At 60.3% G+C, this 230,686-nt stretch carries 196 protein-coding genes, 1 tRNA gene, 27 pseudogenes and 3 riboswitches (2 of these 227 cut by a window edge); of the genes and pseudogenes, 127 read left to right on the forward strand and 97 right to left on the reverse strand.

What is annotated here, in order from left to right:
* On the forward strand, positions 1 to 409 hold the 3' end of the coding sequence (locus tag ACD578_RS26480; RefSeq protein WP_404295611.1) for an IS630 family transposase. 626 nt of this gene lie to the left of the window's left edge; only the last 409 of its 1,035 coding nucleotides appear in the window; its start codon lies off the left edge, out of view; the stop codon is at positions 407 to 409.
* Positions 410 to 456: 47 nt separating this feature from the next.
* Here ACD578_RS26480 and ACD578_RS26485 read toward each other — a convergent pair.
* Both ACD578_RS26485 and ACD578_RS26490 read right to left on the reverse strand, forming a co-directional pair.
* Positions 457 to 783, reverse strand: a pseudogene (locus ACD578_RS26485) (integrase core domain-containing protein); the annotation flags it as partial.
* Between the two features lie 219 nt (positions 784 to 1,002).
* On the reverse strand, positions 1,003 to 2,103 hold the full coding sequence (locus ACD578_RS26490; protein ID WP_404294851.1) for a uridylate kinase: 1,101 nt from the start codon (positions 2,101 to 2,103) through the stop codon (positions 1,003 to 1,005).
* A gap of 393 nt (positions 2,104 to 2,496) precedes the next feature.
* Here ACD578_RS26490 and ACD578_RS26495 point away from each other — a divergent pair.
* Both ACD578_RS26495 and ACD578_RS26500 read left to right on the forward strand, forming a co-directional pair.
* A pseudogene (locus tag ACD578_RS26495) lies at positions 2,497 to 2,757 on the forward strand (transposase); the annotation flags it as partial.
* A 219-nt stretch (positions 2,758 to 2,976) separates the two neighbouring features.
* A pseudogene (locus tag ACD578_RS26500) lies at positions 2,977 to 3,297 on the forward strand (integrase core domain-containing protein); the annotation flags it as partial.
* Here ACD578_RS26500 and ACD578_RS26505 read toward each other — a convergent pair.
* Positions 3,298 to 3,624, reverse strand: a complete 327-nt coding sequence (locus ACD578_RS26505) for a hypothetical protein (protein ID WP_404294853.1) — start codon at positions 3,622 to 3,624, stop codon at positions 3,298 to 3,300.
* Positions 3,625 to 3,791: 167 nt separating this feature from the next.
* On the opposite strand from ACD578_RS26505, the gene ACD578_RS26510 reads away from it, so the two are divergent.
* The gene (locus ACD578_RS26510) at positions 3,792 to 4,622 is read left to right on the forward strand and encodes an IS5 family transposase (RefSeq protein ID WP_404294854.1); all 831 of its coding nucleotides are present in this window, start codon (positions 3,792 to 3,794) and stop codon (positions 4,620 to 4,622) included.
* A 218-nt stretch (positions 4,623 to 4,840) separates the two neighbouring features.
* Here the strand turns inward: ACD578_RS26510 and ectB are convergent, their stop codons facing one another.
* The gene (ectB, locus tag ACD578_RS26515; RefSeq protein ID WP_404294856.1) at positions 4,841 to 6,115 is read right to left on the reverse strand and encodes a diaminobutyrate--2-oxoglutarate transaminase; all 1,275 of its coding nucleotides are present in this window, start codon (positions 6,113 to 6,115) and stop codon (positions 4,841 to 4,843) included.
* Between the two features lie 440 nt (positions 6,116 to 6,555).
* Here ectB and ACD578_RS26520 point away from each other — a divergent pair, with 440 nt between their 5' ends.
* The gene (locus ACD578_RS26520) at positions 6,556 to 6,987 is read left to right on the forward strand and encodes a hypothetical protein (RefSeq protein ID WP_404294858.1); all 432 of its coding nucleotides are present in this window, start codon (positions 6,556 to 6,558) and stop codon (positions 6,985 to 6,987) included.
* The gene (locus tag ACD578_RS26525; protein WP_404294859.1) at positions 6,984 to 7,646 is read left to right on the forward strand and encodes a cysteine hydrolase family protein; all 663 of its coding nucleotides are present in this window, start codon (positions 6,984 to 6,986) and stop codon (positions 7,644 to 7,646) included. Before ACD578_RS26520 ends, ACD578_RS26525 begins: the two co-directional genes overlap by 4 nt.
* A 160-nt stretch (positions 7,647 to 7,806) precedes the next feature.
* Here ACD578_RS26525 and ACD578_RS26530 read toward each other — a convergent pair whose 3' ends face one another.
* The gene (locus ACD578_RS26530) at positions 7,807 to 8,637 is read right to left on the reverse strand and encodes an IS5 family transposase (protein WP_404294854.1); all 831 of its coding nucleotides are present in this window, start codon (positions 8,635 to 8,637) and stop codon (positions 7,807 to 7,809) included.
* 174 nt (positions 8,638 to 8,811) lie between these two features.
* Here ACD578_RS26530 and ACD578_RS26535 point away from each other — a divergent pair, with 174 nt between their 5' ends.
* Entirely contained in the window at positions 8,812 to 10,086 is a 1,275-nt protein-coding gene (locus ACD578_RS26535; protein WP_404294387.1) for an IS701 family transposase, read from the forward strand.
* Between the two features lie 138 nt (positions 10,087 to 10,224).
* Entirely contained in the window at positions 10,225 to 10,551 is a 327-nt protein-coding gene (locus ACD578_RS26540; protein WP_404294853.1) for a hypothetical protein, read from the forward strand.
* Here the strand turns inward: ACD578_RS26540 and ACD578_RS26545 are convergent.
* Together ACD578_RS26545 and ACD578_RS26550 are read right to left on the reverse strand one after the other, a co-directional pair.
* Positions 10,552 to 10,872, reverse strand: a pseudogene (locus tag ACD578_RS26545) (integrase core domain-containing protein); the annotation flags it as partial. It lies immediately after the preceding gene.
* Positions 10,873 to 10,947: 75 nt separating this feature from the next.
* Positions 10,948 to 11,352: a transposase gene (locus ACD578_RS26550; RefSeq protein WP_404294861.1), complete on the reverse strand. Its 405-nt coding sequence runs from the start codon at positions 11,350 to 11,352 to the stop codon at positions 10,948 to 10,950.
* A 393-nt stretch (positions 11,353 to 11,745) separates the two neighbouring features.
* Here ACD578_RS26550 and ACD578_RS26555 point away from each other — a divergent pair, with 393 nt between their 5' ends.
* From ACD578_RS26555 to ACD578_RS26565, 3 genes and pseudogenes are all read left to right on the forward strand, one after another.
* Entirely contained in the window at positions 11,746 to 12,552 is an 807-nt protein-coding gene (locus ACD578_RS26555; RefSeq protein ID WP_404294863.1) for a uridylate kinase, read from the forward strand.
* Between the two features lie 74 nt (positions 12,553 to 12,626).
* Positions 12,627 to 12,845 carry a hypothetical protein gene (locus ACD578_RS26560; RefSeq protein WP_404294865.1) on the forward strand — a complete coding sequence of 73 codons (219 nt, stop codon included), beginning with the start codon at positions 12,627 to 12,629 and terminating at the stop codon, positions 12,843 to 12,845.
* Between the two features lie 219 nt (positions 12,846 to 13,064).
* Positions 13,065 to 13,391 (forward strand): annotated as a pseudogene (locus ACD578_RS26565) (integrase core domain-containing protein); the annotation flags it as partial.
* Here the strand turns inward: ACD578_RS26565 and ACD578_RS26570 are convergent.
* Positions 13,392 to 13,718, reverse strand: a complete 327-nt coding sequence (locus ACD578_RS26570; protein ID WP_404294853.1) for a hypothetical protein — start codon at positions 13,716 to 13,718, stop codon at positions 13,392 to 13,394.
* A gap of 167 nt (positions 13,719 to 13,885) precedes the next feature.
* On the opposite strand from ACD578_RS26570, the gene ACD578_RS26575 reads away from it, so the two are divergent.
* The 5 genes from ACD578_RS26575 (at position 13,886) to ACD578_RS26595 (ending at position 16,970) form a co-directional block, all read left to right on the forward strand.
* A complete protein-coding gene (locus ACD578_RS26575) occupies positions 13,886 to 14,716 on the forward strand; it encodes an IS5 family transposase (protein ID WP_404294854.1) in 831 nt (276 codons plus the stop codon).
* Positions 14,717 to 14,882: 166 nt separating this feature from the next.
* Complete coding sequence (locus tag ACD578_RS26580) at positions 14,883 to 15,080, forward strand: helix-turn-helix domain-containing protein (RefSeq protein ID WP_404294867.1); 198 nt, start codon at positions 14,883 to 14,885, stop codon at positions 15,078 to 15,080.
* Positions 15,008 to 15,361 (forward strand): helix-turn-helix domain-containing protein, encoded by a 354-nt coding sequence (locus ACD578_RS26585; protein WP_404294869.1) that lies wholly within the window; start codon positions 15,008 to 15,010, stop codon positions 15,359 to 15,361. The genes ACD578_RS26580 and ACD578_RS26585 overlap by 73 nt, the downstream gene beginning before the upstream one ends.
* A 66-nt stretch (positions 15,362 to 15,427) precedes the next feature.
* Positions 15,428 to 15,871 (forward strand): transposase, encoded by a 444-nt coding sequence (locus ACD578_RS26590; protein WP_404295614.1) that lies wholly within the window; start codon positions 15,428 to 15,430, stop codon positions 15,869 to 15,871.
* Positions 15,872 to 16,505: 634 nt separating this feature from the next.
* Complete coding sequence (locus tag ACD578_RS26595) at positions 16,506 to 16,970, forward strand: MurR/RpiR family transcriptional regulator (protein ID WP_404295617.1); 465 nt, start codon at positions 16,506 to 16,508, stop codon at positions 16,968 to 16,970.
* 551 nt (positions 16,971 to 17,521) lie between these two features.
* Here ACD578_RS26595 and ACD578_RS26600 read toward each other — a convergent pair.
* Together ACD578_RS26600 and ACD578_RS26605 are read right to left on the reverse strand one after the other, a co-directional pair.
* Complete coding sequence (locus ACD578_RS26600) at positions 17,522 to 18,772, reverse strand: group II intron reverse transcriptase/maturase (RefSeq protein ID WP_404294871.1); 1,251 nt, start codon at positions 18,770 to 18,772, stop codon at positions 17,522 to 17,524.
* A gap of 161 nt (positions 18,773 to 18,933) precedes the next feature.
* Complete coding sequence (locus ACD578_RS26605) at positions 18,934 to 19,065, reverse strand: hypothetical protein (protein ID WP_404294873.1); 132 nt, start codon at positions 19,063 to 19,065, stop codon at positions 18,934 to 18,936.
* Between the two features lie 249 nt (positions 19,066 to 19,314).
* On the opposite strand from ACD578_RS26605, the gene ACD578_RS26610 reads away from it, so the two are divergent.
* Entirely contained in the window at positions 19,315 to 20,253 is a 939-nt protein-coding gene (locus tag ACD578_RS26610; RefSeq protein ID WP_404294875.1) for a recombinase family protein, read from the forward strand.
* Between the two features lie 149 nt (positions 20,254 to 20,402).
* On the opposite strand, the gene ACD578_RS26615 is transcribed toward ACD578_RS26610, so the two are convergent.
* Positions 20,403 to 21,299, reverse strand: a complete 897-nt coding sequence (locus ACD578_RS26615; protein WP_404294877.1) for a TauD/TfdA dioxygenase family protein — start codon at positions 21,297 to 21,299, stop codon at positions 20,403 to 20,405.
* 247 nt (positions 21,300 to 21,546) lie between these two features.
* A complete protein-coding gene (locus tag ACD578_RS26620) occupies positions 21,547 to 22,359 on the reverse strand; it encodes an IS5 family transposase (protein ID WP_404294879.1) in 813 nt (270 codons plus the stop codon).
* Positions 22,360 to 22,541: 182 nt separating this feature from the next.
* Here ACD578_RS26620 and ACD578_RS26625 point away from each other — a divergent pair, with 182 nt between their 5' ends.
* The gene (locus ACD578_RS26625) at positions 22,542 to 23,894 is read left to right on the forward strand and encodes a transposase (protein ID WP_404292579.1); all 1,353 of its coding nucleotides are present in this window, start codon (positions 22,542 to 22,544) and stop codon (positions 23,892 to 23,894) included.
* 114 nt (positions 23,895 to 24,008) lie between these two features.
* Here ACD578_RS26625 and ACD578_RS26630 read toward each other — a convergent pair.
* A protein-coding gene (locus tag ACD578_RS26630) for an IS3 family transposase (RefSeq protein WP_404294881.1) occupies positions 24,009 to 25,144 on the reverse strand; the annotation gives its coding sequence in 2 pieces (ribosomal slippage) (positions 24,009 to 24,889 and positions 24,889 to 25,144; 1,137 coding nt in all).
* A 78-nt stretch (positions 25,145 to 25,222) separates the two neighbouring features.
* Positions 25,223 to 26,564 (reverse strand): annotated as a pseudogene (locus ACD578_RS26635) (MFS transporter); the annotation flags it as partial.
* Between the two features lie 1,585 nt (positions 26,565 to 28,149).
* Between ACD578_RS26635 and ACD578_RS26640 the strand changes: the two are divergent.
* A complete protein-coding gene (locus tag ACD578_RS26640) occupies positions 28,150 to 29,262 on the forward strand; it encodes an ABC transporter substrate-binding protein (protein WP_404294883.1) in 1,113 nt (370 codons plus the stop codon).
* 118 nt (positions 29,263 to 29,380) lie between these two features.
* On the opposite strand, the pseudogene ACD578_RS26645 reads toward ACD578_RS26640, so the two are convergent.
* Positions 29,381 to 29,626, reverse strand: a pseudogene (locus tag ACD578_RS26645) (MFS transporter); the annotation flags it as partial.
* A gap of 841 nt (positions 29,627 to 30,467) precedes the next feature.
* Here ACD578_RS26645 and ACD578_RS26650 point away from each other — a divergent pair.
* The 7 genes from ACD578_RS26650 to tnpB (ACD578_RS26680) all read left to right on the forward strand — a co-directional run bounded on the left by ACD578_RS26650 (position 30,468) and on the right by tnpB (ACD578_RS26680) (position 38,114).
* Complete coding sequence (locus tag ACD578_RS26650) at positions 30,468 to 31,580, forward strand: ABC transporter substrate-binding protein (RefSeq protein ID WP_404294885.1); 1,113 nt, start codon at positions 30,468 to 30,470, stop codon at positions 31,578 to 31,580.
* A 214-nt stretch (positions 31,581 to 31,794) separates the two neighbouring features.
* Positions 31,795 to 32,793 (forward strand): ABC transporter ATP-binding protein, encoded by a 999-nt coding sequence (locus tag ACD578_RS26655; protein ID WP_404295620.1) that lies wholly within the window; start codon positions 31,795 to 31,797, stop codon positions 32,791 to 32,793.
* Positions 32,794 to 32,813: 20 nt separating this feature from the next.
* Positions 32,814 to 34,595 carry an ABC transporter permease subunit gene (locus tag ACD578_RS26660; protein WP_404294887.1) on the forward strand — a complete coding sequence of 594 codons (1,782 nt, stop codon included), beginning with the start codon at positions 32,814 to 32,816 and terminating at the stop codon, positions 34,593 to 34,595.
* 148 nt (positions 34,596 to 34,743) lie between these two features.
* A complete protein-coding gene (locus ACD578_RS26665; protein ID WP_404294889.1) occupies positions 34,744 to 35,778 on the forward strand; it encodes a succinylglutamate desuccinylase/aspartoacylase family protein in 1,035 nt (344 codons plus the stop codon).
* Positions 35,779 to 35,887: 109 nt separating this feature from the next.
* Complete coding sequence (locus tag ACD578_RS26670; protein WP_404294891.1) at positions 35,888 to 37,288, forward strand: CapA family protein; 1,401 nt, start codon at positions 35,888 to 35,890, stop codon at positions 37,286 to 37,288.
* Between the two features lie 191 nt (positions 37,289 to 37,479).
* Positions 37,480 to 37,875: an IS66-like element accessory protein TnpA gene (gene tnpA, locus ACD578_RS26675; protein WP_404294892.1), complete on the forward strand. Its 396-nt coding sequence runs from the start codon at positions 37,480 to 37,482 to the stop codon at positions 37,873 to 37,875.
* Complete coding sequence (tnpB, locus tag ACD578_RS26680) at positions 37,872 to 38,114, forward strand: IS66 family insertion sequence element accessory protein TnpB (protein ID WP_404294893.1); 243 nt, start codon at positions 37,872 to 37,874, stop codon at positions 38,112 to 38,114. Before tnpA (ACD578_RS26675) ends, tnpB (ACD578_RS26680) begins: the two co-directional genes overlap by 4 nt.
* Here the strand turns inward: tnpB (ACD578_RS26680) and ACD578_RS26685 are convergent.
* From ACD578_RS26685 to ACD578_RS26700, 4 genes are read right to left on the reverse strand one after another with little or no spacing between them, the layout of a single operon-like run.
* Positions 38,071 to 38,502, reverse strand: a complete 432-nt coding sequence (locus ACD578_RS26685; protein ID WP_404294895.1) for a tyrosine-type recombinase/integrase — start codon at positions 38,500 to 38,502, stop codon at positions 38,071 to 38,073. The two genes, tnpB (ACD578_RS26680) and ACD578_RS26685, sit on opposite strands and share 44 nt — an antisense overlap.
* Positions 38,429 to 39,079 carry a tyrosine-type recombinase/integrase gene (locus ACD578_RS26690; RefSeq protein WP_404294896.1) on the reverse strand — a complete coding sequence of 217 codons (651 nt, stop codon included), beginning with the start codon at positions 39,077 to 39,079 and terminating at the stop codon, positions 38,429 to 38,431. The genes ACD578_RS26685 and ACD578_RS26690 overlap by 74 nt, the downstream gene beginning before the upstream one ends.
* Complete coding sequence (locus ACD578_RS26695; protein WP_404294897.1) at positions 39,076 to 40,008, reverse strand: tyrosine-type recombinase/integrase; 933 nt, start codon at positions 40,006 to 40,008, stop codon at positions 39,076 to 39,078. The genes ACD578_RS26690 and ACD578_RS26695 overlap by 4 nt, the downstream gene beginning before the upstream one ends.
* The gene (locus ACD578_RS26700) at positions 40,008 to 41,228 is read right to left on the reverse strand and encodes a site-specific integrase (RefSeq protein WP_404294750.1); all 1,221 of its coding nucleotides are present in this window, start codon (positions 41,226 to 41,228) and stop codon (positions 40,008 to 40,010) included. Before ACD578_RS26700 ends, ACD578_RS26695 begins: the two co-directional genes overlap by 1 nt.
* Positions 41,229 to 41,374: 146 nt before the next feature.
* Here ACD578_RS26700 and tnpB (ACD578_RS26705) point away from each other — a divergent pair, with 146 nt between their 5' ends.
* The 9 genes and pseudogenes from tnpB (ACD578_RS26705) to ACD578_RS26745 form a co-directional block, all read left to right on the forward strand.
* A complete protein-coding gene (gene tnpB, locus ACD578_RS26705) occupies positions 41,375 to 41,638 on the forward strand; it encodes an IS66 family insertion sequence element accessory protein TnpB (protein WP_404294898.1) in 264 nt (87 codons plus the stop codon).
* A gap of 113 nt (positions 41,639 to 41,751) precedes the next feature.
* Positions 41,752 to 42,357 carry an IS66 family transposase zinc-finger binding domain-containing protein gene (locus tag ACD578_RS26710; protein ID WP_404295623.1) on the forward strand — a complete coding sequence of 202 codons (606 nt, stop codon included), beginning with the start codon at positions 41,752 to 41,754 and terminating at the stop codon, positions 42,355 to 42,357.
* A 128-nt stretch (positions 42,358 to 42,485) separates the two neighbouring features.
* A complete protein-coding gene (istA, locus tag ACD578_RS26715; protein WP_404294899.1) occupies positions 42,486 to 44,027 on the forward strand; it encodes an IS21 family transposase in 1,542 nt (513 codons plus the stop codon).
* A 9-nt stretch (positions 44,028 to 44,036) separates the two neighbouring features.
* Positions 44,037 to 44,788, forward strand: a pseudogene (istB, locus tag ACD578_RS26720) (IS21-like element helper ATPase IstB).
* 137 nt (positions 44,789 to 44,925) lie between these two features.
* Positions 44,926 to 45,672, forward strand: a pseudogene (gene tnpC, locus ACD578_RS26725) (IS66 family transposase); the annotation flags it as partial.
* Positions 45,673 to 46,101: 429 nt separating this feature from the next.
* The gene (locus tag ACD578_RS26730) at positions 46,102 to 46,917 is read left to right on the forward strand and encodes a recombinase family protein (protein WP_404294900.1); all 816 of its coding nucleotides are present in this window, start codon (positions 46,102 to 46,104) and stop codon (positions 46,915 to 46,917) included.
* 572 nt (positions 46,918 to 47,489) lie between these two features.
* Positions 47,490 to 49,187: a group II intron reverse transcriptase/maturase gene (gene ltrA / locus ACD578_RS26735; RefSeq protein ID WP_404294901.1), complete on the forward strand. Its 1,698-nt coding sequence runs from the start codon at positions 47,490 to 47,492 to the stop codon at positions 49,185 to 49,187.
* Positions 49,072 to 50,748, forward strand: a complete 1,677-nt coding sequence (locus ACD578_RS26740; RefSeq protein WP_404294902.1) for a recombinase zinc beta ribbon domain-containing protein — start codon at positions 49,072 to 49,074, stop codon at positions 50,746 to 50,748. Before ltrA (ACD578_RS26735) ends, ACD578_RS26740 begins: the two co-directional genes overlap by 116 nt.
* Positions 50,749 to 50,940: pseudogene (locus ACD578_RS26745) on the forward strand (transposase domain-containing protein); the annotation flags it as partial.
* Positions 50,941 to 51,382: 442 nt separating this feature from the next.
* Here ACD578_RS26745 and ACD578_RS26750 read toward each other — a convergent pair.
* The gene (locus ACD578_RS26750) at positions 51,383 to 52,231 is read right to left on the reverse strand and encodes a MurR/RpiR family transcriptional regulator (RefSeq protein ID WP_404294904.1); all 849 of its coding nucleotides are present in this window, start codon (positions 52,229 to 52,231) and stop codon (positions 51,383 to 51,385) included.
* Between the two features lie 788 nt (positions 52,232 to 53,019).
* On the opposite strand from ACD578_RS26750, the gene ACD578_RS26755 reads away from it, so the two are divergent.
* From ACD578_RS26755 to ACD578_RS26770, 4 genes are all read left to right on the forward strand, one after another.
* Complete coding sequence (locus tag ACD578_RS26755) at positions 53,020 to 54,222, forward strand: M20 aminoacylase family protein (protein ID WP_404294906.1); 1,203 nt, start codon at positions 53,020 to 53,022, stop codon at positions 54,220 to 54,222.
* A gap of 61 nt (positions 54,223 to 54,283) precedes the next feature.
* Positions 54,284 to 54,769 (forward strand): N-formylglutamate amidohydrolase, encoded by a 486-nt coding sequence (locus ACD578_RS26760; RefSeq protein ID WP_404294908.1) that lies wholly within the window; start codon positions 54,284 to 54,286, stop codon positions 54,767 to 54,769.
* Entirely contained in the window at positions 54,654 to 55,112 is a 459-nt protein-coding gene (locus ACD578_RS26765; RefSeq protein WP_404294909.1) for an N-formylglutamate amidohydrolase, read from the forward strand. Before ACD578_RS26760 ends, ACD578_RS26765 begins: the two co-directional genes overlap by 116 nt.
* A gap of 65 nt (positions 55,113 to 55,177) precedes the next feature.
* Positions 55,178 to 56,368, forward strand: a complete 1,191-nt coding sequence (locus ACD578_RS26770; RefSeq protein ID WP_404294911.1) for a M24 family metallopeptidase — start codon at positions 55,178 to 55,180, stop codon at positions 56,366 to 56,368.
* Between the two features lie 361 nt (positions 56,369 to 56,729).
* Here ACD578_RS26770 and ACD578_RS26775 read toward each other — a convergent pair.
* Both ACD578_RS26775 and ACD578_RS26780 read right to left on the reverse strand, forming a co-directional pair.
* Positions 56,730 to 57,706, reverse strand: a pseudogene (locus ACD578_RS26775) (IS481 family transposase); the annotation flags it as partial.
* 110 nt (positions 57,707 to 57,816) lie between these two features.
* A pseudogene (locus ACD578_RS26780) lies at positions 57,817 to 58,035 on the reverse strand (helix-turn-helix domain-containing protein); the annotation flags it as partial.
* Positions 58,036 to 58,231: 196 nt separating this feature from the next.
* On the opposite strand from ACD578_RS26780, the gene ACD578_RS26785 reads away from it, so the two are divergent.
* Entirely contained in the window at positions 58,232 to 59,062 is an 831-nt protein-coding gene (locus ACD578_RS26785) for an IS5 family transposase (RefSeq protein WP_404294854.1), read from the forward strand.
* 88 nt (positions 59,063 to 59,150) lie between these two features.
* Positions 59,151 to 59,462: a transposase gene (locus tag ACD578_RS26790; protein WP_404294912.1), complete on the forward strand. Its 312-nt coding sequence runs from the start codon at positions 59,151 to 59,153 to the stop codon at positions 59,460 to 59,462.
* A gap of 50 nt (positions 59,463 to 59,512) precedes the next feature.
* Here the strand turns inward: ACD578_RS26790 and istB (ACD578_RS26795) are convergent, their stop codons facing one another.
* Positions 59,513 to 60,259, reverse strand: coding sequence for an IS21-like element helper ATPase IstB (gene istB, locus ACD578_RS26795; RefSeq protein WP_404294914.1), 747 nt, complete (start codon positions 60,257 to 60,259; stop codon positions 59,513 to 59,515).
* A gap of 13 nt (positions 60,260 to 60,272) precedes the next feature.
* A complete protein-coding gene (gene istA / locus ACD578_RS26800) occupies positions 60,273 to 61,781 on the reverse strand; it encodes an IS21 family transposase (protein WP_404294916.1) in 1,509 nt (502 codons plus the stop codon).
* 65 nt (positions 61,782 to 61,846) lie between these two features.
* Here istA (ACD578_RS26800) and ACD578_RS26805 point away from each other — a divergent pair, with 65 nt between their 5' ends.
* Positions 61,847 to 62,626: an IS5 family transposase gene (locus ACD578_RS26805; protein WP_404294918.1), complete on the forward strand. Its 780-nt coding sequence runs from the start codon at positions 61,847 to 61,849 to the stop codon at positions 62,624 to 62,626.
* A 97-nt stretch (positions 62,627 to 62,723) separates the two neighbouring features.
* On the opposite strand, the gene ACD578_RS26810 is transcribed toward ACD578_RS26805, so the two are convergent.
* Positions 62,724 to 63,998: an IS701 family transposase gene (locus ACD578_RS26810; protein WP_404294387.1), complete on the reverse strand. Its 1,275-nt coding sequence runs from the start codon at positions 63,996 to 63,998 to the stop codon at positions 62,724 to 62,726.
* An 81-nt stretch (positions 63,999 to 64,079) separates the two neighbouring features.
* Between ACD578_RS26810 and ACD578_RS26815 the strand changes: the two are divergent.
* Positions 64,080 to 64,290: pseudogene (locus ACD578_RS26815) on the forward strand (IS481 family transposase); the annotation flags it as partial.
* Positions 64,291 to 64,354: 64 nt separating this feature from the next.
* Here ACD578_RS26815 and ACD578_RS26820 read toward each other — a convergent pair.
* Both ACD578_RS26820 and ACD578_RS26825 read right to left on the reverse strand, forming a co-directional pair.
* The gene (locus ACD578_RS26820) at positions 64,355 to 65,134 is read right to left on the reverse strand and encodes an SDR family oxidoreductase (protein WP_404294920.1); all 780 of its coding nucleotides are present in this window, start codon (positions 65,132 to 65,134) and stop codon (positions 64,355 to 64,357) included.
* A 702-nt stretch (positions 65,135 to 65,836) separates the two neighbouring features.
* Entirely contained in the window at positions 65,837 to 66,541 is a 705-nt protein-coding gene (locus tag ACD578_RS26825; RefSeq protein WP_404294921.1) for an aspartate/glutamate racemase family protein, read from the reverse strand.
* Between the two features lie 719 nt (positions 66,542 to 67,260).
* Between ACD578_RS26825 and ACD578_RS26830 the strand changes: the two are divergent.
* Positions 67,261 to 67,959 (forward strand): annotated as a pseudogene (locus tag ACD578_RS26830) (IS6 family transposase).
* A gap of 795 nt (positions 67,960 to 68,754) precedes the next feature.
* Here ACD578_RS26830 and ACD578_RS26835 read toward each other — a convergent pair.
* A complete protein-coding gene (locus ACD578_RS26835; protein WP_404294923.1) occupies positions 68,755 to 69,717 on the reverse strand; it encodes a D-2-hydroxyacid dehydrogenase in 963 nt (320 codons plus the stop codon).
* Positions 69,718 to 70,046: 329 nt separating this feature from the next.
* On the reverse strand, positions 70,047 to 70,625 hold the full coding sequence (locus ACD578_RS26840) for an Lrp/AsnC family transcriptional regulator (RefSeq protein ID WP_404294925.1): 579 nt from the start codon (positions 70,623 to 70,625) through the stop codon (positions 70,047 to 70,049).
* Positions 70,626 to 70,790: 165 nt separating this feature from the next.
* Between ACD578_RS26840 and ACD578_RS26845 the strand changes: the two genes are divergently transcribed.
* From ACD578_RS26845 to ACD578_RS26880, 8 genes are all read left to right on the forward strand, one after another.
* Entirely contained in the window at positions 70,791 to 71,999 is a 1,209-nt protein-coding gene (locus ACD578_RS26845) for a DUF2817 domain-containing protein (protein ID WP_404294926.1), read from the forward strand.
* Between the two features lie 57 nt (positions 72,000 to 72,056).
* Positions 72,057 to 73,196 (forward strand): ABC transporter substrate-binding protein, encoded by a 1,140-nt coding sequence (locus tag ACD578_RS26850; RefSeq protein ID WP_404294928.1) that lies wholly within the window; start codon positions 72,057 to 72,059, stop codon positions 73,194 to 73,196.
* On the forward strand, positions 73,181 to 74,950 hold the full coding sequence (locus tag ACD578_RS26855; protein ID WP_404294930.1) for an ABC transporter permease subunit: 1,770 nt from the start codon (positions 73,181 to 73,183) through the stop codon (positions 74,948 to 74,950). Before ACD578_RS26850 ends, ACD578_RS26855 begins: the two co-directional genes overlap by 16 nt.
* A 38-nt stretch (positions 74,951 to 74,988) precedes the next feature.
* Positions 74,989 to 76,170 (forward strand): M24 family metallopeptidase, encoded by a 1,182-nt coding sequence (locus ACD578_RS26860; RefSeq protein ID WP_404294932.1) that lies wholly within the window; start codon positions 74,989 to 74,991, stop codon positions 76,168 to 76,170.
* A gap of 23 nt (positions 76,171 to 76,193) precedes the next feature.
* Positions 76,194 to 76,934 carry an ABC transporter ATP-binding protein gene (locus tag ACD578_RS26865; RefSeq protein ID WP_404294933.1) on the forward strand — a complete coding sequence of 247 codons (741 nt, stop codon included), beginning with the start codon at positions 76,194 to 76,196 and terminating at the stop codon, positions 76,932 to 76,934.
* Between the two features lie 73 nt (positions 76,935 to 77,007).
* Positions 77,008 to 77,253: a TOBE domain-containing protein gene (locus ACD578_RS26870; RefSeq protein ID WP_404295626.1), complete on the forward strand. Its 246-nt coding sequence runs from the start codon at positions 77,008 to 77,010 to the stop codon at positions 77,251 to 77,253.
* A 177-nt stretch (positions 77,254 to 77,430) separates the two neighbouring features.
* Complete coding sequence (locus tag ACD578_RS26875) at positions 77,431 to 77,784, forward strand: RidA family protein (protein ID WP_404294935.1); 354 nt, start codon at positions 77,431 to 77,433, stop codon at positions 77,782 to 77,784.
* 476 nt (positions 77,785 to 78,260) lie between these two features.
* Positions 78,261 to 81,350, forward strand: a complete 3,090-nt coding sequence (locus ACD578_RS26880) for an FAD-binding and (Fe-S)-binding domain-containing protein (RefSeq protein WP_404294937.1) — start codon at positions 78,261 to 78,263, stop codon at positions 81,348 to 81,350.
* A gap of 277 nt (positions 81,351 to 81,627) precedes the next feature.
* Here the strand turns inward: ACD578_RS26880 and ACD578_RS26885 are convergent.
* A pseudogene (locus tag ACD578_RS26885) lies at positions 81,628 to 82,670 on the reverse strand (integrase core domain-containing protein); the annotation flags it as partial.
* Positions 82,671 to 82,843: 173 nt separating this feature from the next.
* Between ACD578_RS26885 and ACD578_RS26890 the strand changes: the two are divergent.
* The 4 genes from ACD578_RS26890 (at position 82,844) to ACD578_RS26905 (ending at position 87,193) form a co-directional block, all read left to right on the forward strand.
* On the forward strand, positions 82,844 to 83,566 hold the full coding sequence (locus tag ACD578_RS26890) for a hypothetical protein (protein WP_404294938.1): 723 nt from the start codon (positions 82,844 to 82,846) through the stop codon (positions 83,564 to 83,566).
* A 57-nt stretch (positions 83,567 to 83,623) separates the two neighbouring features.
* Positions 83,624 to 84,763 carry an ABC transporter substrate-binding protein gene (locus ACD578_RS26895; RefSeq protein WP_404294940.1) on the forward strand — a complete coding sequence of 380 codons (1,140 nt, stop codon included), beginning with the start codon at positions 83,624 to 83,626 and terminating at the stop codon, positions 84,761 to 84,763.
* Between the two features lie 717 nt (positions 84,764 to 85,480).
* The gene (locus tag ACD578_RS26900; RefSeq protein ID WP_404294941.1) at positions 85,481 to 86,236 is read left to right on the forward strand and encodes an SDR family NAD(P)-dependent oxidoreductase; all 756 of its coding nucleotides are present in this window, start codon (positions 85,481 to 85,483) and stop codon (positions 86,234 to 86,236) included.
* 195 nt (positions 86,237 to 86,431) lie between these two features.
* Positions 86,432 to 87,193 carry a polysaccharide deacetylase family protein gene (locus tag ACD578_RS26905; RefSeq protein ID WP_404295629.1) on the forward strand — a complete coding sequence of 254 codons (762 nt, stop codon included), beginning with the start codon at positions 86,432 to 86,434 and terminating at the stop codon, positions 87,191 to 87,193.
* A gap of 305 nt (positions 87,194 to 87,498) precedes the next feature.
* Here the strand turns inward: ACD578_RS26905 and ACD578_RS26910 are convergent, their stop codons facing one another.
* The 4 genes from ACD578_RS26910 to ACD578_RS26925 form a co-directional block, all read right to left on the reverse strand.
* Positions 87,499 to 88,362 (reverse strand): DUF2817 domain-containing protein, encoded by an 864-nt coding sequence (locus tag ACD578_RS26910; protein ID WP_404294943.1) that lies wholly within the window; start codon positions 88,360 to 88,362, stop codon positions 87,499 to 87,501.
* A gap of 164 nt (positions 88,363 to 88,526) precedes the next feature.
* Complete coding sequence (locus tag ACD578_RS26915; protein ID WP_404294322.1) at positions 88,527 to 89,882, reverse strand: IS1380 family transposase; 1,356 nt, start codon at positions 89,880 to 89,882, stop codon at positions 88,527 to 88,529.
* Positions 89,883 to 89,958: 76 nt separating this feature from the next.
* Positions 89,959 to 90,273: a DUF2817 domain-containing protein gene (locus ACD578_RS26920; protein ID WP_404294944.1), complete on the reverse strand. Its 315-nt coding sequence runs from the start codon at positions 90,271 to 90,273 to the stop codon at positions 89,959 to 89,961.
* Complete coding sequence (locus tag ACD578_RS26925) at positions 90,273 to 90,797, reverse strand: TOBE domain-containing protein (RefSeq protein ID WP_404294946.1); 525 nt, start codon at positions 90,795 to 90,797, stop codon at positions 90,273 to 90,275. Before ACD578_RS26925 ends, ACD578_RS26920 begins: the two co-directional genes overlap by 1 nt.
* 156 nt (positions 90,798 to 90,953) lie before the next feature.
* On the opposite strand from ACD578_RS26925, the gene ACD578_RS26930 reads away from it, so the two are divergent.
* Entirely contained in the window at positions 90,954 to 92,309 is a 1,356-nt protein-coding gene (locus ACD578_RS26930; RefSeq protein WP_404294322.1) for an IS1380 family transposase, read from the forward strand.
* A gap of 153 nt (positions 92,310 to 92,462) precedes the next feature.
* Here ACD578_RS26930 and ACD578_RS26935 read toward each other — a convergent pair.
* From ACD578_RS26935 to ACD578_RS26955, 5 genes and pseudogenes are all read right to left on the reverse strand, one after another.
* Positions 92,463 to 92,963: pseudogene (locus ACD578_RS26935) on the reverse strand (ABC transporter ATP-binding protein); the annotation flags it as partial.
* A gap of 10 nt (positions 92,964 to 92,973) precedes the next feature.
* Entirely contained in the window at positions 92,974 to 93,786 is an 813-nt protein-coding gene (locus tag ACD578_RS26940; protein ID WP_404294948.1) for an ABC transporter permease, read from the reverse strand.
* The gene (locus ACD578_RS26945; RefSeq protein WP_404294950.1) at positions 93,783 to 94,667 is read right to left on the reverse strand and encodes an ABC transporter permease; all 885 of its coding nucleotides are present in this window, start codon (positions 94,665 to 94,667) and stop codon (positions 93,783 to 93,785) included. The genes ACD578_RS26940 and ACD578_RS26945 overlap by 4 nt, the downstream gene beginning before the upstream one ends.
* 44 nt (positions 94,668 to 94,711) lie before the next feature.
* Positions 94,712 to 95,890 (reverse strand): M24 family metallopeptidase, encoded by a 1,179-nt coding sequence (locus tag ACD578_RS26950; RefSeq protein ID WP_404294952.1) that lies wholly within the window; start codon positions 95,888 to 95,890, stop codon positions 94,712 to 94,714.
* An 18-nt stretch (positions 95,891 to 95,908) separates the two neighbouring features.
* Positions 95,909 to 96,979, reverse strand: a complete 1,071-nt coding sequence (locus tag ACD578_RS26955; RefSeq protein WP_404294953.1) for an extracellular solute-binding protein — start codon at positions 96,977 to 96,979, stop codon at positions 95,909 to 95,911.
* Positions 96,980 to 97,694: 715 nt separating this feature from the next.
* On the opposite strand from ACD578_RS26955, the gene ACD578_RS26960 reads away from it, so the two are divergent.
* Positions 97,695 to 97,835, forward strand: a complete 141-nt coding sequence (locus ACD578_RS26960) for a hypothetical protein (protein WP_404294955.1) — start codon at positions 97,695 to 97,697, stop codon at positions 97,833 to 97,835.
* A 398-nt stretch (positions 97,836 to 98,233) separates the two neighbouring features.
* On the opposite strand, the gene dapA is transcribed toward ACD578_RS26960, so the two are convergent.
* From dapA to ACD578_RS26975, 3 genes are all read right to left on the reverse strand, one after another.
* Positions 98,234 to 99,133 carry a 4-hydroxy-tetrahydrodipicolinate synthase gene (dapA, locus tag ACD578_RS26965; protein ID WP_404294957.1) on the reverse strand — a complete coding sequence of 300 codons (900 nt, stop codon included), beginning with the start codon at positions 99,131 to 99,133 and terminating at the stop codon, positions 98,234 to 98,236.
* A 722-nt stretch (positions 99,134 to 99,855) separates the two neighbouring features.
* Positions 99,856 to 100,935 carry an IS630 family transposase gene (locus tag ACD578_RS26970; RefSeq protein ID WP_404294958.1) on the reverse strand — a complete coding sequence of 360 codons (1,080 nt, stop codon included), beginning with the start codon at positions 100,933 to 100,935 and terminating at the stop codon, positions 99,856 to 99,858.
* Between the two features lie 65 nt (positions 100,936 to 101,000).
* On the reverse strand, positions 101,001 to 101,492 hold the full coding sequence (locus ACD578_RS26975; RefSeq protein WP_404294960.1) for an Lrp/AsnC family transcriptional regulator: 492 nt from the start codon (positions 101,490 to 101,492) through the stop codon (positions 101,001 to 101,003).
* A gap of 286 nt (positions 101,493 to 101,778) precedes the next feature.
* Between ACD578_RS26975 and ACD578_RS26980 the strand changes: the two are divergent.
* The 9 genes and pseudogenes from ACD578_RS26980 to ACD578_RS27020 form a co-directional block, all read left to right on the forward strand.
* A pseudogene (locus ACD578_RS26980) lies at positions 101,779 to 102,066 on the forward strand (aldehyde dehydrogenase family protein); the annotation flags it as partial.
* A gap of 16 nt (positions 102,067 to 102,082) precedes the next feature.
* Complete coding sequence (locus ACD578_RS26985) at positions 102,083 to 103,486, forward strand: aspartate aminotransferase family protein (RefSeq protein ID WP_404294961.1); 1,404 nt, start codon at positions 102,083 to 102,085, stop codon at positions 103,484 to 103,486.
* A gap of 164 nt (positions 103,487 to 103,650) precedes the next feature.
* Positions 103,651 to 105,060 (forward strand): aldehyde dehydrogenase family protein, encoded by a 1,410-nt coding sequence (locus tag ACD578_RS26990; RefSeq protein ID WP_404294963.1) that lies wholly within the window; start codon positions 103,651 to 103,653, stop codon positions 105,058 to 105,060.
* A 128-nt stretch (positions 105,061 to 105,188) separates the two neighbouring features.
* A pseudogene (locus ACD578_RS26995) lies at positions 105,189 to 106,498 on the forward strand (aspartate ammonia-lyase).
* A gap of 56 nt (positions 106,499 to 106,554) precedes the next feature.
* Positions 106,555 to 107,670 (forward strand): alanine dehydrogenase, encoded by a 1,116-nt coding sequence (gene ald / locus ACD578_RS27000; RefSeq protein ID WP_404294964.1) that lies wholly within the window; start codon positions 106,555 to 106,557, stop codon positions 107,668 to 107,670.
* 297 nt (positions 107,671 to 107,967) lie between these two features.
* Positions 107,968 to 109,107 carry an IS110 family transposase gene (locus ACD578_RS27005; RefSeq protein WP_404294966.1) on the forward strand — a complete coding sequence of 380 codons (1,140 nt, stop codon included), beginning with the start codon at positions 107,968 to 107,970 and terminating at the stop codon, positions 109,105 to 109,107.
* A 971-nt stretch (positions 109,108 to 110,078) separates the two neighbouring features.
* Entirely contained in the window at positions 110,079 to 111,689 is a 1,611-nt protein-coding gene (locus ACD578_RS27010) for a phosphoenolpyruvate carboxykinase (protein WP_404294968.1), read from the forward strand.
* A 75-nt stretch (positions 111,690 to 111,764) separates the two neighbouring features.
* The gene (locus ACD578_RS27015) at positions 111,765 to 111,998 is read left to right on the forward strand and encodes a hypothetical protein (protein ID WP_404294969.1); all 234 of its coding nucleotides are present in this window, start codon (positions 111,765 to 111,767) and stop codon (positions 111,996 to 111,998) included.
* Positions 111,995 to 112,270, forward strand: coding sequence for a hypothetical protein (locus ACD578_RS27020; protein WP_404294971.1), 276 nt, complete (start codon positions 111,995 to 111,997; stop codon positions 112,268 to 112,270). The genes ACD578_RS27015 and ACD578_RS27020 overlap by 4 nt, the downstream gene beginning before the upstream one ends.
* 332 nt (positions 112,271 to 112,602) lie before the next feature.
* Here the strand turns inward: ACD578_RS27020 and ACD578_RS27025 are convergent, their stop codons facing one another.
* Together ACD578_RS27025 and ACD578_RS27030 are read right to left on the reverse strand one after the other, a co-directional pair.
* Positions 112,603 to 113,169 (reverse strand): transposase, encoded by a 567-nt coding sequence (locus tag ACD578_RS27025; protein ID WP_404294435.1) that lies wholly within the window; start codon positions 113,167 to 113,169, stop codon positions 112,603 to 112,605.
* Entirely contained in the window at positions 113,055 to 113,636 is a 582-nt protein-coding gene (locus tag ACD578_RS27030) for a winged helix-turn-helix domain-containing protein (protein ID WP_404294432.1), read from the reverse strand. Before ACD578_RS27030 ends, ACD578_RS27025 begins: the two co-directional genes overlap by 115 nt.
* A 496-nt stretch (positions 113,637 to 114,132) precedes the next feature.
* Here ACD578_RS27030 and ACD578_RS27035 point away from each other — a divergent pair, with 496 nt between their 5' ends.
* The 6 genes and pseudogenes from ACD578_RS27035 to ACD578_RS27060 all read left to right on the forward strand — a co-directional run bounded on the left by ACD578_RS27035 (position 114,133) and on the right by ACD578_RS27060 (position 120,156).
* Positions 114,133 to 114,549 (forward strand): response regulator, encoded by a 417-nt coding sequence (locus ACD578_RS27035; protein WP_404294973.1) that lies wholly within the window; start codon positions 114,133 to 114,135, stop codon positions 114,547 to 114,549.
* A gap of 114 nt (positions 114,550 to 114,663) precedes the next feature.
* A complete protein-coding gene (locus ACD578_RS27040) occupies positions 114,664 to 114,969 on the forward strand; it encodes a hypothetical protein (RefSeq protein WP_404294974.1) in 306 nt (101 codons plus the stop codon).
* Positions 114,970 to 115,111: 142 nt separating this feature from the next.
* The gene (locus ACD578_RS27045; RefSeq protein ID WP_404294976.1) at positions 115,112 to 115,993 is read left to right on the forward strand and encodes a 3-hydroxybutyryl-CoA dehydrogenase; all 882 of its coding nucleotides are present in this window, start codon (positions 115,112 to 115,114) and stop codon (positions 115,991 to 115,993) included.
* Between the two features lie 950 nt (positions 115,994 to 116,943).
* Positions 116,944 to 117,930, forward strand: coding sequence for a hydroxyectoine utilization dehydratase EutB (gene eutB, locus ACD578_RS27050; RefSeq protein ID WP_404294978.1), 987 nt, complete (start codon positions 116,944 to 116,946; stop codon positions 117,928 to 117,930).
* A pseudogene (eutC, locus tag ACD578_RS27055) lies at positions 117,931 to 118,924 on the forward strand (ectoine utilization protein EutC).
* Between the two features lie 68 nt (positions 118,925 to 118,992).
* Positions 118,993 to 120,156, forward strand: coding sequence for a M20 aminoacylase family protein (locus ACD578_RS27060; RefSeq protein WP_404294979.1), 1,164 nt, complete (start codon positions 118,993 to 118,995; stop codon positions 120,154 to 120,156).
* Between the two features lie 138 nt (positions 120,157 to 120,294).
* Here the strand turns inward: ACD578_RS27060 and ACD578_RS27065 are convergent, their stop codons facing one another.
* Positions 120,295 to 120,690, reverse strand: coding sequence for a hypothetical protein (locus tag ACD578_RS27065; RefSeq protein ID WP_404294981.1), 396 nt, complete (start codon positions 120,688 to 120,690; stop codon positions 120,295 to 120,297).
* Positions 120,691 to 121,320: 630 nt separating this feature from the next.
* Between ACD578_RS27065 and ald (ACD578_RS27070) the strand changes: the two genes are divergently transcribed.
* The 6 genes and pseudogenes from ald (ACD578_RS27070) (at position 121,321) to ACD578_RS27095 (ending at position 129,889) form a co-directional block, all read left to right on the forward strand.
* Entirely contained in the window at positions 121,321 to 122,436 is a 1,116-nt protein-coding gene (gene ald / locus ACD578_RS27070; RefSeq protein WP_404294964.1) for an alanine dehydrogenase, read from the forward strand.
* A 54-nt stretch (positions 122,437 to 122,490) separates the two neighbouring features.
* Positions 122,491 to 122,913 carry a hypothetical protein gene (locus ACD578_RS27075; protein ID WP_404294983.1) on the forward strand — a complete coding sequence of 141 codons (423 nt, stop codon included), beginning with the start codon at positions 122,491 to 122,493 and terminating at the stop codon, positions 122,911 to 122,913.
* 721 nt (positions 122,914 to 123,634) lie between these two features.
* The gene (locus tag ACD578_RS27080; RefSeq protein WP_404294984.1) at positions 123,635 to 124,384 is read left to right on the forward strand and encodes a Crp/Fnr family transcriptional regulator; all 750 of its coding nucleotides are present in this window, start codon (positions 123,635 to 123,637) and stop codon (positions 124,382 to 124,384) included.
* A 2,014-nt stretch (positions 124,385 to 126,398) separates the two neighbouring features.
* A pseudogene (gene ltrA / locus ACD578_RS27085) lies at positions 126,399 to 127,639 on the forward strand (group II intron reverse transcriptase/maturase).
* Between the two features lie 449 nt (positions 127,640 to 128,088).
* A tRNA-Ile gene (locus ACD578_RS27090) sits at positions 128,089 to 128,164 on the forward strand.
* A gap of 738 nt (positions 128,165 to 128,902) precedes the next feature.
* Positions 128,903 to 129,889, forward strand: coding sequence for a DMT family transporter (locus ACD578_RS27095; protein ID WP_404294986.1), 987 nt, complete (start codon positions 128,903 to 128,905; stop codon positions 129,887 to 129,889).
* A 798-nt stretch (positions 129,890 to 130,687) separates the two neighbouring features.
* On the opposite strand, the gene ACD578_RS27100 is transcribed toward ACD578_RS27095, so the two are convergent.
* A complete protein-coding gene (locus ACD578_RS27100) occupies positions 130,688 to 132,118 on the reverse strand; it encodes an aldehyde dehydrogenase family protein (RefSeq protein WP_404294988.1) in 1,431 nt (476 codons plus the stop codon).
* A 566-nt stretch (positions 132,119 to 132,684) separates the two neighbouring features.
* Between ACD578_RS27100 and ACD578_RS27105 the strand changes: the two genes are divergently transcribed.
* The 7 genes from ACD578_RS27105 to ACD578_RS27135 all read left to right on the forward strand — a co-directional run bounded on the left by ACD578_RS27105 (position 132,685) and on the right by ACD578_RS27135 (position 140,888).
* The gene (locus tag ACD578_RS27105) at positions 132,685 to 133,050 is read left to right on the forward strand and encodes an integration host factor subunit alpha (RefSeq protein ID WP_404294990.1); all 366 of its coding nucleotides are present in this window, start codon (positions 132,685 to 132,687) and stop codon (positions 133,048 to 133,050) included.
* 1,073 nt (positions 133,051 to 134,123) lie between these two features.
* On the forward strand, positions 134,124 to 135,743 hold the full coding sequence (locus ACD578_RS27110; protein ID WP_404295632.1) for an MFS transporter: 1,620 nt from the start codon (positions 134,124 to 134,126) through the stop codon (positions 135,741 to 135,743).
* Positions 135,744 to 136,634: 891 nt separating this feature from the next.
* Positions 136,635 to 137,345, forward strand: coding sequence for a 7-cyano-7-deazaguanine synthase QueC (gene queC / locus ACD578_RS27115; RefSeq protein WP_404294992.1), 711 nt, complete (start codon positions 136,635 to 136,637; stop codon positions 137,343 to 137,345).
* 56 nt (positions 137,346 to 137,401) lie between these two features.
* The gene (locus ACD578_RS27120) at positions 137,402 to 137,968 is read left to right on the forward strand and encodes a VUT family protein (protein WP_404294995.1); all 567 of its coding nucleotides are present in this window, start codon (positions 137,402 to 137,404) and stop codon (positions 137,966 to 137,968) included.
* A 114-nt stretch (positions 137,969 to 138,082) separates the two neighbouring features.
* Positions 138,083 to 139,465: an aminodeoxychorismate synthase component I gene (gene pabB / locus ACD578_RS27125; RefSeq protein ID WP_404294997.1), complete on the forward strand. Its 1,383-nt coding sequence runs from the start codon at positions 138,083 to 138,085 to the stop codon at positions 139,463 to 139,465.
* Entirely contained in the window at positions 139,466 to 140,074 is a 609-nt protein-coding gene (locus ACD578_RS27130) for an anthranilate synthase component II (protein WP_404295000.1), read from the forward strand. It abuts the gene before it with no gap.
* Positions 140,061 to 140,888 (forward strand): aminotransferase class IV, encoded by an 828-nt coding sequence (locus tag ACD578_RS27135; RefSeq protein WP_404295003.1) that lies wholly within the window; start codon positions 140,061 to 140,063, stop codon positions 140,886 to 140,888. The genes ACD578_RS27130 and ACD578_RS27135 overlap by 14 nt, the downstream gene beginning before the upstream one ends.
* Before the next feature lie 56 nt (positions 140,889 to 140,944).
* Here the strand turns inward: ACD578_RS27135 and folK are convergent, their stop codons facing one another.
* From folK to ACD578_RS27160, 5 genes are all read right to left on the reverse strand, one after another.
* On the reverse strand, positions 140,945 to 141,418 hold the full coding sequence (gene folK / locus ACD578_RS27140) for a 2-amino-4-hydroxy-6-hydroxymethyldihydropteridine diphosphokinase (RefSeq protein ID WP_404295005.1): 474 nt from the start codon (positions 141,416 to 141,418) through the stop codon (positions 140,945 to 140,947).
* Positions 141,411 to 141,779: a dihydroneopterin aldolase gene (folB, locus tag ACD578_RS27145; RefSeq protein ID WP_404295008.1), complete on the reverse strand. Its 369-nt coding sequence runs from the start codon at positions 141,777 to 141,779 to the stop codon at positions 141,411 to 141,413. The genes folK and folB overlap by 8 nt, the downstream gene beginning before the upstream one ends.
* Positions 141,776 to 142,591, reverse strand: coding sequence for a dihydropteroate synthase (gene folP, locus ACD578_RS27150; RefSeq protein WP_404295011.1), 816 nt, complete (start codon positions 142,589 to 142,591; stop codon positions 141,776 to 141,778). Before folP ends, folB begins: the two co-directional genes overlap by 4 nt.
* 556 nt (positions 142,592 to 143,147) lie before the next feature.
* On the reverse strand, positions 143,148 to 143,948 hold the full coding sequence (thiD, locus tag ACD578_RS27155; protein ID WP_404295014.1) for a bifunctional hydroxymethylpyrimidine kinase/phosphomethylpyrimidine kinase: 801 nt from the start codon (positions 143,946 to 143,948) through the stop codon (positions 143,148 to 143,150).
* Between the two features lie 182 nt (positions 143,949 to 144,130).
* Positions 144,131 to 144,601 (reverse strand): hydroxyethylthiazole kinase, encoded by a 471-nt coding sequence (locus tag ACD578_RS27160; RefSeq protein WP_404295016.1) that lies wholly within the window; start codon positions 144,599 to 144,601, stop codon positions 144,131 to 144,133.
* A riboswitch (TPP riboswitch) is annotated at positions 144,592 to 144,693 on the reverse strand. Its footprint overlaps the gene before it by 10 nt.
* Positions 144,694 to 144,776: 83 nt before the next feature.
* A riboswitch (TPP riboswitch) is annotated at positions 144,777 to 144,884 on the forward strand.
* Between the two features lie 56 nt (positions 144,885 to 144,940).
* Here ACD578_RS27160 and thiC point away from each other — a divergent pair.
* From thiC to ACD578_RS27190, 6 genes are read left to right on the forward strand one after another with little or no spacing between them, the layout of a single operon-like run.
* A complete protein-coding gene (gene thiC, locus ACD578_RS27165) occupies positions 144,941 to 146,791 on the forward strand; it encodes a phosphomethylpyrimidine synthase ThiC (protein WP_404295018.1) in 1,851 nt (616 codons plus the stop codon).
* A gap of 4 nt (positions 146,792 to 146,795) precedes the next feature.
* Positions 146,796 to 147,755 (forward strand): glycine oxidase ThiO, encoded by a 960-nt coding sequence (thiO, locus tag ACD578_RS27170; protein ID WP_404295020.1) that lies wholly within the window; start codon positions 146,796 to 146,798, stop codon positions 147,753 to 147,755.
* A gap of 10 nt (positions 147,756 to 147,765) precedes the next feature.
* Positions 147,766 to 147,963, forward strand: a complete 198-nt coding sequence (thiS, locus tag ACD578_RS27175) for a sulfur carrier protein ThiS (RefSeq protein ID WP_404295023.1) — start codon at positions 147,766 to 147,768, stop codon at positions 147,961 to 147,963.
* 3 nt (positions 147,964 to 147,966) lie between these two features.
* The gene (locus ACD578_RS27180) at positions 147,967 to 148,737 is read left to right on the forward strand and encodes a thiazole synthase (protein ID WP_404295026.1); all 771 of its coding nucleotides are present in this window, start codon (positions 147,967 to 147,969) and stop codon (positions 148,735 to 148,737) included.
* Positions 148,734 to 149,345 (forward strand): thiamine phosphate synthase, encoded by a 612-nt coding sequence (locus tag ACD578_RS27185; protein ID WP_404295029.1) that lies wholly within the window; start codon positions 148,734 to 148,736, stop codon positions 149,343 to 149,345. Before ACD578_RS27180 ends, ACD578_RS27185 begins: the two co-directional genes overlap by 4 nt.
* Entirely contained in the window at positions 149,342 to 150,343 is a 1,002-nt protein-coding gene (locus ACD578_RS27190) for a ThiF family adenylyltransferase (protein ID WP_404295032.1), read from the forward strand. The genes ACD578_RS27185 and ACD578_RS27190 overlap by 4 nt, the downstream gene beginning before the upstream one ends.
* A 22-nt stretch (positions 150,344 to 150,365) precedes the next feature.
* Here the strand turns inward: ACD578_RS27190 and ACD578_RS27195 are convergent, their stop codons facing one another.
* Genes ACD578_RS27195 through panD form a run of 7 tightly spaced genes read right to left on the reverse strand, consistent with a single transcriptional unit; the run spans position 150,366 to position 155,833 of the window.
* Complete coding sequence (locus ACD578_RS27195) at positions 150,366 to 150,827, reverse strand: MaoC/PaaZ C-terminal domain-containing protein (protein WP_404295035.1); 462 nt, start codon at positions 150,825 to 150,827, stop codon at positions 150,366 to 150,368.
* Positions 150,820 to 151,959: a thiolase family protein gene (locus ACD578_RS27200; protein WP_404295038.1), complete on the reverse strand. Its 1,140-nt coding sequence runs from the start codon at positions 151,957 to 151,959 to the stop codon at positions 150,820 to 150,822. Before ACD578_RS27200 ends, ACD578_RS27195 begins: the two co-directional genes overlap by 8 nt.
* Positions 151,956 to 153,434 (reverse strand): AMP-binding protein, encoded by a 1,479-nt coding sequence (locus tag ACD578_RS27205; RefSeq protein WP_404295040.1) that lies wholly within the window; start codon positions 153,432 to 153,434, stop codon positions 151,956 to 151,958. The genes ACD578_RS27200 and ACD578_RS27205 overlap by 4 nt, the downstream gene beginning before the upstream one ends.
* Positions 153,431 to 153,988, reverse strand: coding sequence for a biotin transporter BioY (locus ACD578_RS27210; RefSeq protein ID WP_404295043.1), 558 nt, complete (start codon positions 153,986 to 153,988; stop codon positions 153,431 to 153,433). Before ACD578_RS27210 ends, ACD578_RS27205 begins: the two co-directional genes overlap by 4 nt.
* Entirely contained in the window at positions 153,985 to 154,617 is a 633-nt protein-coding gene (locus ACD578_RS27215; protein WP_404295045.1) for an energy-coupling factor transporter transmembrane component T family protein, read from the reverse strand. The genes ACD578_RS27210 and ACD578_RS27215 overlap by 4 nt, the downstream gene beginning before the upstream one ends.
* Positions 154,614 to 155,348 (reverse strand): energy-coupling factor ABC transporter ATP-binding protein, encoded by a 735-nt coding sequence (locus ACD578_RS27220; RefSeq protein ID WP_404295048.1) that lies wholly within the window; start codon positions 155,346 to 155,348, stop codon positions 154,614 to 154,616. Before ACD578_RS27220 ends, ACD578_RS27215 begins: the two co-directional genes overlap by 4 nt.
* Positions 155,349 to 155,380: 32 nt before the next feature.
* Positions 155,381 to 155,833: an aspartate 1-decarboxylase gene (gene panD / locus ACD578_RS27225; protein WP_404295454.1), complete on the reverse strand. Its 453-nt coding sequence runs from the start codon at positions 155,831 to 155,833 to the stop codon at positions 155,381 to 155,383.
* A 13-nt stretch (positions 155,834 to 155,846) separates the two neighbouring features.
* On the opposite strand from panD, the gene ACD578_RS27230 reads away from it, so the two are divergent.
* The 3 genes from ACD578_RS27230 (at position 155,847) to ACD578_RS27240 (ending at position 157,495) form a co-directional block, all read left to right on the forward strand.
* Positions 155,847 to 156,035 carry a hypothetical protein gene (locus tag ACD578_RS27230; RefSeq protein ID WP_404295050.1) on the forward strand — a complete coding sequence of 63 codons (189 nt, stop codon included), beginning with the start codon at positions 155,847 to 155,849 and terminating at the stop codon, positions 156,033 to 156,035.
* A 523-nt stretch (positions 156,036 to 156,558) separates the two neighbouring features.
* Complete coding sequence (locus ACD578_RS27235) at positions 156,559 to 156,909, forward strand: integration host factor subunit alpha (protein WP_404295053.1); 351 nt, start codon at positions 156,559 to 156,561, stop codon at positions 156,907 to 156,909.
* A gap of 259 nt (positions 156,910 to 157,168) precedes the next feature.
* Complete coding sequence (locus ACD578_RS27240) at positions 157,169 to 157,495, forward strand: PilZ domain-containing protein (protein ID WP_404295457.1); 327 nt, start codon at positions 157,169 to 157,171, stop codon at positions 157,493 to 157,495.
* Positions 157,496 to 157,706: 211 nt separating this feature from the next.
* On the opposite strand, the gene ACD578_RS27245 is transcribed toward ACD578_RS27240, so the two are convergent.
* From ACD578_RS27245 to ACD578_RS27275, 7 genes and pseudogenes are all read right to left on the reverse strand, one after another.
* Positions 157,707 to 158,342 carry a CBS domain-containing protein gene (locus ACD578_RS27245; protein ID WP_404295056.1) on the reverse strand — a complete coding sequence of 212 codons (636 nt, stop codon included), beginning with the start codon at positions 158,340 to 158,342 and terminating at the stop codon, positions 157,707 to 157,709.
* Entirely contained in the window at positions 158,317 to 158,706 is a 390-nt protein-coding gene (locus ACD578_RS27250) for an HPP family protein (RefSeq protein ID WP_404295059.1), read from the reverse strand. Before ACD578_RS27250 ends, ACD578_RS27245 begins: the two co-directional genes overlap by 26 nt.
* A gap of 313 nt (positions 158,707 to 159,019) precedes the next feature.
* A pseudogene (locus ACD578_RS27255) lies at positions 159,020 to 159,323 on the reverse strand (IS6 family transposase); the annotation flags it as partial.
* 28 nt (positions 159,324 to 159,351) lie between these two features.
* Positions 159,352 to 159,633 carry a hypothetical protein gene (locus ACD578_RS27260; RefSeq protein ID WP_404295062.1) on the reverse strand — a complete coding sequence of 94 codons (282 nt, stop codon included), beginning with the start codon at positions 159,631 to 159,633 and terminating at the stop codon, positions 159,352 to 159,354.
* Positions 159,626 to 160,693 (reverse strand): ACR3 family arsenite efflux transporter, encoded by a 1,068-nt coding sequence (gene arsB / locus ACD578_RS27265; RefSeq protein ID WP_404295065.1) that lies wholly within the window; start codon positions 160,691 to 160,693, stop codon positions 159,626 to 159,628. Before arsB ends, ACD578_RS27260 begins: the two co-directional genes overlap by 8 nt.
* 11 nt (positions 160,694 to 160,704) lie before the next feature.
* A complete protein-coding gene (gene arsC, locus ACD578_RS27270) occupies positions 160,705 to 161,130 on the reverse strand; it encodes an arsenate reductase (glutaredoxin) (RefSeq protein ID WP_404295067.1) in 426 nt (141 codons plus the stop codon).
* 56 nt (positions 161,131 to 161,186) lie between these two features.
* Positions 161,187 to 161,543 carry an ArsR/SmtB family transcription factor gene (locus ACD578_RS27275; protein ID WP_404295070.1) on the reverse strand — a complete coding sequence of 119 codons (357 nt, stop codon included), beginning with the start codon at positions 161,541 to 161,543 and terminating at the stop codon, positions 161,187 to 161,189.
* Between the two features lie 363 nt (positions 161,544 to 161,906).
* Between ACD578_RS27275 and ACD578_RS27280 the strand changes: the two genes are divergently transcribed.
* Positions 161,907 to 162,236, forward strand: coding sequence for a hypothetical protein (locus tag ACD578_RS27280; RefSeq protein ID WP_404295072.1), 330 nt, complete (start codon positions 161,907 to 161,909; stop codon positions 162,234 to 162,236).
* 189 nt (positions 162,237 to 162,425) lie between these two features.
* On the opposite strand, the gene ACD578_RS27285 is transcribed toward ACD578_RS27280, so the two are convergent.
* Positions 162,426 to 162,764 carry a hypothetical protein gene (locus ACD578_RS27285; RefSeq protein WP_404295075.1) on the reverse strand — a complete coding sequence of 113 codons (339 nt, stop codon included), beginning with the start codon at positions 162,762 to 162,764 and terminating at the stop codon, positions 162,426 to 162,428.
* A gap of 152 nt (positions 162,765 to 162,916) precedes the next feature.
* A riboswitch (cobalamin riboswitch) is annotated at positions 162,917 to 163,114 on the forward strand.
* A gap of 32 nt (positions 163,115 to 163,146) precedes the next feature.
* Here ACD578_RS27285 and ACD578_RS27290 point away from each other — a divergent pair.
* From ACD578_RS27290 to ACD578_RS27300, 3 genes are all read left to right on the forward strand, one after another.
* Positions 163,147 to 163,332: a CbtB domain-containing protein gene (locus ACD578_RS27290; protein WP_404295078.1), complete on the forward strand. Its 186-nt coding sequence runs from the start codon at positions 163,147 to 163,149 to the stop codon at positions 163,330 to 163,332.
* A gap of 12 nt (positions 163,333 to 163,344) precedes the next feature.
* Positions 163,345 to 164,046: a CbtA family protein gene (locus tag ACD578_RS27295; protein ID WP_404295081.1), complete on the forward strand. Its 702-nt coding sequence runs from the start codon at positions 163,345 to 163,347 to the stop codon at positions 164,044 to 164,046.
* A 248-nt stretch (positions 164,047 to 164,294) separates the two neighbouring features.
* Positions 164,295 to 164,504, forward strand: coding sequence for a DDE-type integrase/transposase/recombinase (locus ACD578_RS27300; RefSeq protein WP_404295459.1), 210 nt, complete (start codon positions 164,295 to 164,297; stop codon positions 164,502 to 164,504).
* Between the two features lie 206 nt (positions 164,505 to 164,710).
* Here the strand turns inward: ACD578_RS27300 and ACD578_RS27305 are convergent, their stop codons facing one another.
* The 5 genes from ACD578_RS27305 to ACD578_RS27325 form a co-directional block, all read right to left on the reverse strand.
* Entirely contained in the window at positions 164,711 to 164,965 is a 255-nt protein-coding gene (locus tag ACD578_RS27305) for a DUF1127 domain-containing protein (protein ID WP_404295083.1), read from the reverse strand.
* A gap of 1,255 nt (positions 164,966 to 166,220) precedes the next feature.
* On the reverse strand, positions 166,221 to 167,744 hold the full coding sequence (cysG, locus tag ACD578_RS27310) for a siroheme synthase CysG (RefSeq protein ID WP_404295086.1): 1,524 nt from the start codon (positions 167,742 to 167,744) through the stop codon (positions 166,221 to 166,223).
* A complete protein-coding gene (locus tag ACD578_RS27315) occupies positions 167,741 to 169,459 on the reverse strand; it encodes an NADPH-dependent assimilatory sulfite reductase hemoprotein subunit (RefSeq protein WP_404295088.1) in 1,719 nt (572 codons plus the stop codon). The genes cysG and ACD578_RS27315 overlap by 4 nt, the downstream gene beginning before the upstream one ends.
* A 12-nt stretch (positions 169,460 to 169,471) precedes the next feature.
* Positions 169,472 to 171,223: a sulfite reductase flavoprotein subunit alpha gene (locus ACD578_RS27320; RefSeq protein WP_404295089.1), complete on the reverse strand. Its 1,752-nt coding sequence runs from the start codon at positions 171,221 to 171,223 to the stop codon at positions 169,472 to 169,474.
* A gap of 154 nt (positions 171,224 to 171,377) precedes the next feature.
* On the reverse strand, positions 171,378 to 171,839 hold the full coding sequence (locus tag ACD578_RS27325) for an Lrp/AsnC family transcriptional regulator (RefSeq protein WP_404295091.1): 462 nt from the start codon (positions 171,837 to 171,839) through the stop codon (positions 171,378 to 171,380).
* A gap of 184 nt (positions 171,840 to 172,023) precedes the next feature.
* Here ACD578_RS27325 and ACD578_RS27330 point away from each other — a divergent pair, with 184 nt between their 5' ends.
* From ACD578_RS27330 to ACD578_RS27350, 5 genes are all read left to right on the forward strand, one after another.
* Positions 172,024 to 172,788 (forward strand): phosphoadenylyl-sulfate reductase, encoded by a 765-nt coding sequence (locus ACD578_RS27330; protein WP_404295092.1) that lies wholly within the window; start codon positions 172,024 to 172,026, stop codon positions 172,786 to 172,788.
* Positions 172,772 to 173,758 carry a sulfate adenylyltransferase subunit CysD gene (cysD, locus tag ACD578_RS27335; protein WP_404295094.1) on the forward strand — a complete coding sequence of 329 codons (987 nt, stop codon included), beginning with the start codon at positions 172,772 to 172,774 and terminating at the stop codon, positions 173,756 to 173,758. Before ACD578_RS27330 ends, cysD begins: the two co-directional genes overlap by 17 nt.
* Positions 173,758 to 175,374, forward strand: coding sequence for a sulfate adenylyltransferase subunit CysN (cysN, locus tag ACD578_RS27340; RefSeq protein ID WP_404295096.1), 1,617 nt, complete (start codon positions 173,758 to 173,760; stop codon positions 175,372 to 175,374). Before cysD ends, cysN begins: the two co-directional genes overlap by 1 nt.
* A 92-nt stretch (positions 175,375 to 175,466) precedes the next feature.
* Entirely contained in the window at positions 175,467 to 176,663 is a 1,197-nt protein-coding gene (locus ACD578_RS27345) for an O-succinylhomoserine sulfhydrylase (protein WP_404295098.1), read from the forward strand.
* Positions 176,664 to 176,836: 173 nt separating this feature from the next.
* Complete coding sequence (locus ACD578_RS27350; RefSeq protein ID WP_404295101.1) at positions 176,837 to 177,148, forward strand: cyclic nucleotide-binding protein; 312 nt, start codon at positions 176,837 to 176,839, stop codon at positions 177,146 to 177,148.
* Between the two features lie 224 nt (positions 177,149 to 177,372).
* Here ACD578_RS27350 and ACD578_RS27355 read toward each other — a convergent pair whose 3' ends face one another.
* From ACD578_RS27355 to ACD578_RS27370, 4 genes are all read right to left on the reverse strand, one after another.
* Entirely contained in the window at positions 177,373 to 177,663 is a 291-nt protein-coding gene (locus ACD578_RS27355; protein WP_404295104.1) for a GFA family protein, read from the reverse strand.
* Positions 177,664 to 177,994: 331 nt separating this feature from the next.
* A complete protein-coding gene (gene folE, locus ACD578_RS27360) occupies positions 177,995 to 178,672 on the reverse strand; it encodes a GTP cyclohydrolase I (protein WP_404295107.1) in 678 nt (225 codons plus the stop codon).
* A gap of 26 nt (positions 178,673 to 178,698) precedes the next feature.
* A complete protein-coding gene (locus ACD578_RS27365; protein WP_404295109.1) occupies positions 178,699 to 178,884 on the reverse strand; it encodes a hypothetical protein in 186 nt (61 codons plus the stop codon).
* Positions 178,885 to 179,515: 631 nt separating this feature from the next.
* Positions 179,516 to 180,922 carry an RNA-guided endonuclease InsQ/TnpB family protein gene (locus tag ACD578_RS27370; RefSeq protein WP_404295112.1) on the reverse strand — a complete coding sequence of 469 codons (1,407 nt, stop codon included), beginning with the start codon at positions 180,920 to 180,922 and terminating at the stop codon, positions 179,516 to 179,518.
* An 18-nt stretch (positions 180,923 to 180,940) separates the two neighbouring features.
* Between ACD578_RS27370 and tnpA (ACD578_RS27375) the strand changes: the two genes are divergently transcribed.
* Positions 180,941 to 181,351, forward strand: coding sequence for an IS200/IS605 family transposase (gene tnpA / locus ACD578_RS27375; RefSeq protein WP_404295115.1), 411 nt, complete (start codon positions 180,941 to 180,943; stop codon positions 181,349 to 181,351).
* Between the two features lie 192 nt (positions 181,352 to 181,543).
* Positions 181,544 to 181,651 (forward strand): annotated as a pseudogene (locus tag ACD578_RS27380) (IS481 family transposase); the annotation flags it as partial.
* Between the two features lie 117 nt (positions 181,652 to 181,768).
* Here the strand turns inward: ACD578_RS27380 and istB (ACD578_RS27385) are convergent.
* Together istB (ACD578_RS27385) and istA (ACD578_RS27390) are read right to left on the reverse strand one after the other, a co-directional pair.
* Positions 181,769 to 182,575 (reverse strand): IS21-like element helper ATPase IstB, encoded by an 807-nt coding sequence (gene istB, locus ACD578_RS27385; RefSeq protein ID WP_404294392.1) that lies wholly within the window; start codon positions 182,573 to 182,575, stop codon positions 181,769 to 181,771.
* Positions 182,556 to 184,053, reverse strand: a pseudogene (gene istA, locus ACD578_RS27390) (IS21 family transposase). The gene istB (ACD578_RS27385) and the pseudogene istA (ACD578_RS27390) overlap by 20 nt, the downstream one beginning before the upstream one ends.
* Before the next feature lie 172 nt (positions 184,054 to 184,225).
* Here istA (ACD578_RS27390) and ACD578_RS27395 point away from each other — a divergent pair.
* Positions 184,226 to 185,170, forward strand: a complete 945-nt coding sequence (locus ACD578_RS27395; RefSeq protein ID WP_404295117.1) for an IS481 family transposase — start codon at positions 184,226 to 184,228, stop codon at positions 185,168 to 185,170.
* Between the two features lie 114 nt (positions 185,171 to 185,284).
* Here ACD578_RS27395 and ACD578_RS27400 read toward each other — a convergent pair whose 3' ends face one another.
* The 4 genes from ACD578_RS27400 to ACD578_RS27415 form a co-directional block, all read right to left on the reverse strand.
* The gene (locus ACD578_RS27400; RefSeq protein WP_404295119.1) at positions 185,285 to 185,584 is read right to left on the reverse strand and encodes a helix-turn-helix domain-containing protein; all 300 of its coding nucleotides are present in this window, start codon (positions 185,582 to 185,584) and stop codon (positions 185,285 to 185,287) included.
* Between the two features lie 368 nt (positions 185,585 to 185,952).
* A complete protein-coding gene (locus tag ACD578_RS27405) occupies positions 185,953 to 186,822 on the reverse strand; it encodes a sulfurtransferase (RefSeq protein WP_404295462.1) in 870 nt (289 codons plus the stop codon).
* A complete protein-coding gene (locus ACD578_RS27410; protein ID WP_404295465.1) occupies positions 186,822 to 187,247 on the reverse strand; it encodes an OsmC family protein in 426 nt (141 codons plus the stop codon). Before ACD578_RS27410 ends, ACD578_RS27405 begins: the two co-directional genes overlap by 1 nt.
* Positions 187,248 to 187,384: 137 nt before the next feature.
* Positions 187,385 to 188,053 (reverse strand): peroxiredoxin, encoded by a 669-nt coding sequence (locus tag ACD578_RS27415; protein WP_404295121.1) that lies wholly within the window; start codon positions 188,051 to 188,053, stop codon positions 187,385 to 187,387.
* 687 nt (positions 188,054 to 188,740) lie between these two features.
* On the opposite strand from ACD578_RS27415, the gene ACD578_RS27420 reads away from it, so the two are divergent.
* From ACD578_RS27420 to ACD578_RS27450, 7 genes are all read left to right on the forward strand, one after another.
* A complete protein-coding gene (locus ACD578_RS27420; protein WP_404295124.1) occupies positions 188,741 to 189,754 on the forward strand; it encodes a sulfate ABC transporter substrate-binding protein in 1,014 nt (337 codons plus the stop codon).
* 2 nt (positions 189,755 to 189,756) lie between these two features.
* Complete coding sequence (gene cysT, locus ACD578_RS27425) at positions 189,757 to 190,605, forward strand: sulfate ABC transporter permease subunit CysT (protein ID WP_404295127.1); 849 nt, start codon at positions 189,757 to 189,759, stop codon at positions 190,603 to 190,605.
* Positions 190,598 to 191,479: a sulfate ABC transporter permease subunit CysW gene (cysW, locus tag ACD578_RS27430; RefSeq protein ID WP_404295130.1), complete on the forward strand. Its 882-nt coding sequence runs from the start codon at positions 190,598 to 190,600 to the stop codon at positions 191,477 to 191,479. The genes cysT and cysW overlap by 8 nt, the downstream gene beginning before the upstream one ends.
* A complete protein-coding gene (locus ACD578_RS27435; protein ID WP_404295133.1) occupies positions 191,445 to 192,530 on the forward strand; it encodes a sulfate/molybdate ABC transporter ATP-binding protein in 1,086 nt (361 codons plus the stop codon). The genes cysW and ACD578_RS27435 overlap by 35 nt, the downstream gene beginning before the upstream one ends.
* 6 nt (positions 192,531 to 192,536) lie before the next feature.
* Positions 192,537 to 193,220 (forward strand): hypothetical protein, encoded by a 684-nt coding sequence (locus ACD578_RS27440; protein ID WP_404295135.1) that lies wholly within the window; start codon positions 192,537 to 192,539, stop codon positions 193,218 to 193,220.
* A gap of 197 nt (positions 193,221 to 193,417) precedes the next feature.
* Positions 193,418 to 193,825, forward strand: a complete 408-nt coding sequence (locus tag ACD578_RS27445) for a hypothetical protein (RefSeq protein WP_404295137.1) — start codon at positions 193,418 to 193,420, stop codon at positions 193,823 to 193,825.
* Between the two features lie 27 nt (positions 193,826 to 193,852).
* Entirely contained in the window at positions 193,853 to 194,500 is a 648-nt protein-coding gene (locus ACD578_RS27450) for an RNA-guided endonuclease InsQ/TnpB family protein (RefSeq protein ID WP_404295140.1), read from the forward strand.
* A 12-nt stretch (positions 194,501 to 194,512) separates the two neighbouring features.
* Here ACD578_RS27450 and ACD578_RS27455 read toward each other — a convergent pair whose 3' ends face one another.
* Positions 194,513 to 194,722, reverse strand: a complete 210-nt coding sequence (locus ACD578_RS27455; protein ID WP_404295468.1) for a cold-shock protein — start codon at positions 194,720 to 194,722, stop codon at positions 194,513 to 194,515.
* A 1,177-nt stretch (positions 194,723 to 195,899) separates the two neighbouring features.
* Between ACD578_RS27455 and ACD578_RS27460 the strand changes: the two genes are divergently transcribed.
* Positions 195,900 to 197,174, forward strand: coding sequence for an IS701 family transposase (locus ACD578_RS27460; RefSeq protein WP_404294387.1), 1,275 nt, complete (start codon positions 195,900 to 195,902; stop codon positions 197,172 to 197,174).
* A gap of 97 nt (positions 197,175 to 197,271) precedes the next feature.
* Here the strand turns inward: ACD578_RS27460 and ACD578_RS27465 are convergent, their stop codons facing one another.
* The 3 genes from ACD578_RS27465 to ACD578_RS27475 all read right to left on the reverse strand — a co-directional run bounded on the left by ACD578_RS27465 (position 197,272) and on the right by ACD578_RS27475 (position 200,261).
* Complete coding sequence (locus ACD578_RS27465) at positions 197,272 to 198,102, reverse strand: IS5 family transposase (protein ID WP_404295143.1); 831 nt, start codon at positions 198,100 to 198,102, stop codon at positions 197,272 to 197,274.
* A gap of 442 nt (positions 198,103 to 198,544) precedes the next feature.
* Complete coding sequence (locus ACD578_RS27470; protein WP_404295145.1) at positions 198,545 to 199,435, reverse strand: LysR family transcriptional regulator; 891 nt, start codon at positions 199,433 to 199,435, stop codon at positions 198,545 to 198,547.
* Positions 199,436 to 199,907: 472 nt separating this feature from the next.
* Positions 199,908 to 200,261, reverse strand: coding sequence for a hypothetical protein (locus ACD578_RS27475; protein ID WP_404295147.1), 354 nt, complete (start codon positions 200,259 to 200,261; stop codon positions 199,908 to 199,910).
* Positions 200,262 to 201,034: 773 nt separating this feature from the next.
* Between ACD578_RS27475 and ACD578_RS27480 the strand changes: the two genes are divergently transcribed.
* Positions 201,035 to 201,262: a DUF6894 family protein gene (locus ACD578_RS27480; RefSeq protein WP_404295149.1), complete on the forward strand. Its 228-nt coding sequence runs from the start codon at positions 201,035 to 201,037 to the stop codon at positions 201,260 to 201,262.
* Between the two features lie 735 nt (positions 201,263 to 201,997).
* On the opposite strand, the gene ACD578_RS27485 is transcribed toward ACD578_RS27480, so the two are convergent.
* Complete coding sequence (locus ACD578_RS27485) at positions 201,998 to 202,246, reverse strand: hypothetical protein (protein ID WP_404295151.1); 249 nt, start codon at positions 202,244 to 202,246, stop codon at positions 201,998 to 202,000.
* A gap of 1,658 nt (positions 202,247 to 203,904) precedes the next feature.
* Between ACD578_RS27485 and ACD578_RS27490 the strand changes: the two are divergent.
* From ACD578_RS27490 to ACD578_RS27500, 3 genes and pseudogenes are all read left to right on the forward strand, one after another.
* Positions 203,905 to 204,251: pseudogene (locus ACD578_RS27490) on the forward strand (integration host factor subunit alpha).
* Positions 204,248 to 207,511 (forward strand): hypothetical protein, encoded by a 3,264-nt coding sequence (locus ACD578_RS27495; protein WP_404295154.1) that lies wholly within the window; start codon positions 204,248 to 204,250, stop codon positions 207,509 to 207,511. Before ACD578_RS27490 ends, ACD578_RS27495 begins: the two are co-directional and overlap by 4 nt.
* A 227-nt stretch (positions 207,512 to 207,738) precedes the next feature.
* Complete coding sequence (locus ACD578_RS27500; RefSeq protein WP_404295157.1) at positions 207,739 to 209,007, forward strand: IS256 family transposase; 1,269 nt, start codon at positions 207,739 to 207,741, stop codon at positions 209,005 to 209,007.
* 317 nt (positions 209,008 to 209,324) lie between these two features.
* Here ACD578_RS27500 and ACD578_RS27505 read toward each other — a convergent pair whose 3' ends face one another.
* The gene (locus ACD578_RS27505) at positions 209,325 to 210,680 is read right to left on the reverse strand and encodes an IS1380 family transposase (protein WP_404294262.1); all 1,356 of its coding nucleotides are present in this window, start codon (positions 210,678 to 210,680) and stop codon (positions 209,325 to 209,327) included.
* 799 nt (positions 210,681 to 211,479) lie between these two features.
* On the opposite strand from ACD578_RS27505, the gene ACD578_RS27510 reads away from it, so the two are divergent.
* From ACD578_RS27510 to ACD578_RS27520, 3 genes and pseudogenes are all read left to right on the forward strand, one after another.
* On the forward strand, positions 211,480 to 212,745 hold the full coding sequence (locus ACD578_RS27510; RefSeq protein WP_404295160.1) for a M10 family metallopeptidase: 1,266 nt from the start codon (positions 211,480 to 211,482) through the stop codon (positions 212,743 to 212,745).
* A 60-nt stretch (positions 212,746 to 212,805) separates the two neighbouring features.
* On the forward strand, positions 212,806 to 213,408 hold the full coding sequence (locus tag ACD578_RS27515) for a hypothetical protein (RefSeq protein ID WP_404295163.1): 603 nt from the start codon (positions 212,806 to 212,808) through the stop codon (positions 213,406 to 213,408).
* 314 nt (positions 213,409 to 213,722) lie between these two features.
* Positions 213,723 to 213,950: pseudogene (locus ACD578_RS27520) on the forward strand (transposase); the annotation flags it as partial.
* A gap of 249 nt (positions 213,951 to 214,199) precedes the next feature.
* Here the strand turns inward: ACD578_RS27520 and ACD578_RS27525 are convergent.
* Entirely contained in the window at positions 214,200 to 214,391 is a 192-nt protein-coding gene (locus tag ACD578_RS27525; RefSeq protein WP_404295165.1) for a hypothetical protein, read from the reverse strand.
* Between the two features lie 205 nt (positions 214,392 to 214,596).
* On the opposite strand from ACD578_RS27525, the gene ACD578_RS27530 reads away from it, so the two are divergent.
* Positions 214,597 to 215,952, forward strand: a complete 1,356-nt coding sequence (locus ACD578_RS27530) for an IS1380 family transposase (protein ID WP_404295168.1) — start codon at positions 214,597 to 214,599, stop codon at positions 215,950 to 215,952.
* 257 nt (positions 215,953 to 216,209) lie between these two features.
* Here ACD578_RS27530 and ACD578_RS27535 read toward each other — a convergent pair whose 3' ends face one another.
* Positions 216,210 to 216,716: a hypothetical protein gene (locus ACD578_RS27535; protein ID WP_404295170.1), complete on the reverse strand. Its 507-nt coding sequence runs from the start codon at positions 216,714 to 216,716 to the stop codon at positions 216,210 to 216,212.
* A gap of 195 nt (positions 216,717 to 216,911) precedes the next feature.
* On the opposite strand from ACD578_RS27535, the pseudogene ACD578_RS27540 reads away from it, so the two are divergent.
* A pseudogene (locus ACD578_RS27540) lies at positions 216,912 to 217,052 on the forward strand (integrase core domain-containing protein); the annotation flags it as partial.
* A 446-nt stretch (positions 217,053 to 217,498) separates the two neighbouring features.
* Here ACD578_RS27540 and ACD578_RS27545 read toward each other — a convergent pair.
* The 8 genes from ACD578_RS27545 to ACD578_RS27580 all read right to left on the reverse strand — a co-directional run bounded on the left by ACD578_RS27545 (position 217,499) and on the right by ACD578_RS27580 (position 225,935).
* A complete protein-coding gene (locus tag ACD578_RS27545; RefSeq protein WP_404295172.1) occupies positions 217,499 to 218,305 on the reverse strand; it encodes an acyltransferase in 807 nt (268 codons plus the stop codon).
* A 128-nt stretch (positions 218,306 to 218,433) separates the two neighbouring features.
* The gene (locus tag ACD578_RS27550; protein WP_404295175.1) at positions 218,434 to 219,216 is read right to left on the reverse strand and encodes a 3-deoxy-manno-octulosonate cytidylyltransferase; all 783 of its coding nucleotides are present in this window, start codon (positions 219,214 to 219,216) and stop codon (positions 218,434 to 218,436) included.
* Positions 219,217 to 219,257: 41 nt separating this feature from the next.
* Positions 219,258 to 220,352, reverse strand: coding sequence for a hypothetical protein (locus tag ACD578_RS27555; protein ID WP_404295177.1), 1,095 nt, complete (start codon positions 220,350 to 220,352; stop codon positions 219,258 to 219,260).
* A 58-nt stretch (positions 220,353 to 220,410) separates the two neighbouring features.
* Complete coding sequence (locus tag ACD578_RS27560; protein ID WP_404295471.1) at positions 220,411 to 221,421, reverse strand: SIS domain-containing protein; 1,011 nt, start codon at positions 221,419 to 221,421, stop codon at positions 220,411 to 220,413.
* 45 nt (positions 221,422 to 221,466) lie between these two features.
* Entirely contained in the window at positions 221,467 to 222,336 is an 870-nt protein-coding gene (kdsA, locus tag ACD578_RS27565; RefSeq protein WP_404295180.1) for a 3-deoxy-8-phosphooctulonate synthase, read from the reverse strand.
* A gap of 61 nt (positions 222,337 to 222,397) precedes the next feature.
* Positions 222,398 to 223,717 carry a glycosyltransferase family 4 protein gene (locus ACD578_RS27570; protein WP_404295183.1) on the reverse strand — a complete coding sequence of 440 codons (1,320 nt, stop codon included), beginning with the start codon at positions 223,715 to 223,717 and terminating at the stop codon, positions 222,398 to 222,400.
* A gap of 19 nt (positions 223,718 to 223,736) precedes the next feature.
* Positions 223,737 to 225,449, reverse strand: a complete 1,713-nt coding sequence (locus ACD578_RS27575) for a hypothetical protein (RefSeq protein WP_404295185.1) — start codon at positions 225,447 to 225,449, stop codon at positions 223,737 to 223,739.
* Between the two features lie 75 nt (positions 225,450 to 225,524).
* The gene (locus ACD578_RS27580; RefSeq protein ID WP_404295187.1) at positions 225,525 to 225,935 is read right to left on the reverse strand and encodes a hypothetical protein; all 411 of its coding nucleotides are present in this window, start codon (positions 225,933 to 225,935) and stop codon (positions 225,525 to 225,527) included.
* 1,657 nt (positions 225,936 to 227,592) lie between these two features.
* Between ACD578_RS27580 and ACD578_RS27585 the strand changes: the two are divergent.
* The 3 genes and pseudogenes from ACD578_RS27585 to rfbC all read left to right on the forward strand — a co-directional run.
* Positions 227,593 to 228,949 (forward strand): annotated as a pseudogene (locus tag ACD578_RS27585) (IS1380 family transposase).
* A gap of 240 nt (positions 228,950 to 229,189) precedes the next feature.
* Positions 229,190 to 230,104 (forward strand): IS481 family transposase, encoded by a 915-nt coding sequence (locus ACD578_RS27590; RefSeq protein WP_404295190.1) that lies wholly within the window; start codon positions 229,190 to 229,192, stop codon positions 230,102 to 230,104.
* Between the two features lie 270 nt (positions 230,105 to 230,374).
* Positions 230,375 to 230,686 carry the 5' portion of a dTDP-4-dehydrorhamnose 3,5-epimerase gene (gene rfbC / locus ACD578_RS27595; RefSeq protein WP_404295193.1) on the forward strand. Its footprint extends 276 nt past the window's final position, so 312 of the gene's 588 nt are visible here — the first part of the coding sequence; the start codon lies at positions 230,375 to 230,377; its stop codon lies beyond the right edge, outside the window.

Raw genomic sequence — 230,686 nt, forward strand, 5'->3', positions numbered from 1 at the left:
CCTGATCTCGGCTGTGACCAACAAGGGCGAGCTGCGCTGGATGGTGCTTGATGGTGCGCTGAAGGCCCCGAGCCTGATCCGCTTTCTCGGGCGACTCATCCGGGATGCACACGGCAAGGTGTTCCTGATCTGGGACAACCTGCCCGTCCATCGAGCCCGGGCGGTGTGGGGCTGGTTGGCCGAGCGCACGGAGCAGATCGAGGTCTTCCACTTGCCTCCCTACAGCCCTGAGCTGAATCCGGACGAGGGTCTGAACGCCGACCTGAAGCAAGCCGTGACCCGCAAGCCGCCCGCCCGCAGCAAGCACGAACTCAAATGCACCGTCATCAGCCACATGCGGCGGCTGACAAAGCTGCCCGAGCGGATCCGGAGCTACTTCGGACATCGGCCATTCCGATATGCCGCGTAGTTCAAGATCTCCCAAGCCGGATCAATAAGTGGAGAGCGGTTTGGTAGCTATCCGGCCAGCCTTTCGAACTGAACCGGACTGACATAGTCCAGTGTCGAGTGACGCCGGACAGGGTTGTAGAAGCCGGCGATGGAACGACCAATTGCCGCCTTGGCCTCGGCTCGGGTCTGGAAAACGGTGCGCCAGACCAATTCGGAGTTCAAGGTTTTGAAGAAGGTCTCGACCACCGAATTATCATAGCAGTTCCCTGTCCCGGACATTGAGATCCGGATGCCGTGTTTCCTCAACTTGGCCTGATAGGCTGTCGAGCAATATTGGCTGCCGCGATCCGCATGATGGATCAAGCCCGCTGATGGCCGTCGGATCGCCACGGAGCAATGCCTCCCTTGGCGAGCACGACGCCAAAGACTGATCCGGCCTGCTTGCCAAGAGCACGGCCGATGTCACTCAGCGACTCGCCAGCTCTCCACCGGGCCCAGAGTTCCCTTTTCTGCTCCGCCGATAAGCCCGGCCGCCCCGTACGCGCCATCATGGATCCTTTCAGACACCGAAAAATCGATCATGGTGCGCTGACCCGTTGAATCCATCAAAGATTATTTGTTATACGTTGCAGACGCGAGCTGACGCTCCTCAGGGTAGAGATCTGCATGCAGCTTTTGCGCGCAAGAAACAGCAGATGATAAATCGTAGAATTCGTTGATCCTGGTAGCATCGCTTGTTATTTCACTCACCAAAATTCGCTTGCCAATATGTAACAGTTTGATCTGGCGCTCCGTCAAGATGCCAACACCAACGTCCGCATCATGGCTCAAGTAAATAGGACCTCCCACGTCCTGACCCGAACCTACCCACGTGATGTCGAGTTCCTCTAGCACGCGTAGTGCTGCTAACCATTCGAAACGATCATCAAAGTCCAACCTCGTCGCCGACCGATCGACGACAACTGTGGCAACATCTCCTGTGGCGGCGACATGCGTTCCGACCACTTCCCGCGGGCGCAACGATTTACAGGTAATCACAATGCCGCGGCTAGAGGCGTACTCAAGCGCCCCATAGTGAAGCACTTTGGCTCCATGGCGCGCCATACGGCTGACGCATGTGTGAGAAATCTCAGGGACCAACCTGGCTCCCTTTACCAGATGCGGGTCCGCCGTGTAGATGCCGCACACGTCCGAGTAAATTTCACAAGAGCCAGACCCAACGATATCAGCAGCTATCACAGCGGTTAAATCCGAGCTGTTACGGCCGAGCATTGAGATGCGCCCGCTCCTATCTACGCCCTGAGCGCCGGCAACTATTACAACTTGGCTAGTCTCCAATGCATTGCGAAGTGGTGATCTGTTAATGGCTTCGATAGATGCGCGGTTGAATCCAGAGGACACCCAAACACCTAGAGAGTAGCCAAACAGTGACGATACCGCAACCGAATGCTGCTCCAAGGCGGCTTCAAGTAGGCCAACAGAAACGACTTCGCCGGATGTGAGAACAGCATCGAGGGCGGCACGACCACATCGCTCATTCACGGATAGTGCTAGCTGCTTCAGAGATTCAGTAATGCCGGACATCGCACTGACTATGACAACAATTCGATCTGCATCTGAAGACAGACGCCTCACAATATGTGAGGCGATGAAATTATAGTCCTCCGCATTGCGAAAGGAGGAGCCGCCGAACTTTAAAATTCTAACAGTCATAGTGAAATAGCCTCAATCTCGATACCAACAGCGCCGCAATCTGTTCAATCCGGCGCCGCTCTAATCTTGATATCCCCGCAGCATATTTAAGCTTCCAACCTTGCCCCTGCACCTACCAGGGCTGATAGTACGGTCAGGTCCAGGTGACGCTAGTGCCCAGGACAATCGGCGCTTTAAGCCGAGAAGCGGGCTACGACCTCGCCCCTTATACTCGGCCATGCGCGTAGACGGACAGAAATGCATGTGCAGATTCCGATTTCATCCAGCCAGGGATTCCGAGGTGAAGCCGGCCGCGATTCCGATTGTTCTCCGGCCGCCGTTCCGAGATAAATCCGGCCACCATGGACTTGCTTCGAAAAGACGGAGAGCCTCTCATGAAGCAGGAGGATCTCCATGCCCCACACACGTTTTACCAAAGAGTTTCAGGATGAGGCGGTTCGGCTTGCTCTGACCAGCGGCCGCAGTCGACGCGCGATCGCCGAGGATCTCGGGATCGACCTGTCGACCCTGCGCCACTGGATCGACCGCCGCCGCGAGCGCGAGATCGACGCTCCGCCCGCGGAGCGCCAGGAGGACATGGTAACCGAGCTGAAGCGGCTGCGGCGCGAGAACGAGATCCTGCGCCAGGAGCGGGAGATTCTGAAGCGGGCCACGATGGATTCAACGGATCAGCGCACCATGATCGATTTTTCGGTGTCTGAAAGGATCCATGATGGCGCGTACGGGGCGGCCGGGCTTATCGGCGGAGCAGAAAAGGGAACTCTGGGCCCGGTGGAGAGCTGGCGAGTCGCTGAGTGACATCGGCCGTGCTCTTGGCAAGCAGGCCGGATCAGTCTTTGGCGTCGTGCTCGCCAAGGGAGGCATTGCTCCGTGGCGATCCGACGGCCATCAGCGGGCTTGATCCATCATGCGGATCGCGGCAGCCAATATTGCTCGACAGCCTATCAGGCCAAGTTGAGGAAACACGGCATCCGGATCTCAATGTCCGGGACAGGGAACTGCTATGATAATTCGGTGGTCGAGACCTTCTTCAAAACCTTGAACTCCGAATTGGTCTGGCGCACCGTTTTCCAGACCCGAGCCGAGGCCAAGGCGGCAATTGGTCGTTCCATCGCCGGCTTCTACAACCCGGTCCGGCGTCATTCGACACTGGACTATGTCAGTCCGGTTCAGTTCGAAAGGCTGGCCGAATAGCTACCAAACCACTCTCCACTTAAGCGAAGCAAATCCAGTGCGCAGCTCACCCTGGATCTCGGACAGCGTGATGCCGGACTTCTCCTCCACCAGGGATCGGAGCAACTCCTGATGCGGCTCGAGCACGGGACGGCGGTGGCCTCCGACCCGGTCCGGCTTCACCGAGCCAGTCTCGCGCAGCCGCCGCATGAGCTTGACGGCAGCCGAGGGACTGACCTCATAGCGGGCAGCAACCTGGCGGATGGAGCTACCCTTCTCAACAGCGCGCACGATGCGCCGCGCAGGTCTTGGGACAACGGTGTGGTCATAGCGAGCCTCTTTGCTCACGCCCCTGACCACCACCGAGTCAGATCTCACGATTCCGTTCAACCCCAAACAGCTCTAAGAGGCTGGTGAGCAATTTTATTGCTCAATGTAAGTCATTGATTCAGAATAAGTTTGGTGCTGGGCCGCTGCGGCGGAGGTGGGCTGTTTGACGGTCTGGGAGCCCCGCCATGGATGCCTGTTCCTACGCCAGCGACCTCACCGATGCCGAATGGGCGCTGCTCGCGCCCCTCGTCCCCCGCAGCCATCCGGCCGGGCGGCGACAGACCTATCCGTTACGCCGCATTGTCGATGCGATCTTTTACCTGTTGCGTACCGGCGCCCAATGGCGGCTGCTGCCGCATGAGTATCCGCCGCGCTACGCCGTCTTTTACCACTATGCCCAGTGGCGCGAGGACGGCACCTGGGAGCATGTGACCCAGGTTCTGCGCGAGAGTTACCGTTGTCGGATCGGCAAAGCGCGCCAACCCACCGCGGCAATCATCGACAGCCAATCAGTGAAAACCTCTGAGATGGGCGGAGCGCGTGGGTACGATGGCGGCAAGAAGATCAACGGCCGCAAGCGCCATCTTCTCGTTGATACGCAAGGCAATCTGCTGAAGAACAAGGTGCATCCAGCCGACATCCATGATCGTGCCGGGGCCGAACTCCTGTTGGAGGGGCTGCAGCATCTGTTTCCGGCCATTGAGCTGATGTGGGCCGACACGGCTTATCGAGGGCTGAAGGATTGGCTTCAGAAGGCCCTGGGCTGGCGATTGTCCATCCCGCAGCATGGGTGGAGCGGCGGAACCTGGATGCGGGCTGACGCGGAGCCGCCACCACGCCCGAGCGGGTTTCAGGTGCTCGCGCGAAGGTGGGTTGTTGAACGAACGATCGCCTGGTTGACCACCAACCGCCGGCTCGCGAAAGACTATGAACGTTTGATCGAGACCGGCGAGATGCTGCTCTATCTCGCGATGAGCCGCATCCTGCTGCGGCGTCTCACGCGAAAAGAAAGATAATTGCTCACCAGCCTCTAAATGCCCACATGTGCTGGAAGTGGCTTCGAGAACGGTCAATCATCTCACTTACTCACATCGTCAGCCGACCCAACAGGCTACGAGTAACCGAAACCGTCGTGTTCATTGTATGTCCCTTCATGAAACAAAGGTTTAATGGGTTAACCCACAGAGTTACAGTTCACGCGCTTGGCCCCGCCATTCGTCGTAGCCCATCTGCTTTAGGCGCTTGCGTGCACAGACTTGTCCAGAATGTCCAGACCACGTTGAAGCGTCTGCCGGTCAATCGTCAAAGGAGGAAGAAGCTTGATAACCTGGTCCTCCGCGCCGCATCGCTCTACCACAAGCCCATCCTCAAAGGCCTTGCGGGCGGCTTTCTCGGCCAGTTGACCTGTACTGCAATCGAGCCCCAGCATCATGCCCCGTCCGCGCACGGACAGACTATGATTTCGGTTGCTTTGAGCGACCTGCCGAAGGCGTTCGCTCATGATGCGTCCTGTTTCCACAACGCCCTGAGACAGCTTTTCATCCGTCCAATATTTTCGTAACGCAGTAGTCGCCGTCACGAGCGCAAGATTGTTGCCTCTGAAAGTCCCGCTGTGCTCGCCCGGCTTCCAAACGTCGAGTTCGGGTTTGAGCAGCAAAAGGGACAACGGCAGGCCACTGCCACTAAGCGACTTCGACAAAACAATGATGTCGGGCGATAGATCCGCAAACTCGAAACTGAAGAAATTGCCCGTTCGTCCGCAACCTGCCTTAATGTCATCAACAATCAGGAGGATGCCGTTCTTTCTGCAAAGCCGCTCGAGCGACTGCAGCCAGTGCTTGCTCGCAGGGTTGATGCCCCCGTCACCTTGGACGGTTTCCAGAATGATGGCTGCCGGCAGGTCGACACCACTGCCTGCATCAGCAAGCATCCTGTCCAGATATTCCGAAGTATCGTTATCGGCTCCCAAATACCCGTCATAGGGCATGAACACTGCGCCGGCTGAAGAAAGACCTGCCGCATCTCGGTAATATCGATTACCCGTTACCGCAAGCGCGCCCAAGCTCACTCCATGAAAGGCGTTTGTGAAAGATATTATACTGTGCCGGCCAGTGGCCTTGCGCGCGAGTTTCAAAGCGGCTTCCACGGCATTGGCCCCGGTGGGACCGGGAAACTGAAATTTGTATGTCAGACCACGGGGGCGTAATATTATTTCGTTAAAATGCTCCATGAACTCCCTTTTGGCTGATGTAGCCATGTCCAATCCGTGGATGATTCCATTTGATTTCAAGTATTGCATCGCCTCGTTTAGCAAATCGGGATCGTTGTGGCCGTAGTTGAGGACGCCCGCGCCGGAGAGAAAGTCGATAAACTCGCAACCATTCTCGTCCTCGAGAATGGCTCCTGCGGCCTTCCTGAACACAACAGGAAAGGATCGCGAGTATGACCGCACGTTTGATTCGAGGTTTTCAAAGGCAAAGAGCGAGTTGGAGCTACTCTCTTGAAGCATGATCTTCCTCCCATCCTCTTGAATTGATAGCTGCGATTTCGGTCTGCCGTCACAAGCCGGTGTCTAATCGGAGTTCTGGCGGTGGCTCCGCGGTTATAATCGGCAATCTCTGCCCGTGCGCCTACCCAGGATGGTAGTATCGCCAGTGGTCGTTCTTTAGTATTCGCCTATTCCGAGTACACAAGGAACAGCGCAGTTGCACTCCATATCGCGCACGCACGAACTCCCCACTTTTGCAGACACGCGCGGCTTCCTAAACCACCCGAACAGACTGTGCGTTGCACAATTGCTTGCAGAGGCGAAAAGGAAAGGCGCGGTCGCCGTTCAGCCCAGATCCGGCGTCGGCGGCCACGACGAGATGCTGACGCTTCTATCCGGGATCGAGGTGAAGCCAGTCCGGATACTCCACACCAAGCCGGTGGCCCTGAACGGGCGTCCATTTGCGGCTCCCGGCTGGCGTAGAGGCCGCGATCTCAACCAGCGAGCGAAAGCTCCTCGATATTCGCCACGGCTCACAGACTGCAGGCCATCTGTTCGAAACAGCCTTTGATTCGGAAATTATGTCTTTCGAGGGCGGCGGGATCACTTACAATCTGCGCTATACCAAGAAAGTGCCACCTGAACACTTGATCGCTTCCTGGGGTAGAATTGACCACCTTTGCGGAGCGGTCACCGATCAAGGCATCATTGTGTCGCGCGAGATGTTCGGCACTCTGATATCAGTCCTAAACCGAGTATTCGAAATATTGCAAATACGCATCTTGAGCCATAATAGCATGAGCGTGGAATTTATCTTGGTTCCGCCGCTGTGTGACGCGACAAATGCGCGACCATCAAGAGCCAACCCCTTTCAGCCGTTGGAGAACAAATGACTATCCCTCCGATCGACGCTGCCAATGGAGCCTACCGCGAACGTCCTATTGAGCCACGAAAGACGGCACTGCTGAGCATCGACATGCAGAATGTTGAGTTCAGCCATGAAATGCTGGAGCGCTCGAGGAATGCTGGAACCCAAGAGGCCACAAAGCGCTCCTTCTTCGAGCGCATGGCCAGCACGGTAATCCCAAATCAAGCGCGCCTGCAGCATGCCGCGCGTGAAGCTGGAATTGAGGTGATCTTTACAGTTATCGAAAGCCTTACACAGGACGGACGCGACCGAAGCCTTGATCACAGAATCTCTCAATTGAACATACCCAAGGGCTCGTGGGGAGCGCAGGTCATCGATGCGGTCAAACCGGAAGGTGATGAAATCGTAATTCCAAAAACCGCTTCAGGAATATTCAACTCGACTAACATCGAGTACGTGTTGCGTAATCTCGGGATCGAGTACTTGATTGTCTACGGCGTTCTGACCGATCAATGCGTGGAAACGACGATCAGAGATGCTGCTGACAAGGGCTTCTTGGTCACTCAGGTCGAAGACTGCTGCGCAGCCTTTACTCCCGAGAACCACAAGGCCTCGGTGGAATCGGTGCGCGGCCACTACTGCCGCACTCGAAGTACGGACGAGATCATCTTGGAATTTCGCTAGTCTTGCTGGGCCAGTGTTGTGCCAAGCTGCCTGGATTTGTCGGGCAAAAGACGTGTGCATTGCCCGTAATAGGCTTCCAAGACGGGCGCGGCGATGCAGGCGGCGAAGGAATCGTCGGCATGCTTTCAGAAACATTCACCACTAAGAGGCTGGTGAGCAATTATCTTTCTTTTCGCGTGAGACGCCGCAGCAGGATGCGGCTCATCGCGAGATAGAGCAGCATCTCGCCGGTCTCGATCAAACGTTCATAGTCTTTCGCGAGCCGGCGGTTGGTGGTCAACCAGGCGATCGTTCGTTCAACAACCCACCTTCGCGCGAGCACCTGAAACCCGCTCGGGCGTGGTGGCGGCTCCGCGTCAGCCCGCATCCAGGTTCCGCCGCTCCACCCATGCTGCGGGATGGACAATCGCCAGCCCAGGGCCTTCTGAAGCCAATCCTTCAGCCCTCGATAAGCCGTGTCGGCCCACATCAGCTCAATGGCCGGAAACAGATGCTGCAGCCCCTCCAACAGGAGTTCGGCCCCGGCACGATCATGGATGTCGGCTGGATGCACCTTGTTCTTCAGCAGATTGCCTTGCGTATCAACGAGAAGATGGCGCTTGCGGCCGTTGATCTTCTTGCCGCCATCGTACCCACGCGCTCCGCCCATCTCAGAGGTTTTCACTGATTGGCTGTCGATGATTGCCGCGGTGGGTTGGCGCGCTTTGCCGATCCGACAACGGTAACTCTCGCGCAGAACCTGGGTCACATGCTCCCAGGTGCCGTCCTCGCGCCACTGGGCATAGTGGTAAAAGACGGCGTAGCGCGGCGGATACTCATGCGGCAGCAGCCGCCATTGGGCGCCGGTACGCAACAGGTAAAAGATCGCATCGACAATGCGGCGTAACGGATAGGTCTGTCGCCGCCCGGCCGGATGGCTGCGGGGGACGAGGGGCGCGAGCAGCGCCCATTCGGCATCGGTGAGGTCGCTGGCGTAGGAACAGGCATCCATGGCGGGGCTCCCAGACCGTCAAACAGCCCACCTCCGCCGCAGCGGCCCAGCACCAAACTTATTCTGAATCAATGACTTACATTGAGCAATAAAATTGCTCACCAGCCTCTTACACTACAGTTGCACCTTCTGAAGATGGGCTCATAATCTGCTGATCTGACCCAGGAGGCTGCCATGACGGGTGTGCCCATCGAGCAGATGCTCGAGCTCTGGTGTGTGGAGTTGCGTCAGGTCAAAGCGGATCTCCAATCCTTGTTTGCTCATCCGAGTGTTGGCGCCTCAGCGGCTGCTTTCCTCGACGGATTGTTGGGGCCGGAGCGGCGCAAGACCGGCTGGATGCGGGCGGAAGCCGCAGGAGACTCGGGCCCCTGGCGTCAGCAGGCGGTGCTCGGGCGCAGCCACTGGGACGCGGATGCCCTGCGGGACATGGTGCGCGACTATGCTCTTGAGACGCTCGCCGCGCCCGGGGCCGTGCTGGTGATCGACGAGACCGGCTTTCTCAAGCAGGGTCAGCACTCGTGTGGCGTCGGTCGGCAGTACACCGGATCAGCGGGCAAGATCACCAGCTGCCAGATTGGCGTATTTGCCGCTTATGTCTCGGACAAGGGCTGCGCCTTCATCGACCGCCAGCTGTATCTGCCGCAGGACTGGACGAACAAGCCGGAGCGTCGGACCGCCGCTCATGTGCCCGACAACCTCCACTTCGTCACCAAGCCGCAGATCGCCACACAGATGATCGAGCGCGCGATTGCCGCCGGTGTGCCGTTCGACTGGGTGGCCACCGACACGGTCTATGGTGTCGGTAAAGTGGAGATGCAGCTGCGCCGGGCCGGCAAGGGCTATGTGCTGGGCGCGCATGCCACCGATCAGTTCTCGTCCTGGATCGACAAACCCGAAGTGGCCGGCACGGCCGAGAAGATTGCGCAGGCTCTTGCGCCCGAGGCTTGGACGCGCCTGTCGGCGGGCGACGGCACGAAGGGAGCACGCCTGTACGACTGGGCTTATCTCGAACTCGCTGATCTTGAGGCGGAGGAGTACAACGAGGATCTCACCGGCCTGTGGACCCGTGGCCTGCTGATCCGACGCAGCCTCAGTGATGAGGACCTGGCGTTCTTCTCGACCTGGTGTCCGGCCGGCACGCCGATCGAGATCCTGGTGCGGGTCGAGGGGCAGCGTTGGACGATTGAGGACGCGTTTGAGACCGCCAAGACGGAGTCGGGCCTGACGCATAACGAAACCCGCTCGTGGCAGGGCTGGCACCGGCATGTGTCCCTGGTGATGCTGGCGTTTGCCATGATGGCGGTGGTGCGCGAGCGCGCCAACACGCTCACGTCACCCCAAAAAAGAAACGACGAAGCCAAGCTGCAGCGCTGGTACGCTGGTCTGTCCAGGAAATCCGCCGCGTGGCCACACGCCTCCAGCAACACCAGATCGAGCCTGCCCTCGTGATCGCCTGGTCCGCGTGGCGCCGCGCGCATCAGGCGATGGCGCAGGCCTCTCATCGCAAACGAAAGGTGCAACTGTAGTGCTTAGAGCTGTTTGGGGTTGAACGGAATCGTGAGATCTGACTCGGTGGTGGTCAGGGGCGTGAGCAAAGAGGCTCGCTATGACCACACCGTTGTCCCAAGACCTGCGCGGCGCATCGTGCGCGCTGTTGAGAAGGGTAGCTCCATCCGCCAGGTTGCTGCCCGCTATGAGGTCAGTCCCTCGGCTGCCGTCAAGCTCATGCGGCGGCTGCGCGAGACTGGCTCGGTGAAGCCGGACCGGGTCGGAGGCCACCGCCGTCCCGTGCTCGAGCCGCATCAGGAGTTGCTCCGATCCCTGGTGGAGGAGAAGTCCGGCATCACGCTGTCCGAGATCCAGGGTGAGCTGCGCACTGGATTTGCTTCGCTTAAGTGGAGAGTGGTTTGGTAGCTATTCGGCCAGCCTTTCGAACTGAACCGGACTGACATAGTCCAGTGTCGAATGACGCCGGACCGGGTTGTAGAAGCCGGCGATGGAACGACCAATTGCCGCCTTGGCCTCGGCTCGGGTCTGGAAAACGGTGCGCCAGACCAATTCGGAGTTCAAGGTTTTGAAGAAGGTCTCGACCACCGAATTATCATAGCAGTTCCCTGTCCCGGACATTGAGATCCGGATGCCGTGTTTCCTCAACTTGGCCTGATAGGCTGTCGAGCAATATTGGCTGCCGCGATCCGCATGATGGATCAAGCCCGCTGATGGCCGTCGGATCGCCACGGAGCAATGCCTCCCTTGGCGAGCACGACGCCAAAGACTGATCCGGCCTGCTTGCCAAGAGCACGGCCGATGTCACTCAGCGACTCGCCAGCTCTCCACCGGGCCCAGAGTTCCCTTTTCTGCTCCGCCGATAAGCCCGGCCGCCCCGTACGCGCCATCATGGATCCTTTCAGACACCGAAAAATCGATCATGGTGCGCTGACCCGTTGAATCCATCGTGGCCCGCTTCAGAATCTCCCGCTCCTGGCGCAGGATCTCGTTCTCGCGCCGCAGCCGCTTCAGCTCGGTTACCATGTCCTCCTGGCGCTCCGCGGGCGGAGCGTCGATCTCGCGCTCGCGGCGGCGGTCGATCCAGTGGCGCAGGGTCGACAGGTCGATCCCGAGATCCTCGGCGATCGCGCGTCGACTGCGGCCGCTGGTCAGAGCAAGCCGAACCGCCTCATCCTGAAACTCTTTGGTAAAACGTGTGTGGGGCATGGAGATCCTCCTGCTTCATGAGAGGCTCTCCGTCTTTTCGAAGCAAGTCCATGGTGGCCGGATTTATCTCGGAACGGCGGCCGGAGAACAATCGGAATCGCGGCCGGCTTCACCTCGGAATCCCTGGCTGGATGAAATCGGAATCTGCACATGCATTTCTGTCCGTCTACGCGCATGGCCGAGTATAAGGGGCGAGGTCGTAGCCCGCTTCTCGGCTTAAAGCGCCGATTGTCCTGGGCACTAGCGTCACCTGGACCTGACCGTACTATCAGCCCTGGTAGGTGCAGGGGCAAGGTTGGAAGCTTAAATATGCTGCGGGGATATCAAGATTAGAGCGGCGCCGGATTGAACAGATTGCGGCGCTGTTGGTATCGAGATTGAGGCTATTTCACTATGACTGTTAGAATTTTAAAGTTCGGCGGCTCCTCCTTTCGCAATGCGGAGGACTATAATTTCATCGCCTCACATATTGTGAGGCGTCTGTCTTCAGATGCAGATCGAATTGTTGTCATAGTCAGTGCGATGTCCGGCATTACTGAATCTCTGAAGCAGCTAGCACTATCCGTGAATGAGCGATGTGGTCGTGCCGCCCTCGATGCTGTTCTCACATCCGGCGAAGTCGTTTCTGTTGGCCTACTTGAAGCCGCCTTGGAGCAGCATTCGGTTGCGGTATCGTCACTGTTTGGCTACTCTCTAGGTGTTTGGGTGTCCTCTGGATTCAACCGCGCATCTATCGAAGCCATTAACAGATCACCACTTCGCAATGCATTGGAGACTAGCCAAGTTGTAATAGTTGCCGGCGCTCAGGGCGTAGATAGGAGCGGGCGCATCTCAATGCTCGGCCGTAACAGCTCGGATTTAACCGCTGTGATAGCTGCTGATATCGTTGGGTCTGGCTCTTGTGAAATTTACTCGGACGTGTGCGGCATCTACACGGCGGACCCGCATCTGGTAAAGGGAGCCAGGTTGGTCCCTGAGATTTCTCACACATGCGTCAGCCGTATGGCGCGCCATGGAGCCAAAGTGCTTCACTATGGGGCGCTTGAGTACGCCTCTAGCCGCGGCATTGTGATTACCTGTAAATCGTTGCGCCCGCGGGAAGTGGTCGGAACGCATGTCGCCGCCACAGGAGATGTTGCCACAGTTGTCGTCGATCGGTCGGCGACGAGGTTGACTTTGATGATCGTTTCGAATGGTTAGCAGCACTACGCGTGCTAGAGGAACTCGACATCACGTGGGTAGGTTCGGGTCAGGACGTGGGAGGTCCTATTTACTTGAGCCATGATGCGGACGTTGGTGTTGGCATCTTGACGGAGCGCCAGATCAAACTGTTACATATTGGCAAGCGAATTTTGGTGAGTGAAATAACAAGCGATGCTACCAGGATCAACGAATTCTACGATTTATCATCTGCTGTTTCTTGCGCGCAAAAGCTGCATGCAGATCTCTACCCTGAGGAGCGTCAGCTCGCGTCTGCAACGTATAACAAATAATCTTTGATGGATTCAACGGGTCAGCGCACCATGATCGATTTTTCGGTGTCTGAAAGGATCCATGATGGCGCGTACGGGGCGGCCGGGCTTATCGGCGGAGCAGAAAAGGGAACTCTGGGCCCGGTGGAGAGCTGGCGAGTCGCTGAGTGACATCGGCCGTGCTCTTGGCAAGCAGGCCGGATCAGTCTTTGGCGTCGTGCTCGCCAAGGGAGGCATTGCTCCGTGGCGATCCGACGGCCATCAGCGGGCTTGATCCATCATGCGGATCGCGGCAGCCAATATTGCTCGACAGCCTATCAGGCCAAGTTGAGGAAACACGGCATCCGGATCTCAATGTCCGGGACAGGGAACTGCTATGATAATTCGGTGGTCGAGACCTTCTTCAAAACCTTGAACTCCGAATTGGTCTGGCGCACCGTTTTCCAGACCCGAGCCGAGGCCAAGGCGGCAATTGGTCGTTCCATCGCCGGCTTCTACAACCCGGTCCGGCGTCATTCGACACTGGACTATGTCAGTCCGGTTCAGTTCGAAAGGCTGGCCGAATAGCTACCAAACCACTCTCCACTTAAGCGAAGCAAATCCAGTGCGCAGCTCACCCTGGATCTCGGACAGCGTGATGCCGGACTTCTCCTCCACCAGGGATCGGAGCAACTCCTGATGCGGCTCGAGCACGGGACGGCGGTGGCCTCCGACCCGGTCCGGCTTCACCGAGCCAGTCTCGCGCAGCCGCCGCATGAGCTTGACGGCAGCCGAGGGACTGACCTCATAGCGGGCAGCAACCTGGCGGATGGAGCTACCCTTCTCAACAGCGCGCACGATGCGCCGCGCAGGTCTTGGGACAACGGTGTGGTCATAGCGAGCCTCTTTGCTCACGCCCCTGACCACCACCGAGTCAGATCTCACGATTCCGTTCAACCCCAAACAGCTCTAAGAGGCTGGTGAGCAATTTTATTGCTCAATGTAAGTCATTGATTCAGAATAAGTTTGGTGCTGGGCCGCTGCGGCGGAGGTGGGCTGTTTGACGGTCTGGGAGCCCCGCCATGGATGCCTGTTCCTACGCCAGCGACCTCACCGATGCCGAATGGGCGCTGCTCGCGCCCCTCGTCCCCCGCAGCCATCCGGCCGGGCGGCGACAGACCTATCCGTTACGCCGCATTGTCGATGCGATCTTTTACCTGTTGCGTACCGGCGCCCAATGGCGGCTGCTGCCGCATGAGTATCCGCCGCGCTACGCCGTCTTTTACCACTATGCCCAGTGGCGCGAGGACGGCACCTGGGAGCATGTGACCCAGGTTCTGCGCGAGAGTTACCGTTGTCGGATCGGCAAAGCGCGCCAACCCACCGCGGCAATCATCGACAGCCAATCAGTGAAAACCTCTGAGATGGGCGGAGCGCGTGGGTACGATGGCGGCAAGAAGATCAACGGCCGCAAGCGCCATCTTCTCGTTGATACGCAAGGCAATCTGCTGAAGAACAAGGTGCATCCAGCCGACATCCATGATCGTGCCGGGGCCGAACTCCTGTTGGAGGGGCTGCAGCATCTGTTTCCGGCCATTGAGCTGATGTGGGCCGACACGGCTTATCGAGGGCTGAAGGATTGGCTTCAGAAGGCCCTGGGCTGGCGATTGTCCATCCCGCAGCATGGGTGGAGCGGCGGAACCTGGATGCGGGCTGACGCGGAGCCGCCACCACGCCCGAGCGGGTTTCAGGTGCTCGCGCGAAGGTGGGTTGTTGAACGAACGATCGCCTGGTTGACCACCAACCGCCGGCTCGCGAAAGACTATGAACGTTTGATCGAGACCGGCGAGATGCTGCTCTATCTCGCGATGAGCCGCATCCTGCTGCGGCGTCTCACGCGAAAAGAAAGATAATTGCTCACCAGCCTCTTAGTGGTGCATCCGGCAGGTAGAGGGGTATAATGGCAGCCCCCTCTGACCTGCTGGCGGAGGTGGCCCATGGCACCAGTCTGCTTACGGGACTTGACCGCTGCGGAACGTGCGGCGGTCCAGAAGTTGGCCCACTCGCGCACCGGCTCAGATGGTGCAGCGCGCCCAGATCATCTGGCGGGCCAGTTGCGGCGCGAGCGCCTCGACGATTGCAGCCCGCGTGGGGCTTGATGGCGAGACGGTGCGCAAGCGCATCCACCGCTTCAACCGGGAGGAGTGGATGCCCTCAAAGACCGATACCGCTCGAGCCGCCCGCCGACGTATTCGGCCGAACAGACTGCCACCGTGATCGCCACCGCGCTGACCAAACCTCAGACGCTGGAGCTGCCGTTCACGTCCTGGACGCTCGACCGATTGGCGGCCTACCTGCATGAGAAGGGCATCGCCATGCAGCGCAGCCGCATCGACGAGATCCTACTCCACGAGGGCCTGCGCTGGCGCAAGCACGAGACCTGGTTCGGCGAGCGGGTTGATCCGGCGTTCGCCGAAAAAAGGGGAAGATCGAGACACTCTACACGGCATCACCTGCGGACAGTTGGGTCATCTGCCTCGACGAGATGGGGCCGGTGAGCGCCAAGAGTTATGCCGGGCGTGCCCTGATGCACAGCCGGACGCGGCCGGCGCGCCAAGGGCTCCATCTTCGGTGCATTCTGTCCCGCAACGGGCGAAGCCTTCACGCATCCCTCTCCAGGACGGGGCGGCGCGCCTTGGGTCGACTTCCTTGACCGCGTTGAGACCTGGATCCCGCGCACGACCAAGCGGGTGTCCGCGATCATGGATAACCTGGGTTCGCATCGCACGACCGACGTGCTGCTGTTTCTGCTCGCGCATCGGCGCTGGGAGATGGTGTTCCAGCCCAAGGATGCGGCTTATCTCAACCTGATCGAGCCCTGGTGGAAGATCCTGCGCTCGCTGGCGTTAGCGGGGCGGCGCTTCGAGACCTGGGACGAGATCACCGATGCGATCCACTGCTCGACGGTCTACTGGAATGCGCATCGCCATCCCTTCGTCTGGGGCAGGAGGCGCCGGCATCGGCCACGCCGTGCACCCGGTGTCGCCCTCCTGCCGAGGGCAGCGTGACTTCCCGGATGCACCACTTAGTGATCGACCTTATGAACGGCTGTGCGATCCCAATCGAGTTACCTCTCGGCAGCAGCGCCGCGCCTGCCGGGGCGATCCAGGCAGTGCTGACGAGACATCGTGTGCTGTCGCGCGTCTCACGACGAAGATGTTGCGCCTGTCACTGTCGTGAAAGAATCGGCCCGCATTTGCCGTCTCTCAGCATTTAGCCCCTTGACCAGGAAATATCGGAATGGATTTGCCCATCGCAAGTGCCATCTACGACAGCTACGAGCTGTTCCCACCGCACATAAAGGTCGCCGCACGTTGGTTGCTCGACCTTCCGAAGGAGGTTGCACTGCTGTCGATGAGGGAGCAGGAGTGCCTACGGCCACGATAATTCGGCTTGCAGAGCGCCTCGGCTTCGATGGTTTTGCCAAGTTGAAGGAGATATTCGCGGACACCATCAGAGCACTGCCAGAAAGCTTCGCGGGGCATACACCGGAATTAATGGCACGACCAGAGGCTGAGGGCGACGGCGCCCTTATCGTTGAAACGATCGATGTCTTGCATGGCCATCTAAGGAACCTTGCGCAGCCTTCCGCAATTGCCGCGCTGGTAGCGGCGGCCGATCTCCTGGCTCAGTCGCTTCTGTATCGGCCTCCGTTCGAGCTTTCCTGCGGCCTATCTGATGCACTATGTCGGGTCATTGCTCGGCTCGCCCACGACATTGATCGACGGAATAGGTGGCACGGCCAATGATGCAGTCCGGTCGGCCGACCCACGACACGCTTTACTGGCGGTTACAGTGAGCCCGTACAGTCGCTACACAATCCAGGTCTCGGAGCTTGCGGTCACGCGCGGTGCAAAGCTAATTGCTTTGCCTGACAGCGAGCTATCTCCGATCGTTAAACTTTCCGAAGTTATGATCCGCGTTCGGACCGAAATGCCTTTGCTCTTTCACACCATGACTCCCGCATTTGTAGCGGTGGAGTGCCTCGTGCAACTGATCGCGGCCAAGCGCGGAAGCCACGCGCTTGAAGCGTTGGCGGCGAACGAAGCACATCTCGCATCATTCCATACCTTCGTCTTGCAGGCCGCGCGCATTCGCGAACTGTGACTGGCCGAGGCAAAGCCGCTAATTCAAATCTCTCATCCACCGGCCGCGAGGATGCTACATCTCGAGGTTCAGAACTTCGATGGGGTTCATGTGCGGTCAGCGCAGATTAGGAGTTTATCCCAACTCCCGAGCAGCCTGACCGTCAATGAGCCCTCTAATTGCGGATGGTTGTCAAGCGTCTGGCAGACTGCAAACTTGAAATCAGCAGATCAGCCGCTTTTCACGAGACACCAGCGGTTGGCGAATTCTTCATAGCGAACGATGGCAGATTGCGTTGATGGTGAAGCAATGCACAACGGACGCGCGGTCGCGGCGTGGGCACGCCGGTGACCTCCGTGGCTGCACTGGCGCAAGGTGCGTACTCGACCGATATATTGCCGCGCATGGAGGTTCTTAAACCTCTGGTTATCAGGAACACGTCAGAAATGGATTTGCTTCGCTTAAGTGGAGAGCGGTTTGGTAGCTATCCGGCCAGCCTTTCGAACTGAACCGGGCTGAAGTAGTCGAGCGTCGAATGACGCCGGACGGGGTTGTAAAAGTAGAGTAGGCGGCTAGCGAGTTGCCATTGCTGGCACTTTTCCAACCGCCCCTCCCCGAATGGGGCATGCGCCGTTAGGAGCACCCGGCTCTCCAGTGTCCTCCAAAATCGTTGGCAGGGTGCATCGCAACAGCCGTCCGGCGTGGATGTCAGCATGGCAGGCCCGGCAAGTCACCAGAGTCTTGCGCTGGCGCGCCGCCATAACTTGAATCCACAGAGGCGGAGGTCGTCGCCCTTTGTACTGCAAGTCCTTTAGGGCTCGGACGTGGTGCACCTCGATGTCCTCCTGGGAGCCACACAGCTCGCAGGTATTGGCCAAGAGGCGCCGTTCGAGATCAGAACGCAGACTGCAGATGCGTAAGGGGATGCGGTCGTCGAGGACTGCTGTCTTATGCCGTGCCAGCGTAATGCCGCCCCACCGTGCTACCAGAGGCCTCATCCCTTCACCTCGTTCAACCATGACCTCAAGTCCCACACGCGGACCCTGGTCGGTCTGAAGTGTGGCTCCGAAGCGACGATAAACCCGTGCAACGCTCATGCGCAGTTTATGCGCGAGCGTCCGGGTCAGCGACCGCTCCATCGTCCACTTCAGACGGTTGAGCTGGTGCAGGTTGTATGCCCTGCGATAATACTCCACCAGGCCCCGGTATTCCCTTTGGTACTGAGCCACGATACTGAAGACAGAGTCGTGGATGAGTTCCGTGCGGTGTATCGGTTCGCCATGGCGGAGATATCGTTTGCACTTGTCCCGCACGACGGCTGATGGGACGCGCAACCCAATCTGCCCATTCAGGCAACGGTGACCGCGTCGATCAAGCTTCTGGTCGTTGTGCAGGACCTGGATGTCATAGCCGAGAAAGCGCGCAGCTTGTGACTGCGCGTGGGTGATCAAGGTCTTGGTTTCGGACAATTCCAGCTTGAGATCATCACGCAGGAAAGCTCCAACCTCTCGTTTGATCGCCTCGGCTTCGCATCGGGGGCCGCTGAAGCCGAGCAGCCAATCATCGGCATAGCGTATGTAACGCAAGCGTCGGTAGGTCGGGTCCATCGGATCGAGGGAGGGCACTTGCTTCATCTGACGGCGAAGCTGATCAGCCTCGTCTCGAAACCCCGCTTTCTCCAGCCGTTTCGCTCGTTCACGCATACGTGTTGATGCCGGGTTTGGTCTGCGTCGGTCACCACGGTTGTACTTTGGAAGGAGCGTTGTCTCGACAAAGCGATTCAGCCTGTCCAGGTAGATATTCGAGAGGATTGGGCTGAGCACCGATCCTTGCGGGCTGCCACTCAGCGTGGCGTTGTAGCGCCAGTCCTCCAGATAGCCAACCCAGAGCAGGTTGCCGATCAGCCGTAGGAAACGGCCGTCGTGGATCTTCTCGCTCAGGATCGAGAGCAGGACGGAATGGTCCAGCGAATCGAACGACAGCGTCAGTTGATACCCCCTTCCACAACCCGGCGGATCGGGATTTCGTCGAGATCGAGGTCACCGATCCGCGGCATCCGCTCTTCGGCCGCCGGTTCCTGCTGGTATCGGTGAGCGCGCGCCGGCGTGACGGCCACGCTCTCGTCTCCTACCGTGATCGCATGGTGCTCAAGCTCCCGATCGCCGCGACGAGCCTCGTTCCTCAGCTGCCGTGTGAGCCGCTGTGCAAGCTCACCCACGCGGCGCTGGAGGAACTGATCGCCCTGGCCGACGAGTGCGGGGTGACGCCATGCCGGTTCGACCCGAACGCGTCTGGAGACGCTTGCCCGACGACCTCCGCGCCGCGATCGCCGAAGACGTCGCCGCCATCCTCGCAGAGGTGATCTATGAGATCAGAGCTCATCACCGACCGGCATCTGGCCCGCCGCGCGGTCATCTACATCCGCCAGTCCAGCCCGCATCAGATGCTGACCAATCAGGAGAGCCTGCGCCTGCAGTACGATCTGCGCCAGCGCGCGCTCGGCCTCGGGTGGCGTGAGGAGGACGTCGAGATCATCGATGCCGACCTTGGGCTGAGCGGCGCGGCCGCTGTCCATCGCGAGGGCTTCAAGGACCTGATCGCACGCGTTACGCTCGGCCAGATTGGCATCGTGCTCTCCTCCGAGGTGACGCGCCTGACCCGGAACTGTTCGGACTGGTACCCGCTGCTCGATCTGTGCGGCTACAGGGACTGCCTTATTGCCGACCGCGACGGAGTCTATGACCCCGGCACCGCCAATGGGCGCCTGCTGCTCGGGCTCAAGGGCACTCTCTCCGAAGTCGAGTTGCATACGATCCGCGCCCGCCTCACGGCCGGCCTCCTGAACAAGGCGGCCCGCGGAGAGCTGGCGCTGATCTTGCCAGTCGGCCTCGTCCGCGAGACTGGTGGTGTGGTGGTGAAGAACCCGGACCGCGAGGTGCAAGCCCGTCTCGATCTGATCTTTGCGACCTTCCTGCGGGTCCGCTCGGCCAGCAAGGTGCTGCGCGCCTTCAACGAGCGCGGCCTGAGCATCCCGCGCCGGGGCCGGTTCGGTGATACGGTCTGGCGCCCGCCCACCGTTGCGGCCATCCTGCAGGTGCTGAAGAACCCCGCGTACGCCGGCGCCTTCGTTTACGGGCGTACCCGCTCGATCCGCACAGCGCCATCAGCCAGGGCCGCTCAGAAGAAGCTTCCGCGCGAGCAGTGGAGGATCGTCGTGAAGGACCAGTACCCCGCCTATATCAGCTGGGCGACGTTCGAGACGATCGAGGCCAGGCTTACAACAGGAGACGCCAGCGCGTGTTGAAGAGGCGATCGCCGGACGAGGTTGTGCGATGCCGCCTGGCCGCCGAGCCTAAACTCGCCAACCGGCGCTTCAAGCCGCCCGATCGGCACGCTTTGCCCCAAGCCCTCCAGGTCGTTGCGGCTGCCAAGGAGGTCTCGCATCCAGACAACTTAAGCTTCGTTAGGTGTCAGTTTCTCATTTCGCCCGACAAACTTGAAATGCGCAACGCTGTGCCGGCCGTCGACACTGACGGGCACCTCGCCCTCGACGGTCGCGCGACGAACAACGCGGCGCTGATCTCCGTAATCCTTGGTCGCACAATGCATCGTGGATCGGTTGTCCCAAATAGCAACATCACTCTGCTTCCACTTCCAGCGTACCGTGTTTTCCTGCGCGGTGATATGCGATTCAAATAGATCGAATAGCCTCTGGCTGTCATGTTTCGAGACGCCAACGAAACGTGCTACATAAGAGCCGAGCACCAGCGTGCGCTCGCCGGTCTCGGGGTGCACGCGCACGACGGGATGCTCGGTCTCGATCCTCGGTCCGGTAAAGTCCCCGACATAACGCCTGTTATAAGCTCCGGGGAAGCTGTGAACAGCCCAGAGGTCGTCGGCAAGCCGTTGCAGCGGCAGCGGCAAGTCGAGATATGCGGCCGCCGTGTTTGACCACACCGTGTCGCCGCCGACTGGTGGGATCACAACGCCTCGCAGCACTGAAATCTTGGGATAGGCATCCATGCAGGACCAATCGATGTGCCAAATATCAGCCTTGAAATCTTCGCCTGCGGAATCAATCTCGAGGATCGGCCTTGTTCCCTCCGGATATGGCGAAGGTTTCCCAAAACGAAGAGCAAACCGCTCCTGCTCGGCATCGTCGAGATGACCCTGGTCGCGGAAGAAGATGACCTTGTGCTCAAGCACCAGACTGTTTATCGCGGCGATGGTCTGATCCGTTAAATTGGCCGACAGCTTGATGTTCCTGATTTCTGCGCCGATGCGCGCTGTGCATTTAACGACATCGGTACGTGGAATGACATTATCGATCAAGTCCATTTTATTCTTCATGGTAGCATTCTCCAAGGTTGCTGCCTTTTCGTTATACAAAGCTATTGAACTGTTGATCGAGCATTATGATCAGAGACTCTCGCTGGCTCGTACTCGATCGTTATGGCTCACTTCATAATGTTGCCTCCTGTCCATTAGTGGGTAGTGTTATCATGTCTTTATCGGCCACCGCACCTACCTATCCTAGTAGTCTACGCCTGACGGAAAAAGTTCGCTCGAGGATTCCCCTTAGAGTCCGTCCCGTAAATCATGAGCATCGACCCAAGCGGCGGATGAGGAGCATGACAGAAGCGGCGTAGAGGAACGCTCGGGCTGACGTGAGTGTCGCCTCAGGATCCTTCCAGAGCCGGCGATTGCGACTAATCCAGGCGAAGAATCTTTCAACCACCCAGCGGCGTGAGTGTACCGCAAAGCCGACTTGATCAGGCGGCTTTCTGACGATCTCGATTCGGATCGAAGTGGCCTGGGCCGGGGTCTCGCCAGCATAGCCGCTGTCGGCAAACGCGGTGGCGATGAACGGGAACACGCGCCGCGACAGGCGCAGAACCACACAGGCCCTATCCCGGTCCTGCACGTCAGCCGGCTGTGGCTCCAGGATCAGACCGCGCCCATCGGTGTCGACCATCACCTGGCGCTTGCGGCCTTTGACCTTCTTGCCCGCATCATAGCCTCGCGGTCCGCCGCTCTCGGTGGTCTTCACGCTCTGGCTGTCGAGCACGGCCGCGGTGGGCGAGGCTTCCCGTCCGACCCGCTCGCGATCGGCCATGACCAGCAAGTGGTTGATGGTCTCGAACAGGCCGGTATCGCGCCAGAAGCTGAACCAGCGAAAGACGGTGCTCTTGGGCGGCAGGTCGGAGGGCAACAGCCGCCAGGCGATCCCGCCGCGCAGCACGTAGAAGATGCCGTTGAGGATCTCGCGCCAAGACCAGCGCCGAGGTCGCCCGTGGGTGCGGGGCTCGGGCAGAAGCGGCTCAATCAGCGCCCATTCGGCATCGGTCAAATCGGTTTCGTATCGCAAGCCGTCGCGGCTATACTGCCGCCGAGTGGTCGGGGTCCACATCGCGGGCTTCCAAGTTAGGCTTCAGCACCCTCTTGGAATCACGGCTACCCTGACCACTCAACCCCTTTTCGGGACGGGCTCTTAGCTCGACTTTGGCCATTTCTGGCAGGTGGTTTGGGAGTGCAGAGGCGGCGAAGCGAACGATGCGGTAAGTTGGTGTGTCCCCGCCAAGAGACACGGCCATGCCAGACCTGCCCGCCCGCTTCGCCGCGATCATTTTAGCCTTTGCCCCGCTCTTTCGCTACCGAACTTGGCGCCATGCCGAGGTCCTGCTCGTCGGGGCCATTCTGGCACCCGGCAAGCGCACTGTGACCAGCATCTTACGCATCACCGGCCTCAGTCGCGAGGCTCACTTCGTCAACTACCATCGCGTATTGAGCCGGGCTCGCTGGAGCGGACGTGAGGCCGCCCGTCTGCTGCTTTGTTTGCTCATCCACGCCTTCGCACCAACTGGTCCGATCATCCTCGGCCTTGATGACACCATCGAGCGTCGGCGCGGCCGGCGCATCAAAGCCAAGGGCATTTATCGCGATCCGGTGCGCTCCTCCGATGCTCACTTCGTCAAGGCATCAGGCCTGCGCTGGATCAGTCTCATGCTCCTGGCGCCCATCCCGTGGGCCGCCCGGACCTGGGCCTTGCCGTTCCTCACCGCCTTGGCGCCCTCGGAGCGCTACTGCCGTGAGCGCGGACACCGGCATAAGAAGCTGACCGACTGGGCCCGCCAGCTGGTGCTGCAGGTGCGGCGTTGGCTGCCCGCGCGCGAGTTGATCCTGGTGGCTGACATGGGCTTTGCCGCCCTGGAACTGCTCGCAGCCCTGTCCCGTCAGAATGTGATCTGCATCACCCGGCTTCGGCTGGATGCTGCCCTCTATGAGCCGGCTCCACCGCGTCAACCAGGGACATGCGGCCGTCCCCGCACCAAAGGAGCTCGCCTGCCAACCCTTTCTGATGTGCTGACGCGGACAAGTACGCGCTGGCAACGCGTTACGGTGCCGGGCTGGTATGGCGAAGGGGATCGGCTGATCGAGTTCTGCTCGGCAACGGCCGTGTGGCGCCACGGCGGCATGCCGGTGGTACCAATCCGCTGGGTGTTGCTGCGCGATCCCCTTGGACGCTTCTCGCCGCAGGCCTTGCTGTGCACCAATCCCAGGCAGGCTCCCTTGCAGATCATCCGCTGGTTCATCCTGCGCTGGCAGGTCGAGGTCACGTTCCAGGAGGCCCGCGCCCATCTGGGTGTTGAGACGCAACGGCAATGGTCGGATCGTGCCGTGGCCCGCACCACCCCTTGCCTGTTCGGGCTGTTCTCCATCGTGACCCTGCTGGCTGCCCAACTCAACCAGCGCACCCGAACAGCTGTGCTCATCGACAGCTGGTACCGCAAGTCGCATCCGACTTTTGCGGATGCGCTCGCAACCGTACGACGGCAGATTTGGCGCGAGACAGGTTTGTTTACATCCCGGCACCGGCACAAAACGCCGAAACCCTCACGGGCCCTTCAGCAATGCTTGGTTTACGCACTCTGTCACGCCGCTTGATTGGCCAAAGTCGAGCTTAGAGCGCCGGACTGGAAATCAGGCCCCTGGGCTTCTGAGGTGGCTCGGTTTGTCTGAATAGCGTTTTCGGCTTGCTAAGTGGAACGTCTGCCGGGATTAGGCCGCCGCGCGTTGCGGCAGCGGGTTGAAGTAAGCCCGATCGGGTGTCCGCCGGTCAAGGCTCGAGTGAGGTCTCCGGCTGTTGTAAAAGGTCAGATATCGGCCAATCGAAGCGCGGGCCTCGGATACGCTGTCATAGGCCTTCAGATACACCTCCTCGTATTTGATGCTGCGCCACAGGCGCTCGACAAAGACGTTGTCGCGCCAGGCGCCCTTGCCGTCCATGCTGATCGCGATCTTGTTCTTGAGCAGCACACTGGTGAAGTCGTGGCTGCTGAACTGACTGCCTTGATCCGTGTTGAAGATCTCAGGACTGCCGTAGTGGCTCAGGGCTTCTTCCACCGCCTCGATGCAGAAGGCTGCCTCCAGAGTGATCGACAGCCGCCAGGCCAGCACGCGCCGGCTGAACCAGTCGACCACCGCCGCCAGATAGACGAAGCCGCGAGCCATGGGGATGTACGTGATGTCCATGGCCCACACCTGGTTCGGTCGGGTGATCGGCAGCTTGCGCAGCAGATACGGATAGACCTGATGCCCCGGCGCCGGCTTGGAGGTGTTCGGCTTGCGGTAGAGCGCCTCGAGGCCCATGCGCTTCATCGGCGTGGAGACATGCAGGCGCCCAACCGTGAAGCCCTCGGCCGCCAAGAGGTCGCGCAGCATCCGGCGGCCCGCGAACGGAAACTCCAGATGCAGTTCATCCATCCGCCGCATGAGGGCCAGATCAGCCGCTGAGACAGGCTGGGGCTCATAATAGAGGTTGCCGCGGCTGACCCCGAGTTCCTCGGCCTGCCGGGCCAGCGGCAGGGCCTGCGAGCGGTCGATCATCGCTTTGCGCTCGGCCACACTCCGGCCTTGCCGAGCGCGTGCTCTAAAAAATCATTGGCCAGGGTCAGCTCGCCGATCTTGGCATGCAGCGTCTTCACATCCACCGGCGGGTTTGCGGATGCGGCCTTCTCGGCCCCGAACACGCCGGCGGCTCCGTCGAGGAGCTGCGCCTTCCACTGGGTGATCTGGTTGGGATGGACATCGAACTGCTGGGCCAGCTCAGTCAGAGTCTTCTCGCCCTTCACGGCGGCCAGGGCCACTTTGGCTTTGAAGGCCGGAGAGTGGTTCCGGCGGGGTCTCTTGCTCATCGGTTCTCCTGTTCGGCAGCCATTCTGACTGCGGTCAGGCAGAAACTCCACTTATCCCACTGTCCAAATTTCCCGAGCCAGCTCAGTCTCGGGGATCAGATAGTCGACCTTAACGACAATGGGGCCGCTGCGCGGCTTCAGATTGAGGGCGACAGTCGGAGCGTCGAAGGCCTCCAAAGGATCCGGCTCGGACTCCCGGCGCTCGCGCAGCGGAAACAGCGTGCCGGCCGCGGCGACCAGCACCAGAGCCCCCGCGGAGCCCGCCAGCGCCCAGGAGAGGGAATGGTTCTGGGCCACCGTGCCCCACAGCCAACTGCCGGCCGCAATCCCGCCATCGACCAACGCGTAGTAGATCGAGATGGTGCGCCCCACCACCCAGCGCGGGCTCGCCAGCTGCACGCTCACGCCCAGCCCGGACCAGGCGCTGACCCACCCCGCGCCGCCCACGGCAAGGGCAACGGTCGCCACGGCCACCGACGAGGTCAGCGCCAGGGCGAGGGAGCACGCCGCGCAGGCGATGCAGGCGAGCGTCATCAGCCGTTCTTGCGACAGGATGCGCCTGAGCACGCCATTGCAGACGCCGCCGACAACAGCGCCGATCCCGAAGCCGGCCATGAGGGCGCCATAGGCGAGCGGTCCTCCTTTGAGTTGATCGCGGACCACCAGGGGCAGCAGCGCCAGGATGGCGATGCTGGCCAGACCAAAGAGGGTGCCGCGGGCGATCGCCGCCTTGATTTCCGAGGACATCGCCGTGAAGCGCAGCCCGTCATAGATCGCCGTCCGCATCGACTCTCGCGGGAGAGGCGACGAGCGCACCTTCCACTTACAGCGCCAGAGGGTGGCCAGGGGGACCAGGTAGCCCAGGGTGGTGACGGCGAAAGCCGTCAGAAGGCCAAACGAGGCCGCCGAGCGCCGGGCCCACGGTGCGGACCGTGTTGAAGCCGACAGAGAGCAGGGTCACAGCAGCCGGAACATCGCGTCGATCCACGATATCGCCCACCGAGGCTTGCCAGGCGGGGTCGTTGAGAGCGGTGCCGCATCCGACCAGGAAGGTGAAGCCGAGGATCATCCACGGGTCGACCAAGCCCAGCGCCACACACAGGGTCAGCATCGCCGAGGCGATCACCATCAGGCCCCGGCCGACGACCATAACCCTGCGACGGCTGTAGTTATCAGCGATGGCCCCGGCAAAGACCGATAAAATGAATGCGGGCAGGTACGAGGACGCCTGCACCAGCGCCACCATCAGATCGGACGTCGAGATCGTCGCCATCAGCCAGCTGATGGCCACCGTCTGCATCAACCAGCCGAGACTGGAGACCTGCGTGGCGAGCCAGATGGCGCGAAAGGTCGGGTTCCTGAGCGGCGCGAACGTCGCCGGCGCCATCGGCTTCGCATCGTCCCCCGTCACACTGCTCATTGTACTGGCCGTTCTTGCCGTGGGTTTCATCTGCTCCCGCTTGGTCCAAAGGTTCGTTTCCGATTAGTTTTGCCGCCACGGAAGGGGGCCTGCATCTCTTGTGAGGGAGGTCAGGAGCGCCTCCCCAGCAAGAACCTGACCCGGTTCACGGGACGCACACTTCCTCCGACCCGAGGGCGCAAGCGCAGTGGCATGCGAAGCGGGGCTCTCTAGCCTTGCCATTCCTCCACCATCGGCGAGAAGGTCATCCGCGGGAGCCGAGATCAGGATCTGCATGAGTATTGTATGTTCCTTAGGGGCAGACGTTTGCTGGGCGAACAAGAAGAGGTGGCAGTTGCTTGATTCAACGGCTGGTGCGTTTGCCCAGCTCGCGCAGTAAGGATCTCTGCGGTGATATTCCAATGAAAATACCGCTCGTCAGATGAACGCACTCTGAGGAAGCATCCATGGCGTTTTCCAACGTCCCTCTGCGGGTCTTTATTTTGTGAGCTTAGTCGATGCCCGATGCCGAATTCGAGCAAATGACCGACCGAAATAAGTGCAATCCTGCAAAACAGTGATCAGCTCTGCCGAAAACCCGCCGCGATATAAGCACCATGGAAGAAGGAATTGCACCGGTTATCAATGGGACGATAAACATCTCACTGCTGGCTGCAGCAGTTCACAGTTTCCTACCTTGCCGTCGATCACGAACTATCAGCCCAACCCTTTCAAATTAAAGCAAGCCGCTGCTTTTCTGTGGCTTCGTTACGCACGCACCGGCATGTTAAGAAACTTCCGCGTCACCGGCTTGACAGCAAGATTTGAAAGTTTCATAACAAAGTAAAGATCGGGTTCGCTCGGTTAACGCCGTGGCTAAAGATCCGATCAGGCTAACACAGCGACTGCAGATGGCCCCTCTGACAGCTTTCGACATCGAGTACGCGAAATGCTCGCAAAGGTATGGGCCAAGAGAGGGAGGCTCTCACCTAAGGAGTGTTCAAAAATAAAGTAAGTATTCGGGACATCACGTTGCCGGGGCCAGAGGGATATTGCTGACCTAAGGTAGCTTTGATGTCGCGGAAATGATCCCGTGCCAGAGACTAAGCAACCATAAAGTAGGGAACAGTTAGATGAATAGACTTGTACAGATGTCTTTGGGTGGTCTTGCAGCGCATCGCGAAATTCCTGCGAGCGATTGCCATTCAATCCTCGATCGCTTCGCTCATCCCTTCAACGGCTTTATAAGCAGAGACCTTTGGGACGTTCCGTGGCGAAAGCGAGAACCTCAGTTGCATGATAAAGGCACTCCAGATCGCATTACGATCTGAATGTCGCCGAACGGCGTGTTGCCTTGCTGAGCAATTCCTCTTCAGCGAGACTGTGCCAGCGTCTCACTTGTAGTTGCGCTCCGGGCGTGCGCGAGATCCCATCTTGGGATCCGTTTTGCCGCTAGATCACAACGATATGCCAACTCAATGAGACCCAAGATCGTGCCACGATCCATCCTCGAATAGGCGAAGACGCGGCGGCTGTCGCGTGAAAACCATCGCAAGTCATGAAGCATCCCTCCCGCTGGCGCGGGAACAAACGGAAGGAACAGACAATGAGCTTTAGAATGAACCGCAGACTTTTCATGCAGGCGACGTCGTCCGCTATCGCGGCCGGTACCTTGTCCTCCGTCGCTGGGCGGGCCTCGGCTCAGTCACCGGGCGGGCTAAGGGTATTGGTGGGCGGCGGCGATGTGGCCAAGGCCAACATGGAAGCCTATGTGAAACCGTTCGAAGCCGCGACCGGGATTAAAGTGACGCCGATCACTGACGAGATGAGCGCGGCTCAACTTGAGCTAATGATGAAAACAAAAAACATAGCTGTTGACGTATGGAGTACCAATCAAGCTGCTGCGTTCATTGCAGCGGAAAAAGGCTACCTTGAACCGATCGATTACTCGATCTATCAGAAGGATCAGCTGGATGGGATAGTAGACTTCGCCAAGATGCCACATGGCGTCGCGGCGCTGATCTATTCGACTGTCATGGTCTATAACACTCAGAAGTATCCGGCTAACAGGCCGCGGCCGATCACTTGGGCCGAATTTTGGGATGTTGAGAGATTTCCTGGCGCGCGCGCACTCCCGAGTGGGCTTAACGGGGGCGGGGCATCTGGTCCCTGGGAGGAAGCTCTGTTGGCTAGTGGCGTAGCTCCGGACGCTCTTTATCCGGTAGACATTGACCGCGTTTTTACGAGCCTCGACAAGATCAAACCGCATGTTCGCAAGTGGTGGGAGTACGGGTCCGAGGTCCAGCAGATTATGCGCGAAAAGGTTGCCGATGTCGTCAGTTCCTTTGACGGCCGAGCCCAGTTCCTGATTGACCAAGGCGCCCCGCTTGAGATCAATCGAAATCAGGCTAAAGTGACATGGGATTTTTGGGTGATTGCAAAGGGCAGCCCGAATGCGCAGAATGCCCAGAAGTTTATCGAGTTCGCCACACGTGCCGACCGCCAAGCCGCTTTCGCCCAGCTTATGCCTTACGGACCGAGCAACCTCAACGCCTACAAGCTCATACCAGAGAAGGTGGCCGTCAAACTTGCCAGCCATCCGAACTATTTGAAGAACAGCATTCCCGTCAACGGGAAGTGGTATACAGAAATCGGACAGGACGGCGTGACTAACAGTGGTCGACTCCTCCAGCGCTGGAATTCCTGGATCCTGCAGTAAATCGAAGCTCCCTGTAGCGTGAATCACTTCGGGAGGAGTGATTTGACGGCGCGCCGGCTCCCCGGGTCGGTGCGCCGTATCCGGTCCAATACGCGAATCGTTCACCAAACGGAGGCAACTCTTGCGACAGGATGCGCCTGAGCACGCCATTGGAGACGCCGCCGACAACAGCGCCGATCCCGAAGCCGGCCGTGACGGCGCCATAGGCGAGCGGTCCTCCTCTGAGCTGATCGCGGACCACCAGGGGCAGCAGCGCCAGGATGGCGACGCTGGCCAGACCAAAGAGGGTGCCGCGGGCGATCGCCGCCTTGATCTCCGAGGACATCGCGGTGAAGCGCAGCCCGTCATAGACCGCGGTGCGCATTCAGGGCGGACGCTGTTTTTCAGTAGCTTTGTCAGCAGCGTGCCGCCATGTTAAGAAATGTCCACGGCCCTGCCTTGACAGCAATATCTGAAAGTTTCATAACAATAAGGCGAGTGGCTCGGTTAACGTTTGGCTAAAGCAGCGACTACAGATGGCTTGTCTGACAGCTCTCAAGGTCGAGTACGGAATGTGTTCGCCAAGACCAAGGCTAAACGAGGGACGCTCCCCCATAAGAAGTGTCAAGAATAAAGTAACTTCGGGACATCGTGTGGCCAGGAGCAAGAGGGAGCTTGCTGGCTCGCCGCAGCCTTGATGTCGCGGAAATCATCAAATGCCAGAGACTAAGCAACGATAAAAGAGGGAACAGTTAGATGAATAGACTTGTTCGGATATCTTTGGTCGCCCTTGCAGAGCATAGCAAAATTCCTGCGAGCGATGGCCATCCAATTCTCGATTGCTACGCTCATCCCTTCAGCGAATTTGAGCATAGACCTTTGGGACGTTCCTCGGCGAAATCGAGAAGCTCAGTGTCGTGATGCAGCCACTCAGGATGGAACTGCGATCGCAACGTCGGCGGACGACGTTCTGCCGTGCCGAGCAATTCCTCGTCCGCGAGGCTCCAGCAGTGTCTCACTTATAATTGGCGCTGGGCGTGTGCGAGATCCCATCTCGGGATCCGTTTTGCCGCTAGATCACAACGATATGCCAACTGAATGGGACCCAAGATCGCCCCACGATCCATCCTCGAATAGGCGAAGACGCGGCGGCTGCCGCGTGAAAACCATCGCAAGTCATGAAGCATCCCTCCCGCTGGCGCGGGAACAAACGGAAGGAGCAGACAATGAGCTTTAGAATGAACCGCAGACTTTTCATGCAGGCGACGTCGTCCGCTATCGCGGCCGGCACCTTGTCCTCCGTCACTGGGCGGGCTTCGGCTCAGTCATCCGGCGGGCTAAGAGTATTGGTGGGAGGTGGTGATTGGGGCAAGGCCAACATGGAGGCCTATGTAAAACCGTTCGAAGCCGCGACCGGGATTAAGGTGACGCCGATCACCGACGAAATGACCGCGGCTCAGCTTGAGCTGATGATGAAAACAAAAAACATAGCCGTTGACGTATGGAGTACTAATCAATCGGCTGCATTTATCGCAGCGGAAAAAGGCTACCTTGAGTCGATCGATTACTCCATCTACCAAAAGGATCAGCTGGACGGGATAGTAGACTTCGCCAAGATGCCATATGGCGTCGCTGCGCTGATCTATTCGACTGTCATGGTCTACAATACTCTGAAGTATCCGGCCAACAAGCCGCGCCCGACCACTTGGGCCGAATTTTGGGATGTTGAGAGGTTTCCTGGCGCTCGTGCACTCGCGAGTGGGATCAACGGGGGTGGGGCATCTGGTCCCTGGGAGGAAGCTCTGTTGGCTAGTGGCGTAGCTCCCGACGCTCTTTATCCGGTAGACATCGACCGCATTTTTGCGAGCCTTGAAAAGATCAAACCGCATGTTCGCAAGTGGTGGGAGTACGGGTCCGAGGTCCAGCAGATTATGCGCGACAAGGTTGCGGATGTCGTCAGTTCCTTTGACGGCCGAGCGCAGTTCTTGATCGACCAAGGCGCCCCGCTTGAGATCAATCGAAATCAGGCAAAAGTGACATGGGATTTTTGGGTGATTGCAAAGGGCAGCCCGAATGCGCAGAATGCCCAGAAGTTTATCGAGTTCGCCACACGTGCCGACCGCCAAGCTGCTTTTGCCCAGCTTATGCCTTACGGACCGAGCAACCTCAACGCCTACAAGCTCATACCAGAGAAGGTGGCCGTCAAACTTGCCAGCCATCCGAACTATTTGAAGAACAGCATTCCCGTCAACGGGAAGTGGTATACAGAAATCGGACAGGACGGCGTGACTAACAGTGGTCGACTCCTCCAGCGCTGGAATTCCTGGATCCTGCAGTAAATCGAAGCTCCCTGTAGCGTGAATCACTTCGGGAGAAGTGATTTAACGGCGCGCCGGCTCCCCGAGTCGGCGCGCCGTATCCAATACGCAAATCGTTCACCAAACGGAGGCAGCCGTGACTGTGTACGTCCGAGATCCCGTCTCACATATCGAGGGTAAAGAAGTGGAGAAAAGCTCAGTTCTAGCGCAAATAGAGTTTCGCAACATCACCAAAATGTATGGTCCAGTCACCGCGGTGAAGGACTTGTCGTTGGCCGTCCGCCGTGGGGAGTTTCTAACAATACTTGGGCCTAGCGGTTCTGGCAAAACCACAGCGCTGATGCTGCTCGCCGGGTTCGAGGCACCTACTCAGGGTGACATTCTGATCGCCGGTAAATCTATCGCCGCCGTACCGTCTTACCGACGCGATCAGGGCATTGTCTTCCAGAGCTACGCCTTGTTCCCACACCTCACGGTCCGCCGGAATCTCGAGTTTCCGCTTGAGATGCGCGGCATGAATGCCGCCGAAAGAGCATCGCGGGTCAAACGTATGCTCGAACGCGTTCACCTCAACGAATTTGGGGATCGGCTGCCATCGCAACTCAGCGGCGGCCAGCAACAGCGTGTGGCGCTCGCCCGAGCACTCATCGCCGATCCGCCGGTCCTTCTCCTGGATGAGCCGCTCGGTGCCCTCGACCGCAACCTCCGCGAACAGATGCAGGGCGAGATTAAGAGTCTGCACCGGGAGTTCGGCAAGACCACCATATGTGTCACACACGATCAGGAGGAGGCGCTCACCCTGTCGGATCGCATCGTTGTGATGCGCGATGGTCGGATCGAGCAAACTGGCACGCCGGAAGCGCTCTACGACAGACCTAGAACCCGCTTCGTAGCGAAGTTTCTGGGTGAGGCCAACATCCTCGAAAATCCTGCCTTCCCGATCGAGGCCGATACAGTGCAGCCGTCAGGGACTATGGCTATGATCCGGCCGGAGCGTATTCGTGTCTTGACGCCCGCTGCATCAAGGAGTGCTGATACGGATCAGCGCCAGTCGGTCACGGGCATCGTGGACGACATGATCTATGCTGGGCCGCAGCGGAAGTACACGGTACGCGTCGGGGAAAACGTGCTCATCGTTCGCGAGCACGTTGCCTCTGGGCAGCCGGTCTTTCACTCTGGCGATGAGGTGCGGCTCGACTGGTTGCGGTCTGACGTCCGCTTGGTTGTTGCTTGAGAGGCCGAGGGTTAATAGAAATGGAAACGTTTCAGAAATTCAAGCGAATGCCCGTTCTGCTTACTGTACCGGCCTTCGCGATTCTGCTTGCTGTTTTTGCCATCCCGATCGTTCAACTTTTCCTGACCAGTCTCAATGCGCCTTCGTTCTCAGTTGCGAATTATCAGGCGTTCTTCACACAGTCGGCGAATGTCCGCGTACTGTTCCAGACCATTGAGATTAGCGCTGTGGCGACGGTCCTCTGCCTCGTTATCGGCTATCCCACAGCCTATCTGATCGTTGCCGCGCCCAAACGGTGGCGCGTCGTGCTCATGGTGCTCGTCTTCATCCCCTGGCTGACCAATGGCTTGGTGCGTACCTATGCGTGGGTGGTGATTCTTGGCGACAGCGGTTTAATAAACAATCTACTGATCGACTTTGGGCTGATCTCCAGCCCGCTGTCGCTCATCTACAACCGCATGGCCGTTTATATCGGTATGGTGCACATCATGCTACCGACGATGATCCTGCCGTTGCTCAGCGTCATGCTCGGCATCGACAAGTCGTTGGTGGCAGCAGCCCGCAGCATGGGCGCACGGCCCTTTGCTGCTTTCTGGCGAGTATTCTTGCCGCTCAGTCTGCCAGGTGTACGCAGCGGTTCGCTTCTGACCTTTATCTTCTGCTTAGGTTTCTACATCACGCCGCAAGCTCTGGGTGGACTGCGAGATGCCATGCTATCAACTTTCATCTCGGCTCAAGTAGCTGCTGCTGGCAGCTTAGCTTCTATCGCTGCTTCGTCCTTCATCCTGTTGGCGGTTGCCATAGCTGTGCTCTCATTGGTAGGGCTTGATCTTTCCAGCAAACAGGGCTTTGCGGGTAAATCGGCGCAGGCATACCGATCCAGTCGGGTGCCCTCCCTCGGCTCCCTTCTACGTCACCTAAACGAGTTTGCCATATTGCTTCGAGTTAAGCGCTGGAAGGCACAGCTTTACCGGGCGAGGATCAACAATCACTGGTCGGAAGTCGTCGGCGCAGCGTGGATCGTGCTCGTCATGTTCTTCTTGCTGTTTCCAGGACTCATCGTCATCATAATATCATTCAGCCCAAAACCCTATCTCGAGTTCCCGCCGACAGGCTTCTCGCTGAGGTGGTACCATTCTTTCTTTGCTGATCCTTCCTGGATTGGAGCGTTTTGGACCAGCGTCAAGCTCGGTGTTTCAGTTGCCGTGGTTTCAACCGTAGTTGGCACGCTCGCGGCCTATGGCCTGAGCCGAGCGCACTCGTCCGTGCGTCAGCCCCTGACGATGATTATCCTGTCGCCGATCACCTTCCCGAGCATCGTCGTCGGCGTCTCAATCTATTATGGGCTATTTCAGCTTGGACTGATCGGAACACTGACTGGAATTGTCTTGGCGCATACTGTCGGCGCTGTCGGCTCCGTCTTTGTCATCGTCTCGGCAACTCTTGCGAACTTCGACCGGCGTCTGGAGCAGGCTGCACAGAGCATGCGGGCCGGACCCTTGCGGACTTTTAAGAGGGTGACCTTGCCGCTGATCCGACCTGGCATCATCGGCGGTGCCGTGTTCGCCTTCCTCCACTCGTTCGACGATGTGGTTATCACCTCACTCATCAGCGTGTTCTCGATCCGCACCTTGCCGCTCAAGATGTGGGAGGATATCCGCCACCAGGTTGACCCGACGATCGCCGCAGTCGGTTCTATGCTGACCCTTCTGCCGGTTCTCTGGCTTATCGTCCTCTACGTTGGGTGGTGGCGGGCAAAATCTAAGGCTCAGAGCACGCTTGCCGGCGCTGTGCCTCATTGAGACGAGCAGCCGACAATCAGGTGCCGTCAGACGCGGTTTCTTCGATCGCGTTCGTGAAAGCGCCATGAACCAAGCCATCAGAACATGACGTCAAACCAATTTGACAGAGGTTCGTTCCGTCCCCAAGACCGCTACCATGGGAAGATCCATGAAACTCGATACAGAAAACATTGCACTTTCTCACTCGTCGATTGGTACGCGCCGGCACATCACCGTCTTCCGATTTGGCCGTGGGCGCACTGGTCCGAAAATATATCTGCAGGGTGGATTGCATGCTGACGAACCCCCGGGGATGTTAATACTACATCATCTCGTTAGACTCCTCCAAAAGAGGGATGACGAGCCAAACGGTGAGATCATTATAGTCCCGTGCGCAAATCCGATCGGTCTTTCCCAACGGTTCCAAGGGCACATTGCTGGACGCTCTGACCTTGGAGTAGGTGGCAACTTCAACCGTAACTTTCCTGACGTCAGCAACTTATTTCGGGAGCAGCTCTCGCTGCTGCGGAGCGAAGACTATGCTATGGATGAACAGGCCGTCAGACTAGCGCTGCGTAGGGCAGTCGCCGCTTTGACTTCTAAGACCGAGCTCGACAGCATGAAGCAGGCACTTCTAAGCCTTGCGATCGACGCAGATTACGTCTTAGACGTCCACTGCGACGACGGCGAAGTCGTGTATGCCTTTGTCTCCGATCCAGATCACCCTGATGTCAGCCTATTGTCTAGCCATATCGGGAGTGTTGCCACCATGGGCGGGTGGGTCGAGGCAGTTACGTTCCCGGGTTCATGTTATCGGCCATGGCGCGCGGCGCGAGAGCTTCTCCCAGGCGGTTCGACAACCAGACGCTTGGCCGCCACACTTGAGTATCGCGGGACACGGGATGTCAGCGATGATGTCGCAATTGAGGACGCACTGGGTTTGATGGGCTTCATGGAAGCCGTAGGCATTCTGGAGCCCAAAGGGAAGGTGCCGCAGGATACTTCGACACTCCACACCACGCTTGAATGTATCGACTATGTCGAAGCTCATGCCCATGGTGTCATTCTTTTTCAAAGGCGGCTGGCCAGGAGGTGGTGGCTGGCGAGGAGATCGCGCAAATTCTCGACCCTACGAGCGGTGAGCGGAGTCTCGTCAAAGCTCGCTCTTCCGGAATTATGTTCGGGCGTACCGGAAGTAGGATAGCGGTACCCGGTTCGACTATCGCCGCCATCGCGGGGACCTCCCCACTCGAAGATTCCGCTGATCCCTATCCGTAAACCCAATTCAACGAGTCAAGCAACGTTCCAGCAAAATGTACCAGCAAGGTGTAGATGTGCTCATGCGAGATGAAGGATTTGATAATGTTGGGTCGACAGCAACCAACGTTGCCGACGGCTTCACGATCGTAGCGGTTGGCGACCTCATGGTGAGGCGGCCTGTGACCAAGAATCGGACTGCTGGGTTCGGCCCCATTGCTGAAATACTACGGGACGCTGATGCTACGTTCGGCAACTTGGAAACGAACATTTTCGACATCCGAGCGTTCACGGGGAGCCCCCAGGCTGAGCACGGCGGTTCCTACCACGTCGGCCCGCCTGAGCTCGGACCTGATCTCAAGGCGATGGGTTTTAACGTTCTAGCTCGTGCAAACAACCATTCGTTTGACTGGGGTGTTGAGGGCATGCGCGAGACGAGTCGAGTGCTCGATCAGAACGGGATCATCCATGCGGGTGTGGGTGACAACTTAGCGCAAGCCGGAGCGGCCCGCTATCTGGAGACCGCACGAGGTCGTGTAGCCTTGGTGTCGTTTGCTGCAACGTTCACACCTATGTCTCGTGCCTGCGATCAGGCTGGCGAGGCGCCGGGTAGGCCAGGGCTCGCCGCCCTCCGTTTGGCGAATAGCATCGTAGTCTCACCGGAGATGATCCAAGACTTAAAGCGGATACGCGATGCGTTGCCCGACTCCATGCCGGGCCGCGAGGATCAAGACCAAGTCGTTCTGGCCGGAGCGACATACAAGACCGGCGACCAAGTTAAATACAGCTTCAGAGCCGACCCGCGTGACGCCGCCGACATTCTACGAAACGTCCGCCAAGGCAAGCAGTTCTCCGACTTCTTGATCGCCACGAATCACGGTCACGAACCGGGGAACTGGAGCCAAGAACTGCCGGATTATGAACAATCGTTCGCGCATGCATTGATTGATGCCGGAGCCGACGCATATGTCGGGCACGGACCACACCAGTTGCGAGGCATCGAGATCTACAAGGGACGTCCAATCTTCTACAGCTTGGGTAATTTCATCTTTGACAACCTTCAGACCGTCGAGGGAGCAGACTACTTCGACGAATTCGGTATGAACCCAAAGGTCGACACGGTTGCCGATCTGTTAGTCGAAGCTATGAAAGAGTTTCCAGGCGCGGTGTACTATGAAAGTATTATCACCGTTAGCCGTTTTGAGCAAAACCAGCTTGCTGAATTGCGCCTCTACCCCGTCGAGCTCGGCTACTCGAAGAGGTTGGCAAACCGTGGCGTGCCGTGTCTCGCTCCTATGCCACAGGCAGAAGCAATTCTGAGGCGTCTGCAGAAGCTATCGAAGCCATTTGGGACCGAGATCACCATCGAGAACGGCGTTGGGGTTATCAGACTGAACACTGTGGGCACCAATTCGCGCGATGACGCCGCCGGCTCTCATGTTTGTGCTGCGGACTGACTTGAGCACATCCATCATTGGCACATGATGAGAGATACCTTCATCAACTCCGGCCGATCCTTTTAGACCGCCCGGAGCATCTTTTCGGTGCATGAGGTCCATGCACTGTAAGCGGTGTTCTCGCCGCACCTTACATTCGCATGTCTGAGGAGCGAGACTGACGATCTCTGATCGGGGATCGTTTTGTGTCGATGGTTGACCATATGCTTGAGCCGCCGCGACCGGTGCGGCGCCTGGAAGTAATCACCGGAGCCGGCGGACGCCGGCGCTGGTGGGCGGATGAGAAGGCGCGGATCCTGGAGGAAGCGACCGCGCCGGGCGCGGTGGTGTCCGAAGTGGCCCGCCGCAATGGCATGTCGCCCCAGCACCTGTTCACCTGGCGTCGTCAGGCCAGGTGCGAGGCGGACGATCGTCCGCTGGCCTTTACCCCGGTTGTTGTCGCCCCTGACGTGCCGCAACCCAGTCCGGCAGACTGTCGTGAGACGGTGATCGAGGTGGCCGTGGAGGGCGCCGTCATTCGCGTCCCACGTGGGGTCGATGGAGCAACATTGGCCCTCGTGCTGCAAACCCTCAAGAGCCTGCGATGATCGGACCGACGGGTGCTGTCCGCGTCCTGGTGGCCACCAAGCCCGTCGACTTCCGCAAAGGGGCTGATGGCCTCGCTGCGCTCGTGCGCGACACCATGGGAGCCGATCCGTTCTTATGCGTCGTGAGAGATTATGTGGCGGCGGGATCGCTGACGGTGGAGTTCCAGCATTTTGCGGCTCCCAGCCGCCACATAATTATAGGCTCTCGAGCAGTTGAAGCACCGCGTCCTTTGCCTTGAACCGGGCGGGCTGCTTGCCCGAGATGGCGGCGTGGTCGAGGCCGCGGCGCATCATCTCGACATCGGCGGCCGCATAGCGATGCGTCGTCGCGACCTGGGCATGACCGAGCCAGGCCTGGATAGTGAGCAGGTCGACACCCGATTGCAGCAGCGTCATGGCGAGGGTGTGGCGCAGAACATGGGGTGAGACGACCTTGCGCGCCAACCCCGGCTGCGTGGCCGTGGCCCCGGCCACCGCGCGCCGGACGACATGCGTCACACCGAACCGGGTCATCCGCTCACCGTGGACGCCGCGGAATATGGGACCCAGCGGATCATGGTTGAGGCCATGTTCGGCGATCAAGGCTCTGGAGGGCTTGAGCGAGATCGGCCGAGACTGGCACAACACGTTCCCTGCGCCCCTTGCCGCGCAGAAGCACCTGGGGCCTGGTCCGGTCGAGCTGGACATCGTCGACATTAACGCCCGTTGCTTCGGTGACCCGGGCACCGGTGCGGCCGAGAAACAGCAGCAAGGTTCGATCGCGGCGGCCCCGCACGGTCCGTTGATCAGGCGCCGCGACGAGCGCATCCAGCTCCGCGCGCGTGAGGTGATGGGTGATCTCGGTGTGCGCTTTCTTCAGCGGGATGGCGAGGATCCTATGGGCGATGCCAAGCGAGGCGGGGTCGTTGGCGGCGACGTGCTGGAAGAAGGATCGCACCGCCGCCAGCCGCGCATTGCGTGTCTGGACCTTGTTCCCGCGCGAGACCTCCAGGTGATCGAGGAAGGCAAGGATGGTGTCGCGATCCAGGTCGCCGATGGTGAGTTCGCATGGCCCACATCCGGTCCTATCGGCGGCAAACAGGATCAGCATGCGAAGGGCATCCCGATAACTGGCGATCGTTGCTGGCGTGGCATTGCGCTGCCGGGTCATACGATGGCGGAAGAAGGACTCCAACAGCGATGGAAAGGAGAAGCGGCCGTTCATGGCGTCTCTCCCCAGGCCAAGGCCCGTTCGGCGGCCATGGCCAAAAGATCGGCGTCCGCGGTGATGTAATAGGCGGTGTCGCTGTAGTGGCCATGGCCGAGATAGGTCGCGAGCAGCGGCAGCATCGCACGCGCATCGGCGCCTTGCTGGTGCCAGTTCGCCAGCCGCCTGACCGCGAAACGGTGACGCAGGTCGTGGAGACGCACCGGCTTGCCGCGATCGAGGCCGGCGAGGGAGCGCGCCGCGCCGAAGGCGGCGTTCAGACCAGACTTCGACAATCGCGTCCCACGCGAGCTGACGAAGAATGCTGGGATGTCCGGCCTTGGGAAGGCCCCATCCCGGTGTCTTGCATAGTCGCGCAGGACCGCCAGCGTCGAAGGATGGACGGGAACCAGGCGATCCTTGCGGAACTTGGTCCTTCGAATGTGGAGAATCCCCTGAGCCAGATCGGCATCACCGCGATCGAGGCGCAACGCCTCGCCGGACCGCAGGCCGGTGCTGGCGAGCAGGCCGACGAGCGGCGTCAGGAACCCGGGGCGCTCGGGATAATCGGGCGACACCGAGCGGCATGCCGCCATGAGCCGTGAGAGTTCCTCGTCGGTGAGGATCCTGGGTGGCGGGATGGCTCGGTTCCTGGGAAAGGCCTTGGGGTCAAGCGCGTCGGTGCGCGGATCGAAGATGGCGAGATACTCGCTGAATCTGCGAACCACGCCGTAGCGAACGGCCCGTCCATTCGCCGTGCCCGCCCAGGAGCCTATGAAGCCGAGCACCGTTTGGCGGCAGAGTGGACCATCGAGCTGTTCGCCATCGACATAGGCGACGAGCGCGCGCAGGATCGCGGCCTGCTTGCTGAGCGAGAAGCCGAGCGAGCGTCGAAGCGCGACATAGGCCTCGACATGCTTGCTGAGTCTGCTGGAGAATGTGCTCATCACGCGTCTCCGGGAAAAGGAAGGGCGACTTCGGCGAGTTGCGACACCGCGACCTTCACGTAGATGGCGGTCGTATCGATGCTGCGATGGCCGAGCAGGTCGGCGATCTCGTTGATCGGTCGTCGCCGGTTGACGAGATGGGTCGCCAAGCTATGCCGGATGAGATGGGCGCCGATGGGACCGTTCAGCACGATGCCGGCGCGCTGCAGTGCGGAGCGGACGATGCGGGAGATGTTGGTGCTGCCGTCGATCGGGCGCACGGGCGGGAGGTGCACCAGGAACACGCGACGGCTGCGGCAATCGGGCCGGGCCCGCAAGACATAATCGGCGAGCGCTTTGCCCGCCTCCTGCGTGAGGGGCACGCTCCGATCGCGCCTCGCCTTAGTGCGGCGTATCCGAACCTGCGCATCGCGCCAGCGAATATCCTCGAGGACGAGTGAGCGAAGTTCCTTGTTGCGGATGCCGGTCGTGGCCAGCAACAGGAGGATAGCCCGATCGCGACTGCCGGTAGGGGTCGCAGGGTCGATGGCGTCGATCGCCTTCCGGATATCCTCCCAACCCAGTTGCCGCGGCAAATGCGCGAGACGGTAGCATGGCGTGCGCGGCACGAACCGCGCAAGGTCCAGGTCATTGAGGTTGGCCCAGTGCAGGAACCTCAGAAACCGGCGCATATAGGACCCGGTCGCTGCCCGCGTGTTATCCATGGACGACAGGCCCATGAGGTGACCGGTGAGCGCCAGCACATGTATGCCGGTCATGGCCGAGAGCGGCTCGCTGGCGTGATGCCGGTCCCACCAGGCAAGCATCCGCCGCGCGGCGAGAACCTGCCCCTCCCGCGTCTTCACGGCCAGACCACGCACCTCACGCAGGTAGTTGGAATAGCCTGTCAGCAGGGGCTCATGTGGATCGGGCTCGCGATGGCGAATCTCGAAGCGGTGAGGAACGATCCTCCGGGCCAGGGCGATCGCGGTGCGTGCGGCGATACGTGACGCCTCGGTCGGACAACCGGCGACAAAGCCATCGATCATGACTTGGGTGATCGGCTTTGCGCGCGATACGACTCCACCGAACCGTCCCAATCGGCCGAGGTAGATCTTCGCTGAAGCGTGCCGATAGTCGTTCTCGAAAAGATAGGTTGCGATGCAATCGAGCTCGTCGCCCAGGCCGCCGCCTCTCAAGCGATGCAGGACCCTCGGATACTTGAAGTAGCGTTCCAGCATGTGCGTTCTCCATGCGAGCGCGGATAGCCCGACGCCCACTGGAGAAATGGCTCAGATTATGTAGCGGCCAGGAACCGCAAAGCGCTGGAACTCCACCGTCAGTGATCCCGCCGCCACATAATCTCTCACGACGCATAAGAACGGATATGTGGCGCGCCACATATCCCTTCTCCGGGGCTGTTTATGTCTTCCGCGCCAAACGCGCGGATCGCGTCAAGCTGGTGTTCTGGGACGGCACCGGAGTGGTTCTCGTGGCCAAAAGGTTGGAGGATGGCGAGTTCCGCTGGCCCAAGGTGCAGGACGGCGTCATTCACCTGTCGGCTGCCGAGCTCTCCGCTCTGCTCGAAGGGTTGGACTGGCGCCGCGTGCATGCGCCACGACTGACCTCTGCGCCGGTGGAGCCCAGCTGAGCGGACGCTCCCATCCATAAGAGTCATCGCGGCTCCTGTCGAAGCATGATTCACTTCGTCCTGTGACCAGCGCGACGCAAACCCTCCCCGATGATCCCGATCTACTCAAGGCCATGCTCCTGGCCGAGCGGGCCCGCGCTGAACGCCTGGCGCAGATCATCAAGGCAATGCAGCGTCACCGCTTCGGCCGCCGCGCCGAGAGCCTGCCCGAGGATCAGCTGCTGCTCGCGCTGGAAGACGCTGAGCAGGCCGAAGCCGCCGCGGAGGCCCAACACGAGCAAGCGGATCCGGCCGAGCGTGAAAGCCGCGCGGCTCAGCGACGCCGGAACCGGGGAGCGTTACCGGCCCATCTGCCGCGGATCGAGACGATCATCGACGTTGAGGATACGACCTGCCCCTGCTGCCGCAACCTCCTGCACCGCATCGGCGAGGATATCTCCGAGCGGCTCGACATCGTGCCGGCGCAGTTCCGCGTGCTGGTGATGCGCCGGCCCAAATACGCCTGCCGCGCCTGTGAGGCCGTGGTGCAAGTGCCCGCTCCGGCCCGTGTGATCGAGGGTGGGCTGCCCACCGACGCGCTGGTCGCGCAGGTGCTGGTGTCCAAGTATGCCGATCATCTGCCGCTCTACCGGCAGGCGCAGATCTATGCCCGTCAGGGCATCCGCCTGGATCGCTCGACTGCGGATTCCGGCGCAATCCGGACAGGTATTCCGATTTGAAGCCGGACAGCATTCCGGAATGAAGCCGGACACCGTTCCAATCAATTACCGGACACTTTCCCCACTCTGACGATCCCCTGGGTCAGCAACTCGGGCATCACGCTCCTCACGTCATCGAGGAGACCGGAATGCCTGCCAAGAGGAAGCTGACCATGAGACAGTTGAGACAGATGCTGCGCCTTTCCCGTGACGGCGTGAGCGTGCGCGACATCGCCGAGAGGCTCGGGATCGCGCGCAGCACCGTCCAGGAGAACCTCAAGCGCGCCGAACAGGCCGGCTTGAGCTGGCCCTTGCCCGGCGCGCTGACCGACGAGGCCCTGGAGGGCAGGCTGTTTGCCCGTGCCGGCGTCAAGCAGGGACAGCGTCGCCGGCCCGAGCCCCACTGGGCCGATGCGGTCGTCGAGTTGAAGAAGCCCGGCGTCACCCTGCAAATCCTCTGGGAGGAGTACCGGGCCGTCCATCCCAACGGCTATGGCTACAGCCGTTTCTGCGAACTCTTCCGCTCGTTCGAGGGCCGCCTCTCGCCGACCATGCGCCAGGACCATGTTGCCGGCGACAAAGTGTTCGTCGACTATTCCGGCAAGAAGATCGCCATTGTCGATCCCGGCACCGGCGAGATCCGCCAGGCCGAGATCTTCGTCGCCGTGCTCGGCGCCTCCAACTTCACCTACGCCGAGGCGACCTGGACCCAGCAGCTTCCCGACTGGATCGGCGCGCACGGACGCATGTTCCGCGTCTTCGGCGGGGTCCCGCGCCTGATCGTGCCGGACAACTTGAAGAGCGGCGTCAACCGGGCCTCGTTCTACGATCCCGAGATCAACCGCAGCTACGGCATGATGGCCGCCCATTACGGCGTCGGCGTTCTGCCGGCGCGGCCCCGAAAGCCCAAGGACAAAGCCAAAGTGGAGAATGGCGTGCGCTTCGCCCAGGCCTGCATTCTCGGGCGGCTGCGGCACCAGACCTTCTTCTCACTGGCCGAGGCCAATGCGGCGATTGCCGGCGCGTGTGATCGCATCAACGATCATGTCGTGCGCCGCCTCGGCGTCAGCCGCCGGCATCTCTTCGAGGCAATGGAGCGCCAGGCGCTGGCGCCGCTGCCGGCCGACGACTACGAGTTTGCCGAATGGCGCTTCGCCCGGGTCGGCACGGACTATCACGTCGAGTACGAGAGCTTCTTCTACTCGGTCCCGCACGGCCTGATCCGCGAGCAGGTCGATCTGCGGGCGACCAGCCGCACAATCGAGATCTTCCACCGCGGCCAGCGCGTGGCAGCCCATCAGCGCCGCTACGGTGGGCGCCGGCACGGCACCGATCCGGACCACATGCCGAGCTCGCATCGGCGCTATGCCGACTGGACCCCGGATCGCTTCCGCCGTTGGGCGGCGTCCGTCGGCCCGCGGACCGAAGGGCTGATCACGGCCATTCTGGCGCACCGCCCGCACCCTGAGCAGGGCTTTCGGACCTGTCTCGGGGTTTTGCGCCTGTTGCGCGATCTCGAACCCTCTCGCGCCGAAGTCGTGTCGGCCCGCGCTCTCCAGATCGGTGCCCTTACCTACAAGAGCATCGCCTCCATCCTGGCCAACCGCCTGGCCGCCAAACCCGCCCGCGACCCCGAGCCCACCGCCATCCTGGAGCACGCCAATCTGCGCGGCCCCGGCTACTTCCACTGAGGAGATCCCATGCTGACCCATCCCACCCTCGCCCTGCTGACCGATCTCGGTCTTCATGGCATGGCCACCGCCTTCAAGGATCTGCAATCCCAACCCGAAGCCCGTGCTCTTGAGCATGGCGACTGGCTTGCGCTCCTGCTTGAGCGGGAGGCAACGCTGCGCCACCAGAAGCGGTTTGAGAGCCGGGCCCGGGCGGCTCGCCTGCGCCATGATGCTCATGTCGAGGATGTCGACTTCAGGGCGGCGCGCGGTCTCGACCGCGGGCTCTTCCTCAAGCTGTCCTACTGCGACTGGATCCGCGAGCGACGCGGGCTCCTGTTGACCGGACCGGCCGGGGTCGGAAAAAGCTGGCTGGCCTGCGCGCTGGGCCAGAAGGCCTGTCGGGAGGACTTCTCGGTGGTGTATCACCGCGCCCCCGGCTGTTTGCGGCATTGGGACTCGCGCGGGGAGACGGCCGCTACGCGCGGATGCTCAAGGCGCTGGCCCGGGTGGATCTGCTCATTCTCGATGATTGGGGGCCCGAGAAGCTCGATGACGATCAGCGGCGGGATCTGCTGGAGATCGTCGAGGACCGCTATGAGCGGCGCTCCACCATCGTGACGAGCCAGATCCCGGTCGACCGCTGGTACGAGATCATCGGCAATCCGACCATTGCCGATGCGATCCTGGATCGGCTCGTCCACAATGCCTATCGGATTGAGCTGTCCGGCGAGAGCCTGCGCAAGCAGCGCTCCCCGGGCGCCGCATCATCGTCCGATTGACGACCGAACAATCCCAATCCACCATCTTCCATGACCCAGGATCAGACGAGGAGAGTGTCCGGCTTCAGATCGGAACACTGTCCGGAATGAAAACGGAATAGATGTCCGGCTTCACCTTGGAATAAGCGTCCGGCTTCATCGGAATCCGCAGCTCGACTCTGGCCGATTGGGTCGGGCGGGCCGCCTGGCATCTGCGGCCGGTGCATGAACGGCTTCTGGCGCAGCTGAAGACCTCACCCCGTCTATTTGCCGATGAGACCACCGCGCCCGTGCTCGATCCCGGCCGCGGCCAGACCAAGACGGGTCAGCTCTTCGCCTATGCACGCGATGATCGCCCGTGGGGCGGGACTGATCCGCCCGGGGTGGTTTACGTGTATGCGCCGGATCGCAAGGCGGCGCGGCCGATCGAGCATCTGTCCGGTTTTGCCGGCGTGCTGCAGGTGGATGGCTACAGCGGCTATCGGGCTCTGGCGAGAGTCAATCAGGTGACGCTGGCGTTCTGCTGGGCGCATGTGCGGCGGCGCTTTTATGAGCTGGCCGTGGCCGGCGCGGCTCCAATTGCCGGCGAAGCCCTCACACGCATTGAGGCACTCTACCGGATCGAGAGCGAGATCCGCGGCATGAGTGCGGCGGAGAGATGCCGGATTCGTCAGATGAAGAGCCGTCCCATCCTGGAGGCTCTGGAGCCGTGGTTGCGCGGCAAGCTCGGTCTGATCAGCCAGAAGAGCAAGCTGGCCGAGGCGATCCGCTATGCGCTTGTGCGTTGGGATGGGCTGACGCGGTTTGTCGACGACGGGCGGATCGAGATCGACTCCAACGTGGTCGAGCGGGCGATCCGGCCCTTGGCCCTCACGCGCAAGAATGCACTGTTTGCCGGCTCGGACGAGCCCACGTCACAATACTGCTCGACTTGACGCTCAGAATCATTGGACCCGCATCGTCGCCTGGCACCACCCATTGGTCTTGCAAGCTGTTCGCCTGATCCGCTTAGCGGAGAAGGATGGCGAGGACGAAGCGGTCGTCGAGCTCCCGGATGGGCGACGGGAGCGGATTCCGTTAGCCTGGACCGACCTGTCCAAGGACGGAGGTTCAACCATGCCGCTCCGGTTCTCGCCGGGAAGTCTGCGCGCCCTGGTCCGGTTGGTGCGAGCGCACGGCAGAGTGCCGTGCGTGGAGACCGATCATGTCAGCCCCGAAGCCACCGATCTGGGCCACGCTGCCAGCCGACATCCACAATCCCATGGCGGCCCTGTGGGCGGAGCTGCTGCGCCGCCACCTGAGAAGCCGCAGGGCCTCGGAAAGGCAGATGTCTCATGAATGCGCCGTCCAAGATCGAACCTCGCCATCTGCGTCTGCAGGCCCTCGTCTATATCCGCCAGTCCACGCCGCAGCAGGTCGTGAACAATCAGGAGAGCACCAGGCGCCAGTACGATCTGGTTGACCGGGCGCGCCAAATGGGCTGGCCGGAGACCGGCATTCATGTCATCGACGATGATCTCGGCCTGTCGGGGGCCAGTAGCCAGCAGCGCGGAGGATTCCAGCGCCTGGTTGCAGCAATCGGCCTGGGTGAGGTCGGGATCGTGCTGGTGACCGAAGTCTCGCGCCTGTCGCGCTGCAACAGCGATTGGCATCGGGTGATCGAACTCTGTGCGGTGTTCCGCACGCTCATCGCTGACGAGGATGGGATCTACGATCCGCAGAACCCGAACGATCAACTGCTGCTGGGTGTCAAGGGAACCTTGTTTGCCGCAGAACTTCATATTCTCCAGGCGCGCATGCATGGAGCTCTGCTCAACAAGGCGCGGCGCGGGGACCTGAAGGTCACCCTGCCGGTCGGCTATCGTCGTCGCCCGGATGGGATTGCCATCATCGACCCCGACGACGCCGTACGCCAGGCCGTGTCCATGGTCTTCGAGCGGTTTGCCGTGCTGCGCAATGCACGCGCCGTGCAGCGCCACTTTCTCGAGAATGGCTTGCTGTTGCCGCGGCTGCTGCAATCGGGTCCCGATGCCGGACGGATCGCCTGGATGAGGCCGTCCTATCAGATGATCCAGAAGATGCTCGTTAACCCGGCTTATGCGGGAACGGTGCGACCTGAGCTGTCAGAGCTCACGACACCTGAACTCTGACAGCGTAAGGCCTGATAAGGAAGGAGTGCTTCATACGAGAGAAGACCCCATTCACCTGGGTGCTGCTATCCGGCAGTGCGAAGGAGCAATCCGACGTACCGAGCGCTGGAGACAATGGGCTGAGACCTGGAAGCCTCGATCCGGGTCGGCCCTAGCAGAGATCGGAAGGCTGAGCGCAAGCGAATGTCCATCAAAGGTCCGTGATCGTAGAACAGGCCCAAGAGGCTGGTGGCCTGAACCAAAAGGTAAGCGGGTTGGATCGCCAGATAGTGCCGTTGGCGACGGTGACAGCAACTCCCGCCGGATCAAAGGACGCAGCCGCCCCGATCGCAACTCCCGATCAGGCAACAGGGTAAGCCCCACCCGTCCCGCAACACAGCGGAAGTCCAATCGTAAGAAGGGATGATGACGGAGGGGGTAAAGGAAAGCCGGAGAAAGCGAAGGCCCCGCTGTAACGGCGGGGACAGGGCCCGCACGATGCGGGGCATACCCGGCCCGAAAGGGTGCTGACTTCCGGCAGGTCTCAGCGGAAGCAATGGAACTGGACCGTCAGTGCCGTTCGGAGACGTCAGATGGTGAGAGCCGAACCGACCGACGGGCGAGAGCCGATGGAGTGGTCCAGCATCGACTGGACCGCAACGGAGGCTGTTGTACGACGTCTCCAGCACCGGATCTTCCGCGCCGCTAAAGCCGATGACGGCGCGCAGGTGAAGAACCTGCAAAAGCTGCTCATCCGCTCCCGGTCCGCGAAGCTACTGGCGATCCGACAGGTCACCCAGCGCAACGCGGGCAGGAACACTCCCGGGATCGACGGCGTGGTGTGCCAGACGCCGCAAGACCGGGTGGCGCTGCTGGAGAGCGGTCTGGACCTCAAGGGCTACAAGCCCCAGCCGGTGCGTCGGGTCTATATCCCGAAGGCATCGGGAGGCGGCACTCGCGGCCTCGGGATTCCGACCGTCAAGGACCGCGTCCTGCAGGCTGTCGTCAAACTGGCGCTCGAACCCGAATGGGAGACGCGCTTCGAGGCGAACAGCTACGGGTTCAGGCCCGGGCGGTGTACGATGGATGCAATCGAGGCGATGTTCATTGCGCTCGGCCAGAAAGGATCGAGCCGATGGATCCTCGACGCGGACATCAGCGGCTGCTTTGACCAAATTGCCCATGGGCCATTGCTGGCAAAGCTGCCGACCTTTACGAGGACGATCAAGCGCTGGCTCAAGGCCGGCTCGATCGAACGCGGCAACTGGCAGGAAAGCCGAGCGGGGGCGCCGCAAGGGGGAATTGCATCACCCGTGCTCGCCAATATCGCTCTCGACGGAATGGAACGCCTCTTCGGCTGTGAAGACGGCCACGGCAACCCCGTGAAAGCCGCACAAAAGAAGGGGATGGACAAGAGCGTCGTCCTGATCAGATACGCCGATGATTTCCTGGTAACGGCCCCGTCAAAGGAGATCCTGGGGCAGTATGTGCAGCCCACCATCGAGACGTTCCTCGCTGCAAAAGGGCTCACGCTGAACCGGGAGAAGACCCGCATCGTCGCGATCGACGAGGGCTTCAACTTCCTTGGGTTCACAATCCGGAAGGTCCGCAATGGGAAGCTGCTGATCATGCCCGAGAAGGCCAAGGTCCGCGCACACCTGCGCGCGATCAAAGCGTATCTCGACGCCCATCGACAGGTTCCCGCCGGAGCGGTGGTGCGGGCTCTGACTCCGATGATCCGGGGTTGGACTCTGTACTACCGCCACGCCTGTTCCGCCACCACCTTTGCCTATCTCGATCACCGGGTCTGGCAGATGCTGTGGGCGTGGGCCAGGCGGCGGCACCCGCAGAAGAGCAGGCGCTGGGTCAAGGCTCGCTACTTCAGGCCGACCCGGACGCGGGTGTGGAACTTCGCTGACGCGGCCATCCCAGGGACGGCGATGCTGCCCTGGTACAGCGACACCAAGATTGTCCGCCACATTAAGGTCAAGGGGCGCGCCAGCCCCATTGATCCTGACGCCCAACCCTACTGGGACGAGCGGCGGCGGACACGACTGGCGGCGTGCTGCATCTCCAGACGGCGGCAGGCGCTCCTGCGGGCCCAGGGCTATGCTTGTGCCGCATGTGGTGTCCCGTTCGATCCGGATGAGGACCTCAACATGATGGACGTGCATCATGCTCAGCCTCGCCACACAGGTGGCGGGAACGAGATGGGGAACCTGCGCCTCCTGCATCGATGGTGCCACCGTCAACACCATCAGCAGGTCGGGTATCGGGCGGCTGAGGCTTGAGCCGGATGACGAGCAATCGTCACGTCCGGTTCTGAGGGGGCTGGGCTTCGGTAACGGAGCCCGGCTACCCGACTTCGTCTATGGCCGGGTGAAGCGCGAGGCCGCACCGGGCGATCCGCCGTCATCGGTGGAACGGCGCCGCCCTCCGGAGGAGTGGGACATCGTCGTTCAGGATGTCTACCCCGCCTACCTGAGCTTCGATGCCTATCTGGCGAACCGCCGTCAATTACGAGACAACCTCTCCAACTTCGCGTGCAAGAGCCGCGGTGCGCCCCGTGAGGGTGCGGCCTTGCTCCATGGGCTCGTGGTCTGTGGTCGCTGTGGCAGCCGGATGGCCGTCAGCTATGGCCGCGGCGATCAGCACCGCCGGTATGAATGCCGCCGGGCACAGGCCAATTATGCCGAACCGGCCTGTCAATCATTCCTGGCGCGGGAGGTCGACCGGATCGCCGCGGAAGCCTTTCTGGACGCCGTCCGTCCCGCCGGCTTGGAAACCACCATTGCGGCGTTGCAGGGCTTGGCCGAAGAGCGGCGCTCCATCGATCACCAATGGTGCCTGCGCCTTGAGCGGGCGCGCTATGAGGCACGAATGGCACAACGCCAGTATGATGCCGTGGACCCGGACAACCGATTGGTTGCACGCGAACTGGAACGCCGCTGGGAGGCCGCGTTGGGCGCAGTGGACCACCTGGAGCAGGAGTACGCGCATCTTCAGCGCACCGAACTGTCGCCCCTCACCGAGGAGGAAACCGAGGAGGTCCGCCGCCTCGCGGCCGATCTTCCGGCGCTGTGGCACGCCGAGACCACGACGGCGGTGGACCGCAAGCGCCTGCTGCGCCTGGCGATTGTCGAGGTCACGATCGTGGCGGACGCGGTCGCGCGGACGGCCGACGTGCGGTTGCTGTGGAGCGGCGGCGCCGCAACCCGGCATAGCGTCCGCTGTCCGCCTCCCGGCTGGCATCTGCGGACCGATCCAGACGTGCTGGCCTTCATTCGCGACCTTGCCGGGCAGCACCCGGACCATCGCATCGCCAATCGCCTGAACGCGCGGGGACTGCGGACGCAGACCGGAAAGCCCTGGACCTATGATCGGGTGGCCTCGATGCGCCGCGTGCATGGGATTCCCACCGGCTGCCCCGTCGACACGACAAACCGGCAGGACCGCAGCGACGGGTTCGTCCCCGCTGCGGTCGCGGCGCGGTACCTTGGCCAGAGCTTGGCCGCCATCCGGGTCTGGGCCCATGACGGGGCGCTGTCGACGGACCAACGTCGGACGGCCTCGAAGATTTGGGTTCGCCTGACCCCGGAGGACATTGCGCGTCTTGACGGGACCGCGGACGTCACTGGGCTGCCCACCCTGTCCGAGGTGACCGAGCAGGCGGGGTTGACGCGGGCGGCCGTCTGGCAACGGGTGCGTGAGGGCGCGTTTATCGCGTATCGCACATCGCGCGGTCCAGCGCCGTCAAGTCAATGGGAATGGCGCCTGCGCCCCATCGGAGCCTCTCTCAGCCTCAATCCCGATAGCGCTCGCAAGGAAATGGAACAGCATCATGAAGCCTGATCGGATCGCGGGGGCGAGCACTGGGCGGTTATCGCCTCACTGGTCGAGCCCTGCAAACTGTGCGGAGTGGATCCGCAGGCTTATCTCGCCGACGTCTTGAGCCGCATCGTCACCGGCCATCTCAACACCCAGATCGATGATCTGCTGCTGTGGGCCTACGCCACCGCGCCCGACCTCAAGGCCGTGGCCTGAGAACATCGCTAACCATGCACTTGACGATCAGACGAATCGCCGACATCGCTCGTACCTCGATCCGACTGCTTCGCAGTTCGACTTAGATCTCAGGAAGCGTGTTACCGGGACCAAACTTCTACAGACCGGGCATGATGTAACCCTCAACATATGGCTATAGCGCCGGCATGCCCATAAAACTTAGAGCGTTTCCCTAGTCGCTCCGCTTCGGTTAGCCCGGCGTGATAGATTCATGCCATTGATGACGAGGGGTGACACTAACGCTATTGATCCCGCCAAACGTGGATCGCAATTTTGGAAATAGGTTACCTTGGTTCTTGGAAAGCTAACTTGGCAACGAGCACCGCGACAGGGGCGCGGCGGCGGTTAACCGGCTGGTTTAAAGAATGACCTCAGTGGGAACAAAGTTCCATCTGGTCTTACCCGGCGATCAGACGGACTCTCAGGTTTCGTTTAAAAGGTTAGACTTATTTTGCTCAATTGTCTCGAGGCGCGGTCGAACGACAGACCAAAGGCGCTGGTCTAGTTTCAGTGCGATTGTCTCGACAATGGCATTGAGACCTAAGAGGCTATCCCAGGGTGAGATCGCGTCAACCTTGGCACGAAAAATGTGAGTAGCAAATTCAGCTGCCTCCGACATCCATTGATCGGTGAATACGATCGCGGTGCAACCGCGCTGGGAAGCTATACGGACCGTGGCCACCACATCGGCTTGGTAGCGCCGGATGTCAAACACGACCAAAATGTCTCGTTTTCCGATATCTGCCAGACGGCTGGCACGTGCATCGATCTCAACAGGAAGGTCGAACACAGACCGCCTCAGTTTACGAAGGTGGTACGATAGGTGAGCGGCGACACTCGCCGTAAACGATCCGCCCAGAATGTAGACGTTCCGCCGTTCGTCGGATAGTAGCTCTACTACGGCCTCGACTTGCCCGGGATCGAGCTCCATAAGAGTTGTTCGCACTACCTCAAGTAGCTCGTTACCGTGCTCACTCCCCGCATCCATTACTTCGCTACGCCGTAGCGTCAGCGGATTTTCTCGGCTTTGGTCCAGTTCGTCGCGGAGCGCACGACGGAAATCTGGATAGCCGCTGAACCCAAGTTTCGCGATAAACCGAAGTACAGTGGGGGCGCTCACTTTAGCCTGTTCGGCAAATGCCGTGACGCTCTCAAGGCCAACGGCGGGATACCTTGCAAGTAGGGCGCGCGCCGCCCGCTTCTCTGAACTGGTCATCGAACTCATGACCGCAGAGATGCGGTCGGCAATCACGCGTTGCGGCTCTCGCATTAAATCTATCCTGCCTCGGAATACCTAGAGTTACCGACTCACACCGCCAAGTGCATCACTCCACCGTGTACAAGATTGATCAGAAATAGGTCAATCGGGGCCGTATTGGAATTTGATCCGCTGAGAACAATCGACGGCTGCGCCTGGTACGTCGCCTCAGGAACCGCCATCGATCCCTCTTTAGACTGTGTTACGGATGGGGATCAGAGATCTCGTCATTCAACGGTTCCATAGCATCCAAGATTGGCAAGAACTGTTCAGATCTGGGTCTTGACAGTATATCTTGAACATTTCATAACAAAGCTGTGAACGTGATTGGCAGGTGTTTCTCCCCAGACTGGCCTTTCGCGCTGGAGCGTGAGCGCGCCGATGCACAGAGAGGGATTCTTCGGGGAGAGAGTTAGCTGCTGTACCGCGCCACACGATGAACGGTGCGACGACTGGAATATCCCGCACCCGTATTCAGAAGTATTGTTGCCTTTGTCAGGGCACTGCGAGAACAAACTCTATAACAAAGACTTAGTGAAACTTGGACGAGCACAGACGATGTTATGCACAGCGCCGCGTACACTGAACAACGATGATGTGCCGACTTCGTCCTGAGAACCTGATCTGGGGAAACGGAAGACAATTGGTGGTCTTTGACCCGGAGCCCTCAGTCGAAGTTGTCTTTCAAGTAGCGCGTGGTGCCTTCATTGTATGTAAGCCCCGCCAGTGTAGGAAATCAACAAGCGGGCCACTCCGCAGTAGAAGCCGTGGGCGAACCTTCAAACATAAAGATTCACAGTATGAACGTCATACCTGAGATCGCAGAGGCACACGACGAAATTCAGTCGCTGAGGCGCTGGATGCATGCACATCCAGAACTTGGTTTCCAAGAAACTCAGACCGCTGATCTGATCGCCAAAACCTTAACCGGCTGGGGCATCGAAGTGCATCGCGGCCTCGGGCGCACCGGTGTCGTTGGCGTGCTTAGAGCAGGTACTGGCACGCGCTCCATCGGATTACGCGCCGATATGGACGCATTGCCAATCCAGGAACGCAACGAATTCGCGCATCGCTCGCAGTATCCCGGCAGGATGCATGCATGCGGCCATGACGGACATATGGCGATGCTCTTGGGAGCAGCCCGCTATCTGTCCCGGACGCGCAATTTCGACGGTACGATCGTGTTCATTTTCTCGCCTGCGGAGGAGGCCGGATCGGGTGCCAAAGTTATGGTCGACGAGGGTCTGTTTGAGAAGTTCCCTGTCGGCGCGGTCTTTGGCCTGCACAACTGGCCAGGTATGCCTGCCGGGAACTTTGGCATCCGGCCAGGCACAATCATGGCATCCAGCGGTGAGTTCCATATCCGGATAATAGGAGTCGACGCGCATGCAGCGGCTCCGCACAACGGCAAGGATTCCTTATTTGCCGGCGTGCAGATCGTCAACGCGTTGCAAGGTATCATCACGCGCAACAAGAAGCCCGTCGATGCTGCGGTACTTTCGGTCACCCACTTCCAGGCCGGGGGTGGTGCGACCAACGTAATTCCCGAAATCACTACCGTTGCCGGCACCGTGCGCGCCCAAAGCATATCCATTCTTGATTTTATTGCATCTCGTATGAAATCGGTCGTGGAGAGCCTCGCCGCCGCACACGAATGTCAAGTCGAGTTCAAATTTGTTCGCAGCTGCCCGCCGACGGTCAACACACCGGACGAAACCTGTTTCGCCGTGCAGGTGATGGAAACGATCGTTGATAGAGCCAACGTAGATACAAATGTCGATCTGGATATGGGCGTCGAAGACTTTGCCTACATGTTGCTTGCACGTCCTGGCGCCTACGCATTCTTGGGTATTGGCAATGGAGAGCACCGGGAGCATGGCCACGGATCGGGTCCATGCCTGCTGCACAATGCGAGTTACGACTTCAATGATAAAGTACTTGGCGTTGGCTCCACCTATTGGGTGGAACTGGCGCATCGATGGTTAAACACCAGCAGGGATTGAACCGCGCCCCCGCCTTCTTGCCCGCGAAAACAAAGCCCAACAAACTCAAAAAGAGACATCCATGCAAGAGCATTGCTGCTTTGGCTTAGCCGAGACCGATCCACCGCCGCTCGAAGTTGTTGGCGAAGAGCTTAATGGGCCGTTCTTCCTTATTTGCGAGCACGCCGGCAGAGCAATTCCTGCCTGCCTCTCCGACCTCGGTGTCGGACACAGCGATATGGAGCGGCACATAGCCTATGATATCGGCGCAGAGGAGGTTTCTCGTAAACTATCTGATGCTCTTTGTGCCCCTTTGTATATTCAACGCTATAGCCGGCTCGTAATCGATTGCAATCGGCCTTTGGAAGCGAGCGACAGCATTCCCGAGATAAGTGATGGCACCCAAATCCCGAGGAACTTTGCGCTGTCGATGATGGAGCGAAGGCTCCGTTATGAAAAAGATCCACCAGCCATATCACCGACGGGTGGCAAATGCTCTGGATCGTTTTGCAGCTGTTGGAAAGAAACCCATATTGCTGGCGATACACAGTTTTACGCGTGCTCTTAGGCAGACAGGCGACGAGCGTGAATGTGAACTCGGATTGCTGTTTAACAGGGATGAACGATTCGCAAAGGCGATGCTCACGGAGGTAAACGCTTCCTTCCCGAAAATAAAAGCCTCGCTGAACGAACCTTACACGGTCGATGATCTGAGTGACTATTCAATACCAGTTCACGGGGAGCGGCGCGGACTTCCGCACGTTCTTATTGAGATACGAAACGATCTTATTTCGAACGAGGCCGGACAATTGTTGTGGGCAGACATCATATCGAGAACGGCACGGGCCGCGGCTGGGAGGTTAGGGCTTGAACAGAATTGTTCTCGATCAGGTAGTTTACCACATGTGTAGAGCCCATAGTCGTGGTTCTGATCGTGAACCGCCATATGCTGAGCTAAATCAGGAGAGGATACGTCATGAGCTCGACCGGAGACGGAATACCCTTTGAAAAGGCGGAGTATGCCCGCCGCATCGCCTTGGTTAAAGAGGAAATGGAACGTCGCGAGATGGATACGCTGCTGATCAGCGAGCCATCGAATATCTGTTATCTCACGGGGTACGAAGCTTGGTCCTTTTACGTGTTCCAGGTACTGGTGGTTCATCGCGATTTGGACGAGCCCATTTGGATAGGGCGCTTCATGGACGCTATATCCGTGCAACGAATGACACACCTGACTGCGAATGCAATCCGACCGTACAGCGATGACTATGTCCAATCCGCCGAGCGTGATCCAGTTGATTTTCTGGTTGCGCAGCTTCGTGAGGTTTGCCCGACGCTCAAGGCGATAGGTGTTGAAACTGGCGCCTACTATTATTCAGCCCGAACTCACACGAAGCTCGTTAGTTCTCTTCCAAACGTCCGCTTTCTCGATGCTGAACTTCTGGTCAACTGGATACGCATCCGCAAGAGTCCTGCAGAGGTCGCAATCATGCGCGAAGCTGGGGCGATTTCAGACGCGATGATTAAGGACGCAGTAGAGGCGGCGAATCCAGCCATGCGCGAATGTGACCTCGCGGCGGTTGTCTATAATCGAATGATCGCGGGTACTCCTGAGTATGGCGGCGTCTACGCATCAAGCCCGCCCTACGTACTGACCGGAACGAGATCGGCCGAGCCTCATGCTCCATGGTCGGATAGAGTAATCGGCACGAGCACTCCAATCAACTTGGAAACTTCCGCGTGTCGGCGTCGCTACCACGCTCCCTTGAGCCGGACCATCTTCCTTGGCTCGCCGCCTGACTCCTACATCCGCCTCGCCGATGCAGTCGTTGAAGGCATTGAGGCAGCCCTTGAAAAGGTTAAACCAGGCGTTACGTGTGCTGATGTTGAGCGCACGTGGCAAAATACTATCGCTCGGCATGGTCTCCACAAGGAGGCTCGGCTCGGTTATTCCATCGGAATTGGCTTCCCTCCCACTTGGGGAGAGCGGACCGCAAGTCTCCGCAGCAGTGACCAGACGGTGCTTGAGGCGGGAATGGCATTTCATATGATGCCAGGGCTATGGCTCGGTGACGTCGGCGTCACGATTACGCAGTCTTTCGTCGTGACTGAATCCGGACGAGAAGACCTGACGACCTATCCACGGCGACTGGTCATCAAGCAATGAGCTAACAACAGTGAGGAGTGATTGCGCTTGGCGTGCCGGTTGCCGGCGCATACTCCGAACCCCTCCAAGGCACACCTTCCCTTCGCCAAAGTGTGAGCGCCCGGCAGCTGGGAGACTCCAGAACCACGGAAATCTTTTCAGCGGCTAGATGTTGTCCTGGGCGGAAATGCTATTCTTGCGGCCGCACGCGGAATGGCGAACTCCGTACAATCAGAAGGTCCAGGATGCCGAAGTTTGGCCCATCTGGATTGTTGATCCCAGAGTTCGATGGTGCATTCTCGCCTTCTAATACCAACCGGCGCTGATGCTCATGCATTGGCCCAGTCGCGCAGACCGATGGACATGATGGTCCAAGGTTGGTGTCTGGATGCGAGACCTCCTTGGCGTGAGCGATGACCTGGAGGGCTGGCGGCAAAGCGTCTGAATCGGGTGGCTTGTAGCGCCGGTTGGTCAGCTTCGGCTGGGTGGCCAGGCGGCTGCGCACAACCTCATTCGGGGATTGCCCCTTCAACACGCGCTGGCGTCTCATATTGTAGGCCTGATTGAAGCCCTTGAGCAGCGTCTCGAGATCGCGATGGCTGTAGATGGTGATGCCCAGCACCTCGCGCTGCACCCGGCCGTTGAAGCGCTCCACGAGGCCATTGGTTTGCGGCGTGTAGGGCTTGGTCCTGCGGTGCTCCACCTTCAGCTGGCAGCAGGCGTCCTCAAAGCCATCAGCCGTGAAGCAGGATCCTCTGTCCGTCAGGACGTGCGTGATCTTGAAGGGAAGGCGCGGACCGCCTCTTTCAGGAAGGCGACCGCGCTTGTGGTCAGCTCGTCGTAGACGGCCAGGTGCACCCAGCGCGAGCAGCGGTCGATGGCCACATACAGGAAGCGCTTGCGGCGCTCGCCATCGGCGGTCTGCAGCTTCGGCAGGTGCTTGATGTCCATGTGCACGAAGCCGAGATCGTAGTCCTTGAACGTGCCGATCTTGCGCTGGCGCTGGTGCGCCGGCGGCAGGCGCCCCAAGCCTTCAGCCTTGAGGATGCGGTAGACCGCATCGCGGTTGAGATGCGGCAGAAAGTGCGTGACCACGAAGGTGAGGTCATCGAGCGGAAAGCCGGTGGCCTGGCGCAGGGCGCAGACGATGGCGCGCTCCTCGTCGGTGGCTTTCCAGGGCAGCTTGTGTGGCCGGCTGGAGTGATCCTGGCAGTCCTGCGCCCCGCGCTTGCGCCACTTGCGGACGGTCTCGGTGCTCACGCTGAAGCGCTGGGCCAGCACGCCGGCGGGCTCGGTCGAGCGGGCGATCTCCTGGCGAACGGCCGGGGTGATGCGGGCTTGGGGATGAAGGGAATGCATCAGATCCTCCACCAGGCACGTGGCGGGCGTCGCGAGCCATCGAAGCGCCACGTATAGTTCTCAATCGCCCAATGCACCTGATCCCAACAACGTTCCGCCACCAAACAGCTTAGGCCTTCGGGACCGTGGGCGTTGAAGCGCACCACCCAGTCCCGCACCGTCTGCAGCCCAACCCCGCCGACCCGCGCCGCCTTGCTCCGCGTGCCGCCGTCGTAGATCTCGGCCAGCGCGAGCAATCGTCGGCTTTGTCCAGCATTGCGGGTGGCCTTGGCCAAAGCCCGCAGCCGGGCTGCGTCATAGTCAGTGCGAAGCTCGATCCCTGGGCGCATGGCGAACCTCCTGGTCGCCAGCATGGAATCGAACATGCGCCCGACTGAAAACCCCAAATGAGTCAGCCTTCACGCCGCTTGGTATAAGAGGCTGGTGAGCAATTTTATTGCTCAATGTAAGTCATTGATTCAGAATAAGTTTGGTGCTGGGCCGCTGCGGCGGAGGTGGGCTGTTTGACGGTCTGGGAGCCCCGCCATGGATGCCTGTTCCTACGCCAGCGACCTCACCGATGCCGAATGGGCGCTGCTCGCGCCCCTCGTCCCCCGCAGCCATCCGGCCGGGCGGCGACAGACCTATCCGTTACGCCGCATTGTCGATGCGATCTTTTACCTGTTGCGTACCGGCGCCCAATGGCGGCTGCTGCCGCATGAGTATCCGCCGCGCTACGCCGTCTTTTACCACTATGCCCAGTGGCGCGAGGACGGCACCTGGGAGCATGTGACCCAGGTTCTGCGCGAGAGTTACCGTTGTCGGATCGGCAAAGCGCGCCAACCCACCGCGGCAATCATCGACAGCCAATCAGTGAAAACCTCTGAGATGGGCGGAGCGCGTGGGTACGATGGCGGCAAGAAGATCAACGGCCGCAAGCGCCATCTTCTCGTTGATACGCAAGGCAATCTGCTGAAGAACAAGGTGCATCCAGCCGACATCCATGATCGTGCCGGGGCCGAACTCCTGTTGGAGGGGCTGCAGCATCTGTTTCCGGCCATTGAGCTGATGTGGGCCGACACGGCTTATCGAGGGCTGAAGGATTGGCTTCAGAAGGCCCTGGGCTGGCGATTGTCCATCCCGCAGCATGGGTGGAGCGGCGGAACCTGGATGCGGGCTGACGCGGAGCCGCCACCACGCCCGAGCGGGTTTCAGGTGCTCGCGCGAAGGTGGGTTGTTGAACGAACGATCGCCTGGTTGACCACCAACCGCCGGCTCGCGAAAGACTATGAACGTTTGATCGAGACCGGCGAGATGCTGCTCTATCTCGCGATGAGCCGCATCCTGCTGCGGCGTCTCACGCGAAAAGAAAGATAATTGCTCGATCTAAGTATTTGATTCACCATAGGTTTGGAGCTGGCTGCTGCGGCGGATGTGGGCTGTTTGACGACCCGGGAGCCCCGCCATGGATGCCTGTTCCTATGCCACCGATCTCACCGATGCCGAATGGGCGTTGCTCGCGCCCCTCGTCCCGCGCAGCCACCCGGCCGGACGGCGACAGACCTATCCGCTCCGGCGCATCGTCGATGCCATCTTCTATCTGCTGCGCACCGGCGCGCAGTGGCGGCTGCTGCCGCATGAGTATCCCCCGCGTGGTGCCGTCTTCTACCACTATGCTGAGGATACCGACGAAGCCGTCCACTTGGTCCAATCTGAAGTCGTCCAGGCATTCCGATTTCAAGCCGTCCATGGGTCCGAGGTGAAGTCGTCCACCTGAGCGCCGCTCTTCGGGTCGGTGATGGATGGTGGTTGAGGTGGTGACGTTGGTCAAGCGCCGGCTTGCGTGTGGCGGGTCTTGCGCAGGCTCTCGCCGGTGAGAGTGATCCGGTAGGCATTGTGCACCACCCGATCGAGAATGGCGTCCGCCAGCGTCGGAATGCTGCCGATCATCGCGTACCAGTTCTCAACCGGCACCTGACTGGTGATCAGCAGCGAACCGGCATCGTAGCGGTCCTCCACGATCTCCAGCAGATCGCGCTGCTGCTCGCCCGTGAGCGCCTCAGGACCCCAGTCGTCGAGGATCAGCAGCTTGGCCCGGGCGAGGCTGCGTAACAGGCGAGCGTAGCGGCCATCGCTGCGGGCGAGATCGAGCGCCGCAAACAGCCGCGGCACACGATGGTAGAGCACCGACAGGTCCTCGCGGCAGGCCCGGTGTCCAAGCGCGCAGGCGAGCCAGCTCTTGCCTACCCCGCACGGGCCGGTGATCAACAGATTGCGCCGCTCGCGGATCCAGTCGCAGGAGGCGAGCTTGAGAAACAGCGCCCGGTCGAGGCCGCGCGCGGCCCGGAAGTCGACATCCTCGACGCTGGCAGGGTGGCGCAGTTTGGCTGTCTTGGCCCGGCTCTCGCAGCGCTTCTGCTGCCGCGTCGTCACTTCATGATCGAGGATCAGGCCAAGCCATTCCGCATGGCCGAGCGCGTCCGCCTCGGGATTGGCGCTGAGCGCCTTGAAGCCTTTAGCCATGCCGTGCAGGCCCAGCGCGTGGAGCTGGTCGAGGGTGGGATGGGTCAACATGGTCGGTCTCCTGTCAGTGGAAATACCCCGGTCCGCGGACATTGGGGTGGGTGAGAACGGGGGTGTCGGTGGCGGGAACGCGTTCGCGGTGGGTGTCGAGAAGCGACACGATGCTCTTGTAGGTCAGCGCCTGGATCGCCAGAGCTTTGGCCGCGACCGCCTCGACACGCTCCTGCGGGATGCCGCGCATGTGCTGCAAAACCCCGAGGCAGGTGCGAAAGCCCTGCTCGGGATGGCGCCGCGCCGCCAGGATGGCGGCAATCAGGCCCTCGGTGTGCGGGCCGATCGCCGCCGCCCAGGAGCGGAAGCGCTCGGGCGACCAGGCGGCATAGCGGCGATGCGAGCGCGGCATGTGCTCGGCCTGCGTGCCGTGCGCCCGTCCGGCATAACGCCGCGCGTGGGCCGCGACGCGCCCGCCCTTGTGGAAGGCCTCGATCGTGCGCTGGGTGACGCGTACCTCGACCTGCTGGCCGATGAGGCCAAACGGCACCGAGTAGAAGAAGCCCTCGACCTCGATGTGGTAGTCGAGCCCGACCCGGGCGAACTGCCAGTGCGCGAAGACGTAGTCCTCGGCCGGCAAGGGCGCGAGGGCCGGCTTCTCGATGGTCTCGAACACCTGGCGCCGGCTGACGCCGAGCCGGCGCATGGGCACACTGTTCATGCGCTCGACCGCCGCGGCGATAGCGGCATTGGCCTCCTGGAGCGAGAAGAAGGTGCGGTCGCGCAGCCGGCCGAGGATGTAGGATTGGGCAAAGCGCACGCCGGCCTCAACTTTGGCCTTATCCTTCGGGCGACGCGGTCGGGCCGGAAGAATGCCGACCTCGTAATGGGCCGCCATCTTGGCGTAGCTGCGGTTGATCTCGGGATCGTAGAACGAGGCCTTGTGGACGCCGCTCTTCAGGTTGTCCGGCACGATCAACTTGGGCACGCCGCCGAAGAAGCGGAACAGGCGCACATGGGCTTCGATCCAATCCGGCAGGGTCTGGGTCCAGGTGGCTTCGGCATAGGTCAGGTTGGAGGCGCCGAGCACCGCGACGAAGATCTCGGCATGGCGGATCTCGCCGGTGCGCGGATCGACGATGGGCAGCTTCTTGCCCGAGTAGTCGACGAACACCTTGTCGCCGGCGACGTGATGCTGGCGCATGGTGGGCGTCAGGCGGCGCTCGAAGGAGCGAACCAGGTCGCAGAAACGCGAATAGCCGTAGCCGTCCGGATGATCCGCCCGGTACTCCTCATGCAGGATGGCGATGCTGACGCCCGGCCGCTTGAGCTCCTGGACCAGGTGGGCCCAGTCCGGCTCCGGCCGGCGGCGCGTGCCGACCCGGGCGCCCGCCCGGGCGAACAGCCTCTCCTCCAGGGCCGCATCGGTCAGGTCCTCCGGCAGCGGCCAGATCAGCCCGGCCGCCTTGGCCCGCTGGATGGCATCCCGCACGGTCGAGCGCGCCGCGCCGACAATCCGGCCGATCTCGCGATCGCTGGTTTGGCTGGCGTGGAGCCGCAGCACTTGCCGCATCTGTCGCATGGTCATCTCTCTGTTGGCCGGCATCGCGTTCCTCTCTGGTGGAGAGATTGCAATGCCCCAATCGGATGACCCGGTGCAGCACGGTTCTTCCGACGGCTCCCTGGACGGGATCAAATCGGAAGGATGGACGGCTTCAAGTCGGAAGGGTGGACGGGATCAAATCGGAACCGGGGACGACTTCAAGTCGGTACACATGGACGGATTGCGTCGGTATCCGCAACTATGCGCAGTGGCGCGAGGACGGCACGTGGGAACACGTGACCCAGGTTCTGCGCGAGAGTTACCGCTGTCAGATCGGCCGCAATCCGCAGCCAACAGCGGCGATCATCGACAGCCAGTCAGTGAAAACTTCTGAGATGGGCGGACCCCGTGGCTATGATGGCGGCAAGAAGATCAAGGGCCGCAAGCGCCATCTTCTCGTTGATACGCAAGGCAACCTGCTGAAGAACAGCGTGCAGCCCGCCGACATCCATGATCGCGCAGGCGCCGAACTCCTGCTGGAGGGGCTGCAGCATCTGTTCCCGGCCATCGAGCTCATGTGGGCAGACACCGCCTATCGTGGGCTGAAGGACTGGTTGTGCAGAGCGCTGGGATGGAAGCTGTCGATTCCGCAGCACTGGTGGAGCGGTGGCGTCTGGATGCGGGCCGACGCGGAGCCGCCGACGCGCCCGAGTGGCTTTCAGGTGCTCGCGCGAAGGTGGGTGGTGGAACGGACCATCGGTTGGCTGACCACCAACCGGCGGCTGGCCAAGGACTATGAGCGACTCGTCGAGACCGGCGAGATGCTGCTGTATCTCGCCATGAGCCGCATCCTGCTGCGCCGTCTCACGCGAAAGGAAAGATAATTGCTCACCAGCCTCTAACACTACAGTTGCACCTTTCGTTTGCGATGAGAGGCCTGCGCCATCGCCTGATGCGCGCGGCGCCACGCGGACCAGGCGATCACGAGGGCAGGCTCGATCTGGTGTTGCTGGAGGCGTGTGGCCACGCGGCGGATTTCCTGGACAGACCAGCGTACCAGCGCTGCAGCTTGGCTTCGTCGTTTCTTTTTTGGGGTGACGTGAGCGTGTTGGCGCGCTCGCGCACCACCGCCATCATGGCAAACGCCAGCATCACCAGGGACACATGCCGGTGCCAGCCCTGCCACGAGCGGGTTTCGTTATGCGTCAGGCCCGACTCCGTCTTGGCGGTCTCAAACGCGTCCTCAATCGTCCAACGCTGCCCCTCGACCCGCACCAGGATCTCGATCGGCGTGCCGGCCGGACACCAGGTCGAGAAGAACGCCAGGTCCTCATCACTGAGGCTGCGTCGGATCAGCAGGCCACGGGTCCACAGGCCGGTGAGATCCTCGTTGTACTCCTCCGCCTCAAGATCAGCGAGTTCGAGATAAGCCCAGTCGTACAGGCGTGCTCCCTTCGTGCCGTCGCCCGCCGACAGGCGCGTCCAAGCCTCGGGCGCAAGAGCCTGCGCAATCTTCTCGGCCGTGCCGGCCACTTCGGGTTTGTCGATCCAGGACGAGAACTGATCGGTGGCATGCGCGCCCAGCACATAGCCCTTGCCGGCCCGGCGCAGCTGCATCTCCACTTTACCGACACCATAGACCGTGTCGGTGGCCACCCAGTCGAACGGCACACCGGCGGCAATCGCGCGCTCGATCATCTGTGTGGCGATCTGCGGCTTGGTGACGAAGTGGAGGTTGTCGGGCACATGAGCGGCGGTCCGACGCTCCGGCTTGTTCGTCCAGTCCTGCGGCAGATACAGCTGGCGGTCGATGAAGGCGCAGCCCTTGTCCGAGACATAAGCGGCAAATACGCCAATCTGGCAGCTGGTGATCTTGCCCGCTGATCCGGTGTACTGCCGACCGACGCCACACGAGTGCTGACCCTGCTTGAGAAAGCCGGTCTCGTCGATCACCAGCACGGCCCCGGGCGCGGCGAGCGTCTCAAGAGCATAGTCGCGCACCATGTCCCGCAGGGCATCCGCGTCCCAGTGGCTGCGCCCGAGCACCGCCTGCTGACGCCAGGGGCCCGAGTCTCCTGCGGCTTCCGCCCGCATCCAGCCGGTCTTGCGCCGCTCCGGCCCCAACAATCCGTCGAGGAAAGCAGCCGCTGAGGCGCCAACACTCGGATGAGCAAACAAGGATTGGAGATCCGCTTTGACCTGACGCAACTCCACACACCAGAGCTCGAGCATCTGCTCGATGGGCACACCCGTCATGGCAGCCTCCTGGGTCAGATCAGCAGATTATGAGCCCATCTTCAGAAGGTGCAACTGTAGTGCTAAGTGGAAGGATGCGCTGTGAACCAGGCTCTCCATGGCAGCGCCACACCGACAAGGCAGTCCGTCGAGCGATACAGCATATAGTCAAGCAAGCCTGGGAGCCCTGGCCCGGCGCCAGGGCATCAGCCCGAAGACAGCCGCTAAGTGGAAGAAGCGCGGCTCAGTGGCGGACCTGCCGACCGGCCCAAGGAGAGGGCTCCCCCTGACGCTATCATTGGCTCGAAGCGCTGCCCATTAACCATAGCCGTTCCAGATAGGGCTCAACCCCGTCTAACCATCTAGCATCTGGAGGGTTAGATGATGCTGGAACTCCTGCCTCCGTCGATGACGATGGTCGTACCGTTTAGGAACTCAGCCTTCCGCGAACAGATGAAACCGACAAGCTCGCCGATTTCCTGCGCAGCGCCGGCACGCCCCAGCGGAATGTCTCCCGCGACCAGCCTCATCGCCTCGGTCCGGGAAATGCCCCGCTCTGACGCGAGGGCATCAACCCGGGCACTGACCCGACCCGTATCGAAGTAGCCAGGCGCGACCACGTTGACGCGGATGTTATCCCGAGCGGCGCTCTGCGACAGCGTCTTCGCCATGTTCGCGATAGCCGCCCGCAATGCGCTCGACAGGACGAGATGAGCCGATGGCTCGCGCGCTCCGGCCGCCGTGATGAACACAATATCACCACGGCCCCGCTCGCGCATATGAGGAAGAGCGTGGCGCGATAGCCTGACGGCGCTCATCAGGAGCATCTCGATCGCCTGATACCATTGATCGTCAGCAAGATCCTCAACGGTTCCGTAGGCCATATGACCCGAATTGACCACAAGGCAGTCGATCCACTTCAGCGCAGCCAAGGCTTCAACGAAAAGGCCCTCAGTGTCTCGGGGATCGGTGAGATCCGAGACAATGCCGAAAACACGGTGTCCGGCAGCCACAGCCTCCAGCCGTTCCACGGCCATGGCAATGTTCCCTGGATTATGCCCCGTGATCGCGATGTCGAACCCGTCCGACAAGAGCTTCTCGGCGACAGCAAAGCCCAGCCCCGTCGTGCCGGCGGTAATCAGGGCCGTCCGCGTCATGCCGCACTCATCCCGCTTACTTTCGCGAGCGTCCATAGATTGGGCGAGATCAGTGCCACAACGCACAGGATCGTGCCAGCGACGGAGTCTCGTACCTTCAGGGTCTCAGGTGTTTCGAGCCAGGACGCGCTCAAGAACGCCCGGGATCGGAGCAGGTAGGATTGTTTGAGAATCTTCAGTGCTGCTTCGGCTCGTCTGTTCATATTTAGCATTCAAATAATGATCGCTGACATTGGAGCATAAGTGTACAGTGGCGTAAAATCGCGGCATAGTTCACTGCATCAACTCTGGATTCCTGCGAGATATGCGGGGTACCGCAGGTAATGGGCTGTCGCTGCCCTGGAGCGAAGTATAGGCCCCTAAAATCGAATGCCTTACAGCAGGTACAGCGAAGCCGGGTGCGTGGACATCGCCTCGATAGAGGAGACGATATCAGTGCCCGGCGCAACCGTGATCGCGCGCTGGCGAAGAATAGTGAGTACGTTACTGGCCGAGCAATCGCATTCCAGATGATGAGCTGGACACGCGTGCTGGCCCGTATCATTGCGAAAGTGGTTCGCGCGGCCAGGGCCGACATGACCGTTGCACCGAAGCTTGACGCCAGGATTTGATGTCCTATCCGAAGGCGGGACACCTCCCGCCTGCTCAGAATGATATTGCCTCAAGCCAATTCCCGTAGGGACAGTCTGGAGGAAACCAGGTTCAATGGGCACGCAATGGAAGCTTGGCAGGCGGGCTCATCTCAACAAGCATGTTTGCCAGGCCGACGTAGTCTATCACTGGCAAGTTGGTCTCGCGACGCACGGCTTCGGCTGCGAGGGGAAAGGCCGCGCACTCGAATACGAGCGCTGTTACGGCAGGATCAGTCTCCAAAAGGGATCTCGTTGCCGTCAACACGTCCTCAGTGAGCAGCCGTGGTGAGACATCAGGAATGGGCTCGGCAAGCTGGCGCCAAGTCTCCGAGCCCTCGATCCCGGCGACAGAAACGCCGATGTCAGCTGATGACCATCCCGCAGCCGCGAAATGCTCCTCTTGCAGTTTGCTGGCGTCATAGGTCAGGATTCCCACCTTGCGGCCGGCCGGCAAGGTTCTGGCCACCAGGGGAACAAGCAGAAGGCTCGAAAGTGCGACCGGCACTGAAACTGCAGCGGATACCTCCTCTTGGAACACCGCGCTAAACCCACAGTTCGAGATAATTGCGGTGACGCCTTCGCTTGCCAGTTGACGAGCACTCCTGACATAGGCGTCCTTGACCGATCTATCTCCACCCACGACGGTTCGCACGGATGCACCGGGCACTGTCAGGCGCTTAACCGGAAATCCGAATGTTCCAGGCGCGCACAACGCTCCAGGGTGGTTGAGCGGCCTATTTTCAAGTTCCAGTATCCCCAGGCTCTTGTCTGTCATCCCGTACCACTTTCTTGGGCGTACTGTTCCACGACGTAATCGGAAAATTGACGTCTCTGGCAAAGCCAGCAATCGTCCGTCTACTACCAGACCATTTCCGTAAGAAATTATACAAGCCTTCATCGCCCAAATGACGGAAAAAGGGCATAAGTCCCGAATATTCGTCGGCACCAGACCCTAAGGGAACCAACTCCGGCAAATGCAGGAGTGTTGATTTGGAGTAGGACCGACCGCGTCGCCCGTCTCCAACCGAAGAAAGCACAACTCTCTCGCGGCGAATAGCGATGTGGACAGATATTTTAGATATATGTGACCAGTTGATTACCATGTCGCCTCAATTGTTGGTAAGGGCCATTCTGGGCATTAGACTTGGAGGAGCGGCCAGGTGGCGCAACCAAGCATGGATAGAATACTCACCATCATTCATTCGGTGCAGCTCCGACAAGGCCGATGGGATGACGGGACGCGTAATTCGACTGGCGCATGATCCACCCGGTTGAAGTACTCACTGACTCAATTCATGCCGTTCATCGGCAGCCTGCTCCATTGCTGAGGCATAAGGCGTAAACGGGCCGCAGCGAGCCAAATCATACATCAAACGCGGCAAGAACCATGCGGCTGGTGCCGAGGCACTGCGCGAGGCGAGGAGGTGGCTGACCACGCGGTTGGTGTTGTCACGGTAACTTGGCGTCAGGATATCTTATGCTAGGCCCAGCGGCATGAACCTGCCGGCTTTCAGCTACAAGCGCCACCGCTTTCCACCCGAGATCATTGCCCACGCCGTATGGCTCTATTTTCGATTCCCATTGAGCCTGCGGCTGGTCGAGGAAATGCTACTCGAGCGTGGCATTCTCGAGTCCTAGGAGACGGTCCGGCGACGGACGCTGAAGTTCGGGCCTGCTTACGCCCGCCGCCTCAGACGCAAGAAGCCGAACCAGCGCGACATTTGGCATCTCGATGAGGTCGTGATCACCATTGCCGGCCAGCAGCACTGGCTCTGGCGGGCCCTGGACCAGGATGGCTATGCCCTCGACGAGATCGTCCAGACGCGGCGCGACACCAAGGCGGCCAAACGCTTGCTGAAGCGTCTGTTGAAAAAGCAGCCTGCCCTCGACGGCGGATGATCACGGCAAGCTCGGCTCTTATGCTGCCGCCCGGCGCCAGATCATGCCGGCGGTTGAGCATCGCTCGCACAAGCGTCTGAATAACCGGGCGGAGAACTCGCATCTCCCACTGCGAAAACGTGAGCGGGCCATGCAGGGATTTCGATCACCGGGAAGGCTACAGAGATTTGTCAGTGTGTTCCCTGCCGTCCGCAACCTGTTCGTTCCCCTCGCTCCCGCCGCTCTGCCCTTGCCACCCACCTTCACCGCCTCAATGCTATGGCGGCGTGGAAGTCTGCAGCCGACCTTGCCTGAGCCCGTCATGTGACCGCGCTTCCCTCACTGCGCCCGAGTTCGGTTAATGTGACATCACCACGCGGTTTGCCCCAGCCAGGTTCCCAGAGCAGCAGACGGTCCTGATCCTGGTGGGACTGCACGAGTGACTGACCCGCCCTCATATCCGGTTGGAAGGCTAACCGCAGTTATCGGTTCAAGGACTGCTTGAGAGCAAACAGGGTCGCCTTGCATTCAAGCGCGGCTGCCTGCGCCTTAGCACTTCCACATACGGTAGGTGTTGAGACCGGGTGCGTTGGGTAATTGAGAACTATACGTGGCGCTTCGAGCGGCCTGGCCGCTCCTTGCCGCATCGAGGAAGGGCCTGATGCTGTCGCCCTCCGCAAGCCCGCACCGCCCCAGCTGTCCGCCTGGAGATTGCACGCTCATCCGAGCCCAGCGGCGTGTTGGCGCAGCACTATAGGGGCAGCCCCGAGACCATCCGCGAGTGGCGCAAACCCTCCAGGTCGTCGCTCATCCCAGGGAGGTCTTGCATCCAGACACATTTTACAGGTTGTGGGACAATGTCGTGCCGTTCGCAATGAAACAGCACGCGCACCACCTCCACGGTGGAGGTGGTGCGCGATCAACGCCATCTTGCCGCGATCGTATATCGCATTGGTTTCGTCGGTAGAAACGTTTGCAGCTCACGCCACTAGTCTCATTCGCAGCAGAGCCCTCGAAGTCCCTCCGCGGTCACCTCGTCTATCACCGACGCACCGCGGTTAACCGCTTGGACCACTGGCATTAGGTCAACTCGCCTGCGCAGCGCCGCAATCAATAACCGCGTCCCAAATCCACGACATTCTTCAGCGCTTGTCCCTTTAGAAAGCGTTCGATGTTGTCTGCGAAGATGGAGAACACCCGCTCTGTATAGTTCGTTGGGCTTCCCGCCACATGCGGCGTTGCGATCACATTTGGCATATCCCACAATGGACTTTCTTTTGGCAGTGGTTCTCGCTCAAATACGTCTAGCATCGCACCGGCAATTGCGCCGGTCTGCAGCGCCTTAACCAGTTCGTCCTCCACCACGACGTTGCCCCGGGCGATGTTGATCAGAAACGCATCAGGTCTCATACGCGCGAGCTCGGCTGCTCCGATGAGGCCCACTGTCTCTGGCGTTGCCGGTAGCGCCAGGACTACGAAATCGCAGAGTGGCAGCAGATCCTCGAGTGCATCGGAGGCGAACAGCCCGTCGACACCGTCAACTGGGACGGAAATATCCCGCTTCGAGCCGACAACCGTCATCCCCGCGCTTTTCGCGCGCCGAGCGATGGTCGCCCCGATCGAGCCTAGCCCGACGACGCCGAGCGTCTTGTCCGCCAATGGCGCCACATAGCGCGGATTCCATTCCCGATTGGCCTGCTCGCGCAGAAACCTGCGGAAATCCCAGTGCAGCATCGTCACGCCGGCCATCACGAAATCCGCGATGATGTCGCCATGGATGCCGCGCGCATTGGTCACCGTGATATGACCCACCCTGTCGCGGATTGGAAACATGGAATCGACACCGGCGCCGGTGCACTGGAACCAGCGCAGCTTCTTCGCCTTGTCGAAAACCTCAACTGGAAAGCGAAAGGCAAGTAGTGCGTCAGCTTCCCCTATGTACCGCTCGAGCCCGTTGGAGTCTGGCGCCACAATAGGGCGGACCTGCGGGAAACGCTCCTCTATAAGCCGCGCATAGGATTCAGCGGCCGGGTGGTTTAGGACAATGGTAAGTTCTGGGCTTTCAACGGCCATGGTTATCTCTCCGTGAATTGACGAGCTTGAGCCGATCCGGACGCCTTCGCGCGCTATCCCGAGCGAGCACGGTGCCGACTGCCCTGCCTGGGGTGGAGTTGCACACCTCCAGCTGGGCGGCAGCCCCGATCGAATGCCCGGTGACATTAGGTTCACGGGTCGGCAGTGAAGTCAGATACCCATAGGTGTCTTGTAGGGGATCAGCAGTTGGTTCAAATGAAAAGGCCATGCCAAGCCGATAGCATTCTCCCCGTCGTCATTTCTTCGAAATTAACATGGATTTCCTGAATAAATGACAGAGAATGATGGACGGGGAGTCCGCGCTCTATTTAGCGGGCCGACAGCGGTGTTTCGTCCAATCCGTCTCCCAATAGGGCCCTAACAGGTAATTGAGCAGCCATCTTTACCGGCTTCGTCACGATATAGGTAAAGTACCGATCAACTCCGACGCCTGCATCAAGAATATTATCAATTACAACTTGGTATATATCCACATCAGACGTGACAATCTTGAGAAGATAGTCCACGCCGCCGCCAAGTGCGTAGCACTCAATAATCTCATCTATATTTTTTATATAGTTCTCAAATATTGAAAAGTCGGACGATCTATGTGTCTTAATAAGTATTTCTGTAAAGAAAGTTTGCACGTTATTAATAAGCCTCAAGTTTACCCGTGCATGGTATGACGTGATGACTTTCTTCTTTTCGAGGCGATTGACACGCTCAAAGCAGGCGCTGGGTGAAAGCCCGACGCTCTCCGCCAGCGCAGCCTTCGTCATGCGTCCGTCGAGCTGGAGGCAGCTCAATATCTTAATATCAATGGCATCAAGCTCCACGCCGAGAGTACGACGGCGGCTGAGCTCTTCATGGGTAAACGATCGGCTGTTGCGGCTGGAGAGAGGGGGCATGGCAAGTATAACTCCCTGATAAAGACTTATGCATATGCTTGCGCGATATGCCCGTTGAATTAGGGCGGCCGAAGAATGTTCCGCGCAGACGCCCAATTGCTGTTATTCCTGCGGTTTCGAGTGGTATAATCTACTGAAACTAACTTAGCAACGGATGGACGAGCCTTGGCGCCGAACTTCTCTCTCGCTCTGCAACAAGTCGGCGGCGGCCGCGAAGGCCAGCAATTGCTGACTGATCGACTGGAAGGCGGCGATCTCCTCGTTTCCGTGAGGTCCTCCTTTTCAGCGACCTACCGCGAGGCACGCGCGAAGTTCGTCGCTGCGTTGCCTCAGACGCGCGCCTACGTCCTTCCCGGTCTGACGGGGCCGGACGGTGAAGAGCTGGCCGTAGACGCCGCCTGGGTTGGCGATCCGGAAGCCGAATGTGTTATGGTCGCCATCTCCGGCGTGCACGGGCCTGAAGGCTTCTGCGGCTCGGGCATTCAAATGGACTGGCTCGCGTTGATGAAAGACGTCAGCCTACCGAAAGGCGTGGCATTACTCTTCATCCATGGCCTTAATCCCCACGGCTTCGCCTGGGACCGGCGGGTGACGCAGGAAGGCTGCGACCTCAACCGCAACTTTGTGGATTTTGCCGTCGGCGCGCCGGCTAATCCCGGCTATGATGAACTGCGGCCCCATTTCGTGCCACCCGCGCTGGATGGGCCGGCCTTTGAGGCGGCACGGGAAGCCATACGATCCTTCAAGCATGCGCATGGCGAGCGGGCCTTCCAAATTGCCCGCAAGGCCGGCCAGTATTCGGATCCCGATGGGATGTTCTTTGGTGGGTTCGAGCCGTCCTGGTCAGCTCGCATGCTGGATGCCATCGCCCGCGAACACGCACTCAACACGCGCAAGTTTGTTGCAGTCATTGACGTCCATACTGGTCTCGGCCCCTATGGCTACGGCGAGTTGCAGAGCGAGCACCGGGCGGCCAGCGCCTCACATGGGATCGCAGAGCACATGTTCGGCCCCAGCGTCACCTCAGCGGATCTGGGAACGTCCAGTTCGATTCCCATCGAGGGCACGCTCCAGCTCTATTGGGAGCGGCTGATCGGCGACGGCCGTCACCTCTATCTGGCCCTGGAGTACGGCACCTTCGATACGGAAGCCGCTCAGCGTGTGCTGCTGGCCGACCAATGGCTGCACGTGCACGGCGGCGGTGACCGGACCAGCGCCTTTGGTCGCGAGGTGCGTCAGCACATGCGGGCGCATTTCTGTCCAGACGATCCGATCTGGCAGGAGGCGGTGCTGTTTCGCGGCCGTCAGGTGCTTCGGCAGACGCTGTCGGGGCTTACGCGGATGACGCAGGGCGACGTCGGGTTGCCGCCATAGGCGGAGCCAATTGCCCACAAAGATCCAAAGGGAACCACAATCAAGAGAGGACATGCGATGACTGAGTCAAAGGATCGTAGTTTTCCCGGAGCCGGCTTGAGCCGCCGGACCCTCCTGCGGGCTGCTACTGCCGCAATGGCCATTCCCGCGGTTGCGTGGGCAACCACGGGTTTTGCGCAGGACAAGCTCTCTGGCAAGGGCGAGGTCGTCGTGTATTCGCCAGGTGGTTCATTGACGCAAGCTCTCCGCAAGAGCGTCTTCGAACCTTTCACCAAAGCGACCGGCATCACCGTCGTTGACGTGACAGCGGACTTCGCTGAGCCTCAAGTGAAGGCGATGAACCAAGCTGGCCGCGTGGACTGGGACACGGCCTTCGTCCAAGCGCAGAACTATCCCGATATGCATGCCGCCGGGATGTTCGTTCCGATCGACTATAGTCTTTGGGACGATGAGTCACTGAAAGGCGTTCCTGAAGCGAATCGACTCAACGATGCGGTCGTTCTGTATGGGTCAGCCATGCTGCTTGCTTATGACGAGCGGGTATTTGGCGCCAATGGTCCAAAGAGCTGGGCCGATTTTTGGGACGTCAAGGCGTACCCCGGACCGCGTGGCCTTTATGCCCCGGCTGCAAAGCACAACCTTGAATTCGCCTTGATGGCTGATGGCGTGGCGAAGTCAGAAATCTGGCCGTTGACAGACGACAAGATCGACAGGGCTCTAAAGAAGCTCGATGAGATCAAGCCGCATGTCACCAAATGGTGGACGGCTGGCGGTGAAGCGCCGCAGTTGCTTCTCAACCGCGAGTTCGTGATGACGAACGCCTTCGATGGCCGCGTGATTGCCGCCATCAACCAAGGAGCGAAAATCCGGATGGTGTGGGAAGGCGCGCACGTCAACTACACCTACTGGACGGTGCTCAAAGGCGGCCCAAACAATGCAAATGCGCAAAAGTTGATCGCCTTTATCAATAAGGCCACTGTCGCAGCCGGCTTTACCCAGGCGAGCGGTTACCCCGGACCCAACAGGAACCAGCTCGAGCATCTGCCGTCTCATCTGGTGCCACTGCTCAGCATAAGCCCCGAGAATGCCTCAAAAATCGTTATCGAAGATTCTGCTTGGCTTGCCGCCAAGCGCCCCGACGGCAAAACGAATCTTGATCACATCCAGGAGCGGTGGCTGGCATGGCGGGCAAAGTGATTTCCCTCGCAACAAACGCATCGGCGGAGGCCTCGCGGCCTTCGCTGTCGGCCAGGCCCACCGGATGGGCCTGGCTCCTGCTACCCGGTAGCATTTTCCTCGCGGTGCTTTTTGTGGTGCCGCTCCTGGGGCTGCTGCTGCTTTCCCTGGGGATGCCTGACTGGACGCTGGCGCATTTCCTACGCATTGGCGACAGTCCTGCTTATGCAACTGTGCTGGGCACCACGCTTGAGATCAGCCTTTCGGTGACGGCGCTTGCGTTCGTGTTCGGTTATCCCATCGCCTATGTCCTGACGACGGGCGGACCAACATTGCGCACTTTCCTGCTCATCGCGGTGGTGCTGCCCTATTTCACCAGCGTTCTGGCGCGGACCTTTGCCTGGATCGTCCTTCTCGGACGCGGTGGCGTCATCAACGAGATCCTGCTCCAACTCGGCTTGGTCTCGCAGCCGGTGACCATGCTTTACAACCGCGTCGGCGTGATCATTGGCATGACCCACATCATCATGCCGCTCATGATCCTGCCGATGTCCACGGTCATGTCCAGCATCGACCAAAGGCTGCTGCGGGCTGCGAGGGCGAGTGGAGCAAGCCCGCTTGCCGCTTTCCTCACGATATTCCTGCCGCTCAGCCTGCCCGGCGTCATTGCCGGCGTGCTGCTCGTCTTCATCTATTGTCTCGGCTTCTACATCACGCCGGCATTGCTCGGTGGGTTGTCGGATCTCACCATCACCATGGAGATCAGCGCCCAGGTCGTCGACCGCCTCAACTGGAATTTCGGCGCCGCCCTCTCCATGGTGCTACTGGTGGGCGTCCTGGCCATATTGTGGATCGGCTCGCGTTTCTTCCCCATTGAGCAGCTCTTGGGGTTCTCCGACGGCAAAAGCGGCTCTGATGCCACCCCCCGCCGCCAGCTGGGTACGCGTTGGCTGATGCATGTCGGCTCCGCAGCAAACGCGCTCGACCGCTGGCTCCCCTCGATGGGCGGTCGTGGTGTTGTGATCTTGGCGAGCTTCCTGGCAGTGCTCCTGCTGCTGCCGGTCCTGATCGTCGCCTACCTGTCGTTCAGTTCATCGCCTTACTTCGTGTTCCCCGTGCCGGGCTACTCGCTCGGCAACTACCAGGCCTATCTTTCCGATACCCTGTGGATGAGCGCAACCTTCGCCAGCATCCGCGTCGCCCTGATGGCGGCCGGCATGGCGACGGTGCTTGGTGCCATGCTCGCCTTCGGTCTCTCGCGCGGTCGTATTCGTGGGCGCAGTGCGATCGTCGCACTCGTGCTCTCACCGATCATCATGCCGACGGTTATTGTGGCGGTTGCGACCTATTTCCTGCTGGTGCGGGTCGGGCTTCAGGGCACCGAGTTTGGACTGGCGCTTGGCCACGCGGTTCACGCCATCCCGTTCGTGGTGGTGATCGTGGTTGCCAATTTGCGGGACCTCAACCCAGCCTATGAGCGCGCGGCCCGCAGCCTTGGTGCCGGGCCTCTGGCCACCTTCCGCACCATCATTGCGCCGCTGGTCATGCCGGCCTTCATCGTCGCCGCCTTCTTCGCCTTCCTGACCTCGTTCGACGATGTCGTCTATGTGCTGTTCCTCGGCATCGGAAAAGTGACGACGCTGCCCATGCGCATGTGGGAAGGGATCAAGCAGGATATCAGTCCGACCATCTCAGCGGTGGCCACGTTACAAATGGCGTTCGCGGCGATCGTCATCATCATTGGAGCGGTGCTGGGGCGCCGAAGGAATACGTGACGGCTCGCGCTGAGAGCCCAATCAAGAGAGAATCAGACATGATTACCGACTCCGATCTGCTGCCCATCGATGCGATCGACCAGCTACCCTTCACTCCGGCGGAATTCAACGCTCGCCTTACGGCATGCCGGCAGGCCATGAGCGAGCGTGGGATCGACTATCTCGTGCTCAACTCGCCTGAGAATATCTATTACCTGTCAGGGTTCATAACCCGGGGATACTACGTCTTTCAGGCCCTGGTCGTGACACATACCAGCGAGCCAATCCTCGTCGTGCGTCGCTATGAACAGGCCAATGTCGAGCGGCTGTCCTACTACCGCAACGCCGCAATATGGCAGGACACCGACGTTCCGGCAGAGGTGCTTGCCCGGACGCTGGCTGATTTGGGCGCTGCGGGGAGGACCGTTGGCGTCGATGCCAATTCCGTGTTCTTTCCGGTGAGCGCCTATGAAACGCTTCGCGCCGCGTTGCCCGGATCCAGCTTCCTCAATGGGTCCGCCGTGTTGGAGAAAAGCCGGGCGATCAAGTCCCCGCAGGAGATCGCCTACATCCGCCGCGCGGCTGAGGCGCTGTCCGCAGGGTTTAGGGCTGCGCACGAAGCCGCGCGTCCGGGGCGTACCGAGAACGACGTGGCCGCGGCGTTTCATCATGCTGCCATCTCGGCGGGCAGTGAGTACATGGGCGGACCTCCCTACATCGCGGCCGGCCCGCGCACCGCGCTCCCGCACGCCACCTGGGCTGGACGACGCATCGAAAGAGGCGATCTGGTCTTCATCGAGGGATCCGGCAACTGGAAGCGCTATAGCGCGGCCATGATGCGGACCTGGTGCATGGGAAAACCGAGCGATAGCGTCCGCCGCGCAGCGGACACGTCCATAGCCGCACTCGATGCAGCTATCGCCGCTATAAAGCCGGGCGTAACGAGCGGCGAAGTTGACGCCGCGTGTCGCGGCACCGTCGCTCGCGCAGGTCTTGCCCATGCCTTCATCCATCGAACGGGCTACTCCGTTGGGGTTGGCATTTGCCCGGGCTGGGGCGAGGGCTGGGTGATGGACCTAAAGGAAGGAGACTCACGCGTTCTGCAGCCGGGCATGGTCTTCCACATCGTGCCGGTGCTCTTCCCAGAGCCTGATGTCAGTGTCGGCTTTAGTGCAACCGTGCTCGTGACCAACGCCGGCGCAGAGGTTATCTCCGATTACCCGCGGGAGATGGAATTATGAGAACCGCACATAACATCACTGATGTGAAAACCGGCGGCATCGCGCTTCGCGGTGTCCGCAAACGCTACGGCACCGCCGTCGCCGTCGACGGCGTCAGCCTTGACATATCGCCCGGGGAATTCGTCTCCCTGCTCGGCCCCAGCGGATCAGGCAAAACCACCACGCTGATGATGATCGCCGGGTTCGAGACGCCCGACACCGGCCAAATACTGCTGGACGGGAAGGACATAACCCGCCTGCCGCCGCACCGCCGCGAACTCGGCATCATCTTCCAGAACTATGCGCTCTTCCCCCACATGACGGTCGCGGACAATGTTGCCTATCCGCTGCGCATGCGCCGCATGGCGAAGGCAGAGGTCAAAAGCCGTGTCGACCGCGTCCTTGAGCAGGTGCAGCTTGGCGCGCTGGCCGACCGCTATCCCCACCAGATGTCCGGCGGCCAGCAACAACGCGTTGCGATCGCCCGCGCTCTGGTGTTCGACCCGCCCGTTCTGCTTCTGGACGAGCCACTTGGCGCCCTCGACAAGAAGCTGCGGCAGCATCTGAGAGCGGAGATCAAGGCGCTGCACAAGGAGGTCGGCAAGACGATGATCTACGTCACGCATGACCAGGAAGAGGCGTTGGCTATGTCCGATCGTGTTGCCGTCATGCACGAGGGCCGGATCAGGCAGGCTTCTTCACCGCGCGACATCTACAGCCGCCCCGCGGAGTTGTTCGTCGCCAGCTTCGTGTGGGGAAGCGAACCTCATTCCGGTCAAACTTAAAGGCGGTGTGGCCTACAGTCCGGACGGGGCACGTCTCGAAGCAACACAATGGGATGGCGACGACGCGGAGGCTATGCTCTGCGTCAGACCAGAACACGTTCGTCTCGATCTGGCCGGTGTTGGAGCGGCGCCGGGCCTCCCTGGAGCCGTCGTCGACTCCACCTTTGTCGGTGATGCGACGGTCATCGAATGCGAGACAAGTTCTGGGCTGCGGCTCACCTCAAAGGTCCTCAACCAGCCGGGCAACCCAGTTCCCTCTGTGGGGTCAAGTTGCGTTCTATCGTGGGCTCAGACCGATGCGACGATCCTGACCCAATAGCCTGATCCAACGGGATGCCCGCATTTACCGATAAATGCGGGCGTCGGCTCACCTGATCGGCTATTCATGGCGGCAGGGGCCTAAAATCAATCATACACCAGGAAGTTCTAAATCACGGGCGTGCGGATTTCCCGGACGACTGTCAGATTTGCCCGTTTCACCGAAAAGGACATCAACATGGATGAAGTCAAACGCCACGAAGTTGGCCCTCGCATGAGCCAAATGGTTGCTTGTGGTAATATGGTCTATACTGCGGGTGTTGTAGCGCTGCGTGCCCCCGGCAAGCCGGTTGGCGAGCAGACCGCCGACATTCTAGCCAAGATCGATGATCTGCTTGCCGCCGGCGGAACCGACAAGAGCAAGATACTGACAGCCACAATTTGGCTCTCCGACATATCCTCTTTTGCGGAAATGAACCGTGTATGGGACAGCTGGGTGGTTCCCGGAAGCACGCCTTGCCGGGCCTGCGTCGAGGCAAAGCTGGCAGGATCGGAATATACGGTCGAGATCCAAGTCACTGCAGTGCGTTAAGTTGAACCCGTGAGTGACTGCGTCGTAAGCCTGCAACCGGCTTACGACGCAGGCTCAGAATTCATTGCCAATGGGCCGAAGTTTGCACCAGCATTGGCGGCACCCGGATCGTTTCGTGGCTGCAAACAACACAACAACCCTGTCACGCTAGCTTGGTGGCATCGAATGAACACATCGTCCTAACGCGGCGCAGCGCGCCCCGTTAACATGTCCGAAGGAGCAGATTTGGATGTGTCCCTTCATTGGAGAACTAACATCGTCGGGACGCGAGTTCCAAAGGGTTTGACTGACGATGATCGAGGAAACTGTGGGGGTACTGGAACCCGCAATTTGCCCTACTATCTGTGGCGAACGTTGAGAAGCCTCGAGTCATTTGGGTTTGTGGTCAAACACATAACCATCAACGACAGTACCGCACTGATGCGTATTCTCAGGCAAGCCACTTGGTGAACTAAAGAGAAATCTCGAGCTCCCGTATGATTCCACGCCTGCTGTCCGAAACCGCCGTCAAACCTTGGATTCCCACTTTCTTCGAACGTCTGGTTGAGGTCGGCTTCCGCGGTGAGGTGAGAAGCGATCATTCGCATCGAATTGTTCTGGCGACGGATAATTCCGTTTATCAGGTCAAGCCGGCTGGCGTTGCGTTTCCGCGCGATGCGGAAGACGTGGTTCTAGCAATGAGAGCGCTTTCCGAACCCCGATTTGCCGACGTTGCGATCACACCGAGAGGCGGCGGGACCGGCACCAACGGTCAGTCGCTGACCGACGGGGTCATAATCGACTGCTCACGCCACATGAACCGGATCCTGGAGATCGACCCTGTGCGCAGAGTGGCCCGGGTTCAGGCCGGGGTCGTCAAGGACCAGCTCAACAAAGCACTCAAGCCTCACGGACTGTTTTTTGCTCCGGAGTTATCAACCTCAAATCGCGCCACGATCGGCGGCATGATCAGCACGGATGCCTGCGGGCAGGGCTCCTGCCTTTATGGCAAGACCAGCAATCATGTGCTTGGCCTGAGGATGGTGCTGAGTGACGGCACTGACTGGTGGTTCCGTCCTGTCGATGAGGAAGAACTTGCCAAGTTGCAGGCTCGGGCCGACCGCATCGGCGCGATCTATCGACAACTGGAACGGATCGAGCGTGAGCAGCAGGATCTGATTGCGGCAACATTCCCGAAGCTCAATCGTTACTTGACAGGCTATGACCTCGCCCATCTGCGGCGGCCGGATGGGCGCTTTGACGTCAATGCCGTTCTCTGTGGCTCGGAAGGCACGCTCGGCCTGATCGTAGAAGCGGAGCTGAACGTGCTGCCGATCCCAGACCGCTCCGCTCTCATCAACATCCGGTATGAGGACTTCAATACAGCGCTTGAGGATGCCCGCCATCTCGTGACACTCAAAGTCGCGTCGGTCGAGACCGTGGACGAGAAAGTTCTAGGTCTTGCCAAGGGTGACGTGATCTGGACGAGGGTTGCCGAGTTCTTCTCAGACGAAGAAAGTGCTCTGGCGAACGGGATCAACATCGCGGAGATATTGGCAGACGACGAAGAAGAGCTGGAGCTGAAGCTTTCGGAGGTTCTATCGGCCCTCGGGTCGAAGCCGATGAAGGGCCGTGTCGGCTACACTATCGCCAGACGTCCGGGAGATGTCGAGGCGATCTGGGCCATGCGTAAGCGTGCTGTCGGTCTGTTAGGCAATGCCGAAGGGTCTGCCAGGCCCGTTGCCTTTGTTGAGGACACCGCGGTCCCGCCGGCAAATCTAGCGGCCTATATTCGGGAGTTTCGCGCCCTTCTGGATGCAGAAGGACTACAATACGGCATGTTCGGCCATGTCGATGCAGGTGTACTGCATGTGCGCCCTGCGCTCGACCTCACGCGGGATGAGCATCTGCCGCTTATTCGAGGCATCAGCGACAAGGTGGTAGCGCTGACGCGCAAGTACGGTGGCGTGCTCTGGGGGGAACATGGCAAGGGTATGCGTTCAGAATACGTTCCGGAATTTTTCGGAGCGCTCTATCCGAGTCTGCAGGCTGTCAAGGCGGCCTTCGATCCTGGAAATCAGCTCAACCCCGGCAAGATTGCGGCGCCCGAGACCTCTAAACTGAAAAAGATCGATGAAGTCCCCTTACGGGGACAATTCGACCGCGTCATTCCCTCCGACATCAGGGCGGCCTTCGGCAACGTGGCCTTTTGCAACGGCAACGGCGCCTGCTTTGACGTCGAGGAGGATAATGTCATGTGTCCTTCTTACAAGGCGACCCGCGACCGGCGGTTTTCGCCAAAGGGGCGAGCCTCACTCATGCGGGAGTGGTTACGCCTTCTTGCGAAAAGCGGCGTCGATCCGCGCATCAAGGCGGAGCGCGCTCGCGCTCGCAAGCCCTTTCACGTCCTGGTCCGAGCGTGGAACAGCCTCAATCCGGCCAATCGTCACGACTTCTCCCATGAGGTTCGGGAAGCCATGGACACCTGCCTGGCGTGCAAGGCCTGTGCCGGACAATGCCCGGTCAAGGTCAGCGTCCCGGCCTTCCGATCAAAGTTTCTTGAGCTCTATCACGACCGTTACCTGCGCCCACTGAAGGATCCGATCGTAGCAGCAGTGGAGACGATCTTGCCATTGGCGGCGTGGCTTCGCCCCGTCTATAATGTCGCCGTCACGACTGCGTTTGGCAAGATGGTGATGCACTTGGTAGGGCTGACAGCATTGCCAGCCATCCCAGCGATCAAGCTCCGCCGCGAACTCGCCCGCCGTGGTGTTGACATTGCCAGCACGGACCGGATTGCGCGACTGGCGCCGAATGAACGCGAACGTGTTGTGGTGCTTGTGCCAGATGCCTTCACAGCAAACTTCGACCCTCAAATTATCCTTGATGCCGCTGATCTTGTTCGCAAGATGGGGTTTGTTCCTTTCGTTACGAAAGATCACGAGAACGGCAAGGCCTTGCACGTCCACGGCTATCTCGCTCGTTTCACCAGAACTGTAGCCGCCACGTTATGCCATCTCGACGAATTGGCGGAAATGGGCGTCGTGCTCGTCGGTCTTGACCCCTCGATGACGCTCACTTATCGCGACGAATATGCCGAGGCTCTGTCAGCCTCTCCGAAGGCGCATGTTCTGCTTCTGCAGGAGTGGCTGCACTGTAATCTAAAAACACTACGTTTGATCCCGGAAGCAAAGATCGCCAGCACGTTCAGGCTTCTGTCTCATTGCACGGAACGGTCCGCCCTTCCCCAGGCTGCGAGCCAATGGGCTGCCGTATTCGACCAGCTAGGCATTGATTTGTCGATTGCGGATGTCGGTTGTTGCGGAATGGCCGGTACGTTTGGTCATGAGGTCCGAAACCGTGAGATATCGGATGCTCTGTTCGCAATGAGCTGGGAGGACGAAATCGCCGCAGCATGTGGCGAAACGGTTCTCATGGCGACGGGATATTCCTGCCGGTCGCAAGCCAAATGGATGAGGAAGGTAACCCTTCCGCACCCCATTCAGGTTATCAGCGCCCTCGCGGCTCAACATGGCGCCAGCTCTCACCGTGAGCCAGTAAAGAGACAATCAAGTCCTGCCGGTTGACTGCATCAGGGTCGGGAGGGAAGGGCAACGGTAATGCCCGCGAAACAGCGACTCTGCCGCGTTTCTCCTCTCAGCGACCACGAAAGCGTCGTTTGGCTGCTCCGAGAGCATACCTCGACTCAGCGGCGAATCCACTGGACTGCCGTTCCTGGCGACGGTCTGATAAATAGCGTCATTGATCCCGGATTTCCTCAGACTTATCAACGCAGGCTGGTCCGCAATGCGGTTCGTGGTACTGACCTGATTTTAATAATGCATGAGGCGGATTGAGAGCCGACTGCATAATGGGGGAAGTGGGTAGCTGCTGCGTAACTGCCTCCATTGTCACAGGTGCCGACGGTCGATACCCCGAGGTTGAATGGGGCTGCACGTGATTGTGATGGTGCCTTCAGGCACCGCTCATGACCTGAGCTTCCTTCAAGCTGTAGACGATCTCCAGCTTCGAGAACTCATCCCTGAATCTCCCATTATCGCTCTCGCAAAACCTGGTCTCCCGTGAGACACTAGGCTTGATGTACAGGGTGTTGGTCCCGAGTCGCGTTAGCCACTCCCGCAGAGCCAGGGCGACCATCTCCAGGCCGTTAACGCAGCGCACATGCTCAGGGACGCCTTTGGCCAGCATGGCGTCTGCCAATGTCTCGATCACCCCAAAGCTGTTGATCCTCCAGACTACCTTCAGAGCCAGACACTCACGCGTCTACTCATTAATCAGCGTCATGATCCGCAGGCGCATGCACGAGCTGTCATTGAGCCACAGCCGGGCACATTCAGAACCTCGCGACGCCAGATTCGCTGGCCCCGACATCGGCCCACCGTCCAGTCGATCCGCTGCAGCAGGGCAGTGATCCGCCGGAAGCCATCGCGGTCGTACTCGGAGGCCAGTGCGACGACCGCTCTGGTCAGAGCTTCCTCGTCAGCCTGAAGAGTGGGTCCAAAACGCTGTGCCCCACCGGTTATCTGATGATGTGGCAGGCGTGGCGCTCGGAGAGGCTGTGCCTTTCCCAGCTGCGGCTCATCACCTGCTGGCGCCGTTCGGGGCTCACACAAGTTGCCCGAAGCCCCATCCTTGAGGATCTTCTTCTCCAGCGCGAGGTCGGCCACGAGCTAACGCGGCCGACCTCGCGCTACACCAAGTCCTTCAGTCCGCTGAGGCTGCTTGATCTGCAAAGCCCTGTGCTCTTTACGGCAGCGAAAGTAGCTCTGCTCCGACATGGCGGTGTCCTTGCAGGCGAGCGTGATGCTTTTGCCATGCGCGTGCTGTGCCTCAAACTGGCGCAACTTCGCGATGATCTGCTTCGAACCAAACCTCTTCGTCGGCATCTTTGGCCCCTTGGCTCCACAGGTCAATTCTCTCAATCAACCTGGTCCAGTTCCGCCCAGTCAGGTCAGGGTCAAAAGATGGTTCAACACAAAACCTCATATCTCACTGGGAGCAGTCGCCATACCGTCATTTCTTCGAAATTCCGGCGAAGCTGAAGAGTAACCCACCGCATATGCTGACTAAGCTCTTCATCGGTGGACGATCGCTGTCGCGCCTACGGACGGGGCGCACAGCAAGTATTCCTCCTCTCTACAATTTATGCATTCGCGCTAAATTTTTGCCGCCGAAGAATATTCTGCAATTGCGATCGAATGACGTCTTTCCTGCGGCTGTACGTGGCATAGGCTTTTGGGACGGGTTAAGCAACGGATGGACCGGTTTGGCTCCGAATTCTTCTCTCTCTTCGCTTCAGAGCGGCGGCCGAGGCGGACAATTGTTGTCTGATCGACTGGAAGACGGCGCTATCCTCGCTTTAGTAAAGCTCTCCTTGTCAGCGACTTACAGGGAGGCACGCGGGAAGTCCGTCGCTGCATTGCCTCAAGCACGCGCCTACATCCTCCCCGACTTGACAGGGGCGGAGGGTGACGAGTTAGCCGTAGATCCCACCTGGGTTGACGATCCCGAAGCTGAATGCGTCACGGTCGCCATCTCCAGTACCTTCGATACGGAAGCCGCTCAGCGTGTGCTGCTGGCTGACCAATGGCTGCACGTGCACGGCGGCGGTGACCGGACCAGCGCCTTTGGTCGCGAGGTGCGTCAGCACATGCGGGCGCATTTCTGTCCAGACGATCCGATCTGGCAGGAGGCGGTGCTGTTTCGCGGCCGTCAGGTGCTTCGGCAGACGCTGTCGGGGCTTACGCGGATGACGCAGGGCGACGTCGGGTTGCCGCCATAGGCGGAGCCAATTGCCCACAAAGATCCAAAGGGAACCACAATCAAGAGAGGACATGCGATGACTGAGTCAAAGGATCGTAGTTTTCCCGGAGCCGGCTTGAGCCGCCGGACCCTCCTGCGGGCTGCTACTGCCGCAATGGCCATGCCCGCGGTTGCGCAGGCAACCTCCGCCTTTGCACAGGAGAAACTCGCCGGAAGCGGCCAGGTAGTGGTCTATTCGTACGGCGGTTCATTTACCGCCGGCATGCGCAAGTATGTCTTCGAACCTTTCACCAAAGCGACCGGCATCACCGTCGTTGACGTGACAGCGGACTTCGCTGAGCCCCAAGTGAAGGCGATGAACCAAGCTGGCCGCGTGGACTGGGACACGGCCTTCGTACAAGGGTTTACATATCCGGCCATGCACGAAGCTGGCATGTTCCTGCCAATCGACTACAGCCTGTGGGACGACGAGTCGCTGAAAGGCGTGCCGGACTCGGCCCGCCTTAAGGATGCGGTCGTGGCGTTCTTCTCGGGCACCCTGCTCGCATATGACGAGCGTGCATTCGGGAAAAGTAGCCCAAAGACCTGGGTCGATTTCTGGGACGTCGGAGCGTTCCCTGGACCGCGCGGTCTTTCCGCTCCCAACCCCGAATACAATCTCCAGTTTGCGCTGTTGGCCGATGGCGTGGCGAAGTCCGACATTTGGCCGCTGACAGACGAGAAGATTGACAGGGCGCTGAAGAAGCTCGACGAAATTAAGCCACATGTGAAGAAATGGTGGACGGCCGGCGGTGAAGCGCCACAGTTGCTCATCAGCCGCGAATACGCCATGACCACCACGTACGATGGTCGTGCAATCGCCGCCATCCGCCAAGGGGCACCGATCCGTATGGTATGGGACGGCGCGTATGGGAAAAATAACTATTGGGTCGTGCTCAAGGGCGGTCCGAATACCGAAAACGCGCAGAGGCTGATCGCATTCGTGAACCGGGCAGCGATCGCAGCCGGCTTCACGCAAGGCACTGGCTATCCCGGCGCGAATGTAAATCAGCTTCAGCATTTGCCGTCCGAGCTAGTTCCGCTGGTCAGCGTTAACCCCGAAAATGCCTCGAAGACGATAATCGAGGATGCCGCTTGGCTTGCCGCCAAGCGGCCCGACGGCAAGACAAATCTTGACCACATTCAAGAGCGATGGCTGGCATGGCGAGCAAAATGATCTCTCTCACAAAGAATGGTGCGCTGGAGGCCTCACGGCCTCCGGTGCCGGCACGGGCCACAAGATGGACTTGGTTCCTTTTGCCCAGCAGTATTCTCCTCGCAGTGCTGTATATGGTACTGCTTGCTGCGCTCCCGCTATGATCGTTTGGCGTACCAGACTGGACGCTGGCACAGTTCCTGCGCATTGGAGACAGTACGGCTTATGCGGCTGTGCTGCGGCCATAAGTGATATGATCATCTCGCCCGCTTGTTCGCTGAATCGGAAATGGGCAGAGAGACGGGCGCTGTGATCTTGTCGCTTATTGAACCCGCAATGCTCCCGAGGCTGCAATTTGGCTCCGCGAGGTCTTGATCTGGGTTGCCGGTCGGCCAATCAACAATAGCAATGAACTTCTCCAGTAGCCCGCAGTGTTAGCAAGTCGCAAAGTCAACAAAATAAGACTGGACGTTTATCTGAGGAATAACGGCTCAATGTTAGCAGAAGGTGGCGCTCAAGCTTATCCTCCAACGACACACTCCTCTTTCGACGCCACCAGCGGACAGAGGATTATTCGGGATTCGTGCCGAGCTTTCGATGAATGTATGCTTCAGCCTATTCTATTAGGTTTGGTGCGCTTCGTTGCTCATTGCCAGAATGGAGCGCAAGTTGGCGATATTAAATAGTTGGTTATCGCGAGATATGGATAGACCGGCTAGACGGGTCATAGGAGGAAGCATGAAGCGTTTCGTAGGCAAGATCGCTGTAGTAACAGGCGGCGGACGGGGAATTGGAGCGGCCATCTGCCACCGATTAGCGTCCGAAGGCGCATCAGTGGTTGTTGTGGATATAGACGGCGCGATGGTAAAAGCGGTCGTTTCCGAAATTGCTTCCAAGGGCGAAGCTGCGAGACCGTGGATTGCCGATCTCGGTGATGCTAACTCGTGCCGCCAGGTCATAACTGAGGCACTGCGTACACATGGCCGCGTGGACGTTTTAGTGAACAACGCTGGAATCATCAGGCGTGGCGAACTGCTCGCACTGTCCGATGACGACTGGAGAACTACCTTCGCGGTCAACCTGGACTCAATGTATCACCTTTGCAAAGCAGTTCTCCCATCAATGATCGAAAGTGGTGGTGGCGCTATCGTGAACATCTCGTCCCAGTGGGGTCTGCATCCTGCACCTGGGAATATTGCCTACAACGTATCAAAGGCCGCAGTTGCTGCGTTCACGCAAAACCTTGCGCGCGACTATGCTCCTCGCAAAATCAGAGTCAATGCAGTTTGCCCGGGTGAGATTTACACGGCAATGGTCCAAGAAGGTCTCGCTCGATCAGGTCGTACTCTTGATGAAGCCAATAGACTCGTGCCTTTCGGGCGCATTGGGCAGCCGGATGAGGTTGCCGCACTTGTGGCATTTCTGGCGTCCGAAGAAGCACCATTCATGTGTGGGTCACTGGTGGAAATCACCGGAGCTCAAGCTGTTGCCTGAGCTTCGGAAAGGCGAGTTAACGCGATTGCGGTGGTTAAAATCGAAGAACAGGATCCCGTCATGATACGAAATCCTATCCCTTGGCCAAATGGAGCGAGATGCGCTGTAGCTTTCACGTGGGATGTGGATGCCGACAGTTCAGTCCACGCATCCCGGCGAGAAGACGCAGATAACTACGTCTCGACACTTTCATTCATGCGATATGATCCGGAAGTGGGGGTGCCAAGAATTCTTGACTTGTTCAAACGCTACAACATTCCGTTGACATTCTTTGTCCCGGGCTGGACCATCCAGCACTATCCTGCAGCTGTTGATCTTATTTTGCAGAACTCTCACGAGATCGAGCATCACGGATATCTACATCATGACAACAATAGTATGTCGCGCCAAGAGGAGCTAGATATTTTATGTAGAGGAATTGATATTATCGAGAAGGTCACCGGTCGAAGGCCTATGGGGTATCGGACGCCAATTATCAGTTCGAATGGGGTGTCAAGACATACTATCGGACTATTGGTTGAGCTGGGATTTATATTTGACAGCTCCTTACATGGCGACGACATCCCATATCTTCTACAGACCAGCGGGGGAAGACTCGTAGAAATCCCATGCATCCATGGACTAAGCGACTGGTATCACTACATGAACTGGCGAGATTTCAACTATCACGCGCCAGTCTCTGCGCCCGCCCGCGCAGGTGAGGTTTTTAAAGCGGAGTTCGATGCGGCTTGGGAACATAGAGGGATGTGGATGTGCGTTTGGCACCCGCCCGTGAGCGGGAGGCTAGCGCGATGCGCGGCGATCGAGCCCCTCCTTAGGTATATGATCAGCAAGGGCGATGTCTGGTTTGCGTCCATGTCCCAAATCGCTCGGCACGTCAATTCCGTGATCGAGAACGGAACCTGGACACCGCGCGTCGATAATTTGCCCTTTCACGCCTCCCCAACGACTCCTTGATTCAGAGGATGTTCGATGAAGCGACAGCGTCGGGCTACGTTGAGGTAAGGCTGAACGTTAATTATTCGGCGGGAATGTCAATGCAGTTGCTGGCACCAACAGCGCGGGCGACACTGAGGCCTTTTAAGCGGGGTAGTTCCAATCTGGCTGGTAAAGGCCCGGCCGAACTTTAACAACCAGTGCCAGTGGATTTGCGGCCGACCTAAAAGCCGCAGGATGCGAGCAACTCCACGATCATGTGGAGCGCCAGCGGAAGCCCTCACGAGTTGGCAACCGTTGCGAGCATGCCGGGAGTTCCTCACCCCTCACCAGGTCTCGGTCCGCTCACCCGCGGATGATCCAAGGCGTTGCCCTGTCAGCGCACCCAAGGCTTGGCGGTGAACCTGATGACAGCGGAAAATCACCATCTCCTGCCAATCCGGGAGATCAGGATTGTAATGACTTCTCGCAGCAAGTCGAATCTCCTTCCCCAGAGCGGTGTTCGCTTGATCACGTCGGTAAGCGAACAGCCAATGGTCATTGCGGAGCACCTCGCGCCCCTTTTCTGGGCTGAAAGTACCAAACTCCAAGCATACATAGGTGTGGCGGCTTCCTAGCTCTCGCTGCCAGAACTCGTCCTGAGTTCCGGTAATCTCAACAGAAGAAGATGTCCCGAGCTCAGGCGACGTGACGGAGGGACCGAAGATTTCCGATGCCCTTCGATAACCTTCGATACCGGACGCTGTCTCACACTGAAGCTCGCCGTATCCGTATGGGCCAAGTCCGGTATGATAATCAATGATGATCACGTACTCCCGTGCCGCGATCTCATAATCGTTGAAGATCTGTTCCAGAATCCTGCGCGGCTCCGACGCTTCGGTTCCGCCAAAAAACATACCATCAGGACGCGTATACTGGCCCTTTTTCCGCGCACTTTGAAAAGCTTTCTCGCCGTGTTCTGCACGAAACTCTGCAATAGCTTTCTCGGCCCGCGCCAATCCTTCTTCGGATATGTCTGCCGGCACCAGATGATCAGCGAGCCGCTCATAGCCGTCATTCTCCGGCAGAGCCTGGGAAAAGTCGATGAAGTTCCGATTGAGGTCACAACCTTCGGCAGTGACCCGACGATCCCAAGCGAAGCCATACGCATTCAGGGAATGGATCAGCAGAATTGCGACGGAACCATCCAAGTCCTTAACTAGCCGATCGTATTCACTGAGTTTGTTGCAGTGACCTGATAGATGGCCCGGGCGCGCCAATCCGTTGCGTCTGTTTCACCGCGGCGAGGTTTGGAACGTGGGGAACGCGTTGCAGAGACGAAATGAGGTGAGCGGGGCGATGGCGGCCCCGTCGCTTATGGCGAGGCCGCCCGGGGCTGGGGTGCCAGAGCGCTCGCAAGACGGCGGACGAGATCCGCTTCCGGACAGCACGAGGCAAAGGCCAGTCGGATGCGGCTGGTGCTTTCCTGCACCCGCACGGCGATCTTGAGCAGGCGCAGCCGCAGCGTTGCGAACTCCGCCCGGGCGAGATCGCGAGTGGCTGGGATGGCCTCCCGCACTGCCAGCATCAGCCAATAGGCGGCCGTGTGCAGCACGAGGCGAACCTGATTGGCCACCGCGCGCCGGCACGAGGTCCGATCAGACGCGAGTTGCGCCTTGTGGAACTTGATCCAGTTCTCGGCCTGACCCCGGGCACAGTACAGGCTCTCGTAGATGACTCGCGGGCTGGTTCTGATCAGGTTGGTGACCACAAAGCGGATGTCGAGCCCGAGGCGGGTCGCCTCAATGCGGGCCACCACCCGTCGCTCGCACGACCAGCTTTTGGCCCGGTGCATCGTCTCGGCAAAGCCGCGAACGACCTCGCGATCCTCCAGTGCCCTGTGGGTGCGCACCGCATCCGCCACATCCTGGACTTTGGCGGTGAGCGGCCTCGTGCCGGCCAGCCCAAAGAGGTAGCTGAGGCCGTTCTGCTCGCAGAACTCCATGGCCTCGGGACGGGCATAGTGACTGTCGCCGCGGATGGTGATGCGTGTCGTCGGCCAACGGGTGCGGATGCGCCGCACCAACCGGCGTAGATGCGCCCGCACCTCGATGCCAGACGGCGTCTTGCCCGGCCGCAGCACGATGGCGACGGGGCGGCCGGTGGCGCTGTCGTAGACGTGGATCGGCAGAAAGCAGCGCTCGTCATAATGGGCGTTGAACAGTGACAGCTGCTGATGTCCGTGCACCACGTCACAGGTGTCATCGACGTCCAGCACCGCCCCGTCGGGCGGAGTGGGATAGCTGTCCATCCATTGATCCACCAGAGCATAGGTCAGCCGGATCGCATCGCGCAGGCTCGGGGCGTTCTCCAGGCGCGAGAGGGTCGGCTGCGAGGCCAGATCGGCCCCGGTCTCCGGCAAGTGGCCGCAGGCGAGCTTGAACGCCGGATCCGAGCGCAGCGGGCCGAAGTCGTTGCAATCCTCATAGCCGCACGCGATGGCGAAGATGCGGGCGCGGATCATGTCGGTGATCGCGTGTGTCACGCGGCTCGGATCGCGCCGATCGGGGATGAGGCGCGCCAGCCGCTCGGCGATCCCGAGCTGGTGCTCGGCCTGGGCCAGGAGCATGACGCCGCCGTCCGACGACAGGCGCCCACCGTCAAAGGCGGCGGTGATCTTCTTGCGGGATACGGCTGGAAACGAGAACGTCGGGGTTGTATCGTCCGTCATGGCGGGTGTGGCAGCCTTGAAGGGGTTGCAGGATCGGCTTCAGCAACCAAATCCTACGCTGCTTCAAGCGCTTAAGCTACATCCGCCAGCCTTCTCCAGCCCTCTCGTGCATAAGAACGGCTAGACCCGAATGGAGCAAGGACAATTGTGCCGCGGATCCGCAATAACCTTCTACTCCGTGCGTTCCGGACACGAGAACAAGCAGGTTCTTGGCATCCACGCTCCCCAGATATGCGACGTCAGTAATGAGTTTCTCCCCATTGGGGCCCACATGGATCGACGGGTAGGCAGTTGCACTTGTCAACGTAAGAAACCGCTCGCGGGCCTGACAGTAATTCCGGGAAAACAGGTCGTTCATGGCTACGTCAAACATTCCATAAGGCCCTATCATCAGACTTGCATCGAAGGGGGTAGCAACCGAACCCGAGTGGGGTCGATCATGACTGATAACCTGGTTCCAGGGTTAGGGACCACTTTGCTGGGAAAGTGCCCGTCCATAAGGAGATTTAGCGATCCGACCTTGATGACAGTCCGATATGCGTGTCCCAGATAGCTGCTGCTCACCACGGTCGCCTGAAAGACAGGGGCGGCATCCGCGCTGGTCGCCAGTGTGATCGCCTCAGGCCGAATGACAGCGACCACGTCCCCAGATGGCGCACCGCAAGGCAACCTGACATCGGCATCGAGAATAAGGTTTCCATCCCCGTCAGCGCGAGCCGGCAAAGTATTGCACGCGCCAATGAATTCGGCCACGAACCGAGTTTCAGGGGTTTCGTAGATCTGCAGCGGGGTGCCGATCTGCTCGACGGTACCCTTGCTCATAACAACGACCCTGTCAGCGATAGCCAAGGCCTCCTCCTGATCGTGTGTCACAAAAAGAGTTGTGATATTCACGCGTTTGATCAGCGCACGCATTTCCTCCCGCAGGCGCAAGCGCAACTGCGCGTCTAGCCGTTCTTATGCACGAGAGGGCTGGAGAAGGCTGGCGGATGTAGCTTAAGCGCTTGAAGCAGCGTAGGATTTGGTTGCTGAAGCCGATCCTGCAACCCCTTCAAGGCTGCCACACCCGCCATGACGGACGATACAACCCCGACGTTCTCGTTTCCAGCCGTATCCCGCAAGAAGATCACCGCCGCCTTTGACGGTGGGCGCCTGTCGTCGGACGGCGGCGTCATGCTCCTGGCCCAGGCCGAGCACCAGCTCGGGATCGCCGAGCGGCTGGCGCGCCTCATCCCCGATCGGCGCGATCCGAGCCGCGTGACACACGCGATCACCGACATGATCCGCGCCCGCATCTTCGCCATCGCGTGCGGCTATGAGGATTGCAACGACTTCGGCCCGCTGCGCTCGGATCCGGCGTTCAAGCTCGCCTGCGGCCACTTGCCGGAGACCGGGGCCGATCTGGCCTCGCAGCCGACCCTCTCGCGCCTGGAGAACGCCCCGAGCCTGCGCGATGCGATCCGGCTGACCTATGCTCTGGTGGATCAATGGATGGACAGCTATCCCACTCCGCCCGACGGGGCGGTGCTGGACGTCGATGACACCTGTGACGTGGTGCACGGACATCAGCAGCTGTCACTGTTCAACGCCCATTATGACGAGCGCTGCTTTCTGCCGATCCACGTCTACGACAGCGCCACCGGCCGCCCCGTCGCCATCGTGCTGCGGCCGGGCAAGACGCCGTCTGGCATCGAGGTGCGGGCGCATCTACGCCGGTTGGTGCGGCGCATCCGCACCCGTTGGCCGACGACACGCATCACCATCCGCGGCGACAGTCACTATGCCCGTCCCGAGGCCATGGAGTTCTGCGAGCAGAACGGCCTCAGCTACCTCTTTGGGCTGGCCGGCACGAGGCCGCTCACCGCCAAAGTCCAGGATGTGGCGGATGCGGTGCGCACCCACAGGGCACTGGAGGATCGCGAGGTCGTTCGCGGCTTTGCCGAGACGATGCACCGGGCCAAAAGCTGGTCGTGCGAGCGACGGGTGGTGGCCCGCATTGAGGCGACCCGCCTCGGGCTCGACATCCGCTTTGTGGTCACCAACCTGATCAGAACCAGCCCGCGAGTCATCTACGAGAGCCTGTACTGTGCCCGGGGTCAGGCCGAGAACTGGATCAAGTTCCACAAGGCGCAACTCGCGTCTGATCGGACCTCGTGCCGGCGCGCGGTGGCCAATCAGGTTCGCCTCGTGCTGCACACGGCCGCCTATTGGCTGATGCTGGCAGTGCGGGAGGCCATCCCAGCCACTCGCGATCTCGCCCGGGCGGAGTTCGCAACGCTGCGGCTGCGCCTGCTCAAGATCGCCGTGCGGGTGCAGGAAAGCACCAGCCGCATCCGACTGGCCTTTGCCTCGTGCTGTCCGGAAGCGGATCTCGTCCGCCGTCTTGCGAGCGCTCTGGCACCCCAGCCCCGGGCGGCCTCGCCATAAGCGACGGGGCCGCCATCGCCCCGCTCACCTCATTTCGTCTCTGCAACGCGTTCCCCACGTTCCAAACCTCGCCGCGGTGAAACAGACGCAACGGATTGGCGCGCCCGGGCCATCTATCAGGTCACTGCAACAAACTCAGTGAATACGATCGGCTAGATTGGAGAACGGCTCATCCAGAAGGAGAACGGCAGGTCTCACAGCAAGCGCCCGAGCTAAGGCGACGCGTTGCTGCTGCCCGCCCGACAGCTCTTTGGGGTAGCGATGCTTCAGCGCCTCCAATTCCACCAGTTGAAGCATCTCTTCGACTCGCTGGCGCTTTGCCGTTCTCTCCATATTTCGATTGTCCAGCCCAAAAGCGATATTCTGAGCGACCGTCATATGGGGGAACAGCCCGTAGGCCTGGAACACCATACCTGTATCGCGCCGATATGGCGGAGCAGTTGTCACGTCCACGCCAGAGATAAGAACCTGTCCGTCTGTAGGCTCCACAAACCCCGCAACCATGCGCAAGGTCGTCGTTTTTCCGCATCCTGATGGGCCGAGAAGGCAGACGATCTCACCATGCATCATGTCGAGAGAGAAGTCTTCCACTGCCACATGGTCGGTGTAAGTCTTGCGAATTCCCTTGAGGGAAACAACAGGTGTCGAGCTCATGTATTATCGATTATCTGCCAACTACTTGGCTGACGCCGACCAGCTTCTCAATCAGGAGGATCACCCCCAGAGTCACCGCAATCACGATACTGGAAACGGCAGCCACGGTCGGGTCATAGCTGCTCTCAACGAACGAAAATATCTGGACAGGGAGAGTGATGGTTGATGCGCTCGCCAGGAATACTGAGAGCGTAACGTTACCGAAGGAGGTCACGAAAGCGAATACTCCGGCGGCTATGATACTTGGCATCAAGAGGGGAACCGAAACCCGCATGATCACTCGCAGTGGGGGTGCGCCTAGGTTGAGTGCGGCTTCCTCCAGCGTCTTGTTCAGCAGGCTGAAGCCAGTTGTCAGTGTGCGAACAACATAAGGCAGCATGATTAGAATATGGCCCAGAAGCAGACCGGTAAATGTTTGGCTCAAGCCGATCGATGACAGAAACTGAAGAAGCGCCAGCCCTAAGACCACCATGGGAATGACGATCGGAGAGAGCAGCAGCGATACGAACAGCGAACGCGCGGGGAATTTGAAGCGGTCAAGTACGAATGCGCCGGTAAAACCGAGGGCAAGAGCAATGACCGTCGCAAGGAGCGCGAGGTAAGTGCTGTTCCAGATGGCCCTGATGAATTGGCCATTCTGCCAGACCTGATTGTACCACTTGAGAGACAGGCCGTCCGGCGGGAACTGCAGCATGGCCCCCGAGGTGAGCGATGATCCAACGACAATGATCGCCGGGGTCAGCATCATCAAATAGACGAAGCCCCGTAGGATGAGCCCACCATAGCGCAGGATCTGATCCGATAAGTCAACTTTAGTATTCATTTCCTGTCTTTCGAGAGCAGGGCATTCGCGGCACGAATGGAGGACAACAGAATGACCGTCACCACTAGAAGAATGATCGACATTGCTGCTCCGATCGGCCAATTCAACAGAACTACAATCTGCTCGTAAATCATCGCGCCGATCATCTGGACGCGGTTCCCGCCAATTAGACGCGGCGTGATAAATGCCGAAATCGTAAGGATGAACACGAGCAACATTCCGGATGCAATGCCGGGTGCTGCGAGCGGGAGGATGACGCGCCTAAACGTTCGAAGCCGATTGGCTCCAAGATTCGCAGCTGCCTCCTCAAGAACATGATCAATCTGGGAGACAACCCCCATCACTGACAGGATCGTGAATGGCAGGAACTGTTGGACAAGAACGAAGATTACCGACCCGTGGTTGAAGACCATTCGCGCCGGTGAATCCAATATCCCGAGTGCTAGGAGAAGCTGGTTTATGATGCCCGAGCGACCCAAAACCACCAACCAGCCAAAAACCACAACCACGAGGCTGAGCGTCATTGGTAAAACAACTGCGATTAACCGCCAACGACGTTTGCTGGTGGGAAGTCGGGCTAGGGAGTAGCCAACCGGGAACCCGAGAACGGCACAGATAACTGAAACGGCCACTCCCATAGCCAACGTTTCGAAGAGGACCGATATGAAGAGCCCATCTGACAGCAGCCGGCCGAATTGTATCAAGCTGAACCCTTCGCCCCCGATCGAACGTTCTCCTGGCAGAACGCTGATCCTTGCCAATCCAAGGAATGGCAAGATTAGGATCACGACAAGATAGAGAAACGATGGCGCAATCAAAACCGCAAACCAGAAGCGCTGTCGCGCTGCTGGCACCAAGGGTGATTGGGTAGATGCGTTCATGCCTGATTTCTTAGAATGCATCCCAGTTTTCGCTGATGTCTGCATCAATTCTTCGCAGCCAACTTGCGCTCGAATAGGGTTAGGGGCTCGTTGCCATTCTCAGTCACGAGAAAAGACTGGGTGATGGCGATCCCCGTATTCTCAAGCCACAAGCCGGACATGCAGTGGAAGGCCATCCCAGGTTGAAGCACTGTCTTGTCGCCTGGACGTAGACTGGTGGTGCGCTCACCCCACGTGGGAGGAAAGCCAAGGCCGATGGAATAGCCAAGCCGTGCTTCCTTCTCGAAGCCATGCCTGGAAATCGACTTGCGCCAGACCAGCTCGACCTCTTCAGCGGTCATCCCTGGGCGGATGCTGTCCATTGTTGTGTTCAACCCCTCGACCACAGCATCGGCTAGACGCCAGTAGCTTTCCGGCGGTTGACCGAGGTAGACTGTTCGAGAGATCGGGCAGTGGTAATGCAGTCGCGCGCCCGCAATCTCGATGTTGAGGGGGCTGTTATTCTGCAGCGGCTGGTCAGTCCACAGCCCGTGCGGGGTACGAACCCTTTCCCCGGCGCAGAAATGAGGAGGGCTAGTCGTGTAGACACCGCCGAATTCCGGAGTGCCTGATATTTGCGTCTTGTAAATTTCCGAGACAACGTCGCATTCTCGGACACCTGGGGCGCACTTGTCGATCGCGGCCGCCATGGCGGCGTCCGCAATCCGGCCTGCCTGCCGCATGTAATCCTGCTCTGCCGGGCTTTTGACCAGTCGCACACGATTGACCAGCAGTTCGGCGTCACCAAAGCGCACATTCGGAAGGTTCCTGACGAACTCCGCATGTATGCGCGCAGTATAGTAATATGCCCCCATTTCGACGCCGATAGACCCTTTATCAAGGTTTCTTTCCTTCAGGATTTCCGACGTCGGCTCGACGGGGTGCGAGGTGCTAGATTGCACGAAGTGGTCCGGATAGGAGCGGATGTTTTCGTCGCGCAGGTACGTTGTATCGCGAGCAGACACCGCATCCATGAAGCGGCCGATCCAGATCGGCTGATCCAGATTGCACGAGACGACAAGAAATAGGGGAGAATAGAACGCCCAGGCGTCAAACCCCGTCAGATAGAAGATGTTGGCCGGATCTGACAGGATGATCGTGTCAAAACCGGATTTCTCCATTTCTACCTTGGTGGCGGCGAGTCGCGCCCGGTATTCGACCTCAGTGAAGTAAAGAGCTGGCATTGTTTTTGTTTCCCTAGCTTATCGGAATTCTCGATTGAAACGGGCGAACCAAGCCGAGCGGTTAGCTGCAACTTTGTTCCAGTCGACGCTCTTGATGTTGCTGGCTCGTTCTCCGTAGGTCAGGATTGTCCTCGCAATGTCCTCGGGAAGCTGCACATTGGTGGTCGGCCCGTAACGGAAGAATTTGGCGAGGCCGCCAATGAATTCGTCCGACATGGCTTGCTCAAGGTAGGCCTTCACAGCCTCGGGGTGCTTGGAGTTTTTGATCGGGCAGAAATAGGAGCGAACTGCGTACAGTCCCTCTTGCGGAGTCACCAGTTCCAATGGCATGCCCGCTGTGCGCATGGCATTGACACGGCCATCCCATAATGCGCCAGCCCAAACCTCCTGTTGTTGGAATAGCTGCTGCAAGTTGACCGTCGATGGGGTGAGGGACGCTACATTGGTCTTGATCTTCGCGAAAGCAGCGAAGCCTGGATCGATGTTGTCGACTCCGCCGCCATTCGCCTCTGCCAGGGCAAGCAGGAAAAGCAGCCCACCATTGTTCTCTAGGTTGAATAAGCCGACGCGGTCCTTCAACTTTGGGCGGGCAAGGTCCGCATAGGAAAACAGTGGCTGGTCAATGTACTTCGTGTTGTAGGCCAAGGCCATTGCCGACACCGTAAATGGAATGCCGTAGTCGCCGAATTCGCGCATTCGGGGTAGGATCTTCGAGATTCCGCCTATCTGATCCGCCGTCGCCGGCTTGGTAACATCTGCCGAAATCAACTCTGGCAGGGAAGGGCTGTCGCACAGGACAATGTCGAAAGGCGGGTTATCCGGTGTGGCGATCACCTTCGCGACTGCAGCCGCACTTGAGCCTGGGGTATAGATGACGTTAAGGCCTGTTCGCTCTTTGAGAGGCGTGGCGATAAGCTCGGTCATTAAGCGATCATAGTCGCCGCCATAGCCGTTTATTTGCAGGGTGACTCCCGAGAAGGATTTGCCTTGTGCACGCACGATGCTGGGTGCTGCAATTGCTGAGGCAGCTGAAAGCAAAATGAAATCTCGACGATGCATGATGTGTTCCCTCTCACCTTTGATTGTCATAAAGACTATTCGTAGCGTAGGTACGATTTCCTGCAAATTCATGGTTTATGACGCAGTAAAAGTGCAAAATCAGGCTATATAAGCAGTACTTGTACACGATACTGCAGCATCGGTAGCTGTGCTCACAAGCGGTGATCCACCTCCACTGAAACGATCCGCCCTGAAGTTTGTCTTGAGGCTCACAGCAGGACCACAATGCTCAAGAAACGTCACAAGCCGGAAGAGAATGTCGCAAAGTTGCGCCAAGTCGATGTGATGGTCGAAGGCCAATTCGTTGCCGTCGCGCCATCGGCGCGACTGAGGTGGGCTTCGAGACGAACTCCTCGCTGGCAAGATCTTCTACTCGCTCAGGAGGCTCAGGTCGTGGTTGAAAACTGGCGGCGCCATACCAACACCCTGAGGCCCCGTGGACCCCTCCTCACCGTCAACTTAACCAAAGAGTGACCGGATCGAAGCATATGTGTGGGATGAAATCGCCTCGCCATCCGCACCAGGCCGCCATTGGTTTGCAGCTGAAGTCATCAGCTACGGCGTCTGGCTGTACTTTCGATTCCCTTTTGAGCCTGCGCATAGTGGAGGAGATGCTCGCCGCCAGAGGCATTGAATGAGCCACGAGGCAGTCCGGCAGCGACATCTGAGGTTTGGTCAGGGCCTTGCCAGACAGATCCGCCGCCGCATTCCTGACCCTTGAGACAAATGGCGTTTCCATGAGGTCGTGATCAGCATAGCCGGCAAGAAGCATTGGCTTTGGCGCACAATAGATTGGCATAACGTCGTGCTCGACATCTCGGTTCGGAGCCGCCACAACGCCCAGCCAGGCGCATTTTACGCAAGTTGTTCGGGAAGCCGGGCATAGCTCCGCGAGTGATGATCCCAGATAAAGCGCAGCGAAAAGGATCGTGATGCCCAGCGTGGAGCATCGGCAGCACCCAGGCTTTGATAATTGAGCTGAGAAAAGCCATCAGCCCGCCCTATGCCGCGAGAGGGTTATGAATTGCTTCAAATCCGCAGGTTAGGCCCAACGCTTCCTCTCAGTTCACGATCAGATTGCAAGCCACTTCTTCTGTTCTGCGAACACCTTGGAATTAGGTCGAGGAGAAGCTGTCACTGAAGCTATTTGAGCCGCTACCCAATAAGTTGCTTTGCCTCCAGGCCGGTAACTTGACGGTACCTGATGACTACAGCCGCCGGTATTTATTCGTTTTGACCTGAACCTCTTTCCACCGGCAGCTGCATAAGCCAATCTGCACTTCCTCACGTTCCCCAAGTTACCATTGCTTGGTCAATTCTTGACGCCAGCCCAGCGGTAATGGGGACCATTGGCAGACGTGTCTCAGGGCTATCGATCAAGCCTGCACGCCAGAGCCAATACTTGACAGGTCCGGGACTAGGCTCGGCAAACAGCAATCGCGGCAGGTCGGCAAGACGCTTCCAGTCTGCCAGCGCTCCGACGTGATCGCCAGAGAGCAGCTTGTTACGGATGGCGGCGAACGCAGGCGTCTGAACATGAGCGGAAGCCGTAATGCCGCCATCTGCGCCCTGAGCCAGGGCACTGTAGAACTGATGATCTTCACCGGTGAAGACCGCAAACTGCGCCGGCTTATGCCGTAAAAGGTCAAAAGACTGCGCGGGGTCGGCTGAGCAATCCTTGACGCCAACGATGTTGGGGCGCTCGGCCAACTGCAGCAATGTCTCATTGCCGAGATTGACGCCGGTTCGATACGGGATGTTGTAGAGGAGGATCGGCCTTTCGGTGCTGTTGGCCAGCGCAGAAAAATGGCCGAGCAATCCCAGCTGTGATGGCCTTGTATAATAGGGACAAGCGATCAGGTAGCCCGTGATAGTCCACAATGCCGTACGCTCCAGCGCCTTGACCAGCTTCCGCGTGTCGCTGCCGGAGAGGCCGAAATAGAGCGGGATGCGCTTTCCGGCTGCGGTGAGAGTGTCGCTTGTGATCGACACCAGTCGCTCGGCCTCCTCGTCATCAAGCGACATACCCTCTCCGGTGGTGGCACCAAGGATGAGGCCGTCGACTGGCTGCGCCGCGTAATGCGTGACAAGCCTGCGCAAGGAACCCTCGTCCAGCAGGCCATCGCGAAACGGTGTGATGAGCGGCAGCCAGAGGCCGCTCAAGACTGAAGGTGTGGCGTCCATGAATTCCATCTCCTCAAGGCCGGAGACGGAGCGCGCGCAAAAACCCCGTCCAAACCGGCGGGGTCAATCTGATCGGAGTGCTTGCTATCTTCTGCGCGCAAAGACCAAATGCCCCTAGTGCGGGGCTTTTTTCGAGATCGTGAGTTTGGCGCGGCTATAATCCATAGAGTATGAAACACACATTCTCGACAATGTGTCAAGGTAGGAGAAACTCACCGTCGATCGTCGATAACTCCAGTACCGACGATGCAGGACGCTTGGATTCTATATCTAGCCAGTGAGGGGAGCATGCGAACCTGTGGGACAACTCGTGAGAGGGTGCCTTCAGAAGAGCGGTGATCGATCCGTTCAGCGGCAGCGGGATGAGACCCAAGCTCGTGGGAGGCAATGTTGCCCACAATGCCTGATGCTCTCCTTATACAGCTAATAGGGCTGGCTCAGGTTCGCTGCACGAGAGATTTGAAATTGCAGTGAGCCCCCGATGGAGGTCCTCCTCAGCAATGGAGCCCACTGAAACTCTGACGGCTGACTGATGCGCAGATGCATTGATCGCAAATGCGGCCCCCTCGCTGCAGCGACGCCTTGCAAACGAGCGTGCGACACGAACTCGTCTTCACGGTCTTCCTCACCAAGTCGTAACAAGATATGCAGGCCCTCCGGGAGGCTAGTGTATGAAAGCCATAAGACCAGTTGCCCCCTCTGTCCGGCAAGCTGCCGAACAGCTAGTGTTGTGACTCTAACGCTTGTTTCGCACGGGCGACCTTTTCCAGGATAGCCGAGGCCGGGGCCGTCCAGACAAAGGGTTTGGGATCCGCATTGTGGTGCTCCAGGTAGTCCATGATCGCACTCTCCAGATCGGGCACGCTCGTGAAGGCGCCCCGCCGAATGCGCTCCTGCGTGATCAGGGCAAAGAACCGCTCAACTTGGTTGAGCCATGAGGCCGAGGTCGGCGTGAAGTGCAGGTGGAAGCGCGGATGCTTCTCGAGCCAAGCCTTCACCTTCGGGTGCTTGTGGGTCGCATAATTGTCCACGATCAGGTGCAGGTCGAGGCGCTTGTCCGTGTTCCGATCGATGACACGCAGGAAGCGCAGAAACTCCTGATGGCGATGGCGCTTCATGCAGGTGCCCAGGACCGTGCCGGTCGCCACATCCAGAGCCGCAAACAAGGTTGTGGTCCCGTGGCGTTTATAGTCGTGGGTCATGGTCCCGAGCCGCCCCTTCTTCAGCGGCAGACCGGGCTGGGTGCGGTCGAGCGCCTGAATCTGGCTCTTCTCGTCGACCGCGAGAACCAGGGCCTTGTCCGGCGGATCGAGGTAGAGGCCAACCACGTCCTGGACTTTCTCGACGAAGCGCTTGTCGGTGGACAACTTGAACGTCTTGATCAGGTGCGGCTTGAGACCGTGCGCGTGCCAGATCCGCTGCACGCTGGTGTGGGACAGGCCTGTGACAGCGGCCATGGAGCGCACGCTCCAGTGGGTCGCTCGCGGCGGCTTCTCGTGCAGGGTCATGTCGAGCACGCGCTGGATCACCGCTGCCGTGAGGGGCTTGCGCCCCGGCGGGCGAGACGCGTCCTTGAGAAGCCCCTCCACGCCCGCCTGCGCATAGCGGCGGCGCCAGCGCCGCACGGTCAGAGTGCTCGTGCCGACGCGAGCAGCCACCTCGGTGGCGCGCAGGCCCTCACCCGTCAGCAGAACAATCCGAGCACGCCAGACGACCTTCTGGGGTGTGTTGCGGTCGCGGACCAGGGTCTCCAGGCGATCCCGATCAGCGGCCGGAACCTCAATGCGTTCGATCTTGCCCATCCGAGCAACATCGCACGTCAGACCCGATTTCGGAATCTCCCGTCAGTGACAGAACACTAGTTCCACTAGCTAGCGCCGAACACCGGATCATCGGCATCGATGGGGAATTCAAAACTCGCCTTCACTCTGTCCATCACAACCATGGTCTTGAACCCCTTGATGTCAGGGTTCTCATAGAAAAACCGGCGCGTAAACTGCTCGTAGTCCTCCATACTCTTGGCCGTAACAACCAAGATGAAGTCTGCATCTCCGGTGACGTAAAAGCCGATCATCACCTCCCGGGTCGAGCGGATTGCGCTTTTAAACCGATCGACGATGTCGGCGCGCTCACGCTCAAGCGAGACGAGGACAATCATCGTGACGCTGCGACCGACCGCCTTTGGAGACACGATGGCCACATCAGCTTCGATCACTCCCTCAGCCCGGAGGCGCTTGAGGCGGCGCTGGCATGCCGTCGGGGAGAGATTGACGAGCTTGCCAAGTTCTTCTGACGTGAGGCGGTTATTCCGTTGCACGGCTTCTAGAAGAGCCGCATCGAGGCGATCAAGATCAGGCATGCATCTTTTCTGCGTAATCCAGGCTAAATTTGCCCGATTTCAGACTAAATATGCTTCATAAAGCCGTCAATAGCACTCCATTCCTATATAAATTGTAGGGATCCAGTCGCCGCCACTTCGGCGGCCCATACCCTTTAGAGATGCCATGCAAGGCCTAGCTGCAGCCACTTTGCGCCGAATACGGCGGCCCGATCTCCTCGAGCATCGCGCGTTCATCGCCGGTGAGTGGATCGAATGCAATACAAATTTGCCGGTCGTTGACCCGGCGGGCGAACACCTCGTGGATGTTGCAGCGATCCTGCCCTTTGAGAGTGAAGCCGAGGTCATCGCACGGGCCAACAACACCGAAATGGGCTTGGCCGCCTACGTGTACACGACCGATCTCGGACGGACGATGCGCCTTACGGACCAGCTCGAATACGGCATGGTTGCGGTCAACACGCCAAAATTCACCGGCGCGCCGATTCCCTTCGGCGGTTGGAAGCAGTCCGGTCTCGGCCGCGAGGGATCTCGCCACGGGATCCTTGAGTACCTTGAACCGAAATATGTGTGCATCGGCAACTTAGCCGCTTGAATTCAGGAGAACGACAATGACGATCGACGTGGCTGAGATCAGCCGGCTGGATAAAGCCAGCGTGCTCCATCCCTTCACGCAGCTGAAGGATTTCGCCACCGGCAAGGCCGGGGATCCGACGATTGTCGAAACCGGGCAGGGGATCCGCATCAAAGACGCTACGGGACGCGAGTACATCGACGGCTTTGCCGGTCTCTACTGCGTCAACGTCGGTTACGGTCGCACAGAGATTGCCGAGGCCATCTCCCGGCAGGCGTACCGGCTGGCCTATTACCACTCCTATGCCGCCCACACCACGGACGAGCTGGCCATTTTGTCCGATCGCCTGGTCCGCATGGCTCCCGGCAAGATGAGCAAAGTTTTCTATGGCATGTCGGGCTCCGACGCCAATGAGACCAATGCGAAGCTCGTCTGGTACTACAACAACCTGCGCGGCCAGCCCCGGAAGAAGAAGATCATCTCCCGCGAGCGCGGCTATCATGGCTGCAGCGTGATCTCCGGCTCGATGACCGGGATGAGCTTCTACCACGATTACATGGATCTGCCCGTCTCAGGGATCATCCACACTGGCGTTCCGCACCATTACTGGGGCGCTAATCCAGGCGAAACCGAGCTGGAGTTCTCGCAGCGCCGAGCGGCAGAACTGGAGGAGCTGATCTTGCGCGAGGGGCCGGAGACGGTCGGGGCCTTCATCGGCGAGCCCGTTCTCGGGACCGGCGGCATCACGCCGCCGCCGGAGGGCTACTGGCCGGCGATCCAACAGGTTCTGAAGAAGTACGACGTGCTGCTGATTGCCGACGAGGTGATCACGGGATTCGGACGCGTCGGATCGATGTTCGGCTCCGATCACTATGGCATCGAGCCCGACCTGATTACCGTCGCAAAAGGTCTGACGTCAGCGTACTTCCCGCTGTCGGGCTCAATCGTCGGTGAGAAAGTCTACAAGGTTCTCGAGGAGGGTGCCGACCGCGTTGGAGCGTTCTCCCATGGGTATACCTATTCCGGTCATCCCATCGGTGCGGCTGCTGCAAACGCGGTCCTGGACCTGGTCGAGAAAGAGAACCTTCCCGGCAATGCCCGTGAGGTTGGCGCCTATTTCCAGGAGCGCCTCAAAGCCGCCTTCGCCCAGCTCCCAATTGTGGGTGAGGTCCGCGGCGTCGGCCTGATGGGAGCCATTGAGTTCGTGGCGGACCGGGAGCGAAAGTCCCGCTTCGAGGCGAGTTTGAAGGTTGGCGCCCGGATCTCCAAGGTGGCCCGTGACCGTGGGCTGATTGCCCGCGCGATGCCGCACGGTGACATCCTGGGCTTTGCCCCGCCTCTGGTCACGACCAAAGGTGAGGTCGACGAGATCGTCTCCATCGCCGAAGCCGCCGTGCGCCAGGTCATGGACGAACTCACACGCGACGGCCAGAAAATCTGAACGATGGAGGCCGGAGAAGCCCGGCCACCATCACAGGCGTCTCAATCGTAATCGACCACTGCATCAAAAGTGCGGGCGGGGCGCGGGTCAATGCGCCTTGCCCTGACCAACGAACTTAACCGCCGCGTATGCCGGCGCATCATCAGGGAAGAGGAGGCTGGCGAATGACCGCTGCCAAACTTCATATCACGACTCGCTTGGCGCCCATCTCAGTGTACAGCCCCTATGATGGAGCTCTCGTGGGGTCGGTAGACGCGACGGATGCAAGCGAAATCAGTGAGCTTCTCGCGCGCGCCCGGCGCGGGGCCGAGCTTTCGCGGAACGTGCCACGGCATCAACGAGCGAGCATTCTTGAGCGTGCCGCTCAAGTCGTTGAAAGCCGTCGCGATGCATTTGCTAAAACCATCGTGCTCGAAGCCGGAAAAACGATTGTTCAGGCACAAAAGGAAGTCCTTCGCTGCGTCAATACTCTGAAGCTGTCAGCCGAGGAGGCAAAGCGCAACGCCGGTGAGATCGTGCCGTTCGACGCCTACGCGGGATCAGAACTGCGCCAGGGCTGGTTTACCCGTGAGCCACTCGGCATCATCACCGCCATCACACCCTACAATGACCCGCTTAACCTTGTGGCTCATAAGCTCGGCCCCGCAATCGCGGGAGGGAACGCGGTGCTTCTGAAACCATCGAATTTGACTCCGTTCTCCGCAATCAACCTTGTCGAGGTCCTTCTGGAGGCCGGTTTACCTCAGGAGGTTATTACCGTCGTCCACGGCGATAGAGAGCTGGTTTCCGCTTTGGTTTCTGCACGTGACGTGCGCATGGTGTCGTTCACCGGCGGATTTGCCACCGGAGAGGCCATCAGTCGCATAGCAGGATTGAAGAAGCTGGCGATGGAACTCGGGGGCAATGCTCCCGTCATCGTGATGAATGATTGCGATTTCGATAAGGCCGTGGGAGGTTGCGTCTCTGGCGCATTCTGGGCAGCCGGGCAGAATTGCATTGGCGCTCAGCGCATTCTGGTTCAAGCCGAACTCTACGATCGCTTTCGAAAGGCCTTCATTGAGGCCACTGAGAAACTCAGGGCCGGCGATCCGTTGTCCGAAACGACTGATGTCGGCCCAATGATCTCGGAACAGGCAGCGGAACGCACGAAGACAGCGGTCGATGAAGCCATTGCCGCCGGAGCAAGACTGTTGTGCGGGCACCGCCGCGAGGGGACCTTGTATCACCCGACGGTGCTGGAAGGCACGCCAACGACCTGCCGCCTCTGGCACGAGGAAGTGTTTGCCCCTGTCGTCATGCTTGCTCCCTTCGACACGCTCGATGAAGCCATCGCGATGGCCAATGATCCGGACTATAGCCTGCATGCCGGCATCTTCACCAACAATCTGTCTGTCGCGCTTGAGGCGGCCGGCAGGATCGAGGCCGGCGGCGTAATGATCAACGACTCGTCGGACTATCGGTTCGATGCCATGCCCTTCGGTGGCTTCAAATACGGCAGCATGGGCCGGGAAGGCGTTCGCTTTGCCTATGAGGAAATGACCCAGCCAAAGGTGGTGTGCATCAACCGGGGGTGAGCTCGCACCGCCAGCCGGTGCTGCTCTCTTCCTGACTGGCGTCACCTGAAGAACTCGAGTGCAGCATCCAAGACAATACGCGCGAGTGGCCCTGGCCGGGCGCAAAGATCAACCTCGTTGAGGCAATCATGACTATCGACTATCGTGTGGAACATGATCCATTGGGTCGCGTTAGCGTGCCGTCGGACCGATACTACGGCGCGCAGACTGCCCGAGCGATCGCAAACTTTCCGATTTCCGGCATCGCGATCAAGCGTTTGCCGCTGGTTATTCAGGCGTTGGCCCGCGTCAAGATGGCAGCCGCTCGGGCAAACTGCGAGGAAGGCAATCTTCCGACTGAAAAGCGGGACGCCATTGTGCAAGCCTGCGAGGAGGTGCTGGCCGGGGAACACGACGAGGAGTTCCTCGTCGATGTGTTCCAGGGGGAGCAGGCACGTCCACCAACATGAACATGAACGAGGTGCTTGCCAACCGCGCGAGTGAACTGCTGGGCGGCGAGCGCGGCGAGGGGCGCCTCGTCCATCCCAACGACGATGTCAATCGATCCCAGTCGACCAACGATGCCTATGCGACCGCTGTTCGCCTGTCCATCATTCCGGCAAGCCGGCAGCTGCGCGACGCACTGGCCAGACTGGCCGCAGCCTTCAACAGCAAAGCGGACGAATTCGCCAGCATCCGCAAGCTCGGGCGGACGCAGCTTCAGGACGCGGTCTCCATGACCCTTGGGCAGGAATTCGCGGCCTTTGCAACAACCATTCTTGAAGATTGCGACCGTCTCAGCGAAACTGAGCGGCTCTTCCTTGAGGTGAACCTGGGCGGGACCGCGATTGGAACAGGGGTCGGAGCCACGCCGTCCTACCGCGCGCGTGCGCTCGAGCACTTGTCACGCGACACCGGGCTGCCTGTGGTCGGCTCGAAAGACCTGCTTGAGGCAAGCTGGGACATGGGCGCCTTCATGCTCCAGATGGGCATGATCAAGCGCACGGCGGCCAAGCTCTCGAAGATCGCGAACGATTTCCGACTTCTGTCGAGTGGACCGCGGGGCGGCATTGGTGAGATCATTCTGCCGGCGCTGCAACCCGGATCGTCGCTCATGCCGGGTAAAGTCAATCCTGTGGCGGCTGAGGCGCTCAATCAGGTCTGCTTCTACGTCTACGGCCTCGAGACCACCGTCGCGATGGCAGCTGAGGCGGGGCAATTGCAGCTGAACGCCATGGAGCCGGTGATCATCTTCAGCATCCACCAGTCGATGGAGCTGTTGTGCAACGCAGTCAAAGCGTTCACCACAACCTGCGTGGTTGGTGTGACGGCGAATGCGGCCAGATGCGAAAGCAATCTGGCGTCCAGCACGGCATTCGCGACTGATCTCGTAAATAGCATCGGATACGAAGCCGCGGCGAAGATCGTCAAAGAAACGCTCGCGCAAACTGCGGCTTGATCGAGGGACTCGGTTTTCCTGTAGTTGCGGCTGAGACTAGCACGAAGGAGGTTGTTATGCGGGTTGGAGTGCCGAAGGAAATCAAGACTCACGAGTACCGGGTCGGGCTCACCCCAGGCGCAGTCCGCGAATACGTGGCCGCCGGCCATTCGGTCCTGGTTGAGAGCAAGGCCGGTGCCGGGATCGGCGCCGAGGACGAGGCCTACCGCAAAGCCGGAGCCGTGGTCGTCGAGACCGCGGCCGAGATCTTTGCTCAGGCTGATATGGTCGTGAAAGTCAAGGAGCCGCAGCCCAGCGAGTGGGTTCAGCTGCGCGAAGAGCAGATCCTCTTCACCTATCTCCACCTGGCTCCGGATCCGGACCAGACCAAAGGCCTGCTCGCCTCCGGGTGTACCGCAATCGCCTATGAAACGGTCACTGACGCCAAGGGTGGACTGCCGCTGCTGGCGCCCATGAGCGAGGTGGCCGGCCGGCTCTCGATCGAGGCGGCTGGCGCTGCTCTCAAGCGCTCGGCCGGTGGGCGCGGATTGCTGCTTGGCGGTGTCCCGGGGGTGCAGCCCGCTCGGGTTGTGGTCATCGGCGGCGGGGTGGTCGGGACTCATGCCGCCCGCATGGCTGTTGGATTGGGCGCGGAGGTGACGGTCCTGGATCGCTCGATCCCGCGCCTGCGGGAGCTCGATGAGCAGTTTGCCGGCCGGGTCCGCACCCGTTTCTCCACCCTGGAGACCCTCGAGCAGGAGGTGTTCTCTGCCGATGTGGTCATTGGCGCGGTCCTGGTGCCGGGCGCCAGCGCCCCCAAGCTGGTGACCCGCGCGATGCTGCGGCACATGCGCCGCGGCTCTGTGATCGTGGATGTGGCCATTGATCAGGGCGGCTGCTTCGAGACCTCACGCGCCACCACCCATGCGGATCCCACCTATGAGGTGGAGGGCGTTGTGCATTACTGCGTCGCCAACATGCCCGGGGCGGTTCCGCTCACCTCGAGCTATGCCCTCACCAACGCGACGCTCCCGTTTGGCCTGGAGCTGGCCAACAAAGGGCTTCGGGCCGTGGTCGACAACCGCCACCTGCGCGAGGGCCTGAACATTCATCGCGGACGTCTGACCAACAAGGCGGTGGCCGACAGCCTGGGCCTGCCATTCGCGCCGGTGGACGAGACTGTTGCCGTCTAGTCTGAGCCGTGCAGAGCGATGGACATGAACCGGCAGGAGCCATGAGGCCACAAGATGCGAGCACTTCCAGCCCACAGGCGATCGTCTCTGCCTTCCAACAGGACCATGGGGATCCAGCTTGGGCACCCAACTCTCAGGCGTGGGCCTGTACCGATCTCCTTGCCGGATTTCCCGGCAGCGGAGGAGGTGGTCTCCGTTCCGGCCACCTTGTCCCCCTCTGAAAGATCCTATGAGGCGACGGACAGCGGAACTCGGGTAGGGTTTCGGGGTCCGACATCCGAACCCTGGAGACGCCTCATGGACCTCTCAACCGTTGCTCTGCCGCCCGTCAGCGAGAAGCCTGCCACACTTTTTGTGGCCCTGGAATTGAGCAAGGCGACTTGGCTTGTCGCGCTCCACTCGCCAGCGGCCGACAAGGTCAGCCTGCATCGCCTGGCTGGGGGCGACACGCAGGAGTTGCTCACGCTGATCGCCCGCAAGCGCGATCAGGCGCAAACCGCCCTGGCGCGTCCGGTGCACGTGATGTCGTGCTACGAGGCAGGCTATGACGGGTTCTGGCTGCATCGTCTCTTGTGCGCGTCCGGTCTCGACAACCGGGTGCTGGACGCGGCCAGTATCCTGGTCGACCGCCGGTCACGCCGGGCCAAAACAGATCGGCTCGATGCTGCGGCGCTGCTGCGCACCCTGATGGCCCTCGACCGCGGGGAGCCGCGGGTCTGCCGCGTGGTGCGGGTTCCCAGTCCGGAGCACGAGGATGAGCGCCGGCGCAGCCGGGAGCGAGCCCGGCTTGTCAACGAGCGGGGTCAGCATGCGAGCCGGATCAAGGGATTGCTGATGACCCAGGGCATCCGCGACTTTGCGCCCACGCGGCGCAATTGGCGCGAGCGGCTTGCAGAGCTGCGCACGGCTGATGGGCGGGCTCTCGCCGCCTGCCTGACGGCCGAGATCGAGCGGGAGTGCCGCCGCTTGTGGCAGGTGATCGGCATGATTGCAGAGGTTGAGGCCGAACAGGTTCACGCCGCTGAGAAAGCGGCCACCGGGGCCGTCCAGCTAAGCCGGCTGCGCGGCATTGGCCTGACCAGCGCCAGCATCCTGGCCGACGAGGTCTTCTTTCGCAGCTTTCAGAACCGGCGCGAGATCGCCGGTTATCTCGGCCTGGCCTCCAGCCCCTGGAACAGCGGCGCGGTCAGCCGCGATCAAGGCCTTCAGCGATCCGGCAACCCCCGCGCGCGCCGCACCGCGATTGAGCTGGCCTGGCTGTGGCTGCGGCACCAACCCGAGAGCGATCTGGCCCGCTGGTTCCAGGAGCGCGTCGGCGCCGGCAAGGGGCGCATCCGCCGCACAATGATCGTAGCTCTGGCCCGCAAGTTGATGGTCGCCCTGTGGCGGTATGTGACGCAAGGGCTGGTGCCGGAAGGAGCGGTCATCAAGGGCTAGCTCAGAGTTCGACGCGTAGTGACCAGCGTTGCTCGCGACGAAGCAGGATGGATGTGGACCGTATGCCCCCCAGGGCTTTGATGCCGTCAAAAAGATGGGTTCCATCCCTCCTGGCCTCGCAGACTGACCCGTGCATGCGGGATATGGGTGCAGGCTCCTGGTGAGCCGACCGGATATGAGGTGATGTGGACTTTTGCTCCACAGCTGACCGCGAGGCCGATCCTGATGTCGTCTGCAAGCGATCCCGTCGCTGCGCACCACCCTTGACGCGATAGGCCTCATATGAGGGGAGATGTCCTCTGGGACGGTCCTCCCACACTTGGGCTTGCTCGGCCTGGCCGCAGCCTGCCTTGGTCTGAGGTACGCGAGATGAATTACCCCACCGGCCCCGCTTCCGGAGAAGCGTGTAAGGCCTGAGCGATGACGACTCTTATCCGCCCGTCGCGTTGCAGCGTAGGCCACGAAGAATTGGAATTTTGAACGATGTGCCGCGTAGCCACTCTGCTTGGAACAGTGCGCACGGAATTTGAAGTGGCATAGCAGTCCAGTCGCAGGTGAGCATTGCGAGTCGACCTTTCGGTTCTAGGTGAAGTGTATCCGCTCAATCCATGCTTTTCAGGAGATGTCATGTTGAACCCCATTGTGAACTATTGGCCAGGAGCGGTCATTGATCTGTGTCTCATGATCTCTGCCGCATCATCCACAGCCGCCGCTATCTACTTATGCTCGCAACTGCCATAGGTCAGGACAGCTGCAGGCTTGCACCTGAAGCATGCCGAAGGACCTGGGAAACGTGTGTGTTGAACACTCCTTTCTTTGCTGATCGCGCGATTTTGGCGGCAGTACTCTCACGTTTTTATTGCAGCTTTGCCGATTTTCGGACAAACACAGCATCGTTGCCCGATCGATGGGTGCAGTTCAGAACAGGCCTAGATTGGTGGCGCAGTGCACGCCCATCAGGAGACTCTTCCGTGGAAAATATCGGCGTCTTCAACAGCGCGCAGGGCGCTGAGGCCTTCGGCCTCCGGAATCTCAAACGCGTTTACTGGAATCTCGAGGCGCCCGCACTCTACGAGCAGTCCCTGACGAGGGCTGAGACCAAGCTCGTGAAGGGCGGCGCGCTCCTGGCCGAGACCGGCATCCATACGGGCCGCTCGCCCAAGGACAAGTTCGTGGTGCGCGACGAGGCTACGGAAAGCACCGTCTGGTGGGACAACAACGGCTCCATCACCCCCGGCCATTTCGACACCCTGCTGCAGGACTTTCTCGCCCATGCCGAGGGCAAGGAGCTGTTCGCGCAGGACCTCTACGGCGGCGCCGATCCGTCCTACCGGGTCAAGGCGCGGGTCTTCACGGAATTCGCCTGGCACTCGCTCTTCATCCGCAATCTCCTGATCCGTCCCGAGCAGGGCGAGCTCGCCGATTACGTGCCTGGCCTCACCATCATCGACCTGCCGTCCTTCAAGGCCGATCCCGCCCGCCACGGCTGCCGCACGGAGACGGTGATCGCCTGCGACTTCAAGCGCAAGATCGTGCTGATCGGCGGCACGTCCTATGCGGGTGAGATGAAGAAGTCGGTCTTCACCTATCTCAACTACGTGCTGCCCTCGCAGAACGTCATGCCCATGCACTGCTCGGCCAATGTGGGCAAGGAGGGTGATGTGGCGGTGTTCTTCGGCCTCTCCGGCACCGGCAAGACCACGCTCTCCAACGATCCGAACCGCATCCTGCTCGGCGACGACGAGCATGGCTGGGCCCCGAACGGCGTCTTCAACTTCGAGGGCGGCTGCTACGCCAAGACCATCCGCCTGTCCCGCGAGGCGGAGCCCGAGATCTTCTCCACCACCGAGCGCTTCGGCACCGTGCTGGAGAACGTGATCGTCGATCCGACCACGCGCATCCCCGATTTCGACGACGCCTCGAGGACGGAGAACACGCGCTGCGCCTATCCCCTCGACTTCATCCCCAATGCGAGCGCGACAGGCCGCGCGGGCATCCCGAAGAACATCGTGATGCTCACCTGCGACGCCTTCGGCGTGCTGCCGCCCATCGCGAAGCTGACGCCGGCCGAGGCCATGTATCACTTCCTGTCCGGCTACACCGCCAAGGTGGCCGGCACGGAAAAGGGCGTGAAGGACCCGGAGGCCACCTTCTCCACCTGCTTCGGCGCGCCCTTCATGCCGCGCCATCCGTCGGTTTACGGCAACCTGCTGCGCGACCTGATCGCCAAGCACCATGTGGATTGCTGGCTGGTGAACACCGGCTGGACCGGGGGCAAGTACGGGGTGGGCCGGCGCATGCCGATCCGCGTCACCCGCCGTCTGCTCACCGCAGCGCTCGACGGGTCGCTCTCCCGCGCCGATTTCCGCCGCGACCCGTATTTCGGCTTCGCGGTGCCGACCTCGGTGCCGGGCGTCGAGCCGCACATCCTGTATCCGGTCAAGACCTGGCAGAACAAGGCGGAGTTCGCCGAGACCGCCAAGCGCCTGATCGACATGTTCAACGAGAACTTCAAACGCTTCGAGGGCCACGTGGATTCCGACGTGCGCTCCGCAGGGCCTCAGACCTCGATCGCGGCCTGAGGCGTTGGCGAGGCCGATCAAGAAAGGATCCGGGTCGCTGTGGCCGAGAGGTCCAGGTGGCAGGCGAAGAGCTCGGTGATTGAAACGCAACGTACCATGATGAATGCTGATACTTCCCAAATCCTGGAAATTCTCGATCACGGCGGCTACCAGATTCGGCTGACGCAGACAGGGCTGGAGTGGGTAGCAGCGATGGCGCGGCCTCAAGGCCGGCTGACGCTGATTGCTGCAGCAGACCGCGAGATTGTCCTTGTGAAGACTCGTGCAAGGATCGCGGCGCAAAAGCCTGAAGACCGCGGTGCCGCATGACCTACAGCCTGATTCAACTTGCTCCGGGCAGCTACGACCTGCTTCTGGCTGGCAGCACCGTTGCCAGCGTGGTCAGATCAGGCGTGCGCAGCACCGACACGGTCTGGACCGCAGAACTGCTGGAGGAGTTGCCTCCGGATCGGAGACCGGCACCCTTTGTGGAGATAGAGCATAACTTCGGCAGCTTGGTCGAGCTGTGCGAATGGCTGGGCAATCCGCAGGTCCAGAACCACCGGCGGAATGGCTCCATGACCCAAGGCCCACTCGCATGAAGAGTGAGGTTCATATGTCCCGAGACAAGGAGGCCCTGATGGCCGCCCAGCCAGTCGACTCCGCTGTCCCTGGCGGCCGGCCTGAGATCAGACTAGCTGAGTTCGCACGGCAGCCAGAGGAGGCGAAGGAGCATGGGATCTCCAAGCCACACCGACATCGGCAGGTGGCGAAAGGGCCACCCCTGTCGACGCGGCAGAATCCGCGCCGCCACGTTGATGCTCGGCAAGCCTCCCACGCTTCCTTATGGCCTTCATCGCTGCATCGGCGACAAACATGAAGCATGCGCATTTTATGCGTTATCGACACTAACGTTGCAGGATCCTAATGATCTTCACGAATGTCCTGTGACGGAGAGGCCTGCGTGTCGAAAGAAGCTGACGATCATCTTGGGTCGTCGCTGCAGGCGGACGAACTCAAGACGCACCAGACGGTGCAGGTCGTCGACGGATCCGGGTAATGCATTCTCCATAGCTCGCTTGACGAACGCATTGCACTGCTCCTCCGGATTGAGTTCGGGTGCATAGGCCGGCAGGTAGGCGATTGCGAAGTCCTGCGCATGAGCCGCGATGAAGGCAGTGGTGACCTGTGATCGATGGGCGTTGAGCCGATCCCAGACCACCAGCAGCGGCGTGCCGATTCTGCGCCGAAAATACCGCAAGGCCGAGATCACGGTCGGGCTCGTGACGCTGGTGCGGAAGTGGCGGGCATACAGCCGCCCGTTTGGGGTGATCGCCACGATGCTCGACACCTCCCGCCGCTTGCTCAGGCGCCGCAGCACCGGGGTCATCCCACGCCGCGCCCAGGTGGTGCCCGGTCGGGCCCGGAAGCTGTGACCCGTCTCGTCCCAAAGAAGGAGCGTGCGGCCTTCCCGCTGGGCCTTCTTTTTAAAACAACCCACTCGCGCTTGGGCCAGACCGCGATCACGAGCTCGTCGCGCTCCTTAGCCCGGGTGGCGGGACGCTGCACGCTGAAGCCATGAGCCTTCAGCGGCCGCTCCAGATAGCGCGGATGGTAGTGAACGCCAAACTCGCGCTCGACCAGCGCTGCGATGCGCTGGAGGGTCCAGCGCTCGGTGGCAAAGCCCGCCGCCATGGCGCCCCGATCCAGAAGCCGTCCCAGATGGGCCCAGGCCGCCTCATCGAGCCGGGGCTCTCGTCCTGTTCGGACGCGGGTGACCAATCCGCGCCGGCCCTGCTGAGCCAGGGTGGCGGCCCAACGGGAGACACTGGCGCGACTGACACCCAGCTGCCGGGCAATCTCGGCCTGGGAGAACCGGCCCTGCCCCAACAGTCTCGCGGCCGCCAGACGGCGCTCCTCCATCTGCTCCGGTGTCAGATGCGCCGGACGCCAAACGATGTCCTCCATCGCACACCTCCTCACGAGGATCGACACCGCCCTATGTTACACCACCTTCGTGAAGATCATTAGACAACTGGTGTCTCATATTGCAATTAATCGCGCTCCGTTTCCGGCTAAATTGCAGCAGTCGGATGGACGCTACTTCGGCGGCCCGATCGACAAAGGGAGTTTGACTTGGGCTTGAACTTGGTGCGCGGCGAGGGCGGGTCGGTGCTGCACCAGGGGCACTCGCAGATGACGATGCGGGTCTCCCCCGGAGAGGCCATCCAAGTTGGGCGGAATGCCACCATTCAACGAGGACCCAAGCGTCGGCCGCATTGGCCACTAGATTGCATCGGCGCTTTCGACCCGGAGGATAGGTCGCGTGAACCTCCCGAGGGTCGACAGGTCTGCAAATGTGATGGGGCTCTGACATCGGAACGGCGATTGTCAATGAGCGACAGGGTCTATGGACATTCGATCGAGGCGCGTCAGCGATCTGACCTAGCCCCAGGAGGCAGCGATGAGCACAACCGAACAGCAACGCATCCTCATCGTCGATACCAACCCGCTGTTTCTGGAGAGACTCGCGCGTGGACTTCGGGACAGGAACTTTGATGTCGTTGCGGCAGCGTCCGGCGCGCAGGCCTTCCACGTCCTGAGGGACTGGCACCGTCCCATCCATTGGCTCTTCACTCGTGCAACTCTGCCTGGCCTGATCGATGGCTGGATTTTGGCCGATGAGTACCGTGACAATCATCCTCATCGGGCCGCCGTGATTGCTGCCTCGCAGACGGGGGTCTCGGCCCAGGGGCATATCATCCTCCAGGATCCATCACCAGCTGCCGTGATCGACACTATGCGTTGCATCATGGCCCAGCACCAGGCGTTGGAGATCCCGAGCCACGCCGAATGCGACAAGGAGCCGCTTGCCGCGTAAGGACGCACAGCAGGATCCACCGGCCGGAGATTGAAACGTCTTCGGCCTGGGCTCCACTCCATGGGCACATCAATGACGCAATCCCGACTGCCCTTTCGAGAGCGCTCTCATGCGATGGCTCTCGATCCCGACTCGCTCGAACCTGGCATTCTTCGTGCATATGTTCAGCTCGCCGCGATGCCGGATCAGGCCAACGGCGCGAAGACGGCCACGTTGGCGCGGTTTGGATCGCTCGAGGTGCGCCTGACAGAGCTGACCCGGCCGGGATACAAGTCACCCTGTATCCCTCCCTTTTGGCTTGAGGTTTACTCCCGTGCCACCGGCACAACCCTCGATAGCTGCGGCTGCTTCGACTTCGACGAGTCCGAACTGAGCACCGCCGTCAGCCTCATTTGCGAGACCAGACGAAAAGCCGCCTGAGTGGAGTGCTGTATGTGGATCACCATCCTCCTGAAAAGCGGCCCTGCATCATCCAACGAGAGGGGCATGCATGCTGTCTAAGCTCGTTGCCTTGCTATTTCTGCGCGCCACTCAGACGCCGCGATACACTTGAGGTTTCCAGATGATTATTCCCATCAAAACGGTTGGCGTAATCGGTGCGGGACACATGGGCAGCGGCATTGCCCAAGTCTGCTCGCTCGCGGGATTTAACGTCCAGCTCAACGATCTCTCGGAAGAGCGGATCAGCGCTGGCCTGGCCTGTATCCAGGCCAACATAGAACGCCAGGTCTCGAAGAGGGTGATCTCCGAGGCCGACCGGCAGGCGGCGCTGGAACGGATCCAGCCAGCGCGTACCTACGACGACCTGTCCAGCTGCGACATCGTCATCGAGGCGGCGACCGAGAACGAGGAGGTGAAGCGAAAGATCTTCACCAGTCTCTGCCCGTCCCTCCACCGGGATGCGCTAATTGCCACAAACACCTCGTCTATCTCGATCACGCGCTTGGCCGCCTTCACCGACCGGCCGGAGCGGTTCATCGGGATCCACTTCACGAACCCGGTGCCCATGATGCAGCTTGTCGAGCTGATCCGCGGCATCGTGACCGACGACGCGACCTATGTGGCGGCCAATGAGTTTATCCACAAGCTCGGCAAGACGTCGACGGCGGCCGAGGACTTCCCGGGTTTCATCGTCCACCGCATCCTGCTGCCGATGATCAACGAGGCCATCTACACCCTCTACGAGGGCGTGGGCTCGGTCGGGGCCATCGACACCGCCATGCGGCTAGGCGCGAACCATCCCATGGGGCCGTTGCAGCTGGCCGACTTCATCGGCCTCGACACCTGCCTCTCGATCATGCAGGGCATTTACGAGGGCTTGGCCGATTCCAAGTACCGACCCTGCCCGCTTCTCGTGAAATATGTCGAGGCCGGCTGGCTTGGCCGCAAGTCGAGCCGCGGCTTCTACGATTATCGCGGCGAGAAACCGGCTCCAACACGATAGTGCAAGGGCAAAGCAAAGTGACCTTGCTGATCGAATTGGAACAGTGCAATGAAACTGGGGATCCTGAGGGAAGCGCTCCAAAGTGGGGCGCGCATTGCGATAGCTCCTTAGTCTGCACCGCACTTGCAGTTATCCGAGAGAGGGCACGAGGGCTCGGTCGAATCCAGAGCCAGACTAATCGTCAGCTCTCCCATGCAGCTGAGAAAACACTCGATGTGACACCCCCCAAAATGTCAGCCGAACCGATCAAAGCGAGCGATAGCCTCGCCGAGTCGGGTTCAGGCTCAATGCCCGAGGAGAGACGCTGCAAGGCCCACCAGACGCTGACCTCCTCATTCCAGCCTGCTCATATGTTGGAGCTGCCCGATCCATGCTGAGAGCAGGGTCCGACTCCTTCACTGTAAATGCGTAGGTTCTGATTAGTTCCCTCAAGTACTGCCTGCCCGCGTCTCGGGCCGTGCTGGAGAGGTGTGGCACGACGTTATGTGGCTAATCTTGGGATCACCGATCTGAACAAGCGATCCTGCTCTCGGCCGAGGGCAATCGAGGCGGGATCCGTCGGTAGGACAGGGTGGTCGGCTCACGCACGTCCTTTGCCATAGCTTGCGGCTATCCGCTCCCGGATGATCAGCCTCACAATACCGGCGTCCACCTCGTGAGTTCATCGCTTCACATCAGCCTGGGTGACCCCATTCGATCATTCCGAGGCAACAACACGGATTCGGCCCTTGCAACCTGGCTGTTTCTCCGGAACAAGTCCGTTGTGAGGTGGCGGTTCGCGTGGAATTCCTGCGCAAGCTGCCTAAAATCGCCTGATTTTCGCGCCGAACTCCCAAGAACGCCGACTTCACGCAAACGATCTAAGCCACACTTGCGCTGCTCAGAGGGACCATGCACCCGCATCTGCATACCTCTATTCCGACCGATGAAGTGACACTAGGGGTCAATAGATGATAGATTTACAAACGATCCGGGACGCTAGGAGTCGCATCGCCAGTCACATCATCGCCACTCCCACGGAACCTTCAAGTTCTCTCTCCAAGCTGTTTCACGTTCCGGTTGTTCTCAAACTTGAGCATCGTCAAAAGACGGGCAGTTTCAAACTCCGCGGCGCTACGAATGCAATCCTTCAGCTCCCGGACGCTGACAGGTCGAGGGGTGTCGTTGCAGTTTCAACCGGCAACCATGGGCGAGCCCTGGCTTACGCTGCACGTGCCGCCGGATCCAGGGCAACGATTTGCATGTCACACCTCGTCCCGGACAACAAGGTTTCGGAAATCCGGCGCCTGGGTGCGGATGTTCGCATCCTTGGCCGGTCACAGGATGAAGCGGAGCATGAGGTTGACCGACTGGTAAAGCAGGATGGGCTCGTGGTGCTCCCACCGTTTGATCATCCGGCCATCATCGCGGGGCAGGGTACGCTCGGTCTGGAAATCATAGAGGCGGTACCAAACGTTGAAACCGTACTGGTACCGGTCTCCGGCGGCGGCCTCGCAGCCGGCGTTGCCGTTGCGGTGAAGGGCCTGCGCCCGAACGCAAAAATTATCGGGGTGTCCATGGAGCGCGGGGCGGCGATGAAGGCAAGCCTCGATGCCGGGCACCCGGTCCAAGTGGAGGAGCTTCGTAGCTTTGCCGACGCGCTCGGCGGCGGCATTGGCTTAGACAACAAGTGGACCTTCAACATGTGTCAGCAACTGCTCGACGACCTCATCGTGCTGACGGAAGAAGAAATTGCAGCTGGCATTCGACATGCCTACCATGAAGAACGAGAGATTGTAGAGGGGTCGGGGGCCGTGGGTATTGCAGCTCTTCTTTCCAGCAAGGTCGGGCATTTGACTGGCCCAACTGCTGTCATCCTCTCAGGCCGGAACATTGCCATGGAATTGCACCAGCAGGTCTTAAACGGAATGACCGACCCTGATCAGGAGGCTGCTTAAATGGTCGACGTGAGTATCCTGACTGAGCCTCAGCTCAGGCAGATCGTTCAGCTTGATCTCGATGCGTTGCAATGTATCGAAGATGCATTTCTTGCACTTGCCACTGAACGGGTGGTCATGCCTCCGATCATGCGCATTGACGTTCCCGAGCATCGCGGGGAGATTGACGTCAAGAGCGCCTACATACCCGGACGAGAAAGCTTCGCCGTAAAGATCAGCCCAGGGTACTTTGATAATCCGAAACTGGGACTGCCAAGTACGAGTGGCTTGATGGTCTTGCTTGCCAGCAGGACTGGATTGGTGCAAGCGCTGCTGCTTGACAATGGCTACTTAACTGATGTGCGTACGGCGGCAGCGGGGGCGTTGACAGCAAAGTATCTCGCGCCGGCGGATGCCTCGATTGCCACTGCTTTCGGAGCCGGCGTCCAAGCCAGATTGCAATTGCGGGCGCTAGCGCTTGTCCGTCCTATTCGTGAGGCTCGGATATGGGCGCGCAATCACCAAAAAGCTGAAAAGGTCGCACAAGAGCTCTCCTCGGAACTGGAACTTCCTGTCACCGCGTACACAGAGCCTCGCCGCGCAATCGCCGGTTCGCACGTGATAGTCACAACAACCCCGGCAGCAGAACCACTCATCAGTGAGGCATGGCTCGAACCCGGGCAGCACATCACAGCGATGGGCTCAGATGCCGAGCACAAGAATGAGATCGATCCAGCTGCAATCGCGCGGGCCGATCTGTACGTTGCCGACAGTCTTAAGCAAACGAGACGCCTTGGCGAACTTCATCATGCCCTAGCTGCTGGAGTGGTCGAGGACGAAGAAAAAGTTCGTCGAGCTCGGGGACATTGTTGCTGGGTTCAAGACCGGCAGGACAAGCGCGAAGCAGATTACAATTGCTGATCTCACCGGCACCGGCATCCAGGACACCGCTATTGCGACGCTCGCCTTCTCCCTGGCAAGCTCTACCGGCGTGGGTACGACGATTCAAATCTGAGACTGGCGCTTTAGGTCTAGACACAACACACGCTCAATCGTGCGTGATGATTGAAGTTGGGAGCAGACATGCACAGCGTTGAAGCCTTTCGCGATCTGCGGCGCGAAGCAACAGAGTGGCGCCGCTACCTCCACGAACATCCTGAGCTCGACTACCGGCTACACAACACAGCGCGGTTCGTGACCGAGAAACTGGCGTCATTCGGGATCAATCATATCGAAACGGGGATCGCTGAGACCGGCATTGTTGCCCTGATCCAGGGCGAAGGCGGAGACGGTCCGACGATCGGGCTACGAGCCGACATGGACGCTCTGCCGATTGTTGAGGCGTCGAACAAGCCATGGTCGTCGAAGATACCCGGCAAGATGCACGCATGCGGTCATGACGGCCACACGGCTATGCTGCTGGGTGCCGCGAAGTACCTGGCGGGCTCACGCAACTTCAAGGGAACCGTGGCCTTGATCTTCCAGCCTGCGGAAGAAGGTGCGCTGGGCGGTCTCCGAATGGTCCAGGAAGGAATTATGGATCGTTTCGGCATTTCCCAGGTTTTCGGAATGCATAACGGGCCAGGCCTCGAGGTCGGCAAGTTTGCAATTTGTCATGGTCCGATCTTGGCAGCGCTTGACGAGTTTGACCTGGTCGTGACCGGCAAAGGCGGCCATGCTGCCAAGCCACAAGAAACGATTGATCCAGTGGTCATTGCCGCACAGATCATCGTCGGCTTGCAAACTCTCGTATCACGCAGCACGGATCCGCTGGAAGCGCTCGTAGTTTCGGTCACCATGTTGAAAGGGGCTGAGGCATTTAACATCATTCCTGACCAAGTCGAAATGGCAGGTACCGTGAGGACGCTTGTTCCCGGCCTGCGGGATTTCGCCGAGCGGCAGATTCTGGCATGCGCCCGGGGCATCGCGCGCGGCTATGGGGCGGACGTCGAGTTGAAGTACCGTCGACATGACCCTGTCACCTTCAATCACACTGCGGAAACGACCCTGGCGATCAAGGCCGCGTGCAGCCTCGTGGGCCCTGCGTCAGTCAACGACAGGATGAAGCCGCGGATGGGATCGGAGGACTTTGCTTACATGCTTGAGGCGCGGCCTGGCGCGTTCATTTACCTCGGCAATGGCGCGACGGCCAGCTTGCACAACCCAGCCTATGACTTCAACGATGAAGCACTGCCCTACGGCATTGGTTATTGGGTGCGCTTGGTCGAAACGGCACTAGCACCATGAAATCGTAGAATGTGAGAGCGGGCCGATTTCATGGTGACCTACTGAGGCGGCTTGAGTATAGTTGAAAGATCGGCGATCACGGATAGGGCTGGATAGCCAGCGAAAGCTCTCGCACAGTTCAAGATCACCCAAGCCGTCTCAATAATCGCCCGCGCGATGACACATAATGAAACTCTCGCGTTCGTGCTGCGCCTCATCAGGGTCGAGGGCAATCGCGGTGAGATCCGTCGGCAGGACAGGTTGGTAGGCCCAGGCGCGTCCTTTGCCATGGCTCACTGTGATCCTCTCGCGGGTGATCAGTCCTAGGGGCTCCAGCCGCTCGGCCAAGGCAAGCAACCGGGAGGGACGGATCTGGGTCTGCTGCCCAAGTTTGGCTGTTGTGACGGTGGTGCCGGCTTTCGTCCCGTCAACGATGAGCCAATACAGGGCAAAGCGTGCCAACGCTGTGTTCGGCGCCTCAGGCGGTTGCACACCGGCGAGAATGCGCTCGAAGATTATGTTGGCGAGGCAGGGGCTGTGGTCGGCAGAAGTCATGCTTTGGGTATGGCATGCAGGGGTGAAGAGAAGGTTGCTGCGCCTTGGCACGATCCTGTCTCGGCCTGCCTGCCCAGCCGCATGGCCTCACGTAAGCGCCCCAGCCGAGGCCACTTCCCACCTTCAGCCAGGGCGCACCGTCCGTGTGTCGAGTACGTAGGCTGCGGAGCCCTATCCTACAATGTAAGTTTGTCAACTTGAAAATAGAAATGCCTCAGCTGAGGCGCAGTCATGAGCCTCAACCAAGCCGCTCAGCGGAGGAGTAGAGCCCTTGCACCAGATCGAGGTGTTGAGATCATCCGGGTCCACCTTCGAAACGTAAGACGTACTTCAGGTAGACCAAATCAACGGGGTGATCACTTGAACGATGCCGTGCTCCTCGAGAGCCTTCTGACGCCTCGCGATTGCTGTACTGGAGAGGCCGATCCGGTCCAATTGTTCCGCCTTGCTTGCTTGTCTGCTGGCGGGCAGCTCCGAAAAACATGCTATTTAAGGATGGTCGAGCTGGATGACGCACTTTTCCGACGTCATCTGGGGGTTCTTAGCACAAATCATGCATCGTCACCTCGTTTTTGCTGAAAACCAAACCCGATAGGCTGCTAACAATGGCGCCGCGCCAAGGAGGTTGTTATGCGGGTTGGAGTGCCGAAGGAAATCAAGACTCACGAGTACCGGGTCGGGCTCACCCCAGGCGCAGTCCGCGAATACGTGGCCGCCGGCCATTCGGTCCTGGTTGAGAGCAAGGCCGGTGCCGGGATCGGCGCCGAGGACGAGGCCTACCGCAAAGCCGGAGCCGTGGTCGTCGAGACCGCGGCCGAGATCTTTGCTCAGGCTGATATGGTCGTGAAAGTCAAGGAGCCGCAGCCCAGCGAGTGGGTTCAGCTGCGCGAAGAGCAGATCCTCTTCACCTATCTCCACCTGGCTCCGGATCCGGACCAGACCAAAGGCCTGCTCGCCTCCGGGTGTACCGCAATCGCCTATGAAACGGTCACTGACGCCAAGGGTGGACTGCCGCTGCTGGCGCCCATGAGCGAGGTGGCCGGCCGGCTCTCGATCGAGGCGGCTGGCGCTGCTCTCAAGCGCTCGGCCGGTGGGCGCGGATTGCTGCTTGGCGGTGTCCCGGGGGTGCAGCCCGCTCGGGTTGTGGTCATCGGCGGCGGGGTGGTCGGGACTCATGCCGCCCGCATGGCTGTTGGATTGGGCGCGGAGGTGACGGTCCTGGATCGCTCGATCCCGCGCCTGCGGGAGCTCGATGAGCAGTTTGCCGGCCGGGTCCGCACCCGTTTCTCCACCCTGGAGACCCTCGAGCAGGAGGTGTTCTCTGCCGATGTGGTCATTGGCGCGGTCCTGGTGCCGGGCGCCAGCGCCCCCAAGCTGGTGACCCGCGCGATGCTGCGGCACATGCGCCGCGGCTCTGTGATCGTGGATGTGGCCATTGATCAGGGCGGCTGCTTCGAGACCTCACGCGCCACCACCCATGCGGATCCCACCTATGAGGTGGAGGGCGTTGTGCATTACTGCGTCGCCAACATGCCCGGGGCGGTTCCGCTCACCTCGAGCTATGCCCTCACCAACGCGACGCTCCCGTTTGGCCTGGAGCTGGCCAACAAAGGGCTTCGGGCCGTGGTCGACAACCGCCACCTGCGCGAGGGCCTGAACATTCATCGCGGACGTCTGACCAACAAGGCGGTGGCCGACAGCCTGGGCCTGCCATTCGCGCCGGTGGACGAGACTGTTGCCGTCTAGTCTGAGCCGTGCAGAGCGATGGACATGAACCGGCAGGAGCCATGAGGCCACAAGATGCGAGCACTTCCAGCCCACAGGCGATCGTCTCTGCCTTCCAACAGGACCATGGGGATCCAGCTTGGGTTCATCGATGGCCTAGGACAGCCGGAACTCAGAGATCAGGTCTCTGCCGAGGATCCCAACCTCGACCACATCGAGCAAGCGGTTCTTCGCGCGTACGTTCAACTGGCGGTGACGCCGGATGAGACGGACGGTGTCCGATCCGTGACGTTGGCGAGCTTTCGTGCTGTGGAGGTGCGCTTAACGGAGATCGTTCAGCCGAAAGATGACCTGCGCGACATACCGTCCTTTTGGCTGGAGGTTTGCTCCCACGCCACCGGTACGGTTCTCGACAGCTGTGGCTGCTTTGAGTTCACCGAGACGGAGTTGGCCATCGCTGCCGATCTCGTCTCCGAAGCGGAAATGAGAGTTGGGTAACAGTTCAGTGCACTCCATGGCTGCGATACGACGCTGACTGGGAGCCAAGCGAGGATACTGCATAAGAGGATATCGGATGAAGATCCTCAAAGCATTCGATTTCAGGCCACAGGCCTGCACCCGTCTCCCTGTCGGTAGCGCTGACAGTGGAGGAGGTGGCCTCCGTCCCGGCCACCTTTCTCCCCTCTGGAAGGGGAGCTGTCCTCTGGGACGTTCCTCCCAAACTTGGGCTCGCTCGGCCTGGCCGCAGCGAGCCCCTTTGGTCTTTCTGGACGGCCTCGCATCAGGGACACTCGAGCCCAACGGCGACCGCTCTTTGCGCGAGGTCAGCAAAGTGAGTTACCGAACCGAATCCTTTTCAGATCGGATCATGATCCTGCTGCTGCAACGATGACCCGCCATGGCCGGGAGCGTGTGATGACTACCGCCTCTGATGGCTTTACCGCGCGCCTGCCTAGTCCCGTAGTCGACATGCTCCTGCTAAGGAACAGCGTCGGTCATGTCTGTCTCGGCTTCAACACACCCAACCGGTCGGCATGGCAATGAGCCACTGTCATAAGGCGCAGGCACACACCCGGCCAGCTCTGCGAAACGACAGCCTCGTCCCCGTGTTCTGCTCGCCTTGCCACGTGCCGATCGTCCGCCTCGCCGGGGTGCAGGCGGCGCTCGGCAGCAAAGCCGCGAGCCAGGCGTGATGGCCAGCGGGCTCAGGAGTGTTGCCATGCCACTATCCTCTCGCCAGCCTTCCCATCGCACGAACCGATTGCTGGCTGCGATGCAGCCGGACGACTTCGCGCAGCTTGCGCCACACCTTGAGCGGGTCGAGCTGCCCAGGGGCACCGTTCTCTACGAGACCCATGAGAGCACGCCGTTCATCTACTTCCCCCATGATGGCATAATCTCACTTATGACGGCTCTCCCGGATGGCAGAACGGTCGAGGTGGCGGTGCTCGGGTCTGAGGCAATGGTCGGATCGGCCAGCACGCTTGTGACGCGCCAGTCTCTCGGGCGCTATGTTGTTCACATCCCCGGCTTTGCCTCCCGCATTGACACGGCCGTCCTGCATCGTGCGTTCGAGGAGTGGCCGACCCTGCGGGATCTCGTCCTGTGCTCCGACGAGGCCCTGCTGGCGCAGGCTCTGCAGACGATGGCCTGCAACATCGTCCACTCGGTCGAGGCGCGCTGCTGCCGCTGGATCCTGACCATGCGGGATCGCGCCGGTCAGGTGACCTTGCCGTTCACGCACGAGCATCTGTCCCGCATGTTGGGCGTGCAACGCTCGACCGTCAGCCTTGTCACATGTGGGCTCCAGTCCGCGGGCTTGACCCGCCAGGACCGCGGTGTGATCACCGTAACCGACGGCTCCGGTCTCGAACAGATCGCATGCGGGTGCTACGAGATCGCGCGTCAGCGGTCACAGCAACGCGCACCTGCACAGAACGGAGAGATGAGTGATGCACCCAGAGGATGACGATGATCTTCTGCATGTCGATGAGCATCAGTGGGTCAGACGCCGACCATCCAAGGGGCTCCGGTCGCTCTACTTCGTTCTGGTGCTAAGCGGCATAGCCGGTACGATCTACCTGACGGTCGGTACGCTTTAGGCGGAGCCTCATGCCTGGTTAGTCGCGAGATTGCTTTTGGACCTGGTCGGTCGTGCCCGGCTCTGCCATCGGTTAGGCCCTGCGGATGGAACAAGAATTGATGACTCAGGCGCTTGTGGTGCGGTACTCCGGATCGAGCGCACATGACGCTCTCCGGTCGAAACATCAAAGGGGATTTCGAACGATGAACCTGCAGGAAGTCGAAGCCGTGGCCCAAGCCCTTTACGAGATCCAAGAGGAGGGATGGGGCTGGGATCGAGAGTCCGAGCGGCTCAAGCAAAGGTATCGCAAGGAGGCCCGAGCAGCCATCGCTGTCCTCGACCGGCATGACAGGCACATTCGCACCGCGAAGTCCGGTCAGCCGCTCTCGTATGATGGGCCGGAGCCAAATTGCCACGTGATGTTTGCCAGAGATAATAGGGCAAGGGGGCACTGAGTAAGCCAAGAGTGAACGATATGCGCTTCGTAACATTCCGCTGCACAGGACAGCGAAAACCGGATAGTCCTTTGTGCTTTGCCGTAGCTTATCTCGATCAGTGTAGCGATCAGACACAATAGCTGTATGTACATTGTCTGCAACAGGAGAGCCTATCAGGCGTACAAGCAGCCCACAAGTTCACGGTCAATTTCTCAGTTCATCGAGCGAGGTAGGGGCAAACGTGGAGAGCATCCGCTCAACCCGCATTTTAGGGTAAAGTTATGTTGAACCAGATTTCGATTTATCGGCCGCGCACGGTCGTTGATCTTCTGCTTGTCGCCTCTGCCGCTTCATCCGCGTTCACCGCCATCTATCTCTGTTTCCAGCTGCCCTAGGTTTGGAGAGTAGCATGCGAACTTTTCGCAGTATGCATCAGTGCGCCAACGAGCTTAGCAACGGCTCATCTTAAAAGGTCGTAGCAAACGGCCGCTCTCGTGAGATAGACTTCTGTCGTGGCACTGCTTTGTGCTGCAGCATGCCTATAGCCGACATACCTCCCGTATCGTTGGACGCGGTCGAGTGCAGTGGGCAGGCACACCCCACGTGCGGTGTTGCTGTGTACCCGATGGGAATGCACATCATATCCCAAGCCGTTGCTTGGGTTGGGCTTGAAGTCAGCGAAGAATATTCTTCTCCGCATTGGCTGCAGCATCAGCATCATGCATTCGGCGCAGCCCTTTCATGAGGCATGCTGCATTGCGAAGAGGCAGGATGTGGTCGATATGAGCGGTGGCTGATTTCAACGCGGCATCGCTTTCTTCCTCCCGGTGATGCTGTATCGGCCGTTCCCTCTGGAAGGTTTTGACTTTTCGTCATACCTTAACTTCGCCGGGCCTTTGGCCCGGCTTTTTTCTGTGTGCCGAGCATGTTCGACAGCTCGGAGGTGTAAGTCCTCTACCCAGCCTGATGATGGCGAAGGGTTAGCAAAGCGCAAGGGCGTCATCGTGAGGTGGGGTCTGAAGGAAGCGTGGAGCAAAACCGCGACCTGATGGACAAGAACCGGATATGAGGCCGCCGCGGCCGGACGAGCAGGCAGATGACTGCGAAGTCCAGAGTCATCAAAGACCGGGGCGGTAAATCCGGCAGGTGTGCGGGGAAGGCGGTCGAACTTACCTCGGGAGATCTCCACCATGTCCGGTCTTCCGGACTGAGCGGGCTGCAAGGCCCGTGATCGTGGCGGAGAAGTCAGCAGACGGCATAGTAGGTCGCAAGATCGAAGGCCCGAACGTCAGAGAGGGCGAGTAGAACGGGTGTCTCGACGGACCAAGCGGCAGAAACACCAACTTGAGTTGGCTTTCGGTGGTGGGGCAGAGGGTGAAACCCCGAGCCCACTCGCCGGAGGAGCCGAAGTCCTGTCGGCGGCACCTGCCCCCGAAAGCCCAGCGATCCCGGTGGGATCAATGATGGAGAGGATTGTCGCCCGCGACAATCTGAAGAAGGCGCTGGCCCAGGTCAGACGCAACAAAGGCGCGCCCGGCGTTGACGGCATGACCGTCGACGATCTGGCCGCCCACCTGAAAGACCACTGGCCCGAGATCAGGGCTCAACTTCTCAACGGCACCTACCAGCCGCAGCCGGTGCGGCGCGTCGACATTCCGAAGGCATCGGGAGGCACTCGCGGCCTCGGCATTCCGTCGGTGCTCGACCGCTTCCTCCAGCAGGCAGTGATGCAGGTGCTGCAAGAGGATTGGGACCCGACCTTCTCGCCGTCGAGCTATGGGTTCCGGCCCGGACGCTCGGCGCATCAGGCGGTGGCCGCCGCTCAGCAGTTCATCGCTGACGGTTGCCACACCGTCGTCGATCTCGATTTGGAGAAATTCTTCGATCGAGTGAACCACGACATCCTGATGGGTCTGGTGGCCAAACGGGTGCAGGACCGACACCTGCTCCGGCTCATCCGCCGTTATCTGACGGCCGGTGTGCTCGTGGGTGGGATGGTCGATCCGATGGATGAGGGAGTCCCGCAAGGGGGCCGCTCTCGCCGCTGTTGTCAAACCTCATGCTCGATGTGCTCGACAAGGAACTGGAACGGCGCGGCCACCGATTCGCAAGATACGCCGATGATTGCAACATTTATGTTCGCAGTCCTCGCGCAGGCGAACGGGTCATGGCCAGCGTCACCCGGTTCCTCGAACGGCGTCTCAAGCTGAGGGTGAACACGGCCAAGAGCGCTGTGGCCTCTCCGACCGAACGGAAGTTCCTCGGTTTTAGCTTCATGAACCAGGGCCGGCTCAGGCGGAGCATCGCGCCGCAGGCGCTCGCCCGATTCAAGAAGCGAGTCCGAGAACTCACGCCACGGACAGGTGGGCGCAGCCTCGCGCAGATTGCTCTGGCGCTATCACGCTACCTGATTGGGTGGCGCGGGTACTTCGGCTTCTGCGAGACACCAGGGATCTTGCGTGGGCTGGACAAATGGGTCAGGCGACGGCTCCGTGCCATCGTCTGGAAGCAGTGGAAGTATGGGCGTCACCGCTTCGCGGAACTGCGCCGTCTTGGTATCGGAAAGGATCTGGCGGCGCAAACCGCCGGGAGCCCTCACGGCCCTTGGCGGATCAGTATCAGCCCAGCACTGGCTACGGCTTTCCCGAATGCCTTCTTCAAACGCCTCGGCCTCGCCTCTGTCTACGTCAAGCCGGTCGAGTAATCCGACGAACCGCCGTATACGGACCCGTATGTACGGTGGTGTGGGAGGAGGAACCGCGAGGTTCCCCCTATCCCGATTTTTTGCCATGCAGATCTTTGACGCGCCTTGGCTAGACCCTCGACAGAAAGCACCTTAACTTTAGCCCTCAAACTCAGGGCTGCGCGACATAGCTTGGGCCAACGACCAAGAGACCATCCGCCAATGATGCGAGATACCTTAGCGCGTTGATGTGATGCACCGGACCAGTGTAGATCCGTTGGAACCGCGCGAATGAAGATCTGTGAGACAGCAATTGGCAATTCAGCTGGTGGCATTGCCTCAAAGCACTCTCAGTTTTTGCGGCGAGAGATAGCTGGCCATATTGGTCAGGAGCCAATTACGCTCTTGGCCTTCTGTGTTCCTCTTGGTATAACCGACGTACTGAAGATCTAGCCTGGATTCTTGTGCGAGGGCCTGTAGCTCAATGGTTAGAGCCGGCCGCTCATAACGGTCTGGTTCCCGGTTCGAGTCCGGGCGGGCCCACCACAGGTTAACCCATACAAGCAGAAGGGCGGGACATCGGCCCGGTGCGTCCCTCGCGGGAACTCACATCCGCCATCGCAGTCATGGTTGATCCTCACTCTCATCCGGAAGCTGACTTCGTGGAGCACAAGGGTTACCAGATTCGCCTCAGCCCGTGTGGCTTGGACTGGACGGCCTTTGTGGCCTTGCCACATCAGTGCCCGATCCTGATCATGGCGCCGGATCGTGAGGCCACCCTCACTAAGGCTTACGAATAAGTCGAGGCGCAACTTGCCTCCGCGAAAGACCCAGCATCACCTACGACCTAATCCAGCTTGCGCCCAGGATCTTTGGCCTTCTGAATGGTGAGGTGATGGAGAACGTCGTTGGAAGCGGGTACGACAGCCGTACACGTGGAGAGCAGAACTGCTCGATGACGTGCCGTAGAGCAAGAGACCTGTTCTCTCCCAAGGAACCGAGCACCGCTTTCGACTCTGGATGAACTCGGCATCTGACTTGATAGTCCTGCGGTGAAGTGCGCCTCCGCAAAAGGCCTGGAGGTTCGCCGCACCTGAGACCCGGCGCGTCATCGAGCAGGGTGTAAGTGACTTGTATCTTGCGCGACATCCATGCGTCAGGCGCGGGGGTGCCCCGCGCAAGGACACGCGTTCAGTTCACGCAACTTTCAGCAGTGTCGGCTACTCCTGCTGGGTCACCAGAGCGCGTGAAGCCCATCCTCTCGCCAAGATCTTCCAAGCACCCATGAGCCCTCCTCCTTCCGTCTCCGCTGTCGCGGATTGTTCCTCGATCGCCGAAGCTGGTCCCGCGAGACCAGGCGCAAGGAGCGGCGCTCCTGCCAGGGACGCGACCTTCGCCGCCATCGGCTTGGCCCTTCTTTCGACGGTCTTCTTCGCCATGGGCGATGTTGCCGCGAAGGTCCTGACGGATACGCTGCCTGCCATCGAAGTCACCTGGCTGCGCTACGTCGTCTTCTGCCTGGTTGTCGTGCCGACCGTCCTCATTGCACGCGGCACAAGGGCGATGCACACGCCGCGCCTGCGCCCCCAGATCATCCGGGCGCTGGCGGTGGCGGGCTCGTCCATGCTCTTCATCCTGGGGCTGGGGCACCTTCAGGTGGCTGAGGCAACGGCGATCAACTTCATCTCGCCAATCTTCATCACCGCGCTTTCGATCCCGCTCCTCGGCGAGAAGGTGGGCATCCGACGCTGGGCCGCGGCGGCGGTGGGCTTTCTGGGCGTGATGCTCGTCGTCCAGCCCGGCGGCTCGGCCTTCCAGATTGCCGCCCTGCTGCCGATCGGCGCGGCGCTCTCCTGGGCCGTGGCCGCCATCGTCACCCGCCTGATGAGCTCTGAGCGGCCCGAGACGACCCTGGCGTGGTCGGCTGTGGTGGGGCTGATCGCCCTCACAGCCTTCGTGCCGTTCCACTGGCGCACCCCCACGGCCGGGGAGATCGGCCTGGCCGTGCTGATGGGCGGCTTCTCGACCATGGGGCACTGGCTCATCATCCTGGCCTACCGCAAGGCCGCAGCGTCCACCATCGCGCCATTCTCCTACGTCCAGCTCCTGTTCGCCGGGCTGCTCGGCTTTGGCGTGTTCGGCACCGTGCCGGGAGCCATGACCCTGGTCGGCGGGGCTGTCATAGCGGCAAGCGGCCTCTACACGGCTCACCGTGAACGCATCAGAGCCAGGGAAGCGAGGCTTGTCGCGGCCGGGATCCGCCTCTCTTGAACTGGGGCTCACGGCAGCGAAGGCTGTGATCGCGAGGTTCAATGGGGGGAACGCCTGGCGAAGGGAACAGGCCAGCGCTGCGGTCCGACGAGGAGCCCGGGAGGGCAGTGCATCCGTGCTCAACCCGGAGCTCGTCGACAGCTGTCTGTGTAAGGCAACCGAGGTGAGAGTGAGCTGATTTGCCGAAGGGCACAAGCGGCTCAGACGAGGCGCGCAGCCTGGTAGACCGCCCGGCAGGAGGGCCCTGATATGAAGCACCCCGGCCGAGGCGCTGTCTCTAAGCATCGCCCAGGGCGCTGGTGTGCCAAGGGAATGTCGCACACTGTGAATGTAGGCCGCTCATGGTGGTCGGCAATCCCACATTCCACTCCAGCGCTGCCCGGCATCGCTGGACGCCAGGATCGTGCTAGGGGCATCAGCTTTGCCCCACAGTAACTTTCAAACCATTGGAAGGACCAATACGCACATCTTCGCCCTCTTGGTAATGCTGTACCTGTTCATCTGACCCATCATGTTTTCTTCAGCCGTGAGAGAAAGAGGACGCAGGAGCCCGTCGATCCGCCGCCCCAACGATCGCCTCACCAACTGTCGGAGGCTCAAAGGGGAGGCGGGACCGAGTGCACGATGGCTTGGTCTGGACGGGTGACGATTTCGCGTGATTGCCCTTGGGCCGCATGATCAAACAACCCCTTGATCGCGATCGAAGCAACTGGAGTTTATCTCGGCCGCTGTCCCGCACTTTTCAAACCCACATCTGCGATCCGCAAGTCCAGGGTATCTTCCTGTGGAGAGAAGAGGTCAGATTTGATTGTATCCGAAGATCGACTTGACCTCGAGGAACTCTTCAAGCCCGAACACTCCACGCTCGCGCCCATTGCCGGACTGCTTGTAGCCGCCGAAAGGTGCCGCAGGATCACTGGGTACCCCGTTCAGATGTACCATGCCGGCGCGAAGGCGCCGGGCGATCTGCCGGGCGCGCTCGAGGTCGGCTGAGGTTACATAGCTCGAGAGACCAAAGTGGGTATCATTGGCCATGTGGATGGCCTCGTCCTCGCTTTCGTACGGCAGGATGGAGAGCACCGGTCCAAAGATCTCCTCCCGTGCAATCGTCATCTGATTGCGCACATCCATGAAGACCGTCGGGCGCACATAATAGCCGCGGTCCAGGTGGGCCGGCCGGCCTAGTCCCCCGGCAATGAGCGTTGCCCCTTCCTGCATACCGGACGCAATCAGGCTTTGAACCCGCATGAACTGCGCTTTGTTCGCGACCGGGCCAAGAATGGTTGATGGCGAGCGCGGTTCTCCCACCACAAGTTCCTCGGCAAGCCTCTTGGCGATCCCAGCAGCCTCGTGCTGCCGACCGGCCGGGACGAGCAAGCGGGTTGGCGCATTGCAGGATTGCCCGCTGTTGGCAAAGCAGGCATAGACCCCATGTCTCACAGCCGCTGCAAAACTTGCATCATCGAGAAGGATATTGGGCGACTTGCCCCCTAACTCCTGATGAACCCGCTTGAGGGTGGCGGCTGCCGCTTTCGCCACAACAATCCCGGTATGGGTTGAGCCTGTAAAGGACACCATGTCGACACCGGGATGGGATGCAAGCGCCTGACCGACGGTGGGGCCATCGCCCTGGACGAGGTTGAACACGCCCGGCGGCACGCCGGCCTCATGCAGGATCTCGGCAAAGATCGAGGCCGAGACGGGTGCGGCTTCACTCGGCTTCAGGATCATCGTGCAGCCGGCCGCAAGGGCAGGGCAGACCTTGCAGGCAATCTGCAGCAAGGGCCAGTTCCAGGGGGTGATCAGCCCGCAGACGCCGACAGGTTCCCGCGTGATCAGGGTCGAGCCGACCAGGGTGTCGAATGAGTAGGTCTCCAGCGCCTTGATGCTCTGCTGCAGATGAATGAGTCCGGCCGGCACCTGCCGCGCGCGGGCGAGGGTGAGTGGGGCTCCCATCTCCAGCAGGACCGCCTCAATGAGGTCGCCGGTACGCCGCTGGTAGCGCTCGGCGATGGCGCGCAGGAGATCAAGGCGCTCCTGTCGTGTCGTTCGGGCGTACGCCCCGAAGGCTTGCCGGGCTGCGGCAACAGCGCGATTCACATCACCCGCACCGCCGGGTGCAAAGGTGGCGAAGACGGCCTCAGTGGCTGGATTGATGAGATCAACGAGGCGCAGGTTCTCAGGCGAGGTCCACTGTCCGCCGATATAGAGCTGGTGAAGATGTTGCATGGATCTGCACTCCCCGCTGCGTCAGCGGCGCTCTCGATCGGTGGAGCCGGATTGAGCGCCTGCAGGATGCCCCGCGGGCTCAAGCCCGTGGAGCGGTTGTCCTGAGGCAGGACGACGGTGTTCTCTTGATCATGCAACACGCCGCCGTCAAGAACCCATCAGCACCCTGGCCGAACGCCCTTGCAACATTCTGCGACACACAAGGCCGTGAGGCTGCGCGGATCCAGGCCCAGCCCTCCCATCAGGCACGCCGCTCCAGGGTCATGGGCGCAGGGGGCAAACGTCGAAGCGCCAGACGAGCCGGCGCGGCGTGGCGAGTGAGGAGACCCGTTCGTGGATGTCCACGCTGTCGCTCGAAAGCCACAGCGCAGCCCCGCGCGCAGAATGTTCGTTGCGTAATCGTTTACATCCACAACACGGGATTTCAATCGAAGCCCCGCTTTGCTAAGGCCCTTGCGCGAGCCGCCTCTACCCTGCGGCCTCGCTCCTCTGAGGACACGCGTTCCTCCCCACCTCGGGCTGCTGGCACCAGCAGCCCCTTTTCTCCCTTCCTCTGGAGTGTGCTCATGGCCCGCACGAGCGTCACCCGCGTTGATCTGGCTGAGGCTGTCTACCAGCAGGGGGCTGTCACAAAGGACTTCGCCGCAGACCTGGTGGGCCAGGTTCTTGAGGCGATTTGCACCACGCTGGAGACGGGCGAACCCGTGAAGCTCTCCTCGTTCGGGGTCTTCACCGTGCGCACCAAAGGCAAGCGCGTCGGCCGCAATCCCAAGACCAACGTGGAAGTGCCCATCGCGCCCCGCCGCGCCATCACCTTCAGGGCCTCACCGGTTCTCAAGGCGCACGTCAACCGCGCTGCCTCTCAGTCCTCCAACTCCCCTCGGGAAGGCACTCGGCATCAGGAGGACCGGCAGGGTGATCAGGGGGCTTGACCAAAGCCCAAATGGAGCCGCAGGAGCAGCGCCGTCCACGGCAGCTTGGCAGGCCTGGCGGCCGCGGTTGTTCACCAGGTCCATCATGTCATCTCCAACACCATCCGGGACGACATCGCCAGCCATGTCCTTGGCGAGATCATTGCCGCAACAGCCGGCGGAGCAATCCTGTTCACAGGCAGCGCGGTGAGAGCTAAGACTGCGGGCGGCATTGCTGTCCCACGTTTCCTTATGCTCTTCCCTCAATAGCATTGGAGCAGTCGCGTCACCCCTTGGCGCAACAAGTTGCCGCCTCCTACCAACATGCGACAAAGCGAAATGGCCGCGCAGCGCGACTACTGTCGAACGTTTCGCACCAGCTGACATCGCGAACAAGCAACATGAGGCGAATCGGTCTTAACGAAGCAACCAACATCGTCCTCATTGCACCATGTCAACTGGTGCAATCTTCTCATGTTGGCGCCGAGTTCCATCTGGATTCACCGCCATTTTGCAGAAAAGTGCTCAGATAGCTGATCCATTTGATTGAAATCAGCGACAAGCATCGACTAAGCTCACACGATAAAGACCCGCAGAGGGACGTCGAAATACGCCATGGATGCTTCCTCAGAGTGCGTTCATCTGACGAGCGGTATTTTCATGAGGATATCACCGCAGGGATCCTTACTACGCGAGCTGGGTACCCGCACCAGCCGTTGAGTCAAGCAACTGCACCTCTCCTTGTAGGCCCAGCAAACGTCTGTCTCTAAGGAACATACAATACTCATGCAGATCCTGATCTCGGCTCCCGCGGATGACCTTTTCGTTGATGGTGGAGGGATGGCAAGGCTAGAGAGCCCCGCTTCGCATGCCACCGCGTTTGCGCCCTCGGGCGGGAGGAAGTGCGCGTCCCGTGAACAAGGTCAGGTTCTTGCTGGGGAGACACTCTTGACCTCCCTCACAAGAGATGCAGGACCCCTCACGTGGCGGCAAAACTGATCGGAAACGAACCTTTGGACCAAGCGGGAACAGATGAAACCCACGACAAGAACGGCCAGTACAATGAGCAGTGTGGGGGGGACGATGCGAAGCCGGTGGCGCCGGCGACGTTCGCGCCGCTCACGAACCCGACCTTTCGCGCCATCTGGCTCGCCACGCAGGTCTCCAGTCTCGGCTGGTTGATGCAGACGGTGGCCATCAGCTGGCTGATGGCGACGATCTCGACGTCCGATCTGATGGTGGCGCTGGTGCAGGCGTCCTCGTACCTGCCCGCATTCATTTTATCGGTCTTTGCCGGGGCCATCGCTGATAACTACAGCCGTCGCAGGGTTATGGTCGTCGGCCGGGGCCTGATGGTGATCGCCTCGGCGATGCTGACCCTGTGTGTGGCGCTGGGCTTGGTCGACCCGTGGATGATCCTCGGCTTCACCTTCCTGGTCGGATGCGGCACCGCTCTCAACGACCCCGCCTGGCAAGCCTCGGTCGGTGATATCGTCGAGCGACGCGAGGTTCCCGCGGCCGTGACCCTGCTCTCCGTCGGCTTCAACACGGTCCGGACCGTGGGCCCGGCGCTCGGCGGCCTCGTGGTGGCCTCGTTCGGCCTTCTGACGGCTTTCACTGTTACCACACTGGGCTACCTGGTCCCCCTGGCCACCCTCTGGCGCTGCAAGTGGAAGGTGCGCTCCTCGCCGCTCCCGCGGGAGTCGATGCGAACGGCGATCTATGACGGGCTGCGCTTTACGGCGATGTCCTCGGAAATCAAGGCGGCGATCGCCCGCGGCACCCTCTTTGGTCTGGCCAGCATCGCCATCCTGGCGCTGCTGCCCCTGGTGGTCCGCGATCAACTCAAAGGAGGACCGCTCGCCTATGGCGCCCTCATGGCCGGCTTCGGGATCGGCGCTGTTGTCGGCGGCGTCTGCAATGGCGTGCTCAGGCGCATCCTGTCGCAAGAACGGCTGATGACGCTCGCCTGCATCGCCTGCGCGGCGTGCTCCCTCGCCCTGGCGCTGACCTCGTCGGTGGCCGTGGCGACCGTTGCCCTTGCCGTGGGCGGCGCGGGGTGGGTCAGCGCCTGGTCCGGGCTGGGCGTGAGCGTGCAGCTGGCGAGCCCGCGCTGGGTCGTGGGGCGCACCATCTCGATCTACTACGCGTTGGTCGATGGCGGGATTGCGGCCGGCAGCTGGCTGTGGGGCACGGTGGCCCAGAACCATTCCCTCTCCTGGGCGCTGGCGGGCTCCGCGGGGGCTCTGGTGCTCGTCGCCGCGGCCGGGGCCCTGTTTCCCTTGCGCGAGCGCCGGGAGTCCGAGCCGGATCCTTTGGAGGCCTTCGACGCTCCGGCTGTCGCCCTCAATCTGAAGCCGCGGAGTGGTCCCATTGTCGTCAAGGTCGAGTATCTGATCCCCGAGAGGCATGTTGGAGCATTTCTGGATCTCATGCGTGAACGCCGGCATGTGCACAGCCGCGTCGGTGCCCGGCGCTGGACCCTGCAGCGCAACCTTCAGAAACCACTGCAATGGACAGAAACCTTCCAGACACCGACCTGGACGGACTACCTGCGCCTGAACCATCGTCTCACGACCGCCGACAAGGAACTGGATGAGCGCGTCTTCCAGTTGCACGCGGGCGAGGACCCGCCTCAGATGACGCTGTCGATCGAGCGGCCGACAAGCTCGGCCCGCAAGCGCGTGCCTATCCCTTACTTCCCCCGCCATTGATCTGGTCACGACCTGGCTCGTTCGCGTCCACCTGGCCTCGCTGAAGGGCACCCGCCCGCGCGCTTCCTTGTGCTGCGGGAAGGTGATCTCAACCTGTATCCGCTGGGGGTGCGATGCGCCCATGGAAGGCACATGTCAGTTTGAGCACCTGCCGCACCGTGGCTTGTCGTCGTCAGAGATGGGATACTAGACTTCGAGGCCCAACGGGACGTGCGAGACGTGCGCCAGCCTTGTACAGGTTAAGGTGCGAGACGTCGGAACCAATGCTGCCGGGTCGCGCCAAGCCGATCAGGCATTCATGTTGGCGCCGTCGAAGGAGACAGCCCCGCGGTTGGGAGTGATATCGGAAACTCGCTTCCTGGAGTTGGATTGAGCCCCGACAGGACTAGCTTCTTTCCCAAGCGGTTCGAGCGGTTGTTGTATGGTAGGATGACCTTACTCCCTTCATCATGCTGCGCCGCGCCGACATGAACCTGCAGAGAATACTGGTTAGACCACACGTGACAGCTCGCCGGATACGCTTGCTTGCCGGTTGGGTCGAGACACAGCTTGGATAGACTCTGATACCGAGCCTGTAGCACCTTGGAGGCCCCGCAGCTGTTATGCCATAGCTGTCTCCTAGGCAGACTGACATGGACTCGGCCGCCTGCGCTGTCGGTACAGGTTCCTTCGAGAACACGATAATTCTATCGATCCTGGGAAGTGGGCTGCAACCCATCTCTCGTGACACGACGGCCGTGTTGACACCCGCTCCGATGTAGTCCTTGATGCTCGGGCGCTGATAGGTGAGTGCATCAACGATGCTTCTCGTTTCCTCATCCGTCTACCGCACAATCGTCGGCCTGTGGGTCGATCCGGTCGCAGCCTACCCGGTCAAAACAAGGAGCCCTGGTGAAGACCCTCGTCATCTGTTCCGGCGGACTGGATTCCGTCACGCTCGCGCACGAAGTCGCGGCTGAGCGAACCCTCACGCGTCTCGTGTCCTTCGACTACGGCCAGCGTCATAAAAAGGAGCTCGACTCCGCGCGAGCCTGCGCCGACCGCCTCGGCGTACCGCATGACATCATCGACATATCGGCCGTCGGACGCCTCCTGACCAGATCGGCGCTGACCAGCAGCGAATTGGTGCCGGAGGGTCACTATACGGAAGACACCATGCGGATCACCGTGGTGCCGAACCGCAACGCCATCATGCTCGCGATTGCTTTCGGCATCGCTGCCGCCGAGCAGGCCGAGGCCGTAGCGGCGGCCGTCCATGGCGGCGACCACTTCATCTATCCGGATTGCCGCCCGGGCTTCGTTGAGGCGTTCGAGACCATGCAGCGCCGTGCTTTGGAGGGGGTAGCGAATATCGCCCTCTACACACCGTTCGTGCGGCAGAGCAAAGCCGACATCGTGCACGAAGGCGCAAGGCGCGGCGTGCCCTTTGCGGAAACCTGGTCCTGCTATCAGGGCGGCGAGCGTCATTGTGGGCGCTGCGGTACGTGCGTCGAGCGGCGCGAGGCGTTCCACCTCTCTGGAGTTGAGGATCCAACCCCATACGAAGACCCAGACTTCTGGATCGAAGCTTGCCGGAAATACCAGGAAAAGCAGTCCTCCTGAGGCTCGAAACTGACAGTCGCACGACAATCGCAATAAATTCCCGAGAGAGGATAAACATGAACCTTGAGGCACGCCGCACCATCGAAGGTATTGCGGCCTTCGCGGGCTTTACCGGCTGTATCCCAGCCGCCAATTGGCTCGTCAGCAACCTAGGAACTGTTTGTGTTCCGGCAGGCCCTTGCTTGATCCCCGTCGCCCCAGGCTTGGCCGCTCCGAGCGGTGTCCTCATCGTCGGTCTGGCACTGGTGCTGCGCGATCTGGTTCAGCGGCGCCTGGGGCGGTCCTGGGCCTTAGCGGCGATTGGTCTCGGGGCCATCCTCTCGGCAGTTTTTGCCCCGCCCACGCTCGTGCTCGCCTCGACCGCGGCCTTCCTGCTGTCCGAACTGGCGGACCAGGCCGTCTACACACCATTGCAGCAGCGGGGGCTGGTCCTGGCTGTGGTGGCAAGCAGCATCGTCGGCCTCGTGATCGACAGCATCGTCTTCCTGGCCCTGGCATTTGGCAGCCTGGAATTCCTGTTGCCGCAGATCCTCGGCAAAGCCTGGATGGTGGTCTTGAGCATCCCGGTGATGTCCTGGCTGCGCCAGCGGGATGAGCGGATTCGCATGCCGGTGCAAACGTGACCGATTCCTGTATCGGCCTCGGTTTCGTGCCCAGTCGCTTTCCCCCACCACTTGTTGCATGAGGTAAGCAGCCCAAGAACCCCCACCTTGATCTGATTATCGACGGCCGATGGCATGCGACACCCGATCCATCTTGAACATCTTGGCAGTCTTGACGCTTTCACCTGCGTGCAGACACTGTCGCACTTGCCCGATGCGCTGTTTCTGGACAGCGCCCTGCGCCATCCTGGGCTCGGGCGCTACTCCTTCGTCGCCGCGGACCCGTTCGGCCGGTTTGTCGTGCGGGGTGGGCGAGCCTTTTGGAACGGCGACCCCTTACCACAATCTCCGCTGTCCGCCCTGCGCTGCCTGTTAGATCGGCACTGCCAATCGCGGATTGACAGCCTGCCGCCCTTCCAAGGGGGTGCGGCAGGGTATCTGGCCTATGATTTTCGGCATACCTTCGAGAGGCTCACACCGGCGCCGGCCGATTTCCCATGCCCGGAGGCCGTGCTCGCATTCTACGATGTTGTCGTGAGCTTTGATCACCGGAGCGGCGACGCGTGGCTTGTTTCAACCGGCTGGCCCGAGCAGGATCCAGACAGACGTCAGAAGCGGGCTATAGCGCGCGCCCAGTACTTTCGGGCGCTTCTCAGCCATGGGCCGTGCCCGCTCCGTGACTGCAAGCTCGCGAGCCGATGGACATCAAACTTTTCGGCCAGCGGCTACGGGGAGGCGGCTAAGGCTGTGATCGAGTCGATCCTGGCCGGAGACATTTTTCAGGCGAACATTGCGCAGCGCTTTATCGCTCATATTTCCAATGACTTCGATGCGCTTGCCTTCTACCGCCAGCTGCGGCGGGTGAATCCTGCAACCTTTGGCGCCTTTCTCGACTTCGACGAGATGACGATCGCCTCGAGTTCCCCCGAGCGCTTTGTGAAGGTCGACCGGGGCTGCGTCGAAACACGCCCGATCAAAGGCACAGCTTCTCGCTCCTCTGATCAGCAACGTGACCAAGATCTGGCGGATGCACTGCTGCGCTCCGAGAAGGATCGGGCCGAAAACCTGATGATTGTCGATCTGCTGCGCAACGACCTGTCGCGGGTGTGCAGGCCACACACCGTGCGCACGCCGGTGCTCTGTGACTTGGAAAGCTATGCGGCCGTTCACCATCTCGTCTCAGCCGTCGAGGGCCAACTCCATCGAGGCGCAACGGCAACCGACGTAATAGCAGCCTGCTTCCCGGGCGGGTCGATTACGGGTGCGCCAAAGATCCGCGCCATGGAGATCATCACGCAGATCGAACGCTGCGCCCGGCAGGTCTATTGTGGCTCCATCGGCTACTTTGGCTTCGACGGGACAACTGATATGAACATCGCGATCCGGACCGTGATGCTGAAAGACGGATCAGCGGTGTTTCACGCGGGCGGTGGGATCACGGCGCTGTCGGACCCGCAGGCCGAGTACCAGGAAACCTTGGCGAAGGCCCAGCGCCTATTTGCGGCCTTTGAAGCATAAATGACCGGAAAGATTCTGATCATCGACAACTACGACTCCTTTGTCTTCAACGTCGCACGGTACTTCTCCGAGCTGGGCGAGACGGTGCAGGTGGTCCGCAACGATGCGATCGATCTTGGCACGATCCGCGCTTTATCGCCGAAAGCCGTCGTGCTCTCGCCGGGGCCATGCTCCCCGTTAGAAGCCGGCGTGTCCTGCGAGATCGTCCGGCATCTCTCGGGGTCGCTCCCGATTCTGGGGATTTGCCTTGGTCATCAATGCGTCGGGCAGATCTTTGGATGGCGGGTCACGCGGGCACGCCACCCCATGCATGGGCGCTCCTCTGCCATCCGGCATAACGGTCAGGGCATCTTCAACGGCATGCCGAATCCATTGCAGGCGGGGCGTTATCATTCACTGATTGTCGAGGAGGATCGGAACTCGACGGAGTTGGCGGTGACCGCGCGCTCTGAAGACGGCGAAGTCATGGCCCTGCAGCATCGACGCCACCCCACCTTTGGCGTGCAGTTTCATCCGGAGTCCATCCTGACCGAGCAGGGACACGCGCTCTTGTCCAACTTCCTCGATCTCGCTGCGCAAGCCGGGGAGGGTCGCTGTGCTGTGGTTTGATGGGGCGATCTCGAATGATCCGCGAGCCGGTTTCGACTTGCGTGACCGGGGGCTTCTGCTGGGCGACGGCTTGTTCGAGACGCTCGTTGTCGCTAATGGCCGAGCCTTCATGCTCGACGCCCATCTCGATCGTCTTCTTGCCGGAGCGGCTGCCTTGAACATCCCCGTCGACCGGGCGTCTCTGCGACGGCCGGTTGACGATCTGACTGCCGCTCTCCCCGATGGCGGCATCATTCGCCTGACCCTGACCCGTGGGGCGGGGCCACGCGGCCTGCGCCCTCCTGCCTCTCCACAGCCCACCATCTTTGCGACCGCATCCGGGCCGTGGTCCCCCAATCCGACGGCTGCGGAGATGCGCTTGGCAACGGCGCGAATCCGACGCAATCCTCATTCTCCCACATCGCGATACAAAACGCTTGCCTATCTGGATAACGTCCTCGCCCTGCAGGAGGCGCTGGATCAGGGTGCGGACGACGCGCTCCTCTTGGAAACGGGCGGGCATTTGGCCTGCACCAGTGCGGGAAACATTTTCGTCCTCCAGGGAGAGAGCCTGCTGACCCCGTCCCTCGACAATGGAGTGTTGCCTGGAATCACCCGTGCCCTTGTGCTCGATGTTGTGGCCCCCGAACTTGGACTGATCCCTCAGGAGGTGAGCCTGTCGAGGGACAGCCTCTTTCAAGCCGATGCCGTGTTCCTGACCAACTCTGTCGTGCTCGTGACGCACGCGACGGAACTCGACGGCAAGCCGCTCTCCCGCACCGGACAGGAGACAGTCGAGCATATTCGCGCCAAGCTCCTCGCCTTGATGAGGTGACACGGATCATGAGATTGGCCTGAGACTGGAAGTGGCGGCAACAGCCCTCCATTCAGCTAAGCCAGCTTCGTGATGCCCCTGCAGTTCAGGTCAGCGAGGATGTCTGCAATGGTTTTCCGACCCAGCTTCAGCTCAGGTGCGATCTCAGCCAGCGGCACCAGAACAAAGGCGCGCTCCGCCAGATAGGGATGGGGCAGTGCCAGGCTGGGGGTGTTCACCTCCAGATCCTCGTAGGTGAGAAGATCGATGTCGATCACCCGTGGACCCCACTTGACGTCCCGGACCCGTCCGAAGTCCCGTTCCACCTGAAGGCACAGGGCCAGGAGGTCATGCGGCGCAAGCTCGGTCTCAGCGACAGCGCAGGCATTCACGAACCAGTCCTGAGCAACCGGCCCCCACGGCTCCGTGCGGTAGTGGGCGGAGCGGGTGAGAATCCTTGCCCCACCCGCGTCGAGAGCGGACAAGGCCTTGGCAATGGCGCCGCGCTTGTCGCCGAGATTGCTGCCGAGGCTGAGCGTGACCCTAGCCATTGCGCGACCGCCTGATCTCGACCGCAACACCGTCGAGGATGAACGGAACCGGCGCCTGGGGCTTCTCGACCCGGACTGCCACGGACGCCACCAGCGGGAAGCCGTCGAGCACGCGGGTGGCGATCACCTCGGCCAAGCCCTCAATGGTCTCGAAGCGACGCATCGTGCCGATCTCATGAACGAGCTTGGCGAGGCTCGCATAGCAGACGGTCTGCCGATAATCATCAGCCTGCCCGGCCGGCTTCAGGTCGAGCGAGCAGGTCAGGCTGACATAGAAGCGCTGCCCCAGGCGGGCCTCTTCGGCGTGAACGCCATGATGGGCATACAGTGCCAGACGGGACAGCGTGATCGTGTCGCTCACGGCAGGGTCCTCAGCACGGTGTCAGCCACGCGACAGGCCTCGACGTGCGCCCTGACGTCGTGAACACGTACAATGTCGGCTCCTCGGCTCACAGCAGCCAGATGCGCCCCCAAGGTGCCAAAGAGCCGGTCTCGTGGGGGGACCTGGGGATCGTAAAAGCGGCTCAGGACCGATTTGCGGGAGGCTCCCACGAGCACGGGGAAGCCCAGTGCCTTCAGCTCCGGCAGGCGGCGGAGAGCCTCCAGGTTCTGGTCGGCGGTCTTGCCGAAGCCAATGCCGGGATCCAGGATCAGGTGGGCGTCCGGGATGCCGGCTTGGCGGGCCAGAGCCAGAGAATGCTCGAAGAAGCGCATCAGGTCGGCCATGATGTCGAGCGAAGCATTGAGCTGGGCGCGGTTGTGCATCACGATCGCGAAAGCACCGTGTTCCGCCACGACGGCCGGCATGCCGGGATCGCGCTGAAACCCCCAGACGTCGTTGACGATCCTCGCTCCCGCCGCGAGGGCAGCCTGGGCCGTTGCCGCTCGATAGGTGTCGATGGAGATCGGCACCGTTAGAATAGGAGCAAGAGCCTGAATCAGCGGCAAAACCCGCCGCTGCTCCTCCTCGGCGCCCACGGGCGTATGGCCCGGGCGCGTGGACTCTCCGCCAACGTCGATGATGTCAGCGCCGGCCTTCTCCATCTCGCAGGCATGGCTGACCGCAGTGGCTTGATCGCTAAACAGACCTCCATCCGAAAACGAGTCCGGCGTGACGTTCAGGACACCCATGATCAAGGTGCGTGTGCCGAGTTCTTTCAGGATCGCAGTCATGGCTCACTTCAGGTGACGAAGGGTTGTCCTTCTGGCGCGGTTTGCGCCAGAAGTCGAGCATTGGTTGATCGGCGGACCAAAAGGCACTGCTCAAGGCCAGCCGTAACTTCAAACACCCTCGGCTTCGATGCTTGGGTAGGCTGGGCGTCTTGATCCCTCCGGCTGAACAGCCATGGCGATTCTGAGGCGGCGTGTGATCGAATGCATTCTCATTGCCACATGGTTGTATGCTGTCGTTTACGCCGGGCAGAAGCGGATCGGGGTGAACGCTTAGGAGAATCGCGCGTTTGCAGGTCCACCGACTTCAAATGCGTCGGCACGCAAACCGATGCGGTCTCGAGATCTCCGCCGTCGGATGTCTCCCAACCGGATCGGCTCTGGCCACGAGCCCCTGTCAGGCGCAGGTTCGCCAACGAGACCTGAATGACTTGCGCAGTCAATGAGATCTTCCTGGTGTTTAGAGGTGAAAGCGCCCTGGCGGAGGGTTCGCGTGCGAGTAAAGGTGGGTGTCGCGAGAACGGAGACTCCGGCGCCTAGCGCCGCACGGCGTGAGTGCTTAGGACCAAGTGGCATGGAAGTGATGCACGGGTCCGTGCCCGCGCCCGACATGGAGTTGATCGGAAGCACCAATGGCGGCAGTGATGAAGCGCTTACTGGCTGCAACCGCGTCGGGGAGCGACAAGCCTTTGGCGAGCCCGGCTGCAAGGGCCGAGGACAGGGTGCAGCCGGTGCCATGCGTGTTGCGCGTGTCGATGCGAAATGCCGCAAAGCGCCATATGCCCTGCTGATCCATGAGAATGTCGGTGCTCTCCAGTCCCGTGCCGTGGCCGCCTTTCACGAGAACGGCCTTGGGGCCAAGTGCCAGGATGCGCTTGGCCTGGCGGCACATGGTCTGCTCGTCCTGAGCCAACGGCTCGTCGAGGAGCGCCGCAGCCTCCGGAAGATTTGGCGTGACGAGCAGCGCCATGGGGAGCAACACGCGGCGCAGCGCGTCAACAGCCCTCGGCACGAGCAAGCGATCGCCACTTGCCGCCACCATCACGGGATCGAGTACGACCCGCGCTGCGCTGTAACGCGCAAGCCCTTCCGCCACAGCTTCGACGACAGCGGGTTGTGACAGCATGCCGACCTTCACCGCGTTGACGGTGAGATCAGCGAAGACGCTGTCAATCTGCTGTGTGATGAACTGAGGAGGAACATCGTGAATGCTCTGAACACCGGTCGTGTTCTGGGCTGTGAGCGCGGTGATCACGCTCGCACCATAGACGCCGAGGGCCGAGAAGGTCTTGAGGTCTGCCTGGATGCCGGCGCCACCGCCTGAATCCGAGCCGGCGATCGTGACTGCGATGGCGGTCATGCCAGAACATTCCGCGATATCAGACCCTGATCCGCCCTATGCCGTAGCCGGCGCTTCAAGTGGCTGCCATGCAGGAAACTAAGTGCTGCGCCGAGGGTGGTTCCGTGGCATCCCGTGGCGGTCACTCGGGTCATCAGCGGATGACTGTTCTCGACACGAATGATAGGGACGCGATCCCTCATTCAGCCCACCGCGCCAATCAAGGCCGCGATAGTACCGTGAGCCCTCGCGAAGGCCTGCATGGTTTCAGGTGTCGCGTCCTCTCCCGCGAGAGCCGAAAGCTCGCCTGCGTCGGAGCGCAGGACATGCGACCTGCCCGTAAGGCCGGAGCGAGCAGATTCCAGGCGGGGCGGGGAGGCTTCGACAAAGTCGGAATCGAGGATCCAGGGCTTGGCGTGCGCGCGAGCAGCCGCGATAGCCTTCGGGGCCGCTGCACGACGCTTGCTGTCGAGCCTGCCGAGATTGGCGAGCAGCGCGGGGATCAGTGAGCGAATGCCGCCTGCGTCCAGCAAAAAGTTAAACGTAAAGGTTCGCGGCGCAGCATTGGTGATCGCATGGACGCGCGTGCGCTGACCGCGAAGGCGGTTGGGCAGATGCCCGGCCAATTCTCGAAGACTAAAAGCATCCGATCCGAACGCTGGTGTACTCGCCATCTCGCAATCCCTCCGCCGGCATAATCCGGATCAGGTTCGATGGGTTGATCGAGAAGACCTCTCAGCCCGAGCGGGCACCCCAAGGAGATGCTGCCGTGATAATTCCTTGGTTGTCCTTTTGCAAGAACCAATCTGTTCAGCTCTTGACAGCCGAGACCACGTCCACGAGGATCGAATCCGTTCCGAGGGGAGCCCTGTGATGGGCTGAGAGTCGGCTGATCCGCCGTGACCCTTGAACCTGATCCGGGTCATACCGGCGGAGGGACTGGAACTACCGAGCGACACGCGATCCCTCAGCTCGCTTGCCCGGATCTCCCTTTGTCAAAGAGGAGAGATCCAGTGACTGTTCATGTCGATGCGCCTAAGGGTGCTCCCCAATCCGTCACCACCGGTCCCATTCAGGGCTCGCGCAAGGCCTATGCGGCACCTGATAGCAGACCCGATATCCGGGTGCCTTTCCGCGAGATTGTCCTGACGGATCCCAATGAGGCACCCGTCCGCGTTTACGACCCCTCAGGCCCTTACACCGAGGCGGCTGCAACCATCGATCTTGGCAAGGGGCTTCCACTTGTGCGCGAGCCCTGGATTGCAGCGCGGAACTATGCGGCGGTCGAGGCGCGGCCTGTGAAGCCCGAGGACAACGGAAATGTCTCAGCTGACGCGCTTGTGGCGCCATGCCCAGCCGAGCGCATCGTGCTCCGCGCGGTGCGCAGTCAGATGGTGACGCAATATGAGTTCGCCCGCGCCGGGGTCGTTACGGAGGAAATGATCTACGTCGCCCATCGCGAGAACCTGTGCCGCGAGGCGATGCTGGCGGAAGCCGAGGCAACGATCGCCGACGGCGAGAGCTTCGGGGCCTCGACCCCGGCTTTCATCACACCGGAGTTCGTGCGCCAGGAGGTGGCCCGTGGGCGCGCCATCATTCCGGCCAACATCAACCATCCGGAACTGGAGCCGATGGTGATCGGGCGCAACTTCCTGGTCAAGGTCAACGCCAATATCGGCAACTCGGCGGTCGTCTCGACAGCGGCAGACGAAGTGGAAAAGCTCGCCTGGGCCATCCGTTGGGGCGCCGACACGGTGATGGATCTCTCCACCGGCCGCAACATCCACAACATCCGCTCCTGGATTCTGCGTAATTCGCCGGTGCCGATTGGCACGGTGCCGATCTATCAGGCGCTGGAGAAGGTGGGCGGGGATCCGGTGAAGCTCGATTGGGAGGTGTTCAAGGACACGCTCGTCGAGCAGGCTGAGCAGGGTGTCGACTACTTCACCATCCACGCAGGCGTACGGCTGCCTTATGTCCCGCTCACGGCCGATCGGGTCACGGGCATTGTCTCCCGCGGCGGCTCGATCATGGCCCGTTGGTGCCTGGCGCACCATAAGGAGAGCTTCCTCTATGAGCGCTTCGACGAGATCTGCGACATCATGCGGGCTTACGACGTCTCCTTCTCATTGGGTGACGGGCTGCGCCCGGGCTCCATTGCCGATGCGAATGATGCGGCGCAGTTCGCCGAACTCGAAACCCTGGGAGAGTTGACAAAGGTCGCCTGGAACAAGGGGTGCCAGGTCATGATCGAGGGCCCCGGTCATGTGCCGATGCACAAGATCAAGCTGAACATGGACAAGCAACTCCGCGCGTGCGGAGAGGCGCCCTTCTACACCCTCGGCCCGCTTACCACGGACGTCGCGCCTGGATACGATCATATTACATCCGGAATCGGTGCAGCCATGATCGGCTGGTTCGGCACGGCGATGCTTTGCTATGTAACGCCGAAAGAGCATCTGGGCCTTCCCAACCGGGACGACGTGAAGACCGGAGTCATCACCTACAAGATCGCAGCTCACGCAGCCGACCTCGCGAAGGGGCATCCGGCGGCACAGGTGCGGGACGATGCCCTGTCCCGGGCCCGCTTCGATTTCCGCTGGGAGGACCAGTTCAATCTCTCCCTCGATCCCGATACAGCCCGCGCTTATCATGACGAGACCTTGCCGAAGGACGCGCACAAGGTGGCGCACTTTTGCTCGATGTGCGGCCCAAAATTCTGCTCGATGAAGATCACACAGGACCTGCGGGCTGAGGTGGCGGCGATGAGCCCCGAGGTTCAGGAGCAATTGGCCGGCATGCGCGCCAAGAGCCGCGAGTTCCTGGACGGCGGCGGCAGACTCTACGTCTCGGCTTCGGAGTAGCGGCATGCACATCCGTGTCATTGGCGCCGGAGTGGCCGGCCTGACAGCGGCAGTCGAATTGGCCGAGCGGGGCGCCATGGTCGAGGTTCTTGACCGTGGCCCGCACCTCGGTGCAGCCGCTTGCTCCTGGTGTGCGGGCGGTATGCTCGCGCCCTGGTGTGAACGCGCGAGCGCAGATCCGGTCGTGGCGGAACTGGGCCGTTATGCAATCGATTGGTGGCTGCGGCGCTTCCCCGGGACCACGCGCAAGGGTACGTTGGTGGTCGCACAGCCACGCGACGTGGGCGAACTCACTCACTTTGCTCGCAGAACGGAATGCTTTGACTGGGTTGACGGTGATCAGATTGCTGACCTCGAGCCTGATCTTCAAGAACGGTTCCACAAAGGCCTGTTCTTCGCGGACGAAGCACACCTCGACCCCCGCAGCGCACTGACGGCACTCGCCGCGCGTCTCACAGAGCTTGGTGTCCCTCTGCGATTTGGCGCCGAGGCCACCGTCAGCGACAGAGATGTAGATCGCATCATCGACTGTCGCGGCTTTGCCGCACGGGAGGATCTTCCAGACTTGCGCGGCGTCAAGGGTGAGATGCTGCTTGTCAGAACCCGGGACGTCTTTCTCCAACGCCCTGTTCGCCTGCTTCATCCGCGCATCCCCCTCTACATCGTGCCGCGCGGGAACGGGCTCTTCATGATTGGAGCGACGATGATCGAGAGTTCGGATCGAGGTCGCGTGACAGTGCGCTCAGTGGTTGAGCTCCTCAATGGAGCGTATTCTGTTCACCCGGCTTTCGGCGAGGCCGAGATTATCGAGTTTGGAGCTGATGTCAGGCCCGCCTTTCCTGACAACCTGCCTGCGATCCGGGACTGCGGCCGAACGATCTCCTTCAACGGCCTGTACCGTCACGGATTTTTGCTCGCCCCCGCCTTTGCGGCCCGGGTCGCTGATGTCGTCTTCCACAACTGAGAGACAAGGCATGAAGATTATTCTGAACGGTGAGGAGCGTGAAATTGAGGAGCGGATCTTGTCGCGCACTCTGTGTGAGCTCAACTTCGGCGATGCCGTTGTGGCCACGGCCGTCAATGAACGGTTCGTTCCCGCTTCCCAGCGATCGGCCATCGAGCTGAACGACGGCGATCGTCTCGAGGTTCTCGCGCCGATGCAAGGAGGGTAGGTCATGCTGTTTTACGATGTCGAGCTTGCGTCACCCTTGATGCTGGGAACCGCGCAATATCCATCACCTGCCATCCTGGCAGCGGCGGTCCAAGCCTCGGGTGCGCAGGTGGTGACCGTCTCGCTCCGGCGCGAGGCGAGCGGCAGCCAGGCCGGACAGGCCTTCTGGTCGATCATCCGCGATCTCGGCACGCGCGTTCTGCCCAATACGGCTGGGTGCCGCACGGTCAAGGAAGCGGTCACGACGGCCCACATGGCCCGGGAGGTCTTCGGAACGCCGTGGATCAAACTCGAGGTGATCGGGGAGGAGGACACGCTCCAGCCGGACGTCTTCGGCCTGGTCGACGCTGCGCGAATTCTGACCGAAGAGGGCTTCCAGGTCTTTCCGTATACGACGGAGGATCTCGTTGTGGCCGAACGCCTGCTCGCGGCGGGATGTCGGGTTCTGATGCCTTGGGGCGCACCGATTGGCTCAGGCAGAGGTCTCAATAACGTCTTCGGGTTGAAGATGCTCCGGGCCCACTTTCCCGACGTGCCGCTTGTGGTCGACGCCGGGATTGGCCTGCCCTCACACGCGGCTGCCGCCATGGAGCTTGGGTTCGACGCGGTTCTTCTGAACACCGCGGTTGCCAGGGCCGGTGATCCAGTCGGGATGGCCAAGGCTTTCGCCCTGGCGGTTGAGGCTGGCCGGCTGGCACGGCACGCCATTCCGATGGAGCCGCGGGAGATGGCGAGCCCGTCGACCCCGGTTCTGGGCAGGGCGATGCTGACATGACGCTCGTGCTCGATCCCTTCTATCTCATTGTCGACAGCGCGGCTTGGGTGCGGCGCCTGGTACCGCTCGGCGTGAAACTCATTCAACTTCGCATCAAGGGCGAGTCCGATGCGGCGATCGCACGTCAGATTCGAGAGGCGAAGATCTGCTGCGAACATTATGGTGCTCACCTCGTTGTCAACGATTACTGGCGGCTCGCCATTGCGGAGGGCTGCACCTTCGTTCACCTCGGGCAGGAAGACCTCGCGGGCGCGGATCTGGCGGCCATTCGAGCGGCCGGGATCCGGCTGGGTGTCAGTACGCATGATCACACCGAACTCGATCAGGCACTCTCCGTTGCGCCGGACTACGTGGCTCTGGGACCGATCTATCCGACCGTCCTGAAGCAGATGCCCTGGAATCCCCAAGGCTTGAGCCGCATCACGGAGTGGAAGCAGCTCATTGGCGAGATCCCACTCGTTGCCATCGGTGGTCTGACCATCGACCGCATCCCAGGGGTGCTGGCTGCGGGCGCCGACAGTGCGGCGGTGGTGACGGACATTCTCCGGCACCCGGACCCTGAGCATCAAACCCGCCGCTGGATCGCAGCAACGAGAGCAATCGTATGATCACACGCTACGCACGACAGATCGTCCTCCCGGCGGTGGGTGAGGCTGGCCAAGCCAAGCTTGCTTCATCCTCGGTTCTGGTCGTCGGGGCCGGCGGTCTGGGTTGTCCCGTCCTGCAATATCTCGCGGGGGCCGGAGTCGGGCATATCACGATCGTCGATCATGACCGCGTTGACGAGAGCAACCTCCACCGGCAGCCGCTCTATCGCACGACCGACGTAGGCCAGCTAAAAGTCGAGGCTGCTCGCAAGGCTCTCGAAGTCCTCAATCCGTCCGTGGTTGTTGACGCGCTTGCCCTCTATCTCGATTCGGCCGCGGCGAAGGATCTTGTGAGGGGCGCCGATGTCGTCGTGGATGCCGCTGATAGCATTGCGGTCACGTACAATCTGAGCGACATCTGCAAGGCAGCGGGCAAGCCTTTGATCAGTGCGTCCTGTGTGGGCTTGAAGGGCTATGTCGGCGCCTTCTGTGCCGGTGCTCCGAGCTACCGATCCGTGTTTCCGGATATTCCTCAGAACCTAGGGAGTTGCGCCACGCTGGGCGTCCTGGGCTCGGTCGTCGGTGTGCTTGGCGGGTTGCAGGCGCAGATGGTGTTAGCCCTGATTCTTGGCTTGGATCCATCGCCGCTCGGGCAGCTGGTTTCGGTTGATCTGCAGAAACTGGAGTTTGGCGGGTTTTCCTTCCTGGATGCGCCGGAGGCGGCTGGTTTCGCGCCGCCGTTCATTGCGCTATCGGATGTCAACGCCGACGATATTGTCTTTGAGCTCAGAAGCATGGATGAGGTGGCGGTCTCTCCGTTTCCGCAGGCTCACCGCGTGACCACTGACACGATCGTTGAATTGAGCCGGGATGTCGCAGGATCGAGCCGGATCGTGCTCTGCTGCCGCAGCGGCCTACGAGCGTGGCGGGCAGCGAGCCTTCTCAGGGATCAGGGACATCAAAAGCTTGCGCTCATCGCAATGGGCGATATTGATGAGGTTTGTACGCAGCGTGTTTGAGCGGTTTGTTGACTGAAGCCTTTCAGCTCCGGAATGCGTCGACACGGTTGGCCTCCAAGGCAACAGTTTGATCGGGCAGAACCAACTCGCATTGCATCTCAACAAACGTTGTTGACCCTCGCTGGCTCACGTCGAGAAGACGTCCGCACAATTGGAACGGCGTGTCGCATTCGATGGCGTGCCGGAATCGCACATACCGCAGCGCTGCAAGCCAGCCGCTCTGGGCTTGCGCGACGAGATAGGTCTCCCGGATTAAAGAAGGCAGGAGGGCGAGGAGCAGCTGACCCGGGACGATCGTTCGCCTGCCGGACAATTCATGCGCGGCGCGAGACGGATCAACATGAATCCATTGCGGATCGTTGGTCAGCGCCGCGAAGGCATTGATGGTGTCCTGTCCCACCTGGCGCCATGCTGTCGGACCGAGTGGCTGATGCAGGAACTGGCCGAGATCAGACGCCTGCTTGACGCGCAAGGGCTCACCCATGACGATCTCCGGAAGAGCGGAGGAGAAGGGCGCTTCCCAGTCCTCCGGCAGCCGCAATCGCGGCCAGCCCAAAGCCACTACGTCGTATACGCACCATTTCGTGCCATAATCTGACAGCTAGGATAGCGCCGGAAGCTCCGATCGGATGCCCTCGCGCGAGAGCGCCGCCACCCCGGTTGACGAGAGCTGGGTTGAGGCCCAAGGCTGCGATCCCGGCCATCGCCTGCACGGCGAAAGCCTCCATGATCTCCACGCACGACAGCTCAGATGCCGTCACCTCCTGGCGGGCAAGCAACCTGCGGACTGCCGGGATCAGCGCAAGGCCGGGCCGGACTGGATCACCGCCCACCCTGGCTCCCCCGAGCACTTCCAAAACCGTGCGATCCACGTGTTGAGCGATGGACGCGGAGGCCACAAGAACAATGGCGGCGCTGTCGGCCTCGACGGCCACCGTCGCGGCCGTCACTCCATGCACCGTGTCACCGGCCAGCACTGGCAGCCGACGACAGAGAGCCGGTGCCAGCTGGCGTGGGAAGGCATCCCGCGTGACACCCCCGAGCGGCACAATCTCGTCCACGTGTCGCACGCTCAAGGCTTTAGCGTGGCTTGTCACGGCGAACGCTTCCTGATCAGTACGCCGGATCGCGAGTTCTTCTGCCAAGGCGGCCGCCGCCGGGAGCATGTCCGGATCCTGATCAGGCCACGGCGTGAAGGGAGGCCGGTCATACGGTCTGGGCTTGTCTTGAGGTTCCTTGGGAGGCCTGATCCGCATGGGCGCGCGGCTGTAACTCTCCACGCCGCCCGCTACAATGAGGTTTGCCTCGCCCGCGCGAACACGGGTCACCGCCGGCAGGATCGCGTCCAAGCCGGCGCAGCATTGGGTGTCCAGCGTCATGGCAGGGATGGTCTCGGGAAAGCCAACTGCTAGTGCGGCAAGGCGGGCCGGGTTTCCGCCGCCATACAGAGCGTTGCCGAGAATGACCTCATCAACCTGTGCGGGCGAGACGCCGACATCATCGAGCACTGCGCGGATGGGTCCTGCGGCCAGTTCGTGCGCCTCAAAACCGGCAAAGGCGCCACCACGCGGGATGACGGCAATGCGCCGGGCCGCAATCAGGAACACGCGGTTCATTGCAGAGCCTTGTAACTGCCCTGGCGCCAGGCCTCGCGCAAGGCTTCCAGATCCGTCTTGCCCGAGCGCGTCAGCGGCCAGTCGGTGACGACCCCATAGACCCGCGGCACCTTGAACAGCGGCAAAGCCTGGCGGCCATGGGCGATGAGAGCGGACCGGGTGACGGTCTGATCGCGCAGAGCCAGCATCGCAACGATCCGCTCACCCCGCTGAGTATCGGGTATGCTGAGCACCGCAACCGCGGCAATCCCTGAGTGCCGCGCGAAGACCCGCTCGATCTCCTCCGGGTAGATGTTCTTGCCGGACGAGACGATCATGCGGTTGGCGCGGCCGACCAGATGCAGAAAGCCGTCGGCATCAAGAAAGCCGACATCCCCCACCGACACCGCCGATCCCACGCGCCAGCAACCGCCAGTCCCGCCATAGGCGTAGTTCATGAACACCAGAGGGCTTTCGACAAACACGCGTCCAGGCTGGCCTACCGGCCGAACATGCCCAGCCTCATCCCGGATGGTGATGGTCACCCCCGGAAAGGCCCGCCCAACCGACGTCACAGGCACAGATTCGCTATCCTTTGCCACTGTCACGAAGCTCAATTCGGACGCTCCATAGAACTCGGCAAAGCGGGCATTGGGAGCAAAGGCTTTAAGGCGCGGCAGGGCCTCGGAGAACCACTTGGCGCCCGAGCTCAGGATCCAGCGCAGGGACGACAATAGCTCTTGCTGCCCCTCCTCAGCCGCCTCGATCACCAGGGTGAGCTGCGTTGGCACACCGTAGAGCACCGTTGCCCCATACTGGGTGATGAGATGCAGCACCTGCGTCGGCCTGAAACGACGGCTCAGAATAACCGTTGCCCCGGCATGCAGACCGTTCATGAAGGCATAGAGAAACAGCGAGTGGGTGAGCGTTCCGGGGGCGAGGACAACATCGGTGGGGCCAAGACCGAACTCGATGGCATCGCCCTTGAAGCTCTCCAACCAGGAGCGATGCGAGCGGCGGTACCCTTTGGGCTCCCCGGTCGATCCGGACGTAAAGCCGACATAGAAGGCGGTGCCGGGATCGGTTTCTGGGACCGCTCCGGGTCGAGGGGGTGTGAGGGATCCGGCAAGAGATTGGGCCGACGCGGATGGTTCAATGAGAACAGCCTGATCGCCCATGACATCTGGGCTGGCGGTGAACACGCGGGCAGGGCGCAGTCCGGTGAGAACCCGCTGCGTCAACTCAGCAGGCCAATCCGGATCCAGGATCTGGGCTTCACGACCCGCCCGGGCCGCAGCCAGACTCAGCAATGCCAGCGGCAGACCATTGGGCAGATGAAGGGCAATGCCGCCCGCAGGCTCCTGGGCCAGCGATGCGGCGAGGCGGGAGACACAGTCCTCCAGCTGCGCGTAGGTCAGCGTCTCATCCTCGACGATGAGCGCAAGCCGATCCGGGGCTGTCCGGGCGTGCTCCGCAAGAGCCGCGGTCACGTTCATGGCTGCGGGACGGAGGCTCTCAGGCGTATGGAGGCCGGCATAGCCGCCACAACCGCGCCCGTGGCAATCGCCTTCAGAAGGTCGCCGGGCAGGAAGGTGAGGCTGGCCAGGGCCGCCTTCGCCAGCGGCATTCCGGTCATCAGGGCAAGACCTGCAATGCCGCAGGCATAGATGACGCCGATCCCGCCCAGGATCGACGCTGCGGCGGCCGAGAGGCCAACGGGCAACTTGGGCAGTGCATGGAAGACCAGCCCGGTCACCATCACGCCCGGAACCCAGCCGAGCAGGAAGCCGACCGTCGGGCCAAAGAAGACCCCGAGCCCCCCGCGCCCGCCGGCCAGGAGCGGAGCCCCAAGCGCCACGACCACGATGAAGAGCACAACGGCTGCGGCCCCTGAACGCGGGCCGAGAAGAACTCCCGCCAGCATCACGCCGAGGGTTTGGGCGGTCACAGGGACGCCAGCCGCAAAGGGCAGGTCGATCTTGGGCAGAAGCCCGAGGGCAGCAATGATCGCCGCAAACAGCGCAACGCGAACGAACTCGCGGGTGGTCATGGCTTGTCTCCTGGAGAGTGGTGAGTGGATGGACGGGTGTTGAAGCCGCGCGCGTCGAGCGCTTCGGCCACCTGGTCGGCCATGCGAAGCGCCTCGGCGACGAAGGAGGGGATGAGCCTGAGCGAGGCGCGGCGGCCGGTGCGGGCGCGCCAGGCCTCCTCGCGTTGCTGCCACGCGGACAGCAGAACCGGCACGAAGCGGAGCACCAGGGCGATCGCGAGTGCGGGCACACGGGGGTTGAGGCCCAGCCGTCTGAGCGGGGCCAGAACCGGAGTCAGGGCGTCGATCATGCTCTGCATGGTCGTGGTGAAGGTCACGAGGCTTGCCGCCAGCACCATCAGGAGAATGCGCATGAACGAGGCCACGGCCGCAGGCCACGTCTCCAACCAGCCCTGCAGCAGCGCGATCGCAACGAGAAGCGGCATCAAGGGCTTGAGCAAGGCCAGGCGGCGCAGGGCCTCTCGCCCAAGGCTGGCGTAGATCACCAGCACCAGGACCAGTCCCATGCCGAGCACCCGCCAGTCCGTCACCGGCAGCACGAGAAGGCTCAAGACCGTGACGGCTCCAAGTTTTGGGCCCGCCGGAACACGGTGCAGCCAGGTGGGACGGGCGAGGTATCCCGCGATCATGCGACTTCCCTCATCCCCCGATGCGCCTCAGCTCTGTAGGCCTCCAGGACGTCCCGAGCAGGTCCATCGGCGCGAACCCTCCCTTGCTCCAACCACACGATGCGATCGAATGGTGCCAGGAAGTCGAGATCATGGCTGGCCATGACCATCGGCTGCGCGAGAGCCTGCAGTTGATCCGCAAAGGCGAGCCGGGTGGCAAGATCCAGGCTGGCGAAGGGCTCATCGAGCAAAATGAGCCTCGGCTCGAGCGCGAGGACAGCAATCAGGCAGACCAGCTGCTTCTGCCCCTCTGACAGATCGTGAGCCACTCGCTCAGACCAGTCTGCTTTACCGAACCGGCCGAGCCAAACCAGCGCCTGACGCATGGCTTCACGGCGTGTGTCCCCTCGCTCCTGAAAGCCGAAGGCAATCTCCTCGCCGACCGTTGGAAAGATGATCTGGCGGTCAGGATTCTGAAACAGAAAGCCAACACGCGACGGGATCTGCTTCCGGTGGCTGGCTGTGCTCAGGCCAAGTGTCGTCACGCTTCCGCTCACCGGCAGAGCCAAACCGTGGGCCAGTCGCAACAGCGAGCTCTTGCCCGAACCGTTGGATCCGATAAGGCCAACACGCCGCTCTTGCAGCAAGAGTGAGAAGCCGTCGAAAACAACGTGCTCCCCGTGAGAGTAGGTCACCCGGTCGAAGAGGAGGTGAGGGGTGGGGTGCACGAGCCGATCTGCTCCTTCAATCATGGGTCATCCGCTCATGAGCGACGAGGGCGAGATCACCCAATTCCTGTGAAAAGGGGGATCGGCTGCCTGACGCCAACCTCATTGAGAATCGAAAACTGATAGCGTCCTGCTGCATCGACCCGGACCTGATAGCTCAGACGTCCAATGACATGATTGTCGCGGTCGAAGGTCAAAATCCTCGGATTCATCGCGGTGATTTGCCCCTCTGGAATATAGATCGAGTTGCAGATGATCACTGGATCCCCAGGTTGGCAAGTTCGTGCCGCCGCGCCGTTCAAGATGCAGCAGCGGGATCCGCGCTCGCCCAAAATCACGTACGTCGAGATCCGGGCGCCGGAGTTCTTGTTCCAGATCTCCACGAACTCGAGGGGGACAATTCCCGCCTCTTCACAGTGCTCCGGATCCAGGGTGATCGAGCCGTGATAGTTCAAGTTGGCCTCGGTCACATGGATGCCGTGCAGCTTGGCAGCAACAACTTTCCTCACGGCGTGATCCTTCATGAAGGCCGTCGATGCACTGGGCCGCCTGCACCGCAGCGTCATCGCTTCAGCGAGCAATCATGGTCCATTCCGCGCTGCACGAATCGAGCCCAGTTTCAGAAGGAGCGTCGACATCGATGCCGCACACATGCTCCAGACGAACCAAGAAAAGGCCCGCAGTCACAGCAACCTTTTAGCGCCGCAATGAGGCCGGCTACAAGAGTTAGATCTTCTAAATTAATCCTTCGACGGAGATCGTTTTGCTATTCCCGGGTCAGAGACAGTCAGCTTGTGCTTTTTGGGTCGATTGTCGCAAACGAAGGGATGAGCCATTCGCAACAGAGCAGAATTGAGCGGGCTCGCTCTGCCCGTGGAAGAAGGCGGTGCGGGAGGATGATGCGACTGACCTTTCGCAAGATGGCGTCCCACTCAGGTGTAAGAGCAGAGGGCAAGATTCAGCAGGCGAGAATAACCATGAAGGCTGCAGAAGACGCCTGCACTCTGTGTCTTCCCCGTCACAAATTATTTCCACTTGAAAAAATATAATTTCGTAATCGATTACATTGCCGACATGGGATTTCAAACGAAAGCGTCTGGCGATAAGGAGCGTTCGCGACCCGCATCCCCCTTTACGCAGATGCGGTGTCGCTCCTCTGAGAAGAGGGTTTCCTCCCCAACTTGGGGCTGCTGGCAACGGCAGCCCATTTCTTTGACCGGACGAGACTGTGGTAATGGCGCCTAAGACCGTGACCCGGACAGACCTTGTTGAGGCCATTTGTCAAAAGGTCGATCTCTCGCGAACTGAGGCCGCGGAGATGGTCTCACAGGTTGTCGGAGAGATTTGCGATACTCTTGCCACAGGTGCGAGTGTGAAACTGTCGGGGTTCGGCACCTTCCATGTGCGTGACAAGGCAGGGCGGGTGGGGCGGAACCCAAAAACGGGGGTCGAGGTCCCGATTGATCCACGCCGGGCCATCGCATTCATTCCCTCGAACGTTCTCAAGGCCCATCTGAATCGGTCTTCCACTCCGGCCTTCGGAGACGCGAAGGACAGTGAACTTCGGGGACGGCGGACCGCATGAAAACGGAATCGGGACCGTGGCAGAATTGGAGTTTCTCACGGTGCGCTAATCATGGCACCTTGATCCGCTTGGCTGCTGCCACGTTCCACCACATTCGTCACGCCATCTCGTCGGACATTCCTGAGAACTTCTACAGGCGTATCGTTGACGTACTGACAGCAGGGATCTCCAGCGGCGCCATTCTGTTCGCGGTCCTCATCGCTCCCATGGATCGGCAGTTGTCAGGCACCGACTCACCTGGAGGCGTTAGAGCGCAATGATGAGAGAGGATGAACGCCGCTGGCATCGCAGACGCTTGTCAGATTTCAGTGCCAATATTGTGCTTCCAAACCAATCGCCGAGCGTGACCTGTACTGTCGAAAACATATCCGCAGGCGGTGTTCGGATCAGGTTGCCAACGGCTGTCGCTCTACCAAGGGAGTTCGTGTTGGAGATCCCGAGCCTCAACCTGCGTGTTGATGCTCGTGTGGCATGGAGCCGAGGTGAGCATCATGGCGTCAAGTTTCTCTGGCGGCAACACAAGAGCTCCCGCGAAGCGGGTGCCAGTCCTGACCGACCTTGGGGATCCTTAAGCCTAACGGGTTAGTCGCCCGGAACCAGGGGAGAGAAACCCCGCCCGGGCCGGGCGACCGAGCCCGCACCAATGCCGCTTGCGGGCCTCCCACACGATCTGGACTCGGCTTGCCATGCTGAGAGCGCCAATGTCCTCTCCGGTCTGGCCTAGGGCAGGCAAAACAGGCACCCTGCTTCAGTCCACGAGTGCGGGCGGATCCAAGAACATCACCAATAAGCCGTGGTTACTTGACAACAGACAAGGTCGCTCGTGCACGCTCGGGTGATCCCGATGCCGTTGCCAACTGAGATCGGAACAGTCCCGCGATCAGATCTGACTGCGTAACGATGCCAACGAGCTGGTCATCGTCATTCACAATTGGAATTTGCTCCAACCCGGCGTCGGCCATCAGTGGAACGAGTTGGGCGACAGCCACATCTTGCCGGACCGTTTGGACGGGAACCGTCATGACCTGCCCCACTGAACCTGTTTGCCCGCGTTCGATCCGGATCACCCGACGGGCCATTTGACGAATGCCGATCCGAAGGCCTCGATTGGCATCCCAGTCACTATGCTTGATGAGATCGGCTTGGGTGATTATCCCAACAACGTGGTGATTGTCGGAGACAACCGGCAAGGCTTTCATACTGTGCTGACGAAGAAGCCCCCACGCCACACGCAGTGGAGTGTCAGTTGTAACGGATACAATGTCGCGGGACATGATATCTGCGCACACGACTCGCCCAAATCGGCGATGATACGCCTGCACTTCGACCTTCCTGAACAAGGCATCAAGGCTGTCGCGACTCACGTCAACGACTTCATCGCTTTCGCGCAGGATCGCATCCAGATCGTCACTCCTGAACCCGGCCCGCTGCAAGGGTGCAGGGTCCGTCGTTTTGTAATGATTGGTCGAGGTGGGCTTGGTCAGTCAGATGCGGATAGCGTCGACCGGTTAAATTGTTGAACAGAACTCCCATCACCAGCAGGATCAATGATGCGGGCGCGACAGGCCAAAGGACAAACCCATACCCGGCAGCCTTGATCGCCGGTCCACCAAGAACAGCCATGAGGGCCAGAGCTCCGCCTGGAGGGTGCAGGCACCGGAGAACGAACATCACGGCCACCGAGGCCGTCCCCGCGAGCGCGGCCGCCATGAGCGGCTCTCCCAGGCATTTGGCGCATGTCACACCGATGGCCGCCGACACCACGTTCCCGCCGAGAATGGACCATGGTTGTGCCAACGGGCTCGCCGGCAGAGCAAATAGAATGATGGCGGAAGCTCCCAAAGGCGCACTCAGGAGAGGCAGATTCCCAGGAGAGTCGAGAAAGCCTGCTCCGACGAATCCGACCGTCATAATGCCCGTTAAGATTCCAGCGCAAACGCGAAGCTGCTCCAGACGACTGATATGAGACAGATCCGGAATAAGGCGCTTGGCCCAAGAGAGATACCGAAGCACTTTGCTCATCGGAAACTATCGGATCGAGAGGGGAATTGCTGGAGCTGAGGCGTGCTTAGCCTGAACCAGGCGTGTTTGATAGTCGCAACCTGCAAGAAAAGCCGTCCTGCTCAACAGTCCGCCACAACCAGTGCTTTATTGCCAGAGATGCTGATGACCACCTCATCGAGGTGCCAGATGTCAGTCGACCATGGCTGTTTGCGACGAAGGCCGCGGGCGTACTCCGGACCGAATTCGTTGCACCAGCGGCGGATCGTTTCAGAGGATGCGACGATGCTGCGATCGAGCAAAATCTCCTCAACCAATCGCAGGCTCAGCGGGAATCTGAGGTAAAGCCGGACTGCATGGGCGATAATCTGGGGTGATAACCGACGGCGTTTGTAGCTGAGAGGTTTGGTCATGCAGCGGTTTCTAAGCCGCGGCTCCCCATCAAAAGTTACCCGACATCCCCGACAGCTCCCGCAATTCCTGCACCTTGGAGTGGTCACTGGCGGTAGCGTCCGGCAGCTGCAGGCCGTGCGCATCGAAAACGCAGGTATCGGCCCCGAAATCCCTGAGGAGCCATTCGGCCTCGAATGTCAGGAAGGGGTTATAGGAGCATTCCCTCAGGGCCCGTAGAGCAGCAGGGCGCGTGGACATACGCCGTGGCGCCAGCTTGCTGTGGTCCGGAACATCCAGGACGGAGAAGTCGATGTTAGGAAGATCACTCACCGGCTGGAACCCTCCGTATCGAGGGAGCTGACCGCTTGGCGCCGCGCTCATACCAGCCCTGGCTGTGGTTCACGATCCACACGACGGACAGCATCACGGGCACCTCGATCAGCACGCCGACGACGGTCGCCAGCGCCGCCCCGGAGTTGAAGCCGAACAGGCTGATGGCGGCGGCCACTGCGAGCTCGAAGAAGTTCGATGCACCGATCAGAGCCGAGGGGCCGGCGACGCAGTGCTGCTCCCCGGCGATCCGGTTGAGCAGGTAGGCCAGTCCGGAGTTGAAGTAGACCTGGATCAGGATCGGCACCGCCAGCATGGCAATGACCAGAGGCTGGGCCAGGATTTGCTCGCCCTGGAAGCCGAACAGCAGCACCAAGGTCGCGAGCAGGGATACCAGCGAAATCGGCTGGAGGATTCGCAACAGCCTGGTGAGGGCTGCCTCGCCGCCCTGTGCGCGAAGGTGTCCCCGCAGAAACTGTGCCAGGATCACCGGAATGACGATGTAGAGCACGACCGAGAGCAGGAGCGTGTCCCACGGCACGGTGATCGCGGACAGGCCGAGCAGCAGGCCGACGATGGGCGCGAAGGCGATGACCATGATCACGTCGTTGAGGGCAACCTGGCTCAACGTGAAGTGGGGCTCGCCCTTGGTCAGGTGGCTCCACACGAACACCATGGCCGTGCAGGGGGCTGCTGCCAGGATGATCAGGCCGGCGATGTAGGAGTGGATCTGGTCGGCGGGCAGGTAGGGCTTGAACACGTAGCCGATGAAGAGCCAGCCGAGTGCCGCCATCGAGAACGGCTTCACCGCCCAGTTGATGAAGAGCGTCACGCCGATGCCGCGCCAGTGCTCGCGCACCCGCCCCAGAGAGGCGAAGTCGATCTTGATCAGCATCGGGATGATCATGAGCCAGATCAGAGCCGCAACCGGCAGGTTGACCTTGGCGATCTCCAGGGTGCCGACGGCCTGGAAGAGCTCGGGGAAGAGGTGACCGAGGGCGATGCCAGCCACGATGCAGAGCGCGACCCAGAGGGTCAGGTAGCGTTCGAAGATGGACATCGGAAATTCCTTCAGGCGGTGGCCACGCGGCGACCGTGCTCGTCGATGACCCGTTCCCCATCCTCCTTGACGAACTCGCCGAGCTGCGGCGGCAGGAGGTCGAGCACGGCCTCGGACGGACGGCACAGGCGCACGCCCGTGGGCGTGACGACGATCGGGCGGTTGATCAGGATCGGGTGCGCCATCATGGTGTCGAGAAGCTGGTCATCAGTCAGATCAAGGTTGTCGAGCCCGAGCTCGTGGTACGGCGTGCCCTTCTCGCGGAGGACATCCCGCATGCTCACGCCCATGCGCTCGATGAGCTGGCGCAGCAGGCGTCGCGTTGGCGGGGTCTTGAGGTACTCGATGATGTGCGGCTCGATCCCGGCGTTGCGGATCATGGCCAGCGTGTTGCGGGACGTGCCGCAGTCCGGGTTGTGGTAGATGATCACGTCCATGGCAATGACCTCGGGTCGGGGCGGAAACCGTTGGGGAGCAGGGGCAACGGGAGACGTCACCCTGCGGCGACCTCATTCGCTGGGCAGCAGCGTGCAAGGGCATCGATCAGCGGGGCGCACAGGCCTGTGCGCCCGCCGCAGCAGTCCTTGAGCAGGAAGGTCACCGTCTCGCGCAGGCGATCGAGGTCAGCGCGGTAGATGATCGAGCGGCTCCGGCGCTCCGAGCGGACCAGTCCCGCACGGGCAAGGATGCCCAGGTGCGAGGACATCGTGTTGTGGGGGACGGCGAGATACCTTGCGATGTCGCCCGCCGGCAGCCCGTCCGGCTCATGCTTCACTAAGAGACGGAACACGTCGAGGCGTGTCGGCTGGGCCAAGGCCGCAAGGGCAAGGATGACGCTGTCTGATTCCATATGTCGAGACTTAACGACATACGCAGACGGGCGCAAGTGGGAGATGCATCGATCAGAATACCGAGGAGCAGGTCATCCGGACTGCTACGTGGCTTGAGGTGGTCGAAGTGCTTGCCCACCCTGAATTAATATCACACTCGTATCACCCACTCAGGGCAAGACAATCGCGGCCCTCCCGGGGGAACGTCTCACAGATCCTCATGCTCCCGCATTTGGACGCGGCGATTCAGAGGGCATCCCAACCTGCCGCGTCTCGGGTTGCATGGATCCGATTTGGCCTGGGTGCGGCTTGAGAAAGCGATTGTCGATTTTGCGGACCAAGACAAAAATGGCCGTGAGCCCTTATCGTGAAACGCGCTTTTGATGAAAAAGATCTATGTGATCGGCGTTGGCTCGCAAAATCGCGACCATAGGACCATTCAGACGATCAAGGTCCCCAATGAGGCCGACGCCTTCTTTGTGATCGACAAGAGACCTGCCACCAACGCACTGATCGATGTCCGCAACGAAATTCGCCGCTTTATCGAGGATCCGGCCTATCGCATCGTCCGGGCCGGCAATTCTGAGCGCGACGGTCAGGCAGTCGATTACAAGCGCAGGGTCGATGAGTGGCATCGCGCTAGGGCAACGATGTTCGAGGGACTGATCCGTGACAAACTCGAGCCGAACGAATGCGGAGCGTTCCTCGTGTGAGGAGATCCGGCTCTCTACGACAGCATGATCAGGATCCTGCAGCACGCCCTAGCTTGGACACCCGTCGCATTCGATGATCAGGTGATCTCCGCGATCAGCACCGTTCAGGCGTTGGCCCGTCGACAATATTCGCTTGAACAGCATCGACGAGGCTGTTCATATCACCACGGTGCGGATGCTCGCCCAGGGTCACACCGGGATACCGCGAGTGTCGTGATTATGCTCATCTGTCAATCGCTCGGCGCGGAAAAGGGCTGGATCATGGACATATACCTCTTGAAGCAGGAGAACGGCAAAGCATGATCGCGCGTCCGCGATGGGCATGTGCGCCCAGCCTTCGCAAAAATGCGTTCTGACGATCCGACATGGCGGCAAGATATTGATGCTCTGGTGTTCAAGCCGAAAGGGCACCAGGGCGGCTGCTTCGTCCACAGGCTGGCGTTCCGCTCCTTGAGTCAGGAGACTTTGCGGGAAAGCTGCGAGGCCTTTTTTCGGTCGCATGAGGATGTCTTTGAACGGGCCGCCCAAGCGAAGATCCAAAGGGCAGGCGTATCGAGCACGGAGAACTTCCATCTGACAAGCCGTGACATCAGACGAGCTCTGGGGGAGGCTGCCGGCCCATTGTGAGGGCTTGCGGCCATGTCCGTCGCTGTCTTTGCATTGGTGATTTGGACAAATAGGGTTATAGCTAAGGTGTCGGAGCCCTTCGGGGACAAGTATGGGAATGCGGTGCGGGCTGTCTTTCACCCAATGCCGCGGCTGCCTCCGCAACTGTAGACGGAGAGTGTTCCTCGCCGCGCCACTGGGTTTCCCGGGAAGGCAAGAGGAAACGCGCTGATCCGTGAGCCAGGAGACCTGACGGCATCGAAAAACCTCTCAAAGTCCTCGGGTGGAGGACAAAGGATGAACCATGAATACTCAACAGACTTCGCTCCCAATCCAAGCATCGGTTACATCGGCTTCCCGGCTGGTCCAAATCGGTCTTGCAGCTTTCCTCGGCCTTTTTGTCCTCGGGACCGCCGGCTTCTCGCATATCGAGGCCATCCACAACGCATCGCATGATGTGCGCCACTCGCTTGCATTCCCCTGCCACTGAGGGGCAAGAGCGATGGCCGTCTTTCGCAATATCGTCTTCATCGCCGCTCTCGCCGGGCTCATGGCAGGCCTTGTGATGACTGTCATGCAATTTGCCGGCACAATCCCACTGATCTTGAAAGCCGAAACCTTCGAGAACGCGGAGCTGCCCCATGAGCATGCCGCAGTGCCGAATGCGGGGGCTCCTCATTCGCATGACGAGGACCAATGGGCTCCGGCGAATGGCTTTGAGCGCTCGGCCTACACCGCTCTCGCCAACGTGGTTACGGCTATTGGCTTCGCCCTCTTGCTTGTCGCCGCAGCCGAGCTCAGGGGTGGAATGACTGGTTGGCGCCAGGGAGTGGTCTGGGGCCTGGCTGGGTTCGCTGTGTTCACCTTGGCGCCTGGCCTCGGCCTCCCGCCTGAATTGCCGGCCATGCCAGCTGCGGAACTGGACCAGCGCCAGATCTGGTGGGTCGCGACCGCATTGGCAACAGGGCTCGGTCTTGCCTTGCTGGTGTTCAAGCGGTCCGTGCCGCTCGCCATCCTGGGCCTTGCACTCATCGTTGCACCGCATCTGATCGGTGCACCAAAGCCCGACAGCTTTGAGAGCCCCATCCCCGCGGCGTTGGCCCATGATTTCGGTGTGATGGTTTCCGTGATCAGCTTCGTCTTCTGGGTGGTTCTCGGAGGAACCGCAGGATTCATCCGCTCACGGGTACAACAGATAGCGTAGCGAACGGCAGGCCTACCCTGAAACAACCATGCGAATCCCTGCTACTTCCGGGATGCCTGTCCGCCATGTCCGAGGAACGGCCTGTCTTGCGTTCCCAACAGCGCCCCTTCAGGACGCTGTTTTATATCACGCTGGCTCGGGGCGGAATGGTCGTTGAATCGCGGCTCAATTCTAAGGGAAGGACGCCACGTCGTGAGGATTCTGTCAGGCATTGGATGGCTGTCTTGATCCAGCGCCGATCCAAATAGCTGTGGCGAGCCGTCGATCGGGAGGGCGAGGTCTTGGACGCACTCATCCAACCGGGCCGCGACAAGGGTGCTGCCCTGAAGTTCATGTGCAAGCTACTCAAGAGGCAAGGGCTTGCTCCGAGCGTGCTCGTGACGAACAAGCTGCTGTCCACCGAAGCGGCCCGACGCGAGCGCTGCGCTTGTCAGTGCGCCATGGGCAGGACTGTATAAGAACCATCGGGCCGAAAATGCATATCAGGTGATGAGACGACGCGAGCGAAGATGCGGAGGTTTCAGTCTCCTGGCTCTGTACGACGTTTTCCTTCCATGCATGCCGCTGTTGACACCACATCAACCTCAGTGCCTTTTCCCGCAGGACGGGCCGCCTGTTCAGGACACAGGCGGCTCACAACGGCTGCAATATCAATAGGAGCGGCTCACAACCCCTTTGAGGCTCGGCCTTGGTTCCCGTGACCACGCCCTCGAGCGATGCTGTCAATCTCGAAGCGCCTGATGCCGAGGTCATTGAGTTCACGATCGGAGAGCCTGGACAGCTCGTTGGCGGTCTCGCGATTACGTAAGTAAGAACGGATCTGGGCAAGGATCTGGGATACGAACATCTTGAACTCCTGTCGGTTCGATAACGTGTGGGCTGGCGGCTGTTGTTTCTGCCTGTGCGGCGCAACATACATATCTGTGCGACGCACAAATGAGCAGTGATGCTAAAATTGAGGCAGACATGCCCAAGATGCATGCTGCTGTCAGCAATCATTCATCGGATTGCTCGCGAGACATTACGAGAGCGTTTTGGAGAAGGATTCTTCTACCTGCTCTCCCATTCCTGAAAAGTGAGCAAGGATGTCAGGCAAACAGAGTCTGCTCAGCGTCAATCCTGGGGAGCATGAGACTTTGTCAAGCAGCCATGGAGAGGGTCCCCTTCGGAAAGCTGCGATTAAGCCTCATGGGCGGATGTGCAAGTCGAACTGAGGGCACTGGTAACAATGGTTGCGTCAGATTTCCTCATGCCTCCGGAGGCCGTCGTTCACATCATCAATGCAAATCCCCTGTCTGATCTCGATCAGTGTCTCGACCAAGGGACAGAGCATTTTGTCATCCGGATCAGCAACAAACCCAGACAAGTCATCAACGGTTATCGACTTGTATGAGATCACGATCAGCTCATGGGTGCTGGTCTATCTGTCAAAACCCTCCATCGACGTCTTCCGCGAGTTGGCATTCCCGTGTCGTTTAATAGAAAAGGCCGCGCCTGGTCCTTATAACGAACCAAGACGCGGCCCCCGGCCCGTATTTGCCCCTACGGGAACCTGCTAACCTAAGGTCAACCTTGGCGGGAATGCGGCCCAGCTTCGAGGACTGTTAGGCCGTTTTGAGGGAGGCTTGTCACCTCAGACTCCATTCAAGGATTTCCCTCATCCAGATTGCTGCCACAGGCCAATCCTTCCACGCGCCGCAAGCGCGGGCTTTCTCATTGTCAGCAACGCGCTGTGGCGTCCTGCATTTCTCGCTAACAGCCCGAACTCGATTCAGATGGAGTTGTGTACCGTCTCGGCCACATTGCTTTTGAGCGAAGCATTTTCGCAAGCACCGCATTCACCCGTGAGAGAATTTTCAACTCTGCCGGCAACCAAATAAAGGATGTTCATCCTGCGCATTGATCGACCAAAGAACAATTTTTTCAAACCTCGTTCAGAGGCATGAAATCGCTGTAAGGGCTCATGCTCTCGTCTATAATGGCCAGAGTGTAGAACTCACTGATTTTCAGATAACATGGCACGTTCCAACTCGCGTCCCTCCCGCAAAATGCCTTTGGGCACCGTTCTTTTCTGGCTTGTGGTTGGAGCTGCCATAGCCGCAAGAATTGCTTACTTTGACCAGATCTCAGCACCTGCAGCGGCAAGGCCGTTGTGACGGCAACATCAATGCTTCTTAGTGATCCAGCAGAGCAGAGACGGCCTGTTGGTTCTCTGCCACTAACTGCCGTTCCTCATTGGGAACATTGAATGCGCCGTCCTGTTGGATCGGAGATTCGTTTGCAGCGCTAACGGAGGCCCCGATGGCGATGATCAATGGCCCGACTTCAGGCAACAACGCTCCGTGGGCGACGTTCTTGATGGTTGTGTGCGAGCTCTGCTGATCGTCTCTCGAAACATTGCTGATAGCGACAACGGGCGTATCGGGAGGAAGACCGCTCTCGATCAGGCGCATCGCCAGCTTGGCTGCCGTGCGCCGGCCCATATAGATTACTGTTGTGGCCTGTGGATCGGCTAAAGCGCCAATGTTCAAGTTCTCGGGAAGGTCGCCGTGGCGGTCATGAGCCGTGATGAACTGAACCCTTTGAGCATGATCGCGGTGGGTCAATGACGTATTGAGCGAGGCGGCCGCGGCACTCGCGGTCGTGATGCCAGGAACGATGCGGACCGGAACGCCGGCTTCACGGCAGGCTGCAACCTCCTCGCCAGTGCGGCCGAAGATGGCAGGATCGCCGCCTTTAAGACGAACGACACGTTGGCCAGCAAGCGCCAGATCGACAATCAGTGCATTGATGTCTTCCTGGCGGCAGGATGCGCCATGGCCTTCCTTGCCGACGTGGATCCGGCGGGCCTCCCGGCGGGCCAGTTCAAGAATGGCGGGCGTGACGAGGCGATCGTAGACAATCACATCAGCCGCCTGAAGCTCGCGCATTGCCTTCAGAGTCACAAGCTCGGGATCGCCGGGACCGGCGCCGACTATGACGACCTCGCCAAGCGCCCGTCTCGCTAAAGCTTCTCCACGAACCTTGTGTGCGAATTGATCCAGAGTGGCGTTCAAGTCGCGCTCATGGGTTCTGCTCGCGAATGCGGCATCGACGAACTGTTCCCAGAACCGGCGCCGGCCCTGTCTTGTGGGCACAAGGTCTCGCAGGTTATCTCGGAAGTCTTTTGCAGCCTGCGCCCACACGCCGAGAGAGGACGGCAGGACGGCTTCGATCCGGCGGCGGATCGCCTGGCCTAGGATCGGAGCAGCTCCGTCGGTTGATATGGACACAATCACCGGTGCCCGGTTGACGATGGTGCCAAACTGGAAATCGCAGAAGGCAGGCTGATCGACAACGTTGACGAGGGCCCCACGCCGACGGGCTATGTCGGCAAAGAGTTGAGCCTCCTGCTGATTGTCGATATCGGCCACCGCGACCGAGACACCTTGGAGATCGGCTCCGCACCAACCCCGCCGGGTCAGAGTGAGGCGCTCCGGGTCGTTCCGCACGAGCGCGAGCAGTTCAGGCGAGGGATCCTTCGCAAGGATTCTAACGGTGCCGCCGGCGGATGCGAGAAGTTCAACTTTCCAGGCAATCCCGTCAGATCCGCCCACGACAAGGATCGAGCGTCCTGCGAGGTCAAAGAAGACCGGCAGCTTTGGGAGGGCGCCAAGGCGGGCAGGGCGTCGATCCTCGGGCCGTAGGGACGCGTTCATTCCGCCGCCTTGGCAAGAGGGCCTGTATTGGCGTGAAAGTCCGGCCCATTGGCCGTGGCGGCGATAAGCCCTGAGCGGATGACGAAGTCCCCGAACCTCTCGGCGGGCTTGCGACTATCAGCATAAGCCGCAAAGAGCGGATCGAGAGCTGCGACAATCTCATCGTGCTGCAGGTCGGCGGCATAGAGCTTGGAGAGCCGAGAGCCATCGAACCCGGCGCCGAGATACAGATTGTACCGTCCAGGGCCTTTGCCCACGAGGCCGATCTCGGCGATGTACGGGCGGGCGCAACCATTGGGGCAGCCGGTCATACGGATCGTGATCTCATCCTCTGCTAGACCCCGAAGGTTGAGGCGCTCTTCGAGAGCGGTCACGAGCGACGGCAGATAGCGCTCGCTTTCGGCCAGCGCCAGGCCGCAGGTCGGCAGGGCCACGCAGGCCATGGCATTGCGGCGCAGCGCGGTCGCGTGGCTCGTCAGGCCATATTCCGCCACGAGCGCTTCGATCTCCGGACGTTTCTCAGGCGACACATTGGCCACGATGACGTTCTGGTTCGCGGTTAGGCGGAATTCCCCATCGTGAACCTCCGCAATCCGGCGGAATCCGGTCATGAGGGAAGGGCCGTCCGGGATGTCGCGCAGGCGGCCATTCTCGATGAAGAGCGTCAGATGGGAGCGGCCATCCTCGCCTTCGACCCATCCGTATCGGTCACCATTCGCATCGAAGCGGAACGGCCGCGGCTCGCCCAACGCTTTGCCGATGCGCCGCTCGACCTCGGCGCGGAATGCCTCAAGGCCGCGATCCTCAATGGTGTATTTGAGACGGGCGTGCTTGCGGAGTGTGCGATCACCCCAGTCGCGCTGTACCGTCACCACAGCCTCTGCTACGGCAAGGGCATCCTCAGGCCGGCAGAAACCCATTACGTCGGCCGTGCGGGGATAAGTGTCCTCCTCGCCATGGGTCATGCCCATGCCGCCGCCAACCGTCACGTTCCAGCCTTTGACATCTCCCTTCTTGTCGAGGATCGCGATGAAGCCGAGGTCGTGGGCGAAGATGTCGACCTCATTCGACGGAGGGACCGCCACCACCGTCTTGAACTTGCGTGGCAGGTAGGTCCGGCCATAGACGGGCTCGATGACCTCCTCTCCGCCGACGACCTTCTCCCCGTCGAGCCAGATCTCGCGATAGGCCGGGGTTTGCGGCAGGAGATGCTCGGAAATCGACCGGGCGAGATCAAGAGCCGCTTTGTGGGCGCGGGATTGATGCGGATTGGTGGAGGCCAGCACATTGCGGTTGACGTCGCCGCAGGCGGCCAGGGTGTCGAGAAGCGCCGTGTCGATGGCCTTCATCGTCGCCTTCAGGTTCGACTTGATCACCCCATGGAACTGGAAGGTCTGCCGGGTCGTCAGGCGCAGCGTTCCATTGGCGTATTCCCGGGCGATCTGGTCGAGCTGGAGCCACTGGGCCGGCGTGCAGACGCCGCCGGGAATGCGCAGGCGGATCATGAAGGAATAGGCCTTTTCAAGCTTCTTCTTCGTGCGCTCGGCTCGCAAATCCCGGTCGTCCTGCAGATACATGCCGTGGAACTTGACCAGTTGCTGGTCGTCCTCGGTAATCGCACCGGTCACGATGTCGGTGAGGCCTTCCGCGAGCGTGCCGCGGAGATAACCGCTCGCCTCTTTGATGCGCTCGTTGCGCGAGAGTTCCTTGGACATCGTTGATGCTTCTCAATAAACGTCTTGGTGATAGCGGCGGCCGCGCTCAAGGTCTGTCACGGCGAGCTCGGCAGCCTCGGGAGAAAGGGCCTTCACGTCCGCATAGGCGGCGATCAGCGCTGCACGCACGTCCTTCGCCATAGCCTTGGCGTCGCCGCAGACATAGAGCTGAGCGCCATTCTCCAACCAGTCGACGACGTCGCGGCGGCGGTCCCAGAGACGATGCTGAACATAGACTTTTTGCGGTGTGTCGCGCGAGAAGGCGAGATCGATCTTTGTCAGCGATCCGTCCTTCAGGGCATCCTGCCATTCCAGCTGATAGAGGAAGTCGTGCGTGTAGTGCCGGTCACCGAAGAACAGCCAGGACTTTCCGCTGGCGCCAATGGCGCGCCGTTCCTGCGCGAAGGCGCGGAAGGGTGCAATGCCGGTCCCCGGGCCAATCATGATAATGTCGGTGGAGGGATCGGGCAGGCGGAAATGCTTGTTGGGCTTCAGGCGAATACGGGCGGTCGCGCCGGTCTTGAGCCGGTCGGCCACAAAGGTCGAGGCGACACCACCACGGGCCCGGCCATGCGTCTCATAGCGAACGGCCGCGATTAGAAGATGCGCCTCGTCGCCGACCTCCTTGCGGGAGGAGGCGATGGAATAGGCCCGCGGCGGAAGAGGGCGGGTGAGAGCTGTCAGCTGCTGGCCGGTCAACGATGCGGGGAAGGCTTCGACGAGATCGATCAGCTGGCGACCTTCGATCCAGGAGCGGGCCTGCCCCTCGTCCAGGAGCCGGCGCACCTCCGCATGCCCTGTCTCAGCGGCAAAGGTCTCAAGTGTCTTGACCGAGAGGGTTGTGATGTCCCGCTCAGCTATCAGCGCGGTACGCAAGGTATCGTCCGCAGGCAGTCCCGTCGCCGTAAGGACGGCATCGACGAGGACCGGGTCGTTCTCAGGAAAGAGTTCGAGCGAGTCGCCGGGTTCATAGGCCGGAGCGGCGCCATCGAAGCCAAGCGCCAGATGAACGGTCTCCTTGTCGGAGCGCGAGGAGTTCAGGTTGACGTGCTCGATGATCTCGGCGGCCACCGGGTCGCGGCTGATCTCGGTGCCGGCACGGGAGCTGAAATCGACCGACACCACATTGCCCAAACTCTCCTGAGCCGGGGCAAACGCCTCGAGCGTGCTCCTGATCCAGGCCGCGGCGGGAGCGTCGAAATCGAGGTCGCAATCGATCCTGTCGACCGCACGCACCGCTCCTAGGTCGGCGAGCCGTGCATCGATGGCTTTGCCGACGCCACAGAAGTCGGCATAGGCGGTATCGCCCAATGCCAGGACGGCGAAGCTCGTGCCTTCGAGGCGCGGCGCCGATCCTCCCATGAGCTCCGCATAGGCCCGGGTCGCCCGCGCCGGCGGCTCGCCTTCGCCCCACGTGGCAGCAATCACCACGAGGCGGCTCTGCTTTGGTAGATCGGCGACATCAAGATCCGCAAAATCAATGATCTTGGGCTTAAAGCCACCCTTCCGGGCAAGCTTCGCGACGTCCTGGGCCAGCCGCTCCGCATTGCCGGACTCGCTCGCGAAGAGGATCGTGAGGGGCTCTGCCGGGCGGGCGGGTGCATCCACACGGGGGAGGGGCACCTGGCCCGCATCGACCCCAGCGAGAAAGCCGGCGAGCCACGCACGCTGGATAGGAGAGGCTGCACTCAGGACACGATCGAGGCTGAGCCGGTCGTCGTCTCCAAAGGGCGCTGTTTGAGGCAGAAGGGCAAATGCTGACATGGCTGCAGTCTCGGCGAGCCTTTATGACAAGTCAATGAAACGTTCTTTTTAAAGAACGCGGAATGACAGAAACTTCCTTCCTCCAATCTTCCAAATCGGAGAAAAGTATTCTGTTCGCCTTGAGTTTTAGGAACATACGCCAAGGATCCGATGATTATGCCATCGTCTCGATCGGCAGGGCTGTGGTGGATTTCACCCGCTCGACACTGAAGCGCGAGCTGACCTTCTTGAGAGGAACAATTTCAATCAAGCGCTTGTAGAACAAGTCATAAGCCTTGACGTCGGCCACAACGACACGAAGGATGTAGTCGACATCCCCGGCCATCCGATGGAACTCGACGACCTCATCCATGGTCGCGATCGCATCGGTGAACTGCTTGATAGCATCCTGGGTATGGTCCCCGGCTTCAATGCAGACGAATACGGTTAAGCCGAGCCCGAGCTTGTCAGCATCCAGGAGTGCGACCCGCCGCTGAATCACGCCCTCGGCTTCAAGGCGTTGAATGCGTTTCCAGCATGGTGTTTGAGACAAACCCACCCGATGACCGACATCTGCGACGGACAGTGTGCCATCCTGCTGCAGAAGGTTCAAAATTTTTCGGTCGATGCGATCCATCTCTGCGTCCTGCCCTTTGCCAAATATAAATTCTCTCGTTCCGACTGCTGGTGAATAAATCTTCTCTACTTGGGATAACTTGATCCATTGATCACTCAGCTATCCCTCCAACACAGAACAACCTGACCTTGACATCGTTCGTTATTAAGAACAAGTTCGATTTTGTGCTTTGGAGGTGTTTACGATGGATTTGGGCTTAGGAGGCGTAGGGGCCGACGCTTTGGCCCGTGCCATGACGGATGCAGGGCTTCCGGAACGGCTGGCTCTCGCCTCGCGTTCGATTGCCGGCCGCCTGGTCTTTACGACGAGCTTCGGCCTCGAAGACCAGGCGCTCACCCACGCGATCTTCAGGGCCGGGCTCGATGTTCATATCGAGCTTGTGACGCTCGACACCGGGCGGCTGTTTCCCGAAACCTATGATGTGTGGGCTCAGACGGAGGAGCGGTACGAACGCCGGATCAATGCCGTCAGTCCTGATCGTGCCGGTCTGGAAAGTTTGGTCGCACGCCAAGGCATCAACGGCTTCCGTCATTCGGTCGAGGCCCGGAAAGCCTGCTGTGACGTTCGCAAGGTCGAGCCCCTGGGCCGGGCCCTGGCTGGCGCGGCAGGCTGGGTGACAGGCCTTCGCGCCGAGCAGTCGGCCTTTCGCGCTGCCGTCCCGCTGGCAGCTCAGGACGACGGCTATCGCCTGATCAAGATCAATCCCCTGGCGGATTGGAGCCGGCAGGACCTCGTCCGGTATGTGACGGACAATGCCATTCCCTACAACCCGCTGCACGACCAGGGGTATCCGTCTATCGGTTGCGCGCCCTGCACCCGGGCAGTCCGTCTCGGCGAGCCCGAGCGCGCAGGTCGCTGGTGGTGGGAGCAGGAGGCCAAGAAAGAGTGCGGTCTGCACCTCGTGCCGACCCATCAAACTCAGGAGCATTCTCATGATCAGCGGGCGTGAAGCAGGAAGCGTGCGCCACGCAAAGCTGCCCGATTCTCAACGTTCCGTCTCCGAGGACAAGGTGCTCCGGTCCAGCCTGACCCATCTCGACCGCCTCGAGGCGGAGAGCATCTACATCATGCGCGAGGCGGTTGCCGAAAGCGACAACCCGGTCATGCTGTATTCGATCGGCAAGGACTCGTCAGTTCTGCTGCATCTGGCGTTGAAGGCGTTTTATCCGGCGAGGCCTCCTTTCCCTCTGCTTCACGTGGATACCACCTGGAAGTTTCGCGAGATGATCGCATTCCGGGACCGGAGAGCGCGCGAACTCGGGCTCGATCTGTTGGTGCACACCAATCCCGATGGACTGGCCCGCAATGTCGGTCCGATCAGCCACGGCTCCGAGGTCCATACTGACGTCATGAAGACCCAGGCGCTCAAGCAGGCGCTCGAGCGCTACGGCTTCGACGCGGCTTTCGGCGGCGCCCGCCGCGACGAGGAGAAGTCACGGGCGAAGGAACGCGTCTTCTCACTGCGCAATGCGCATCACCGCTGGGATCCCAAGCGTCAGCGCCCGGAGCCCTGGCAGCTCTATAACGGCCGCAAGCGCCGGGGTGAGAGCCTGCGCGTCTTTCCACTCTCCAACTGGACCGAGCTCGATATTTGGCTCTACATCCACCGCGAGAACATCCCCATCGTCCCGCTCTACTTCGCGGCCGAGCGACCCGTCGTAGAGCGGGACGGCATGCTCATCATGGTGGATGATGACAGGCTGCCGCTTCGTCCCGGCGAGCAGCCGCAGCTGCACTCCGTCCGGTTCCGAACGCTCGGCTGCTATCCCCTGACGGGCGCCGTGGAAAGCACGGCGGCCACGCTACCCGACATCATTCGGGAAACACTCGAGGCCCGGACGTCCGAACGCCACGGACGGGCCATCGACAAAGACACGGCGGCGTCCATGGAACGCAAGAAGCAAGAGGGCTACTTCTGATGTCGGTTCATCCCGCAGCTGCGAGTTTCCAGCTGAAGGACTATCTCGCAGCGCATGAGCGCAAGAGCCTGCTGCGGTTCATCACCTGCGGCTCCGTCGACGACGGCAAGTCTACGCTGATCGGTCGCCTGCTGTATGAGTCCAAGCGTTTGTTCGACGATCAGCTCGCCACGCTCGAGCGCGATTCACGCAAGCATGGAACACAGGGAGGCAGCATCGACTTTGCCCTTCTGGTGGATGGACTTGCCAGCGAGCGCGAGCAGGGCATTACCATCGACGTCGCCTATCGCTTTTTCTCGACCGATCGGCGAACCTTCATCGTCGCCGACACGCCCGGCCATGAACAGTACACGCGCAACATGGCGACGGGCGCCTCGACTGCGGATGTCGCTATCCTCCTCATCGATGCGCGCAAGGGCATCACGCGCCAGACCCGCCGCCACGCGCTTCTTGTGTCCATGCTCGGGATCCGTCATGTCGCCCTGGCGATCAACAAGATGGACCTGGTGGGATGGTCCGAAGAGAGATTCAATCAGATCGGCGCGGAGTTCCAGGCCTTTTCGGTCAATCTGGGCTTCCAGCAGGTCACGGCCATTCCCTTGTCCGCGCTGCATGGCGACAATGTCGTTGAGCCGTCCCCTCAGGCGACCTGGTACCGAGGGCCGACATTGCTCTCGTATCTCGAATCCGTCGAGATCGAGCAGACGGCAGGGGATGAGCCGTTCCGCTTGCCGGTCCAGTGGGTCAATCGGCCCCACCCGGATTTCCGCGGCTTTGCCGGCCTCGTCGCGAGTGGCCGGATCAGACCGGGCGACCGGGTGCGGATCCACCCGTCGGGATTGGAGACCTCCGTTGCGAAAATCGTGACGATGGACGGAGAGCTCGATGAAGCCGTTGCCGGCCAATCCGTCACGCTCACCCTGTCCGACGAGGTGGATATCTCCCGAGGGGACGTCATCACGTCCATGGAGCGCCGGCCCCGGGTTTCCGACAGGATCGATGCTCGCCTGTTCTGGATGGCAACCGAACACCTGAAGGAAGGCGACCAGTTTCTTCTGAAGCTCGGTGCCGCGGCCGTGCCTGCAAAGGTCGTCACGGTGCGCCAGAGAATTGATCTTGCGTCACTCGCCTCCGTGCCTGTTTCTTCGCTAGCGGCGAATGACGTTGGCCATGTTGTTCTCCTCCTGGATCAGCCGATCGCATTCGATCCCTACACGGAGAGCCGCCGCACCGGCGGGTTCATCCTCATCGATCGGGAGAGCTTCGACACGGTTGCGATCGGTCTCGTCGATGGCGCGGGATCCGGCCGGGACGCGGGGTCCCAGCCGGCCCGGAACGACGGGCAGGTGACGTGGCTGAAGGCGGTGCGCGAACAGAAACGGCGAAGCGTGCTCAAGGCCATGTCCTGGCGGGTCATCGGCTCTGTTGCCACTGTGGCCGCAGCCTTCGTGCTGACCCAGGACACGCGCCTCGCCGCGGCGATAGGAGCGACCGAGGTAGTGACCAAGCTCGTGCTTTACTATGGCCATGAGCGCCTGTGGACCCGCATCAAGTTCGGCCTGTCCATTGCTGCAAAACCGCGCGGCACCGACCCTCAGAGTTCAGGAGCCGGCTAGGCGATCTGCAGCCCGACCAAGCAACAATCATTACTATCTCAGTTGCCCGAGCTGCCATCTGCAGGGGCCGGTGCCAGTTCAAAGGAAGAGCCATGTGCGAGCGTTCAAGCCGGGATCGGCATCTCCATGCGGATACCCGGCTTGTCCATGAAGGCACGCTGAGATCCGAGTTCGGCGAGACATCCGAGGCACTGTTTCTCACTCAGGGCCACGTTTATGCCAGCGCGGAAGAATGTGAGGCCCGTTTCAAGGGAGAGAGCCCCGGGTTCCTCTATGCCCGGTTCTCGAACCCGACCGTGACGATGTTTGAGCAGCGGATTGCATCATTCGAGGGTGCGCAAGCCGCACGGGCGACGGCGACCGGCATGGCCGCTGTGACGGCGGCCCTCATGGGCTTGTTGCAGGCCGGCGATCACATTGTTGCCGCCCGGGCTCTCTTCGGATCCTGCCGTTATGTCGTCGCCGAGCTTCTGCCGCGGTTCGGCGTCGCGTCGACCCTGGTCGATGGGACGAACCTCGACGCTTGGCGCGAGGCCGTGCGACCGGAAACGAAGGTGTTCTTCCTGGAAAGTCCGGCTAATCCGACTCTCGAGGTGATCGACATAGCAGCGGTTGCGCAGATTGCCCGCGAGGTTGGTGCCAAGCTGGTGGTAGACAACGTGTTCTCGTCGCCGCTCTGGCAGAAGCCACTGGAGCTTGGAGCCGATTGCGTCGTCTATTCGGCCACAAAACACATCGACGGGCAGGGGCGTTGCCTTGGCGGTGTCATCCTCGGCTCCGAGGAGTTCATCCAAACGCACGTTCATACGCTGCTGCGGCAGACCGGACCGTCGATGTCTCCGTTCAACGCCTGGGTGCTGCTAAAAAGCTTGGAGACACTTCCCTTACGCGTGGAGCGCCAGACCCGAACGGCGGCCAACATCGCCGATACCCTGGCCGGACATCCTAAGATCGGACGCCTAATCTATCCCGGCCGCGCCGATCATCCGCAGGCCGAGATCATCGCTCGCCAGATGAAGGGAGGCTCGACGCTGATCGCACTCGAGATCGAGGGAGGGAAAGCGGGCGCCTTTCGCTTCCTGAACGCCCTCGATCTCATCCGGATCTCCAATAATCTCGGCGATGCCAAGAGCCTCATCACCCATCCGGCGACGACGACGCACCAGCGTTTCACGCCGGAAGAGCGCACTGAGATGGGAGTTTCGGAAGGACTCGTCAGGCTCTCGATCGGCCTTGAACACACGGATGACCTGATCGACGATCTGCTGCGGGCCCTCGAACGGGTTTAAGGCGGTTGCCGTCTTAGCGATGAGGATAGCCACGGCTATGAAGGTTATTCTCGACGTCCGTTCGAAAAGTCCATTGAAATCCAGGTCTGGTCAGACGCTCCCGTGCAGCACTTCCTCAAGGAGCTGATGGGCTGATCTAGGTATACCGATTTTCGTAGAAGGTTCTTTCTGGAATGCGCCTCACCGAAGTATGGTCTTCAACAGAGCAAGCGGGGACGTTCATGAGCATCGCTGATTTTGTCGGGCTGATCGGGGTTGCAGCCTATCTATTAGCCTATGGCCTGCTGCAACTGGACCTACTGAAAGTCGAGGATGACCGTTATGCATCGCTCAACGGGATCGGCGCCATTGCTATTCTCTATTCGCTGATCTTTGACTTCAATCTGCCATCATTCATTGCTCAGGCCGCATGGTTGGTCTTTACAATCATTGGCTATGTGCGCTCGCATTCGAAGCGGACACTTTCGAAAACCGTGAACACCTAACTGCAGGACTGTATTTCGCCGAGGACCGTTTATGGAACTGGGAGCCGCGACTGAAGTCGCGCCCTCATCTTTCGCTTGGCTGAACTTTGGTTGGTTGACCGATCAGGGTTTACCTTTCGGGTATGATGGTAGATCGGTGCTCAATTTCGACCACTCTACCCTGGACGTGCACCAGGCTTGGTAAGCGGGCCGAACAAGCGATGGCTCATCAAGAATGCCTGCTTTCACATAGACCCGGCCGGGGTGCTGGGGGAGGTCCCATACAGCGGAGAACCGCAACTCGAACAAAAATGCCGCCTTATTTCGTTACCGCTGTCAGCAACCTTCGTAAACGAACGAGTCTCGCCGGAAAGAACGCGGAACTCGGCGGCTTCGAACGGAATAGCGACGCTAAAGGCGCTGCCGGTGGATTTGCGACAGTCTTCACAATGACAATAAGCACCCGGACTAAGTGGTTTACCACACGATATGCTCACCGCGCCGCAAAGGCATGTTCCTGTGATGGACCTAGACATAGTTCATCCTAACGGGCCGCCGAAGTAACTTGAGGTGGTGGATGGAAATACAGATGCTGAGCGTGGCAGACGTGGCGCATAAATCAAGAATTATGCACCGCTCCTTAATGAGGCAGACGCGGAAGGCTGCTTATGGAACGGGCCTTTCAGACGACATCATGGGGCTTCCTGAGGAACAGGGACTTGGGCTCTCAAATCCGTGTAGCTTGCAAAAACCCGGGCAGCTCCTGCCGTATACGGGCGCTGGTGCCGGCGGCGATCACAGGTCGAACGCATCATTCAGATGCCTCATTCGAGAATGATTGATCTGCGTCGGCCGGACCCAGGCTACTTACGTTGCTCCGTCCCGGTCGAGCATTGTGCACTCCTGCAGAAACTCGCCCTTGAGGGCAGTGTCGCTGGCCATCTCGCCCCAGTAGTAGGTGTTGACCATGCGGCTGCGGTGGCTGGCGCGCACGCCACGCTGGGTCTTGCACATGTGCACGGCGCTGATGCGCACGGCCAATCCACGCGGAGAGGTCATGTCCATGATGTACTGGCCGATCTGCTTGACGAGCTCCTCCTGGATCTGCAGGCGGGCGGCAAAGTACTCCACGATGCGGTCGTACTTGGACAGGCCGATGATCTTGCCATCAGCGGAGGGCAGGATGCCAATGTAAGCCGCGCCATGGATCGGCATCAGGTGGTGGGCGCACATAGAGCGCAGCTCGATCGGACCTGTGACGATGAGCTGATCATAGGCCTGGGCATTGTCGAACTTGGTGATCCGCGGCGGAGCGGTGTAGCGGCCCGCCAGGATCTCCTCGACGTACATCTTGGCCACCCGCTGGGGCGTGTCGCGGGTGTTGTGGTCGTTCCGATGATCGATACGAAGGATGTCGAACAATTCCTCGACCTTCCGGGCAGCAGCGGCGATCATGACGCTGCACTCGGCCTCGGTCAGAGGCTGATTGAGCGCCTCGTTGCACAGGCGGGGAAGGTTCAGATCGCGGTCGTGAAAGTTCATCATGGGGCCCCTGCGGAGGTATTCTATGATTAGTTTGAAAGATCAATGAGATGAGTAGCCAGTAAGGTGAGCGTCAGCCCTGCCGAGATCAGGACTAGTGTTAGGATGATCCGCGTTACCTTCTCGTGACGCGCCAGCCGAGCGTCTATAGCTTCCAAGCTTCGTTGCTTCGCCTGCTCATGCTTCGCCTTCTTGGTATCGTCGTAGGCTTTCATTTATGCCCCGATGCGAAGTTGTTTATATACCGGTGCTTTACCAGCCTCCCACATAGATGGGAAGATGGTCCGCGAAGCGCGCGCGCTTCGCTAAACGGGCCTCATGAAACGCAACTGCGTGTCGCCGCTTGAGAGCGGATCTTTCGAATACCCTAAGTAATCGGTCTGTGGGAGAGGCAGGCGCGGCTTCCGACGCCTGCCCCCTTCATGCGGGCACGCATGTGGCTTATGGCGGAGGCTTCGTTCTCCACCAGGCTTCTGTTCGACATTCAGGCTCGCGTCTCACGCCGATGTCATCCAGCAGGTGGTCGTTGAGATACTGCACCCGTTCTAACGACCGCTGCTTCCACCAACCGACGATGCTGGAGGTTAAGGCAGCAATGCCCCTGACGAAAGGCTTTGCTGGGCTGGAACGGGTCGCACGCTGATGAGTAGGTGGGATGGTGTCATATCTGCTCTCCACAATCGACACGAGGAGAGCAGAAGCACACAGGACCCTACCCACCTCGGGAGGGTCATTGGGAATGATCACGCCCGCATGAGCGCAACACCAATCCCGTGCACCCTCGCAGGGACGCCGAAATGGAGCATGTTTAGGGTGATGCGATTGATCATGACAAAACTCCTAGCATCAAAAGCAAGTGACACTCCCATTCCCTGAAGGGAATAAGCTTCCTGCTTTTTCAGGCCACGAGGGACTGCGCCTTGCGGCGCGCCGGCGATCCGGCTGTCCGTTTGCGGCGTGAAGCTCCTCCTTGTGGAAGGGAGGTCGCAGGCAACTGCGGTGATGGCGAGGCAAGTCCTCCCGCAGGCCCGTGTCCGGGCTACTACGACGGGCCGGTAAGCTCGACGCGGGGTTATTTACTCCTCGCGCCGCCCGCATCGGGCCGGCTCGTCGATACGTCACTCGAGCGGGGAACGTGACCTTTTGGCCGAAGCCGTTCACGTGCATGTTCGCGGCACCCACGATGTCGCGGTGGCCCTCGAACCCGCACTTTTTGCACTGCCATGTCCGGCCCTTGGGCCGGTGGCGATGGCCGCATTGCGGACACCGGGAAGACGTCCCAAGCTCGTCCCCGATAGAGCACGCAATGCCGGCCCACTCGGCCTTGTGACCGAGGTAGTCCATGTCCTTGCCCACCTCCCAGCGCGAGATGCGCTGGTTGTGGTGGCGCCCGGACTTCAGATCCCGCACGCCGCGCGGATCACCCACGTACAGCTCGCCGATCTCATGCCTGACGCAGAAGTCAATCACCTTGCGGGTGCCCTTGTGGCGCTTGTCACGGATGCGACGGCGCGACAGAAGCGTGCGCTTTTCGCGCGCCTTCTGGAGCCGCTTGGCCCGCCGCGAGCCCTTCTTGCACTTCGAACGCTTGCGGGCGATCTCACCGAGCTGCTTCGACAGCAGGCGCTTGTCGCTCCGGATGCCGCGGCCCGACACCACCAGAGCCTCGCCCGTGCTCGCAGCCACCGCCGCTTGGTGGATCTCGCCGAGGTCGACCGTGGCACGGTTGTCGCCCGGAGAGTCCTTCGCCTTCGCGATGTCCGAACGCACGATGTGCAGCTCGTAGCCCTCGTTCCAGACCAGCTTCACGCCGCCGGGTTCGAAGCCGAGGTCGAGCCTGAAGACCAGGGACTTGCGTCCCCGGCCCATCGGCAGGACCAGGCGCTTCGCCCCTTTATCGTAGTCGACGGCCTGCGCGGGCCAGTACAGAGGGAAGAAGCACTTCTCCTTGTACGGGTAGCGCAGCCACCGCCTTGAGGACGGCTCGTTGCGCCGCCGCTCGGAGGTGGTCTGGACGTTCGTGAGGAGCTGGTGGCAGATCATCTGCACGGTCTGGGAGTGCAGCTTGTACCGTCCCTTGGTGTGCTTCTGGAGCGCGTCGCGGGTTGGCCATGGAGTCCTGTCCTCGCGCGCCTTGCGGTGCGCGCCGACGATGTCGTTCCACAGGCGGCCTGCCTCCATCTGCGCGTCACGCAAGGTGGCCTGCATAAAGCGTGGAATGTCGCTAGGTCTATGGATTGACACGGATTCCATGGCTTCTAAGCTACAGCAATGGAACGTGGCCTACAAGTCGGACGCACGCGCTGGACGCACTACCAGACGGGATACCATCTCGTATGGATTCCCAAGTACCGTCGGAAGGTGCTGACGGCGGACGTCGCCACAGCCACCAAGGATCTGATCGCGGAGGCATGTCTGCGCAACGGCCTGACCCTTCTCGCGGTCGAGACGGACATCGATCATGTCCACATCTTCGTCTCCGCCGCGCCGCGATGGTCACCCGCGCAGATCGCGAACCTGCTGAAGGGCTACACATCGCGCTATCTCCGCGAGCGGTTCCCGGAGCTGAGAAGGGTGTGTGGGCGGGACCAGTTATGGACCCAGACCTATTACGTCGGCACGGCTGGGCAGGTCGCCGCCGAGACGATCCAGCGCTACATCGAGGAATGCCAAGGGAAATAGCCGCTGCGCGGCTGGCCCGCTCTCATCCCAATTCCCTGAAGCGAATGGGACTTCCCGCAGGCTCGTGTTAAGTGAAGTAGTTTGGACTTAATCTGACAGACGGTGTCGTTAGGCTGAGGCATGAGCCGAGGCCGGGCGCGGAGTGGTCGGGGTGCGTAGCGCCCGGCCTCGGCGTTCACCAGGAACATCGTCATGACCAACGAGCAGAAGATCATCCGCGCTAAGGTCGGCCTCTTGGAGCTGGCCAAGCAGCTCGGCAACGTCAGCCAAGCTTGCCACATGATGGGCTTATTGCGCGACGATCTGGAATGGAGGAGCGCGGCGATCAGGCTTGTAATTTGCTGTCGCGGCCGGACGATGATTGTCGCGCCACGACACAGATGCAAGCGCTTTGTTGATTGTCGCTGCGAGCGACAATCAGGATGAGGTCCTGATTGTTGCGCGCGTCGGCGGACGCCCCGGTCCGCGCTTACGCTCAAGGGCTTCTCTGCGGCGGTAGCTCTCCACATTCATCTCGAAGATCGTCGCGTGGTGCACCAAGCGATCCACCGCGGCGAGCGTCATCGCCTGATCCGGAAAGACCGAGTTCCAGGCTCCAAAGGGCTGATTGGCCGTAATCAGCAGCGAGCGACGCTCGTAGCGGGCGCCGATGAGTTCAAAGATCACGCTGGTTTCCGCCTGATCTTTGCTGACATAGGCGAGGTCATCCAGGATCAGCAGATGGTACTTGTCGAGTTTGGCAATCGCCGCCTCGAGCTGTAGATCCCGCCGCGCGCTCTGCAGCTTCTGCACCAGATCGGTGGTGCGGGTGAACAGCACCCGCCAGCCGTTCTCGACCAGGGCCAGGCCCAGCGCGGCCGCCAGGTGCGATTTGCCCCCGCCCGGCGGGCCGAACATCAACAGATTGGCGCCCTTCTCCAGCCAGCTGTCGCCGGCTGCCAGCGCCACCACCTGGGCCTTGCTGATCATCGGCACCGCGGAGAAGTCGAAGCTGTCGAGGGTCTTGCCGGGCGGCAGGCGCGCCTCGTCGAGATGGCGCTGGATGCGCCGGCTGGCGCGCTCGGCCATCTCGTATTCGGCCAGAGCCGCCAGGAAGCGGGCCGCCGGCCAGCCCTCCTTGTCGGCGCGGGCGGCGAAGTCCGGCCAGATCGTCTTGATCGCCGGCAGCCGCAGGTCGTTGAGCGCCAGGGTCAGGCGACCGGCATCAATATCGGGGCTCGTCATGCGACCTCTCCCTGATGGCCGCGGGTGAGTTCCTCGTAGGCGCTGAGCGGCGCATAGGAGACCGTGATGGCGGGCACGGCATCCGCATCCGGACTGAAGCGGGCGCGCAAGCTCTTGAGATCCGGCAGCCGGCCGGCCTTCAGATCCTCGTCGAGGCGCTCGGCAAGTTCGGCTTCGCAGGCGCGCTCATGCGCCAGGGCGAGCAGATCCACCATGGTGCGGCAGGCAACCCGGGCCGGCAGTTTGGCGCACATCGCCTCGAAGGCACGGGCGTAGGCTTGGCGGGGAAAGAGCTGATCGCGGTAGACCAGCCCCATCAGGGCCATGGGCTTGCGTCTGAGCGAGTGGATCACATGCCGGTAATCGACCACATGCCCGTGCCGGCCATTGGGATGAGCCCGCCCGCGCGGCAGCGTGAACTGGTGCGTGCCGCCGAGATAGACCTCGAGGCGATCGTCAAACAGCCTCACGCGCAGCCGGTGGCCGATCAGGCGCGAGGGCACGCTGTAGAACACCTTGCGCAGGACAAAGCCGCTGGTGGAGGTCACGGTGACGATGGCATCCTCGTAATCGGCGGTGCGCCGGTCCGGCAGTTCCTGGAGGACGGCGCGCTCGACCTCAATGCGCGGGATCAGCCGGGCATTGCGGCGTCCGATCACCTCGTCGATGAAGCGGCGGTAGGCACAAAGATCGGTGAAGTCGCGTGCGCCGCGCAGCAGCAGAGCGTCTTCGATTCCCTTCTTGAGGTGGCCGTGCACGCTCTCGATGGACCCGTTCTCGTGGGCGATGCCCGTGTTGTTGCGGCTCGGCTCCATGCCGTAATGGGCGCACAGGGCATCGTAGCGCCGGGTCAGGTCCTCACGGGCGTCGCGATCCAGGTTGCGGAAGGCAGCCGAGAGGCTGTCGCTGCGGTGCTCGCGGGGAGCACCACCCAGGGCCCAGAGGGCGTTCTGCAGCCCCTCGGCCAGCGCGACATAGCTCTCGCCGCCGAGCACCACGTGGGCATGCTCGAAGCCGGAATAGGCGAGCCGGAAGTGATAGAGCCGGTGATCGAGCGGCTGGCCGGCGATGGTGACGGAAAGATCGGCCATGTCGGTGAAATCGGACAGGCCCATGCGTCCGGGCTCATGCACCTGGCGGAAGATGACCTCCTGCTCGGGGCCGTGCAGGGCGCGCCAGGCACGGACGCGACGCTCGAGGGTGCGGCGGATGCCGGGGCCGAGCTCGGGATGGCGGCGGATGATCTCCTCGAAGAGAGCAACAGGGCGCAGGCTCGGGGCGGCTTGGAGCAGAGGAACGATCTCGCTGTCCCAGACGCTCGCGAGCGGGTCGGGACGCCGGCGCCCGCGCGGGGCTTTCTTCTGGGAGGGCAGACGCGGGTCTTTGGCGAGGCGGTAGCCGGTAGAGGGGCTGAAGCCGGCTTTGGCAGCGGCGATCGGGATGGTGTTGGTGTGACGGAGCGTCATGTACAGTCTCATTTGGCAGTCGGTGATGTGGCGGCCGGGCAAAGGCTGGGTTCCTCATTTGGTCGTGAAGAACTCCCATCCTTATCCGGTCGGCCGCGACGGCCAGACGGTGCGGTCCTGAGGATCGCACCGTCACCTCTGATCCTGATCGCCGCTCAACTTCCACCCTGATCGCCGCGCCTTAATGGGCTACTCCCGCGACAGCTTCTACCGCTTCAAGGAGCTCTATGAGACCGGCGGCGAACTGGCCCTGCAGGAGCTGACGCGCCGTAAGCCGCTGCTGGCCAACCGCACTCCACCGGAGGTGGAGGCCGTCATCGTTGAGCTGTCCCTGGAGCAGCCAGCCTTCGGCCAGATCCGCCTTGCCAACGAGATGCGCAAGCGCGGCCACTCGATCTCGCCGGCTGGCGTGCGCGGAGTGTGGCAGCGGCACGATCTCGAGACGATGAAGAAACGGCTCAAAGCCCTGGAAGCGAAGGTCGCGCAGGAGGGCCTGATCCTGACCGAAAGCCAGGTGGCGGCCCTGGAGAAGGCAAAAGCTGAGAAGGATGCTCACGGCGAGTTCGAGAGCGAATGCCCTGGCTATTGTGGGGCGCAGGACACCTTCTACGTCGGCACCATGAAAGGAGTTGGGCGGATTTACCAGCAGACCTTCATCGACACCTACACCAAGGTGGTGTTCGCCAAGCTGTATGACCGCAAGACCCCGCTTACCGCCGCCGATCTGCTCAACGACCGTGTCCTGCCGTTCTTCGATGCCCACGACGTGAAGCTCTGTCGGGTGCTCACCGACCGCGGCACCGAGTACTGCGGCAATCCCGAGCGTCACGAATACGAGCTGTATCTCGCCGTGCAGGATGTGGATCACACCCGCACCAAGACCAAGAGCCCGCAGACGAACGGCATCGTGGAGCGCTTCCACAAGACGGTGCTGGACGAGTTCTATCGCGTGACGTTCCGCAAGAAGATCTATGGCTCGATTGCGGAGCTGCAGCTTGATCTCGATGCTTGGGTGGCGAGTTATAATGAGGAGCGGCCGCACCAGGGCCGGTGGTGCTTTGGCAAGACGCCAATGCAGACCTTCCTCGATGCAATCCCGTTAGCGAAGGAGAAGATGATCGCCGCTTGAAAACACCATCGGACAGATGAGCCCGACCAACTCTCGGACGCCAAATGTCAGATCAAGTTCCAGCTACTACAGGTTAAGTCCCTTGCGTCTACCAGGTCCGCCACGTCCCTACACTCAGAGGCCTAGCGTCTCCTCAACGATCCTCGGATTCCGATCCAGCAGCGCCAGCAGGATGCGAGCTGGCCCGTTCGGGGCACGCCGGCCCTGCTCCCAGTTGCGAAGCGTACCCACCGGCACCCCAATGCGACGGGCAAAGGTGGCCTGCGATAGCCCCGTTTTCGTCCGGACCGCGGCGACATCAATGGCGTCCGGGATCTTGAGGCCATTACCGAGGCTCTGGTCATAGTCCGTCAGGGCAAGCACAGCGCCAAGGCTGGCGATCAACTGATCGAAGTCGTCATGATCCTTGCTCATGCAGCTCTTCCTGATTGAGCCAGGGAGATGCGTCAATAGCGCAAGGCAAACGAGGTTACGCAGAGGGCGGCGGAATCCTGTCCCCGAGGCCCTAAGCGCACCGCCGGCGCTTGATGATGCAGTGGCTTCGGGCCTGCTCCGCCCCGACCGCGCCTACGGCTTCTCGCGCCTGGATAGCATGCGTGGGGACGAGCCCCGCTCTTATACAGCCGCCGTTGCCAGAGGTGCCGGCGACATTCTCAACTAAGTAGCATAGAGTTCACAGTGCAGAAATGTGGCCTTGGCTTTCCGACTTAAACGATGCGCTCATCCAAGATGGGAGCATCGGACAGATCCGGAAATGCAAATCCACTATTGGGTCCGAGGCTCTAACTCGCGTTCGTGGCGACGGGTCGGCCGGGCTCCTGGGTCCACTCCGACATCGAGCCGTCGTAGAGCGTCACGGCGGGGCGTTGGAGCAATTCCGAGAGAACAAACCAGTTCGTCGAGGCAAGGTGGCCAGTGTTGCAATAGCTGATCACAGGCCCCGCCGGAACATGCTCGAAGAGTTGCTCCAGTTCAGCAACGGGACGCAGGCGTCCTGTTCCCGCCCGGAAGGCTTTGTTGTGGTCCAGGTGCACTGCACCCGGCAGATGGCCGGCGCGCACCACCTGCGGGCTCTTCTCACTCCCGTCGAACTGCGCCTGCGAGCGCCCGTCGAGCAGTGTTGCGGCGGCTGTCACGACGGCCTTCTCAACAGCCTCGGCCTCTGCGCGCAGGCGTCCTGTGAGCCGCACGGGATAGCCCTCGCTCACAGTTGGGAGCGACAATCCCGCCTCCTCAGGTCGGCCGGCGTCGCGCCAGGATCGGTAGCCGCCATCGAGAACCGACACGCGTTCATGACCGGCAACCCTGAACGTCCAATAGACCCGTGCGGCCGCGCTGAAATCGGACGCAGCCTCCCCGGCCGATACGACGACCACATGATGCCCGGGCTTTACGCCGATGCGGCCCAGCAGCGCGGATAAATGGCCTGCATTGGGGAGCAGGCCGCCGGCGCCACCTTTGGCGATCCGCCAGCCGTCGGCGGCATAGTCGCTGTGAACGGCACCAGGAATGTGACCGGCCGCGAATTCCACTTGGCCACCGCCCTCCGCCGAGCGGATGTCAACGATTAGAACTGAGGGATCGGCAATATGATCTGAAAGCCATTCGACTGAGACGAGGGGGAAGTTGTCATGACAATGGCTCCGAGCAATTACGCTGCCTCGCGGGGATCAACGGTCCAGGAGTGCGTGATCTCCGCAACCTGACCCAGCATGATGGACGCGGAGCAATACTTTTCCTTTGACAGCTGGATGGCACGTTCCACTTTCTGCGGCGAAAGTCCCTGTCCTGAGAGACGATATTGGAGATGGATCGTCGTAAACACCTTCGGATCGGTGCGCGCTCGCTCGGCGTCAACTTCGACCACGCAATTGGTGACAGGCTCGCGCCCGCGCTTGAGGATGAGCAACACGTCGAACGCCGTGCAGCCGGCGAGCCCTAGCAACATCAGTTCCATGGGGCGGACACCGGCATTGCGGCCACCGTTCTCCGGTGCGCTGTCCAGTACGATGGTGTGCCCGCTGCCGGATTCGCCTGTAAACATCGTGTCCTCGACCCAGGACACACGCGCTTTCATTCCAATCATTTCACTTCCTTGAGGATCGGCGTCGGGCAGCCCCATCAGCGCATTGTGACGCCGTCTGCAATCAAGCTGACGGCGTCACTGTTTCAGGGGAGGGCTTTCGCCCCGCACTTCGCGTGGGCGGTATCGGATCAGCTCGCCTTCGCGGGCTGGGGCACGATGCGCAGGTAAGGCTTCGGGGCTTTCCAGCCGCCGGGATAAAGGTTCTTGGCTTCTTCGTCCGAGACAGAGCCGGCGATGATGACGTCGCCGCCCTGCTTCCAATTGGCAGGAGTCGCAACCCGATGCTGGGCCGTCAGTTGGAGGGAGTCGATGACCCGGAGCACTTCGTCGAAATTGCGGCCTGTCGTCATCGGATAGACAAGGACAAGTTTGATCTTCTTGTCGGGACCAATGATGAAGACATTGCGAACGGTCTGGTTGTCAGCGGCCGTACGTCCCTCGGACGTTTCGCCTGCATTGGCCGGGAGCATGCCATAGAGCTTGGAAATCTTGAGGTCGGGATCTCCGATGATCGGATAGTTGACGGCTGCCCCTTGTGTCTCCTCGATGTCATGCGCCCAGGCCTCGTGCTTCTCCACGGGATCGACGGAAAACCCGATGACCTTGACGCCACGGCGGTCGAACTCAGGCTTGAGGCGCGCCACCTCGCCCAATTCCGTCGTACAGACAGGGGTGAAATTCTTCGGATGCGAGAACAACACTGCCCAGGAATCGCCAATCCATTCATGGAAGCGGATCGGGCCCTCGGTCGTCACCGTCTCGAAATCTGGAGCAGTCTGGCCGATTTGAAGTGTCATGGCAGGGAATCTTTCTCCGTTAAGCGTGGGTCGGTCTTTGCGCCTGCAAGGCAGTCTGCAATCTGCTTGGTCCGATCACGTGTATTTCTTCGTTTCGCTGCCAGTTACAGAATGCATGCGGCAGGTCCTCGTCCCGGCCTCAGCCTTGAGTCCGAACAGGATCGCTCCTGACGTCTTGCGGCGGAAGCCAACCTGACACCAGGGATGCACCCATTGGCAGGGCCGAAGTGTCCGTCAGAGGAGGCACCAAGTCAATGAAAATGTTCGTTTTACAGAACATGCCAGAGTAAAATAGATTACTCACAATGGCCCTTCTCAAGAGAAGAATCTTCCAAATGGGCCTGATGAAAACATAAAAAGGGCCTCCGGGGGCCGCGCCTGAACAAATAAAAAATTACTCTTTGTTTGAGAGCGCAGTTTCAGAATGAACCTACTGCGGAAATAACGATCCGGGAGAAGTTAATTCTCTGAAGCCGTGCCCGAGCACTGAGAACGAGCGATGGAACGGCGCAAAAACAACCATGCTGGCGCCCGGGTTCGTTTGACACCCGTTCTTTTTAGCGGATATTGCTGTGCCTGCATGGGAGCGATCGGTGGTCTTCTGCCGGCTTCCATTTCGATCAGAACCCGGAGGGTAGGATGCACAACAAATCCCTAGACGTCGCTGGAACGAATAAACATTCCTGCTTGCGGTCTGTCCTGCCCGCCGTCGGTTTGATCATCCTGGGGAGTGCCGGCTTTCTGCCTTTCATCGGCACCGCATCAGCCCAAACGCAGTTGCTGAACGTCTCCTACGATCCGACGCGTGAGCTTTACCGCGAGATCAATCAAGCCTTTGCGGATGATTGGAAGGCAAAGACAGGCGAGACCGTCTCGCTCCGGACGTCCCATGGTGGATCAGGCGCTCAGGCTCGTACGGTGATTGATGGCATCGACGCCGATGTGGTGACGCTCGGCATTCCATCCGACATCGATGCCATTGCGAAAGTGACGAAGAAGATCCCGGCTGACTGGCGCAGCAAGCTACCCAACAACTCCCTGCCTTACACGTCGACCGTGGTCTTTTTGGTTCGCAAGGGCAATCCGAAGGAGATCAAGGACTGGGGCGATCTTGTGAAGCCAGGCGTCCAGGTGATCACGCCTAATCCAAAGACCTCCGCGGGTGGTCGCTGGAACTTCCTGGCAGCCTGGGGCTACTCCCAGACCAAGGACGGCGGTGCCGATAAAGCGAAGGAGTTCATCACCGCCCTCTACAAGAACGTTCCGGTGCTTGATACGGGCGCTCGCGGATCAACTGTGACCTTCGCGCAGCGCGGCCTCGGGGATGTTCTTCCAGCTTGGGAGAATGAAGCGTTCCTGGTCCTCGACGAATTCGGGCGCGACAAGTTCGAGATCGTGGTGCCGACGGTGTCGATCCTGGCGGAGCCGCCGGTCGCTCTCGTTGAGGGTAATGTCGATGGTAAGGGCACGCGCAAGGTCGCTGAGGCCTTTCTCAACTTCCTCTACACCGACAAGGCACAGGCGATTTTTGCCAAGCACCATTACCGGCCGATCAAGGCCGAGGCCGCCAAGCCGGAGGATCTTGCGGCTCTTCCAAACCTGAAGCTGTTCACGATCGAGTCCCTGCAGGGCAACTGGGACGACATCCAGAAGAACAACTTCGATTCCGGCGGGCTCTTCGACCAGATCAGCAAGCGCTGACCATGAGCTCTGCGTCCTACCTGCGTCTCAAGCAATCGAGCGTGCTGCCGGGCTTCGGCGTCACGCTCGGCTACACGCTGCTGTACCTTGGATTGCTGGTGTTGCTGCCGCTCGGCGCGCTTGTGGTAAAGGCTTCAGGCATCGGGCTCGCCGGGATTGTGGCAACCGCCACGGAGCCTCGGATCGCTGCGGCACTCAGGACGAGCTTCAGCATCTCCCTCCTTGCCGCCGCCGTCGCCTCTCTCTTCGGCCTCCTGATCGCCTGGGTTCTCACCAGATACGACTTCCCTGGCCGTAAGCTCATCGATGCGATCGTCGATCTACCCTTTGCCCTGCCGACGGCCGTCGCTGGCATTGCACTGGCCGCTCTCTATGCGCCGAATGGCTGGGTGGGCTCGCTTCTCGAGCCTCTCGGTCTCAAGGTAGCCTACACACCGCTTGGTATCTTCGTCGCCCTGGTCTTCATTGGGCTTCCCTTTACCGTTCGCACGGTCCAGCCGTTGATCATAGAAATCGAGAATGAGCTGGAGGAGGCCTCTGCCACCCTCGGCGCGACCCGCTGGCGCACCCTTTGGAGTGTTCTCCTGCCTCCGCTTCTCCCCGGCGTGCTGACCGGCTTCGCCCTGGCCTTCGCCCGCGCGGTCGGAGAGTACGGCTCCGTGATCTTTATCGCCGGGAACCTGCCCTATGTCTCCGAAATCGCCCCGCTGCTGATCGTAATCAAGCTGTCGGAATACGATTACACCGGCGCGACGGTGATCGCGACGATCATGCTGGCGATCTCATTCTCAGTGCTGTTGCTGATCAACCTGATCCAAGCCTGGAGCCGCAAGAGGTTTGGCCATGTCTGATCTCAGCGCTGTTCTCGCGCCATCGGTTTTAGCGCAGCAGAGCGTCGTGACCGAGCATAAGCTGGTCCGACGGCTCGCCATCACGGTGGCGCTCGTCTTCCTGCTCCTCTTTGTGGTTCTGCCGCTGGCTGTCGTCTTCGTGGAAGCCTTCAGGCGAGGGCTAGCGGGTTTTCTCGCCGCCTTTCAGGAGGCGGATGCGTTGGCAGCAATCCAGCTGACACTGACCGTCGCGGCCATCGCGGTGCCGTTGAACCTCGTGTTCGGTCTCGCGGCATCCTGGGCCATCGCCAAGTTCGAATTCAAGGGCAAGAGCCTGCTGATCACCCTGATCGACCTGCCGTTCTCCGTCTCGCCGGTCGTCTCCGGCCTCATCTACCTGCTTCTCTTCGGCGCCCAGGGCTTGTTCGGACCTTGGCTCTTGGCGCACGGCATCAAGATTGCGTTTGCGCTGCCAGGCATCGTGCTCGCCACGATCTTCGTGACCTTCCCCTTCGTGGCGCGGCAGCTCATCCCGCTCATGCAGGAGCAGGGAACGGCAGAGGAAGAGGCCGCCCTGACGCTGGGTGCGAGCGGCTGGCGCACCTTTCTCACCGTGACGCTGCCCAACATCAAATGGGGACTGCTGTACGGCGTTCTGCTTTGCAATGCCCGGGCCATGGGGGAGTTCGGCGCGGTGTCCGTCGTTTCGGGACACATCCGCGGCTTGACCAATACCATCCCGCTTCACGTGGAGATTCTTTATAATGAGTATAACTTCGTTGCGGCCTTTGCCGTCGCCTCGCTCCTCGCCGGTCTCGCCCTCCTCACATTGGCGCTCAAGTCCATCCTCGAGTGGCGTCATGGAGCCGATCTTGCCGGCGGCTCATCCCACTGAGCGGAGCCAAGCGGTCGATATCCGTGTCGCCGGCGTGACGAAGACCTTCTCAGGTTCGGCTGCTCTTCACGATGTGGATCTGGAGGTCCGGCCTGGAGAACTCCTGGCGCTGCTTGGTCCCTCGGGTTCGGGCAAGACCACATTGTTGCGCATCATTGCCGGATTGGTGGAGGCCGATCGCGGACAGGTGTTCTTCGGAGGCGTGGATGCCACCTCCCTTTCCGTGCAAAAGCGTCAGGTCGGCTTCGTCTTCCAGCATTATGCTCTGTTCAAGCACATGAGCGTTGCCGATAACATCGCCTACGGCCTGCGGGTGCGTGAGCGCGCGACCCGTCCGTCGAGGAGCGAGATCCGGCGCCGTGTTTCTGAGCTGCTCGATCTGATCCAGCTCTCCGGCTATGAGAGCCGGTTCCCGGCGCAGCTCTCCGGCGGCCAGCGCCAGCGCGTCGCCCTGGCCCGGGCGCTCGCCGTTGAGCCGCGCGTCCTGCTGCTTGACGAGCCGTTCGGAGCCCTTGATGCCAAAGTGCGCAAGGATCTCCGCGCCTGGCTGCGCGACATTCACGAGCGCACCGGCAAGACCACGGTCTTCGTCACGCACGATCAGGACGAAGCCTTGGAACTGGCGGATCGGGTGGCGGTCCTCGATCGCGGACATCTCGAGCAGGTTGGCAGCCCCGATGATGTGCAGGATCATCCTGCAACGCCCTTCGTGATGACCTTTCTCGGTCAGGCCGCTCGCTTCAACGCCGAAATCCGCGACGGGCGCGTGCTGGTGAACGGAAAGCTTGTTCCTTGCGCTGCCCCGAAATCCACGATTGGACAGGCGAGCCTCTATTGCCGTCCATGGCATCTGAAGCCGGTCCCCGCCGGTCATGGATCCCATCAGGGCATCATCAGTGGCGTTCGGCGCCTGGGATCCATGCGCCGGATCGAGGTGTTGCAAGCGGACGGTACGAAGCTCGAGGTCGAGGCCCCGCTTGTGACGACCCTAAGGGTGGGTGAGGAGATCGGCCTGGACATCCTGGACGGTGTGATCTTCCGGGAAGGCTGAAATCTTATGAGCACCGCCCGTGTATTTCTGCTTGCCCCCGCTCTGGCTCGTCTGATCGAGAAGGAGAGGGGAGGCCACCACATCCGGCAGGGCTACTTCCCGGATCGTCCGGACCGGAGCACTCACGTGCAGGTGGAGGGCGAGACGGGTCAGCTCGTCCTGGTAGCCCATCAACCGACCGGCCCTGTCGAGCAGGTCACTGACATTCCCCGCTCTCAGGCCGAGGCTCTGCTCGAGTTGGTTGCCGGACGGGTGGAGCACCTGAGGGTCAGCCTGACCATCGGCCCTCAACCGGTCACTCTCCGCCGTTTCGTCACACCAGGACCGCTGGATTTGATAATCGTCATAGCCGAGCCGAGCAAGCAGATCCGCACGTTTCAGCCGCCGGCCTGGTTCGGCCCCGAGGTCACGGGAGACCCTGCTTACCAGACCCGCTCCATGGCACTGGCCGGGCTGCCAGCGGCACCTGAGGTTGAGATTACAAACGCGGCGCTCCACAGCCTGCTCGATACCCTGGATGGCCGCTCTGGAGTCCACGAGCCACAAGCGGCGGCTCCTCAGCCGGTTGCATCCACGAAGTCAGCTGAGGCTGAGGCCGAAACGGACGATGAGCAAGATCTGAACGATCTTGAGATCGAGGATAGCGTCATCCGGGAACTCGCCCGATCCCTGAGCCCTCGCCGGCTCTGATACGTCCGATGTGCGCTCAAATTCACGGTGGGGTAGACGGCCGCCCCTGCGGAGCGGCCCGATTGAGCGCATGCGGCCTCATTAGCAAAAAAGCGCCGAAAGCCCTCTCCACTTCAGGAACAGGATGGATAGGCGCTGCGGCGAATGCCGCACAATCATATCTTGAACCTTGGCCATTGTGACCGTATATCAGAGTAATGGCCGGAACAGACCAAGAACCCGCTTATTTAACGTTCAGCTTCCGCGTAAAGGACGCGACGAGCGGCAAGCACCTGGTCCGCCTGTCCAATGCGGTGAATACCACTTGGAACTACGTCAACGAGGTCAGCGAGAGATCCGCACGGCGTGGCCCGAAATGGGTCACGAAGAAGCAGCTGCGCGACCTCACCAAGGGTGCGAGCAAGGAGCTTGCCCTGCCGTCTCAGGTGATCCAGGAGATCATCGACGAGTTCCTGACCAAGCGGAAGGAAGTCGGGCGACCAAGACTGCGCTGGCGGGTGAGCCGCGGGGCCCGCCGCTCGCTCGGCTGGATCCCGTTCACGAACCAGGATGTCGAGATCAGCGGGTCGATCGCGCTGTTCCGCGGTCGCAAGATCCCGCTATAGCAGCACCGCGAGATCCAGGGTCGGTTCGTGTCCGGCAATTTCTCCCAGGATGCGCGGGGCCGCTGGTCCTGCAACATCGTCTGCGAGATCGAACGCCAGACGACGAACCGGACCCACGTCGTTGGCATCGACCTCGGGCATAAGACGGCGGCCCAGTGCTCCGACGGACCGGAGTTACCTCAAGCCCAGTTCTACCGTGATCTGGAGGCAAAACTCGCCGAGGCACAGCGGCGGGACCGCACGCGCCAGGTCCAGACGATCCACGCCAAGATCGCCAACCGCAAAAAGGACGCGCTTCATAAGTTCTCCCGGGCGGTGGTCAACCGCTCCGGTGCCGTCTTTGTCGGCAACATCTCGTCCACCTGGCAGATCGCATCGGGCGCCGCGAAGGCGACGCACGATGTGAGCTGGTCCATGCTGCGCAACCTCCTGGAGTACAAGAGCGATCACGCCGGAGTTGCCTTTGCCCAGGTGAATGAGGCCTTTACAACGCAAGCCTGTTCTGAGTGCTTCGCGCTCAGCGGTCCACACGGTCGAGAGGGTCTTGCGGTCAGGCAATGGGTGTGTAGCGACTGTGGTGCGGTTCACGACCGCGATCAGAACGCTGCCCTGAACATTGCCCGTCTCGGGTGCGAGACGCTGGGTCTGAAGGGACCTGGAAGCCTCGGCCTTTAGGACGAGGAGGCATCACGCCGTCTTCAAATCCACGGCCGATTCTTTGCCGGTGCGGCGATCCGCCTGAACCTCATAGGAGATCTTCTGGCCTTCTGCGAGACCAGGCAGGCCGGAGCGTTCGACCGCACTGATATGCACGAACACGTCCTTGCCGCCAGTATCCGGTTGAATAAAGCCATAACCCTTCTGCTCGTTGAACCACTTCACCGTCCCTGTAGCCATGAAAATCTTTCCTTTGTTGTGCAGAACTGTGAGAGTCCACATGCAAGACCCCCTGTCGCTTTCGCATCAGGCGGTGCAGCGCCTGATATCAGGTGCACTCTAAATGCTCAGCAAATGCGATCAAGTCAGCCTGTTTCGAAACTGAGAAGCTGCAGACGTCCAGGGGATCCTCGCGACGATCACGGGACAATTCAAGACCCGTGTGGAAGCCCAGGGCTGGATCAGTTGCTCGCGATCACCTGAGTGCGCCCACAGCTGAAGTTCCTTCCGAGGCGGTTGCGATGGATATCGAACTGTGCTTTGCCAGCCCACGACACGTTGGTCACCAAAACAAGTGACTCGCATTCAGCACCGACCATGAGACAGCGAACAGATGCCCTACCGTCTTATCCAACTGGCTCCAGGCAGCTACGATCTTCTGCTGCATGGCGAGATTATTGGAAGCATTGTGCGGAGTGGCTCGCGCGCCGACCAGGTCACGTGGACCGCAGAGCTTCTGAACGATCCCGCACCTGGGCCATGGCCCCCGCCGTTTAACCAGGTTGAGCATACGTTCAAGTCGCTCGAGGAGGTGTGCGTCTGGCTGGGGGACCCCGAAATCAAGCCGTTACGCCGGACTGAATAGGTGTTTTGAGCAGCCAATGCCCGCTGTCGCACAAGCAGGAGTCTCGTACCTTGGGCTCTCACGGGCCCAGCTCTGTGCTGGAGTCACCAGAAATTCTGAGGACACCTGAAGTCATGCGATCTAAGGGTAACAGAGAAAGCCTCTGCACTTCCTTGAAGATTGCTAAGATTCCAGGACCAAGTTCCATCAAAAATGTTCAGCGTCTTATGCGATTGATTGATCGAGATTGCTGAATCCTCTGCCATTCGACAAGCAGCGCAATGTCACGATGCCGTCATCGGGCGGCTTCAGGTGAGCCCTGTGGCCGCTTGGATCGAGTGACGAGGACAGGCATGGATGCATTGCTGTCCTTATCTCTCACTCAGCCTGCTCGGACCCGCCGCTCAGCGACCGCTCACAGTCGAGCCTTAGCACTCCCGCCGCGCATCTTGCGCGATATCGTGCCTGGCAATGCAGGTGTCGGGCAACTCATGGTCAGAGAGGGTCTTAGCACTACAGTTGCACCTTCTGAAGATGGGCTCATAATCTGCTGATCTGACCCAGGAGGCTGCCATGACGGGTGTGCCCATCGAGCAGATGCTCGAGCTCTGGTGTGTGGAGTTGCGTCAGGTCAAAGCGGATCTCCAATCCTTGTTTGCTCATCCGAGTGTTGGCGCCTCAGCGGCTGCTTTCCTCGACGGATTGTTGGGGCCGGAGCGGCGCAAGACCGGCTGGATGCGGGCGGAAGCCGCAGGAGACTCGGGCCCCTGGCGTCAGCAGGCGGTGCTCGGGCGCAGCCACTGGGACGCGGATGCCCTGCGGGACATGGTGCGCGACTATGCTCTTGAGACGCTCGCCGCGCCCGGGGCCGTGCTGGTGATCGACGAGACCGGCTTTCTCAAGCAGGGTCAGCACTCGTGTGGCGTCGGTCGGCAGTACACCGGATCAGCGGGCAAGATTACCAGCTGCCAGATTGGCGTATTTGCCGCTTATGTCTCGGACAAGGGCTGCGCCTTCATCGACCGCCAGCTGTATCTGCCGCAGGACTGGACGAACAAGCCGGAGCGTCGGACCGCCGCTCATGTGCCCGACAACCTCCACTTCGTCACCAAGCCGCAGATCGCCACACAGATGATCGAGCGCGCGATTGCCGCCGGTGTGCCGTTCGACTGGGTGGCCACCGACACGGTCTATGGTGTCGGTAAAGTGGAGATGCAGCTGCGCCGGGCCGGCAAGGGCTATGTGCTGGGCGCGCATGCCACCGATCAGTTCTCGTCCTGGATCGACAAACCCGAAGTGGCCGGCACGGCCGAGAAGATTGCGCAGGCTCTTGCGCCCGAGGCTTGGACGCGCCTGTCGGCGGGCGACGGCACCAAGGGAGCGCGCCTGTACGACTGGGCTTATCTCGAACTCGCTGATCTTGAGGCGGAGGAGTACAACGAGGATCTCACCGGCCTGTGGACCCGTGGCCTGCTGATCCGACGCAGCCTCAGTGATGAGGACCTGGCGTTCTTCTCGACCTGGTGTCCGGCCGGCACGCCGATCGAGATCCTGGTGCGGGTCGAGGGGCAGCGTTGGACGATTGAGGACGCGTTTGAGACCGCCAAGACGGAGTCGGGCCTGACGCATAACGAAACCCGCTCGTGGCAGGGCTGGCACCGGCATGTGTCCCTGGTGATGCTGGCGTTTGCCATGATGGCGGTGGTGCGCGAGCGCGCCAACACGCTCACGTCACCCCAAAAAAGAAACGACGAAGCCAAGCTGCAGCGCTGGTACGCTGGTCTGTCCAGGAAATCCGCCGCGTGGCCACACGCCTCCAGCAACACCAGATCGAGCCTGCCCTCGTGATCGCCTGGTCCGCGTGGCGCCGCGCGCATCAGGCGATGGCGCAGGCCTCTCATCGCAAACGAAAGGTGCAACTGTAGTGTTAGAGGCTGGTGAGCAATTATCTTTCTTTTCGCGTGAGACGCCGCAGCAGGATGCGGCTCATCGCGAGATAGAGCAGCATCTCGCCGGTCTCGATCAAACGTTCATAGTCTTTCGCGAGCCGGCGGTTGGTGGTCAACCAGGCGATCGTTCGTTCAACAACCCACCTTCGCGCGAGCACCTGAAACCCGCTCGGGCGTGGTGGCGGCTCCGCGTCAGCCCGCATCCAGGTTCCGCCGCTCCACCCATGCTGCGGGATGGACAATCGCCAGCCCAGGGCCTTCTGAAGCCAATCCTTCAGCCCTCGATAAGCCGTGTCGGCCCACATCAGCTCAATGGCCGGAAACAGATGCTGCAGCCCCTCCAGCAGGAGTTCGGCTCCGGCACGATCATGGATGTCGGCTGGATGCACCTTGTTCTTCAGCAGATTGCCTTGCGTATCAACGAGAAGATGGCGCTTGCGGCCCTTGATCTTCTTGCCGCCATCATAGCCGCGCGGCCCACCCATCTCGGTGGTCTTGACCGACTGGCTGTCGATGATCGCCGCACTCGGTTGAGGAGACCGGCCGATCGCACGGCGGTAGCTCTCCCGCAGAGCCTGGTTCACCTGCTCCCAGGTGCCATCCTCGCGCCACTGCGCGTAGTGGTAGAAGACGGTGCAGCGCGGAGGATACTCGTGCGGCAGCAACCGCCATTGGACTCCGGTGCGCAGCAGATAGAAGATCGCATCAACGATGCGTCGGAGCGGGTAGGTCTGCCGCCGCCCGGCCGGATGGCTGCGGGGAACGAGGGGCTCGAGCAGCGCCCACTCGGCATCATTGAGGTCGCTGGCGTAAGAACAGACATCCATGGCGGGGCTCCTCAAGGGTCAAACAGCCCGCATCCGCCTCACCGATTCCAGTGAAATCTATTCTGAATCAATCAGTTGAAGCGAGCAATAAAATTGCTCACCAGCCTCTAATTGCCGTTCCATTTCTCGAGATCACAACCAATGGCGGAGACGTAGAAGAATAAATGACAGAAACAGCCTCAACAATCGCATTGAACAAACCCACTGTATGGCCAATGGGGGTACGCCCGAGTTCGGCTTTCAGTCTATGGCTTCCACTCGTGGGATCCTGAGTGGCAGCAAAATAGTGCATATAATGTGCAGACAGCAGGCGAAATACACTCGCTATCTACAACCGTCACTGGCCGAGCAATTCGACCAGCCCGCCGCGTGGACGCCTGCCAGATTTCGTTCCATCTTTGCGGTCCTAACCAGGTTTGTAACACAGCCCCAGAGGTAATACTCAGTAAGCCCAACTCCTTGCCTTCATGACCAGAAAATCGCGGAATACCTGCAGGCGTGCCACAGAGCGCATTTCCTCCGGGTACACGAGATAGGTGTCTAAATAGGGCCAATCGAGATCTCGAAGGATCCGCACGATACCCGGTGCTCCCTCCATCGCGTACGCCGACGCCATGCCAACGCCGGCCCCTGTCTGGAGGGCGTTCTTCAATGCCATGCTGTCATTGACCACCAGATGTGGCTCACGGGCGTTATTGGCGTCACGCTCTAATGAGATGAGTTGATGCATGTCCAGGATGTAATCCGGTTGATTGCCCCCCAGGCAGACGATCCGGTGACGGTCGAGGTCCTCTATGCTTTTTGGCTCCCCCGCCCGTTCAAGATAGGAGCGTGAGGCGTAGGGATAGTATTGAACCGTGAAAAGCCGTCGCTGGAGCAGATCAGCCTGGATCGGCTGCCGTAGCCGGATGGCGATATCGGCTTCCCGCATGGCGAGGTCGAGTTCATCATTGGTCAAGATGAGCTCGATCTGAATCTCGGGATATAGATCCAGAAACTCGGAGATCCGTCCGGCGAGCCAAGTCCCACCAAGGCCCACCGTCGCCGTCACCTTAAGGTGTCCGCTTGGGCTTTCTTTGGTGTCCGTCAGGTGCGCGTGCGTTGCCTCAAAGCGCTTCCAGACGTCACGAGCACTGCGAAATAAAACATCACCGTGCTCGGTCAGAATCAGACCCCGGGCGTGACGATGAAACAGCGTCACCTTCAGATCGCGTTCGAGGGCAGCAATCATGCGGCTAATCGATGACTGGTTCAGTCCGAGTTTCACGCCGGCACGGGTAAAGTTACCAGCCTGAGCCACTTCATAGAACAGCCGAACTTTCTCCCAGTCCACAGCAGATCCCCTTCGGCACTTTCCTAACGTCTAGATGAGGCGGCGCCAAGCTGTAATTCCTACACTGAGCGCTAGATCGGAGTGGTCATACCGAGACCCACCTTTATGTGGGAAGCCAAGGGACAGGTCCTTGCGCGAACTTGGATTCTAAAGACCGGACTTCGCATTCGTATGACAGGCATTACTTCCATTCTTGGAGCTGCTGCATTGAAAGCGCAGATTGCACAGTAGCGTTGCGGCTGCAGTTCATGCTGCCATATGGCTCTTCGACCTTCAGGTACTATCGTTCGCAGGCGCTGTCCGCAAGGATTTGGTAATAGCCGCCGTGCTCGGCCTCAGAGAGCCAGTTGATGTCGAAGGTCGCCGCGGTGAGTTACTGCCGCGCCCTTACGCCTCCCGCACCCCAAATGGTCGCGGACTTTTGGGAGCCGTCCCGGAAAGCTTAGGTACAGCCCGCCTACCTCGGCCACTTTCAAGCCAACTCGCTGAAGGACCAAATGACCCGGAGCCCACTCCCTTCAGTTCCTTCTGATGCCTGTCCCCTGAAGGTATCCTGCGGCTTGAGACTGCTCATTTCGAAAGCGGTCACCCGTTCAACTCGCTGCAAGGATGCGAGATATTCATCCACATACAGGGATCCTTCCGCGGCTTTGCTCTCCCGCAACGTGTTGCGCCAGCGCTTGAGGAGCTTCTCGTGATTGGCAAGGAACCCGGACAAGCGTGACTCACCATTAAGCACCCGAATGGTGACCTTCCAGAATGTCAGTGGAACGAAAACGCCCTGATCATCGAGATCGTCACAGCTTGGATCGTCCTGGCCGAACACAGGACCCTAGCGGGCCGATCAAGCATGACGGACCACTACGGCGAACAACCTCTTCTCTTTGTAGGGAGGGCACAGACAAAACTGGGAAGACGGCTCGCTCATGCGCCCCTCGGCGGAACTGCATGGCGCGAGTTGGGGCTTTCCGCCCATCACGAACAGGACTGCCCAAGAACAATCGAGCCGAGCACTCCCATCAGGTGGTGCGACCACGGGAACGGAAGTTTCAGGGCGTCAAGTCTGCTAGATCAACTCGACGCTTCTTCATTATGCACTGGATCAGCCGTGGCACGCCACTCTGGCCAATCCCGAGTCCTGGTTTCTGTGCAATGAGCGTCCCTGCGTGCCAAGGTCTCCAGCTCCGTCGGTTTGAGCCAGCCCTCGCGCTCTCACGCCGGCTTATGTTGCCTTCCGCACACAAGGCGAACCTCGGCGCCTGGAAGCCGCAATCTCATCGGTTCAATCACTGGCCTATGCGGGTCCCCTGCCAACGCTCCACGAGCGGCCTCGCAATCGACCGCGCATGGCTCAGAGCCAATGTGGATCACTACTCATCCGTTGCGACGGACTTGCAGCATCTCCTCCTTGCCATCTCTCCCGGCGCGCCCTTGCGCTACCCCTTCCATCATCGAATCTGATTGAGGCGCTGGGTGAATAACCGGCAAGAATAAGACCTCACCTTGCGTACATGCGGAAAATCGGGAATGTAGCCTACGGCCTGCCGTCCTGATCAGGCTCGACATTCGATGTCAACATTTCGGTGGGGCTGTGGCGCTATGCGATGCTTTTTTCACCTGGTAAGCACGCACGACCAGATCTTGGACGACACCGGACTCGAGGTCATGGACCTGGACGCAATGCATCAGCAAATTGCGCGGGCGATCCATGAACACCGCCAAGACGATCATCACAATGAGGAGGATTGGCGTGACTGGCAGCTCGATGTGGTCGATGAATCTGGAAACCTACTCGTCTCAATGCCGCTTGGCATGCCGTTAGCCTGAGACGGATCTACGCGGGGCGGGACGGCGGTCGTCCATCGCTACGTGGCTTAGAGGAGCGGAGACCCAGCCGCGCCAGGACAGCCTTGGTATATGCTGCAACCTGTTCGGCTTGTGTGGCCTCCCCTGAGACCTGAGCTCTACTTCCTCCTTTGTCCTTCTTGCCATCGGTCATTGCCCGTCGTCTCTGCATACTGGTGGAAAGTATTGTCAGGTATCGAACTGACGATACACCATCAGCCCACCTGCACTAACTTGGCAACGGAAAAGCTGTAGTTTCCGCATAGTCCAAGAGTAGTAGCGGCTGTCGCGTGTCTGGTCCTACTCAGGCTCTTGCGTAGAGCGGCTTCGGCCTCCGGCCAGAATTCGCGTCGAGGCAGAACCTCTCGACCCGCACTTGCCACTCCGGCAGGTAACGTCGGCAGTACATTCCCAGGAGTGATAAGTGTCGGCCGCATCGCGTTCGGCTCGTCAGGTAGAGCCCGCGCTGGTGGTGGAAATGAGTGAGGATTGTGCCCGAATCGGACGGTCCGGCCACACCCCTTGATCTTGGGGAAGCGCCGAGCCTGGGCGCTGCCAAAAAGTGAGCTGCTCCGTCTCAATGCGCGCTCATTCTACTGGTCAGTAGGAGCAAAAAGAAGTAGCACCCATGTGTAGGCGATCGCGCACTCTGCCATCTGTCGGGAAAGTAACATTTCTGAACATACTCTACCCGGCCTTGGACATCTCCAGGACGGCTCAGGCCTCCGTCTTGATCCGCCATTCCTCAGACAAGGTGCTGGCGAGCTCGCCAGTGAAGGGGTGCTGCCAGCGATTACCCCCTGTGTTGAGGAAGAGGTAAGCAACGATTACTGCGCCAACGATAATGAGAGCGACAGTGGCAATCAGAATGGGCCAGCCAATTCGGGTTTCACGAGCCAAGCGCTCATTCACCTCTTGGCGCTTCTGATCTAGTGCCTCATCCGTCTCGTTGTGCCCGTAGATCATTTCTACCCCGTTAGAGATGGCGTGCACCGATAAGCCACGACAGGTGCACTCTTGTTCCCAATTTACGACAGTCGCAGGCAGCGTAGCCAGAATCCTAAGTGTGGGATTCGTGCGCAGTGCGTCATGCCGAGGATATAGAATTATGCCGCCATCCTTGACTCAAAAGCGTCATTGAACGCTGGTACTCCGTTCCCGCGGCCGAGACCGCAGACACTTCAATCGACTTGGCCCCTCACATTGCACTTGCGTGAGGGGCTTTTTCATTGGTGCCAGCTTGCAGAAGCGAAGCGCGAGATGGGCGCGGTTTCAGATCTGGCCGGGTATGCCAGGGCGTAGATCACGCGCCTCGACGATCTCTTGCCCAATAATTGTCCAAGTGGCTTTATCTGCTCCCAAGTGCCAGGTAAAACCTCATCAACCCCCTTGATCGCTGCTACTTGGTCCGCTAGCCCGAGATAGCAAGTCGCCGTTGAGCGGCCGGCCATTGCCCGTCTCGGATGCGAGATGCTTGGTACGAAGGAATCGGGAAGCCGCGGCCTTTAGGCTGCGGAAGCGTCACGATCCGGTTCGTCGGGCATTGAGTTGACCAACTCCCCAAAGGCAACAAGATCCATTCCCGCTGCCTTGAGCATCTTGGCCAGGGTCTTTGTTAAGGGCCAACTCTCCCGACTAGCAGGGCTTATGCGCTTCGGCTTGTTAAAGGTAGTGGGATCCAGGGCTGCCTTTCTCGCGAGGCCTGAGATGGATAGCCCGGATTGCTCTGCCACTAGATCGGTGGTTTGCCACAGCTTCTTATGAGTGAACATTGCTCTCATCCAAACGCAGAACCCGATGAATAGCGAAACTGGCCAATCGTAGGTTCCGTAAGCTATTCAAGGCCGAGGCAGACACAGGTATGCTTGTACAATGTCCCTCCTGAGAGAAGCAGCAACAATTTTCCTCATCGTGCGATCCTCCCTGAAGTCCGGCGATGCAGCTGATTGGACGCAAGGCACCGTCATCGCCCCACCGATCAGTCATGGTCTATTCCATGCGGCAAGATTCGACTTCCATTCTTACGAGGAGCGTCGACATCATTGCTGCGAACGGTCTCCAGATGACGAACAGAAGGTCCCATTTCTCCGAGAGTTTCTAACGCGGTCATGACTCTGCGTTCAAGGGTTAGATGTTCTATATTCATCCTTTGATAGAGATGGTTTTTGCCGTCCCAAGATCATAGACAGTTGGTTTGTCCTTTTTGGTTGATTGCAGCCGCCGAAGGGACGAGCTATTCGTGACAGAGTCCGATGGAGAACACTCGCACGGCCGGTGAACGAAAGCAGGCGGGAAGAGCATGTGGCTGACCTTCCGAAGATGTCGTTCCACCTGGGAGCAAGAGTCGAGAGACTACGTAGATGAGGAAGATCGTGCAGACGAAACAGCGCACCGGCTGTCTGTGTCTTCCTGGCCACAGGATAAGTCTGCTTTGAAAAATAAAATTTCGTAATCGATTACATTGAAGACGGGGGATTTCAAACTCGAGCGCGGGACGGTAAGGAGATTGCGCGTCCCGCATCCCCCTTGCCCATATGCGGTGTCGCGCCTCTGACAAGGCTGTTCCTCCCAAACTTGGGCTGCTGGCAACAGCAGTCCTTATTTCTTCGAGTGAGGCTGTCGAAATGGCCGGCAAGAGTATCACGCGCGCGGAGCTCACTGAGGCCGTGTACCAACGTGTTTCCGTGACTGAAGACTACGCGTCAGATCTGATTGATCAGGTTCTGGAGACGATCTGCGCTACGCTCGAACAAGGCGAGACCGTAAAGCTGTCGTCGTTCGGGGCCTTCAACGTGCGCCAGACGGCTAACGCATCGGCCGCAATCCCAAGACCAATTTGGAAGCGGCCATTGAACTCCGTCCGTCCATTACGTTCAGCGCCTCGCCCCATCTCAAGACCCGCATGAACCAAGGTTCCTCGACCCCAATCCTGCTCGTCTCACAAGTTCTTGAGAACGGTGGAACAGTATGAAGAAGGGATCAACACCGGAACGGGAGATGAGCCCGTCAAGCATTGCTCTCTTCGGCAGCCCGATCGGCTTCGGGGTCGTCGCGTTGCACCAAATTTACCAATCCGTCACCAACGCCTTGCCGCAAAATTCCTACACCCATGTCTTTACCGAGTTGATCGTAGAAACCTTGGGAGCAGTTGGAAAATCTGACTTGCCGGTTAGGGGGAGAAACTTGCCTTTATCTGACCTTCCGAGCAAACTCGTACCGCCCGAAGCCTATGGCTTAGTCCAGCGGCATCGGCTCTTCGAGAAGATCCGGCAGGCGGCGCCACGCAGCCTTGTCTGGATCGTCGCTCCTCCGGGGGCCGGGAAATCCTGCACGGCCGCGACTTGGTTGCACTCGGAGTTCGCCCAGGCGCACCCCAGCCGTGGGATCTGGTACCGTTTGGACGAAACGGATGCCGACCCCGCTCTCTTCTTCCAGATTTTGAAGCGTGCGGTAGCCCATCTGCCAGATGCTCCTGTCGGGGAGCTCCCGGCTCTCACTCCCGGGGCCCTTCCAGCGCTCAAAGACTTTACAGAGACTTGGTTCGAGGTGCTGCTACGTGATGAGAATCGCGGCCCTTACCTCTTCGTCTTTGACGATATCCACCGTCTTCCCCCGGACGCCGCTACGCTCAGTATTCTGCCCATTCTGGCGGGATGCCTTCGTACTGGCGATCAAGTGCTCTGCCTATCGCGGCAGGGCCCACCCGATAACGTTGTGGCAAGGCTGCCAAAGTCGCGCCTTATCCAGATTTCAGACCTTCAGGTTCAAGCCAACGAGTTCGAAGACTTCAAACGCGATCTCGGACACGCCGAGGAGCTAACCCGCAGCACCTTCATGAGTCAGCTGCGGCAGTCCGGCCACTGGATCGCCGACATGTTCGTAGCGCCAGCGTCCCAGCTATCCCTGCGGCAGCTGGCGCGGCATCCTCCCTCCGGCTTGGACGAGCTCTTCGCCGACTATAGCACTACAGAGCGCATAGCTCTCCTGGCAACAGGCTTCTTACAAGTGGGGCATGAGGGGGAATGGCAGGCGCTCGGTGGCCATGAGGCAGTCGCCATGATGACACGATTGGCTGAGGAAAGCAGCCTCGTTTCGCGGCTCGTGAGCGGCGCGGTGCGCAAACACGATCTGTTCCACGACTGGCTTAAAGCTGTTGCCGAGGCGACTCTGACCGCAGCAGACCTGAAGATGGCCCGCTTGCACGCAGGACGGCTTCTGGTTGCCCGAGATGAGCTTCTGACAGGCGCCAGGCTGCTTCTCGAAGCAGATGCGCAGGATGAGGTACGAAGCTTGGTGCTCGACCAAGCTGTGAGCCTCCGCAGTGCAGGCCAGAGCCGTGTGGTCCTTCAGCTCATAGCAATGCTGCCGGACCAGACGCAGAACGAGCCGAAAATTTGGATCTTGAGGGCTTATGCGCGATTGCCGTTTGAGCCCGGCGTAGCAAGAACGGTGTTCGCTGAACTCTGGCGCAGTCTCGATCCTAGGACTGATCCGGTTCTGTACGCCGATGCCGTATACGGCGAAGTGAGAGCTGCCCTGGCGGATTGGTCGATCGACTCTCGTCTAATGTTGCTGGTCGTTGAAACCGGGGCGAGCCTTGATCTCATGCAGAACGCGCTGGAGCCGGCGCGTCAGCAACTGATCGTCGCGCGCGGTTTGGCGATGCTCTACGGGGAACCGACTCACTCCGGCGTGCCCGACGCACAAAACGAATTGGAACGGATTCTACCGCTCCTGCCTCCAATCTTGCAGCTTCCAACGGGCAGTGTGCTGGCGTACTACTTCCTGTCGTGGCGCGGCTGTCTCGATGCCAGCCGGTTTCACGTGAATGCTCTCAGGCCCCTCATTGAGAGTTCCGATACTCCCCTGCTTGGCAGCCTCAACTGGTATTTTGCGGCTGCGGCTGTGGCTTTCCGGGAAGGGGACGGCGAGACCCTCTACCGCCTTGTTGAGGAGGCCAAGGCCTTTGCCCAGACCTGGGGCATCAGCCATCGGCTGTCGATGATCTATTGGATGTTCAGTCAGGCTCTTGCCGCCGAGGGCAATCACGCGGATGCGGCCCAGGTTCTTCAGCAGTACGAGAGGACCGTCAGGCAAAGCGGTCGCATCGGCTACTCCGGTCCACACACGTTGAGGGCTGCTCTTGCCCTTAGTGCCGGCGATCATGACGGAGCGATTTCGCACGCCCAAATGGCGCTGGACACCGCAATTTGGTCCGACTCTCCTCAAGGAATTGGGGATCAGATGTTGCTTCTGGCGATGGCGCTGGCCGCCACCGGACGTGATGCCGCGCGCCATGCCATAGACGATCTGCGCGATCTCGCCCTGCAGATGCGCAACGCGGTGTTCGTCCTACATGCCGATCTCGCGGAAGCCTTTTTTGCGTATGCCCAAGGCCGCATGGCAGACTTTGTACGGCATTGGGAGCATATGGCGCAGCACGCCTGTGATCTGAAGTTCCGCCGGATAACGGGTATGAACCTTTCATATCTGAGCCGGCTTGCGAACGAAGCGCTTGCTCTGGGAGCTGATACTCGGATCATACGCTCTCTTGTCAATCTCTGGCGCTTGAGACCACCAAGTGATGATCAGGTTCATGAACTATGGCCTTATACGGTCGAGATTGATTGCCTCGGCGGCTTTGGGATCAGCATCAACGGAAATAGGCTAAGAGCCGGACCAGGCAAGGCTCAGCGCAAACCGCTTGAGCTGCTCTGGACCTTGATCATTGCTCATGATCGTGGGATCGCACAGGACCTGTTGGCCGATCGGCTCTGGCCGGATCTCGATGGCGACCGCGCTATGCACACCTTGCGCACAACCGTGTACCGACTGCGCAAGCTCCTCGGCCCCGAGATGATCGTACAGGAAGACGATCACGTTCGGCTGAACCTGGATCATGTCGCGACCGACTTTGGCCGCCTCAAGGAAGCCCTGTCGCGACTGCACGACGCGCAGCTGACCGAAAAAGAGCGGATGAACGCTCTGGATCAAGCCGTGCGCCTCTACAGGGGGGCACTCTTGCCAGGTGTTGCCATCGAAGCTGTCGCGGTGGAGAGGGCTCGACTTGAGGCGCTTTTAATCACTGATGCCATTGGTTTCCTGATGACGCTCGATCCGGCGAGGCCAGCGACGGCTTTGCGGGCGCATCGCATCCAGGCGCTGTTTCCCCATGTGCGTTTCCCGAGAGTGATTGCGCATCTGTGGTCAAGCGAGGCGTCAGAGAAGTAAACAGCCCCTCAGGAATGAGGCGGGCGCCCGCTGCTGCTGTCTCAGCGGGCCGATCACGTAAACGATCCCAGCCGTTTGAGGCTGAGCAGCAGGACCGCCCATCGAGCCAGTGCGGAAGCGGCTGAATCCGGAGCTATGGCGGAAACTGGGTGATGACGGTGTGAGAAGGGCGGCGTATCGAGGCGGGTGTCGAGCCTGCCAGAACCTCTTCGAGAGAGCGATACGCCATGAACAGTACTACCAATGTTTTGCACCTGCGTCAGCCCGATACGATTGACGATCCCCTGACCGATATTCTGCGAGCCGGCGCGCGCAAGCTTCTGGCCCAGGCCATCGAGATTGAGGCTGAGGCTTATCTTGCCAGCATGCGCGAGCTGAAGCTGCCGGATGGCCGCGAGCGCCTGGTTCGGCACGGCCATGGCCCCGAGCGCGTGATCCAGACCGGCATCGGTCCGGTGGAGGTCAGCCGGGTCAAGATCCGCGACCGCGGCGCCACGGACGATGCCGACCGCATCCGCTTTACCTCGGCGATCCTGCCGAAATGGGCCCGGCGGGCAAAGAGCTTGGATGCGCTGCTGCCGGTCCTGTATCTGCGCGGGCTCTCGACCGGCGACTTCCAGGAGGCATTGGCTGCCTTGCTGGGCAAAGACGCGCCCAACCTGTCGCCTTCGGCCATCACCCGACTGACGGGCGAATGGCAGGCCGAGTACGAGCGCTGGCAGGCGCGCGACCTGTCAGCCCGCCGCTACGTCTACGTGTGGGCCGACGGCGTCTACCTCCAGGCCCGGATGGAGGATCAGGCCGAATGCATCCTGGTGCTGATCGGTGCCACGCCGGAAGGCAAGAAGGAACTGGTCGGCTTCCAGGCCGGCGTGCGCGAGAGCGCCCAGAGCTGGAGAGAACTGCTTGTCGAGATCAAGCGAAGGGGCCTGACCGTCCCGCCCCGGATTGCGGTTGGAGATGGGGCTCTCGGCTTCTGGAAGGCGCTCGACGAACTCTTCCCCGGCACGCATCATCAGCGCTGCTGGCTGCACAAGACCGCCAACGTGCTCAACAAGGTGCCGAAATCCGTGCAGCCCGGCATGAAGGCGGCCCTGCGGGAGATTTATCTCGCGCCCACACGAGCCCAGGCCGAGGTCGCTATCGATCTGTTCGCCGAGGCCTATCAGGCGCGCTACCCCAAGGCCGTAGAGTGTGTGCGCAAGGACCAGCGGGCGCTGCTGGCCTTCTACGACTGGCCCGCCGAGCACTGGATCCATCTGCGCACGACGAACCCGATCGAGAGTGTGTTTGCCACCGTGCGGCATCGTACGGTGCGCACAAAAGGCTCGCTGTCGCCAACGACCGCTCGCCTGATGGTGTTCAAGCTCGTGATGGCAGCCGCGAAAAGCTGGCGCCGGCTGATGGGCGAAAACCAGTTGCCGAAGGTGATCGCTGGTGTCAGGTTTAAGGACGGCAGCGAGGTCATTCCGATGCCGACAAACAGCGCCGCCTGATCGGCCCCGTCACCTAAATTCCGTCATAGCTCCTGAATCCGTCGATGACGCCACACGGGAATATGTGGCAATGCCCCGGTACCTTGATCTTGGACAGTGTGTCGCCTAAGGGGTGACGACGTCAATCACGTGTCGCGGCACGCCGAACTTTTGCTGAACAATTAGCCCACCCTATTCATGAGACATGTTGATGTCTTCCGTTCTGGACTGCGATCGCAGGGGCTCGTTGCGTCTGTTTCATCGCGATGAGGTCTGGAACATGGGGAACGCGTTGGCAGGAAATGGATGGGCTGATGGGGCGATCGTGGCCCCGCCGTTCATGGCGACGCCGTCCGCGGCCGAGGGGCGAGAGCCCAAACAAGACGGCCGAAGAGGTCGGCTTCGGGGCAGCAGGACGCGTAGGCCAAGCGGATGCGGCTCGCCGTTTCCTGCACCCGCACGGCGATCTTGAGCAGGCGAAGCCGTAGGGTCGCGAACTCGGCTTTGGCGAGATCGCGCGCAGCCGGGATGGCCTCCCGCACCGCCAGCATCAGCCAGTAGGCGGCCGTGTGCAGCACGAGCCGAACCTGGTTGGCCACCGCCCGGCGGCACGAGGTCCGGTCGGAAGCAAGTTGCGCTTTGTGGAACTTGATCCAGTTCTCCGCCTGGCCGCGGGCACAATACAGGCTCTCGTAGACCACCCGTGGGCTGGTTCCCCTGAGGTTGGTGACGACAAAGCGGATGTCGAGGCCCAGGCGGGTGGCCTCGATGCGGGCGACCACCCGGCGCTCGCACGTCCAGCTCCTGGCTTGGTGCTTCGTCTCGGCAAAGCCACGAACAACCTCGCAGTCTTCCACCGCCCTTTGAGTGCGCACCGCATCCGCCACGTCCTGAACTTTGGCGGTGAGCGGCTTCGTGCCAGCCAGCCCGAACAGATAGCTGAGGCCGTTCTGCTCGCAGAAGTCCATGACTTCGGGACGGGCATAGTGACTGTCACCCCGGATGGTGATGCGTGTCGTCGGCCAACGGGTGCGGATGCGCCGCACCAGCCGGCGCAGATGAGCCCGCACCTCCAGGCCCGAAGGTGTTTTGCCGGGCCGCAGCACGATGGCAACAGGACGGCCGGTGGCGCTGTCGTAGACATGGATCGGCAGAAAGCAGCGCTCGTCATAGTGGGCGTTGAACAGCGAGAGCTGCTGGTGCCCATGCACCACGTCGCAGGTGTCGTCGACGTCCAGCACGACCCCATCCGGCACGGTGGCATAGCTTTCCATCCACTGATCCACCAGAGCATAGGTCAACCGGATGGCATCGCGGATCGTCGGAGCGTTCTCCAGGCGCGAGAGGGTCGGCTGCGAGGCGAGGTCGGCTCCGCTCTCCGGCAAGTGCCCGCAGGCGAGCTTGAACGCCGGATCGGAGCGCAGCGGGCCGAAGTCGTTGCAGTCCTCATAGCCGCACGCGATGGCGAAGATGCGGGCGCGGATCATGTCTGGGATCACGTGCGTCACGCGGCCTGGATCTCGGCGATCGGGGATGAAGCGCGCCAGCCGCTCGGCGATTCCAAGCCGGCGCTCGGCCTGGGCCAGGAGCATGACGCCGCCGTCCGACGACAAGCGCCCGCCGTCGAAAGCAGCGGTGATCTTCTTGCGGGACACGGCTGGAAACGGGAACGTCGCAGTTGTATCGTCCTGCATGGCGGGTGTGGCAGCCTTGAAGGGGTGGCAGGGGTTAGTCTCAGCAACCAAATCCTACGCTGCTTCAAGTGCTTAAGCTACACCCGCCAGCCTTCTCCAGCCACCTCGTGCATAAGAGCGGTTAGACGTCTGCGTTTATTGCCACAAGCCTAAAAGCGACAAGGGATTATCTCCTGCGCTACAGGCAAGCTTCACGCTCACCCCTTGCTTCTGTTGCGTCACAGGGCGCATCGCCCGCCGGCGCTCTAGTCGCGACTGGATGACACGTCATTGCCACTTCGCTGAGAGCAAGGTGACGCAACGTGCTCGATGAATTTTGGTAGCTTCAGGATAGCGTCGAGCAGTCTAATGCAATCACAACCCGCTATTCCAGGCCCATAAGGGACTGCCGGCTTCTATCTCATGCGAAGACCAGCACTTCCAGATCTGGACCTTCCTGTCACGTAGTTGCATCCGGAGCAATCAAGCAAGGTCCCGGATGATGGAATGAGGTGTTCGAAGAAGAAAGCTTGCTTTCAGAGTAATACTAAGTTTCTGACTACCTAGTCCGGTTCTGTACGAGCTAATTCATAGTAACATTTAAAAATGCGCCGCTTGGAGCGGATACTTCGCAAGCATTGTCATGCGAGGGGCGCCCATGCTCGGCTTGGTACCTGTGCCACGGACAAACAATCAAGACACAGATGGGCTCCTGACAGATGTCCGGTGGGACACACTCAACTTAGATTATAGTTTTCCGTCGCAGCCATCCTTCTACGGGGACAATTACGGCATAGGGGAGCCTCAGAACAACTTTCGAGTGCTTAATGCTGCTCAGGTCGCGACGGTGCACAAGATCCTCGACATGGTTTCATCGGTGGCAAATCTGACCTTCACTGAAGTCCAAGAGACCGCGGCGATCCACGCAACCATGCGTTTCGGAATGACAGACGCTTACGGGACTGCCTGGGCCTATCCTCTCGATGGCACCCAAAAGAGCGGCGACATATGGTTCAGCAACTCAGCTGGGCTGTATGACACACCGGATCTCGCGGATTATGCCTTCTTCGCGTTCTTGCATGAAGTTCTGCATGCCCTTGGCCTGAAACACGGACATGAGGCGGATGGGTTTGGAGCCATGAGCGCTGGCCGGGACTCGATGGAATACTCGGTAATGACTTATCGGTCATATGTTGGCGCGGGCGTTCAGCATTTCGAGAACGAGGCTGGCGGATACGCCCAATCTCTCATGACGTACGACATCGCGGCCCTGCAGCACATGTACGGCGCGAATTACTCCGCCAACAGCGGAAATACGGTCTATCGCTGGGATAAGACGACGGGCCAAGCCTTCGTCAACGGTATCGGGCAGGGCACGCCAAGCGACAACCGGGTCTTCGAGGCGGTCTGGGATGGGGGTGGCATTGATACCTACAACCTCTCCAACCACACCTCCAATTTAACCGTGGACCTGCGCCCAGGCGGCTGGTCCACGATTTCTTATGACCAACTCGCCTACCTGGGGCACTTCCGCTTCGCCTGCGGCAACATCGCGAATGCATTTTTATATGGCGGCGACCTGAGATCATTAATCGAGAATGCAACAGGTGGATCGGGCGACGATCGGTTGTCCGGCAACGTCGCGCCCAACGTTCTCTCAGGGCGGGCCGGAGCCGACCGTCTCAACGGTCGTGAGGGTGCCGATACCCTGATAGGAGGAGCTGGGAACGACGTTCTGACGGGGGGCGAAGGCGCTGACACCTTTCTGTTCGACACGCAACTGGAGGGGAAGGCGAATTTCGACAGGATCACTGACTTCAATGTTAAGGATGATATCATCGCGCTCGACAACGCCGTTCTCAAGCCGTTTGGTAAAGGCATTACGTCCCATCCCAGGAAGCTTCCGAAGGACTTCTTCACCATCGGCGATCACGCCAAGGATGCCAATGATTCAGTCATCTATGATCGAAAGAAGATGACACTTTCCTACGATGCCGACGGCTGGGGCCCAGCGGCGCCCGTCCTGCTGGCCGAACTCTCCCGTCAAGTGAAAAAAATGACGGCAGACGATTTCTGGGTCGTTTAGAGCGCCTGTCGAGACCCTTGGCGGCGACACATCCTTCCGGTCATCGATGGCGACCTCCTCATGCTCCGGATCATGTTCCCCGATGGCAGCACGGCGACGATGACAGCCGGCAGGGACGGCAAGAGCGTCAGCGTGGCTCCCGATGACAGGGAAATTACCGAGAGGCTGTCGTCTATCTTTCATTGGAGCACCGACAGGGTGGGCGAACCGGGCTATCCGTTCACCAGCCTCAGCCAGATGATCTATGGAATGGAGACACTGGCCCGCTCCGCGATGAGTGTGGAACAGTTCATTGAGGGGCTGCGGGAAGTGCTGGAGGTGGCCGATAAGCATCCGGCGCCCGAGGTCGGCGTCAGAACTCCATCACTCACCGTCGTAGACCTGAGCCCGAGTGGCAACGGGTGGTTTGTCGATGCCCGCTTTCAGAGCGGAGAGCGCTTCAAGCTCGCCATCAACAAGGCCAGCATCGGCTGGGTCGCAGACCCCCGGGAACCCACGCGCGATAAAGAGGTCATGAAGCTCCTCTCAGGAGTGAAGGGTGCCCGGGTCTCGTCGGATGAAGACCTTGCGCTGCTCGCAATGGAGGTAGCGCATTATTCGTCCGACATCGCCGGGTGGCTCCACGGATTGCACTCCGCCATCTCCGAGAAGTTGAAGCCCTAGAGGGAAGCTCCCTTTTGCCGCATGCCGGGAAGAAGTCTGTTCAATCAAAGAAGCAACGGCGTAACCTGACCAAAGGCGCGAGCAAGGAGCTCGGCCTGCCGTCTCAAGTGATCCAGGAGGTCATCGACGAGTTCGTGACGAAGCGGAAGACGGTCGGGCGCCCGATACTCCGCTGGCGCGTCAGCCGCGATCCTCGCAGATCGCTCAGCTGGGTTCCGTTCACCAACCAGGATGTTGCGATCAGCGGTTTGATCGCGATGTTCCGCAGCCGCGCGATCCGCGCTGTGGCGGAGTTCAATACGGGCATTCAAGTCCCGCAAAGCCCATGGCAGCATGGCACCAACGAGAACACCAACGGACTGCTGCATCAGTACTTCCCGAAAGGCACTGATCTGAGTACCCACAGTGCCGGGGAGATCGCTGCCGTGGCAGCCACCCTCAACTCAAGGCCGAGAACGGCGCTGGGCTGGAATATTCCTGCAGAAGCGCTTGACGAGTGGCTGCGGGAGGCCAACGGAATCCGTGTCGCGACGACCGCTTGAATTCGCCCAATATTGCTCAACCGCATATCAGGAGGAATTAAAGAAACGTGGCGTTCAGATCTCGACGTCAAGAAAAGGGAACTGCTCCGACTGTGAGATTGTTAGAACCACTCGGAGGGACTACCTTCCAGATTAATTTGAGGAATTATGTGCAGCGCCGGATTATGCGGACTCCGCAGCGACGATCGCTTGCCAGCTGCGGTTTTTGGGAAGCAATCACTCCACATAATTCGCCAATCGGCCGTTTGACTACAGAATCGCCAGCAGCTTGTCAGGAGCCCGAAAGCGGCTTGGTCTGAGCGACGGCGGCACCATTGCGGCAAGCGCCTCAAGCTTTTCGGTCGGATCGGCTCGCAGATAGATCTCCGCGCTCTGTAGAGTGGCGTGACCAAGCCAGGGCGACACTTTGCGAACATCGCGTGTCGCCTGCAGGGTGTGCATGGCGCAGATATGGCGCACAAAATGCTGAGTGAAGATTTGTCAGCGATGGAAGACAGTCTCTGCGCCGCGGTGACTACAGGCTTAGCCCATTTTATGCATGAGGCGGATGAGGAGGGTTGGCGAGTGTAGCTTAAGCACTTGTAGCAGCGTAGGATTTGGTTGTTGAAGCCGATCCTGCACTCGTTCCAAGGCTGCCACACCCGCCATGACGGACGATACAACCCCGACGTTCTCGTTTCCAGCCGTATCCCGCAAGAAGATCACCGCTGCTTTCGACGGTGGGCGCCTGTCGTCGGACGGTGGTGTGATGCTCCTGGCCCAGGCCGAGCGCCGGCTCGGGATCGCCGAGCGGCTCGCTGGTTTCATTCCAGACCGGCGCACTCCAACCCGCGTCAGGCATGCTGTGGCGGACATGATCCGCGCCCGCATCTTCGCCATCGCGTGCGGCTATGAGGATTGCAACGACTTCGGCCCGCTGCGCTCGGATCCGGCATTCAAGCTCGCCTGCGGACACTTGCCGGAGACGGGCACTGACCTGGCGTCCCAGCCCACCCTCTCACGTCTGGAGAATGCCCCGAGTCTGCGCGATGCGATCCGGCTGACCTATGCACGGGTCGATCCGTGGATGGAAAGCTACGCCAGCGTGCCGGATAGCGTCGTGCTGGATATCGATGACACCTGCGATGTCGTGCATGGGCATCAGCAGTTATCCCTGTTCAACGCCCACTCTGACGAGCGTTGCTTTCTGCCCATCCATGTCTACGACAGCGCCACGGGTCGGCCTGTCGCCATCGTACTGCGGCCGGGCAAAACACCCTCGGGTGTGGAGGTGCGGGCGCATCTGCGACGCCTCGTGCGCCGGATCCGCACGCGTTGGCCGACGACGCGCATCACCATCCGGGGTGACAGCCATTACGCCCGTCCCGAGGCCATGGACTTCTGCGAGACAAACGGCATCAGCTACCTCTTTGGACTGGCCGGGACCCGGCCGCTCACCGCCAAAGTTCAGGATGTGGCGGATGCGGTGCGCACCCACAGGGCCCTGGAGGATCGCGAGGTCGTTCGCGGCTTTGCCGAGACGATGCACCGGGCCAAAAGCTGGTCGTGCGAGCGACGGGTGGTGGCCCGCATTGAGGCGACCCGCCTCGGGCTCGACATCCGCTTTGTGGTCACCAACCTGATCAGAACCAGCCCGCGCGTCATCTACGAGAGCCTGTACTGTGCCCGGGGTCAGGCGGAGAACTGGATCAAGTTCCACAAGGCACAGCTTGCCTCCGACCGGACCTCGTGCCGGCGAGCGGTGGCCAATCAGGTTCGCCTCGTGCTGCACACGGCCGCCTACTGGCTGATGCTGCAGGTGCGGGAGGCCATCCCAGCCCTGCGCGATCTCGCCCGAGCAGAATTCGCCACGTTGCGCCTTCGCCTGCTCAAGATCGCCGTGCGGGTGCAGGAAACGGCAAGTCGCATCCGCTTGGCCTACGCGTCCTGCTGTCCCGAAGCCGACCTCGTCCGCACATTGGCTGCCGCTCTCATGCCAAGCCCGAGAGCGGCGTCGCCCTAAGCGAGGGGGCTGCCATCGCCCCGATCACCCCATCCCGTTCCCGCCAGCGCGTTCCCTCTGTTCCAACCCTCGCAGCGGTGAAACAGACGCAGCGGATCAGCACGTCCTGGGCGCAAATCACATCATTGCAACAAGCTCTGGTGAATGCGATGGGTTAGCAAGGATATATTTTAATCCAGATCGGGTCATCGCCTGTCCCGTGGCATTGAGGAAGAGCTCAGCATCGCCGCTCGCCGGGCGGATCGCCAATCGGGCCCTCAGCGCCGCCGTTGTCTCCTTTCAGAGCGGCAGCGGGCGCTCACGGCGCACTTTCCCATAACGTGGATGCTGGCCGCCGCTTGGCGGTCGATCTGACCAAGGCGGAGGCTGACGAATTCGGAGACGCGCGGGCCCTCGAACGCCAAGTGGGGCATCGCCCGATCCCGGATGCCGGAGACCTGACGTGGGTTCGGCGCATCAAGCAAAGCCTGCATCTCCTCGCGCGGGAGATGGCTGACGAGCGCTTCATCGGCCTTCTTCGTTGGGTTCGCCGGACCCAGCGGGCTTGGTCCAGGCAGGACGGAGCTGGTATTCGAGGAAGCGGAAGACGAATGGATCGCGGCAAAGCCGAGATTGCGGGGGCGTGCCGAGTTGCCGCGCGCCTCCTCGGTATGCTCGAGGAAGGCGGAGGAGCGGCGTATCGAGTTGCTCGATATCGATGCGGTATGGCGCGGTCCGAAATCGGGCAGCCGCAAAGTACAACAGCAGCCGAATGCTTTAGGCATAGGCCTCACACGTGTGCGGGCTCGCCCGCCGTTCATGGGGCAGGTGGCCTTGCAAGAAGGTGGCGAGATGAGGAGCCAGTCCGGTCACGCGACGGCTCACTGGTGTAAGGCCTCACCGGCACCGCAATCTGACCCATCGGGATCGGCGTTGCCTCCCGGTATCAATAGGTGTCGGTGACATGGTCGTGACCAAGGTTCCTCTCCATGGCTGATGCCAGGGAGAGGATTCAGCAATAGAGGAGAGATCAAAATGAGATCAAGCCCCATATGGCGCTCGGCGGCTTGACCCCAAACGCCTTCGCCCAACAAACTCACCAAGCTCGAAAAGTTGCATAGGCGGTGGATCACATCTGAAGCCAGTTCCAGCCATCACTTCACTGACATTCTAACCGGATCACTCCATGGGGGTGGATCAACCGGACGGCCTACCCGCGAGATCGATGCCCTCATGCCGTGAAATTATTGGCCCTGAACGGCATCAGCTTTGCGCTTACTGTCAACTGACCTTGGCGCCAGTTATGTAGAGTCAGCCTACCGTGTGAGAAGGAATCGCCGATCGCATCACGCCGCACTAGATGGGATCAGTTTGCTGCTCTTACCGAGAACCTGCGCTATCTCATCGAACTCCATAAAGCCGACGCTCGCCCCGCGTCACAAGTCGTGGCATAAAACGGGATCCCCGGTTCTGATCGCCTCGTTACTATGTGATTGCCAGTAGGGATAGGCGAAACTCGGCAGTCCCCTACCAAAACCCTGCTCATCGCGAGATAATCCAATGACGTTCAATTCATGAACGGCATACTAAGTAATGCATTGATTGCGCTCTCGTCGGGCTGAGACATTCTCGTCCAAGAAACATTGCCACGTAGAACCCGACATGGAGAGCCAACAGCAAGACTGCAACTCGGAATATCCTTAGTCACAATAGATCCAGCACCTACAATTGATCCAGCGCCAATCTCAGTCCCCTTCATTACTACGACGTCCTGTCCAATCCAAACATGAGAGCCTAGGACGATGCTATCAGGGAGATTAAGGCTCTTTCTGGTTTCTAGATCAACAATTCCATGGGAATCTGACGTTCGGAGCCAAATGTTCCACGAGAACATACAATCGTCACCGATCTGAATATGGCGTTCAGGTCCTTCTATCCAACACTTTATCCCAGGCGAAGAGCATTCACGGCCGCAGAAGAATACCGACCGGTGGTCCCGGAACATAATCCAAAGCCGGTTCTCTCGCGACGAACGTCCTACAGAGAGTAGGTGCCCGTCTCCTTCGAAGTGAACCTCACCAACAGCCCGTGTATTTGTCTCAAGAACAACGCTGTTGCGGTGAGATCCCTTGAGGTGAACTCTGAGATTAACGCACGGCATTCCCCGTTCGACAAAGAAAAGATTTTCCGTTCCAGGATTTCCTACAATTTCAATCCCAAGGTTAGCCAGCTCCCGTAGCGTCTCTTCCCGTGCCTCGAGGACAAGTAGATCATTGAAGTGGGGAATAGTGAAACCCTCGGTTCCGATCAGACGCCGCTGAGCCAGTGCAGAATGCGCCATAATAAGTTCATGAAGTTGTTTATTGGTGGACATTCTCGGTGCTATTCAGCTCTCAGAAAGCCATTAAGGCAGTGCGGTGGAAATTTCCTGGACGAAGTTTGCAGATAACGTAGCCTCCAGCCAGTGCTTCTTCAATTGCGAGCCTCCTCAACGCGAATAATTCACTCTTCGGTCGGCGGAGCCAGTTCGGTTCCTTTTTGAGAGTACCTAGAGGCGCTGGCAATGAATGCGCGCGCCCTGTCCAGATCCTCGGGAGTATCGACCCCCAGCGGCAGGTCGCGCACGAGTACGGCATCGATGCGCATGCCCGCCTCCAGGGCCCGCAGCTGCTCTAGCCTCTCGCGCAGCTCCAGTCGGGACGGCGGAAGGGCGACGAAGCGTTGCAGCGCCTTGCGGCGATAGGCGTAAAGACCAATGTGATGATAGAGCGGACCATCGCCATAGGGCGCGGTCGCACGGGTGAAGTAGAGGGTGCGGAAGCGGTCAGGCGACACCTCGCCTCCAACCATCTTCACCACATTCGGGTTGGTGCGCTCCTCGTCCCTTTCGATAACCGCCACAAGGGTTGCGATGTCGACCAATGGGTCCGAGAGCGGCGTGATCGAGGCCACGATGGCAGCGGGATCAATGGTCGGTAGATCACCCTGGACGTTGACGACCACGTCGTGCCGCCGTTCCGGATCGAGCTTTTCCACAGCCTCAAAGATTCGGTCCGAACCCGACGCATGGTCGGAACGGGTCATGACGGCCGTCCCTCCGGCGCGGATGACGGCCTCGGCGACTTCGGGAGCATCCGTCGCGACGGCGACCGGCCCGATTCCCGCCTCGACGGCCCTGCGCCAGACATGGACAATCATGGGCTCTCCTGCGATTTCGGCCATGGGCTTGTTGGGCAGGCGGGTTGCGGCGAGGCGAGCCGGGATAAGGACAAGATATTCGGACATGTAAATTCCATGAGACTCTGGCACATAAAGTCGGAGTTTCTCTAGGCAGCAAAGTTTTTCGGTGGCTTTTCGAGAGCTATACAGTCCCGTTTTGGGAGCATGTCGTCTGAAATGATCCCCTTCCTTGCAAGCACCCCGAGCACGCGAGAGACACGCTCGAATGAAATTGTTGCGCTCGACGGCAAAATGTGTTCAGCACGTTCCCACTCAATGAACTTCATCAATGTAAAACATTGTTGGCAGGCCGTGACAACTCCTCGAAACTCTTCGTACTGGTGCCAATTCCAGATCTTGACGGTTCCTGCCGGACGGAGGATCGTCAATGAAGCCTGAAGACGCTGCAAAGCATGAGCAGAGTCCTTGCTTCGCCATGCAAGCCAGCCCGCAACGAAGTGAGCGATTGCAACGTTTGTTGCTGCCTGAGGCCAGCTTTCAAATGAGTCCACTCGTGCGCAGATTGCGTCGAACTCCCTACGGGCCTCATCAAACTGGCTCCAAGATAGGTAAGCATATCCAAAAGCGAGATGGGTGGATCCGACCCATCTAAGAGCTGCACCGGATGCGATATGATTGAGTTTAGCACGGGTTGTATGACACCGTTGCATCACCTCGCGAATTTCATCGGCGGAAACAAGATCATCCTCAATATGACGGTACGTAAGAACACATGCTGCTGCCATGAAGAGGTTTTCATCAGGTCTGCTCATGTTGAGAGCGCGGCGCGCGGCCCATACAAGAAGTTGTTTGTTCTTCGTGCGAAAAGCCGGATTCTGATAAGCGCGATCGAATTCTTCAAGAGTTCTGAAGCGCATACTGGACGGCTCATAAACGCCGTTGCGCAGACGTGGCAGTTCAGATGTGGAACCATCCTGCCAGACTGCAATAACTTTAGCCTCGGACTCTCCCATCCGGTCATTGAACGCAACGTTTACTTCTGCGCTAAATCCGCATGTCGAAACACCGTGAATCCGTTCAACATCGCTACGTAGATCGCAGCATTGCAAGCTGTGCTCGAAGTCGCCATGAACATAAATAATTCTTGTAGGTGGTTCACGTGCATCCGTATCCAGCGCCCACCCGATTAGGCGGAGACCGCTTTTCTGGAATTGAGCGCTTTCAAAATAGCCAATTCTCATTTGGTGGCCTCCACAAGACAAAAGGATCGCGGTTGTATAAGCAACCTTAACTAGACTCCTATATCACTCCGGTCCGGAGTAGATCGTGAACGTGCAGAATTCCTACTAATTTGTTATCATCAACAACCATCAGAGCTGTGATCTTTGCTGAATTCATCTCATTTAGAGCTTGAGCAGCTGTCACTTTGGCACCGATCACTATTGGTTCAGTTGTCATTATTTCAATAACAGACGTATTTAAGATATCAGACCTTAGGCCACGCCGTAGGTCTCCATCCGTTACGACACCAATAAGCGCTCCAGCTTTATTAAGGACAGCTGCAATGCCGAATGACTTTTCTGTCATTACTATTATAGCATCAGCTATGCAGGCAGCATCTGTAACTATAGGAAGTTTATCTCCACTATGCATCAAATCACGAACTGTTTTGAGGGACGCTCCTAGTTTGCCTCCAGGATGGAAGACCTGAAAATTTGCAGGTGAAAAGCCTCTCAAGGAGAGGAGTGACATAGCAATCGCATCCGCTAACACGAGTTGTACTGTCGTCGATGTCGTTGGAGCTAAGCCATTCGGGCAAGCTTCAGTCAATTTGGGAATGGTCAAACAAACGTCCGACGCTGAACCAAGCGTGCTCAAAGGATTTGAGGTCACTGCAATGAGTTTTATATTGAACCGACGAGAGTATGCAACGAGATCTACAAGTTCCCGCGTCTCTCCCGACCATGAAAATGCGATAATGACATCATCAGCGCCAATCATCCCGAGGTCGCCGTGGCTTGCCTCGGCGGGATGCACGTAGTTTGACACAGTCCCTGTTGATGCCAGCGTCGCGGCGAACTTCTTTGCGATGTGACCAGACTTTCCCATTCCAGTGGCAATGACTTGGCCCTGACAGCGGAAGATCGTGTTTACAGCATCCCGAAAGGACGAACTCAGGGAACCACGCAGAGAGCTAGCCAGCGTTTGTACCCCGGCGATCTCAATTTCGACAGTCCGGACTGCGGAGCGAATAATTTCATCCAAGTCCGAAGAGTCGGCCGGAAGTGTAGAGAGATTGTTTGAGAGCATATCGAGCAACTTTGCATCCAATAGAATCTGCGTGGCGGAAATAAACTAAGGGCTAGTGATGCTAAGTGGCTTGATTAGCGCATCGAATGCCTTCAGCTGCGCAAGCAGCCCTTCTAGTTCCTTCAACGGAACCATGTTGGGACCGTCGGACGGCGCCTTGTCGGGATCCTGGTGCGTCTCGATGAAGACGCCGGCCACGCCGACAGCGACGGCAGCGCGAGCGAGCACCGGAACGTATTCGCGCTGGCCGCCGGAGGTCGTGCCCTTGCCGCCGGGCTGCTGCACGGAATGGGTGGCGTCGAAGATCACCGGAGCGCCGGTCTCGGCCATGATCGGAAGGCTCCGCATGTCGGAGACGAGCGTGTTGTAGCCGAAGGAGGCGCCGCGTTCGGTGAGCATGACATTGGGATTGCCCGCTCCCGTAATCTTAGCGGCCACGTTGGCCATGTCCCAGGGTGCCAGAAACTGGCCCTTCTTCACGTTGACCACCCGGCCCGTCCTGGCCGCGGCGACCAGAAGATCGGTCTGGCGGCAGAGGAAGGCGGGGATCTGAAGGATGTCGACCACTTCGCCGACTGGGGCGCATTGGTCGTTCTCATGCACATCGGTGATGACCGGCAGACCGAATTTCTCCTTCACCTCGGCGAAGATGGAGAGAGCCTTGTCCAGCCCGATGCCGCGGGCGCTCGAGATGGAGGTCCGGTTCGCCTTGTCGAAGGACGACTTGTAGACGAGGCCGAGACCCAGCTTTCCGGTGATCTCCTTGAGCGCAGCCGCCATTTCGAGCGCGTGCTCGCGGCTTTCCATGGCACAGGGACCGGCGATGATGCTGAGCGGAAGGTGATTGCCGAAGCGGACGGAGCCGGCCTCGACGACGGCGGGACAGCGACCTGAGTTATTTAAGGGGAAGGTCAAAGTGAATAGCCCAAGCGTTGGTTTGCCCGAATGTTGGGGGAAGCAGGCGGACAGATGACGTTTAGCTTTGGTAGGTTTCGAGGAAGCCCGCTACCATTTCAGATCGCGATGGCGGTGAAGGAATGCGAGACGACAGTTGCTCCCAAAGGCCGTCCTCTGTACACGCCCGCTTTATGGCTTGAGACAGGGACCGAGGGTCGCCCATTCGAAAGTGCAAGCCAAACTCGCCATCCATAATTCGCTCAGCCGGCCCTCCAACATTTGAGCAAATGACCGGCCGTTTAAACATCCAAGCCTCGGAAATAACAAGGCCAAAAATTTCCCACCAAGTCGAGGGGACGATGCACCAGTCCACGCGGCCCATGCGATTCGGCAGTTCGTCTACGTGATAGCCGCCATTGTTGAAGACGATCTGCTCGTCTGGGGGCAAGGTTTGCTCGCTGGCGAGGAAATTATTAATTTCGTCGCGAACGGCCGGAGATGCGTACTGAAGATTGTCGCCGTTGATCTCGACGACGAAATCCATATATCCTTCCGAGCGTAGGATCTGCACCGCTCTTAGCAGTATGTGCACGCCCTTATTGTCGACGAGCTGGCCGAAGTACCCGAAGCGCCTCTTCGGCCCATCAGCGATTGGAAGAGCTGCAGGATCACCATACATCCGCTGCCCATTCGTGATACGGTTGATCTTCTCCCGTGGAATGCCCCAGCGGACATAATGCTCGATCATGAAGTGACTGGGACAGGTGAAGACATCGACCTCAGCGAAATGGCTCTGGAACCACATCTTCCTGACATGAAACTGTTCTGGCGTGCGCTCCGGGAAGCATTGGTGGCAGCGAACGGGGCTTGCCTGCGTGCAGAGTGAGCGGTCCGTCCGACGCACCATCTGTCCATCGGCCGCACAGATGCTCATGAACTCGTGGAATGTGAAGACGATACGGCAGTTTGGCAGGACGCGCCGGGTCAGGGTGATGAGGTCGATGCCGAACGTGAAGAAGTGATGAAAGTGCACCACATCGGGACGAACAAGCTCCAGGAACTCGGCGAATCCTTCTACCATCGCGGGTGAGGAGGTCTTGTGCCACCAATAGTCGTAGTCCTGGGTGAGGAACAGGAACTCGCCTTCGCGCCTGTCGAAGCCGGTGATCCGGGCGCCGCTCTTGAAGAGCGCGGGATAATTCTTGTTATCGACAGAGGCGAGCAGGACCGGCTCTATTTCCGGAACTTGCTTCAATCCTTCAAAAAGCTCGTAGCAGATCTGCTGAGCTCCACCCCGCAACAGTTCGGGGTGAAAAAGGCTCACGAGCAACACCTTCTTACGCACAGGCTGTTCCTCAGGCTTGTAATCCGAGGCAGCCTTCAGTGAAATGATTGTCATGCTTCGTTCGCAGTCTTGATCATCGAGCGCCGCCGCACGGTGGGACGGCTTTTGGATTGCCGGAGCGTTGCTGGTCGGTCGGCTGTCCCGACGTGGTTAGATTGGTCGTCCCCGTTGCAGACTCTGACGCGGGATTGAGAAGGCGATGTACTGGCGTCTTCCCAGCGATCTCTGCCTGGATAAGCTCGCCCCAGTTGCGGGTGAACAGCCAGCGATTTACAAGCGATCCGCCCTCGTGCTCGTGCCGTCGGACAGAGCCTTTCCCTTCCAGATGCCAGAAACGGATATCATGCATCCAGACCGGTACTCCCTGCGCCAAGCTCTTCAGGCAAAGGTCAGCATCTTCGTAATGGCCAAAGAGATGATCCTCGCTAAAGCCACCGAGCCGTTCGAACCAAGACCGGTCGGTCGAGATGAATGCCCCGGTGATTGCCGGGACAGGCCGCGCACTCGTGTACTGAGCCGATGAGGCAGGCGAACCTTTCCCATGGTGTTCGACGCGAATCATTGCCCGGGAGACAATGGAGTTCGGTTTAATGGATAGGCCCCGGTCGATGTCAAAATACATGCCACCATGCATCAACGACCCATCATCATAGTAAAGAAGGGCCCCGAATATGGCGGTTTGCTCGGCCGGCAGACCGGCAATGATACCTTCATGCCGCTCGGCCCAGCCATTGTCGATCGGGAACACGTCTGGATTGACGAAAATAATGCGGTCGGAGATTGCATACCTCGCCGCAATGTTGTTGGCTGCGCTGAAGCCGGCATTCCCTGAGAGCGTCACAAGTGTGAGACTGATCCCGTAGATCCGCTCCGCAATGCGGGCTTCTTTGTGCAGGACTTCCGAGAGTTCTGGGCTATTGGAAACATAGACGTACTCGTAATCGTCAAAGCGATTCGCGCGAGAAAAGAGGGCGTTCTGGAGAAATAGAAACTCGTGCTTTCCGAACAGGCAAACGATGATGGATGCCTTGAAGTGGCGGTCTCGCCGACCGAACCGCTCGACATGCGCCGTAGCGGTGATGGAGGACGAAATATAGCGGTTCAGCTGGATAAGCTTCCGGCCAAGGCCACTTTCAAGCGCTTGGAAAGCCTCAATGTCGCGGTTGCCATAATACTCAACACTGGCGAAGTATCCCAAGACAATATTGCGAAGCTCACTGTCAGACACCATTCGCGCATTGGTCTGCGCTTCGGCAAAACCAACGCTATCCAACAACACCCTGACCCTCCACGCGCCGGTTAAGTCCTGGCCCGGAACTAGCTGCACCATGGTCCAGAACCCGACGGAATGTCCCTCTGGGATGTTCAGGTTTCGCTCAACATCGGAACGTCGGCAGCGTCCAAAGGCTCGGGTGTTGCACCCCTCGGATCCAGAGATGATGGAAATACTGCTCAGAGGGACTTGGCGATCATCGACCCACCCAACCACAAAGGCGATGCCGCTCTCGGAAACGAATGCCGTATCGATGCTGAAGGGGATCTGGATCGGAGATCTTGGCATTCTGGAGTAGCCAAGCGCTGCAAAATATTCCGGATTATGCAGGCGCCCTTCGCTTCTGCCGCGTTCAATGTAATGCTCAAGGCCCAGAACAATATCCCCCTCCTCAATCAGCTTCGACACATCGGGATAAATCGCAACATACAACTCCTCATTGAACTCGACGAGGTCGAGCAGGGCATTGCGCTGTTGTGTTGTTGAGGAATGATCATAGGCCTCTGAAGCCAAACTGTCCGTCCTTGAGACAGACGCAGGTCCGGACAATACGGCTCGTATGTTGTCGTCTAACTCCATCATATCCTCTTAGACGTATTCTAAGCCGAAGTGGGCAAAAGGAAACCGTCCCTCTCTGTACCCACGCTGCTCAAAGTGGTTCTGCCCCGACTCAAATGTACGAGCGCCAACAGCTTCTCTGACATCAGGATATTGGTCGAGATACCAGTCCTCGTCGATAGTAATTTCATAAGGCATCCGATGCTCGAAGAAGCCGAAGATGCAGTAGTGATCGACGGCACTCGCTATTTCACCGTTGCGGATAGCTGTACGAACATCTTCGTATTTTGAGAGATACCATTCTGCATCGACGCGAATGCGCGAGAGAATAGGTTTAAGTAGGGCAACAAAATACTCTGTCTCGACAGCTATGTACTTTGAGTTCTCTGCTGTAACACAGACTTTCTTGTTCTGAATAGTTGCAAATGTGTCGATCGGCATTCGTACTTCTCCGGAGCTATTCACGTTACTATTTGAGGTTCTCGCCCACGCGCCGTAACGCCGCTTTGAGGTTGCCATCTCATGACCACTAATGACGCGATCGCTTTTTTTGAATGTGATGCAGGGAGGGGCGCCTCATCTCGGGCCTTCTTGAACGTTGCTGACCACTCCTGAAACCGTATGGCCAGTTGCTCTGCGGCCATCGTGGTCCTCTGCTTGGTTGGGAGAGCTTCCTGTGACATGTGCAGCATCGCCAGCGCGCTCGCGACGGCATCAAAGATGGCCTGCTCGCTGAGTAGGAGCAGTCCATTTTCACCTGCTCCCTCAAGGATAGCTCTGAAGCACCCCTCGTGGACCCGCTTCGCATAGTCAACATCCGGATTGTTCATCGCGAAGTGTCGCAGCGGGGGATGGCGAGAGCGGTGAATGGAGCTGGGAGCCATTGAGTGGGGCGCGTGGTCCGATCGTGCCTTGTGGGCTGCGGTGAGTCCTTCAACATCGTTGCGCGGATCCCGCCGCAACTCGGTGTCGCGCCTAGGCTCCTGCGAATTCCTTTGGAATCGGATCGATGCATCCCTTGCCCCGCAGTTTTATCACGGCCAAGCGGCGCCATTTTTATCCTGTTTCGGGCGAAGGCCCAACGAGACGCGAACCTCTTCACTGCGGCGCAGGAAGGAAGGAAGGAATGGGTGCGAGAGCTCGATTGTACCACCGGGACCGTCGGACGGGCGCCTTGCCTGACCAAGCCAGCAATTCGTATCACATAGTGCGACGACGTCGGGTCACCGATTTATTACAGATGAGCGATCGTAATCAAAATTTATAAGCGGGACTGCAGTGTACTCGTCGGTCGGCAAGGGATCTCGCCCATCGTGGGCGTTTATCCGGTCCAGGGTTTTTGCACCGGGAAATTCCCGCCCTGCATGAGACGCCCCCGCGCCACCAAGTGGAGCGTGCGCCCAACGGAACCTGGCACGGAGCTATTTCACATCAGCGTGCAGCGGATCTGGCAAGCCCATGACCTTAAGCCACACTTGATGAAATCCTTCTCCCCACCGACAATAACTTCGTCGAGAAGGCCCAGACGCACGCGGCCTCCATCTCAGCCCGCGATGGCGCCCGGGTTCTCGCGGTCGATAAAAAGTCACTAATCCGGCACTCGACGGCAACCGGCCGGCCTTTCTGCCACAGAAGGGGCTCCCAGCACGATGATCATGACGATAAACGACCTTGCCCTACGACTCTGTTTGCCACTCTTGACGTGGCATCGCCATCAGGAGCTTCTGCGCGTCACAATGGTGGTAAGGACGAGTGCCTCGACCTACACCTAAGCGTTGATAAATACGGGACACACAAGCTCGCGAAAATGAAGGCTTGGTTGGCTCTGCACCCTCGCTTGCAGCTATGCTCCACGCCAATATCGGCCTCGTGGCTCAACCAAGTCGAGCGCTTCTTTGCCCTGATCCTTAGGAGAGCTCCCGGCCCAGCGTTTTCCCAAGCATTCCTGACCTGGAGGCCACAGTCATGGATACCTAGCCGCTCTTATGCACGAGGTGGCTGGAGAAGGCTGGCGGGTGTAGCTTAAGCACTTGAAGCAGCGTAGGATTTGGTTGCTGAGACTAACCCCTGCCACCCCTTCAAGGCTGCCACACCCGCCATGCAGGACGATACAACTGCGACGTTCCCGTTTCCAGCCGTGTCCCGCAAGAAGATCACCGCTGCTTTCGACGGCGGGCGCTTGTCGTCGGACGGCGGCGTCATGCTCCTGGCCCAGGCCGAGCGCCGGCTTGGAATCGCCGAGCGGCTGGCGCGCTTCATCCCCGATCGCCGAGATCCAGGCCGCGTGACGCACGTGATCCCAGACATGATCCGCGCCCGCATCTTCGCCATCGCGTGCGGCTATGAGGACTGCAACGACTTCGGCCCGCTGCGCTCCGATCCGGCGTTCAAGCTCGCCTGCGGGCACTTGCCGGAGAGCGGAGCCGACCTCGCCTCGCAGCCGACCCTCTCGCGCCTGGAGAACGCTCCGACGATCCGCGATGCCATCCGGTTGACCTATGCTCTGGTGGATCAGTGGATGGAAAGCTATGCCACCGTGCCGGATGGGGTCGTGCTGGACGTCGACGACACCTGCGACGTGGTGCATGGGCACCAGCAGCTCTCGCTGTTCAACGCCCACTATGACGAGCGCTGCTTTCTGCCGATCCATGTCTACGACAGCGCCACCGGCCGTCCTGTTGCCATCGTGCTGCGGCCCGGCAAAACACCTTCGGGCCTGGAGGTGCGGGCTCATCTGCGCCGGCTGGTGCGGCGCATCCGCACCCGTTGGCCGACGACACGCATCACCATCCGGGGTGACAGTCACTATGCCCGTCCCGAAGTCATGGACTTCTGCGAGCAGAACGGCCTCAGCTATCTGTTCGGGCTGGCTGGCACGAAGCCGCTCACCGCCAAAGTTCAGGACGTGGCGGATGCGGGTGCGCACTCAAAGGGCGGTGGAAGACTGCGAGGTTGTTCGTGGCTTTGCCGAGACGAAGCACCAAGCCAGGAGCTGGACGTGCGAGCGCCGGGTGGTCGCCCGCATCGAGGCCACCCGCCTGGGCCTCGACATCCGCTTTGTCGTCACCAACCTCAGGGGAACCAGCCCACGGGTGGTCTACGAGAGCCTGTATTGTGCCCGCGGCCAGGCGGAGAACTGGATCAAGTTCCACAAAGCGCAACTTGCTTCCGACCGGACCTCGTGCCGCCGGGCGGTGGCCAACCAGGTTCGGCTCGTGCTGCACACGGCCGCCTACTGGCTGATGCTGGCGGTGCGGGAGGCCATCCCGGCTGCGCGCGATCTCGCCAAAGCCGAGTTCGCGACCCTACGGCTTCGCCTGCTCAAGATCGCCGTGCGGGTGCAGGAAACGGCGAGCCGCATCCGCTTGGCCTACGCGTCCTGCTGCCCCGAAGCCGACCTCTTCGGCCGTCTTGTTTGGGCTCTCGCCCCTCGGCCGCGGACGGCGTCGCCATGAACGGCGGGGCCACGATCGCCCCATCAGCCCATCCATTTCCTGCCAACGCGTTCCCCATGTTCCAGACCTCATCGCGATGAAACAGACGCAACGAGCCCCTGCGATCGCAGTCCAGAACGGAAGACATCAACATGTCTCATGAATAGGGTGGGCTAGCTGTGAGATCTAAGGAGGTTGTTCATCCCGTCTGATGGCCTGAGGGTGGTCGTTGCCAGACGATTCACCCCAAGGACCTGAGGAATGAACAACCCGCATCAGAATGCCCGCACGACCCGGCTGGGTCGAGCGGAAATGATCCGCCGCATCATTGAGGATGGCCAACCTGTTGGTGAGGTGGCCCGAGGCTTTGGCATCAGCGAGCGCACCGCTCGCAAGTGGCTGGCCCGCTTCAGAGCCGAGGGGCTGAGCGGATTGGATAATCGCTCCTCTTGCCCACGAACGGTCGCAAACCGCACGGCCGAGTACTGGATCGGTGTGATAGAGATGCTCCGGCGGGAGTACCGGCTCACCGCTGACGAGATCGCCGGCAAGCTCAACCTTGCCCGCTCCACCGTGGCGGCCTGGCTCACCCGGCGCGGCTTGGGTCACTTGACGGCTCTGGAGCCGAAGCAGCCGCCGCGGCGCTATCAGCGCCAGCACCCTGGCGAGTTGATCCACCTCGACATCAAGAAGTTGGCTCGCTTCGAGCGGATCGGTCATCGCATTACGGGTGACCGACGCCATGCGAGTGCTGGGGCAGGCTACGACTGCTTCCATGTGGCCATCGATGACGCCACTCGGCTGGCCTATGTCGAAGTGCTGCCGGATGAGACCCGTCGCTCGACCACGGCTTTCCTGGTCAGAGCGCGCGGCGTCCGGGTCGAGCGGGTGATGACCGACAATGGGTCCGGCTACGTCGCACGGCTGTTCCGCAAAGCACTGAGGCTGCTCGGGATCCGGCACATCCGCACGAGACCCTACACGCCGAAAACCAACGGCAAGGCCGAGCGCTTCATCCAGACGCTGCTGCGGGAATGGGCCTATGCGATCCCATTCAGCTCATCGCATGCTCGAGTTGCTGATCTGCCGCGATGGCTCACCTGGTACAATCAGCAGCGCCCGCATGGTAGTCTCGGTCGACGAACACCGGCTCAGGCTCTCGCCGGAACAACCTGATCAGAACTCACACCTAGCCGCTACAATGCTGGTCCGAAGCCCTTCGCCTCGACGGCCTCTGCCGCAGCTATCCTCGAAAAGGTCTCTCGTGCGAAACGAGTGCTCGAATAACAACAGTAGCAGCCCGGGTTAAACCCTTAGGCGGGCCTACCATCTCAGGGAGCGCACTCCGGTCTGTAATGAATCGGTGATCTACCACCAGGGAGCCAAGTGTATAGAGTAAGCAGTATTAGCTAATCTCCTCCCTACCGTTGGGCAGAGCAGGGGCACATGTCCGATCTTATCGTGAAGCCGACCAACATTCCTGACATCATCTTGCTGACGCCGCGCCGTTTCCGCGATGATCGGGGATGGTTCAGCGAAATCTATAACGAACGCTCCTTTGCCCAGGCGCTCGGGGATATCGCCTTCGTCCAAGATAACCAAGCCTTCTCCTCCGCGAGGGGGACTTTGCGAGGATTGCACTTCCAGCGGCCGCCCAAGCCTCAGGCCAAGTTGGTCCGCGCCATTCGTGGGAGCATCTTCGATGTCGCGGTCGATCTTCGGACGGGCTCGCCCACCTACGGGGGATGGGTGGGTGCG

It is taken from the genome of Microvirga sp. RSM25 (assembly GCF_044784385.1).
In the GTDB taxonomy this organism is placed as follows: domain Bacteria; phylum Pseudomonadota; class Alphaproteobacteria; order Rhizobiales; family Beijerinckiaceae; genus Microvirga; species Microvirga tunisiensis.

Coding starts and splice junctions, on each gene's coding strand:
- ACD578_RS26490 (WP_404294851.1), bottom strand. CDS start 2,103: ATGACTGTTAGAATTTTAAAGTTCGGCGGCTCCTCCTTTCGCAATGCG.
- ACD578_RS26510 (WP_404294854.1), top strand. CDS start 3,792: ATGGATGCCTGTTCCTACGCCAGCGACCTCACCGATGCCGAATGGGCG.
- ectB (WP_404294856.1), bottom strand. CDS start 6,115: ATGCTTCAAGAGAGTAGCTCCAACTCGCTCTTTGCCTTTGAAAACCTC.
- ACD578_RS26525 (WP_404294859.1), top strand. CDS start 6,984: ATGACTATCCCTCCGATCGACGCTGCCAATGGAGCCTACCGCGAACGT.
- ACD578_RS26530 (WP_404294854.1), bottom strand. CDS start 8,637: ATGGATGCCTGTTCCTACGCCAGCGACCTCACCGATGCCGAATGGGCG.
- ACD578_RS26535 (WP_404294387.1), top strand. CDS start 8,812: ATGACGGGTGTGCCCATCGAGCAGATGCTCGAGCTCTGGTGTGTGGAG.
- ACD578_RS26550 (WP_404294861.1), bottom strand. CDS start 11,352: ATGCCCCACACACGTTTTACCAAAGAGTTTCAGGATGAGGCGGTTCGG.
- ACD578_RS26555 (WP_404294863.1), top strand. CDS start 11,746: ATGACTGTTAGAATTTTAAAGTTCGGCGGCTCCTCCTTTCGCAATGCG.
- ACD578_RS26575 (WP_404294854.1), top strand. CDS start 13,886: ATGGATGCCTGTTCCTACGCCAGCGACCTCACCGATGCCGAATGGGCG.
- ACD578_RS26580 (WP_404294867.1), top strand. CDS start 14,883: ATGGTGCAGCGCGCCCAGATCATCTGGCGGGCCAGTTGCGGCGCGAGC.
- ACD578_RS26610 (WP_404294875.1), top strand. CDS start 19,315: ATGAGATCAGAGCTCATCACCGACCGGCATCTGGCCCGCCGCGCGGTC.
- ACD578_RS26615 (WP_404294877.1), bottom strand. CDS start 21,299: ATGAAGAATAAAATGGACTTGATCGATAATGTCATTCCACGTACCGAT.
- ACD578_RS26620 (WP_404294879.1), bottom strand. CDS start 22,359: ATGTGGACCCCGACCACTCGGCGGCAGTATAGCCGCGACGGCTTGCGA.
- ACD578_RS26625 (WP_404292579.1), top strand. CDS start 22,542: ATGCCAGACCTGCCCGCCCGCTTCGCCGCGATCATTTTAGCCTTTGCC.
- ACD578_RS26640 (WP_404294883.1), top strand. CDS start 28,150: ATGAGCTTTAGAATGAACCGCAGACTTTTCATGCAGGCGACGTCGTCC.
- ACD578_RS26650 (WP_404294885.1), top strand. CDS start 30,468: ATGAGCTTTAGAATGAACCGCAGACTTTTCATGCAGGCGACGTCGTCC.
- ACD578_RS26655 (WP_404295620.1), top strand. CDS start 31,795: ATGTATGGTCCAGTCACCGCGGTGAAGGACTTGTCGTTGGCCGTCCGC.
- ACD578_RS26660 (WP_404294887.1), top strand. CDS start 32,814: ATGGAAACGTTTCAGAAATTCAAGCGAATGCCCGTTCTGCTTACTGTA.
- ACD578_RS26665 (WP_404294889.1), top strand. CDS start 34,744: ATGAAACTCGATACAGAAAACATTGCACTTTCTCACTCGTCGATTGGT.
- ACD578_RS26670 (WP_404294891.1), top strand. CDS start 35,888: ATGTACCAGCAAGGTGTAGATGTGCTCATGCGAGATGAAGGATTTGAT.
- tnpA (WP_404294892.1), top strand. CDS start 37,480: ATGGTTGACCATATGCTTGAGCCGCCGCGACCGGTGCGGCGCCTGGAA.
- tnpB (WP_404294893.1), top strand. CDS start 37,872: ATGATCGGACCGACGGGTGCTGTCCGCGTCCTGGTGGCCACCAAGCCC.
- ACD578_RS26690 (WP_404294896.1), bottom strand. CDS start 39,079: ATGAACGGCCGCTTCTCCTTTCCATCGCTGTTGGAGTCCTTCTTCCGC.
- ACD578_RS26695 (WP_404294897.1), bottom strand. CDS start 40,008: ATGAGCACATTCTCCAGCAGACTCAGCAAGCATGTCGAGGCCTATGTC.
- ACD578_RS26700 (WP_404294750.1), bottom strand. CDS start 41,228: ATGCTGGAACGCTACTTCAAGTATCCGAGGGTCCTGCATCGCTTGAGA.
- tnpB (WP_404294898.1), top strand. CDS start 41,375: ATGTGGCGCGCCACATATCCCTTCTCCGGGGCTGTTTATGTCTTCCGC.
- ACD578_RS26710 (WP_404295623.1), top strand. CDS start 41,752: ATGCTCCTGGCCGAGCGGGCCCGCGCTGAACGCCTGGCGCAGATCATC.
- istA (WP_404294899.1), top strand. CDS start 42,486: ATGCCTGCCAAGAGGAAGCTGACCATGAGACAGTTGAGACAGATGCTG.
- ACD578_RS26730 (WP_404294900.1), top strand. CDS start 46,102: ATGAATGCGCCGTCCAAGATCGAACCTCGCCATCTGCGTCTGCAGGCC.
- ltrA (WP_404294901.1), top strand. CDS start 47,490: ATGGTGAGAGCCGAACCGACCGACGGGCGAGAGCCGATGGAGTGGTCC.
- ACD578_RS26740 (WP_404294902.1), top strand. CDS start 49,072: ATGCTCAGCCTCGCCACACAGGTGGCGGGAACGAGATGGGGAACCTGC.
- ACD578_RS26750 (WP_404294904.1), bottom strand. CDS start 52,231: ATGCGAGAGCCGCAACGCGTGATTGCCGACCGCATCTCTGCGGTCATG.
- ACD578_RS26755 (WP_404294906.1), top strand. CDS start 53,020: ATGAACGTCATACCTGAGATCGCAGAGGCACACGACGAAATTCAGTCG.
- ACD578_RS26760 (WP_404294908.1), top strand. CDS start 54,284: ATGCAAGAGCATTGCTGCTTTGGCTTAGCCGAGACCGATCCACCGCCG.
- ACD578_RS26765 (WP_404294909.1), top strand. CDS start 54,654: ATGAAAAAGATCCACCAGCCATATCACCGACGGGTGGCAAATGCTCTG.
- ACD578_RS26770 (WP_404294911.1), top strand. CDS start 55,178: ATGAGCTCGACCGGAGACGGAATACCCTTTGAAAAGGCGGAGTATGCC.
- ACD578_RS26785 (WP_404294854.1), top strand. CDS start 58,232: ATGGATGCCTGTTCCTACGCCAGCGACCTCACCGATGCCGAATGGGCG.
- ACD578_RS26790 (WP_404294912.1), top strand. CDS start 59,151: ATGGATGCCTGTTCCTATGCCACCGATCTCACCGATGCCGAATGGGCG.
- istB (WP_404294914.1), bottom strand. CDS start 60,259: ATGTTGACCCATCCCACCCTCGACCAGCTCCACGCGCTGGGCCTGCAC.
- istA (WP_404294916.1), bottom strand. CDS start 61,781: ATGCGACAGATGCGGCAAGTGCTGCGGCTCCACGCCAGCCAAACCAGC.
- ACD578_RS26805 (WP_404294918.1), top strand. CDS start 61,847: ATGACCCGGTGCAGCACGGTTCTTCCGACGGCTCCCTGGACGGGATCA.
- ACD578_RS26810 (WP_404294387.1), bottom strand. CDS start 63,998: ATGACGGGTGTGCCCATCGAGCAGATGCTCGAGCTCTGGTGTGTGGAG.
- ACD578_RS26820 (WP_404294920.1), bottom strand. CDS start 65,134: ATGACGCGGACGGCCCTGATTACCGCCGGCACGACGGGGCTGGGCTTT.
- ACD578_RS26825 (WP_404294921.1), bottom strand. CDS start 66,541: ATGACAGACAAGAGCCTGGGGATACTGGAACTTGAAAATAGGCCGCTC.
- ACD578_RS26835 (WP_404294923.1), bottom strand. CDS start 69,717: ATGGCCGTTGAAAGCCCAGAACTTACCATTGTCCTAAACCACCCGGCC.
- ACD578_RS26840 (WP_404294925.1), bottom strand. CDS start 70,625: ATGCCCCCTCTCTCCAGCCGCAACAGCCGATCGTTTACCCATGAAGAG.
- ACD578_RS26850 (WP_404294928.1), top strand. CDS start 72,057: ATGACTGAGTCAAAGGATCGTAGTTTTCCCGGAGCCGGCTTGAGCCGC.
- ACD578_RS26855 (WP_404294930.1), top strand. CDS start 73,181: ATGGCGGGCAAAGTGATTTCCCTCGCAACAAACGCATCGGCGGAGGCC.
- ACD578_RS26860 (WP_404294932.1), top strand. CDS start 74,989: ATGATTACCGACTCCGATCTGCTGCCCATCGATGCGATCGACCAGCTA.
- ACD578_RS26870 (WP_404295626.1), top strand. CDS start 77,008: ATGCTCTGCGTCAGACCAGAACACGTTCGTCTCGATCTGGCCGGTGTT.
- ACD578_RS26875 (WP_404294935.1), top strand. CDS start 77,431: ATGGATGAAGTCAAACGCCACGAAGTTGGCCCTCGCATGAGCCAAATG.
- ACD578_RS26880 (WP_404294937.1), top strand. CDS start 78,261: ATGATTCCACGCCTGCTGTCCGAAACCGCCGTCAAACCTTGGATTCCC.
- ACD578_RS26890 (WP_404294938.1), top strand. CDS start 82,844: ATGCTGACTAAGCTCTTCATCGGTGGACGATCGCTGTCGCGCCTACGG.
- ACD578_RS26895 (WP_404294940.1), top strand. CDS start 83,624: ATGACTGAGTCAAAGGATCGTAGTTTTCCCGGAGCCGGCTTGAGCCGC.
- ACD578_RS26900 (WP_404294941.1), top strand. CDS start 85,481: ATGAAGCGTTTCGTAGGCAAGATCGCTGTAGTAACAGGCGGCGGACGG.
- ACD578_RS26905 (WP_404295629.1), top strand. CDS start 86,432: ATGCGATATGATCCGGAAGTGGGGGTGCCAAGAATTCTTGACTTGTTC.
- ACD578_RS26915 (WP_404294322.1), bottom strand. CDS start 89,882: ATGACGGACGATACAACCCCGACGTTCTCGTTTCCAGCCGTATCCCGC.
- ACD578_RS26920 (WP_404294944.1), bottom strand. CDS start 90,273: ATGATAGGGCCTTATGGAATGTTTGACGTAGCCATGAACGACCTGTTT.
- ACD578_RS26925 (WP_404294946.1), bottom strand. CDS start 90,797: ATGCGTGCGCTGATCAAACGCGTGAATATCACAACTCTTTTTGTGACA.
- ACD578_RS26930 (WP_404294322.1), top strand. CDS start 90,954: ATGACGGACGATACAACCCCGACGTTCTCGTTTCCAGCCGTATCCCGC.
- ACD578_RS26940 (WP_404294948.1), bottom strand. CDS start 93,786: ATGAATACTAAAGTTGACTTATCGGATCAGATCCTGCGCTATGGTGGG.
- ACD578_RS26945 (WP_404294950.1), bottom strand. CDS start 94,667: ATGAACGCATCTACCCAATCACCCTTGGTGCCAGCAGCGCGACAGCGC.
- ACD578_RS26950 (WP_404294952.1), bottom strand. CDS start 95,890: ATGCCAGCTCTTTACTTCACTGAGGTCGAATACCGGGCGCGACTCGCC.
- ACD578_RS26955 (WP_404294953.1), bottom strand. CDS start 96,979: ATGACAATCAAAGGTGAGAGGGAACACATCATGCATCGTCGAGATTTC.
- dapA (WP_404294957.1), bottom strand. CDS start 99,133: ATGGACGCCACACCTTCAGTCTTGAGCGGCCTCTGGCTGCCGCTCATC.
- ACD578_RS26970 (WP_404294958.1), bottom strand. CDS start 100,935: ATGGGCAAGATCGAACGCATTGAGGTTCCGGCCGCTGATCGGGATCGC.
- ACD578_RS26975 (WP_404294960.1), bottom strand. CDS start 101,492: ATGCCTGATCTTGATCGCCTCGATGCGGCTCTTCTAGAAGCCGTGCAA.
- ACD578_RS26985 (WP_404294961.1), top strand. CDS start 102,083: ATGACGATCGACGTGGCTGAGATCAGCCGGCTGGATAAAGCCAGCGTG.
- ACD578_RS26990 (WP_404294963.1), top strand. CDS start 103,651: ATGACCGCTGCCAAACTTCATATCACGACTCGCTTGGCGCCCATCTCA.
- ald (WP_404294964.1), top strand. CDS start 106,555: ATGCGGGTTGGAGTGCCGAAGGAAATCAAGACTCACGAGTACCGGGTC.
- ACD578_RS27005 (WP_404294966.1), top strand. CDS start 107,968: ATGGACCTCTCAACCGTTGCTCTGCCGCCCGTCAGCGAGAAGCCTGCC.
- ACD578_RS27020 (WP_404294971.1), top strand. CDS start 111,995: ATGACCTACAGCCTGATTCAACTTGCTCCGGGCAGCTACGACCTGCTT.
- ACD578_RS27030 (WP_404294432.1), bottom strand. CDS start 113,636: ATGGAGGACATCGTTTGGCGTCCGGCGCATCTGACACCGGAGCAGATG.
- ACD578_RS27035 (WP_404294973.1), top strand. CDS start 114,133: ATGAGCACAACCGAACAGCAACGCATCCTCATCGTCGATACCAACCCG.
- ACD578_RS27040 (WP_404294974.1), top strand. CDS start 114,664: ATGGCTCTCGATCCCGACTCGCTCGAACCTGGCATTCTTCGTGCATAT.
- ACD578_RS27045 (WP_404294976.1), top strand. CDS start 115,112: ATGATTATTCCCATCAAAACGGTTGGCGTAATCGGTGCGGGACACATG.
- eutB (WP_404294978.1), top strand. CDS start 116,944: ATGATAGATTTACAAACGATCCGGGACGCTAGGAGTCGCATCGCCAGT.
- ACD578_RS27060 (WP_404294979.1), top strand. CDS start 118,993: ATGCACAGCGTTGAAGCCTTTCGCGATCTGCGGCGCGAAGCAACAGAG.
- ACD578_RS27065 (WP_404294981.1), bottom strand. CDS start 120,690: ATGACTTCTGCCGACCACAGCCCCTGCCTCGCCAACATAATCTTCGAG.
- ald (WP_404294964.1), top strand. CDS start 121,321: ATGCGGGTTGGAGTGCCGAAGGAAATCAAGACTCACGAGTACCGGGTC.
- ACD578_RS27075 (WP_404294983.1), top strand. CDS start 122,491: ATGCGAGCACTTCCAGCCCACAGGCGATCGTCTCTGCCTTCCAACAGG.
- ACD578_RS27080 (WP_404294984.1), top strand. CDS start 123,635: ATGCCACTATCCTCTCGCCAGCCTTCCCATCGCACGAACCGATTGCTG.
- ACD578_RS27095 (WP_404294986.1), top strand. CDS start 128,903: ATGAGCCCTCCTCCTTCCGTCTCCGCTGTCGCGGATTGTTCCTCGATC.
- ACD578_RS27100 (WP_404294988.1), bottom strand. CDS start 132,118: ATGCAACATCTTCACCAGCTCTATATCGGCGGACAGTGGACCTCGCCT.
- ACD578_RS27105 (WP_404294990.1), top strand. CDS start 132,685: ATGGCCCGCACGAGCGTCACCCGCGTTGATCTGGCTGAGGCTGTCTAC.
- ACD578_RS27120 (WP_404294995.1), top strand. CDS start 137,402: ATGAACCTTGAGGCACGCCGCACCATCGAAGGTATTGCGGCCTTCGCG.
- pabB (WP_404294997.1), top strand. CDS start 138,083: ATGCGACACCCGATCCATCTTGAACATCTTGGCAGTCTTGACGCTTTC.
- ACD578_RS27130 (WP_404295000.1), top strand. CDS start 139,466: ATGACCGGAAAGATTCTGATCATCGACAACTACGACTCCTTTGTCTTC.
- folK (WP_404295005.1), bottom strand. CDS start 141,418: ATGGCTAGGGTCACGCTCAGCCTCGGCAGCAATCTCGGCGACAAGCGC.
- folP (WP_404295011.1), bottom strand. CDS start 142,591: ATGACTGCGATCCTGAAAGAACTCGGCACACGCACCTTGATCATGGGT.
- thiD (WP_404295014.1), bottom strand. CDS start 143,948: ATGACCGCCATCGCAGTCACGATCGCCGGCTCGGATTCAGGCGGTGGC.
- ACD578_RS27160 (WP_404295016.1), bottom strand. CDS start 144,601: ATGGCGAGTACACCAGCGTTCGGATCGGATGCTTTTAGTCTTCGAGAA.
- thiO (WP_404295020.1), top strand. CDS start 146,796: ATGCACATCCGTGTCATTGGCGCCGGAGTGGCCGGCCTGACAGCGGCA.
- thiS (WP_404295023.1), top strand. CDS start 147,766: ATGAAGATTATTCTGAACGGTGAGGAGCGTGAAATTGAGGAGCGGATC.
- ACD578_RS27180 (WP_404295026.1), top strand. CDS start 147,967: ATGCTGTTTTACGATGTCGAGCTTGCGTCACCCTTGATGCTGGGAACC.
- ACD578_RS27185 (WP_404295029.1), top strand. CDS start 148,734: ATGACGCTCGTGCTCGATCCCTTCTATCTCATTGTCGACAGCGCGGCT.
- ACD578_RS27190 (WP_404295032.1), top strand. CDS start 149,342: ATGATCACACGCTACGCACGACAGATCGTCCTCCCGGCGGTGGGTGAG.
- ACD578_RS27195 (WP_404295035.1), bottom strand. CDS start 150,827: ATGGGTGAGCCCTTGCGCGTCAAGCAGGCGTCTGATCTCGGCCAGTTC.
- ACD578_RS27200 (WP_404295038.1), bottom strand. CDS start 151,959: ATGAACCGCGTGTTCCTGATTGCGGCCCGGCGCATTGCCGTCATCCCG.
- ACD578_RS27205 (WP_404295040.1), bottom strand. CDS start 153,434: ATGAACGTGACCGCGGCTCTTGCGGAGCACGCCCGGACAGCCCCGGAT.
- ACD578_RS27210 (WP_404295043.1), bottom strand. CDS start 153,988: ATGACCACCCGCGAGTTCGTTCGCGTTGCGCTGTTTGCGGCGATCATT.
- ACD578_RS27215 (WP_404295045.1), bottom strand. CDS start 154,617: ATGATCGCGGGATACCTCGCCCGTCCCACCTGGCTGCACCGTGTTCCG.
- ACD578_RS27220 (WP_404295048.1), bottom strand. CDS start 155,348: ATGATTGAAGGAGCAGATCGGCTCGTGCACCCCACCCCTCACCTCCTC.
- ACD578_RS27230 (WP_404295050.1), top strand. CDS start 155,847: ATGAAGGCCGTCGATGCACTGGGCCGCCTGCACCGCAGCGTCATCGCT.
- ACD578_RS27235 (WP_404295053.1), top strand. CDS start 156,559: ATGGCGCCTAAGACCGTGACCCGGACAGACCTTGTTGAGGCCATTTGT.
- ACD578_RS27240 (WP_404295457.1), top strand. CDS start 157,169: ATGAGAGAGGATGAACGCCGCTGGCATCGCAGACGCTTGTCAGATTTC.
- arsB (WP_404295065.1), bottom strand. CDS start 160,693: ATGTCCATCTTCGAACGCTACCTGACCCTCTGGGTCGCGCTCTGCATC.
- arsC (WP_404295067.1), bottom strand. CDS start 161,130: ATGGACGTGATCATCTACCACAACCCGGACTGCGGCACGTCCCGCAAC.
- ACD578_RS27275 (WP_404295070.1), bottom strand. CDS start 161,543: ATGGAATCAGACAGCGTCATCCTTGCCCTTGCGGCCTTGGCCCAGCCG.
- ACD578_RS27280 (WP_404295072.1), top strand. CDS start 161,907: ATGAAAAAGATCTATGTGATCGGCGTTGGCTCGCAAAATCGCGACCAT.
- ACD578_RS27290 (WP_404295078.1), top strand. CDS start 163,147: ATGAATACTCAACAGACTTCGCTCCCAATCCAAGCATCGGTTACATCG.
- ACD578_RS27295 (WP_404295081.1), top strand. CDS start 163,345: ATGGCCGTCTTTCGCAATATCGTCTTCATCGCCGCTCTCGCCGGGCTC.
- ACD578_RS27305 (WP_404295083.1), bottom strand. CDS start 164,965: ATGTATGTTGCGCCGCACAGGCAGAAACAACAGCCGCCAGCCCACACG.
- cysG (WP_404295086.1), bottom strand. CDS start 167,744: ATGAACGCGTCCCTACGGCCCGAGGATCGACGCCCTGCCCGCCTTGGC.
- ACD578_RS27315 (WP_404295088.1), bottom strand. CDS start 169,459: ATGTCCAAGGAACTCTCGCGCAACGAGCGCATCAAAGAGGCGAGCGGT.
- ACD578_RS27320 (WP_404295089.1), bottom strand. CDS start 171,223: ATGTCAGCATTTGCCCTTCTGCCTCAAACAGCGCCCTTTGGAGACGAC.
- ACD578_RS27325 (WP_404295091.1), bottom strand. CDS start 171,839: ATGGATCGCATCGACCGAAAAATTTTGAACCTTCTGCAGCAGGATGGC.
- ACD578_RS27330 (WP_404295092.1), top strand. CDS start 172,024: ATGGATTTGGGCTTAGGAGGCGTAGGGGCCGACGCTTTGGCCCGTGCC.
- cysD (WP_404295094.1), top strand. CDS start 172,772: ATGATCAGCGGGCGTGAAGCAGGAAGCGTGCGCCACGCAAAGCTGCCC.
- cysN (WP_404295096.1), top strand. CDS start 173,758: ATGTCGGTTCATCCCGCAGCTGCGAGTTTCCAGCTGAAGGACTATCTC.
- ACD578_RS27345 (WP_404295098.1), top strand. CDS start 175,467: ATGTGCGAGCGTTCAAGCCGGGATCGGCATCTCCATGCGGATACCCGG.
- ACD578_RS27350 (WP_404295101.1), top strand. CDS start 176,837: ATGCGCCTCACCGAAGTATGGTCTTCAACAGAGCAAGCGGGGACGTTC.
- ACD578_RS27355 (WP_404295104.1), bottom strand. CDS start 177,663: ATGTCTAGGTCCATCACAGGAACATGCCTTTGCGGCGCGGTGAGCATA.
- folE (WP_404295107.1), bottom strand. CDS start 178,672: ATGATGAACTTTCACGACCGCGATCTGAACCTTCCCCGCCTGTGCAAC.
- ACD578_RS27365 (WP_404295109.1), bottom strand. CDS start 178,884: ATGAAAGCCTACGACGATACCAAGAAGGCGAAGCATGAGCAGGCGAAG.
- ACD578_RS27370 (WP_404295112.1), bottom strand. CDS start 180,922: ATGGAATCCGTGTCAATCCATAGACCTAGCGACATTCCACGCTTTATG.
- tnpA (WP_404295115.1), top strand. CDS start 180,941: ATGGAACGTGGCCTACAAGTCGGACGCACGCGCTGGACGCACTACCAG.
- istB (WP_404294392.1), bottom strand. CDS start 182,575: ATGACGAGCCCCGATATTGATGCCGGTCGCCTGACCCTGGCGCTCAAC.
- ACD578_RS27395 (WP_404295117.1), top strand. CDS start 184,226: ATGGGCTACTCCCGCGACAGCTTCTACCGCTTCAAGGAGCTCTATGAG.
- ACD578_RS27400 (WP_404295119.1), bottom strand. CDS start 185,584: ATGAGCAAGGATCATGACGACTTCGATCAGTTGATCGCCAGCCTTGGC.
- ACD578_RS27410 (WP_404295465.1), bottom strand. CDS start 187,247: ATGAAAGCGCGTGTGTCCTGGGTCGAGGACACGATGTTTACAGGCGAA.
- ACD578_RS27415 (WP_404295121.1), bottom strand. CDS start 188,053: ATGACACTTCAAATCGGCCAGACTGCTCCAGATTTCGAGACGGTGACG.
- cysT (WP_404295127.1), top strand. CDS start 189,757: ATGAGCTCTGCGTCCTACCTGCGTCTCAAGCAATCGAGCGTGCTGCCG.
- cysW (WP_404295130.1), top strand. CDS start 190,598: ATGTCTGATCTCAGCGCTGTTCTCGCGCCATCGGTTTTAGCGCAGCAG.
- ACD578_RS27435 (WP_404295133.1), top strand. CDS start 191,445: ATGGAGCCGATCTTGCCGGCGGCTCATCCCACTGAGCGGAGCCAAGCG.
- ACD578_RS27440 (WP_404295135.1), top strand. CDS start 192,537: ATGAGCACCGCCCGTGTATTTCTGCTTGCCCCCGCTCTGGCTCGTCTG.
- ACD578_RS27445 (WP_404295137.1), top strand. CDS start 193,418: ATGGCCGGAACAGACCAAGAACCCGCTTATTTAACGTTCAGCTTCCGC.
- ACD578_RS27455 (WP_404295468.1), bottom strand. CDS start 194,722: ATGGCTACAGGGACGGTGAAGTGGTTCAACGAGCAGAAGGGTTATGGC.
- ACD578_RS27460 (WP_404294387.1), top strand. CDS start 195,900: ATGACGGGTGTGCCCATCGAGCAGATGCTCGAGCTCTGGTGTGTGGAG.
- ACD578_RS27465 (WP_404295143.1), bottom strand. CDS start 198,102: ATGGATGTCTGTTCTTACGCCAGCGACCTCAATGATGCCGAGTGGGCG.
- ACD578_RS27480 (WP_404295149.1), top strand. CDS start 201,035: ATGCGATGCTTTTTTCACCTGGTAAGCACGCACGACCAGATCTTGGAC.
- ACD578_RS27485 (WP_404295151.1), bottom strand. CDS start 202,246: ATGATCTACGGGCACAACGAGACGGATGAGGCACTAGATCAGAAGCGC.
- ACD578_RS27495 (WP_404295154.1), top strand. CDS start 204,248: ATGAAGAAGGGATCAACACCGGAACGGGAGATGAGCCCGTCAAGCATT.
- ACD578_RS27500 (WP_404295157.1), top strand. CDS start 207,739: ATGAACAGTACTACCAATGTTTTGCACCTGCGTCAGCCCGATACGATT.
- ACD578_RS27505 (WP_404294262.1), bottom strand. CDS start 210,680: ATGCAGGACGATACAACTGCGACGTTCCCGTTTCCAGCCGTGTCCCGC.
- ACD578_RS27515 (WP_404295163.1), top strand. CDS start 212,806: ATGCTCCGGATCATGTTCCCCGATGGCAGCACGGCGACGATGACAGCC.
- ACD578_RS27525 (WP_404295165.1), bottom strand. CDS start 214,391: ATGCACACCCTGCAGGCGACACGCGATGTTCGCAAAGTGTCGCCCTGG.
- ACD578_RS27530 (WP_404295168.1), top strand. CDS start 214,597: ATGACGGACGATACAACCCCGACGTTCTCGTTTCCAGCCGTATCCCGC.
- ACD578_RS27535 (WP_404295170.1), bottom strand. CDS start 216,716: ATGCCTAAAGCATTCGGCTGCTGTTGTACTTTGCGGCTGCCCGATTTC.
- ACD578_RS27545 (WP_404295172.1), bottom strand. CDS start 218,305: ATGTCCACCAATAAACAACTTCATGAACTTATTATGGCGCATTCTGCA.
- ACD578_RS27550 (WP_404295175.1), bottom strand. CDS start 219,216: ATGTCCGAATATCTTGTCCTTATCCCGGCTCGCCTCGCCGCAACCCGC.
- ACD578_RS27555 (WP_404295177.1), bottom strand. CDS start 220,352: ATGAGAATTGGCTATTTTGAAAGCGCTCAATTCCAGAAAAGCGGTCTC.
- ACD578_RS27560 (WP_404295471.1), bottom strand. CDS start 221,421: ATGCTCTCAAACAATCTCTCTACACTTCCGGCCGACTCTTCGGACTTG.
- ACD578_RS27570 (WP_404295183.1), bottom strand. CDS start 223,717: ATGACAATCATTTCACTGAAGGCTGCCTCGGATTACAAGCCTGAGGAA.
- ACD578_RS27580 (WP_404295187.1), bottom strand. CDS start 225,935: ATGCCGATCGACACATTTGCAACTATTCAGAACAAGAAAGTCTGTGTT.
- ACD578_RS27590 (WP_404295190.1), top strand. CDS start 229,190: ATGAACAACCCGCATCAGAATGCCCGCACGACCCGGCTGGGTCGAGCG.